249 protein-coding genes and 5 pseudogenes (2 of these 254 only partly in view) are annotated in these 230,686 nt (G+C 42.0%); 12 read left to right on the top strand and 242 right to left on the bottom strand.

The window, feature by feature from the left end; all coding sequences use genetic code 11:
- The 29 genes from B9Y89_RS14130 to B9Y89_RS14255 form a co-directional block, all read right to left on the bottom strand.
- Nucleotides 1-36, bottom strand: partial view of a holin gene (locus tag B9Y89_RS14130; protein ID WP_085523841.1) — the beginning only. 240 nt of this gene lie to the left of the window's left edge; the window shows 36 of its 276 coding nt (coding positions 1-36); the start codon lies at nucleotides 34-36; the stop codon falls past the left edge of the window.
- A gap of 59 nt (nucleotides 37-95) precedes the next feature.
- A complete protein-coding gene (locus B9Y89_RS14135) occupies nucleotides 96-1,238 on the bottom strand; it encodes a GH25 family lysozyme (RefSeq protein ID WP_085523842.1) in 1,143 nt (380 codons plus the stop codon).
- Nucleotides 1,231-1,485, bottom strand: coding sequence for a hemolysin XhlA family protein (locus tag B9Y89_RS14140; RefSeq protein WP_085523843.1), 255 nt, complete (start codon nucleotides 1,483-1,485; stop codon nucleotides 1,231-1,233). The genes B9Y89_RS14135 and B9Y89_RS14140 overlap by 8 nt, the downstream gene beginning before the upstream one ends.
- 161 nt (nucleotides 1,486-1,646) lie before the next feature.
- Nucleotides 1,647-1,784 carry a hypothetical protein gene (locus B9Y89_RS19100; RefSeq protein WP_176222236.1) on the bottom strand — a complete coding sequence of 46 codons (138 nt, stop codon included), beginning with the start codon at nucleotides 1,782-1,784 and terminating at the stop codon, nucleotides 1,647-1,649.
- The gene (locus tag B9Y89_RS14145; RefSeq protein WP_085523844.1) at nucleotides 1,785-2,129 is read right to left on the bottom strand and encodes a hypothetical protein; all 345 of its coding nucleotides are present in this window, start codon (nucleotides 2,127-2,129) and stop codon (nucleotides 1,785-1,787) included. It lies immediately after the preceding gene.
- Nucleotides 2,129-3,289 carry a hypothetical protein gene (locus tag B9Y89_RS14150; RefSeq protein WP_085523845.1) on the bottom strand — a complete coding sequence of 387 codons (1,161 nt, stop codon included), beginning with the start codon at nucleotides 3,287-3,289 and terminating at the stop codon, nucleotides 2,129-2,131. The genes B9Y89_RS14145 and B9Y89_RS14150 overlap by 1 nt, the downstream gene beginning before the upstream one ends.
- A 54-nt stretch (nucleotides 3,290-3,343) precedes the next feature.
- Nucleotides 3,344-5,725: a phage tail spike protein gene (locus tag B9Y89_RS14155; protein WP_176222237.1), complete on the bottom strand. Its 2,382-nt coding sequence runs from the start codon at nucleotides 5,723-5,725 to the stop codon at nucleotides 3,344-3,346.
- A complete protein-coding gene (locus tag B9Y89_RS14160; protein ID WP_085523847.1) occupies nucleotides 5,722-7,155 on the bottom strand; it encodes a distal tail protein Dit in 1,434 nt (477 codons plus the stop codon). Before B9Y89_RS14160 ends, B9Y89_RS14155 begins: the two co-directional genes overlap by 4 nt.
- A complete protein-coding gene (locus tag B9Y89_RS14165) occupies nucleotides 7,155-10,373 on the bottom strand; it encodes a phage tail tape measure protein (RefSeq protein ID WP_085523848.1) in 3,219 nt (1,072 codons plus the stop codon). The genes B9Y89_RS14160 and B9Y89_RS14165 overlap by 1 nt, the downstream gene beginning before the upstream one ends.
- A gap of 6 nt (nucleotides 10,374-10,379) precedes the next feature.
- Nucleotides 10,380-10,532 (bottom strand): hypothetical protein, encoded by a 153-nt coding sequence (locus tag B9Y89_RS18840; protein WP_139822814.1) that lies wholly within the window; start codon nucleotides 10,530-10,532, stop codon nucleotides 10,380-10,382.
- Nucleotides 10,533-10,585: 53 nt separating this feature from the next.
- Complete coding sequence (locus tag B9Y89_RS14170; RefSeq protein WP_085523849.1) at nucleotides 10,586-10,921, bottom strand: hypothetical protein; 336 nt, start codon at nucleotides 10,919-10,921, stop codon at nucleotides 10,586-10,588.
- A gap of 45 nt (nucleotides 10,922-10,966) precedes the next feature.
- Nucleotides 10,967-11,836 (bottom strand): major tail protein, encoded by an 870-nt coding sequence (locus B9Y89_RS14175; RefSeq protein ID WP_085523850.1) that lies wholly within the window; start codon nucleotides 11,834-11,836, stop codon nucleotides 10,967-10,969.
- Complete coding sequence (locus tag B9Y89_RS14180; protein ID WP_085523851.1) at nucleotides 11,837-12,223, bottom strand: gp17 family tail completion protein; 387 nt, start codon at nucleotides 12,221-12,223, stop codon at nucleotides 11,837-11,839.
- Entirely contained in the window at nucleotides 12,220-12,597 is a 378-nt protein-coding gene (locus tag B9Y89_RS14185; protein WP_085523852.1) for an HK97-gp10 family putative phage morphogenesis protein, read from the bottom strand. The genes B9Y89_RS14180 and B9Y89_RS14185 overlap by 4 nt, the downstream gene beginning before the upstream one ends.
- A 1-nt stretch (nucleotide 12,598) precedes the next feature.
- On the bottom strand, nucleotides 12,599-12,925 hold the full coding sequence (locus B9Y89_RS14190) for a phage head closure protein (protein WP_085523853.1): 327 nt from the start codon (nucleotides 12,923-12,925) through the stop codon (nucleotides 12,599-12,601).
- Nucleotides 12,922-13,209 (bottom strand): head-tail connector protein, encoded by a 288-nt coding sequence (locus tag B9Y89_RS14195; RefSeq protein WP_085523854.1) that lies wholly within the window; start codon nucleotides 13,207-13,209, stop codon nucleotides 12,922-12,924. The genes B9Y89_RS14190 and B9Y89_RS14195 overlap by 4 nt, the downstream gene beginning before the upstream one ends.
- Nucleotides 13,209-13,505, bottom strand: a complete 297-nt coding sequence (locus tag B9Y89_RS18845) for a fibronectin type III domain-containing protein (RefSeq protein ID WP_139822815.1) — start codon at nucleotides 13,503-13,505, stop codon at nucleotides 13,209-13,211. Before B9Y89_RS18845 ends, B9Y89_RS14195 begins: the two co-directional genes overlap by 1 nt.
- A complete protein-coding gene (locus B9Y89_RS14200) occupies nucleotides 13,469-14,683 on the bottom strand; it encodes a phage major capsid protein (protein ID WP_085523855.1) in 1,215 nt (404 codons plus the stop codon). The genes B9Y89_RS18845 and B9Y89_RS14200 overlap by 37 nt, the downstream gene beginning before the upstream one ends.
- Complete coding sequence (locus tag B9Y89_RS14205; protein WP_441351504.1) at nucleotides 14,684-15,433, bottom strand: head maturation protease, ClpP-related; 750 nt, start codon at nucleotides 15,431-15,433, stop codon at nucleotides 14,684-14,686. It lies immediately after the preceding gene.
- A complete protein-coding gene (locus B9Y89_RS14210; protein ID WP_441351493.1) occupies nucleotides 15,433-16,656 on the bottom strand; it encodes a phage portal protein in 1,224 nt (407 codons plus the stop codon). Before B9Y89_RS14210 ends, B9Y89_RS14205 begins: the two co-directional genes overlap by 1 nt.
- 42 nt (nucleotides 16,657-16,698) lie before the next feature.
- Entirely contained in the window at nucleotides 16,699-16,905 is a 207-nt protein-coding gene (locus B9Y89_RS14215) for an Acb2/Tad1 domain-containing protein (RefSeq protein WP_085523856.1), read from the bottom strand.
- A gap of 15 nt (nucleotides 16,906-16,920) precedes the next feature.
- Complete coding sequence (locus B9Y89_RS14220; protein ID WP_085523857.1) at nucleotides 16,921-18,660, bottom strand: terminase large subunit; 1,740 nt, start codon at nucleotides 18,658-18,660, stop codon at nucleotides 16,921-16,923.
- Entirely contained in the window at nucleotides 18,635-18,949 is a 315-nt protein-coding gene (locus B9Y89_RS14225) for a P27 family phage terminase small subunit (protein ID WP_085523858.1), read from the bottom strand. The genes B9Y89_RS14220 and B9Y89_RS14225 overlap by 26 nt, the downstream gene beginning before the upstream one ends.
- 123 nt (nucleotides 18,950-19,072) lie before the next feature.
- Nucleotides 19,073-19,384 (bottom strand): HNH endonuclease signature motif containing protein, encoded by a 312-nt coding sequence (locus B9Y89_RS14230; RefSeq protein ID WP_085523859.1) that lies wholly within the window; start codon nucleotides 19,382-19,384, stop codon nucleotides 19,073-19,075.
- A gap of 318 nt (nucleotides 19,385-19,702) precedes the next feature.
- On the bottom strand, nucleotides 19,703-19,936 hold the full coding sequence (locus B9Y89_RS14235; protein WP_085523860.1) for a hypothetical protein: 234 nt from the start codon (nucleotides 19,934-19,936) through the stop codon (nucleotides 19,703-19,705).
- A 128-nt stretch (nucleotides 19,937-20,064) separates the two neighbouring features.
- On the bottom strand, nucleotides 20,065-20,610 hold the full coding sequence (locus B9Y89_RS14240; protein WP_085523861.1) for a hypothetical protein: 546 nt from the start codon (nucleotides 20,608-20,610) through the stop codon (nucleotides 20,065-20,067).
- 18 nt (nucleotides 20,611-20,628) lie between these two features.
- Nucleotides 20,629-21,555, bottom strand: a complete 927-nt coding sequence (locus B9Y89_RS14245) for a Kiwa anti-phage protein KwaB-like domain-containing protein (protein WP_085523862.1) — start codon at nucleotides 21,553-21,555, stop codon at nucleotides 20,629-20,631.
- Nucleotides 21,556-21,854: 299 nt separating this feature from the next.
- Nucleotides 21,855-22,433 carry a hypothetical protein gene (locus tag B9Y89_RS14250; protein WP_085523863.1) on the bottom strand — a complete coding sequence of 193 codons (579 nt, stop codon included), beginning with the start codon at nucleotides 22,431-22,433 and terminating at the stop codon, nucleotides 21,855-21,857.
- 1 nt (nucleotide 22,434) lies between these two features.
- Nucleotides 22,435-23,790: an AAA family ATPase gene (locus B9Y89_RS14255; protein WP_217807190.1), complete on the bottom strand. Its 1,356-nt coding sequence runs from the start codon at nucleotides 23,788-23,790 to the stop codon at nucleotides 22,435-22,437.
- Between the two features lie 295 nt (nucleotides 23,791-24,085).
- Here B9Y89_RS14255 and B9Y89_RS14260 point away from each other — a divergent pair, with 295 nt between their 5' ends.
- Genes B9Y89_RS14260 through B9Y89_RS14270 form a run of 3 tightly spaced genes read left to right on the top strand, consistent with a single transcriptional unit; the run spans nucleotide 24,086 to nucleotide 26,674 of the window.
- Complete coding sequence (locus B9Y89_RS14260) at nucleotides 24,086-24,844, top strand: ABC-three component system protein (protein WP_085523865.1); 759 nt, start codon at nucleotides 24,086-24,088, stop codon at nucleotides 24,842-24,844.
- On the top strand, nucleotides 24,844-25,077 hold the full coding sequence (locus B9Y89_RS14265; RefSeq protein WP_085523866.1) for an ABC-three component system middle component 7: 234 nt from the start codon (nucleotides 24,844-24,846) through the stop codon (nucleotides 25,075-25,077). Before B9Y89_RS14260 ends, B9Y89_RS14265 begins: the two co-directional genes overlap by 1 nt.
- A complete protein-coding gene (locus B9Y89_RS14270; protein WP_085523867.1) occupies nucleotides 25,061-26,674 on the top strand; it encodes a DUF2326 domain-containing protein in 1,614 nt (537 codons plus the stop codon). Before B9Y89_RS14265 ends, B9Y89_RS14270 begins: the two co-directional genes overlap by 17 nt.
- Before the next feature lie 103 nt (nucleotides 26,675-26,777).
- On the opposite strand, the gene B9Y89_RS14275 is transcribed toward B9Y89_RS14270, so the two are convergent.
- The 20 genes from B9Y89_RS14275 to B9Y89_RS14360 form a co-directional block, all read right to left on the bottom strand.
- On the bottom strand, nucleotides 26,778-27,320 hold the full coding sequence (locus B9Y89_RS14275) for a site-specific integrase (RefSeq protein WP_085523868.1): 543 nt from the start codon (nucleotides 27,318-27,320) through the stop codon (nucleotides 26,778-26,780).
- Nucleotides 27,317-27,769 carry an ArpU family phage packaging/lysis transcriptional regulator gene (locus B9Y89_RS14280; protein ID WP_085523869.1) on the bottom strand — a complete coding sequence of 151 codons (453 nt, stop codon included), beginning with the start codon at nucleotides 27,767-27,769 and terminating at the stop codon, nucleotides 27,317-27,319. The genes B9Y89_RS14275 and B9Y89_RS14280 overlap by 4 nt, the downstream gene beginning before the upstream one ends.
- 77 nt (nucleotides 27,770-27,846) lie before the next feature.
- Nucleotides 27,847-28,029: a hypothetical protein gene (locus B9Y89_RS14285; RefSeq protein WP_085523870.1), complete on the bottom strand. Its 183-nt coding sequence runs from the start codon at nucleotides 28,027-28,029 to the stop codon at nucleotides 27,847-27,849.
- A complete protein-coding gene (locus tag B9Y89_RS14290) occupies nucleotides 28,026-28,214 on the bottom strand; it encodes a hypothetical protein (protein WP_085523871.1) in 189 nt (62 codons plus the stop codon). Before B9Y89_RS14290 ends, B9Y89_RS14285 begins: the two co-directional genes overlap by 4 nt.
- A complete protein-coding gene (locus B9Y89_RS19105; RefSeq protein ID WP_176222238.1) occupies nucleotides 28,211-28,360 on the bottom strand; it encodes a hypothetical protein in 150 nt (49 codons plus the stop codon). Before B9Y89_RS19105 ends, B9Y89_RS14290 begins: the two co-directional genes overlap by 4 nt.
- Nucleotides 28,361-28,605: 245 nt before the next feature.
- Nucleotides 28,606-28,959 carry a nucleoside triphosphate pyrophosphohydrolase family protein gene (locus B9Y89_RS14295; RefSeq protein WP_085523872.1) on the bottom strand — a complete coding sequence of 118 codons (354 nt, stop codon included), beginning with the start codon at nucleotides 28,957-28,959 and terminating at the stop codon, nucleotides 28,606-28,608.
- Nucleotides 28,956-29,144 (bottom strand): hypothetical protein, encoded by a 189-nt coding sequence (locus B9Y89_RS14300; RefSeq protein ID WP_085523873.1) that lies wholly within the window; start codon nucleotides 29,142-29,144, stop codon nucleotides 28,956-28,958. Before B9Y89_RS14300 ends, B9Y89_RS14295 begins: the two co-directional genes overlap by 4 nt.
- A gap of 2 nt (nucleotides 29,145-29,146) precedes the next feature.
- The gene (locus tag B9Y89_RS14305; protein WP_085523874.1) at nucleotides 29,147-29,500 is read right to left on the bottom strand and encodes a zinc-finger domain-containing protein; all 354 of its coding nucleotides are present in this window, start codon (nucleotides 29,498-29,500) and stop codon (nucleotides 29,147-29,149) included.
- On the bottom strand, nucleotides 29,490-29,627 hold the full coding sequence (locus B9Y89_RS19110; RefSeq protein WP_176222239.1) for a hypothetical protein: 138 nt from the start codon (nucleotides 29,625-29,627) through the stop codon (nucleotides 29,490-29,492). The genes B9Y89_RS14305 and B9Y89_RS19110 overlap by 11 nt, the downstream gene beginning before the upstream one ends.
- Entirely contained in the window at nucleotides 29,620-30,003 is a 384-nt protein-coding gene (locus B9Y89_RS14310) for a YopX family protein (protein WP_085523875.1), read from the bottom strand. The genes B9Y89_RS19110 and B9Y89_RS14310 overlap by 8 nt, the downstream gene beginning before the upstream one ends.
- Entirely contained in the window at nucleotides 29,990-30,397 is a 408-nt protein-coding gene (locus B9Y89_RS14315; protein WP_085523876.1) for a hypothetical protein, read from the bottom strand. The genes B9Y89_RS14310 and B9Y89_RS14315 overlap by 14 nt, the downstream gene beginning before the upstream one ends.
- Complete coding sequence (locus B9Y89_RS14320) at nucleotides 30,390-30,704, bottom strand: hypothetical protein (protein ID WP_085523877.1); 315 nt, start codon at nucleotides 30,702-30,704, stop codon at nucleotides 30,390-30,392. Before B9Y89_RS14320 ends, B9Y89_RS14315 begins: the two co-directional genes overlap by 8 nt.
- 159 nt (nucleotides 30,705-30,863) lie before the next feature.
- A complete protein-coding gene (locus B9Y89_RS14325; RefSeq protein ID WP_085523878.1) occupies nucleotides 30,864-31,133 on the bottom strand; it encodes a hypothetical protein in 270 nt (89 codons plus the stop codon).
- The gene (locus tag B9Y89_RS14330) at nucleotides 31,126-31,755 is read right to left on the bottom strand and encodes a hypothetical protein (RefSeq protein WP_085523879.1); all 630 of its coding nucleotides are present in this window, start codon (nucleotides 31,753-31,755) and stop codon (nucleotides 31,126-31,128) included. Before B9Y89_RS14330 ends, B9Y89_RS14325 begins: the two co-directional genes overlap by 8 nt.
- On the bottom strand, nucleotides 31,703-31,864 hold the full coding sequence (locus tag B9Y89_RS19115; RefSeq protein WP_176222240.1) for a hypothetical protein: 162 nt from the start codon (nucleotides 31,862-31,864) through the stop codon (nucleotides 31,703-31,705). Before B9Y89_RS19115 ends, B9Y89_RS14330 begins: the two co-directional genes overlap by 53 nt.
- Nucleotides 31,865-32,014: 150 nt before the next feature.
- On the bottom strand, nucleotides 32,015-32,827 hold the full coding sequence (locus B9Y89_RS14340) for an ATP-binding protein (RefSeq protein ID WP_254901306.1): 813 nt from the start codon (nucleotides 32,825-32,827) through the stop codon (nucleotides 32,015-32,017).
- Entirely contained in the window at nucleotides 32,781-33,581 is an 801-nt protein-coding gene (locus tag B9Y89_RS14345) for a conserved phage C-terminal domain-containing protein (protein WP_085523882.1), read from the bottom strand. Before B9Y89_RS14345 ends, B9Y89_RS14340 begins: the two co-directional genes overlap by 47 nt.
- A 225-nt stretch (nucleotides 33,582-33,806) precedes the next feature.
- Nucleotides 33,807-34,463: a Rha family transcriptional regulator gene (locus B9Y89_RS14350; protein WP_085523883.1), complete on the bottom strand. Its 657-nt coding sequence runs from the start codon at nucleotides 34,461-34,463 to the stop codon at nucleotides 33,807-33,809.
- 150 nt (nucleotides 34,464-34,613) lie between these two features.
- Nucleotides 34,614-34,880 carry a group-specific protein gene (locus tag B9Y89_RS14355; protein ID WP_085523884.1) on the bottom strand — a complete coding sequence of 89 codons (267 nt, stop codon included), beginning with the start codon at nucleotides 34,878-34,880 and terminating at the stop codon, nucleotides 34,614-34,616.
- Nucleotides 34,881-34,896: 16 nt separating this feature from the next.
- Nucleotides 34,897-35,091: a helix-turn-helix domain-containing protein gene (locus tag B9Y89_RS14360; RefSeq protein ID WP_085523885.1), complete on the bottom strand. Its 195-nt coding sequence runs from the start codon at nucleotides 35,089-35,091 to the stop codon at nucleotides 34,897-34,899.
- A gap of 225 nt (nucleotides 35,092-35,316) precedes the next feature.
- Here B9Y89_RS14360 and B9Y89_RS14365 point away from each other — a divergent pair, with 225 nt between their 5' ends.
- The 3 genes from B9Y89_RS14365 (at nucleotide 35,317) to B9Y89_RS14375 (ending at nucleotide 37,475) form a co-directional block, all read left to right on the top strand.
- Nucleotides 35,317-35,787 carry a helix-turn-helix domain-containing protein gene (locus B9Y89_RS14365; protein ID WP_085523886.1) on the top strand — a complete coding sequence of 157 codons (471 nt, stop codon included), beginning with the start codon at nucleotides 35,317-35,319 and terminating at the stop codon, nucleotides 35,785-35,787.
- 23 nt (nucleotides 35,788-35,810) lie between these two features.
- Nucleotides 35,811-36,245: an ImmA/IrrE family metallo-endopeptidase gene (locus B9Y89_RS14370; RefSeq protein WP_085523887.1), complete on the top strand. Its 435-nt coding sequence runs from the start codon at nucleotides 35,811-35,813 to the stop codon at nucleotides 36,243-36,245.
- A gap of 72 nt (nucleotides 36,246-36,317) precedes the next feature.
- A complete protein-coding gene (locus B9Y89_RS14375) occupies nucleotides 36,318-37,475 on the top strand; it encodes a tyrosine-type recombinase/integrase (protein WP_085523888.1) in 1,158 nt (385 codons plus the stop codon).
- A gap of 104 nt (nucleotides 37,476-37,579) precedes the next feature.
- Here the strand turns inward: B9Y89_RS14375 and glnA are convergent, their stop codons facing one another.
- The 18 genes from glnA to B9Y89_RS14465 form a co-directional block, all read right to left on the bottom strand.
- Nucleotides 37,580-38,914, bottom strand: a complete 1,335-nt coding sequence (gene glnA / locus B9Y89_RS14380; RefSeq protein WP_085523889.1) for a type I glutamate--ammonia ligase — start codon at nucleotides 38,912-38,914, stop codon at nucleotides 37,580-37,582.
- A gap of 142 nt (nucleotides 38,915-39,056) precedes the next feature.
- Complete coding sequence (locus B9Y89_RS14385) at nucleotides 39,057-40,313, bottom strand: methionine gamma-lyase family protein (protein ID WP_441351505.1); 1,257 nt, start codon at nucleotides 40,311-40,313, stop codon at nucleotides 39,057-39,059.
- A 23-nt stretch (nucleotides 40,314-40,336) separates the two neighbouring features.
- Nucleotides 40,337-41,575, bottom strand: coding sequence for a GTPase HflX (gene hflX, locus B9Y89_RS14390; RefSeq protein ID WP_085523891.1), 1,239 nt, complete (start codon nucleotides 41,573-41,575; stop codon nucleotides 40,337-40,339).
- 18 nt (nucleotides 41,576-41,593) lie between these two features.
- Nucleotides 41,594-42,547, bottom strand: a complete 954-nt coding sequence (gene spoVK, locus B9Y89_RS14395; RefSeq protein ID WP_085523892.1) for a stage V sporulation protein K — start codon at nucleotides 42,545-42,547, stop codon at nucleotides 41,594-41,596.
- Between the two features lie 241 nt (nucleotides 42,548-42,788).
- On the bottom strand, nucleotides 42,789-43,019 hold the full coding sequence (hfq, locus tag B9Y89_RS14400; RefSeq protein WP_085523893.1) for an RNA chaperone Hfq: 231 nt from the start codon (nucleotides 43,017-43,019) through the stop codon (nucleotides 42,789-42,791).
- A 32-nt stretch (nucleotides 43,020-43,051) separates the two neighbouring features.
- On the bottom strand, nucleotides 43,052-43,999 hold the full coding sequence (gene miaA, locus B9Y89_RS14405; protein ID WP_085524754.1) for a tRNA (adenosine(37)-N6)-dimethylallyltransferase MiaA: 948 nt from the start codon (nucleotides 43,997-43,999) through the stop codon (nucleotides 43,052-43,054).
- A gap of 215 nt (nucleotides 44,000-44,214) precedes the next feature.
- On the bottom strand, nucleotides 44,215-45,870 hold the full coding sequence (locus B9Y89_RS14410; protein ID WP_085523894.1) for a Na+/H+ antiporter NhaC family protein: 1,656 nt from the start codon (nucleotides 45,868-45,870) through the stop codon (nucleotides 44,215-44,217).
- A gap of 574 nt (nucleotides 45,871-46,444) precedes the next feature.
- The gene (gene mutL / locus B9Y89_RS14415; protein ID WP_085523895.1) at nucleotides 46,445-48,319 is read right to left on the bottom strand and encodes a DNA mismatch repair endonuclease MutL; all 1,875 of its coding nucleotides are present in this window, start codon (nucleotides 48,317-48,319) and stop codon (nucleotides 46,445-46,447) included.
- Nucleotides 48,320-48,331: 12 nt separating this feature from the next.
- On the bottom strand, nucleotides 48,332-50,941 hold the full coding sequence (gene mutS, locus B9Y89_RS14420; RefSeq protein ID WP_085523896.1) for a DNA mismatch repair protein MutS: 2,610 nt from the start codon (nucleotides 50,939-50,941) through the stop codon (nucleotides 48,332-48,334).
- Between the two features lie 114 nt (nucleotides 50,942-51,055).
- Nucleotides 51,056-51,616 (bottom strand): outer spore coat protein CotE, encoded by a 561-nt coding sequence (gene cotE / locus B9Y89_RS14425; protein ID WP_085523897.1) that lies wholly within the window; start codon nucleotides 51,614-51,616, stop codon nucleotides 51,056-51,058.
- Nucleotides 51,617-51,845: 229 nt separating this feature from the next.
- The gene (locus B9Y89_RS14430; RefSeq protein WP_085523898.1) at nucleotides 51,846-52,277 is read right to left on the bottom strand and encodes a YlbF/YmcA family competence regulator; all 432 of its coding nucleotides are present in this window, start codon (nucleotides 52,275-52,277) and stop codon (nucleotides 51,846-51,848) included.
- Nucleotides 52,274-53,842 carry a tRNA (N6-isopentenyl adenosine(37)-C2)-methylthiotransferase MiaB gene (miaB, locus tag B9Y89_RS14435; RefSeq protein ID WP_085523899.1) on the bottom strand — a complete coding sequence of 523 codons (1,569 nt, stop codon included), beginning with the start codon at nucleotides 53,840-53,842 and terminating at the stop codon, nucleotides 52,274-52,276. Before miaB ends, B9Y89_RS14430 begins: the two co-directional genes overlap by 4 nt.
- Before the next feature lie 140 nt (nucleotides 53,843-53,982).
- Nucleotides 53,983-55,161: a glycine C-acetyltransferase gene (locus tag B9Y89_RS14440; RefSeq protein WP_085523900.1), complete on the bottom strand. Its 1,179-nt coding sequence runs from the start codon at nucleotides 55,159-55,161 to the stop codon at nucleotides 53,983-53,985.
- 36 nt (nucleotides 55,162-55,197) lie between these two features.
- On the bottom strand, nucleotides 55,198-56,238 hold the full coding sequence (tdh, locus tag B9Y89_RS14445) for an L-threonine 3-dehydrogenase (RefSeq protein WP_254901261.1): 1,041 nt from the start codon (nucleotides 56,236-56,238) through the stop codon (nucleotides 55,198-55,200).
- A gap of 204 nt (nucleotides 56,239-56,442) precedes the next feature.
- Nucleotides 56,443-57,372, bottom strand: a complete 930-nt coding sequence (locus B9Y89_RS14450) for a dipeptidase (protein WP_085523902.1) — start codon at nucleotides 57,370-57,372, stop codon at nucleotides 56,443-56,445.
- Between the two features lie 105 nt (nucleotides 57,373-57,477).
- Nucleotides 57,478-57,738 carry a stage V sporulation protein S gene (locus B9Y89_RS14455; RefSeq protein ID WP_085523903.1) on the bottom strand — a complete coding sequence of 87 codons (261 nt, stop codon included), beginning with the start codon at nucleotides 57,736-57,738 and terminating at the stop codon, nucleotides 57,478-57,480.
- 100 nt (nucleotides 57,739-57,838) lie between these two features.
- Nucleotides 57,839-58,633: a TIGR00282 family metallophosphoesterase gene (locus tag B9Y89_RS14460; RefSeq protein WP_085523904.1), complete on the bottom strand. Its 795-nt coding sequence runs from the start codon at nucleotides 58,631-58,633 to the stop codon at nucleotides 57,839-57,841.
- Nucleotides 58,634-58,774: 141 nt separating this feature from the next.
- Nucleotides 58,775-60,388 (bottom strand): Na/Pi cotransporter family protein, encoded by a 1,614-nt coding sequence (locus B9Y89_RS14465; protein WP_085523905.1) that lies wholly within the window; start codon nucleotides 60,386-60,388, stop codon nucleotides 58,775-58,777.
- A 376-nt stretch (nucleotides 60,389-60,764) separates the two neighbouring features.
- On the opposite strand from B9Y89_RS14465, the gene B9Y89_RS14470 reads away from it, so the two are divergent.
- On the top strand, nucleotides 60,765-61,628 hold the full coding sequence (locus tag B9Y89_RS14470) for a hypothetical protein (protein WP_085523906.1): 864 nt from the start codon (nucleotides 60,765-60,767) through the stop codon (nucleotides 61,626-61,628).
- 46 nt (nucleotides 61,629-61,674) lie between these two features.
- Here the strand turns inward: B9Y89_RS14470 and B9Y89_RS14475 are convergent, their stop codons facing one another.
- The 104 genes from B9Y89_RS14475 to smc form a co-directional block, all read right to left on the bottom strand.
- Nucleotides 61,675-62,385 (bottom strand): polysaccharide deacetylase family protein, encoded by a 711-nt coding sequence (locus B9Y89_RS14475; RefSeq protein WP_254901307.1) that lies wholly within the window; start codon nucleotides 62,383-62,385, stop codon nucleotides 61,675-61,677.
- A 239-nt stretch (nucleotides 62,386-62,624) separates the two neighbouring features.
- The gene (locus tag B9Y89_RS14480; protein WP_441351506.1) at nucleotides 62,625-63,137 is read right to left on the bottom strand and encodes a tubby C-terminal domain-like protein; all 513 of its coding nucleotides are present in this window, start codon (nucleotides 63,135-63,137) and stop codon (nucleotides 62,625-62,627) included.
- Between the two features lie 74 nt (nucleotides 63,138-63,211).
- Nucleotides 63,212-64,426 (bottom strand): hypothetical protein, encoded by a 1,215-nt coding sequence (locus B9Y89_RS14485; RefSeq protein ID WP_085523909.1) that lies wholly within the window; start codon nucleotides 64,424-64,426, stop codon nucleotides 63,212-63,214.
- A gap of 13 nt (nucleotides 64,427-64,439) precedes the next feature.
- Nucleotides 64,440-65,273 (bottom strand): hypothetical protein, encoded by an 834-nt coding sequence (locus B9Y89_RS14490; protein WP_085523910.1) that lies wholly within the window; start codon nucleotides 65,271-65,273, stop codon nucleotides 64,440-64,442.
- Nucleotides 65,270-65,959, bottom strand: coding sequence for an ATP-binding cassette domain-containing protein (locus B9Y89_RS14495; RefSeq protein WP_085523911.1), 690 nt, complete (start codon nucleotides 65,957-65,959; stop codon nucleotides 65,270-65,272). The genes B9Y89_RS14490 and B9Y89_RS14495 overlap by 4 nt, the downstream gene beginning before the upstream one ends.
- 16 nt (nucleotides 65,960-65,975) lie before the next feature.
- Entirely contained in the window at nucleotides 65,976-66,350 is a 375-nt protein-coding gene (locus B9Y89_RS14500) for a GntR family transcriptional regulator (protein ID WP_085523912.1), read from the bottom strand.
- Nucleotides 66,351-66,972: 622 nt separating this feature from the next.
- On the bottom strand, nucleotides 66,973-67,149 hold the full coding sequence (locus tag B9Y89_RS19120) for a hypothetical protein (RefSeq protein ID WP_176222242.1): 177 nt from the start codon (nucleotides 67,147-67,149) through the stop codon (nucleotides 66,973-66,975).
- Nucleotides 67,139-68,701: a ribonuclease Y gene (rny, locus tag B9Y89_RS14505; RefSeq protein ID WP_085523913.1), complete on the bottom strand. Its 1,563-nt coding sequence runs from the start codon at nucleotides 68,699-68,701 to the stop codon at nucleotides 67,139-67,141. The genes B9Y89_RS19120 and rny overlap by 11 nt, the downstream gene beginning before the upstream one ends.
- Before the next feature lie 301 nt (nucleotides 68,702-69,002).
- On the bottom strand, nucleotides 69,003-70,043 hold the full coding sequence (gene recA, locus B9Y89_RS14510) for a recombinase RecA (protein WP_085523914.1): 1,041 nt from the start codon (nucleotides 70,041-70,043) through the stop codon (nucleotides 69,003-69,005).
- A 105-nt stretch (nucleotides 70,044-70,148) separates the two neighbouring features.
- Entirely contained in the window at nucleotides 70,149-71,411 is a 1,263-nt protein-coding gene (locus B9Y89_RS14515) for a competence/damage-inducible protein A (RefSeq protein ID WP_085523915.1), read from the bottom strand.
- 16 nt (nucleotides 71,412-71,427) lie between these two features.
- Nucleotides 71,428-72,006, bottom strand: a complete 579-nt coding sequence (gene pgsA / locus B9Y89_RS14520; protein WP_085523916.1) for a CDP-diacylglycerol--glycerol-3-phosphate 3-phosphatidyltransferase — start codon at nucleotides 72,004-72,006, stop codon at nucleotides 71,428-71,430.
- Between the two features lie 72 nt (nucleotides 72,007-72,078).
- Nucleotides 72,079-72,978 (bottom strand): helix-turn-helix domain-containing protein, encoded by a 900-nt coding sequence (locus B9Y89_RS14525; protein WP_176222243.1) that lies wholly within the window; start codon nucleotides 72,976-72,978, stop codon nucleotides 72,079-72,081.
- 22 nt (nucleotides 72,979-73,000) lie between these two features.
- Nucleotides 73,001-73,777 (bottom strand): DUF3388 domain-containing protein, encoded by a 777-nt coding sequence (locus tag B9Y89_RS14530; RefSeq protein ID WP_085523918.1) that lies wholly within the window; start codon nucleotides 73,775-73,777, stop codon nucleotides 73,001-73,003.
- Nucleotides 73,778-73,919: 142 nt separating this feature from the next.
- Nucleotides 73,920-74,198: a DUF3243 domain-containing protein gene (locus tag B9Y89_RS14535; protein WP_085523919.1), complete on the bottom strand. Its 279-nt coding sequence runs from the start codon at nucleotides 74,196-74,198 to the stop codon at nucleotides 73,920-73,922.
- Nucleotides 74,199-74,265: 67 nt separating this feature from the next.
- Entirely contained in the window at nucleotides 74,266-74,994 is a 729-nt protein-coding gene (ymfI, locus tag B9Y89_RS14540) for an elongation factor P 5-aminopentanone reductase (protein ID WP_085523920.1), read from the bottom strand.
- Nucleotides 74,994-76,295: an EF-P 5-aminopentanol modification-associated protein YfmH gene (yfmH, locus tag B9Y89_RS14545; RefSeq protein WP_085523921.1), complete on the bottom strand. Its 1,302-nt coding sequence runs from the start codon at nucleotides 76,293-76,295 to the stop codon at nucleotides 74,994-74,996. Before yfmH ends, ymfI begins: the two co-directional genes overlap by 1 nt.
- Nucleotides 76,288-77,577, bottom strand: a complete 1,290-nt coding sequence (yfmF, locus tag B9Y89_RS14550) for an EF-P 5-aminopentanol modification-associated protein YfmF (protein WP_176222244.1) — start codon at nucleotides 77,575-77,577, stop codon at nucleotides 76,288-76,290. The genes yfmH and yfmF overlap by 8 nt, the downstream gene beginning before the upstream one ends.
- 75 nt (nucleotides 77,578-77,652) lie before the next feature.
- The gene (locus B9Y89_RS14555; protein WP_085523923.1) at nucleotides 77,653-80,025 is read right to left on the bottom strand and encodes a DNA translocase FtsK; all 2,373 of its coding nucleotides are present in this window, start codon (nucleotides 80,023-80,025) and stop codon (nucleotides 77,653-77,655) included.
- Between the two features lie 104 nt (nucleotides 80,026-80,129).
- On the bottom strand, nucleotides 80,130-80,357 hold the full coding sequence (locus B9Y89_RS14560) for a YlzJ-like family protein (RefSeq protein WP_085523924.1): 228 nt from the start codon (nucleotides 80,355-80,357) through the stop codon (nucleotides 80,130-80,132).
- Nucleotides 80,357-81,070, bottom strand: a complete 714-nt coding sequence (locus B9Y89_RS14565; protein WP_085523925.1) for a ClpP family protease — start codon at nucleotides 81,068-81,070, stop codon at nucleotides 80,357-80,359. The genes B9Y89_RS14560 and B9Y89_RS14565 overlap by 1 nt, the downstream gene beginning before the upstream one ends.
- Before the next feature lie 187 nt (nucleotides 81,071-81,257).
- Nucleotides 81,258-82,922, bottom strand: coding sequence for a ribonuclease J (locus tag B9Y89_RS14570; RefSeq protein WP_085523926.1), 1,665 nt, complete (start codon nucleotides 82,920-82,922; stop codon nucleotides 81,258-81,260).
- 181 nt (nucleotides 82,923-83,103) lie between these two features.
- A complete protein-coding gene (gene dapA, locus B9Y89_RS14575) occupies nucleotides 83,104-83,982 on the bottom strand; it encodes a 4-hydroxy-tetrahydrodipicolinate synthase (protein ID WP_085524755.1) in 879 nt (292 codons plus the stop codon).
- Nucleotides 83,983-84,162: 180 nt separating this feature from the next.
- Entirely contained in the window at nucleotides 84,163-85,395 is a 1,233-nt protein-coding gene (gene dapG / locus B9Y89_RS14580) for an aspartate kinase (protein WP_085523927.1), read from the bottom strand.
- Between the two features lie 19 nt (nucleotides 85,396-85,414).
- The gene (locus tag B9Y89_RS14585; protein ID WP_085523928.1) at nucleotides 85,415-86,470 is read right to left on the bottom strand and encodes an aspartate-semialdehyde dehydrogenase; all 1,056 of its coding nucleotides are present in this window, start codon (nucleotides 86,468-86,470) and stop codon (nucleotides 85,415-85,417) included.
- Between the two features lie 120 nt (nucleotides 86,471-86,590).
- Nucleotides 86,591-87,184, bottom strand: a complete 594-nt coding sequence (locus B9Y89_RS14590; RefSeq protein ID WP_085523929.1) for a dipicolinate synthase subunit B — start codon at nucleotides 87,182-87,184, stop codon at nucleotides 86,591-86,593.
- The gene (dpaA, locus tag B9Y89_RS14595) at nucleotides 87,174-88,079 is read right to left on the bottom strand and encodes a dipicolinic acid synthetase subunit A (RefSeq protein WP_085524756.1); all 906 of its coding nucleotides are present in this window, start codon (nucleotides 88,077-88,079) and stop codon (nucleotides 87,174-87,176) included. Before dpaA ends, B9Y89_RS14590 begins: the two co-directional genes overlap by 11 nt.
- A 255-nt stretch (nucleotides 88,080-88,334) precedes the next feature.
- A complete protein-coding gene (locus B9Y89_RS14600; protein ID WP_085523930.1) occupies nucleotides 88,335-89,573 on the bottom strand; it encodes a M16 family metallopeptidase in 1,239 nt (412 codons plus the stop codon).
- 77 nt (nucleotides 89,574-89,650) lie between these two features.
- Complete coding sequence (locus tag B9Y89_RS14605) at nucleotides 89,651-90,628, bottom strand: polysaccharide deacetylase family protein (protein ID WP_085523931.1); 978 nt, start codon at nucleotides 90,626-90,628, stop codon at nucleotides 89,651-89,653.
- 122 nt (nucleotides 90,629-90,750) lie between these two features.
- Nucleotides 90,751-92,898 carry a polyribonucleotide nucleotidyltransferase gene (gene pnp, locus B9Y89_RS14610; protein WP_085523932.1) on the bottom strand — a complete coding sequence of 716 codons (2,148 nt, stop codon included), beginning with the start codon at nucleotides 92,896-92,898 and terminating at the stop codon, nucleotides 90,751-90,753.
- A gap of 154 nt (nucleotides 92,899-93,052) precedes the next feature.
- Nucleotides 93,053-93,322, bottom strand: coding sequence for a 30S ribosomal protein S15 (rpsO, locus tag B9Y89_RS14615; RefSeq protein WP_085523933.1), 270 nt, complete (start codon nucleotides 93,320-93,322; stop codon nucleotides 93,053-93,055).
- A 140-nt stretch (nucleotides 93,323-93,462) separates the two neighbouring features.
- Nucleotides 93,463-94,407, bottom strand: a complete 945-nt coding sequence (locus B9Y89_RS14620) for a bifunctional riboflavin kinase/FAD synthetase (protein ID WP_085523934.1) — start codon at nucleotides 94,405-94,407, stop codon at nucleotides 93,463-93,465.
- Nucleotides 94,408-94,428: 21 nt separating this feature from the next.
- Nucleotides 94,429-95,346: a tRNA pseudouridine(55) synthase TruB gene (gene truB / locus B9Y89_RS14625; protein ID WP_085523935.1), complete on the bottom strand. Its 918-nt coding sequence runs from the start codon at nucleotides 95,344-95,346 to the stop codon at nucleotides 94,429-94,431.
- A gap of 198 nt (nucleotides 95,347-95,544) precedes the next feature.
- Nucleotides 95,545-95,910, bottom strand: a complete 366-nt coding sequence (gene rbfA / locus B9Y89_RS14630) for a 30S ribosome-binding factor RbfA (RefSeq protein ID WP_085523936.1) — start codon at nucleotides 95,908-95,910, stop codon at nucleotides 95,545-95,547.
- Between the two features lie 18 nt (nucleotides 95,911-95,928).
- Nucleotides 95,929-96,210 (bottom strand): DUF503 domain-containing protein, encoded by a 282-nt coding sequence (locus tag B9Y89_RS14635; protein WP_085523937.1) that lies wholly within the window; start codon nucleotides 96,208-96,210, stop codon nucleotides 95,929-95,931.
- Nucleotides 96,207-98,411 carry a translation initiation factor IF-2 gene (infB, locus tag B9Y89_RS14640; RefSeq protein ID WP_085523938.1) on the bottom strand — a complete coding sequence of 735 codons (2,205 nt, stop codon included), beginning with the start codon at nucleotides 98,409-98,411 and terminating at the stop codon, nucleotides 96,207-96,209. The genes B9Y89_RS14635 and infB overlap by 4 nt, the downstream gene beginning before the upstream one ends.
- Before the next feature lie 4 nt (nucleotides 98,412-98,415).
- The gene (locus B9Y89_RS14645; protein WP_085523939.1) at nucleotides 98,416-98,739 is read right to left on the bottom strand and encodes a YlxQ family RNA-binding protein; all 324 of its coding nucleotides are present in this window, start codon (nucleotides 98,737-98,739) and stop codon (nucleotides 98,416-98,418) included.
- Nucleotides 98,740-98,742: 3 nt separating this feature from the next.
- Entirely contained in the window at nucleotides 98,743-99,012 is a 270-nt protein-coding gene (gene rnpM / locus B9Y89_RS14650; RefSeq protein ID WP_085523940.1) for an RNase P modulator RnpM, read from the bottom strand.
- Between the two features lie 16 nt (nucleotides 99,013-99,028).
- Nucleotides 99,029-100,186, bottom strand: coding sequence for a transcription termination factor NusA (nusA, locus tag B9Y89_RS14655; RefSeq protein ID WP_085523941.1), 1,158 nt, complete (start codon nucleotides 100,184-100,186; stop codon nucleotides 99,029-99,031).
- Between the two features lie 39 nt (nucleotides 100,187-100,225).
- Nucleotides 100,226-100,696 (bottom strand): ribosome maturation factor RimP, encoded by a 471-nt coding sequence (gene rimP / locus B9Y89_RS14660; protein ID WP_085523942.1) that lies wholly within the window; start codon nucleotides 100,694-100,696, stop codon nucleotides 100,226-100,228.
- A 124-nt stretch (nucleotides 100,697-100,820) separates the two neighbouring features.
- On the bottom strand, nucleotides 100,821-105,149 hold the full coding sequence (locus B9Y89_RS14665; RefSeq protein WP_085523943.1) for a PolC-type DNA polymerase III: 4,329 nt from the start codon (nucleotides 105,147-105,149) through the stop codon (nucleotides 100,821-100,823).
- A 17-nt stretch (nucleotides 105,150-105,166) separates the two neighbouring features.
- Nucleotides 105,167-106,798, bottom strand: a complete 1,632-nt coding sequence (locus tag B9Y89_RS14670; protein WP_085523944.1) for a proline--tRNA ligase — start codon at nucleotides 106,796-106,798, stop codon at nucleotides 105,167-105,169.
- Nucleotides 106,799-106,814: 16 nt separating this feature from the next.
- Nucleotides 106,815-108,074 carry an RIP metalloprotease RseP gene (gene rseP, locus B9Y89_RS14675; protein ID WP_085523945.1) on the bottom strand — a complete coding sequence of 420 codons (1,260 nt, stop codon included), beginning with the start codon at nucleotides 108,072-108,074 and terminating at the stop codon, nucleotides 106,815-106,817.
- A 37-nt stretch (nucleotides 108,075-108,111) separates the two neighbouring features.
- The gene (gene dxr, locus B9Y89_RS14680; RefSeq protein WP_085523946.1) at nucleotides 108,112-109,269 is read right to left on the bottom strand and encodes a 1-deoxy-D-xylulose-5-phosphate reductoisomerase; all 1,158 of its coding nucleotides are present in this window, start codon (nucleotides 109,267-109,269) and stop codon (nucleotides 108,112-108,114) included.
- A gap of 16 nt (nucleotides 109,270-109,285) precedes the next feature.
- Nucleotides 109,286-110,062 carry a phosphatidate cytidylyltransferase gene (locus B9Y89_RS14685; RefSeq protein ID WP_085523947.1) on the bottom strand — a complete coding sequence of 259 codons (777 nt, stop codon included), beginning with the start codon at nucleotides 110,060-110,062 and terminating at the stop codon, nucleotides 109,286-109,288.
- A gap of 9 nt (nucleotides 110,063-110,071) precedes the next feature.
- Complete coding sequence (locus B9Y89_RS14690) at nucleotides 110,072-110,842, bottom strand: isoprenyl transferase (protein WP_085523948.1); 771 nt, start codon at nucleotides 110,840-110,842, stop codon at nucleotides 110,072-110,074.
- A 100-nt stretch (nucleotides 110,843-110,942) separates the two neighbouring features.
- Complete coding sequence (gene frr, locus B9Y89_RS14695) at nucleotides 110,943-111,500, bottom strand: ribosome recycling factor (RefSeq protein WP_085523949.1); 558 nt, start codon at nucleotides 111,498-111,500, stop codon at nucleotides 110,943-110,945.
- Entirely contained in the window at nucleotides 111,493-112,230 is a 738-nt protein-coding gene (gene pyrH, locus B9Y89_RS14700; protein ID WP_085523950.1) for a UMP kinase, read from the bottom strand. The genes frr and pyrH overlap by 8 nt, the downstream gene beginning before the upstream one ends.
- A 132-nt stretch (nucleotides 112,231-112,362) precedes the next feature.
- A complete protein-coding gene (gene tsf / locus B9Y89_RS14705) occupies nucleotides 112,363-113,244 on the bottom strand; it encodes a translation elongation factor Ts (protein WP_085523951.1) in 882 nt (293 codons plus the stop codon).
- Nucleotides 113,245-113,612: 368 nt separating this feature from the next.
- Nucleotides 113,613-114,359, bottom strand: a complete 747-nt coding sequence (rpsB, locus tag B9Y89_RS14710) for a 30S ribosomal protein S2 (RefSeq protein ID WP_085523952.1) — start codon at nucleotides 114,357-114,359, stop codon at nucleotides 113,613-113,615.
- Nucleotides 114,360-114,522: 163 nt separating this feature from the next.
- Nucleotides 114,523-114,975: a DUF6115 domain-containing protein gene (locus B9Y89_RS14715; protein ID WP_085523953.1), complete on the bottom strand. Its 453-nt coding sequence runs from the start codon at nucleotides 114,973-114,975 to the stop codon at nucleotides 114,523-114,525.
- A gap of 19 nt (nucleotides 114,976-114,994) precedes the next feature.
- On the bottom strand, nucleotides 114,995-115,759 hold the full coding sequence (locus B9Y89_RS14720; protein WP_085524757.1) for a FliA/WhiG family RNA polymerase sigma factor: 765 nt from the start codon (nucleotides 115,757-115,759) through the stop codon (nucleotides 114,995-114,997).
- A 43-nt stretch (nucleotides 115,760-115,802) separates the two neighbouring features.
- Entirely contained in the window at nucleotides 115,803-116,291 is a 489-nt protein-coding gene (locus B9Y89_RS14725) for a hypothetical protein (RefSeq protein WP_085523954.1), read from the bottom strand.
- On the bottom strand, nucleotides 116,284-116,907 hold the full coding sequence (locus B9Y89_RS14730) for a chemotaxis protein CheC (protein WP_085523955.1): 624 nt from the start codon (nucleotides 116,905-116,907) through the stop codon (nucleotides 116,284-116,286). Before B9Y89_RS14730 ends, B9Y89_RS14725 begins: the two co-directional genes overlap by 8 nt.
- Before the next feature lie 5 nt (nucleotides 116,908-116,912).
- Nucleotides 116,913-117,377: a chemotaxis protein CheW gene (locus tag B9Y89_RS14735; RefSeq protein WP_085523956.1), complete on the bottom strand. Its 465-nt coding sequence runs from the start codon at nucleotides 117,375-117,377 to the stop codon at nucleotides 116,913-116,915.
- 46 nt (nucleotides 117,378-117,423) lie between these two features.
- Nucleotides 117,424-119,424 carry a chemotaxis protein CheA gene (locus B9Y89_RS14740; RefSeq protein WP_085523957.1) on the bottom strand — a complete coding sequence of 667 codons (2,001 nt, stop codon included), beginning with the start codon at nucleotides 119,422-119,424 and terminating at the stop codon, nucleotides 117,424-117,426.
- Nucleotides 119,402-120,025, bottom strand: a complete 624-nt coding sequence (locus B9Y89_RS14745; protein WP_085523958.1) for a CheB methylesterase domain-containing protein — start codon at nucleotides 120,023-120,025, stop codon at nucleotides 119,402-119,404. The genes B9Y89_RS14740 and B9Y89_RS14745 overlap by 23 nt, the downstream gene beginning before the upstream one ends.
- Nucleotides 120,022-120,888: a MinD/ParA family protein gene (locus B9Y89_RS14750; RefSeq protein WP_085523959.1), complete on the bottom strand. Its 867-nt coding sequence runs from the start codon at nucleotides 120,886-120,888 to the stop codon at nucleotides 120,022-120,024. Before B9Y89_RS14750 ends, B9Y89_RS14745 begins: the two co-directional genes overlap by 4 nt.
- Nucleotides 120,881-121,960, bottom strand: a complete 1,080-nt coding sequence (locus B9Y89_RS14755; protein ID WP_254901308.1) for a flagellar biosynthesis protein FlhF — start codon at nucleotides 121,958-121,960, stop codon at nucleotides 120,881-120,883. Before B9Y89_RS14755 ends, B9Y89_RS14750 begins: the two co-directional genes overlap by 8 nt.
- A gap of 2 nt (nucleotides 121,961-121,962) precedes the next feature.
- Nucleotides 121,963-123,999, bottom strand: a complete 2,037-nt coding sequence (gene flhA, locus B9Y89_RS14760; RefSeq protein ID WP_085523961.1) for a flagellar biosynthesis protein FlhA — start codon at nucleotides 123,997-123,999, stop codon at nucleotides 121,963-121,965.
- Nucleotides 124,000-124,017: 18 nt separating this feature from the next.
- Entirely contained in the window at nucleotides 124,018-125,112 is a 1,095-nt protein-coding gene (gene flhB / locus B9Y89_RS14765; RefSeq protein WP_085523962.1) for a flagellar biosynthesis protein FlhB, read from the bottom strand.
- Between the two features lie 2 nt (nucleotides 125,113-125,114).
- Nucleotides 125,115-125,885: a flagellar biosynthetic protein FliR gene (fliR, locus tag B9Y89_RS14770; RefSeq protein ID WP_085523963.1), complete on the bottom strand. Its 771-nt coding sequence runs from the start codon at nucleotides 125,883-125,885 to the stop codon at nucleotides 125,115-125,117.
- Between the two features lies 1 nt (nucleotide 125,886).
- On the bottom strand, nucleotides 125,887-126,156 hold the full coding sequence (fliQ, locus tag B9Y89_RS14775) for a flagellar biosynthesis protein FliQ (RefSeq protein WP_085523964.1): 270 nt from the start codon (nucleotides 126,154-126,156) through the stop codon (nucleotides 125,887-125,889).
- Between the two features lie 15 nt (nucleotides 126,157-126,171).
- Nucleotides 126,172-126,852 carry a flagellar type III secretion system pore protein FliP gene (gene fliP, locus B9Y89_RS14780; RefSeq protein ID WP_139822817.1) on the bottom strand — a complete coding sequence of 227 codons (681 nt, stop codon included), beginning with the start codon at nucleotides 126,850-126,852 and terminating at the stop codon, nucleotides 126,172-126,174.
- Nucleotides 126,845-127,495 (bottom strand): flagellar biosynthetic protein FliO, encoded by a 651-nt coding sequence (locus B9Y89_RS14785; protein WP_176222245.1) that lies wholly within the window; start codon nucleotides 127,493-127,495, stop codon nucleotides 126,845-126,847. Before B9Y89_RS14785 ends, fliP begins: the two co-directional genes overlap by 8 nt.
- Nucleotides 127,496-127,522: 27 nt before the next feature.
- The gene (locus tag B9Y89_RS14790; protein ID WP_085523967.1) at nucleotides 127,523-127,888 is read right to left on the bottom strand and encodes a response regulator; all 366 of its coding nucleotides are present in this window, start codon (nucleotides 127,886-127,888) and stop codon (nucleotides 127,523-127,525) included.
- A gap of 24 nt (nucleotides 127,889-127,912) precedes the next feature.
- Nucleotides 127,913-129,082, bottom strand: coding sequence for a flagellar motor switch phosphatase FliY (gene fliY, locus B9Y89_RS14795; protein ID WP_085523968.1), 1,170 nt, complete (start codon nucleotides 129,080-129,082; stop codon nucleotides 127,913-127,915).
- Nucleotides 129,075-130,073, bottom strand: coding sequence for a flagellar motor switch protein FliM (fliM, locus tag B9Y89_RS14800; RefSeq protein ID WP_085523969.1), 999 nt, complete (start codon nucleotides 130,071-130,073; stop codon nucleotides 129,075-129,077). Before fliM ends, fliY begins: the two co-directional genes overlap by 8 nt.
- A 35-nt stretch (nucleotides 130,074-130,108) precedes the next feature.
- On the bottom strand, nucleotides 130,109-130,540 hold the full coding sequence (locus B9Y89_RS14805; RefSeq protein WP_085523970.1) for a flagellar basal body-associated FliL family protein: 432 nt from the start codon (nucleotides 130,538-130,540) through the stop codon (nucleotides 130,109-130,111).
- Nucleotides 130,533-130,724 carry a flagellar FlbD family protein gene (locus tag B9Y89_RS14810; protein ID WP_441351494.1) on the bottom strand — a complete coding sequence of 64 codons (192 nt, stop codon included), beginning with the start codon at nucleotides 130,722-130,724 and terminating at the stop codon, nucleotides 130,533-130,535. The genes B9Y89_RS14805 and B9Y89_RS14810 overlap by 8 nt, the downstream gene beginning before the upstream one ends.
- A gap of 74 nt (nucleotides 130,725-130,798) precedes the next feature.
- A complete protein-coding gene (gene flgF, locus B9Y89_RS14815) occupies nucleotides 130,799-132,058 on the bottom strand; it encodes a flagellar basal-body rod protein FlgF (RefSeq protein WP_085523972.1) in 1,260 nt (419 codons plus the stop codon).
- Between the two features lie 75 nt (nucleotides 132,059-132,133).
- On the bottom strand, nucleotides 132,134-132,517 hold the full coding sequence (locus B9Y89_RS14820) for a TIGR02530 family flagellar biosynthesis protein (RefSeq protein ID WP_085523973.1): 384 nt from the start codon (nucleotides 132,515-132,517) through the stop codon (nucleotides 132,134-132,136).
- A complete protein-coding gene (gene flgD / locus B9Y89_RS14825) occupies nucleotides 132,514-132,969 on the bottom strand; it encodes a flagellar hook assembly protein FlgD (RefSeq protein WP_085523974.1) in 456 nt (151 codons plus the stop codon). The genes B9Y89_RS14820 and flgD overlap by 4 nt, the downstream gene beginning before the upstream one ends.
- Nucleotides 132,959-134,143 carry a flagellar hook-length control protein FliK gene (locus B9Y89_RS14830; protein WP_085523975.1) on the bottom strand — a complete coding sequence of 395 codons (1,185 nt, stop codon included), beginning with the start codon at nucleotides 134,141-134,143 and terminating at the stop codon, nucleotides 132,959-132,961. The genes flgD and B9Y89_RS14830 overlap by 11 nt, the downstream gene beginning before the upstream one ends.
- Nucleotides 134,144-134,262: 119 nt before the next feature.
- Nucleotides 134,263-134,868 (bottom strand): MotE family protein, encoded by a 606-nt coding sequence (locus B9Y89_RS14835; RefSeq protein ID WP_085523976.1) that lies wholly within the window; start codon nucleotides 134,866-134,868, stop codon nucleotides 134,263-134,265.
- Between the two features lie 10 nt (nucleotides 134,869-134,878).
- Complete coding sequence (fliJ, locus tag B9Y89_RS14840; protein ID WP_176222246.1) at nucleotides 134,879-135,316, bottom strand: flagellar export protein FliJ; 438 nt, start codon at nucleotides 135,314-135,316, stop codon at nucleotides 134,879-134,881.
- Between the two features lies 1 nt (nucleotide 135,317).
- Nucleotides 135,318-136,631 carry a flagellar protein export ATPase FliI gene (gene fliI, locus B9Y89_RS14845; protein ID WP_085523978.1) on the bottom strand — a complete coding sequence of 438 codons (1,314 nt, stop codon included), beginning with the start codon at nucleotides 136,629-136,631 and terminating at the stop codon, nucleotides 135,318-135,320.
- Nucleotides 136,615-137,388 carry a flagellar assembly protein FliH gene (gene fliH, locus B9Y89_RS14850; RefSeq protein ID WP_085523979.1) on the bottom strand — a complete coding sequence of 258 codons (774 nt, stop codon included), beginning with the start codon at nucleotides 137,386-137,388 and terminating at the stop codon, nucleotides 136,615-136,617. Before fliH ends, fliI begins: the two co-directional genes overlap by 17 nt.
- Nucleotides 137,372-138,376, bottom strand: a complete 1,005-nt coding sequence (fliG, locus tag B9Y89_RS14855; RefSeq protein ID WP_085523980.1) for a flagellar motor switch protein FliG — start codon at nucleotides 138,374-138,376, stop codon at nucleotides 137,372-137,374. Before fliG ends, fliH begins: the two co-directional genes overlap by 17 nt.
- Before the next feature lie 11 nt (nucleotides 138,377-138,387).
- Entirely contained in the window at nucleotides 138,388-139,980 is a 1,593-nt protein-coding gene (gene fliF, locus B9Y89_RS14860) for a flagellar basal-body MS-ring/collar protein FliF (protein ID WP_085523981.1), read from the bottom strand.
- A gap of 35 nt (nucleotides 139,981-140,015) precedes the next feature.
- On the bottom strand, nucleotides 140,016-140,318 hold the full coding sequence (gene fliE, locus B9Y89_RS14865; protein WP_085523982.1) for a flagellar hook-basal body complex protein FliE: 303 nt from the start codon (nucleotides 140,316-140,318) through the stop codon (nucleotides 140,016-140,018).
- A gap of 13 nt (nucleotides 140,319-140,331) precedes the next feature.
- On the bottom strand, nucleotides 140,332-140,778 hold the full coding sequence (gene flgC, locus B9Y89_RS14870; protein WP_085523983.1) for a flagellar basal body rod protein FlgC: 447 nt from the start codon (nucleotides 140,776-140,778) through the stop codon (nucleotides 140,332-140,334).
- Between the two features lie 2 nt (nucleotides 140,779-140,780).
- A complete protein-coding gene (gene flgB / locus B9Y89_RS14875; RefSeq protein ID WP_176222247.1) occupies nucleotides 140,781-141,161 on the bottom strand; it encodes a flagellar basal body rod protein FlgB in 381 nt (126 codons plus the stop codon).
- Nucleotides 141,162-141,484: 323 nt separating this feature from the next.
- Nucleotides 141,485-142,261: a GTP-sensing pleiotropic transcriptional regulator CodY gene (codY, locus tag B9Y89_RS14880; RefSeq protein ID WP_085523985.1), complete on the bottom strand. Its 777-nt coding sequence runs from the start codon at nucleotides 142,259-142,261 to the stop codon at nucleotides 141,485-141,487.
- Nucleotides 142,262-142,284: 23 nt separating this feature from the next.
- Nucleotides 142,285-143,685 carry an ATP-dependent protease ATPase subunit HslU gene (hslU, locus tag B9Y89_RS14885; RefSeq protein WP_085523986.1) on the bottom strand — a complete coding sequence of 467 codons (1,401 nt, stop codon included), beginning with the start codon at nucleotides 143,683-143,685 and terminating at the stop codon, nucleotides 142,285-142,287.
- 27 nt (nucleotides 143,686-143,712) lie between these two features.
- A complete protein-coding gene (gene hslV, locus B9Y89_RS14890; protein WP_254901262.1) occupies nucleotides 143,713-144,258 on the bottom strand; it encodes an ATP-dependent protease subunit HslV in 546 nt (181 codons plus the stop codon).
- Between the two features lie 13 nt (nucleotides 144,259-144,271).
- Nucleotides 144,272-145,165, bottom strand: a complete 894-nt coding sequence (gene xerC / locus B9Y89_RS14895; RefSeq protein WP_085523988.1) for a tyrosine recombinase XerC — start codon at nucleotides 145,163-145,165, stop codon at nucleotides 144,272-144,274.
- Nucleotides 145,166-145,284: 119 nt separating this feature from the next.
- Nucleotides 145,285-147,360 carry a type I DNA topoisomerase gene (gene topA, locus B9Y89_RS14900; protein ID WP_085523989.1) on the bottom strand — a complete coding sequence of 692 codons (2,076 nt, stop codon included), beginning with the start codon at nucleotides 147,358-147,360 and terminating at the stop codon, nucleotides 145,285-145,287.
- A gap of 113 nt (nucleotides 147,361-147,473) precedes the next feature.
- The gene (gene dprA / locus B9Y89_RS14905) at nucleotides 147,474-148,355 is read right to left on the bottom strand and encodes a DNA-processing protein DprA (RefSeq protein ID WP_085524758.1); all 882 of its coding nucleotides are present in this window, start codon (nucleotides 148,353-148,355) and stop codon (nucleotides 147,474-147,476) included.
- Nucleotides 148,356-148,923: 568 nt separating this feature from the next.
- On the bottom strand, nucleotides 148,924-149,826 hold the full coding sequence (gene sucD, locus B9Y89_RS14910; protein ID WP_085523990.1) for a succinate--CoA ligase subunit alpha: 903 nt from the start codon (nucleotides 149,824-149,826) through the stop codon (nucleotides 148,924-148,926).
- A gap of 20 nt (nucleotides 149,827-149,846) precedes the next feature.
- Nucleotides 149,847-151,004 (bottom strand): ADP-forming succinate--CoA ligase subunit beta, encoded by a 1,158-nt coding sequence (gene sucC / locus B9Y89_RS14915; RefSeq protein WP_085523991.1) that lies wholly within the window; start codon nucleotides 151,002-151,004, stop codon nucleotides 149,847-149,849.
- 240 nt (nucleotides 151,005-151,244) lie between these two features.
- Nucleotides 151,245-151,529, bottom strand: a complete 285-nt coding sequence (locus tag B9Y89_RS14920) for an EscU/YscU/HrcU family type III secretion system export apparatus switch protein (RefSeq protein WP_085523992.1) — start codon at nucleotides 151,527-151,529, stop codon at nucleotides 151,245-151,247.
- On the bottom strand, nucleotides 151,526-152,722 hold the full coding sequence (locus tag B9Y89_RS14925) for a hypothetical protein (protein ID WP_085523993.1): 1,197 nt from the start codon (nucleotides 152,720-152,722) through the stop codon (nucleotides 151,526-151,528). Before B9Y89_RS14925 ends, B9Y89_RS14920 begins: the two co-directional genes overlap by 4 nt.
- Before the next feature lie 6 nt (nucleotides 152,723-152,728).
- A complete protein-coding gene (locus tag B9Y89_RS14930) occupies nucleotides 152,729-153,502 on the bottom strand; it encodes a ribonuclease HII (RefSeq protein WP_085523994.1) in 774 nt (257 codons plus the stop codon).
- 78 nt (nucleotides 153,503-153,580) lie between these two features.
- Nucleotides 153,581-154,450, bottom strand: coding sequence for a ribosome biogenesis GTPase YlqF (gene ylqF / locus B9Y89_RS14935; protein ID WP_085523995.1), 870 nt, complete (start codon nucleotides 154,448-154,450; stop codon nucleotides 153,581-153,583).
- Nucleotides 154,451-154,459: 9 nt separating this feature from the next.
- On the bottom strand, nucleotides 154,460-154,987 hold the full coding sequence (gene lepB, locus B9Y89_RS14940; protein WP_085523996.1) for a signal peptidase I: 528 nt from the start codon (nucleotides 154,985-154,987) through the stop codon (nucleotides 154,460-154,462).
- Between the two features lie 122 nt (nucleotides 154,988-155,109).
- On the bottom strand, nucleotides 155,110-155,451 hold the full coding sequence (gene rplS / locus B9Y89_RS14945) for a 50S ribosomal protein L19 (protein ID WP_085523997.1): 342 nt from the start codon (nucleotides 155,449-155,451) through the stop codon (nucleotides 155,110-155,112).
- Nucleotides 155,452-155,573: 122 nt separating this feature from the next.
- On the bottom strand, nucleotides 155,574-156,308 hold the full coding sequence (trmD, locus tag B9Y89_RS14950; protein ID WP_085524759.1) for a tRNA (guanosine(37)-N1)-methyltransferase TrmD: 735 nt from the start codon (nucleotides 156,306-156,308) through the stop codon (nucleotides 155,574-155,576).
- Entirely contained in the window at nucleotides 156,298-156,822 is a 525-nt protein-coding gene (rimM, locus tag B9Y89_RS14955) for a ribosome maturation factor RimM (protein WP_085523998.1), read from the bottom strand. The genes trmD and rimM overlap by 11 nt, the downstream gene beginning before the upstream one ends.
- 72 nt (nucleotides 156,823-156,894) lie before the next feature.
- On the bottom strand, nucleotides 156,895-157,128 hold the full coding sequence (locus tag B9Y89_RS14960; protein ID WP_085523999.1) for a KH domain-containing protein: 234 nt from the start codon (nucleotides 157,126-157,128) through the stop codon (nucleotides 156,895-156,897).
- A gap of 11 nt (nucleotides 157,129-157,139) precedes the next feature.
- A complete protein-coding gene (gene rpsP / locus B9Y89_RS14965) occupies nucleotides 157,140-157,412 on the bottom strand; it encodes a 30S ribosomal protein S16 (protein ID WP_085524000.1) in 273 nt (90 codons plus the stop codon).
- Nucleotides 157,413-157,469: 57 nt separating this feature from the next.
- On the bottom strand, nucleotides 157,470-158,816 hold the full coding sequence (ffh, locus tag B9Y89_RS14970; protein WP_085524001.1) for a signal recognition particle protein: 1,347 nt from the start codon (nucleotides 158,814-158,816) through the stop codon (nucleotides 157,470-157,472).
- Between the two features lie 11 nt (nucleotides 158,817-158,827).
- Nucleotides 158,828-159,163 (bottom strand): putative DNA-binding protein, encoded by a 336-nt coding sequence (locus B9Y89_RS14975; protein WP_085524002.1) that lies wholly within the window; start codon nucleotides 159,161-159,163, stop codon nucleotides 158,828-158,830.
- 90 nt (nucleotides 159,164-159,253) lie between these two features.
- Nucleotides 159,254-160,258, bottom strand: coding sequence for a signal recognition particle-docking protein FtsY (ftsY, locus tag B9Y89_RS14980; RefSeq protein WP_085524003.1), 1,005 nt, complete (start codon nucleotides 160,256-160,258; stop codon nucleotides 159,254-159,256).
- An 11-nt stretch (nucleotides 160,259-160,269) separates the two neighbouring features.
- Nucleotides 160,270-163,836 (bottom strand): chromosome segregation protein SMC, encoded by a 3,567-nt coding sequence (smc, locus tag B9Y89_RS14985; protein WP_085524004.1) that lies wholly within the window; start codon nucleotides 163,834-163,836, stop codon nucleotides 160,270-160,272.
- Between the two features lie 295 nt (nucleotides 163,837-164,131).
- On the opposite strand from smc, the gene B9Y89_RS14990 reads away from it, so the two are divergent.
- Nucleotides 164,132-164,359, top strand: a complete 228-nt coding sequence (locus tag B9Y89_RS14990; protein WP_085524005.1) for a DUF1128 domain-containing protein — start codon at nucleotides 164,132-164,134, stop codon at nucleotides 164,357-164,359.
- Between the two features lie 46 nt (nucleotides 164,360-164,405).
- Here B9Y89_RS14990 and rnc read toward each other — a convergent pair whose 3' ends face one another.
- The 11 genes from rnc to B9Y89_RS15045 all read right to left on the bottom strand — a co-directional run bounded on the left by rnc (nucleotide 164,406) and on the right by B9Y89_RS15045 (nucleotide 174,764).
- Nucleotides 164,406-165,131 carry a ribonuclease III gene (gene rnc, locus B9Y89_RS14995; RefSeq protein WP_085524006.1) on the bottom strand — a complete coding sequence of 242 codons (726 nt, stop codon included), beginning with the start codon at nucleotides 165,129-165,131 and terminating at the stop codon, nucleotides 164,406-164,408.
- Nucleotides 165,132-165,214: 83 nt separating this feature from the next.
- On the bottom strand, nucleotides 165,215-165,451 hold the full coding sequence (gene acpP, locus B9Y89_RS15000; protein WP_085524007.1) for an acyl carrier protein: 237 nt from the start codon (nucleotides 165,449-165,451) through the stop codon (nucleotides 165,215-165,217).
- Nucleotides 165,452-165,525: 74 nt separating this feature from the next.
- Nucleotides 165,526-166,266 carry a 3-oxoacyl-[acyl-carrier-protein] reductase gene (gene fabG / locus B9Y89_RS15005; protein WP_085524008.1) on the bottom strand — a complete coding sequence of 247 codons (741 nt, stop codon included), beginning with the start codon at nucleotides 166,264-166,266 and terminating at the stop codon, nucleotides 165,526-165,528.
- Complete coding sequence (gene fabD / locus B9Y89_RS15010) at nucleotides 166,266-167,213, bottom strand: ACP S-malonyltransferase (RefSeq protein WP_085524009.1); 948 nt, start codon at nucleotides 167,211-167,213, stop codon at nucleotides 166,266-166,268. The genes fabG and fabD overlap by 1 nt, the downstream gene beginning before the upstream one ends.
- A 13-nt stretch (nucleotides 167,214-167,226) precedes the next feature.
- The gene (gene plsX, locus B9Y89_RS15015; RefSeq protein WP_085524010.1) at nucleotides 167,227-168,240 is read right to left on the bottom strand and encodes a phosphate acyltransferase PlsX; all 1,014 of its coding nucleotides are present in this window, start codon (nucleotides 168,238-168,240) and stop codon (nucleotides 167,227-167,229) included.
- Nucleotides 168,237-168,809 (bottom strand): transcription factor FapR, encoded by a 573-nt coding sequence (gene fapR, locus B9Y89_RS15020; protein ID WP_085524011.1) that lies wholly within the window; start codon nucleotides 168,807-168,809, stop codon nucleotides 168,237-168,239. The genes plsX and fapR overlap by 4 nt, the downstream gene beginning before the upstream one ends.
- A 68-nt stretch (nucleotides 168,810-168,877) precedes the next feature.
- Nucleotides 168,878-170,917 carry an ATP-dependent DNA helicase RecG gene (recG, locus tag B9Y89_RS15025; RefSeq protein ID WP_085524012.1) on the bottom strand — a complete coding sequence of 680 codons (2,040 nt, stop codon included), beginning with the start codon at nucleotides 170,915-170,917 and terminating at the stop codon, nucleotides 168,878-168,880.
- Complete coding sequence (gene sdaAA / locus B9Y89_RS15030) at nucleotides 170,910-171,806, bottom strand: L-serine ammonia-lyase, iron-sulfur-dependent, subunit alpha (RefSeq protein ID WP_085524013.1); 897 nt, start codon at nucleotides 171,804-171,806, stop codon at nucleotides 170,910-170,912. Before sdaAA ends, recG begins: the two co-directional genes overlap by 8 nt.
- 246 nt (nucleotides 171,807-172,052) lie before the next feature.
- Nucleotides 172,053-172,712, bottom strand: coding sequence for an L-serine ammonia-lyase, iron-sulfur-dependent subunit beta (gene sdaAB / locus B9Y89_RS15035; RefSeq protein WP_085524014.1), 660 nt, complete (start codon nucleotides 172,710-172,712; stop codon nucleotides 172,053-172,055).
- 20 nt (nucleotides 172,713-172,732) lie between these two features.
- Nucleotides 172,733-174,379, bottom strand: a complete 1,647-nt coding sequence (locus B9Y89_RS15040) for a DAK2 domain-containing protein (RefSeq protein ID WP_085524015.1) — start codon at nucleotides 174,377-174,379, stop codon at nucleotides 172,733-172,735.
- Nucleotides 174,380-174,401: 22 nt separating this feature from the next.
- A complete protein-coding gene (locus B9Y89_RS15045) occupies nucleotides 174,402-174,764 on the bottom strand; it encodes an Asp23/Gls24 family envelope stress response protein (protein WP_085524016.1) in 363 nt (120 codons plus the stop codon).
- 170 nt (nucleotides 174,765-174,934) lie between these two features.
- Between B9Y89_RS15045 and rpmB the strand changes: the two genes are divergently transcribed.
- Entirely contained in the window at nucleotides 174,935-175,123 is a 189-nt protein-coding gene (gene rpmB, locus B9Y89_RS15050; RefSeq protein WP_085524017.1) for a 50S ribosomal protein L28, read from the top strand.
- A gap of 55 nt (nucleotides 175,124-175,178) precedes the next feature.
- Here rpmB and spoVM read toward each other — a convergent pair whose 3' ends face one another.
- The 14 genes from spoVM to B9Y89_RS15120 form a co-directional block, all read right to left on the bottom strand.
- Nucleotides 175,179-175,259, bottom strand: coding sequence for a stage V sporulation protein SpoVM (gene spoVM, locus B9Y89_RS15055; protein WP_085524018.1), 81 nt, complete (start codon nucleotides 175,257-175,259; stop codon nucleotides 175,179-175,181).
- A gap of 123 nt (nucleotides 175,260-175,382) precedes the next feature.
- Entirely contained in the window at nucleotides 175,383-176,036 is a 654-nt protein-coding gene (locus B9Y89_RS15060) for a thiamine diphosphokinase (protein WP_085524019.1), read from the bottom strand.
- 1 nt (nucleotide 176,037) lies between these two features.
- On the bottom strand, nucleotides 176,038-176,694 hold the full coding sequence (gene rpe / locus B9Y89_RS15065; protein ID WP_085524020.1) for a ribulose-phosphate 3-epimerase: 657 nt from the start codon (nucleotides 176,692-176,694) through the stop codon (nucleotides 176,038-176,040).
- Nucleotide 176,695: 1 nt separating this feature from the next.
- The gene (gene rsgA, locus B9Y89_RS15070) at nucleotides 176,696-177,580 is read right to left on the bottom strand and encodes a ribosome small subunit-dependent GTPase A (protein ID WP_085524021.1); all 885 of its coding nucleotides are present in this window, start codon (nucleotides 177,578-177,580) and stop codon (nucleotides 176,696-176,698) included.
- A gap of 382 nt (nucleotides 177,581-177,962) precedes the next feature.
- Nucleotides 177,963-180,008, bottom strand: a complete 2,046-nt coding sequence (gene pknB, locus B9Y89_RS15075) for a Stk1 family PASTA domain-containing Ser/Thr kinase (RefSeq protein ID WP_085524022.1) — start codon at nucleotides 180,006-180,008, stop codon at nucleotides 177,963-177,965.
- Nucleotides 180,005-180,751, bottom strand: coding sequence for a Stp1/IreP family PP2C-type Ser/Thr phosphatase (locus B9Y89_RS15080; protein ID WP_085524023.1), 747 nt, complete (start codon nucleotides 180,749-180,751; stop codon nucleotides 180,005-180,007). Before B9Y89_RS15080 ends, pknB begins: the two co-directional genes overlap by 4 nt.
- 55 nt (nucleotides 180,752-180,806) lie before the next feature.
- Nucleotides 180,807-182,147, bottom strand: coding sequence for a 16S rRNA (cytosine(967)-C(5))-methyltransferase RsmB (gene rsmB, locus B9Y89_RS15085; RefSeq protein ID WP_085524024.1), 1,341 nt, complete (start codon nucleotides 182,145-182,147; stop codon nucleotides 180,807-180,809).
- On the bottom strand, nucleotides 182,147-183,088 hold the full coding sequence (fmt, locus tag B9Y89_RS15090; RefSeq protein WP_085524025.1) for a methionyl-tRNA formyltransferase: 942 nt from the start codon (nucleotides 183,086-183,088) through the stop codon (nucleotides 182,147-182,149). Before fmt ends, rsmB begins: the two co-directional genes overlap by 1 nt.
- 26 nt (nucleotides 183,089-183,114) lie before the next feature.
- Complete coding sequence (priA, locus tag B9Y89_RS15095) at nucleotides 183,115-185,538, bottom strand: primosomal protein N' (RefSeq protein WP_085524026.1); 2,424 nt, start codon at nucleotides 185,536-185,538, stop codon at nucleotides 183,115-183,117.
- Nucleotides 185,532-186,749 (bottom strand): bifunctional phosphopantothenoylcysteine decarboxylase/phosphopantothenate--cysteine ligase CoaBC, encoded by a 1,218-nt coding sequence (coaBC, locus tag B9Y89_RS15100; protein ID WP_254901263.1) that lies wholly within the window; start codon nucleotides 186,747-186,749, stop codon nucleotides 185,532-185,534. Before coaBC ends, priA begins: the two co-directional genes overlap by 7 nt.
- 95 nt (nucleotides 186,750-186,844) lie before the next feature.
- Nucleotides 186,845-187,036: a DNA-directed RNA polymerase subunit omega gene (gene rpoZ / locus B9Y89_RS15105; protein WP_217807196.1), complete on the bottom strand. Its 192-nt coding sequence runs from the start codon at nucleotides 187,034-187,036 to the stop codon at nucleotides 186,845-186,847.
- Nucleotides 187,036-187,659 (bottom strand): guanylate kinase, encoded by a 624-nt coding sequence (gene gmk / locus B9Y89_RS15110; protein WP_085524029.1) that lies wholly within the window; start codon nucleotides 187,657-187,659, stop codon nucleotides 187,036-187,038. The genes rpoZ and gmk overlap by 1 nt, the downstream gene beginning before the upstream one ends.
- 15 nt (nucleotides 187,660-187,674) lie before the next feature.
- A complete protein-coding gene (gene remA, locus B9Y89_RS15115) occupies nucleotides 187,675-187,932 on the bottom strand; it encodes an extracellular matrix/biofilm regulator RemA (protein ID WP_085524030.1) in 258 nt (85 codons plus the stop codon).
- Between the two features lie 21 nt (nucleotides 187,933-187,953).
- On the bottom strand, nucleotides 187,954-188,832 hold the full coding sequence (locus B9Y89_RS15120; RefSeq protein WP_085524031.1) for a YicC/YloC family endoribonuclease: 879 nt from the start codon (nucleotides 188,830-188,832) through the stop codon (nucleotides 187,954-187,956).
- 122 nt (nucleotides 188,833-188,954) lie between these two features.
- Between B9Y89_RS15120 and B9Y89_RS15125 the strand changes: the two genes are divergently transcribed.
- Entirely contained in the window at nucleotides 188,955-190,688 is a 1,734-nt protein-coding gene (locus B9Y89_RS15125) for an Rqc2 family fibronectin-binding protein (protein WP_085524032.1), read from the top strand.
- A gap of 38 nt (nucleotides 190,689-190,726) precedes the next feature.
- Here the strand turns inward: B9Y89_RS15125 and B9Y89_RS15130 are convergent, their stop codons facing one another.
- The 14 genes and pseudogenes from B9Y89_RS15130 to B9Y89_RS19435 all read right to left on the bottom strand — a co-directional run.
- Nucleotides 190,727-191,524 (bottom strand): CAP domain-containing protein, encoded by a 798-nt coding sequence (locus tag B9Y89_RS15130; RefSeq protein WP_085524033.1) that lies wholly within the window; start codon nucleotides 191,522-191,524, stop codon nucleotides 190,727-190,729.
- Between the two features lie 285 nt (nucleotides 191,525-191,809).
- Complete coding sequence (locus B9Y89_RS15135; RefSeq protein WP_254901310.1) at nucleotides 191,810-192,466, bottom strand: class I SAM-dependent methyltransferase; 657 nt, start codon at nucleotides 192,464-192,466, stop codon at nucleotides 191,810-191,812.
- An 82-nt stretch (nucleotides 192,467-192,548) separates the two neighbouring features.
- Nucleotides 192,549-192,752 (bottom strand): annotated as a pseudogene (locus tag B9Y89_RS15140) (class I SAM-dependent methyltransferase); the annotation flags it as partial.
- Nucleotides 192,753-193,038: 286 nt separating this feature from the next.
- Nucleotides 193,039-194,559, bottom strand: a complete 1,521-nt coding sequence (locus tag B9Y89_RS15145) for a glycine betaine uptake BCCT transporter (RefSeq protein ID WP_085524036.1) — start codon at nucleotides 194,557-194,559, stop codon at nucleotides 193,039-193,041.
- Between the two features lie 130 nt (nucleotides 194,560-194,689).
- Nucleotides 194,690-194,836, bottom strand: a complete 147-nt coding sequence (locus tag B9Y89_RS19125) for a hypothetical protein (RefSeq protein ID WP_176222248.1) — start codon at nucleotides 194,834-194,836, stop codon at nucleotides 194,690-194,692.
- A gap of 132 nt (nucleotides 194,837-194,968) precedes the next feature.
- Complete coding sequence (locus tag B9Y89_RS15150; protein ID WP_085524037.1) at nucleotides 194,969-196,489, bottom strand: glycine betaine uptake BCCT transporter; 1,521 nt, start codon at nucleotides 196,487-196,489, stop codon at nucleotides 194,969-194,971.
- 512 nt (nucleotides 196,490-197,001) lie between these two features.
- The gene (locus tag B9Y89_RS15155; protein ID WP_085524038.1) at nucleotides 197,002-197,598 is read right to left on the bottom strand and encodes a GNAT family N-acetyltransferase; all 597 of its coding nucleotides are present in this window, start codon (nucleotides 197,596-197,598) and stop codon (nucleotides 197,002-197,004) included.
- A gap of 133 nt (nucleotides 197,599-197,731) precedes the next feature.
- A pseudogene (locus B9Y89_RS15160) lies at nucleotides 197,732-198,276 on the bottom strand (GNAT family N-acetyltransferase).
- Between the two features lie 134 nt (nucleotides 198,277-198,410).
- The gene (locus tag B9Y89_RS15165; RefSeq protein ID WP_085524039.1) at nucleotides 198,411-198,824 is read right to left on the bottom strand and encodes an NUDIX hydrolase; all 414 of its coding nucleotides are present in this window, start codon (nucleotides 198,822-198,824) and stop codon (nucleotides 198,411-198,413) included.
- A 376-nt stretch (nucleotides 198,825-199,200) separates the two neighbouring features.
- Nucleotides 199,201-199,959, bottom strand: coding sequence for a methyltransferase domain-containing protein (locus B9Y89_RS15170; RefSeq protein ID WP_085524040.1), 759 nt, complete (start codon nucleotides 199,957-199,959; stop codon nucleotides 199,201-199,203).
- Nucleotides 199,960-200,094: 135 nt separating this feature from the next.
- Nucleotides 200,095-200,589, bottom strand: coding sequence for an NUDIX hydrolase (locus B9Y89_RS15175; protein WP_085524041.1), 495 nt, complete (start codon nucleotides 200,587-200,589; stop codon nucleotides 200,095-200,097).
- Nucleotides 200,590-200,611: 22 nt separating this feature from the next.
- Nucleotides 200,612-200,836: pseudogene (locus B9Y89_RS15180) on the bottom strand (neutral/alkaline non-lysosomal ceramidase N-terminal domain-containing protein); the annotation flags it as partial.
- Nucleotides 200,837-201,026: 190 nt separating this feature from the next.
- Nucleotides 201,027-201,734 (bottom strand): class I SAM-dependent methyltransferase, encoded by a 708-nt coding sequence (locus B9Y89_RS15185; protein ID WP_176222304.1) that lies wholly within the window; start codon nucleotides 201,732-201,734, stop codon nucleotides 201,027-201,029.
- Nucleotides 201,735-201,809: 75 nt separating this feature from the next.
- Nucleotides 201,810-201,947: pseudogene (locus tag B9Y89_RS19435) on the bottom strand (DUF3951 domain-containing protein); the annotation flags it as partial.
- Nucleotides 201,948-202,023: 76 nt separating this feature from the next.
- Here B9Y89_RS19435 and B9Y89_RS15190 point away from each other — a divergent pair.
- The gene (locus B9Y89_RS15190) at nucleotides 202,024-202,224 is read left to right on the top strand and encodes a hypothetical protein (protein ID WP_085524043.1); all 201 of its coding nucleotides are present in this window, start codon (nucleotides 202,024-202,026) and stop codon (nucleotides 202,222-202,224) included.
- The gene (locus B9Y89_RS15195; protein WP_176222250.1) at nucleotides 202,214-202,555 is read left to right on the top strand and encodes a type II toxin-antitoxin system PemK/MazF family toxin; all 342 of its coding nucleotides are present in this window, start codon (nucleotides 202,214-202,216) and stop codon (nucleotides 202,553-202,555) included. The genes B9Y89_RS15190 and B9Y89_RS15195 overlap by 11 nt, the downstream gene beginning before the upstream one ends.
- Nucleotides 202,556-202,581: 26 nt before the next feature.
- Here the strand turns inward: B9Y89_RS15195 and B9Y89_RS19625 are convergent, their stop codons facing one another.
- The 32 genes and pseudogenes from B9Y89_RS19625 to mraY form a co-directional block, all read right to left on the bottom strand.
- Nucleotides 202,582-202,782, bottom strand: coding sequence for a GNAT family protein (locus B9Y89_RS19625; RefSeq protein WP_369596736.1), 201 nt, complete (start codon nucleotides 202,780-202,782; stop codon nucleotides 202,582-202,584).
- Between the two features lie 293 nt (nucleotides 202,783-203,075).
- Entirely contained in the window at nucleotides 203,076-203,420 is a 345-nt protein-coding gene (locus B9Y89_RS15200) for a GNAT family N-acetyltransferase (RefSeq protein WP_254901264.1), read from the bottom strand.
- 6 nt (nucleotides 203,421-203,426) lie between these two features.
- Nucleotides 203,427-204,080: an orotate phosphoribosyltransferase gene (pyrE, locus tag B9Y89_RS15205; protein ID WP_085524046.1), complete on the bottom strand. Its 654-nt coding sequence runs from the start codon at nucleotides 204,078-204,080 to the stop codon at nucleotides 203,427-203,429.
- Nucleotides 204,064-204,789 carry an orotidine-5'-phosphate decarboxylase gene (gene pyrF / locus B9Y89_RS15210; RefSeq protein WP_085524047.1) on the bottom strand — a complete coding sequence of 242 codons (726 nt, stop codon included), beginning with the start codon at nucleotides 204,787-204,789 and terminating at the stop codon, nucleotides 204,064-204,066. The genes pyrE and pyrF overlap by 17 nt, the downstream gene beginning before the upstream one ends.
- A complete protein-coding gene (locus B9Y89_RS15215) occupies nucleotides 204,774-205,694 on the bottom strand; it encodes a dihydroorotate dehydrogenase (protein WP_085524048.1) in 921 nt (306 codons plus the stop codon). Before B9Y89_RS15215 ends, pyrF begins: the two co-directional genes overlap by 16 nt.
- Complete coding sequence (locus B9Y89_RS15220; protein WP_085524049.1) at nucleotides 205,688-206,464, bottom strand: dihydroorotate dehydrogenase electron transfer subunit; 777 nt, start codon at nucleotides 206,462-206,464, stop codon at nucleotides 205,688-205,690. The genes B9Y89_RS15215 and B9Y89_RS15220 overlap by 7 nt, the downstream gene beginning before the upstream one ends.
- Entirely contained in the window at nucleotides 206,461-209,673 is a 3,213-nt protein-coding gene (carB, locus tag B9Y89_RS15225) for a carbamoyl-phosphate synthase large subunit (RefSeq protein ID WP_085524050.1), read from the bottom strand. Before carB ends, B9Y89_RS15220 begins: the two co-directional genes overlap by 4 nt.
- The gene (locus tag B9Y89_RS15230) at nucleotides 209,666-210,760 is read right to left on the bottom strand and encodes a carbamoyl phosphate synthase small subunit (protein WP_085524051.1); all 1,095 of its coding nucleotides are present in this window, start codon (nucleotides 210,758-210,760) and stop codon (nucleotides 209,666-209,668) included. The genes carB and B9Y89_RS15230 overlap by 8 nt, the downstream gene beginning before the upstream one ends.
- A complete protein-coding gene (locus tag B9Y89_RS15235) occupies nucleotides 210,757-212,040 on the bottom strand; it encodes a dihydroorotase (protein ID WP_085524760.1) in 1,284 nt (427 codons plus the stop codon). Before B9Y89_RS15235 ends, B9Y89_RS15230 begins: the two co-directional genes overlap by 4 nt.
- Nucleotides 212,006-212,932 (bottom strand): aspartate carbamoyltransferase catalytic subunit, encoded by a 927-nt coding sequence (locus B9Y89_RS15240; protein ID WP_085524052.1) that lies wholly within the window; start codon nucleotides 212,930-212,932, stop codon nucleotides 212,006-212,008. The genes B9Y89_RS15235 and B9Y89_RS15240 overlap by 35 nt, the downstream gene beginning before the upstream one ends.
- Nucleotides 212,933-213,113: 181 nt before the next feature.
- Nucleotides 213,114-213,653 (bottom strand): bifunctional pyr operon transcriptional regulator/uracil phosphoribosyltransferase PyrR, encoded by a 540-nt coding sequence (gene pyrR / locus B9Y89_RS15245; protein WP_085524053.1) that lies wholly within the window; start codon nucleotides 213,651-213,653, stop codon nucleotides 213,114-213,116.
- 184 nt (nucleotides 213,654-213,837) lie between these two features.
- Nucleotides 213,838-214,755 carry an RluA family pseudouridine synthase gene (locus B9Y89_RS15250; RefSeq protein WP_085524054.1) on the bottom strand — a complete coding sequence of 306 codons (918 nt, stop codon included), beginning with the start codon at nucleotides 214,753-214,755 and terminating at the stop codon, nucleotides 213,838-213,840.
- A complete protein-coding gene (lspA, locus tag B9Y89_RS15255; RefSeq protein ID WP_085524055.1) occupies nucleotides 214,742-215,215 on the bottom strand; it encodes a signal peptidase II in 474 nt (157 codons plus the stop codon). Before lspA ends, B9Y89_RS15250 begins: the two co-directional genes overlap by 14 nt.
- Before the next feature lie 107 nt (nucleotides 215,216-215,322).
- On the bottom strand, nucleotides 215,323-216,015 hold the full coding sequence (locus tag B9Y89_RS15260) for a TraR/DksA C4-type zinc finger protein (protein ID WP_085524056.1): 693 nt from the start codon (nucleotides 216,013-216,015) through the stop codon (nucleotides 215,323-215,325).
- A 156-nt stretch (nucleotides 216,016-216,171) separates the two neighbouring features.
- Entirely contained in the window at nucleotides 216,172-216,681 is a 510-nt protein-coding gene (locus tag B9Y89_RS15265) for a DivIVA domain-containing protein (RefSeq protein ID WP_085524057.1), read from the bottom strand.
- A gap of 78 nt (nucleotides 216,682-216,759) precedes the next feature.
- On the bottom strand, nucleotides 216,760-217,539 hold the full coding sequence (locus B9Y89_RS15270; RefSeq protein ID WP_085524058.1) for a YlmH family RNA-binding protein: 780 nt from the start codon (nucleotides 217,537-217,539) through the stop codon (nucleotides 216,760-216,762).
- Nucleotides 217,540-217,543: 4 nt separating this feature from the next.
- The gene (locus B9Y89_RS15275) at nucleotides 217,544-217,819 is read right to left on the bottom strand and encodes a YggT family protein (protein WP_085524059.1); all 276 of its coding nucleotides are present in this window, start codon (nucleotides 217,817-217,819) and stop codon (nucleotides 217,544-217,546) included.
- A 20-nt stretch (nucleotides 217,820-217,839) separates the two neighbouring features.
- Nucleotides 217,840-218,259, bottom strand: coding sequence for a cell division protein SepF (locus B9Y89_RS15280; protein WP_085524060.1), 420 nt, complete (start codon nucleotides 218,257-218,259; stop codon nucleotides 217,840-217,842).
- 12 nt (nucleotides 218,260-218,271) lie between these two features.
- Complete coding sequence (locus B9Y89_RS15285; protein ID WP_085524061.1) at nucleotides 218,272-218,958, bottom strand: YggS family pyridoxal phosphate-dependent enzyme; 687 nt, start codon at nucleotides 218,956-218,958, stop codon at nucleotides 218,272-218,274.
- A 2-nt stretch (nucleotides 218,959-218,960) separates the two neighbouring features.
- Nucleotides 218,961-219,779 carry a peptidoglycan editing factor PgeF gene (pgeF, locus tag B9Y89_RS15290; protein WP_085524062.1) on the bottom strand — a complete coding sequence of 273 codons (819 nt, stop codon included), beginning with the start codon at nucleotides 219,777-219,779 and terminating at the stop codon, nucleotides 218,961-218,963.
- 90 nt (nucleotides 219,780-219,869) lie between these two features.
- The gene (locus B9Y89_RS15295) at nucleotides 219,870-220,145 is read right to left on the bottom strand and encodes a YlmC/YmxH family sporulation protein (protein WP_085524761.1); all 276 of its coding nucleotides are present in this window, start codon (nucleotides 220,143-220,145) and stop codon (nucleotides 219,870-219,872) included.
- 174 nt (nucleotides 220,146-220,319) lie between these two features.
- Nucleotides 220,320-221,099, bottom strand: coding sequence for an RNA polymerase sporulation sigma factor SigG (gene sigG / locus B9Y89_RS15300; protein WP_085524063.1), 780 nt, complete (start codon nucleotides 221,097-221,099; stop codon nucleotides 220,320-220,322).
- An 84-nt stretch (nucleotides 221,100-221,183) separates the two neighbouring features.
- The gene (gene sigE, locus B9Y89_RS15305; RefSeq protein WP_085524762.1) at nucleotides 221,184-221,888 is read right to left on the bottom strand and encodes an RNA polymerase sporulation sigma factor SigE; all 705 of its coding nucleotides are present in this window, start codon (nucleotides 221,886-221,888) and stop codon (nucleotides 221,184-221,186) included.
- A 36-nt stretch (nucleotides 221,889-221,924) separates the two neighbouring features.
- Nucleotides 221,925-222,842: a sigma-E processing peptidase SpoIIGA gene (gene spoIIGA, locus B9Y89_RS15310; protein ID WP_085524064.1), complete on the bottom strand. Its 918-nt coding sequence runs from the start codon at nucleotides 222,840-222,842 to the stop codon at nucleotides 221,925-221,927.
- Nucleotides 222,843-223,105: 263 nt separating this feature from the next.
- Nucleotides 223,106-224,251: a cell division protein FtsZ gene (gene ftsZ / locus B9Y89_RS15315; RefSeq protein ID WP_085524065.1), complete on the bottom strand. Its 1,146-nt coding sequence runs from the start codon at nucleotides 224,249-224,251 to the stop codon at nucleotides 223,106-223,108.
- A gap of 39 nt (nucleotides 224,252-224,290) precedes the next feature.
- The gene (gene ftsA / locus B9Y89_RS15320; RefSeq protein WP_085524066.1) at nucleotides 224,291-225,586 is read right to left on the bottom strand and encodes a cell division protein FtsA; all 1,296 of its coding nucleotides are present in this window, start codon (nucleotides 225,584-225,586) and stop codon (nucleotides 224,291-224,293) included.
- A gap of 167 nt (nucleotides 225,587-225,753) precedes the next feature.
- Nucleotides 225,754-225,870, bottom strand: a pseudogene (locus B9Y89_RS18850) (DUF1290 domain-containing protein); the annotation flags it as partial.
- 48 nt (nucleotides 225,871-225,918) lie between these two features.
- Nucleotides 225,919-226,707 (bottom strand): cell division protein FtsQ/DivIB, encoded by a 789-nt coding sequence (locus tag B9Y89_RS15325; RefSeq protein ID WP_176222251.1) that lies wholly within the window; start codon nucleotides 226,705-226,707, stop codon nucleotides 225,919-225,921.
- 125 nt (nucleotides 226,708-226,832) lie between these two features.
- Nucleotides 226,833-227,735 carry a UDP-N-acetylmuramate dehydrogenase gene (gene murB / locus B9Y89_RS15330; RefSeq protein WP_085524068.1) on the bottom strand — a complete coding sequence of 301 codons (903 nt, stop codon included), beginning with the start codon at nucleotides 227,733-227,735 and terminating at the stop codon, nucleotides 226,833-226,835.
- 174 nt (nucleotides 227,736-227,909) lie between these two features.
- On the bottom strand, nucleotides 227,910-229,007 hold the full coding sequence (gene spoVE / locus B9Y89_RS15335) for a stage V sporulation protein E (protein ID WP_085524069.1): 1,098 nt from the start codon (nucleotides 229,005-229,007) through the stop codon (nucleotides 227,910-227,912).
- A gap of 32 nt (nucleotides 229,008-229,039) precedes the next feature.
- The gene (gene murD / locus B9Y89_RS15340) at nucleotides 229,040-230,392 is read right to left on the bottom strand and encodes a UDP-N-acetylmuramoyl-L-alanine--D-glutamate ligase (RefSeq protein ID WP_085524070.1); all 1,353 of its coding nucleotides are present in this window, start codon (nucleotides 230,390-230,392) and stop codon (nucleotides 229,040-229,042) included.
- Nucleotides 230,393-230,686, bottom strand: the 3' end of a protein-coding gene (gene mraY, locus B9Y89_RS15345) for a phospho-N-acetylmuramoyl-pentapeptide-transferase (protein WP_085524071.1). 678 nt of this gene lie beyond the right edge of the window; the window shows 294 of its 972 coding nt (coding positions 679-972); its start codon lies off the right edge, out of view; the stop codon is at nucleotides 230,393-230,395. It lies immediately after the preceding gene.

Here is a 230,686-nt window from a genome sequence, read left to right on the forward strand (position 1 = left end):
CAAAACGATTGTTGCAAACGTTAGAATTTCGTTCATGATATCTCTCCTTTTTATTTTTAAGATATTAAAAAATGACCGACAAAATCATCGGACATTTAGTTTGGTATTTTGATTTTGTCGCCTGGATGGATTGTGTACTTAGGCCCCGCAATACCATTCAAACTTGCGATATCATGCCAGTTGACATTGAATTTCGCTCCGATTTTAGACAAGTAGTCTCCAAATTGGACCGTGTATATTTCATGTGAGGCCCCACCGCCGGGCAACTGAATCTTTTGCCCGGTATGAATGACATTTGGATCATCGATACCTGGATTTAGTTCCAACAGCCTGTCCACTGACGTCCCATGATTTTGGGCAATGACCGAAAGAGCGTCACCTTGTTTAACCGTATACGTATCGCCGGACGAATGATGAGACGTATTGTGGTCACCCTTTCGCACGTCAGATGGAACAAAGATTTTTTGTCCCACATTGAGCGACTGTGGATTGACGTCAGAGTTGAGTCGTTCAAGTGTGCCATGTGCCAATCCCCACCGATTTTCTAAATCCCAATAGTTATCACCTGATCTGATCGTGTATTGATCTTTATCAGCATGAACGACCTCTGCTTTGGTCTGCCTATCACGTTCAATGACTTGTTTTTCATCTTCCCATGACTTCCACATGCCTCCGGGAGTATTCATATCAATTGGTGATATGCCGCCGATAGAACCTTTCATTGTATGTTGCCAGAGCGCCAAATCGTTGAGATCACACCCCTTTGGCTCGTCCGCATATCGTGCATACCAAACTGGATATCCGTGATCTTTATAGATCCTGTTTAGGTAGAAATACCCGCCGCTATAAAGCATGACGGGATGGCCTGTTTTTTCATGAACACGATCTAGAAATGCGCGCAAACCTTTATTCATTTCCTTGTCAGAACCGCATCGGTTTTCTTCCATGTCAAGCACATGGGGCAAAGCGAGAGGCAGGCCTTGGATGTTCTTTAAGAACCAATCAGCCTCTTTTTTAGCATCCTCTTCTGAAATGAATGCCGCATAATGATAAGCGCCCATTTCAACGCCTGCTTTATGGCCTTCTGTAGCATTTCTTTTTAGCTGGGAATCGATGAAAGCTGTTCCGTCCTCTGAACCTTGTGTCGCTTTACAAAAGGCATGGTCAACTCCATCAGACTTCATCTTTTGCCAGTCAATTTCACCTTGCCAATGGGACACATCAACGACTTTACTCATGTATAAAACCTCCTATAAATTTTAAAATTCCGGGCATATTAGCCGGTGTACTAATGAGATACCAAAGGCCCGCTGAAATCAGCGAGCCAATCACGATACGGAGCAACCATGTTGTGTTGTTATCAATTTTGTCTAGCTTCTTTTGGACGTTCTCTACATTGTTCTCAACAATGGCTAATCGAGTATTGGTTTTTCCTTGCCAGGTTTCTAAATCACTCACTCGTTTTTCCATTTTTTCTTCATCCATGCTTGTCCTCCTTTACCAATAAAAAAAGTCCTTTAAGGACTTATAAGCTAAAACTATTTACTTATTAACAATCGAACAAATGTTTGTTATTCTTAACCCTAGCTCGTCCATGACCCCCAAATTTGATGGGCGAGCTGTATGGGGCTGTGTGGGCAGCCCCTCTACTGTTGTTCTTGCGGTGTCGCTATAATGCTATCAGCTTGTTCCTGTGTAATGAAGCCGTAGTCAGCATAGTTTTGTAATTGTGTTTCGGTGACCCTTCTCTGCACCCACATACGGAGAAGAAAATCGTACATCATCTATGCGCCTCCTTTCAGAGAAACAGTGTCCATCACCGATACCATGGCACTTTCGTTATCCGAAAGACGTTGTTCAGCATTAGCAAGCTTTTGTTTCAATTCTTCATTTTCTTTTTTTAATTCTTCATTAGACGGTGGTGGGACCGGTTCATTGGCTTTTATTTCGTCAATTTCCTCTTGGGTTAAATCACTAACCCATTGTCCTCCATCCCATTTAAAAGGTTGATAAATACCATCGGGAGGTGCAATTTCAATCATATTACTTTCCAGTTCTTCACTCTCTTTTAGCATATAAGGTTTAACAAAATAACCTTCGCTATCAATGACAAATACTTGTTTACTCATCACCAATCTCTCCCAAAATAGTTAATACCATCTAAAGACATGAACCCATTGTTACCACCACTATCATAATTCACTAAAACAAGTTCAGTTGTTCCGTTGTATGGTCTTGCTTGTACTCTTGCAAATCCATTTGCTGCATGTAATATAAATTCACATTTACTGTCAATAGCATAAGGGATAGAACCAAACAAAGCTGTTGAACCATTGGCAATGAATCCAGTGACATGAATGAATCCTTCAGCATCCATCCTCCATCTTGCAAGAGAATAAGGGCTACCATAATTAACCCACCCATTATAGAGTGTCATTGAGTGCCAGCCATTAGTAGTTGTAATACTTATGTTCTTCAGTTCGCCGCCATTCATCTGTGGATAGTGAGGTATCCCCCGCATCGACATAAAAAAACTAGATTCTGGTCTGTAAATCACAGGTCTATTACCTTCAACAACCTGTACTCCGTCAACACCATACCATGTCGTTCCATCTTCTGCTAATATTTGTATCTGAACAGCATTAACACCAGCTGGAACGGTAAATGTCCCCGATATTCTGTACGTATCTTGATAAGTTCCGTTAGGGAAAGCTTTTCCCTGTATGACCCTTATAACAGAGTCGCTGGTCCTTGTATCTCCGTTATATGAAAGAACATCTACCCTTGGATGAAAGCTACCATTTGTTCGTTTTGTAGGAAAAACGGTCATTGAAAACGTATAGGTTTGACCTGTCTCTACCCATATCTTTTGATACATATAATGATTCCTGTGAACTTCAACCGACTGAAGACCAAAAGGGGAAGGACGTATTCCATCTAGTGACAGAGTCCTAAACATTTTTGGATACCCTGAGCCCTTCCAGGCCATCCATTCATCATCGCTATTTGAAAAATCAATATCAAAGTCATCATATGATGTGAAAAGATTCCCCTCTGTTTCAAGCATTTCGAAAGAATGGTCATAAACCAAATTTGTCCTAGGTGAGAGTTCGTATTCAACCCCCGAATTGCCGTGTTCCAGCAGAAAATTACCATCTTTCACCGTAACCCCTTGCCGACCGATACTGACATTGTTATTTGCGATACTAACGTTGCCGTTATCATCGACCACAAACTGACCGTCACCAACGTTCAATCCATTTAATGATTTAATGTAATCTGCTATCAACCAGTTAACGCCAAATGATGTATTAGTATCAACTATATTAGGGCCTCGGGGACCTTATGGTCCTTCCGGTCCTTGAGGTCCCTCTGGACCGGTGTTGCCTTTTGGTCCCTGAGGACCTTCGATCTTTGACCAGGTATAGTCTGATGCATTTGTTGATTCAGTCGCTGTTAGTTTGTTATGGGCTAAACCAATGAACTCTTTACCGTCAGGAAAGTTACTCATGCCATTGCCATTAGCATCATCAGCATAACGAATCCATGTATACCTTGGTTTACCATCCTCTCCAGGTGGACCCTGAATACCCTGTGGCCCCTCTGGCCCTTGGGGACCTTGCTCTCCTTTAGGTCCTTTAACTAAGGACCAAGAGTAATCACTATATGAACTTGATTCAGTTGGACTCGTCTTATTGTAGGCAATACCCATGTACTCTTTACCGCTTGGGTCATCGCTCATCCCGCTTGTTGGAGAATCAGCATACTTTATCCAAGTATAATAGGTTGTCCCGTCTTCCCCGGATGGACCCTGAATACCTTGCTCACCTTTTATTTTTGACCAATTGTAGTCAGACGGATCGTTACTTTCAGTCTGTGTTGTTTGGTTATAAGACAAGCCGATGTACGCTTTTCCGTCAGGTACATTTGCCATTCCGTTTCCTGAATTGTCATCAGCATATTTCACCCATGTAAAAAGACTTTGACCATCATCGCCAGGTGGTCCTTGAATACCTTGGGGACCTTGTTCACCCTGTGGTCCTTGTGGCCCTTCAATTTTGCTGAAAGTATAATCAGCAGGATCATCGGACTCGGTTTGGTTGAGATGATTATACGAGATACCTAGATAAGCTTTGCCGTCAGGTGAATTAGATAATCCATTACCGTTTGCGTCATCCGCATATTTAATCCATGTGTATCTTGGCTGACCGTCCTCCCCTGGTGGTCCTTGTATACCTTGATCGCCTTGTGGTCCTTCGATTTTAGCCCATGTATATTGGCTTGGGTCACTAGATTCAGTTGGATTCTTTCTATTATAAGCTAAACCAATATAGGGCTTACCATCTGGCGCATCAACCATGCCATTTCCTTGTGAGTCATCCGCGTATTTGATCCATGTATAAAGACTTTGACCATCTTCACCAGGAGGGCCAGGGACACCTTGGGGGCCACTTGGGCCTGCTTTCCACATCTGGTCTGTCTCACTCCACGTTTTCCATATGATATTTTCAGAATCGGAAGTGTCTATCCAAATCACGTTTTTGTCATTTGGTGGTGTATTTCCTTCATATTTTTCAGTTTTTCCAGAGAGTATACCCCGACTGTAGTCCAGTTGTGACTGCATTTCTTGGATGATGGCAGATTCACTCTTTTTTACTCTCACATAGTCACCGAGAACAGCTTTACCCTTGGAGGGTTCAACCAGCGATGTTGTAAGCTCCATGATCCGCGATTTCATGAGAACTTCCGGTACCATAGACAAATCTTTTACGCCGTACGTATCTCCGACGCCTATGTCCTCAACATCTAAACCGAGAAACGAAGATAATAACGCAACGTCAACCGTAAATTTTGTATTAAGACTGATTTGCTTATTGACCCATTCAAAAGATTTCCGGAAGAGTTCTCTAGGGTCTTTTATACTAGTATCTTTAAACTTACCAATTTTCCTTCCCCATTTTTGTTCAGCCGACTTGTTGATCCAGTAGTCTTGTCCAGAAGGCTTGTCTGCTATATCACCGCTATCTTTTGACAACTCAATGCCTTTGAAAGTGAGATAATTTCCATTGGTATCTGTTTTCCCTAAACCGATAACACCTGAATAGACCTCAGTTGACGAAGTCTCTTTTTTTAATCCTGTGATATTATGGGCGTATTCAAATTCTTTGCCCTCATCTTGACCGCGCTTTTCGAGCAAATCTACATATCTACCTGTAATGACATCGCCGTCAAATTCAACACGAAAACGAACCTCTAAACCAAATGCATCTTTGATCGCAAGAACTGCTTTGAGCATGGTTGGATAGTCATTGAAATTGAGTGTTTGAACACCAACCGAGGCAACGTCTCCTACTTCCCATCGCGATCCAAGAAGTACCTGAGACAACATATATTTAGGACTTTTAGCATCAAAGGTAATCGGACGGACATAATCTGCATTCAAATCATGAGCTGAACTAGCAAATGTCCTCACACGTTTTTGGTGATCCGTCTTAGACGTTTTCACTTTCTTAATGTACATTTCAAGATAATCACGGTCTGTACCAGGTATCAATATCCGTCCTTCGTTTTCAAGAAAAATACCATCCTCTAAATCGGATGGCACGGCAAAATCATATGTGGCTGATCCATTTTTCAAGAGCTGGTGTAATTGATCTCCTGATAGAATGCTCTCAATGCCAATGTCAGCTTTATATACTTCATCTTTTGAAAACACGTGAATCATAGCCATGCCTCCGGATATTCAATATCAACTTTCGCCACATCAGCCGGACTGACACCCAATTCTGTTTGTCCAGGTTTCAGTTTGAAATAGTTAGACGGAAAATACTTCAGATTACGTGCGTCTTTTCCATTTACAAATACTTTTCGTTGTCTATGATCAATCACAACTTCGTCATCTGGCTGCAGGATGTACGGCACTTGGTCATTCGAAATCGAATTGTGTTTATAAACATAAACAGCCCCATGCCACATGTCAGAGACTGTATAATCAGCGTATTTTCCAATATAGACTTCAACCTTAGCTACTTTAGACTGAAATTCACCGCCATAATCCGTCCAAGTTTCATAGTGTCGTGCGTGATGGTCACCATTTTCATCAATCTGACCAATACCCACAATCCAGCGCTTTCCATCCCTTTGTATATGAATCATTCCATCAAAGTTATTCCATATGTTTTTAGTTTCATTAATGATGAACTTCGACCCAATGCGTATATAGCCTCGATTCAGAATATAGTCTTGATGAGCATCTTTAATTCCTGCCTTTGCAACTACATTTCCTTGAGCGTCAAGAAGATATACTTCTACTCTCCCAATTTTTTTTGGATCACCGCTACTGACATTGGATAGATAGAAATCAACCTCAAAATCTTGAATTGCTTCGGACAGACTTCGCTCCAAAGCCGGACCATGCCACCCGTCACCGGTACCAAAATCACTTGCTTTGAAATGACTATCACCTGTTGTCATTGAACCTGCTATCACACCATCTTCGATATATGAACCTGTTGTCCAGTTAGTTAAGGTGGTCATTTCATCCCGAAGGATGAGTTCTTTCCCCTGGACTGCTGGTTGATCAACAGAAGCTGGTTTGCCCAGCTGGATATAATCATCCGGACTAACAATCGCAAGCAAAGGTGTTTGTTTCAAAATTGTTGCCCGAAATACGGGCTTTGTTTCAGCTGTACCTCCGTTTGTGATGACCTTACCGGCTTTCGTTGGGTTGTTTGGGTCATTGATGGTTTGGGTACGTTCTTGGCCAAATGAGTCTGGATCCGGACACAGAAAAGTAAGTGTCCCTTTTCCAAGTCGCGCCAATCTGTCTATATCTGTACTGCCATCCAAAACCGCATAATCGGTCTTGTACGATTCAGTATCAAAAATTAAAGCCCCATCCTTAATATCTTTAGGAGGGGCTAACCATGCTGCTAATCGGCGTAAACGAGTGTGGTAGTCTTGGTAATCATCAGCGACGAACCCAATTGGGACTTTAATCGGTTTAACACCGCGTTCAGATCGAACGTAATAAGCACCGGGCATCCCGGGGATTTCTGTCGTTTTTGTACTGATTGGTGGTAGGATAGATGGTTTTGTCTTTATAACAAGACCGAATTCACTTGAGTGCTGTCCTTTGTAAGTTAAACCGCTCATCAAACATCACCTTCGTTCCACGAATCAGTATATTTTTGTTCTTCCTGTTGCTCAGTGAAAAACCTAATCAATCCCTCGGCCTGATAACCACCAATTTCAAAGACAGCCCGTTGTGGAACCGGCATTTGTACCTGAACAGTTTGTGGTTGTGCTGGTTGTGCAGCAGGAGAAACACTGCCGCCACCTGTCTGTTTAGCCGTCAACGTCCCCATCTGCCGCATCTGACGCATGATTTCCATTGATTTATCGTTAGAAAAGATTTGCGTCCCGCGCGGTAAATTCATCAGCTCAGGTCCTTCTTCACCGACCCAAGTGAGACCGCCGCGCCAATTATCGGTTCCGTCAGCGTTGTTACCGGCTCCTGGCCCACCAGCTGAGTAGAATTTAATCGGCTGATAAAGAGTTTGTCTAATATTCCTTTCAATAAAACTATCGTATTCAGAAGCATCAGGATCCATATGAACCGTACTAAACATCGGTTCGTTTATGATTTGGGCAACCGTTCTGTCATATGAACTCGTATTGGCGTCAACATTAACATCTTTAGGAATGTTTTTGCCTAGCAATCTGTTGATGCCAACCACTTTTCCTCTAGCCGTGTTATATTTACTAATCTGCCTATCAATTTTATTGATTTGGGTCTGCTGTTTGGCATTAAGACTATCAACACCGCCAGCATTTTTTATGATTTGATCTCTTTCTCTTTTAAGGGCATTAATCTTCCTATTAAGCCACTTAAGGCCACGGCCGTGTTTATAGTTAATTCCGGATTGCTCGAAGGCAATTTTATTCATTCTGTTCCGGATAAGCTTAAGCTTATTTAGTTCTTTCTGTCGCTTGTCTATCTGTTCCTGGGTTTCGTCATTAGTTTTCTTCTGTTTGACCAACATATTTTGCAGAGCACTTCCGCCACGGTCTATACGCTTGTTTATTGCCGCCAACAGCTGTCTTTCACCATCAGTCAAACCGTTCTTTTTATATTGAGTGAGGTACATATCCTTGAGTTTCTGCCTATTCTTTTCTGTAGCACCGTTAATCACTGTTCTAATTTGTTTTTCAATTTTGACACCTTGGTTATATTTATTTTGATACTCGTTTATTTTTGCCTTTAGTTGACTTTCTTTCTGAACTAACTTTAAAGCTTGGGTCTCCAACTCACGCATCGTCTTCTTAGCTAATTCATCATTATATTTTTTCAGTTCTTTAGTTGTGCCAGCAATCCGATTGCCTTGCTCACTGATTTTAGTTGATGACTTAGGCAATTTTTTAACGAGATCCTTGTTTAGACCCACCATTGTATCTAGCTCTTTGTTAGATAAACCTGATTCCTTTTGAAGATCCTTCATCTTATTTTTATAAGATTTGATTTTCTGAGGATCCGTCGCTTCATTAACCTTCTCCTGCAAATCAATATAACGAGCGAATTCGTCAGACGTTAATTTGCTTTTCTTTCGGAGTTGATCAAACTGATCGATCTGGTCTTTAGTTGTCATATATGTTTTTTGCATCTTATTAGCCGTATCAAGATTCACCTTTTGAAACTCATCATAGGCTTCTTTTGCACCCACGACAGCTCCAACAAGTAAAGTTAATCCAGTGATAGCTAGACCGATTGGGTTTGCGCGCAAGAGCATCAACCCGCGCGACACTTTGACGATTGATGTTGCTAAGACACCAAAACCGGCAGCTGCACCTGCTGCTTTCAAACCAACTGCAATAACAGCAGGGTTCATGTCGCTAATGCTACGTGTCATTTCCGTGATCTCTTTGACTACATCCGTGAGCATTGGCAAAAACTCATCACCAATTTCAATACCGGCTGTTTGAAGTGAAGAAACTAACTCATCAACTTTACCTAAAAACGTATCCATACGTTCGGCCGCAACCTCAGCCGCAGACACACGTTCCATGGCATCTGCCATTTCGTTGACACCATCAGCCGCTTCCTTAAAGAATATAGCCCCTGCCCGATAGGCATCAGTACCAAACATCTCTTTAAGTGCTTTTTGCCGCTCTCTAGGATTTAAATCGTCCAACGCATCCCGGAGAACGCCAACAACACCGGAAAAGTCTTTCACGTTACCCTGTGCATCATAGAACCGGTTTCCGTTTTCTTTAGTGATGATGCCGAGTTCTTGCATTTTTTCTTTGGCTGTTTTGGTTGTAGGAGCTAGGCGCAAGAGCATAGTTCTCAGTGATGTACCAGCGTCTGATCCTTTTAGCCCATTATTAGCAAGAACAGCTAAAGCCGTTGATGTCTCCTTAAACGAGAATCCAGCATTGGCCGCCGCTGCCGATGACTGAGCCAAACCAACACGCATTTCCTGTACACTAGTAGCAGAAGCGTTCGCAGCCCCTGCAAGAATATCCGCCGCATCTGATACGGACAAATTGTCTTCTTCAAAAGCATTCAATGCTGTAGACGCAATTTCAGCGGCATCAGCTAATCTCAACTCACCAGCTGTCGCCAAATTCAACGAACCTTGCAAAGCACCACCTAGGACCTCATCCATCGACAAACCAGCTTTAACGAGTTCGCCTGCCGCCTCGACAACCTGACGCCCGCTGTACTTCGTTTGTTCTCCAAGTTCTTTAGCTTGCTTAGATAGTTGTTGTATCTGTTTATCTGTCGAACCCGTGACGGCTTGTACATTAGCAAGAGCCTGTTCAAATGTTGCCGCTTGATAGACAGCTGCACCGATGCCGACACCGGCCCCAACACCAAGGCCTATCATGGCATGACGCAGACCCTCTAGCTCATGCTCAGAATTTTTGACAGCTTTTTTAATGTCACCGGCATAACGCCCCCACAGACCACCATTTCGCTTAACCAAACCGTTTTGCTCACGCAATTCCTCGTTGACATTATCTAACTGCTTTTCAGTCTTGGCCATAGCAGCACGGGCATTATTGAGTTTTACAGATAGATTTTGAGTCTGATAGGATGTATCGCCGGTCGACTCTTTAGCTTCTTCATAAGCTTGTTCTAATGTTTTGACTTTCGCCTGGTGAATAGTTAATTGATCGGAGAGTGATTCCGATTGCGCTTCAAGATACTTAGTTCCATCGCCAAAATCTTTGAGACGTTGTTTTGCGACTGCAAATTCTGATTTTACGACGCGCATTTGACGGTTCAGCTTTTTAACACCATCGTTAAAATCATTGCTTTCCATACTGATCTTAGTGACCAGGTCACCGATAACTTCTTTGTTAGCCATTCGTCATCACCCTCCTTCCACTTGATCAATTGGAACAACTTTATCCTCTTCCTCTTCTAAACCGTTGGCTTGCTTGTGAACTTGAATCATAGCGTAAAGTTTCCGAGGCGTTGACCGCCAAAATTCATCATCAGACATGCCTAACATCACCGTTGCCATGTAGTATAGAAAATCCCAGTCCCAACCGGTTTCGCTCTCGGGGGACTGGGGATCTAATTTTTTGTATCATCAGCCTTTGGCAAAGATTGACTCAGTACTCCATTAACGCTTTTTGCAAATTCACGCATGGATCCGGGACCAAGCATTTTACCAATATCTTGAACAGTCAAATCTTCATCCTCGTGGATAAGACCTGCCCAAAGGAATAATCTAATTGCTGTCGGGCTACCATCCATAAATTCATCTAATGCTTCATCAATACCTAAACCTTGTTTCTTGTACTCTTGTTCAATAGCTGCATATGCGTTCATATCTAAAATAAAGTTTCGTTCTTCATCTAAAACCAGTTTAAAAGGCTTTGGTTCTTTGATATTCATCCGATCAGACATGTATTAGCCTCCTTATTAAAAAAGAGAGGGGCAATAACCCTCTCTTTAAGCTGTTGTGAAGTTTGTAATTTCAGTGATCGCTAAATTGTTCCCAGCTAAATCGCGAACATTTTTAGACGCAACCGCTGTATAGTCGGTTGTTGAGGCCAATGCCGAATCAGGTGTAAATGTAACTGTCGTTTGATCGCCGCTTTGTGTTAGCTTACCTGAAACAATTTCCGAAGCGTTCATGACATAGAAGTTGCCATCGTGCACATCTTCTTTACGAATTGCTTCATCAAATGTCCACACAATGTCGACTGATGTCTCAACAGATGAAGCGCCATCTGGTGCAACGGACACAGTTGGTGCTGTTGTATCTTTATTCTGGTTATATACACCATCAAAGAATTGTTCAACACCAACGAATCCTGGACGATCTTCATCACCCGTAATTTCCATCGCGTTATCAAACTCCCGATTGACAAAGGTTCCAGTAACGGTCGGGGATTGGAAAGCCGGGGAATCTTCTTTTGTTTGGTAAGATTCTTCAGGAAGTCGGAATTTACCCTTATAAAACCATTTGACTCGATATTTACCGTTGGATTTCAATGATTTAAATCCGAAGGCCGCATAAGGTGCATTATCAGATGACTTTCCTAATACAGTTCCATCAGAACCAATCGTTTTCCCTAACAGGTCGGATTGTGCTTCAAATGGCAAATCAGCCGCGTTAATTTCAAGTTCTGACGCGCCAATGGCTGTCGCTGTCTCATACGGGCCATCGTCAGCATATAACGTTTCACTGTTTGTAGCTGGTGTATATGTTGCACTAATGGCTCCTGGTATGGACTTGACCTCGCCGTAAGCAACACCATTTTTATCATCTTGATTGAGGATGGCATAAACCATACCTCTTAAACCAATACGTGCCATTTAATTGACCTCCTTATATTGTATAAATCGCATCGGGACGTGAATAACGCCCGTGTCCTGTTCGTATAGCGTCGGCCCCGTTGAATCACAAAAGAAGCCGATGCTTAGCATCGACTTATAAACTGCATCCTTAATTTTTTTGGGGTTGGGGTTTTCCTTATCAAGCCAAATATCGACTTGAAACATAATCCTCGCCGTTTTTGGCTCATCATCAGCATACCGATCGTCCGTATTATCCATCTCGAAAAACGTGATCCTAGGAAACAAGGTATTATCGGGCGTAAATAGATTAAAAACAGCAGGACCGCCATAACAATTAGCTAATTCAGCGTTTAAAACTGAATTATTAATCATCACATTTAACACATCATCAGAAAGATTGATCATAAGCCCAGCCCTTTCTTCATGACAGCAGCTTGAGCTTCATAAATTTCATCTGTTTTAGATTGATACGAAGGCGTCATGTAATCATGTGGCCTCATCTTAGAAGTACCGTAGACAAGAAAATAGGACCGCCATGCAACCTCTTTATCAGGACCCACTTCAATGTGTTTCCCACCAAAATCGTCTTTTTTAACTCGTCCTAGAACAATGTGATCTTCTGTATGAGCATGATCCTTGTTTGATCGTTTGACCCTTTCGCTCATTTCTTCAGACAAAACCTGTCCAGATGCACGCAATGCTTTATTCTGTAGACGATTGCCTTTTTGACCCATTTCAGCAAGTTTGCGCTGCATTTGTTTTGATCCCAATAGATCCATATCAGCCACCTTGAACCACCGCCTCAGTCATCAAGACCAATTCTTTTTTGAGACCTGTTTCGTCGATCACTGACTTGATATCATACGATACATCACCTTCACGAATTCGCATACCGGGTGTGACATCGTTTCGATACCGAATATGCCATTTTACGGTCTGTTCAGCATTGACACTCGCAGCGGCAAAATATTCTCGACCGCTGACGCCTTGTTTTTGCGCCCAAATTGACTTTGTATCAACCCACTTTTCGGTTATAATACCGTCATTATCTCGGACCGGTTTAAATTCCTGAAGAACAATTCGATATTTTAAGTCTCCTGGATTCATGTTGAATCACTAGCCGGGGCATCGGCTTTCAACTGCAGCATGATTGTTTGCAATGAAAAATCAAGCGCACTCGATGTGCTGCCGACCACAACGGGCACCCTATTCTCGTACATATTAGAGATAAGCAGCTTTTGAGCTTGATTATAAAGTTCGGGAGCAGACGCATCACTGCACCCTGCTCCCTTTAAAAATTGATCAGACGCTTTAATACAATCATTGATCAAATTATCATCTTCATTAAAATCAATACGTAAAAAACCCTTAACATCCTCTAATTCAACCATTATGAACCACTCGCAGCTGTCGTAATATCTAAGGCAGCACTCAGATCAGATTCTAATCCGTTGGCACCAACTGCCTTGACTTGATACGAATACGTTGTAGATGCCGTCAAGCCGCTATCTGCAAATTGTGTCCCGGATCTTGTACCGATGTTCTCACCATCTCTATAAACATCATAATGGTCGGCGTACTCAACGGGATCCCAGGTTAATTTTAAGGACGTATCCGTAACATCACTTGAAGCTAGCCCAGATGGTGCTTCTAGGCTGTTGACTTTTTTGCAATACGAAATGCCGATTTAAGTTTAATTTTGTGATCAAACCAAGCTGTTAAGACGAACAATTCAACGCCAGTCTTAACATCTTTATCACGGTCATAAATCAAGTTCGGATCATAGTTAAAGTGTGAATATTGGAAATCACCCACGATAGGATCAACAGCAGAATCAGAGAATTCAACGGGTTTACCTAATACTTGTTCAGGCTGAGCGTTGTAAAGCGTAGAGCTACCGTTTGCCAACGACTCAATGATATCCATATAGTCTACATAGCGCATGACAATCCGGGCATTGTCGCGATAATCTTCATGCAAATCTGCAATAGCCGCTTTGATCGCTTTGTATTTAGTCGTTCCTGTCACTTCGTTGATACCGACACCGTAGAAAGACAGTGTTTCTTCACCGGTTGCCGGTGTACCAGCAAAGGCTACTTTTTTCTCTTTTGCAGCTAGACCGCTTTGAAGACCTTGGTCGACTGTTTGGACTAAGTTCGTATCTGTGGCAGCCAAAATAGTTTCTGAAAGAGGAACGAAAACCTTGAATTTATTGCGACCAAATTGAACGACATCGCCCTCCGCCTTCATTTCTTTGGCTGTTTGAGTATCATCAATAAAGCTATCGTCATCCAACGTGAAAGTGATTTTTGGCACTTCAAGATTGGTAACTTGGGTAAAAGTCGATACTTGACGCAACGGATTTTTCACAAAAGGCTCATGTAGTAACTCAGTTGTCATGGTAGACGGAAGGATTTTCTCTCCCCCTGTTGAATTACCATCACCAAGTGCCGCTCTAGCTTCATCCGATATAGCCTGATTTTTCATCGTGGCCCGAATCAATTCAGCTTTGGCCGCTGTAACTTTTGCCTTAGGATCATCTGTTTTAAGAACCGGATTCTTGTCCTGATCAGCTTGGAATTTTGCCTTCTGTTCGGCTTCAACGGCATCGTGTTGTTCTTTGATCACATCAAAGCGCATTTTCAAATCATCACGGGATTTTTGCAGAGCTTGAATGTCCTCAGTCGATTTGTTTGTGTCAATGGCCGCTGCCGCTAGATCGTTTTCTGTCTTTTGTAACTGTTGCCCAACCGTTGTCATGTTTTGCTTAAGTTCAAATAGAGTCTTATCCGCAAAATACTGAATATCCAACTTTAATAGATTTTTACCTTGTATTGCTTTAAACAGCTCTTTACTTTTCGTCATCTATATTCCTCCTAAAATATTATCAAGATAGGCTGAGTTAGCTTTTGCCTCATTAGCGATGCGTTCTCGTTCGGCCATTTCCTCACCAGAAACGGGCGAATTTCCCTGTTTCTGAAGTTTTTCTGGAACATTTTTATACTTTTGTATCAGATCATCACTGATCGAAGCCGCCATTTGATTGGCTTCTTCCACAACGTCACACAGACCAAATTCATAAGCTTCATTAGCCGATAACCATGTTTCAGCGTCTAGCATTTCTTGAAGCTTTTCCTCTGTTAATTTATCACCTGTCTTGTCCAGATAAGACTGTTTAACAGAGTTACCAATGCGGTCTAAATCATCAGCCGCTTTTCGCAAGTCAGCAGCATTTCCAATAGCAAGACGCCACGGATTATGGATCATCATCATAGAATTATTAGGCATAAAAATAGTGTCACCCGCCATAGCGATGACACTTGCAATGGAAGCAGCTAATGCATCCACATGAACATTAATTTTTGCTTGATGTCGCTGTAACATATTATAAATAGTAACCCCTTCAAAAACATTTCCGCCGGGAGAATTGATATAGAGATTGATATTGTTAACCTCTCCTAAAGCTTCCAAATCATCTTTAAAGGTTGTTGCAGTCACATCTTCCTCGATAATCTGATATTTTTCAATGTCACCATAGATATAAATGTCTGCTGAATTAGACCCATCAGTTGCCATATTCATGTCCCAGAATTTCTTCTGTCTATCCGGCACTATCAATCACCTCCTTCCGATGGAGTATTATGTCTATTTTGTCTATTCCGTTGTTCGATAGGCGTATCAATTGGGTACAAGTCACCGCTAACGTGCAATTTTGATGCATTACCACCCACTGGAGGTTCATCTTCTTTTCGCCTCACATCATCTTGGGACAACCAACCGCTCCGAATTGCTTTTGTATAATACTCAGCCCGGGCCGCCATGTCAGCGCGCAATAAAGCCTTATCATTGAATTTAAAGTAATACCCCTGTGAACGTAAGCCTGGGGTAAGTAATTTTCGATTAAATTCCTGCTCATACTGCCGAACAATGGGCATAAGAGTTAACTGAACAAACATCCGCATAAGCTGTTCGTTGCTAGAATAACTTTGACCCTCGGTATCATTGAGCATGGTGACCGGGACATTAAAAACATTAGCCACACGAGCACGGGTAATTCTTTCAGATGTAAAAATGTCAGCTGCAACAAATTTTTGTTCGATTTTTTCAATTTCTACACCCGGTTCTTGAAAGAGAACTCCGCCATTATCTTTATAAAATCGCTTGAAATCATCGATGACACGTTGTCGCTTTTCTGTATCTAGATTAGCACCGTATTTCAAGATAAATGAGTTACGCGCACCTTGCATTTCTTTCAAACTAAATTCCCGGACGGCTTTGTCAAATTCACTCGTATTCGAAAGCACTTTAACCGGATTGATCCCTTTCAAACTACCAGGGCCAAAAATGTGTTTAACATGAAGGATGTCCATATTATGAATATAGTAAGTACCGTTTGCGCCATTTACTCGGTACCACAGCTCTTGACCATCGACATCAAAAATAGGTTCGACATAAGCTGGATCAAGTGGCGTTATACGAACAACCGTCATGCGAATATCGCGTTCAATCAAAGCATACCCATTCCCTGTTGAATTCCTCGAAGTCTCCATCATTCGCATAAACTCAAACGATGACATATTGGGGTTTGGGCTATTAATTAATGTGTCAGCTGAATCAGTCATCACAGCATCATAATTTTTGTGAAGCTTCAAAGGTAACATGGCCATACTATTTGAAAGACGAGTAATAACACTAAAAATCGTTTCATTTGTTGCCAAAGTTGAATTATCAACGCCCCAAAAATTCCGGCCAAACCAGCTTGAGAAATCAAATCCTTGACCTTTCCAAGCCGAGACCGCCCCGTAAAAAGCCATTTTCAGCTTTAAAAACCATCGCAAGCCATCACCACCTTTCAAGGAAAATTAACGTGTTCATTAACGTTATTCATTACGGGCAATAGATGCATTAGCCCACATAACCGCTTCTTCTAATTTAGTCATAGCTAGTGATTTTTCCCTAGAATCCGGGCAAAGGGTATCAATCTGATAGGCAGTATGTTTAAAATTTGTCCGCAACGTTTGATATTTCACAATCTGTTCATCATCCGGTTTATGGTACGTGAAAGTATTTTCGATCCATTCATTCATATTCTCTACTCCTTCTTAAGAAAGCAAATCACTCATAGACATAACACCAATATTCCCATCACCTTGTGGTACGACCAATTGCTCCATTACTTGAGAATGAGCGTTTAACAATGCAGCGAACCCATCAATCTTACGGTAACGATTTTGTTTGGTCGGCATCCAATTTCCGTTTCGATCTTCAACCAACTTCACATTATTGATGTACCATCGGAGCAATTTGTTTTTATTTGAAATAACTTTGCCATCCAAAAAAAGTTCTTTTATATCCTTCAATGCCGGACTTAGTGTCTTATAACCTTGCCGTACTAGTTCCATTTCAAAACCATTGCTTTCCAAATCCTTAACCAAACGGAACGCATTGGCCGGATCATAAGTGATTTTATCAATTTGATATTTTTGTGATTGTTCAATGAACCAGTCATAGACCTGAGTGTAATCGACATATTCACCGTCGCATATGGTCAAAAGCCCTTCTTTAGCGTATTCCATATAAGGAATTTTTTCGTTATCAGTCATGACCTTCTTTCTCGGAATCCATGAATGGGACAAAACAAAAACCTCTCCTGTATCCAGCAGAGGGAATTCAAGACATGCGCTTGTGAAGTCTTCGGTTGTCGAAAGATCAAAACCACCAACACAAGGCATACCATCAAGTGATGTGATATCTAACTGTTTTTCATTTCTTTTAATCACTTCATAATCAAGAAACGATTGCTCTGATGTGTCAGCAAAAATATTAAACTGCTTAGTAATGAAATCCGCGCGTTCCTGCGGTGTCCGCTTTTCCTTTTCCCAATCCTCTTTCAGGGTTTCAAGATCTAACGATAACCCCATATTCGGATTAGCTTTAACCCACATTTCCGGCTTTTCAAATTCATCTTCACTATCAAGCTCAGCTAAGAAATAAAACGTCCGTTCATCTTCAATTACACCATCTAAAACATCGGATCCATCTTCATAATATTTAACGAGTGGACCATCCAACTGATAACCAGCTGTCGTAATATATAAAATCAATGGTTGCTTACGGGATCCACGGGATTTTTTGATAATATTAATCAATTTATAGTCTTTGAATTCATGGATTTCATCAAAAACGCCCAGATGAGTGTTTAAACCATCCAGCTTTTCACTGTCAGATGCCCTGGCTTCGATTTTAGAGAAGTTCTTCTCATATTTAATTTCATATTGCAAAGGTCGATACTGTTTACGCAATGACGGTGACTTCTTAACCATCGCCTTGGCTTCCTCAAAAATGATACTAGCTTGCTGCTTAGAGTTAGCCAAAAGATAAATATCGGCCCCATTTTCACCATCTTTGGATACTGCAAAGTTAGATAATCCGGATATCATCGTTGATTTTCCGTTTTTTCGGCCAATAAAAATAAGACCCTCACGAAAGCGCCTTATCCCGGTATCCTTATGAACCCACCCATAAAGTGATCCAATGATGAAATGTTGCCAAGCTTGAAGGATGAGTTGATCATAGTCCCCTTTTGACGGTTTACAGTATTTTTCCATAAAACGAATCGGGCGATGACCTTTTTCTTCATCAAAAACCCAAGGGAAATCCTCGGTTCCTTGCCTTTTTAAGTCTTTCAAATGCCGTTTTGCCGCCAAAATATTCTTTTTACTGGCTAAAATGTTCCCTTTGACAACTTGCTCAGCATACCAATTGACAAGTAGATGCGACGATGGTTTAGCAAGTATTTTAATGATTCCGGTTGACTTAGAATTGGTCGAAGTCGTCGTCATCGTCGTTCACTACTTTCTTCCGTTGGGCAGCAGTCAAACCGAGCGACTTTAAAAGATTATTCAATGTCTGAACGGTCTTTGTTAACTCAATTGAAAGGGGGTTTTTGACGATATTGGTTGCTCCAGCCTTATTTGTATACTCATAAAGCAGGTCATTTTTCTTGATTTCTGATTGTAAACGCCTATAAAACCGATGAGTTTCAACATATAATTTGATCAATTCTTCATCTGATTCTTGGTACGAATCACCAAGATATTCGCGAATTTTCTTCTCTGTCGGCACACCCACATAAATCCCCCTTTCCTCTAATTTACATTTACCCCCCTTTCATGAAAATTTCTTCAGCGCTATAAACGAAGGAGGGCCGCCGGTCTACATGGAAAAAGATTTCCAAAATTTTAGTGAGGGGGGCTACGTCATTTCCCTATTGGCACAGCTTCTAACCACTTTCAGCTTGTTACGTTTCGGTTTTCCTTTATCCCCTTGTCTTCGACCCTTCTCCGGATGTTCTTTGTTATGACAAGTCGGACAGATGGACTCAAGGTTATGATAATCCAACGCAAGGTCAGGTCTATCTTCTAATGATTCGATGTGGTGTACTGTATTAGCAGGCGTAAGCTTGCCATCTTTGATGCACACCTGACATAGATAATGATCTCGGGTTAGGACATAGGTTCGGCACTTAGCCCACGCTTTTGATTTATAGAATGATTTATTTGGCATTGGTGATTACTCCACGATCGGCTTAAGTTTGCCAGTACATTTTTGACATTCGTTATCAAAGACGACGCAATTTTCATTGCTTTCGCATTCATTCTTTTCTGGTTCCGTACCGCATTCAGCGCATATAAACTTAATGTTCATAAGCATCATCACCTCGTAATCATTCACTGATAAACTCACCATCTCCATTTATCACTATAATTCTCTTAGACTTACCAACGTTCATCCAGAAAACATACAAGCCGTCATACTCACAAATAAACTCAACATCTAAGTTGATGCTTATATACCCAGCGCTCAATGAACATCACCTCAAAGTCAAATAGCGTGTACCGCCTGATTAAACTCTTTTCTAACCAATTCAATTAAATCATCATGTGTCTTATCCTTATACTCATCTGGACCCATAACCAATGTTCCGTCTACAGAATTACCAGCAAGGCTGACCGTATAACGGATTTCCACGCCAGTCATTGAAGACTGTTCAGGTACATGACTTTGATCAGTGTAGAGTTCGGCATATTCAAAACTGATATCATCGATACGAATCATCTAATCACCTCTTTTTAACCAAATAAAAAAGCACCCTGTTAAGGATGCTTTTTATTTCGTTTTATTCTCTGGTAGTTTCCTGCACTATAGCAAAGGGTACACTATGATTCTAATATGTTTGACCTTTTTTACTCTTCATTTTCTTGTTTTCGAACTAAATACAATCCTGTTCCGATTAATTTGGTTTTCAATTTGATGTTTTTATTATGTCTAAAAAAAGTTATATCACAGTTAGAAACTATACATTCCCCACTTTTGGTAACAAAAATCTTATAATTGAAAAGCAACAATAAAGGGTTGATATATATCATATTATTCTTCACATATATAAACATGATAAGCAAAAATAAACTTAGGTTAGTTATTAGGCTTGAGTTATCGTTAATATCGATTGACAACAAAGGTACTAAATAGGTTGCGATGTAACTAATTAAATCGTTATTATTTATTGAAACCTCTGAGAAAAAACGCTTTGTTGTTAATTTTGAATTAAGGATAAACAATAGGGCTAATAGCGAAAATACTAAAAATGATAACAATGTTAAAAAATATATTTTTTCTTTTAACACATAATTTCCTGCTAATATGGCCTTATAATTACTAAGCAATAATATTACATACAATGGCGAAAAAGATGAAATAAATAGAAGCACCCTTACTATCAATGTAGGCATTATTACTTCCTTCTTTCATTAAGCATCCTCATCAATTCTATCCTCTTGTCCTAAATAACTTTTATAAAAAGAATCCCTTATAAGTTGGGAAATAGGAATGAGTTGATCTTTATTGTTATAATTTATTTTATGATTCGAAGTATCTAAATCTAATTGAAGTTTAAACTTTTTATTAACTGTAACTATTTCCTCAAAGTTTTGCAAACATCTTTCCGCACGATCAATGTCAGCATTTAGTTTAGCAAAAGCTCTTACTATCCTGTAATCATTTAAACTGTCTTTTCTAAAATCATCAAAATTATTGATTTTATCAACATTTTTTACAACCCCTAATGTTTCTTTTGCTTTTTGTTTATAAACCCCTCTTAGAGAAAACACTTGTTCTAATGCATAATGTCTAATCACTAAGATTTCACTTTGGAAATAAATTAAATCTATATCGCCATCTATACCTATTAAATTTTCTGAAATTTGATGAAAGGTATTATCAGAAACAAATCCAGTCAATCCATACTTTAGTTTATTAAATTTAACCAGCTTTCTAAAAATGATCATCTCTTCCAAACCGTCTTCGGTGTTTATATCAAATTTGATGCTGTAATAGCTTAATTTATCCATTTGTTCTTGTATTTTCTTTTTCTTTGTTTTTTCGTCTTCGTAATAGCTATCGAAAACCTCTTGCAAATGACCCAAATCCGATAAGTTAGCTAACTCAAGATAATCCTGATAGTATCCTATCGGGCTATATGTTTTTTGTGGTTTTTCCTTATTATCGTTTAATGCTTGTAAAGTTATATCTTTGATTTGTTCTTTTACGTCATCCCCAATATCTACATAGAATGTGTGATATATTGGAGTGGATGTTTTTTTTGTAAAAAAAAGCCGAATATTAAGATCATCATATGAACTATCTTTTATTATGGTTTCTAATTTTTGGATATCCATAAAAATCCCCCTTTGTCGACATGTATTTCGACAAAAAAAGAGGAAAGTCCTGCTACTTATGACATAAATGATTGTTACCGTGATGAGTGTCTATTGATGGACGCGATCTGTCGATGGAATTGAACCACCATCTGATCAATCGTCCGCTTCTACCAATTAAGCTACACAGACCATAATAAAAAGACGCGCCCATAATGGACACGTTCCTAATGACTTTTTATCTATTAACATCGTATCACCTTATATCCGGAACAACCTGCCAACTTTTTGCCATAATCCTGCCGTTTTTTTGCCATTACTTACTTTCGTATTTTTTCATCTGAAAAATCTTGAATAACTTCACTTTTTTTCATAATATCCCAATTAGATAACTTTTTCTCTTCTAAAATATTTGCGCCGTCCTTTAACCACGAAATAGGTTCTTCGTTTGGTTTTGTCGGATTCACCCATATTAAAAGTCTGAGATATTCCGATTTATGTGAAATAGAATAAAAATGATCCCTAACTTTTTCATCACAAGAAACAACAATTTGATCAGTAACTAACGCCGCCTCGATTAAATGTACATCTTTAAGCATGGGGCCTACTCTAGATCTATCTTTTGTTTCTCCGATTACATTTCTTAAATTATGTACCCCCCTAACGTTGTTTATATACTTTACTTTCCTTCTTCTTTTAAAAGCTCCCAACAATTTTAAAGAGAATTTAGAAGCTCGTTTACGCCATTCACTTTCAATTTCATCGGACATGACTAAGGAATTTGGTGAGTTAAATAGTTCTAACAAGAATTCCCTACACATTGATGAAATTGGATGAATTTTTTTAGATGCTGAAAAAGAAACTGAAGTATCTACTACAAGATTTTTTCCTGATTCCATATTAAAATCCACCATTTCTACTATTTGTTGTTGCATCTAAATAATGAGCTTCTGCAGATAACTCTACGTCATCAAAGTCAACAGGCCATTCTCCAAATGTACCATTCTCATCTAGATCAGAACTTATCACTTCAGTTGCACCATCTGAAGAACTTTTTCTAAACCAATGGAGTTTTACCTTATTGTGACTTAAATTATTATTAGCAGCTATTGTTTGAATTCCTCTTAATAATATCGAACTATGAGTTTCAACAACTACAATAACTCCTCGAGCGGAAGCTTTCGCTAATAATTTTGCAAAGAAATATTGAGCTCTTGGATGTAAATGAATTTCAGGTTGTTCAATGTAAACCATTTGACCAGGCTTTGCGAAAATTAGTGCTACTACCACAGGTAATGTTTGTGAAACACCTAAACCAACATCGGCAATGTTAATTAGGTCATCGTTCTCATTTACTCCCTCAATATTTCTTCCAACATTCAAAGAAACTTGAGTATCGTTTATCTTCTTAGCTTTGATTCTATTGGTCAATCCAATAGACTTTAAATCATTTTCAAGTTCAGAGAGTTTATCTTCTTCGTTGTTCTGCCATTGAGTGATTATACTAGCAACATATTTTTCAAAAGTACCAGGCAAAAATAATTCCTCATAATCTGAATCTACGGCAGTTGTAGGATAATTACGTTCAGGATTCCCTCTCAGTCCTGGGAGATGAATTATTTTTCGAATTTCCCTCTCAAAGGAATTTATAGGAAAATCAGTTAAAAACCGATCTTCACCTAAGGTTATAACACCTTTTAGAAAACACCTATTTCTTTTAACAATAACATCGTAATCGCTGTCTTCCAGTCTGTTGACGATATCGATAAGGTATTCTGGTATAAAGTCGAAAAGCTCTTCCCCTTTCATCTTAGAATGTAATGTAAATGAATCAATAGTGTCATTTTGACCTGAAAAATTATACACATTATATTCAACCTTATCTACTATAAATCCGGTTTTCCCTTTTTTGAAAAATACTTTACAAGACTCATCTGAGCCAAGTTTAAACCCAACAGAAAAATATGTTAGATTATTTGCTCTTGGATTCTTAAATAGTAATTGATCGTTAGAAGTAAATCTTACATTAGGTCCATTTAACAGCAATGCTCCAGGATCAAAACTCTCTTCTAATGTTTGCTTCATTAATAGCAAAGGTTGAATAAAGCTGGATTTCCCTGAACTATTGGTTCCCGCCATTACTGTCAAAGGCTTAATCTCAATATCAGTTTCTTTATCAATTGATTTATAACCTTCTACTGATATTTCTTTTATTCCATCAAACACTGCCTGTCTTCTTCGCCTTCTTTTATTCACAATTATCCCCCCTAAATACTTAATTTCTACAAAAAAAACAAATCACCTTCACGATTACCCATATCTTATATTTTGTGTAATTCCCCTATTTACCAAATCGCCTGTCACACACGAATCCAAACACATTCAAAAAATGAATTACACACACACTTTATTACGGTTAATTAAAAGTGTATGTTTAGAATAAGTAACCAAAAAATTTACATAAGTATAAAAGGTTTTTGAACTTTTTTGTCGAAATTTGCATATTAGCTTAATTTTAATTTAATATGTGTACAAATTTGAGGTGTTTGACATGTCGCCTAAAAGAAGAAAACTTACCCCCAATGAAAATGCTATCCTCCTATCTGAGGTTGAAAATATGTGCCCATTATGTACGAAATCCCTTATGTATGAAAAAAACGGAAAAACAAATAAAATATTTGAAGCTGCACACATCTTCCCTTTAAATCCGACTTCTCATGAGGCCCAGTTATTAAGTGATGAAGAAAAACTTAATGAAGATGTTAATCATGTAGATAACTTTATTGCTCTGTGCCGAGACTGTCATAAAAAATTTGATAATCCCAGGACTGAAGAGGAATATCGGAAGTTAGTTAAAATTAAAAAGTCTCTAATAAAGAGGACTCAAACAAGAGAAAATTATTTTAATTATGGAATTGAAACGGAGATAAAAGAAATATTAATGACTTTGGTTGAGGATGAAGTCGAATCTAAAAGCATTCCTTTAAGTATGAATGCTTTAAGACTTGAGGATAAAGCAAATAAGACTTTAACAGTTCTAACAAAAAGAAGAATACGTGGAGAGATTACTGATTATTATCTATATATACAGAAGCAATTCAGACTTCTAAATAAACAATATCCAAACTCCTTCGATATGATTTTGTCTCAAGTCAAAACTTTTTATTTAAAATTAAGAAAAACCGAAAGTTCACAAGAGGAAATTTTTAATCGAATGACAGAATGGTTATCAAAAAAAACAGAGAATAGCAATATAAATGCGTGCAGTATTATTATTTCGTTTTTCATTCAAAACTGTGAGGTGTTTTAGTGTTAGTTCCAAACAAAGCGATGAGTTTTAAGGAGTCTGTTATAGGTAAAGTGCCTATAATTCTTAATTTAATAAAAGATGAGGATTTATCTATTCATGAATTGTTTATAAAGACGCAAGGTCACTTTGAAGCAATAGATGAATTTATATACTCACTAGATGTATTATATTTGCTTAACTCGATTGAAGTTGACTTTAATAAAGGAGTAGTAAAATATGTTAATAGAGATTAGATGTGAAATATTTCGAGAGAAAGTGATAACCTTTAACAAAGGACTTAACGTCATTTTAGGAGATAATTCTGGATCAAACTCCATTGGAAAATCTACACTATTAATGATATTAGATTTTATCTTTGGAGGTGACACATATATAACTCATAATAAAGATGTAATTTCTAAATTAGGTCATCATGAATTCTTATATACTTTTAAGTTTAACAATAATGAGTTTTATTTTATTCGTGGAACAAAGGACCCTAAAATTATTTACAAATGTGATGAAAAATTTAACATACAGGATAGCATGGAATTAAACTCGTACAAAAAATTTCTAAAAGATAATTATAAACTACAATCCAAGGATTTAAAATTTAGAGAGGCAGTTAGTCTATTCTCTAGAGTTTGGGGTAAAAAAAATTATGATGTTAAAAGACCTTTGCATAATCATCACGCTGAAAAAAATGTAGTAACAATAACAAGGTTGATCAAGTTATTTAATCAATACTATAGAATAGTTCAAGAAGATGAAGAGCTCAAACAGTTAACCGAATCAAAGAAAGTCTTAAATAATGCAGGAAAATTTGATTATGTTCCAAAAATAAATAAGAAGAAATACGATCAAAACTTAAAAGAGATACACAATCTTAAAAATGAGATAGAAAAGTTGAGCAAAAGTTTTTTTAGTCCTTCTATACAAATATCTGATATTATTTCCGAGGAACTATTAGAGCTAAGGAAACAAAAAAATGTTTTAACTGAAGAAAGGGATTATTTTAAGTCCAGATATAATAGGACCGACAAAAATATTATACGTTCTACAGAAGTTGGTTTTGAAACCCTCTTGGAATTTTTTCCGGATGTAAATTTAGAAAAACTTAAGTCCATTGAAGAATTTCATGACGGAATAAGTACAATTTTGGATAATGAATTAAAACAAGTAAGGAAGGAATTAAAAAGAAATATAGAAGTGTTAAACAAAGAAATAGATGATATAAATCAAAAAATGGAAAGACTATTAAGTCCCAATGAACAACATACTATTTATACGGATAACTTAATAGAGTATACCTCAAAATTAGAAGAGCTTCAAAGAGAAAATAGATATTATGAGGACTTTAAAACATTAAATGATAATGTAGCATCTAAGACAAAATCCTTAAGTAAAATGAAGGAAGAGATTGTCGATAATATTAATGTAAAAATAAATGCTAAGTTGAGTGAAATAAACGATTTAATTCATGATGATAAAAGATCAGCGCCTAAAATTAAGTTAACTAATAAAAATTATAACTATGAGTATTCGGAAAATACAGGTACAGGAAAAGCCTACACTAATCTTATTATTTTTGATTTAGCCATGTTTAATTTAACAAAAATACCTTTTTTAATTCATGACTCTTTCTTATTTAAAAATATTGAAAAGTCAGCAGTAGAAAATCTTATTTACTATTACAATAAATTTCATAAACAAGCTTTCATATCTATTGATGTAATAAATATTTATGAGAAAGAGGTTCAAAAAATACTCAATAACAAAAGCGTAATTAATCTTTCAACAGATAAACTATTGTTTACCAAAGATTGGCGTGATGAGTCTAAAGATGAGTAAGGTTTAGATCTATTTTGAATGGGCTATCTCCGGAAAGGCGCTTCTCTTTTTAAGATAGCGCCTCTTTTATTCCACAAAAAATCCCGCCTATTATAATTGCGTATTAAATCCTAAATTTCGACAATGCTTTGTCCATGACATCTTGGTTAACTCCTATGTAGCGAAGTGTTATGTCCGGTGATGAATGGTTAAACAGTTCCTGGAGCAAAGCCACGTCTTTGTACTTTTGATAAAAATGATAGCCAAACGTCTTTCGCATGGTGTGCGTCCCGATATCCACTAAATTGTAGGCATCAGCAGCGTCTCTTAGAATCTTGTATGTCATGCTTCGGCCAATGGGTTTGTTATCACCGATACGACTCTTAAAAATATACTCATGATCGTCTTTATCTTCAATATATCCCTTAATCTCACGTTTTAAGGTTGGCGTGATTCGTATCATTTTTTGTTTCTTAGTCTTACCTTCTCTAATCCGCAGATGAGTGCCTTTGACATCACCAACCTTGATAGTGAGAATGTCCGAAACCCTAAGCCCGGTATTAATGCCAAGAACAAACAGAAGATAATTCCTGTCACTCCGTGATTTCAAATAATGCTTAACAGCTTCGATCTTATCCGGATCCCTAATTGGCTGGACGAAATTCATTGAGAAGTCACCGTCTTTTCTTTATAAACCTCAATTTTAAGCATGAAAGCTAATTTATAAAAGGCACGGGACTTCACCCTATAATACTTCCGTTCACTCATGCCGATCTCATTGTAAACTTCATAATCAAAAGCATCATCGCTCATGTAACGTTTAATAATAATCGACCGTTCAAAGTAACTGAGTCGGTTGACTGCCTTCTGTATCTTTTTGATATGTTGTTGACGGATCCGTTCTTGATCAATATTGTGAATAGCCGCCTCTTCCGTTTCAGAATGATTCACATTGGTATTGCTCGGAGGAACTAATGAGAACTGTTGTGTGACACTTGGAATCTTTTCTTCTGGTACCGTGAACAAAAACATTTGATACTTCTCCAACGCTTCTTCGACAGCCTTCCTTGTTGCGAAACGATCTATTTCCGGTAATTTGAATGATAACTGATTCACTGAATGTCCCCCTTGTGTTATACTCAAACTACCATGTACTAATTTATTGGATAGCCCGGAGTTTATCCGGGCCTTTGTTATGTCCGAAAAATCGTAATCAACCAAAATACAGAGACAACAATAAACAAAAACTTGTATCCCATTTTTTCGACCTTGATATCTTCTAATTTTTCTTTTAGCTTTTCATTCTCGTCCCGGAGTTTGACTGACTGCTGAGCATGATACACGTTAGCTAATTTGGTATATTCACTTTCTTTCACCGCCCTACCCCCTTACGCATTTCTTCTTTTGTCCGTTCCAAAATGGCAGTGTGAATCTTTTCTTGGGTTTTAGGACCAATGCCATCAATGTTATTCATCGCTTCCTCAGTAAGCTTCCATGTTTCCTCGCAACCACGAATGAAACCTTGAGTGAATGCCTTATCTAATTTCTTTTTCTGACTCACCCAATCACTTCCTCGCTATGGTCACCAAGATGCTGTTTGTAAACGCCTAACAACTTTTGATCGTCATATTTGTTCCAATACTCAGCAACTGTGCCGGTCATTAAAAATAGCCATGCAGTAATTGTTTCACGTTCAGATTGAGTCATGATTTTCCCCTCCTAGCTTCGCAGTATTCCAGCGCTTTCCGTTCTTTCCTAGTCAAATACTCATCAGCAACTCTTAGACCTTGTGTACTCCGATTCTGGAGTTTTGTGGCTATCAAAATAATATCCTCTCATACTCGCAAACGTCACAGGCAGCCGTTACGGGCTGCTCATATACGGGAGTAGGATCACCGTACTCATAAACATCCAATCCTCTAACCTTCACTTTTCCACCACACTTTGGACACTCACGCTTCTTCATGATTATCATCCCTGTTTCGGCTACGCTCTGGATCAAAGCCGTTTGGATATCGTTTTTCAAGTTTTTTAATATTCAAATCGGTTACTTCATCAAGGTCATAACCAAGCGCATCCGCCATTCGGGTGATATAAAACAATAGATCGCCTAATTCATAAACAATTTTCAACCGTGCTTCATCACTGCCAATATAATGACCGTGAAATGCTATTTTCTTGATAGCGTCCACAACCTCGCCTGATTCACCGCCAATACCCATTGCCCACGCGACAAGTTCTGTTTGAAGATCGTCAAACTTGCCTGCTGTTCGTTCTGTCGCTTTTTGATAGTCATTGATATTCATTCCAACGGCCCCTTTTCTCTGGTAAACTCTTGATCTAGTTGATTTTGAGTGATTGCAATCCGTTCCGGTGTCCGAAAACTTTTGAGCGTTGTTAGATTGTCAATGGAGTAACTTACGTCCACAACAGTAAAAACAATTCCGTCTATCTTGCGTTTGTAAAAATCACCACGCTTAGGTTGTTCCATAATTATTTAATCGCCCTCTTTCTGGTTAATCCCATCTGACTCTTTTTCCAATATACGGTCTGAATTGTGCAACCTAATTGTTCAGCGATTTCTTTGGGGATCATGCCTTCATAGTGCAGACGCATTAGATCTGCATCATCAACCTTGTTGATTTTCTTTTTGTGTTTCTTTTTCTTCGGTTGCTTATTGTCCAGATTTTTGCCAAGATCATTGATTCGTTTTCCGATCGGACATTTCAGACAGACATCAAGATAACCTGTTCTGCCGCTTATCCCAGATTTCTTTTCACAGTGATCGCAGTATTGATCTTCGAGTTTTCTGATTTGGATGATGGTTGCATGGCGTTCAGCGTTCATGATCCTCACCGCCTTTTCTTTCAACAACACTTATCACTAACCTGTATAGCGCTGCTATAATCACTAAATCGCCTATCAAAATACCGACTATTGATAAAGATTCCTTGATCAGCCCATGATCAATCATCGGCACTCACCTCCAACAATTCCGGATTCTCATAGACATTTCCGATAACAAATCCTTCTAAATCCCAAAAATAAAAAGGTTGTTCCTGTTCAAACGGAGAGTAAAAATGCAACTTGTAAGATACAAATCTTTTAGAATAAAATACAACTGCAATACCGCCGTTACAGTCCAAAACGTCCCCCTCATAAACCTCAACTCCGTTTTTGTCCCTGAGTCCGGTGTACTGATCTCTAGATAGCAATTCATAATCTGCTAAGAATGCTGGGGATAATTCTTTTAATGGTCGTTCTTCGATTTGCGATAAAAAATAATGCTTTGTTTCAATGTTTCCACTTGCTTTGTGCCTCACGATATAGCGAAATTTAATATTGCTCATCCACACTCACCCTCTCCGAATCCTCTATAGTCCACTTGCCTTCCATCAATTGACCAAATGTTGCGTCCGTCCCAAATATTTCTGGAAATACGTCCTTATCGACCATAACTTTGTAATCTTTTCTTAGGTGATAAGCAGCGACTTTCCCTTCGTCAACCGCCTTCATCGCTTCTTCAAAGGACACGTACCGGGGTAGGATGCGCCATTTAGTGTTAAGGAATAGCCGGTGCGCTTCCACCGTTTTATTTCCGTCCTTTAAATCCATCAATCTCATATCTCCGGGAGCATATTGAACAACTTTTCCTCGGTGACTTTCCGCTTTCTCATATGGATTTGCCATTAAATAATCGATCATCTGCCCTGTCGTTAGCCATTCAGTAACCTTCTCACTCATCGTCAGCCTCTCCCTTCAAACGGCGAATTTCCGCAATCAATTTTGGAACAATCTCTCTCGATTCAGCGATAAACGTTGCATTTGCATGGGCTTCCATGAATTGGTCACCTTCCTCGGGATAAACGCAATGCCCATAAATGATTTCAAGTTGCGATTCGTGTCTACTGGGAGACTCAATGGCATCGTTCATTCTTATCACATGACCGTTCTCCGATTCGTCATAAACAGTTTCCCAAGGCCCTATGGAAGTTTCACCTATAATCGTTTCGAGTCGCTTTAACTCTTGTTCCGTTACCTTCTCACTCATCGTTAGCCTCCTTACTCCACAAAACCGTGGAGTGAATTCACTTCCAAATAATGTACTTGAATTTGTTAGGCTTGCTCTCATGGGTCGTAATCGTCCTAAGTATTTCACCGTCACTGTTTTTCCGTTTGCTTTCTGTGACCCAAATCTTGCGACCCATAATTAAGAACCTGATTCAAAAGACATAAATTCATACAACTTGCACTCGATCTTGTAATCTCTAAATATCTCAATATCACCGACTGTATTTTCCAGATCTAATAGTTTGCCAAGTTTGAGAGCCGTCTCTTCAACCGTCTTTTGGACCGTATCCAGTTCAAAGTCTTCACTGTACTTGAATAACAATTCATAAAGCGCCTCATTTGGATTTGGGAAGGCAGGACCTTTCCCTGCTGGTGAATACGGTGTATAGACCTTCACTTGTTCAGGCATCGAAACTCATCCACCTTTCCGATTCATCTTCATTACGACTGAGAATGTGTACAGTCCGTTTCAATTGATCGTTGTCGCCTAGAAGCGTCTGATTTTCTTCAGATATGTGCTTATACAGCGTTTGAAGATTGTCTTTTTCACGAACCAAATCAGCGTTTTCAATTTTTAATTCACCGTTTTGCTTTCTCAGATCCTCTAACTCAGCTTCGGCATCAGCAAGACACTGACTGGTGTTTTTCATGTTCGCTTCTAACGCCTTATACTGGTTTTGCAATTGCTCGTTTGGATCGGTAGTATCGGCTTCATCCTTCTTTTCAGAATGATATTCTTGTTGCTGCTTTGAGCGTTGATGGTAATAGTAAGTCTTGATTGTGTTTCGCTTTGCTCCGGTCTCATCCGAAATTTTCATAAGATCAACAGCTTGGTTATTTTCCATGGCTTCATCGATCATTTGCTTGGCCTTTTGCAAGCCTTCTTTTGCACTTTCTTTTGAGCTTGGCATCGTTTCGTGACCTCCGTTCCTATATTTTTCAAGTTCTTCTGGGGACAGCTTGTACTCCGTTACCTCACTATTTGCCGGACGCTTGTGGTCCCGAGTGCCGTAATTGATTTGCTGATCCATAGCTAACCTCCAAGTCTTCTAATTTGAACTTGATGTGTAGAGCTTCTTGGATGTTTCCACGTGACAAAGCCGTTTCATATTGCTGTCTGAGGTGCTTCATTTGATCCATGATATTCACCCCGCAATTCCTTTTTAAATTCCTCGAACCATTGTTGTGCTTGGGTTGGGGTCCATCGGTCCTGGCATCCACACGGTTGAGTTTTGATACCGTAACCGACATCCTCATATAGAACGCCGCGTCCGTGACAATTAGAGCAAATCATAATTGCTTCAACCTCCAATCATCACCTTGAATTTTTATAGGCTTAGTTCCTTGCATCATTCGGGAGACGAGACGACCACCATGATGACCATACTTTTTTACGAGATCAGCTGACGTATAATTTGTAGTGAAAACATTGGCTTTGCCTATTCGCGAATTCATGATTTGAAAGAGCTTGTCCGCTGCCCAACTTTCTCGACCATCTTCGACTTTCACATATTCAGCACCAATATCATCCAAAACAAGTAGATCAACATCACTAATGATTTTCATAATCTCTGATTCTGTTGTTTCAGACTCCTTGTTAAATGTGTCTTTAATCGCCGTCATCAAATCAGGGATATTGATAAATAGTGACTGATAACCTTTTTCTGCAACTGCCTTGGAAATGCAATATGACAAATGAGACTTTCCTAATCCATATAAGCCACGAAAAAACAATGACTGGAAATTCTTTTGTTTAAATTCATCATCCATGAAATGATTGGCGTACCATTTTGCTTTTTGAAGAGCATCTTCTTTGCTGGGATCGTCGTCAGGTATGTAATTCTCAAAAGATGCTTTCTTAATATCAGGTGGGATTAAACTGTATTTATCAAATATTGCTTTAGCCTTCCGCCATTTTTGTTGCTTGATTGATTCTATTTGTTGTTGCTTTAATTGCTCATCATCACAGGTGAGACAACGACTGACCTGTCCCTTTGACGTTTCGATGATTTTGACTTCTGTACCGCAATGTTCACAAGTACGGGTTCCGACAATTTTAAAAGAGGTTTTCATATTGGCTAGTGTCTCTTTGACCGACCGCATTTTGTTCACCAACTTCATCTTGATTCAGATAAGATTCAAATTTTGTTCCAAAGAGCGTTTCAGGACGAAGGAACTTGGACATTTTAGGATCATTCACCCATTCATGGGTCTTAATCTCAATGACAAGTTTAAAATCATTAAATCGAAAACCTTCGTTCCAACGTGCTTTGATCAGTGATCGTGTTTTATTAGTTTGTGCCCGATATTTGGATCCAGTTGCAGAGTTGAGATAGTTTACTATCTCGACGTAAGGTATTTTCTCTTCTTCTATTTCTTCTTCTTTTTCTTCTTCTTCTTCTTCTTCTTCTTCTTGTCCCCTTACCGTCCACGTGTCGTCCACGTATCGTGAAAATTGATCCAAAATCGCTTCATTATGGACATTTTGAGCGATATCTTGAAGAAGGGATTTATCTTTAACACTCTCTAATTCCTTAGCAATTAAATCAATAACTGGTTTTCCTGCACGGTGAAGGTTGTATTTACCCCAGTTGATGACTGCAATTTCCCTCGTGTTTTCGTTGTACTTAACAACCTTATGGTGATTGACGAACCGTTCTAGCAAACTTCGGACTGACTCAATAGAATAGCCTAAATCAAAGGCCATTTGCTTTCTCGTGATCTGATAAACACCGATCTGTGTGGTGTTTGGATTGGTCAAAAGATAAAGGTAAAAATATTTGTCCTCTGGCGTCATTTCTTCCAACACTTTAGGATCTTGCCAAAATGTTGTATGGATTTGTCTAAATTTAGCCAAGAAAAGTTCACCCTTTCATGCATAAATTTGTACAAGTTTGATATACTGATAGTACAAGTTGTTTTTTTGAGAGGGGACTCTGGGCTGCTACCCTTCCCCTCATAATCCAAATGTGATTGAATAAATGCCAATGAATATAACAACACCGGCAATGACAAAGTGATACCAACGATCTCCGTTGTCTTCCATTACGAAATCCTCCCTTCGTAGATTGATAGATTGGATTTACAAAGGGCGCCAAGCGCTCACCCATTGAATGGCATCATCATAATCAACGCGCTTAACTTCCCTATATGTTGGTGCCTGGAAAGCACGTCTTAATTGACTATGGATGTGAGAATACATTTGATGTTTTGTATCAAGAGTTCCCATGATTCCATCGCTAAATAGTTTCTCAATACGTTTTTTGATCGCATGATTCAAAGTGCTAGCTTGTCCGTGATTTAACGTTAGTTCGTTATCAAAACGTGTTTTTAACTCGCCTACTTCTTCCTCGATTCCATCCATTCGCTCATTTGATTCAATTGATAACTTCATAGCAGATATCAACTGATCACGTTCACTCAATGGCTGTGGTTGGTTCAATTGCTTTTCCATTCTGCGAAACTCATTGATGTATTTTTCTTTAAATTCAGCTGCCTTCTTACCTGTGTATCCCATAGCCAAAAATGAAAACCCATCTTGGGTGATGTAAAACATTGGATATTGTTTGCCTCGGCTTTCATAATTTGACGGCGCAAAATTGCGCTGCGAAAATTCATTGCTACATTCAAGATTTCGAATGTCTCTTAAAACATCCCGATGATTTTTACCAAAAGACTCGGCAACCGTTGGGCTGTCTGTCACCACTTCTTCGTTTTTTATGAATACTAAATCGTTCATTTAGCCCCACTCCTTTCAGCAGCCATTTAGATATATTCTTCAGCGTCCGATTTTGTTTCAAAAACTTTGGTATAAACCCAACCGAATTGGTTTTTACTTTTTACGTGAAACGCGCCGCCTTTTTCTTCAACCCAATGAGTTCTCATTGATTCACCTCCCCTTCTCGTGAATCCACTGGATTAGAAAATCTTTAGCTTCTTGGGCAGGAAAATACCATTTTTGCCCGACTTTAAATTTAGGAAAGCGTTCATCAAAGAAAAATTGATCTTGAATTGTTCCCCAGCTCATGCAAGTTCGGCGTTTTAACTCTGCCGTATCCCAAAAAACAAGATCTGCTTCAATTTGTTTGACCTTTTCCTCGACCTTTTCTAAATAAAGATCACGTGCTTCTTGTTCATCGATTTGAATGTCTAGCAAAAGAGCCCACCACCTTTCAAGAATTAGTTTCATATGTGATTTTTAAGCCGAGAGCTGAACAAACTTTATTAATTGTATCTTCATTCCACCTCCGTTCACCCGCAATTAGATCAGATAAATATTGAGCACTATAACCAATTTCCCTTGCTAATTGAGCGTTTGTTATTTTTTTTTGCTGCATTTTTTCCTTAACGACGTTTGAAAAGTTCATTTCATTACCTCCCGTTAAACACAATATTAAGCAATTAGCTTATTAATATCAAAGCCTGAAATTAAGCATATAGCTTTATTTAATAGCGTTAACACCATTAAATAAACTATTTGCTTAAATATGCTCGGATTTGCTATTAATTTAAGCTATTTGCATATTGTGAGTGTAAGCTAATAGTGTTATTCTTTTTATAAGCTATTTGCTGATAGATTCGGAGGAGAAATAATGGATGTTAATCATAGGATTAAGGAAATTAGAGAAACCAAAAGAAATAATTCAGGAAGAAAATTAAGTGGTACCGCAGTGGCAAAGATGTTAGGAATCACTCCCCAGTATTACTATGAAATCGAAAGAGGTGAGAAAAACTTAAGTGCTGAAATGGCAAGGAATATATCTGAAATTTTTGGCGTAACAACCGATTACTTGTTAGGTATTTCTGATGATCCAAACGATTCAGAACCAAAACGACGACAAACAGAGATTACTGATAAAGATGAACGTGACATAGCTAAACGCATGGAAGAAATCAAAAAAGACTTACAAGATGATGGTGGTCTCAGCTTTTCTGGTGAACCGATGAGCGATGAGGCTAAAGAGTCATTACTCGATGCTATGGAACATGTGGTAAGACAGACTCAGCGAATTAACAAGAAATACATACCTAAAAAATACAGAGAAGATAAAGATAAAGATTAGGGGTGACCAAGGGGGTCAAATTTTTGAAGTGGGTTAAAGATAATGTGGGTACATTAATTAAGAAATGTAAAACAAACGATCCTTTTGAAATTGCAAACTTTATAAATGTCCATGTTGTACCCTGGGATCTGCATGAGGAGATCAATGGATTTTACAAATACGATCGTCGAAATAAATACATATTTTATAACAGCAATTTGGGTAACGAAATGCAATACTTTGTATGCGCTCACGAACTTGGACACGCTGTTTTGCACCCAAAAGTGAATACGCCGTTTCTTCGGTCAAGTACATTTTTCTCTATAAACAAAATTGAGGTTGAAGCGAATACATTTGCTGTGGAATTACTTATCCCGGATAAAGTGATTTATGATCAATGCAATTCAAGAATGACTATTCAAGAAGCTGCATCAACATACAATGTGCCACATGAAGTAGCACATCTAAAAAATTTTTAACTTCAAATAGAACATACATTCTATTAAGGAGGTGAAAATAGGCTAACCGATAAACTGAAAGGAGAAATGTAAATGAGCAGTATTAGTTACAGGCAACATAAGGGTAAATGGGAATATAGAATCGTGTATGAAGATCCCTTTACTCAAAAACCTAAGGAAAAATCAAAACGTGGATTCAGAACTAAGCCAGAAGCACGTTATGCAGCGCAGGAAATGGAGAAAAAATTGCTTAATGGAAACGAATACGACACTCCGTTTGCCTTGAAAAATTATCTTAGGGAATGGTTAACAACATTCAAGGAAAACAACGTTAGCAAGAATACGTATGAGCTTCATGAACACAATGTTGAAAATCACATCATCCCTTATTTTAAGGACATCAACATAACGGATATTAAGCCTATGATGTACCAAAAATTTATTAATTATCTTATTGACGAGGATCAGCAGGATTATAGCAAGCGTACTACTGAGATTATTCATGGGACGATGTTCAATGCTTTAAACAAAGCTGTCTCTATGGGTAAATTAGAGAAAAACCCCTGTCTAGACGTTGAAATTAAAATTAAGCCTAAGAAAAATGGTGATGACCTGAAATACATGAAAAGTGAAGATATTTCTTTGTTTTTGAAAACAGCTTATAAATACGGATATATTTATTACATTTACTTTAAAACGTTGATTAACACGGGTTTGAGAAAAGGTGAAGCCGCTGCCCTTCAGTGGGATGATATTGACTTCAAAGAAAACAAAATTAAAATTACGAAAACGTTAGATTTCAAGGCTAAGACAAGAGATGAGATATTTGGTGATACAAAAACTTATCATTCAAAACGGGTGATCAAAATAAACAAGTTGTTAGCTGATGATTTACGGATGCACATGAAATATCAAAACGATAACAAACTTATTCTCAATGAAGCTTACGATCATAAGTCAAATTTGGTTTTTGCTAGAAAAGACGGTTCATTTTTGCCTAAATCTAGTTTGTTTAATGCTTTTGAACGCATTCTTAAACGCGCTGGACTTCAAAAGCTCCCCATTCACTCAACTCGACATACTCATGCTGTACTTCTATTGGAATCTAAGGCAAGTATGAAATACATTCAAGAAAGGCTTGGTCACAAAAGCATAGAAATCACGGCTGATATTTACTCGCATATTAGTGACAAAATTGATAATGATTCGATGGATCAATATGATGATTACATGAATACGATTTTAGAATAATTCTTGGGTGTTGCTTGGGTACCCACATAACTCACCCTCATTAAACCTCAAAACACCCAAGAAATAATAATCCCTCGACGCCTGAGCGCCAAGGGATTCAAAGATTAATAGGTAGCCATATATTGATCGCGTTCCCACGGGTGGACTTGCGTGCGGAACATATCCCATTCAATTTCTTTTGATTCGATGAAATGTTCTAAGGTATGTTCTCCAAGGGATTCGCTGATAATTTTGTCCGCTTTAAGTAGCTCAATGGCTTCTTTTAATGTTGCTGGCAAGTCTTGAATGCCTTCCTCTTCCCGTTCTTCTTGATCCATGACGTAAATATTCTTATCAACGGGATCAGGTGGGGTCATTTTGTTTTTGACACCGTCAAGACCAGCAGCGAGCATCGTTGTCATGGCCAAATATGGATTGGCGGATGGATCTACACTTCGAACCTCAATACGTGTGCTCAAGCCGCGAGAAGCCGGAATACGGACGAGAGGACTACGGTTTTGCATCGACCAAGCCACATAGCTTGGGGCTTCAAATCCTGGTACAAGCCGCTTATATGAATTCACAATAGGATTCGTTACAGCAGTGAACCCGCGAGCGTGTTTGACAACGCCGGCAATGAATTGCATAGCCGTATCATTTAATTGCGATTCGGTCTCAGGGTCATAGAATGCATTATCCTTGCCATTAAATAATGACATGTTAGCATGCATACCCGATCCGTTGACACCGAAAAGCGGTTTTGGCATAAAGGTCGCATGTAAACCATGCTTTCTGGCGATGGTTTTAACAACGAGTTTAAACGTTTGGATATTATCACACGTTGTCACCGCATCAGCATATTTGAAGTCAATTTCATGCTGCCCAGGAGCAACTTCGTGGTGAGAAGCTTCGATTTCAAAACCCATGTCTTCAAGCTCAAGCACAATATCACGTCGGCAGTTTTCACCAAGATCCGTTGGGGCCAAATCGAAATAACCGCCTTTGTCATTCAGTTCAAGCGTGGGATCGCCCTTTTCATCCATTTTAAAGAGGAAGAATTCTGGTTCCGGTCCGATATTAAAATGCGTGAAACCAAGGTCTTCCATTTCCTTTAACTGTCGTTTCAAAACAGTACGAGGGTCCCCTTCGAACGGTGTGCCATCAGGGCTGTAAATATCACAGATCAGACGGGCGACACGGCCTTTTTCTGATGTCCATGGGAAAACGACCCATGTATCCAAATCAGGATACAAAATCATATCCGATTCTTCAATCCGTACAAATCCTTCAATAGAGGAACCATCAAACATCATATCATTATCTAACGCCTTAGGCAGTTGATCAACAGGAATCTCAACATTTTTAATAATGCCTAACAGATCCGTGAATTGCAGGCGTACAAATTTAACGTTTTCTTCTTCAGCCATTTTCATAATGTCTTCGCGAGAATATTGGCTCATAAAATCAGTGTTCCTCCCAAACTATTTTTTGATGATCTTTCTAGTAACTTGATAGGGTCAGCATACTATAGCCGTTTAGAGCGGTCATGTTTTATGTTATATTTTCTTACAATAAAAAACATGGCACCAGCCAATATCCTGTTTATGTACTTATTATTGTTTCCAAACCTTGTGACACGGCGATTTTAACATGTTCATAGGTTAGACCTCCTTGGACATAAGCGACATAAGGTGATCGTAAGGGGGCATCAGCCGTTAACTCTATGCTTGATCCTTGGACAAAGGTACCTGCAGCCATAATCACGGGATCATCATAACCTGGCATATCATCTGGATATGGCTTCACATGCGCATTGATTGGAGAGTGTTTTTGAACCATTTGGCAAAATTGAACTAATTCTTGCTTCGTGTTAAACGAAACGGTTTGGACCAAATCCGTTCTTGATTCATACCATGTCGGTGAAGCCTGATATCCCGCTTCTTCCAGCAAAGCTGCTGTGAATACAGCCCCTTTGAGGGCCTGAGCGGTGACGTGCGGCGCGAGAAATAAACCTTGATACATTAAATCTAATCCGGAGAAAGCCGGACCGACCTCTCTACCAATACCTGGCGCTGTCATTCGCCCGGCACATTGTTCGATCAGCGATGTTCGTCCCGCGATATATCCCCCAGTCTTCGCCAACCCACCGCCAGGATTTTTAATCAGTGACCCGGCAATAAGATCAGCTCCGATATGCGGCGGCTCCAATTCTTCAACAAATTCACCATAACAATTATCAACAAAAACAATGATTTCAGGATGAGCCTTTTTAATCAGCTTTATCATCTTATCAATATCCCCAACTGAAAAGGACGGACGACTTTCGTAACCACGTGAGCGCTGAATAGCTATCATCTTGGTTTGTCCAGTTATCGCATTTAGGACTTCATTAGAATCCATCTCATTATCAGATGTTAACGGCAGCCAGCGGCAATGAATACCATAGTCTTGCAATGTCCCCGATGCATTGCCTCGCCACCCGATCACTTCATCAAGCGTGTCATAAGGTTTACCACTGATGTAGACTAACTCATCACCAGGGCGCAAGACGCCAAAAAAGGCAGTGCTTATGGCATGGGTTCCAGACACGATTTGTGGGCGGACAAGCGCATCTTCTGCTCCGAAAACATCAGCATAAATAGCTTCCAAAGTATCCCTTCCAAGGTCATCATAGCCGTATCCTGTTGTTCCTGTTAGATGGGTATCACTGACTTGATGCTCTTGAAAACTTTTAATGACGCGAAATTGGTTAGCTTCGGCAATCTGGTCAATTTGCTTCATTTGTGGTTGAATCTTGGCCTCAGCTTCTTCAGCCATGGATTGTATGTTCGTTAAATGGGTTGTTTGCTTCATAATTATAGTAGCTCCTTAGTGCTTTTACTCTAGGTTCTTAATTGCTGGCTAAATGGGGAATCTTGTCTAACAAAACCTTTGATAAAGATGGATTGCTCGGCCTCATCCCATTGTCTCTCTTGAACGATGGTTTGGTTATAAAGGTCTGATAAAAACCGACCATCCTCAGGGGTCACCATCACTTCGTATGGTGAACTTTGCTCTTTTATTTTATCTTCAATAACGCCTTTTAGATAGTTAATATCTTCTTGCTGATAAGCCGAAATGTGACAAGCATTTTTAAATGACGGGAGGACATTATCATGGGTCAGGTCATTCTTATTAAAAATCAACAATTTGGGTATGTTGCCTGCTCCGAGTTCAGTTAATAACTGATTCACCGTCGTCTCATGTTGTCTATAATCGGGATGTGATGCATCAATCACATGTAAGATCAAATCAGCTTCTTTGACTTCTTCTAAGGTTGATCTAAAAGCTGCAATCAACGAGGTCGGTAAATGTTGTATAAATCCCACGGTATCCGTTAATAGGCCAGTAAACCCGCTTGGTGTTTGAACTTTGCGTGTCAATGGATCCAATGTGGCAAATAGTTGGTTTTCCTCAAGCGCTCCGGCTTGCGTTAATTGATTAAAAAGGGTGGACTTGCCGGCATTTGTATAACCAACCAATGCCATCTGAAAAGATTGATTACTTTTTCTGCGCTCGCGATACCGTTCACGGTGCTTAACGACGGTATCGAGCTGCTTTTTAATATCACTGATCCGGCCGCGAATGTGCCGGCGATCAATCTCCAATTTCGTTTCACCGGGGCCGCGTGTACCAATCCCCGCACCGAGCCTGGAAAGTTGTTCACCGATACCACTTAGACGTGGCAGCATATATTGCAACTGAGCCAGCTCTACTTGCAACTGACCCTCCTTAGACCTTGCACGAGAAGCAAAGATATCAAGAATGAGTTGAGTTCGGTCAATAATTTTACTTTCTAAGTTTTTACTAATCTGTGCATGTTGACTTGGCGACAATTCATCGTTAAAAATCACCGTGTCTGCTTGCATCTCCGCTTCAAGGTTGGCCAATTCCTGTAATTTACCTTTGCCTATATAAGTAGAAGGTTCAATTCGTTTCCTGCTTTGTGTTACCACGGTAGCCACTTCGCCACCTGCTGTCGTTGTCAATGCAGCTAATTCCTGCATTGAGTATTCATATTCAGTGGGATGGGAATCGGGTAACCGGCATCCGACGAGTATTGCTTGTTCAATGCTTTCCATTGATATGAGTCCCTGCCTTTATTCATATTCATCACTATCTTCAATCATAATGTCACCAATCCTTAGGGTCAATAAGGACTCCTTATCCATACTGCCTTCACGCATCAGCCTAACAGCCTGGCGCCGGATCATTTTTTCAATCATGTTGCGAATATATCGTCCGTTGCTGAATCCTTGGTGCTGCATCATTAACTTATGTTGTAAATGTCGACTGAACTTAGCTTTTGCTTCACTTGTCATCCGGTACTCTCGATCATCGAGCATTTGCTGCGTGATTTGCATCAACTCATTGTCACTATAATCTGGAAAGGATATATGATTGGGAAACCGTGATGGTAATCCTGGATTTAACCTTAAAAACTCATCCATTTCTTTAGGATAGCCGGCTAATATTAAAATAAACTCCCCTTTTTTATCCTCCATGTGCTTCACTAATGTATCAATGGCTTCTTTTCCGAAGTCCTTTTCACCGCCGCGGGCCAATGCGTAAGCCTCATCAACAAACAAAACACCGCCAGAAGCTTTTTTGATTAAATCACGTGTTTTCTGGGCTGTCTGACCGATGTATTCTCCCACTAAGTCAGCCCGTTCCGCTTCAATTAAATGGCCTTTTTCCAACACATTCATGTCACGGAACAATTCTCCAATCAAACGAGCAATTGTCGTTTTCCCCGTTCCCGGATTCCCTTTAAAAATCATGTGTAATGATTGTGATTCGGTCTTAAGATTCTGTTCTTGTCTCAGTTGATTAATATAAATCCATGCATAGATTTCCTTGACTGTTTCTTTCACCATATCCATACCAACCATTTGGTTTAGCTTCTTCTCCAAATCTTTCAACGGCTGGTCATTCATCTTAGCTTTAATATCAGCTGTTTTCGGTAATCGCCGGGAAGCCTGTTGTTGTTTATCTTGTTGATTAAAGACAACATTAATCCGGCCTTGCTGCCTCACCGTCATATTGTCTGTCATGTTGTTCACCCCGCTGCTTTTTTGGAGGGATTGCCTTTCCTAGTCACGCTCATTAATACAGCATATGAGCAACATTCCATTTTTACAAATACCAATTTCTTAACAAATTGATATAAAGGAAATATGTTCCGAAAATTTTGTCAAATAAAGTTGTAGAGCCATGATATCCGTCGATTCTTGCGCTTACCGGGGAAATATTATTAAAAAGCTCCCGGAATTACCGGGAGCTTTTTTAAGGGGCTTATCCGTTATCATCGGAAAACTTAACGGGCTTTGCAGGTGCAAATGTTGAAATAGCGTGCTTAAAAATCAATTGCTGCTTACCATCCGTTTCCATCAAGACGGTATAATTATCAAAGCCTTTAATATGTCCCTTTAGTTGAAAACCGTTGATTAAAAACAGAGTCACGAAAATATTGTCTTTGCGTATTTGATTCAGAAAGCTGTCTTGAATGTTGACGGACTGCTTCATAAGCCAAACCCTCCTCATTTCTCTCTATCAGTTTAATTCGACCTATGTTGGTACATTCCTGCAACAAATTCAACGATTTCATCGGCTTTTTTCGAAAAATCATCTAGGGCATCTGTCATGTCAAACCACATGACGTCCATTTGGTGTTCGAACCAAGTAAATTGCCGCTTAGCAAACTGTCGAGTATGTTTTTTAATTTTTTGAATGGCGGTTTCAAGATTCCATTCACCATCAAAGTATTTAAATAACTCTTTGTAACCAATCCCTTGAGCTGATTGGGTGCCGTGATGTTCCAGATCATATAACCAGCGAGCTTCTTCAAGCAAGCCATGCTCCATCATTTGATCAACACGATGGTTAATTCTTTCATAAAGAATGTCACGAGGCAGGCTGAGGCCAATGACAGTCAGGTCGTACAGTGGCTGAAGCTGTTGATCTGATTCTTGCTGACTTTTAGGAATTCCTGTTTGCTTATAAATTTCCAAGGCGCGAACAACACGCCTGACATTGTTCGGGTGGATCGCCTCAGCACTTTTAGGGTCCACAGCATTCAGCCGATCGTGCAAAACTTGATTCCCTTGATCGAGTGCAATATCTTCTAGCTTCTTACGATAAGCCGGATCCTGATGATCGTTTGTAAATTGATAACGATGTGTAGCAGCTTTCACATATAAGCCCGTTCCCCCGACTATGATTGGGAGATGCCCGCGTCCACTGATGTCAGGAATAAGGCGACGAACATCGTGCTGAAAATCGGCAGCTGTATATGAATCAAGCGGAGACAAGATGTCAAGTAAGTGATGAGAGATTCCTTGTTTTTCGTTATTTTTTATCTTAGCTGTACCAATGGAAAGGTCACGGTAAACTTGCATAGCATCACCATTAATAATTTCACCATTTAAGGCTTGCGCCAAGGCAATACTAATATCAGTCTTTCCAACAGCCGTAGGACCCACAATCGCTAGCAAGGGTTCGTTCATGATGGTGATACTCCCCTCTTCCCAATACATTCTTTGATCATGTTTATTTACATTATATTTTAAACCTAGTCTTTCAGTATAGCTATTCCTTTGTTTTTTAACAACCGTGTCATTCTTAGACTTTATTGAAGTCAAGACAACCTCCCCATCTTGAGCTTGTCTTGACTTCTGTTGATATCCTGCTATAGTTCGGACCCTTTATTAATTGACCTATTTTATAGGATAAAAGCTGCCCCAGTAAACAATACTGCCGTTATTCCAGCGGCAATTAAGGCTGGCACTAACTTTGACTTTGCATAGTCGACCACGGGCAGATCAAGAATGGTACAGAGTGTGACCGTGTTGTCACTAAGTGGTGATGCAAAAGCACCGAATGTCCCGCTCGCAAAAACAGCACCTATAACCAATAGTATATTGGCATCAGCCTGATGTCCCAACATGACCCCTAAAGGCATAAGCAATCCCCAAGTCCCCCAAGATGATCCGATAAAATAAGAAATCAGCGCACCAAGAACGAATATGACAGGCGGGATTAACATCGTGGGAATCCATCCTTGAACATGAGCGGTCACATAATCTGAAAATCCTAAATCCTCAGAAGCTGCAGAAAGCCCCCAAATTAATGCAAGTAAAACAATAACTGACATCAATTGGTTACCACCTTCGATAAAATGAGTGACAATCTTCGATACCTTAAATTTTTGAAACATCACTAAGATGACCGCAAAAATAATGGCAATCAATAAGGCTTCTAACATGACTCCTAATGCATCAACTTTTATGAAGGATTGGAGAAAGGATTGGGCTTTAAAATGACCATCCCACCAACTTAAGAACAATGTTAATATTAACATGATGCCTAAGGGGAGAAGTAAATTCCATGGACGAGACGGTGGTGTGTCATCGTTTTCGTCATGGCTTTTTTGTTCATTTTCCTGCTGTTGTTGGTCGTTTGAGTGATCAAGTTTATCAGCTTGAATATGATTGTCGGCAGCTTCTGGATGTCGAGCATATTCCTCATTATATTTTTTTTGATTGATTTGGCTCACATTATTTGATGACGGGACTTGATGAAGATCGCTCGGATTGACAGCACTTTCCTCTGCATGTTCAACCGTATGATCGGGTTTTGATTGTTTTTCAGGTGCGCCCTCTGAAGAGGCCTTTGATGATTGAACATCATCGGGAGCTGTCCCTTCAAATTGATGATCTTTTTCCCCTTTGGGATGGACAAAGAATGTGTAATAAATCCCTACAAGAACTATCACAAAAGAAAAAAAGTTAAATGGGATACTTTTGACATAAGTCACATATGCCCCCTGATTAATCCCCGCATTTTGTAACGAACTATTGATCACCTGAACCATATAACCCACAAAAGCGGTTGCTATAGGGACTAAGGCAACAATAGGGTTAGATGTCACTTCAATAACAATCCCAATTCGCCGTTTTGACATGTTAAGGCGTTTGCGTAGGGCTTTCATAATGGGGGTTATCGTCACGATTCGAAAATCTGGATCGCTGAAAGTACCTATCGTTGTTAACCATGTCAGTCCTAAAGCACTTTTTTTAGTCTTTACTTTATGACTGACAAGATCTACAAATCCCTTGATGCCACCGGCCATTTTAATTAAATTAATCAATCCTGCAAATCCATATAAGAATATAATAATCCTAATGTTTGATGACTTAACCGTATTATCAACAATATATGATATGAATTGTTGTATGCCACCTAGTAAAGAGGGATCAACCAAATAACTTCCTAATAACAAAGCAACAAATAGTCCTGGCTGCACTTGCTTTGTCAATATGGAAACCGGAATAACGATGAGAAATGGCAATAAAGAGAGCCATGATGCTGTATCCATGTAATCACCTCTCTCGCTATTATTAGGATTTATCCATATTTTATCCGTATCAATACAAGAGCCATGAAATCACAATACATATTAACCTTTGTTATAACAAAATATAAAATCATTAAACAATCCGGAGGTTGGGTTATGATAAAAACAAAAAAAATTCAACGAACGACAATATTGTGGGCCCTCATCGGGATGTTTTCCGCTTTAATCCAAACTTTTTGGTTAACAAAACTAATTATAGACATCCGTCAACATAAGAAAAATGAATAAAAATTCCTTTAATATCATAGACGATTGACAACAACCCATGTCAATCGTTCGTCTTATTATGATGCTATGGCAATGTCGAATTAATTGCCACCCAAGGATATTGTCAATATGGAATACCCTTCTCTGTCGACGATAATAGCAGTAAGCTTTCATCACCCTCCCTCTCGTTCGCTTATCCATATTATAGAAAAAATCACAAAAAATATGGAGCAAATACCTGCAGTCAAAACCATAAAAAGAGATACTCATTAGATCGCCGCCAACAGCGATCTAATGAGTATCCCGTAGTGAATGCATTATTTTAATCTCACATAACACGTTTAAATAACTTCTCCATGTCATACGTGCTAAAATGAACAATAACCGGTCGGCCGTGCGGACATGTAAACGGCTCCTTTGCTTGTCCCAGTTGTGTTAACAGTGCATTAATTTCTTGATCGTTTAGATAACGATTGGCTTTGATGGAACGTTTACAAGACATCATGATCGCTAGGTCTTCACGTAACTTTTTAATCGATATCGATTCATTTTCTAACAGTTGATTCACCAAATCCTCAATCGTTTCTTTCTCCTCGCCTTTTGGAAACCAACTAGGATGAGATGTAACAATCAGTGAGTGCTGGCCAAATGGCTGTATATGAATGCCAAGGGACTCTAAATCATCGACATGTTGTTCAATGACCGTGTACTCCGCTGGCGTGAATTCGAATGTCATCGGTACCAATAATTCTTGGATATCGTGTTCCGTTTCCCCCACTTTTTCTCGAAAAAACTCATACTTTATTCGTTCTTGGGCCGCATGCTGGTCGATCATATAAAGCCCTTCATGGTTTTGTGCCAAAATGTAGGTGCCGTGCAGTTGACCAATAACATGAAGCTCAGGCATCCGCTCGTGATGATTTTCACGGGATTCAGGTTCATCCCCCGGGTCAGTTTCCTCTAACGGGCTTGAAGGAAAGTCATCAGCATCCGTTAATCCCTCTTCCACTTTCACCTGTTCAAAATCCGTTGTATTTTCATAAATTTGGGTTGACGTTCTCTCGGGAATGGATGGGTCATAGGCCTGATGCGCTGATTGGGTATGATTGACCGGTTCAGGTACTTGCCCGCCGCCCCCATCACGAAAGTCCATATTCGTTTGTTCAGAGACTTGTTTGGGACGTTTTGGCTGCTGATGCCCGAAAGCAGGAATCAATCTCAATTCATGAAAAGCATCTTTAATCCCTTGCTCCACCAATTGGCACAGCGCCTGTTCTTTACTAATTCTTGCTTCCAACTTAGCGGGATGAACATTGACATCAATCAAACCTGGATCCATGGTGATATGAATCATGGCGATCGGATATCGGCCAATTGGAAGTAATGTATGATAACCGTTCATAATCGCATTGAAAATTGGATAACTCCGTATATAGCGTCCATTAATAAAAATATACACATACTGCCGACCAGCACGAGTAACTTCTGGTTTCACTAGACGGCCAGAAACGCTAAAATCTAATGATTCGGTGGTGAATGCAATCGACTTTTTAGCCGTTTGCACCCCATATATAGCTGCTAACACTTGGGCCAGATCATTTTGACCATTGGTGGTAAACAATGATTTTCCATTATGCGTCAAACCGAATTTAATATCGGGATGGGCCAAGGCCAATTTATTCATGATATCAGTAATTTTGCCAAGTTCCGTATGAACTGTTTTTAAGTGCTTGAGACGAGCCGGCGTGTTATAAAACAAATTTTGGATGGTAATATCCGTTCCTTTGCGGCTGCTTGCATAGGTAGATTGGATTGGATGCCCACCTTGCAAGACGACACGACGCCCAGGATCTGTACCATTACTTGTCTTCAAATCGACATGAGAAACCGATGCAATACTCGGGAGCGCTTCACCGCGAAAGCCTAATGTCTTAATATGAAACAAATCGCGTTCCGTATGAATCTTACTTGTAGCATGTCTCTCAAAAGCTAATTCACAATCATCGGGACTGAATCCGTCGCCATCATCAATCACTTGGATTTTACTAAGTCCGCCCTCTTCAATATGAACTTGGATATTCTTAGCATGGGCATCAAGACTGTTTTCGACCAACTCTTTAATAATTGACGCGGGACGTTCAACAACTTCACCCGCAGCAATTTGGTTGGCCAAAGCGTCATTGAGTTTGTGAATTCTACTCATACTACCACCCCATTAAGATCGTTTTAGTTGCTTTTGGATCTTATATAACTCATTCATCGCATCCATGGGCGTCATATTTAATAAATCAAGGCGCTCAACCTGACTGAGGAGAGCTGCTACTTGTTTGCCTGACTGGTCCTCTTCCTGAACGGCTGATTGCTGACTAGCTGCTGTTTCGGGTTCAACAAAAAAAGTTAATTGTTCTGGTTGCTCCTGAATGTATGAGCCGTCGGTTTTCGCTTGCTTTTCCTCAGGATGTTCCAACTCAGATAAAATCTCGGTTGCCCGCTGAATGAGTTCGTCAGGCAGTTCAGCCAGCTGAGCGACATGAATCCCATAACTTTTATCAGCGTAACCTTCTTCAACTTTGTGTAAAAATACCACACTGCCCTCATTTTCCATTGCACTGACGTGAACATTTTTAAGTCGCTGCAAGTCCCCTTCTAATTGGGTTAATTCGTGATAGTGCGTGGAAAACAGCGTCTTCGCACCGATATGATGGTGGATATACTCAACGATTGCCTGTGCAATCGCAATGCCATCATACGTTGATGTTCCTCTGCCGATTTCATCAAGGAGGATCAAGCTGTTCTTCGTCGCATGGCGGACGGCATTCTGTGCTTCGATCATTTCAACCATGAATGTGCTTTGTCCAGAAACAAGATCATCCGCCGCACCGATCCGTGTAAAAATCTGGTCAAACACAGGGATAATCGCTTTTGAAGCCGGTACAAAGCAACCCATCTGCGCCATTACCGCTGCCAATGCCGTCTGCCGCATAAAGGTACTTTTACCTCCCATATTCGGACCTGTGATCAGCAAAATATCATCGTCATCACTCATGTGGACATCATTGGCGACAAACGTTCCATCGTCCATAACACGTTCAACAACTGGATGACGCTGATCAGTCAAATGAACGGCGTGATCCCTTGAAAATTCCGGACGGACATAATCATATTGATCACTGCAGGCGGCAAAACTTTGTAAAACATCGATAGTACTAATTGTTTTGGCTAGTTTTTGCAAGCGTTCCGATTGAGCTTTCACCTGTTCACGAATATCTTGAAAGAGCTCATACTCCAAATCAATCAAATGATCTTCAGCTTCCATGATCATTTTTTCTTTTTCCTTAAGTTCAGGTGTAATGAACCGCTCCGCATTCGTTAGTGTCTGCTTTCGTTCGTAGCGTCCTTCGGGTAAGAGCGGCAAATTTGGTTTTGTTACCTCGATATAGTAACCGAAGACTTTGTTATAGCCGACTTTTAATGATTTAATCCCGGTTGCTTCACGTTCATTTTTTTGTAAACCGGCGATCCATTCTTTCCCGTTGCGACTGACGTAACGATAATCATCTAATTGCGTGTTATAACCGTCTTGAATCATACCTCCGTCAGTAATTGTCGGTGGAGGGTCTTCCATGATGCCTTGATCAATGATGGTCATAACATCGTGACAATCATCAATGTCGCTAACGAGTTGTTGAAGATACTCAGATGCCACTTGACTAAGAGACGCAACCACTTCAGGGATTTGCTGTAAAGAGTGTTTCAACTGAATAAGCTCACGGGCATTGACATTACCGTAAGCAACCCGCCCCACGACGCGTTCCAAGTCATAGACTTGCTTTAACGCTTCGCGGACAGATTCACGTTCAAAGAAGTGATTAATGAAGGCTTCAACAGCATCCAATCGTTGATGAATCACTTCCTGGTCAATGAGCGGTTTTTCAATCCATTGTTTCAACTTACGTGCGCCCATTGCTGTCATGGTGTGATCTAATAACCAGAGAAGTGAACCGTATTTCTTATTCTCACGGATGGTTGATGTCAATTCCAAATTACGCTTCGAATTCGTATCAATCGTCATGAACTCATCAACTGTATAGGGAACAGGGGGCTGCAAGTGTGCCAAAGCAAGCCCGCCGGTCCGATTCAAGTAGTTGAGTAATCGGGTATAAGTCAATCGATGTTGCTCTTCCGATAGCTGGTCCGCTAAATACTGTAGACGTTCAGGTGTTGCCGTTTCGGATTCATACGATACTGTCAGATTATTCGAAGCTGTGATTTCCGTCGGTAAATCTTCATCGTTCGCAGGATCAATCACGATCTCTCTAGCTCCAGACGTTAAAATTTCTTGAATCAACACAAACCGGTCATCAATCGTCGTTACGCGGCTTTCGCCGGTTGATAAATCAATCACAGCAAATCCGAATCTGGCATCAGAACATATCGATACCGACGCTATGTAATTATTACTTTTCGGATCTAAAGCTTGTCCGTCCATCACCGTTCCGGGTGTGATCAACCGGATCACTTCTCTTTTAACAACACCTTTAGCATCCTTAGGATCTTCTATTTGCTCACATATTGCAATTTTATACCCTCGATCCACAAGCTGCCGAATGTACTGATCCGCTGAATGATAAGGCACACCACACATGGGAATTGGATTGTCTGATTTACCATCGCGTGATGTTAGTGTGATTTCTAGTTCTTTTACGGCAAGCAGTGCATCATCATAAAACATTTCATAGAAATCACCCAGCCGATAAAATAAAAAGGCATCTTGATAATTTTCTTTGATTGCTAGATATTGCTCCATCATTGGTGTATTGGCCATAAAAACCACCCGTTTTTCCGTGTCTATTCGACAAATATTATATCATACTATGAGGACTAGGTCATAAAGATAGATTAAAGAAAAAAACTAGGAAGAATCACTCTTCCTAGTTGGTTATTCTTCAAGTTCATCAACAAGAAAATCAGAATCAAGATCTTCAAATGCTTCATCCAGTTCGTTTTCCCATTCGTCATCGTCTTCAAAAATAAATCCGTCATCATCGACTTGGACTTTGACTTTTGTTTCGCCAATGACCTCCACTAGGAATTCTCGCTCAACTTGAACAACGATTTTATTGCCGTTTGGTGACACATTCGCTTCTAAACTATTCGGTTCTTGAATTGGATGACAGGCAATATCGTTATTGTTTGACTGAACATTTTTGTCTTTTTTGCTTAAGGTGACCTCATCACGATAATGCACCGTTTCGCTCACTACTTCTGTTTTTGAGTTATTGCTGTGGGAGTACCAAATATTTATGTCATAGCTCCCTTCAACAACCACACAATCTTTCTTGTAGTGAGGTTTGTATTTATGGTTGATCACCCAGCAGCCCAAGATACTTGACGGTTTGTGTGTCGGTGAGATGGAGTGTGCTGTTTGACTGAACTTTTTACCCTTACCACAAACGGCTTTAGTTATAATCTCGCGAAAAGCTTTTTCATAATCTGACACGAGTCCAAACCTCCTTAACCATTCTTCTCTGCCATCGTATGCAGGGCGAATAACTAGTGTGCGAAAATCTTATCAAACGCCCCGCACTGCCCCCTGAATGGATGTTTGTGATTCATCACATGGCCTGTGACAATGGCGCTTGGTAATAATTTATGCCAGCTAACTCATTGGGTGCACGTCTATCTCAAACCCGATGAACAAAAAAAAGCTTCTGACTCACAAATGTGAGTCAGAAGCTACCTTGGCCACTATTATACCTTAATTCCGATCCCGTTCGTCCCGTCAGCTGATCACCGCCGGTTGAATCAACAATTTGATCGGTAACTTTGTTCGAAATCGTCACTGAAATGAGTTGCAACAAATCGTTCACTTCCGTTTGTGACTGTTTGAATTCGCGAACGATCGGAATCTCATCGAGTTCAGCCATGAGTTGATCAATCTTAGCCTCATTCTTCTTTAGGGCTTCATGTTTCTGATAATGTTGCAGATTAACGGATTCTTTTTGGAATAATTTAATCCGTTTAATCAATTGTTGGACGCGTTCATTTTGGTTGATTTGTGACTCAGCTCGTTTGAAGAAATCCACTTCCTCGGTTTTTGTCACCATGTCGGATAGTTCATAAGCTTTTTTGATGATATCGTCCTTTGTATATTGGCTCATTCGTTAACCACTCCTGCTTCTTCAACAATTTCTCCATCCAAGGTCCATGTTTTGGTTTGGGTCACACGAACATTGACGAGTTCACCAATAAGTGATTGTGGGCCGCGGAAATTAACGACTTTATTCGTCCTAGTATGACCTGTCAACACATTTTCGTCCTTTTTACTAACGCCTTCAACGAGAACTTCGACCATTTTGTCTTGAAATTTTTCATTACTCTTCGCTGACTGTTGATTAACCAGCTCATTTAAACGCTGCAAGCGATCCTTCTTGACGTCTTGGGAGACATTGTCTTCCATTTTGGCGGCCGGTGTGCCGGGACGTGGAGAATAAATGAACGTATAGGCTCCATCAAATTGGCATTCTTCAACGAGTGACAACGTATCCTGGAATTGTTCTTCCGTTTCATTCGGATAGCCCACAATAATATCTGTGGTGAATGACGCATGCGGAATCGCTTCTTTCAATTTATAGAACAATTCAAGGTAAGATTCTCTGCTATAGTTCCGACCCATAATCTTAAGGACATCAGAATTTCCGGATTGTACAGGTAAATGAATGTGTTCAACCAAATTCCCGCCTTTGGCCAGAACGTTTATCAAATCATCCGTAAAGTCCCATGGATGGCTAGTTGTAAATCGAACACGCGGAATCGCAATCGTACGAATATCATCCATTAAATCGCTCAAACGATATTCGCCATCATTAATATCTTTTCCGTACGCATTAACGTTTTGACCTAACAACGTAATTTCTTTGTAGCCTTGACGGGCCAAATGACGAACTTCCTCGATGATTTCTTCGGGCTGACGACTGCGTTCTTTCCCGCGTGTATAGGGTACAATACAATACGTGCAGAATTTGTCACAACCATACATAATGTTCACCCATGCACGAATATTGCCTTTACGCCGCCGCGGCAAGTTTTCAATCACGTCACCTTCTTTAGACCAGACATCAAGAACCATTTCCTTGCTAAAGAATGCTTCTTTAACTAGGTGTGGTAACCGATGAATGTTATGAGTGCCAAAGATCAAGTCAACGTGCTGGTGCTTTTGCATGATGCGATTCACAACGGCTTCTTCTTGCGCCATGCATCCGCAAACGCCCAGAATTAACTCCGGCTTTTCTTGCTTGAGATGTTTCAGATTGCCAATCTCACCGAACACTTTATTCTCGGCATTTTCACGAATCGCACACGTATTCAATAAAATGATGTCTGCCTCTTCGTCTTGATCGGTACTTTCATAACCGATTTCCTCTAATATCCCGGCCATGACTTCGGTATCATGCTCGTTCATTTGACAGCCATATGTTCGAATTAAATACTTACGCCCTTCTCCGATCCCTTGAATATCTTCTGGAATCGAGAAATCATCTAAGTATTCGACCCGCTTTTTCCGGCGACGACGGGCTTCTTTTAAATTAGGTGGCTGAAACGTTTGCTCAAAATACTTGGCAAAATCAGCGGACGTTTTATCTTTAAGGGCTTTATTTTCACCCGATGAGGATTGATTTGTATTCGGCTCCACAATATCGTGGTGTTGTCTATGTTTCTCGTCCATGCAGAATCTCCTTTCACTTGCATGATGACATCTTTTTATATTATAAAGGTTTCAAGTCTTTGAAACAAACATGAATTCTTGATAGATGTCATCTTACACGGAAGACCCCTGGAAATTATCGTTCCAGGGGTCGATTCTATTTAAAGAAGATCCAATTCTTGACCGGCTTTCTCAAAAGCATTAAGCGCTTCTTGTAACTCTTCTTTCGTATGCTGAGCAGTGACGATTGTACGAATACGAGCTTTCCCTTTTGGCACCGTTGGAAACGCAATCCCTTGCGCGAACACGCCATGATTAAATAGTCGATCAGACATGTCATGAGTTTGGGCCTCGTCACCAATGATGACTGGTGTAATCGGGGTCTCACTTTTACCTGTATCAAATCCTAAAGACCTCAGTCCTTCTTTGAAAAATTGAGTATTATCCCATAGACGCTCGATTAATTCAGGTTCTTCTTGTAAGACATCAATGGCAGCCGAACAAGCTTCTGTCACAGCTGGTGGATGTGAGGTGCTGAATAAGAACGGACGTCCTTTGTGAATAAGGTAATCGCGAAGGGTTTGCGTACTGGCTACATAGCCCCCCAAGACACCAATTGCTTTACTAAGAGTACCTACTTGGATATGAACTCGTCCATTTAAGTCAAAATGGTCAACCGTTCCGCGGCCATTTTGTCCCAAAACACCACTGGCATGGGCATCATCGACCATCAGGATCGCATCATATTTCTCGCAGAGCTCTACAATTTCCGGTAACGGTGCAATGTTACCGTCCATCGAGAACACCCCATCTGTGACGACGAGACGCACACGGTAATCGTGTGAGGCCTGAAGCGCTTCTTCCAAGGAATTGACATCAACATGTTTGTAAACCTTACGTGCAGCCTTTGTTAATCGAATACCATCGATGATTGACGCGTGATTCAGTTCATCGGAAATGACCACATCTTGATCAGTTAAAATGGATGACAGCACCCCTTGGTTCGTTGTGAAACCCGATTGAAAAACAAGGGAAGCTTCGGTATGTTTGAAATCAGCTAACTTAGCTTCTAAATGATTATGCATATCAAGTGTACCGGCAATTGTACGGACAGATCCAGTTCCAGCCCCATAAGCTTCAACAGCGTCTATAGCCGCTTGCTTGAGCCGCGGATGATCCGTCAATCCTAAGTAGTTATTAGATGACAATTGAATGACGTCTTGCCCATCAATGGTCACACGCGATCCTTGTTCGGATTGTAGGGGGGTCAATTCGCGGAATGTGTGTTGTTCCTTCATTTGATCTAATTCATTCTGTAGATAAGCAAACTGTTCTTTCATGAATGATGCCTCCTTATTGAATCAATTGACTCATTGTTATGGTCGTAAAACGACTTTGCCGCATTGCCCTTGAACCATTAACTCAAAGCCTTTGTCAAAGTCTTCAAGTGGCAATTCATGGGTCATCATTGGTGTTAAATCAACTTGTCCGGATGCTAGCAATCCGGAGACACGTTGCCACGTTTCAAAAATTTTCCGGCCAGTAATCCCCTGGATTTTTAGTCCTTTAAATACAACATCATCCGTGAAATTAACCGGTACATCTTGGGTCGGCAAACTCAATATATTCACATCACCGCCATTGGTCGTCATTTGTAACGCTTGCTTAACGGCAATCGGTGCACCGGACATTTCGCAGGCAACATCAACGCCATTGTCATGCGTTCGTGCGTACACTTCGGCAATCGGGTCAGTATTTCCTGCATGAAGAATCGTCGTAGCTCCCATCTTTTCCGCAAGATCCAACCGGTAGTCATTCAAATCAATAGCTATCACTTGACGAGCGCCGGCAGCTTTAGCAATACCGACAGCCATAAGTCCAATCGGTCCGCAGCCAATAATTGCGACATCCTTCGCAGCGACGTCAGAAGCGAATACCGTTTGTAACGCATTCCCCATCGGCTCTTGAACTGATGCCATGTTGTCTGAAGTTTCTTGACTGTTCCTCCATAGATTCTTGGCTGGAAGTGCGACATATTCGGCAAAACAGCCATTCCTATCAACACCAATAATTTGGGTGTTTTGGCAAATATGATACTTTCCTTCCAAGCACTGCTTACACGTCCCACAAACAATATGCGTTTCTGCTGACACGCGATCACCTACGTTGACACTGTCCACGTTTCGCCCAAGTTCAACGACTTCTCCGGAAAATTCATGTCCGAATACGTATGGTGGTTGGACACGGCTAGCAGCCCAATCATCCCAAGTATATATATGCACATCCGTCCCACATATAGATGTTGCATTCACTTTAATTAACACTTCATCAGGTGAAATTTGCGGAATATCGACCATCTGCAATTCAGCGCCATATCCACGATGATGTTTGATGATCGCCTTCATCTTTCCTTCCACAGTGAACACTCCTTCAATCATAAAAAGCGGATCAATTTTGTTACCACAATCATTTTATCATTAAACAGTGAAGACGTAAAACGGTGTGTCCACTGTGAAAGAACACATGTGTATTGAAGACAGAAATTAAAACAATCGATTTCTTTTAACCGCCATAAATGTATAGAATAAACGGCAACCCAACGGCTGCCGTTTAAGATGAAGTCAAATGGATTTCGGCAAGGCTGCATAAAAATTGTTAAATAAAAAGCCTTGCACTTGATCTTCTGAATAATGTTTTAATAACAAGTCAATAAGATGGTGATAGTCGGCGTATGAGCTCAGGTGTTCCGGTGTATGATCGATCCCATCGAAATCTGACCCAAAGCCAATTTGTTTTCCACCACCGAGGGAACAAATATGATCAACGTGGTACAAAATATCTTGAATATTTGCTTCACCTGACGTATTTAAAAAATCAGGCACAAACGTCACACCCATGACACCACCTTGAGCCAATAGAGCTTTAATTTGTTCATCGGTTAAATTACGAGGATGATCACACAATGTTTTACAATTAGAATGAGATGCCATCGGATACTTGGCGATGTCCAAAACATCCCAGAATGCGGGTTCAGACAAGTGGGAAACATCGGTCCAAACGTTGAAATCATTGTTCATCCGCACGACCTCACGTCCAAAGTCAGTTAGTCCGCTCCACCGACTTTCTTGCGCACCATCGGCAACCGCATTGGCATTATTCCAAGTCAGCCCCACTGCTCGAACCCCTAGACGGAACAATGTACGCATTTTTACAGGATCCGTATCAATAGCATCGCAGCCTTCCAGGGTCAACATTGCTCCGATTTGACCCTCCCCTAATTCAGCAATCTCCCGTTTGCTACGAACATGGACAACATCATCGTAAGGGGCAATGATTTTTTCGTGAAAGATATCGATCATATCGAGCACGGTTTTAAACTTAATCTCCTGCGGGACGGTATCCGGGACGAACAAAGCAAAACACTGCACTTTAGCCCCTGACGACCGCAAACTTTCCAAATCAATATGTAACTGATCACTACGAGCAAAATCAACGCTTGAATCAAGATGCATCTTGTATAATACGTCACAATGAGCATCAAATAATTTCATCGTCATACCCCCTACCTTCTAAGTTAGAGCTAACTCTTTGATTATATCATCCCATGAAAAAACCTGCTTGCTCAGGTATGAACAAACAGGTTATCTGAAATCGGTTTAACGCGGCTCAACAATCAATTTGATGGCTGTCCGTTCTTCACCTTCAATGAGAATATCCGTAAAAGCAGGGATACAAATGAGATCGACACCACTGGGCGCAACAAACCCCCTTGCGATAGCTACAGATTTTACCGCCTGGTTTAGCGCACCCGCTCCAATCGCTTGAATTTCCGCTGATCCACGCTCACGTAAGACACCAGCAAGGGCACCAGCGACTGAATTCGGGTTCGATTTTGCTGAAACTTTTAATACGTCCATTTCTGTACCTCCTTTGGTATTGACGTCCCATAGTATCTATATTCCTTGGAGGATCCCTGTATTCCTGCTTATTCAAAAAATTTTCTAAGAATTCAAAAGACTAGTCATTGAACGGATGGTCATCATTAACTAAAAGTCGTTTAATTTTTGTCGCCTGCCCTGTTGATGGATCAATATCGATGATGACAGCACTCAACTGACCACGCCCTGTCTCACTTTCAAATCGAACAGGTAAACTTGTCTTGAATTTACGGATGACTGCATCTCGATTAACACCGATGACCCCGTTGTAAGGTCCCGTCATGCCGACATCTGTTTGGTAAGCTGTGCCCTCAGGAAGAATGCGTTCATCAGCCGTTGGAACGTGTGTGTGTGTACCAATAACAGCGGAAACCCGACCTTGTAAATACCAGCCCATAGCCACTTTCTCACTCGTGGTTTCTGCATGAAAATCAACGAAAATGACATTTGTCCGTTGTTTAGCTTTTTCAATTAAGGTATCTGCCGTTCTGAACGGATCTTCAATCGCCGGTAAAAAAGTTCGCCCTTGTAAATTAATTACAGCCACTTCTATCTGATTCATGTTCACAAATCTGATGCCCTCACCTGGGGTTCCCGGCGGGAAATTCGCGGGTCTGACAAGCTTGTTAGCTTGATCAATGAATTCGAAAATATCTTTATTATCCCAGGCGTGATTACCTAGAGTAATCGCATCCGCTCCTGCTTCCATTAAGGACTTATATATTTTTTCCGTAATCCCTCTTCCGCCCGCTGAATTTTCACCATTAATAATGGTCATCGTCGGTCTGTAATGGGATTTAATGCGAGCCAAATAGTCATCCACCATTTGCCGACCAACTTTGCCATAAATATCTCCTACAAATAAAATTCTCATGCCATAATCCTTTCTAACTTATGTATCACTTTTAGTATAACGCAAAGTCACGCTGTAAAACACTGTATAGTTATTAAAAATAATGGTTCGCAAAAAGTAGACACCGGCTGAATGAGCCGATGCCTTGTAAATGGGCTTTGATTATATACGCTCAGCGATGTTGACGGAATGATCACCAATCCGTTCCAAATTGCTAAGGATATCAACATAGACAATCCCTGCTGACCCTGAGCACTCACCCTTATTCAACCGCATAATGTGTTTTTTCCGCAGCGTTCTCTCCATTTGATCAATTTCATCTTCCATTTCAAGAACGTCCTTAGCTTTGGCAACATCATTATTTTCGAGGGCTGTAAGTGCTTCCTGCAGCGTCGATATGGTTAAATTGAACATTTCCTCTAAATCTTCCATTGCCAACTGCGTCATCGAAACCTTGTGTTCGCGTTTATAATCAATGAGTTCAATAATATTCTCCGTATGGTCACCAATCCGTTCAATGTCACGAACACCATCCATTAGCATGGAGTGTTGACTGGATTCAGCATCGGATAAATGTGTTGATGATAACTTTATTAGATAGTCCGTGATTTTTTTGTCAAAATCATTAATCGCCTCTTCAGATTGCGCAACCTGTTGGGCGTGTTTTTTCTGATTGTCTATTAAATACTTATAAGCTTCCTGTAAACCCGTTTTCGAAAGGCCACCCATACGCAAGGTTTCCAGTTGTGCCTGTCCTAATGCTACTGAGGGTGACTGTTCAATGAAAATGGGATCAAGTTTCGATGGTTGATCAATGACAGAGTCATTACCTGGAATCAATTTAGTTACTACATAGGCTAGAACACCGATTAATGGAAATTGGATGATTGTATTACTGATGTTAAAAATCCCATGGGCAAAAGCTAGCTGCATCTCTGAATTCAAATTCAACGCTTCGCCAAGAAAATCAATAAAATTTCTATAAAAGCTAATAAGGAATAAGGCAATGACGGTCCCTAATAAGTTGAAGATCACGTGCACCAAAGCTGCTCTTTTGGCCGCAACTGTTGCACCAATCGCAGCAAACAACGCCGTCACCGTTGTTCCGATGTTATCACCAAACAAGACTGGTAAAGCTGCATGAAGCTTAATCGCTCCCTGATCAAATAAAGCTTGCAAAATACCGATGGTAGCACTTGAACTTTGAACCACTAAGGTGAAAACAGCTCCGATAACAACGCCTAAGATCGTATGTTCGCTCATATTCACAGTTAAATCATGAAATGACTGCAAAGAACGAAGGGGTTCCATCGCCCCACTCATTAATTTAAGCCCATAGAAGAGGGCACCGAGACCAAAGATGATTTGACCAATGTAATTAACTCTCTGTTTATTGAAGAAGAAAATTAACAAAGTTCCTACAGCGATAGCCGGTAAGGCGTATTGTTCTAAATCTACACCAATAATAAAGGCGGTTGCTGTTGTGCCAATGTTGGCCCCCATAATAACACCAATAGCTTGTCTCAACGTCATAAAGCCAGCATTAACAAGCCCGACCGTTAATACCGTTGTCCCTGAACTACTTTGGATCAATATGGTGACAATCGCACCCGTAATAATCCCCATGATCGGGTTTGTTGTGAATTTATTTAATATTTCGCGAAGACGGCTTCCTGCCGATTTTTGTAAGCCATCTCCCATATACTTTATACCGAACAGGAAAATCCCCAGTCCGCCGACAAATTCAAATATGAGCTTCTGAACGTCTATATCCAATCTCCACTTCTCTCCTTAGAACAAAATTCGACAGCAATCATCATATCCTTGTACATTATTAAGATAATAAGGGGTTTTTGTAAAGGGATCATCCATAATATTTACACTAAATTTACAATGTATCTGCCCTGATCGCTATAACGGATTTGTCAACCTTTTTTCTAATTATTGATGGCATTTCTTTTATTGTCCGTGTCTGTGATAAAAAACATGCGTTGGATAGGGTTCCAGTATTAATATTGAGGTTAGACCGTGCTTAAATGCTTAGCAACCGTTCCCATTGGTTAACTTTCATTTTTTTTGAAATTCTCCCCCCTTTTTACTTAAACGTTTCTATATATATTGTGAGAACACTTTCACAATAAGGGGGATAACCATGGAATCCGGTCGCATCGAAAATTTTCGTAATCTTAGTCAATTTCATTCTCTTAAAGCATTTAACCATACGATTGAAAAATTTCTCGCCGTGCACAAGGAAGCTTTTACTAAAGGGGAATTGATCGCCTTTAAGCGGCTCGTGCGATTCAGTGCCAAATATCCTGGGATCGCTAATGCCAAAATCGCCACACTGGTTGCCGCCTGTAACGATCACGGGGAGTTGTCTCGTTCTACTTTTGAGCGCATGTTACGAAAAGCTAAGAAACTGGGTATTTTATCCTTACATCACACGAAGCGCCAAACAGGCGGCCGTTCGCATAATATTTTTATTTTCAATCCCTTTGACGTAACAAAGTGCTCCGAATTGACGGAGTCTAAAAAGCCCATCCAAGCTGATGACACCAACACTCAGCCCATGCACAATCAGACGGAAACTGATTCTTTTAAAACTGACAAGACTAAAAAGACTCATAATCGTATAGACGATCCTGACGTCTCTTTAGACTTCACATTCACAAGTGATACTGTTCCCGCTGCCTTTTGCAACGCCGTTAAACCATTTTATGATGATGCAATGATGATTGAAAAATACTATGTTCGTGCAAAGGTTGCTGCCTACCAGTTTGTTTATGAAAAGGATGCAGACAAAGTTTTGGATGTCGCTATCCGCAGCTTTAAACAGCTTGCTTTGAAATTTAAAAAAGGGGCTCAGATTAAAGATCCTTTAGCTTACTTCTTTCGCATTTGTGAAAACAAATTTTATGAGATCTATTTTGAGGAGTTGGAATCGTTGAAATCAAAGGATGAAGAACCGTCTGTCTATTGTGCTGATCTAATACCTAATTGGTTGTTGGAAAAGTAAGGTGTCCATCTTAAAAAAAGGACATTGTCTTTTTCTAAGATGGACCCTATTGATGAAGATCCTTACTCATGTTTTCATGTTCTAAAGACCATAGTTCCGGGATCGTAACAAAACGGTATCCTTTCTTTTTTAGACGCGGAATCATTTTTTTCAGAGCGTGAACAGTTCCAGACAGATCCTGTGTCCCATGGCCGGCACTATGCATCAAAATAATGGCACCAGGATGAACGTTGTTAAAAACTCGATTAACAATGCTTCTTGCAGATAATTCTTTCCAGTCGTTTGTATCAATGGACCAACCAATCCCTTTATATCCCATGCCCCCGAGTTTTTTGACCAATGTTTTATTTAACGCGCCATAAGGGGCTCTGAATAGCTTCGGTTTCGTTCCTGTCGCTGCTTGAATTTGTTGCTCCGTTTTATTGATTTCCCATTTCATATTGTGTACACCGGTTTTTGTCAATTGCGGATGCCAATAAGTATGATTGCCTGCCGCATGTCCCGTTTTGACGATCCGCTTGGCAACATGTGGATATTTTGCAACACGAGATCCCATCAGGAAAAAGGTTGCGTTCACATGATGTTGGTTTAATACGTCCAAAATGTCTGGCGTAAAACGCTGGTCTGGCCCATCGTCAAAGGTTAAGGCAATCACTTTTTTATTCGTGTGAGCCTTATACATCATGATATCTGGAAATGTCGTTTGTAATGGGTAGGTTGAGGCCTGTACTGTAGCAAAAGGACTAATCAAACCCACGCCCCCGATGATAGTTATGAGTCCCATTTTTAAAAACCAATTAAAAATTACAAGTTCCTCCTTTCCTTGCCCATGTTTATTTTTTGTCGTTGCTGCTTTACCTATCCATTCATCATTTCATTCACAATAAACTTAAGATTGAATACGGATAAGTATCAAATTCGCAATACATATAAAAAATCCATTCTGGACAAAAGGTCTCACCTTTTCCAAAATGGATGACTATGATCATTCTTGCATTAAGCGGGATGAAGATACGTATGAAAAACGCCCATTAGAAACAATACCTCATGCTCATAGGCTTCATCCATTAATTTAAAATAAGCCATATAGGGCGGATTAAGAGAAGATTTCCAGGCAGCGATCACTGAGTCATCTTTTTTAATTCTCGCCCAATTAAACTGTGTAGCTTCTAATTCATAAGTATCCCCATTATAATTAAATGTTGTCCTCTCGCCGAGGTCCAAAGATTTATGATCAACCAAATTGACATAGTACTCATCATCATTTTTATAGTAGAAAATATGATACTGTCTTTTTTTGTGAATACGAAGATCCTTTTTTGATTGAAACACTAATTCGTCTTTTCCGTCTGTGATCTTATATTCGACGAACCATTGCCCCCCAAAGTCTAAAGCCTTTTTGATCGGACTACTGTACACTTTTGTAAGGGTGCCAATGATGTCCTCGTTTCCGTCATAGATGGATGCTGGTTCTGTGGAAACAGTATTATAAAATCGATATTCATACATCACTCAGGTCATCATCCTTACACTGAAAATGGTTGAAGTTATCATTTACGGCTTGAGCCAGTTCTGTATTTAAATCATTTAACAGTCATACTATAAAAAGACAGTTGATATTGACTTTGATCTTTATCCGGTTGTTTTTCTTTTACTCGGCCTTTATAAAGGGTGTTTCCTGATTGTATATCTGTGACCGTTAAGGTTGCGGCAGATTTCTCTTGGACAAAAGGCGACAGTGTATAAAGTTTTCCATTTCTTATTACTGTGACTGTCTGTCCCGCATGATCCTTTACTTTAGGATAAGATACCTTAATCACATCTTCTGTTTGTTCTGTCTCTAAATCATAGGGAGTAATGATCGTTTCGTGTTTATTATTTTCCTTGAAATAGAGATGAGAACCGTCAAATGCCTGTATGGAAGCGTCCTCTTGAAGCTTCCGAGGTCCTTCGATTGTTTCCTTCTTCTTCGTCATTAAATTGTAAGCGATCAGCGTACGCTGCTCTGGCACTTTCTCTGACGCTACAGATTGTCTATGATTCTTCTGGTTCATGTCTTTCATGATTGTCTTATTGAAAATAACCGTTTTGTGGCCCTGTTTAGGATTGCTTTCACCAATCAAATGAATATCTGTATGCTGACCATTTTTCTCTTTAAAACTGGATATTATTGTTTCATCAGCAACTAGCTTGTTTGTTGCTATGTCAAAAGTATACATGTGCATCTCTATACCATTACGACTGGAATTCTTTGTTATAAGTTTTAGTTTTTTATTCATGACTTGTACGTCTTCAACTGTCATATAATTAAAGTCCGATCCATTCGGTACGGATAACTTATAAGATGTTGTTTCATTTTCTTCTTTGTCCAAGATGGCAATCGAAAACTTGAAATTTCTCGGTGATAAATCCGTTGTTTGATAATTGACACCAGCATAAGCAAGGAACTGTTTATCTTCATAAAAATCATTGATAATCTCATCTTTGCCACGCATAAATCCGCGATGATTCTTGATGAGTTCTTTTATCATGGGCTGATGATGGCCGTTGAGTTGATCCAAATAGGACATATCACTATAAGATTTTGACCCTTTGGTTGTGATGTTTAATCTTTTGTAAACCGGCTCCTGTTGATACGCCTTGATGACCATCGACTTTACAAGACTGGCATCACCCTTTTGCTTAGTTAGCGTAAATTCAGGACGGTCAGTAGCTGACATGGCGGACTGAATATAGAACGTTGAAATTGAAAGCACAGCAATCACTGTTATGGTTATGACCTTCCAATATTTTTTCATCACAGTTCACTCCTCACACTGTTATTTTTTTCTTTATTAAAAAGTGACTCATCCATAACGACCCTAGGAGAACAATCAATCCTGCTAAAATCATTAAAATAAACAGTTCCATTGTATAGAAAAAGTTATTGAGCACAAATGACTGTAAAAGCATCGGTGAAATAAAGATCAAGCACGCTAAACCAATATATCCAGCTGCCATAAGAACACCTTTCAGACGATAACTGCGCTCAAATAGAATCGTGGTGAATATTAAAGCAACAGCCGTTAGTCCTGCGCCATAATTGATTAGAAACTCGGTCATACTGTTCGGAATAATGATACTCAAAATTTGGTGATTGCCAATCAATCCTCCCACACTCATATCGCTACGAAAGTCTTCTGGCACCATCGACTTCAGTATCCTACTTTCTATAGGCAACAGAATGAGTTGGAACGCCACAAAGCCAAATGTCATTAATAGAATTGTGGTGATTTTGGCTAGAAACACGTTAAATCTTGCTGTCGGTAGCATCAACAAACGGTAAATAAATGTGCCTTTCCCGAACCAATCCCGATACCAAATGAGAAAGATGTAAAATCCAACGGCGGCAGCACATAATGCAATGGGGCCGAGAAACCAAAGGCTCTGCGTAACATTTATCATGCTCATCGGCCCTGTTTTAGCGAGAAATTGCTCTTTTGTTAATAACGATTCATTGATCGCTTCATTGGCTTGGATTAAGTATTTTTTTGATATTATAATGTCACCAGCGATTTGAGCAATAAGTGTTAATCCTAGAAGCGTGAAAAAAACTTTCGCAATCCGGTTAAATTCAAAATTGACCAGCTTCAAATATCGGTTCATCCCTGAAACACCTCTCTCATAACATCCACGACTGATTTTCCTTCTGTTTCACGTATCTCATCTGTGTCAAATTCCTTTAGCACATGACCCTCATCTAATAACACAACATGGTCAATTAAATGTTCAATATCATTGATTTCATGCGTCGTAATGACAACACCGCGGTCCTCAACCAAATAGCTTGTAAATACGTCAGCAATCTGTTCACGACTAAACATATCAATCCCTGAAAAAGGCTCATCCATTAACACATAATCAACGTCCATGGCTAAACCAAGTAATAGATTGACCTTTGCTCGGTTCCCTTTTGATAGACTCGATATCTGGTCACTTTTCTTTAATTTAAAAAATCCCATTAACTCGGTGGCCCGCTCTTGATTCCAAGAGTCATAAAAGTCATTCATGAAATCGAGTGCTTCAGAGATACGCATTTGGGGTAGCATCGTAATGGCATCTGGAATGAATGTGACTTTTTCATAACTGTTTTTATTGATTGTTTCACCATCAATTAGAATTTGACCTCTGTTGATGGGTGTCAGGGCCATAATGGCATTGAGAATCGTCGTTTTTCCTACACCATTGATGCCTACGATGCATGTAATTTCGCCTTTATTAGCAGTTAACGAGACATCATTTAGGACCTTCTTACGACCAAATTGTTTCTTGATATTTTTGACTTCGATCATGTTATCTCAGGCCTCCTTATTTATTATCTTCTTGTGTATATTTTTCTTTGACCAATTCCAAAACGTCCTCCACAGGAACATTAATGGAGCGTATGGAACCGACGAATGTATTCACAGCTTCTAAGATAAGTTCTTCTCTTACCGATCCTAGAATCTGTTCATCTTTTGTGATTCTACTTGGCAGATTTCGCTCGGTATAAATCAATCCTTCTTCCTCCATTTTCTTATATGCACGTTGAGCTGTATTAGGATTTATTTTGAGCCTGTGGGCTAATTCTCTTCGTGACGGTATCTCTTGCCCAGGTTCGAACATACCTGTTGCGATTTGCTCTTTAAAGTAATGTACGACCTGAACATACACCGGATCTCGATTATTAATACGCGTATTCATACATGGGAACACCTCCTACTCCTTTTTACTAGTGAGTATAACGGTTATTGTATTAATCGGTTAATACACCAAAAGCAAAAAATCTGTATTAATCACTTAATACGCCCTTGAGGTGTATTATATGGTTAATACAGGTGAATGTCAATAGTTCACCTGTTATTTGGTCTTTTTACTTCGTGATTTTGCCCTCAGTATGGGTATACATTTTGGCGGGACGCCTGGCGGCGTCTGGCTTCAGCTGCGCTGAAGCCCCCTCGTTGTGTGATCGCCGGAACCTGCTCCGTTCGGTTTTTGTGAAAAGATGTTTTTTGACGGAGCAGGTTCCGGCGGGGGTGGCGGGGAAAGTAACAAAAAGGCTGAGGCAGGGTTTTTTACTTCGTGATTTTACCCTTAGTATGGGTATACATTTTGGCGGGACGCCTAGCGGCGTCTGGCTTCAGCTGCGCTGAAGCCCCCTCGTTGTGTGATCGCCGGAACCTGCCCCGTTCGGTTTTTGTGAAAAGATGTTTTTTGACGGAGCAGGTTCCGGCGGGGGTGGCGGGGAAAGTAACAAAAAGGCTGAGGCAGGGTTTTTTACTTCGTGATTTTGCCCTCAGTATGGGTATACATGTTGGCGGGACGCCTAGCGGCGTCTGGCTTCAGCTGCGCTGAAGCCCCCTGCAACAATAACAGAGCGGCGAATCGACATGAATGCCGTTCGCCGCTCTGTTATTGTTGCAGCCGCCAAAATGTTGGTATTGGTGGGCAAAATATTGGATGAAAAAAGGCGGCCTTGGGCCGCCTTTTTGTTACTTTGCATATTCGATTGCTCTTGTCTCTCGGATGACAGTCACTTTGATGTTGCCTGGGTAGTCGAGTTCGTTTTCGATGCCGTTCGTTACATCTTTGGCCAGTTGGTAGGATTTGGCGTCGTCGATGACGTCAGGTTGTACCATAATGCGGACTTCGCGTCCAGCTTGGATGGCAAAGGATTTTTCGACACCCTCAAAGGATTCGGAAATCTCTTCAAGTTTTTCAAGACGACGGATATACGTTTCGAGTGTTTCTCGACGAGCACCTGGCCTAGCTGCGGATAATGCGTCAGCTGCTGCTACGAGTGTAGCAATGACAGACGTTGCTTCCGTATCACCGTGGTGGGAGGCAATGCTGTTAATCACGACTGGATGCTCTTTATATTTCGTCGCCAGTTCGACTCCAATTTCGACGTGACTGCCTTCGACTTCATGGTCGATGGCTTTACCGATGTCATGCAATAGTCCAGCACGACGGGCCAAGTTAACATCTTCGCCAAGCTCTGATGCCATCAGACCTGTTAAGAATGCCACTTCCGACGAGTGTTTGAGGACATTTTGTCCATAACTCGTTCTGAATTTGAGCCGTCCCATGATTTTGATTAAATCAGGGTGTAATCCATGAATGCCGACTTCAAATGTTGTTTGTTCTCCATATTCACGAATGATTTCGTCAACTTCACGACGTGACTTTTCTACCGTTTCTTCAATCCGTGCCGGGTGAATCCGACCATCTTGCACAAGTTTATCTAATGCAACACGGGCAATTTCACGACGAATAGGATCAAAGCCTGATAATATCACAGCCTCCGGGGTATCATCGATAATAAGATCAATACCTGTCAACGTTTCCAATGTACGAATATTACGGCCTTCACGACCGATAATACGCCCTTTCATTTCATCATTCGGCAGGTTGACAACAGAAACCGTTGTCTCGGCAACATGGTCAGCTGCACACCGCTGAATCGCCATGGAAAGGATATTTTTTGCTTTCTTTTCGGCATCTTCTTTGGCACGGGATTCAATATCCTTGGCCATTTGTGCAGCTTCGTGTGCTGATTCCTGTTTGACCTGATTCAGAATGAGTTCTTTCGCTTCTTCACTCGTCATACCGGAAATGCGTTCAAGCTCGGCTTGCTGATTACGCAACGTTTCCTGTACTTTGCTTTCTTTGCTTTCTACTGACTGATATTGACGATTCAGTTGATCTTCTCTCTCTTCAAGAGACGTTTCTTTTTTATCCAATGTTTCGCTTTTGCGATCAAGAAGATCTTCTTTTTGAACAAGGCGATTTTCTTGTTTCTGCAGCTCATTTCGCCTTTCACGAATGTCATTTTCAGCGTCAGTCCGCAAAGTATGAATATCGTCCTTTGCTTCGAGCATCGCTTCTTTTTTCGAAGCGTCTGCTTCTCGTTTGGCTTTTTCCACAATATCATTTGCTGCATTCTCAGCAGTCGCTATCTTGGCTTCAGCGATCGATTTACGGATGAGATATCCGGCCAAAAGACCAATAAGCAGAGCGACAAGCGCAATGGAGATGATGATAACATAATTCACAAGTTTCACCTCCTTGCTTCTCACAAGGTGCTTACAGTCTGTTAAGACCCTTCATAACGGTCTCGATTGGTTCACTCATTTTACTCTTTCGGGTATTCATAGACAATCAACTATAAATAGAAAGATATACCTTCATTGTATAATTGGCTATTAGGCTTGTCAACTGTTCCCAACATCATCGTAATAAATGCAATAAAGAAAACTTTATTTTTCGCCAAGTTACAATAGTGAATACATAAGTTTTTAGCAACAAAAAAAGTAACCCCTTAACTAAGGGATCACTTTGCCTCAGACAGACATATTATAATAATTCGTTTTGTTCTTCTTCTTGAGTTGCCGCAGTTTCTTCATTATTTTCATCCAAACTATAATGATTGCGAACGTCACTATAAACGGCATCACGGATTGCTTCATTTTCTTTAAAGAATTGCTTGGCATTTTCTCGTCCTTGACCAAGACGTTCACTATTATACGAATACCAAGCACCACTTTTTTGGACGATATCAAGCTCGGTTCCCATATCCAAAATCTCGCCTTCTTTAGAGATGCCCTCTCCGTACATAATGTCGACTTCAGCTTTCTTGAACGGCGGTGCTACCTTATTCTTAACAATTTTGATACGGGTTTTGTTACCGATCATTTCATTGCCTTGTTTCAATGTTTCAGCGCGGCGAACTTCCAAACGTACGGATGAGTAGAACTTCAGTGCGCGTCCCCCCGGTGTGGTTTCAGGATTACCAAACATAACGCCGACTTTTTCACGAATTTGATTAATAAACATGGCCGTCGTTTTAGACTTACTAACCGCACCCGAAAGTTTCCGTAGAGCTTGGGACATCAACCGCGCTTGTAAACCGACGTGAGAGTCGCCCATCTCCCCTTCAATTTCCGCTTTTGGTACTAGAGCAGCAACAGAGTCGACTACGATAATATCAACAGCACCACTGCGCACCAAAGCCTCGGCGATTTCAAGGGCTTGTTCACCAGTATCTGGTTGGGATAGAAGTAGTTCATCGATATTAACACCTAATTTTTCCGCATAAACGGGGTCTAAAGCATGTTCCGCATCGATGAAGGCGGCTTGACCGCCATTTCGCTGTGCTTCAGCTATGGCATGCAAGGCAACGGTCGTCTTACCAGAAGATTCAGGACCATATACCTCAATGATTCTTCCGCGCGGGTAACCGCCGACACCCAATGCGACATCCAACGCTAATGAACCGCTGGACACGGTGGATACTTTGCTTTCGGCCTGTTCACCCATACGCATAATTGAACCTTTTCCGAACTGTTTTTCAATTTGCCGCAGGGCACTATCAAGGGCTTGTTTACGATCGCTCATCCAAACATTCACTCCTTTAGTGATCTATTATCTATCATATCTTGTTTTAGAAGATTTGCCAACAGGTTAACGAACATTTATTCGCTTTTATCTCTGTAAAATTTTTCAGCGGAAAGGTGTCATATTTAAACAGTAGCGGCGAATGAGGTCTATACCGCGTTTAACCGTTCTATCCCTTATTTTATCTCTTGTTCCATTCATTTGATAGAAAAATGCTTGGGTACGCTCCGAGGTTGAAAGACCGATAAAGACAGTACCGACCTCTTGACCTTCACTAGCAATTGGACCGGCGACCCCTGTAAAACCGATGCCGATATCCGTGTGCAAATGCTTCCGGACTTGACCGGCCATCCATTCAGCGGTTTCAGCACTCACAGCGCCATGTTCCGCAATCACTGAGCGCGGTATTTGCAACAAAGTTGCCTTTGCTTCATCCGTATAAGTGGTGACCCCGCCGCCAAACACAGAAGAGGCTCCCGAAAAATCCGTCAATGTTTTAGCGAACAAGCCCCCAGTTAGGCTTTCGGCAGCGGATACCGTTAACTGCTGCTCGTTCAATCGTTCAAAGCAGGTTTCTGCTAACCCTTTTTCTCCATAACCATAGAAATAATCACCGACCCTTTGCTGAATGATTGATTCTAAGTTATTCAACAGTTCATCAGCTTCGCGGGTTGACTTTGAAGCCGCCGACAACCGAATAGTAACCTCGCCGTAACCAGCCAACGGCGCGATCGTTGGGTTCGTCTGGTTTTCGATTAAATCCATGATGTCCGTTTCAAGTGCGGACTCACCGATGCCAAAAAATCGCAGCACTCGGGAATGAATCGGCATCCCTCCCATCCCTTGTAAATATGGTTTGACAGAGCTTAAAAACATCGGCTTCATTTCCGAAGGTGGCCCAGGCAAAAGTATGTATGCACAATGATCAGTAGCAGCGATCATGCCCGGTGCCATGCCGTGACGGTTAGGCAGTACTTCGGCCCCTTCGATCACGAGCGCTTGTTGCTTGTTATTTTCCGTCATATTGCGACCTGTTTTTTTAAAATAATCCTTAATATAACCTAAGGCCTCTTGGTCATAAGTCAGCTTGGCTTCCATCGTGTCAGCTACTGTTTGTTTCGTTAAATCATCTTTTGTTGGACCGAGTCCACCGGTAAAAATAATCATATTGGCCCGCGCACGCGCTTGGTGAATCGCTTGCCTTAGTCGTTCGGGATTATCTCCGACAACCGTATGGTAATGGACGTTCACTCCGGCCTCAGCGAGTTGTCCAGAAATGAATTGAGCGTTTGTATTAGCGATTTGGCCTAATAATAGTTCAGAACCTACAGCGATGATCTCAGCTTGGACATTCGACGTTTCCTGCATTGGTTGACCCCCTATTCTACATCGATTGGCTTAATACATGTCGGTTTTTATAAAAATATTCCGCTCCAGAGATGATTGTCATAATAACAGCTATCCACAGCAGAATATCCGCAAATGGAAAAGCATGATCGCCGAATGGGAAATTATTTAAAAGCAAAAAGGCTAAAGCAAGCATTTGAAATGTTGTCTTCCATTTGGCCGTGCCACTGGCAGCTAGGACTAGCCCATCTCCAGCCGCAACCACTCGAAAACCTGTGATGGCGAATTCACGACCAAGAATCACAATCACCATCCATGCCGGAATAACATCCAAGGCCGTTAAAGAGACGAAGGCACTCATCACTAATAATTTATCAGCAAGCGGATCAAAAAATTTTCCGAAATTGGTCACTAAGTTATACTTCCGAGCATAATAACCATCCAACCAATCCGTACAAGACGCGACGATAAAAATAATAGCAGCAATGAATTGTGACACTGCAACATCCGCTGCGCCAAGATCCATGGTTCCAAAATCAAATGGCACTAACAAAAAAATGAGAAATATGGGAATTAAAATGACCCGGGCAACTGTTATTTGATTCGCAATATTCATCAGATAGATCCCTCTTTCTATGTTCTGTCAACAAAAAGAGCCACAGCTTGTGACTCCTTTATTTTAAACCATCTACTTTTTTAATGTAATAACGACTTTTTGCACAACATTATCAATAGGAAATTCAAGTTTTTGACCATTTACTTTTACTGATTGAATGTTCCCTGTGCTCCCAACCTTCATCCAAATTTTTTGCTTCTTAAGCTTGAGTTGGGCCTCACTTGAAAGCATTCCATTTTTGGGAATGGCTTTATTATCAATCTTATCACCACTTGGACCATTTTCACGAATATCAATCCATGTTTCCTTGCCACTTTTAGGTTTAATCGTTAAGTTAATTTGATCAGCATTCGTTAACTGAAACGTCGATGTACTCCCTTGTGTACCTTCCAATTTCAGTTTTGGTTGTGGTTTTTTTGATTGTTCTTCAGTTTTTTGGTTGCTATCTTTGTTACGATCTTGGTTATCTGCGGCCTTATCACCATTTTTCTTAGTTGCCCCATTATCCCCTTCGGTATCGTGGTCGATGACAACGTTTTGATCACTTGTATCGTTTTGACCCTCATTATCTTTCTGTTCACCCGTGAATTGTAGGGTAATCAAATAAATAGCCACTACAAGACCAACGATAAGAATGCCAAGCAATATCTTGGGCATGAGCGTGTTAAACGCAGAAGGCTTTGGCGAAAAACTCTGTGTCTGCGAACGGGACGGCAGATCATTAATGACATCATGAACCTTGGGTAATTCGTGATCGTATTGTTCAAATAAGTCATAAGGATCAAGCCCCACAGCTTCCGCATAACTCTTCACAAAAGCACGTGCATAAAATTTCCCTGGTAACTTTGTATAGTCACCGTTTTCAATGGCCTCTAAGTAGCGTTTTTGAATCTTGGTGATCTCTTGAAGATCTTCCAAAGTCATATTTTGGTTGTCACGGGTTTCTTTTAATAATTGTCCAAGTTCGCTCAATCCCATCACCTGCCAAATTTAATTAAAAATCTTGAAATGGCGAAGAAAAATCTGATTCAATCACGTTATAAGTAATTTCTTCATCGTGATCATTCCGCAATTCAATTATGTAGTCAAAATCATTCATTTCATATTCCGTCGTTTGCACAAAGATATCAGGGTGTTCAACAATTTTTGTTAGAGGCATGCGCATGACACGTCGCAATAATTCCCAGTGGCGATCAGAAGAACGGCGAGCGGAAACAATGCCATCTATGACAAAAATATGCTCATCCGAAAATTCATCTTCAGCTAATTGACTTCTGACTGTTTGTCTTAACAGAGTCGATGAAATGAACAACCATCGTTTATTCGCACAGACACTGGCAGCTACAATCGATTCAGATTTTCCAACTCTTGGCATACCTCTGATACCAATTAGGCGATGACCTTCTTTTTTGAATAATTCAGCCATAAAATCAACTAAAAGACCGAGTTCATCACGGACAAATCGGAACGTCTTTTTATCATCAGCATCGCGTTCTATGTAGCGTCCATGACGAACCGCTAACCGATCACTTAATTTTGGCTCTCGCAGCTTCGTGACATTGATATTCTCCATTGTCTTGATAATCGCTAATAATTGCTTTACTTGCGAATCATCTTCGGTTAAGAGCAGCATTCCCCGACGCTCGTTATCAACACCATTAATCGTCAAAATATTTATACCAAGCATTCCGAGTAAAGAAGAAATATCACCCAACACACCGGGCCTGTTCCGATGGATTTCATATTCTAAATACCATTCTTTTTTGTCCATGGTAACAACCCCTTAAAACCATCTTTTATATTAATAATAAATGAAAAGCATTGACATTGAAAGACGATATTTGGATTTTATTAAAATTTACAGGTGATCGTCACAATGAAAAAGGAGTGCCTAGGGCACCCCTTTTTCCGAATTACTGTTGCTGTTGATCAGCGTTTTGTGAACCGTTGTTTTGAACAAGTTTCACCATGGCGCTCGCAATGGCGTGCTGTTCATTTTTGTCGGAAACACTCCAAAGGTCTTTTAAAGTTCGCTCTTGCTCGTTTTTCGGCTCAACTTTGTCCGCTAAGTAACCGCCAACTTCTGTAGCAAAGTTACTGATTTGGTTGTTGTCAACACCTTTGGATTGAGCAGCATGCAACCGGTCAGCAAGGAAATTTTTCCACTGACCCCAATTGTCTATTGACGACATTTTCACATACCTCCTTATTGAATCCTGCACCTATTAGGATGTCAATATTGAGAAATAATATGCACTACTAACAGTGCCACGCCCCATTAACGGAAAGAATTTGTCCATTAATATAAGCGGCAGAATCCGTGGCTAAAAAACGGACAACATCAGCGATTTCGGAAGGCTGACCAAAGCGGCCGGCGGGAATGTCTTCTTCTAAAACCTCCCGATCAGCCGGCGATAAATCCATCAGCATGTCCGTATCAACGGCACCAGGGGCAACGCCGTTGACAGTGATATGACTAGGGGCAAGCTCTTTGGCGAGCGCTTTGACCATACTATTTTGTCCGCCCTTAACCATGGAATACATCACCTCTGTTGACGCACCAGTGATTCCCCAAATAGATGTTACAAAAATGATTCGTCCTTGTTTATGACGAATCATCGGCTCGATGAGTTTCTTTGTGATTAAAAACGGATTATTTAAATGCAAACGAGTAAACGTGTCAATGTCTGTATCATGAACATCCGTGATCAAGCCAACATGGCTTCTACCGGCATTATTAACAAAGTAATGAACCGGTTGATCCATTTGTTGCAATAATTGCCAGGCACCGTTCACTGACTGTAAATCGGCACAAACAGTCACAAATGTCTGCTGAGGATAGCGCCTACTTAATTGGTTTTGCAACCGATTGATGTGCTCCTGATTGCGATGATAATGCAAATATAGGGAGAAGCCATCAGCGGCAAATCGGGCAGCAATCGCCTGCCCGATCCCTCCGCTGGCACCTGTGATCAATGCAAAAGCCATTATTTCTCGTCGCTTTCTTTTTGTACAATTTTACTGACGGTGTAGCATTCATCTTTGAAATGATGTTTGAGCGCATCATGAATAACGGTCTCATCAATCGATTCCAGCACTGGAATGATATCAAATAAGCTCACATCTAAAAATTCATACCGAGTATATTTCGTCGCAATGTATTCAAGCGAATTCAGCGACCGCATGAATGAGCCGATGAGTTTATTTCGAGCACGTTCGATGGTTTCGCCTGAAAATCCATTGGATTTGTGGTTATCAACAATTTGCTTGATCCGATAAGCTAACCGATCCGGGTCGTGAGTGTTACCGCCGATCACCGAAAATCCAAAAGCATACTCTTGGTCAAAGTCATGCGAAAATGAATCGTCAATCAGATTTTCATCCAATAAGGCTTGATAATTTTCCGTTCCCCTGCCAAACATCATATCCAACAATAACTGAACGGCTAATTCATTTTTCAACAAATCATTTCCAGTTTGAAATACGTCGTCTTGTTTAAAACCGACTAAACATTTCGGCGTATTGACTGCCATTGCCGTCTCCGATTCCTTTTGGTAAACGCCTGGCGATTCATCCGGATATTGTCGTTTTATTTCTGGTTGATCATGATAATCTTTCGCATGTTGATTATCAGTCACTAATTTGGAAATTTCCTCAGGATCAACCGGACCGATCACAAACAGCATCATATTGCTTGGATGATAGAATGTCTGATAGCACTGTTCCAACGTCGGTTTGTCGATTTTTTGGATTGAATCCAATGTTCCGCCAATATCAATACGGACAGGATGATCTTCATACATGTTCTTAATTAATGAGAATAACACGGTAAAGTCGGGATCGTCATTATACATTTGTAGTTCTTGCCCAATAATCCCCTTCTCTTTTTCAACGCTGTCTTCAGTGAAACCAGGCGTTTGTACGAAGTCAATCAGTGTCTCTAGATTTTGATGCACTTGACTCGTTGTTGAAAATAAATAGGATGTGCTAGTAAATGATGTAAAAGCATTCGGTGAAGCGCCTTGCTTACTAAAATCGTAAAAGACATCTGTTCCATCAGGACTTTCAAACATTTTATGTTCAAGGAAATGGGCGATGCCATCAGGAACATGCGTCCATTCCTTTTCATTTAGCGGGACAAAATAATTATCAATCGATCCATATTTGGTACTAAATGTGGCAAAAGTTTTATTATAATTCGGTCTTGGCAACACATACAATTTGAGGCCATTATCCAATTGTTCATGATAGACGGTTTCACCGAGTTGATCATACGTTTGTTTATGCATTGGCGGATCGCTCCTCTTTGCTCAACAAACAATAAACTGTGTCGAGGGTAATATTTTTAGCCACTTCAATCACATCTTCACGTGTGACCTCATCAATCTCTCTAAGCCATCCTTCAAGCGTGCCATTATCAGGTGATAGTGAAAATTTATAAACGGCATCCACAATACCAAACGGGCTATCTAATGATTCCAATACGCGGCTTTTTAATAAGGCTTTTGTCTGACTTAACTCATCATCAGAAAAGTCACCATTTACAATGGCACTTAACTGCTCACCAATAATGTCGACGGTTTTTTGATAATCCTCAGATGCAATGCCGGCCATGACGAGCATGAGGCCTTTATAACTTTCGTAGCGGCTTGCCACCGTGTAAGCCAGGCTATGTTTTTCCCGCACATTCTGAAATAATTTTGAGTTAGGGAAGCCGCCGAACAAGCCATTAAAAACTTGTGATGCCGAATACAACGCATCACCCATCACGATATGGGTGCGATAACCCATCGTCAACTTCGCTTGCTCAACGTCTTGGTACTCGACTGCTTCTGAGGCCGGGCTCCCTTCACTTTTGGTCACGACACAGTGCTGCTCCGGATGTCGGTCTTTAAAGGTCAAATGATTGCTGACAGCTTGATATAAACGCTCTTGGTCAATATCGCCAACTGCATAGAAGTCAACTTCATCAGTCGTTAACATGTGTTGATAATACTGATACATCGCTTCGCCCGAAAGATGATCTATATCCTCTTCATAGCCATAAGTATGATAGCCGAAGGATTCGTCGGCACACATGTGGTCAAAAAGTCTCTGCATCGCAAACTGCATTTTATTGTCATAAATTGAGGCAATGGTTTCTTTGAGCTTGCGTTTTTCACGTGTCATGACATCATGAGTAAACATCTCATTGTCCACACGAGGGTTTAAAATAACATCACTGATTAAGGCTACCGCATCTTCTAATAGACCCGATGTTGTTTGTAAGTAAGCATCGTTGGAGGTCGTTAACGCTAAAGTAAGGACATGCTCTTCACCTTTTTTGGAGAGTTGCGCACCTAATGTTGCCCCATAAAGTTCATCCAATCGGGTTTGAAGCGCTTGAAGCGTTGGATACGTTTCGCTTGAATTTTTCAATATGTATGACAGCAGCGCCTTCTTCGTTACCGTATCCCGATGAATCGGCGCCCGAAACTGCATGACAAACGTGTTTGTCTTAAACTTTGATGTCGGCATTACATGGACATTAATGCCATTCAATTCTCGTATATTTTCATTAACTAATGTCACTAATTTCACTCCCATCCAAGAGTTGCTAATCCCTATTCTACCCTACTGACATTCAATTATCCAATCATAAGCGTGTTACTGCGACGATACATCTTCTGTTGTATTTGATGCCAAAACTTGCCGAGGCTTCGAGCCTTCATAAGGGCCAACGATATTTCTATCCTCCATAGCGTCAATAAGGCGAGCCGCTCGAGTGTAGCCGATACGAAAGCGTCGCTGGAGCATGGAGACGGACGCTGTTTGCATCTCCATGACCATTTGTACAGCATCATCGAACAATTCGTCGTCAACCTCCTCGGGGGAGCCACTTTCAGGTTCTTCGTCTGGAATCATATTTTCTTGATATTGTGCTTTTTGTTGGGAAACAACATAATTGACGACGGCTTCCACTTCCTCATCCGATAAAAACGCTCCTTGGACACGCGTCGGTTTTGATGCGCCGATCGGCGTAAACAACATATCCCCTTTACCGAGTAACTTCTCAGCGCCTCCAGAATCCAATATGGTCCGCGAATCAGTTTGTGATGAAACACTAAAAGCAATCCGTGATGGAATGTTCGCTTTAATTACACCGGTAATGACATCAACGGAAGGCCGCTGTGTAGCGATAATTAAATGAATACCAGCCGCACGAGCCATTTGGGCCAAACGGGTAATCGTGTCTTCAACTTCCTTGGATGCCACCATCATCAAATCGGACAGTTCATCAATAATGACAACAATATACGGCATCAGCGGTTGTTGATCTTCATTTTCCTCATTATATTTTCGAACATATTGATTATAACTCTCAAGATTACGTGTTCCCGTTTCCGAAAACAGTTCATAACGACGTTCCATTTCTGAAACGACCTTTTTCAAGGCCTGGGACGCTTTCTTAGGATCGGTTACAACAGGCGTCAACAAATGCGGCACACCATTATAGACGTTTAATTCTACCATTTTGGGATCAACCATTAATAGTTTCACTTCATGAGGTTTCGTCCGCATGAGGATACTTGTGATAATGCCATTAATACAGACACTTTTACCACTGCCTGTCGCACCCGCAACCAAAAGGTGAGGCATTTTATTCAATTCAGAAAGTACCGGTTCTCCGGAAATATCCCGGCCCAAGGCAATCGCCAGATGATTATCCATATCCTGTCCGTTCGTCGACTCAAGCACTTCCCGAAGGCTAACCATGGCAATCTCTTGGTTAGGTACTTCGATACCTACCGCCGATTTACCTGGAATCGGCGCTTCAATCCGGATTTCCTTAGCTGCTAACGCCAATGCCAAATCATCATTAAGATTAACAATCCGACTCACTTTCACACCCACATCGGGATAAACTTCATATTTTGTCACCGCAGGCCCTAAGTGCACTTTTTTCACTTTAGCCTTAACACCGAAGCTGTCAAAGGTTTTTTCAAGCTTCCTTACATTTTCAGCAATATGCCCGCGTTCATTGGACTGTGAATTTTTCATCGGTGACTGTAATAAATCAAAAGATGGAAGCTGATAAGACTCATTCTCTACCTCAGGAAAATCAAACGACGGCTCAGGTGACGTCGCCGGGTCAGCCCCGCTTTCCTGCGTTTTATTGTGACCGTTTGCGGCCGGATGAATGTCCTGTGCTTGTTTTGCAACCTTATCATCATCCGCCTGTGAGTCCTGATTCAAACTTGTATGTTCACTGAAATCATGAATAATCGGTTCTTGTATCTCATCTTGATCAGTTTGAACTTCTTGAGAGACTGCAGGAGCCTGAGATTCAGTTTCCGCTGCTTCCTCATCCTGTTTTTGCTGTTTACGTTCCGCTTGCCGTTGTTTAAACGCTTCCCAATTGCTTTTCTGGGAATTCAAAACTTTAGATCCGATACCTCTTAATTTATCATACACCCGTGCAAATACATCACGAAGCGATTTGCCAGTAATGAGAATAAAAGCAATTAAAAACAAAAAAACCGCCATGAAAGTGGTTCCTGTGGCATCAAATAATAGATAAAAGAACGCGAAGCCGAACGCGCCAATCATGCCACCACCAAGCGGTGCTGTAGGCGTTGTCCCTAGTAATTGGCTTTTGTAAAGTTCCCATGTATTCTTAATCACTGATGCATTGGTCCACTTGTTTTCACCTGTTAAAGTCTCAAATAAGCCAACATGACTTAGGAGTAATAAGGCAAAAAACAAAAGATATGTACCGATTAAACGCCGGGAAAAAAAGTTCGGCTGTTGCCTCTGCCATATATAATACACAGCTAACACCAAAGGTCCAACTAGAAAGACCTTATTCCAGGTTCCCGCGAAAAACTTGGCCGTTTGAGCAACCGTTTCCCCAACGACGCCCATTTCTGAAATACCTATTAGAGTTATAGCAAGTAATAATAAACCGCTGATTTCATAGATTAACGTCGCGCGCCATTGTTTCCGTGCTTTATTTTTTCTTCGTTTCTTCTTGGCCATATAGACACCTCAACTCAGAACTTAACGGATCCAAGCATGCAAGCGATTTTCCATCACTTACATGCTTGTGTAAAAAATACTTCTACCATTAATGTATACCATCTCTATGAGTTGAGTAAAGGTCCGACACGAATCATTTTTCCCGGTTGGTATTGTTCATCCAAAAAATCATGCGGATTAGAACTAATTAATTGAACAACTTGGTATTGGTCATCATCCGCTTCTTCGACAACAAGCTGGACCCCGTTCATAACTAATGTCCGGTGTTTACGAGGCTTTTGTTCGTCTTCATCTTCAAAAATGGTTTCGCTAGGTACTATAGTATAAAGCATTATTGGCTTTCTCCTTTATGTTGGCCAATTAATTGTTGCAATTTGTTAATGGCTTGACCAACGCCGCCTACCTCATTAACCAAACCATACTCAACTGCTTTACCCCCAACAATATTTGAGCCGATATCCTTGGTTAAAGTCCCACGGTTATACATCAATTCATCAAATTTTTCTTCACTAATATCTGAGTGTGTCGTCACAAACTGGTTAACACGGTCTTGAATTTTTTCGATGTATTCAAAACTTTGCGGGACACCAATGACCATCCCATTCAAGCGAACCGGATGTATGAGCATCGTCGCCGTTTCGGCGATATAGCTGTAATCGGAAGAAACGGCAATAGGCACACCGATCGAATGACCGCCCCCCGTTACTAACGTAACCGTTGGCTTAGTAATAGTCGAGATCATCTCAGCAATAGCTAATCCAGCCTCAACATCGCCACCCACGGTATTGATGACAACGAGGACGCCTTCAATTTGATCATTTTGCTCGATGGCGACAAGTTGCGGGAGCAAGTGTTCATACTTCGTTGTCTTATTTTTAGGCGGCAATGACTGATGACCTTCGATTTGGCCAATGATTGTTAAGCAATGAATATTGGATTGAGCACCTGCAACATTGGTTTGACCTAATTTCTGTATTTGTTGCAACAGCGCATTGGTGTTCTGCTGTTTCTCTTGGTCTTGACCTTGTTGTTGATCATTAGACATATATTCATCTCCCTCTATAATCATTTTTACTACGTCGACCTTTCTTCCCCGTTAAAATGGTATGGTAGTACTTAGCGGAGCGGGGAAGTGCTCCCTTCTGACTTCACATATTATTTGTTGGTTAACGTTATTTGATACTTCTTGACAATAAAAAAAGCCCTCAAAAAATGAGGACTTTTATTCTAACTTAAATTTCCATGATGATTGGTAAAATCATTGGACGGCGTTTGGTTTTATCATATAAGTATTTACCTAAAGCATCTCTGATCCCGTTTTTTAACGATGACCATTCAGATATATTTTGATCTAATGATTTATTCAGAACTTCTTCGACAATTTGCGTGGCATCGCCGATCAGTTTTTCCGACTCCCGGACATACACAAAACCGCGAGTAATAATTTCCGGTCCGGACACAATATTTTTCTGCCGCTTTCCTAGCGTAACAACCACAATAAGGGTCCCATCTTCAGCTAAAAGACGACGGTCGCGCAAGACAATATTACCAACATCACCGACGCCAAGCCCGTCAACTAAAAGCTGACCAGCAGGGACTTTATCGACTTGTCTTGCCTGTTCTTTACTAAATTCAACGACATCACCCTTATCCACCAAAAACACTTGATGTGGCGCGAGACTCATTGAATGAGCTAGGTCAGCATGCTCTTTCTGCATCCTAAATTCTCCGTGAATCGGAATGAAATGTTTGGGTTGTGTTAAATGCAACATCAGTTTCAAATCTTCAGCGGAAGCATGCCCTGAAACATGGACATCATCGCCATATATAACTTGAACATCCATCCGCATTAATGAATCAATGGCTTTGGTGACACTTTTCTCGGTACCTGGAGTTGAAGAAGCCGCAAATATAAATAAATCATTCGCTTTTAATTTCAAATTTCGATGGGAGCCATCCGCAATATTGATTAACGGTGTCACCGGATCCCCTTGGTTGCCAGAGGTAATAATGGCCACATCCTGATCTTTACGCTTACTAATTTTATCTAAAGTTGTAAACGTATGCCGGGGGACTTGAAGATATCCCAATTTTGTGGCAATGCCAACAATGCGCTCGAGGTGGCGACCGTCAAGCGCGACTCTACGCCTATTGGCAATAGCCGCATTAATCACTTGTTGAATTCTATGAATATTCGTTGCATAAAGCGCTGTTATGACACGGCCTTTTGCAAAATAAAAGTGATCTTCTAAACTTTCACCGACACCAGAATCTGAAGGTGTTTTCCCCGGTATTTCCGCATTCTTACTATCAGAAAGCAGACACAGAACACCCCGGTCACCTAAACGCGACAATTTACTAATATCAGATTTTTGCCCGTCAACAGGGGTATGATCGAATTTAAAATCGCCGGTATGCACAATTGCTCCTTGTGACGTATGAAAGGCGATACCAATTGCATCAGGGACACTATGATTAACTCGGAAAAACGAAATGCGCTCGTCACCTATTTTCAAATCTTTATTAGGATCAATCACATTTGTTCTCGCCTTCCCAGATGCCTTAGTATCACGCAACAACTGTTCAAACAGAGCTATCGTTAATTTGGTCCCATACACAGGGGCTTGAATATCCCTTAACAAATACGGGAGTCCACCCATATGCGCATGATGGCCATGTGTTAAAAATATTGCTCGAATCCGATCCCGATTCTCCGTCAAATAACTTGAATCCGGAATGACAATATCAACACCTAGCATATCATCTTTCGGGCGCATAAGACCGGCATCAACGACAAATAAATCATCATTAATTTCAATAACAGTCATATTCTTACCAATTTCACCAACGCCGCCCATCGCAAAAATTCTGACATGGTCATTTTTCCGTTTTTGCAATGAGCACTCCTCCTACTATATTCAATTTTGCATAAACAGCAAAACCCGTACCAAATCCATTAACTATATTATAACCATTTCACGGTAACAGTACAAGTCACTTTTTTAAAATCAATCATTATGTATAAACATAAAAGAATGTATGAGACACCTAAAAAGGCGACGCATACACTCTTATATGTTATGCCTTCAGTTCATGATAAATCATCATGAGCTGGCGCATCTCCTCATCAGCCAATGGCACTAGCGGCAAGCGAACACGACCGACATTGATGCCAGTTTGATTTAAAACAGTTTTAACCGGAACCGGGCTAGGGTGGGCAAACAAAGCCCGCATCGTCGGCAATACTTTTTGATGCTGTTTGGCCGCTTGTTTGACATCACCTTGCAAATAGGCCTTAACCATATCTGACATTTCGGAACCAATAATGTGGGAAGCGACAGAAATCACACCATCACCACCGATGGCCAGCGTCGGCATTGTGAGATGGTCCTCACCTGTATAGACCATAAAGTCATCAGCTGTCCGGTCAATCACTTCTGTCACTTGGTTCAAATCACCGCTTGCTTCCTTAACGGCAACCACGTTATCAATCTCACCTAGTTTGACAATCGTATCGGCATTCATATTGACAACGGAACGTCCAGGAATATTGTATATCATGACAGGCAAACTGACCGCATCAGCAACTGCTTTAAAATGTTCATACAGTCCTTTTTGATTCGGTTTATTATAGTACGGTACCACAAGCATGATGCCGTCAACACCTGTCTTCTCAGCCTCTTTGGACAATTGGATCGTTTCTTGAGTGTCGTTACTTCCCGTGCCAGCGATGACAGGGATACGACCATTCACTTTCTTAACGACATATTGGAACAACGTCAGCTTCTCTTCTTTGCTAAGCGTTGGTGATTCTCCAGTCGTGCCGGCCACTACGAGTCCTTCCGTACCGGTATTTAACAAATGGTCAATGAGGCTTGCCGTTCGCTTCTCGCACACCTCACCCTGATCGTTAAAAGGGGTGACCATTGCTGTTAGCAAATGACCAAAGGACACAATACCCATCTCCCTCTGCAATCATTTTTACTACGTCGAGCTTTCTCCCCCGCTAAAATGATATGGTAGTGCTTAGCGAAGCGGGGAAGTGCTTCCTCTACCATCATTTTCACTACGTCGAGCTTTCTCCCCTGCTAAAATGATATGGTAGTGCTTAGCGAAGCGGGGAAGTGCTTCCTTACATTACATTAATGACCGTTCATGATCATCTTTCTCTAGTTCAAATGTGGCATGCAATGCCTGCACAGCATCCTGCAAACGATCGTTTTTAATTAAGACCCAAATTGTTGTATGCGAATCGGCAGATTGTAAAATTTGGATACCCAAATCCGTTAAAGCATTGACAATCTTAGCCGTTACTCCGGGAATACCAGTCATACCCGCACCAACAGCAGAGACTTTGGCGCATCCCTTCGTCACTTGTGGTTCATACCCCATCGACGTTAAGGTCTGAATCGCTTCTTCAGCCATGTCATCCATCACCGTATAAATGACACCCTGAGGACTAATGTTAAAGAAATCGACACTGATCTGTTTTGCAGCCATCGATTTAAAAACTTTTTGCTGTAGGTCGTACTCACCTTCTTTGGCATCAACCTTAATTTGGGTGACACCCTTCACATAAGCAATACCAGTAATGAGACGGTCTTGAACATCGCGGCCGTCGTTTTCCTTTGTGATTGCTGTGACTAGGGTCCCAGGCTCGTTGGAATACGTTGAACGAATCCGAATGGGGACATCGGCCTGCATCGCAATTTCAACCGCACGCGGATGAATCACCTTCGCCCCTTGATAAGCCAAATTACTCACTTCATTATATGTCAAGGTTGTTAATTGCCTAGCGTCTCCAACCATTCGTGGATCGGCCGTCATAACGCCTTCAACATCAGTGAAAATATCAACCCACTCAGCATTCAAAGCGGCCCCTAATGCCGTTGCAGACGTATCACTGCCGCCACGGCCAATGGTGGTCACTTCGCCGCTCTTTGATTGACCTTGAAAACCGGCTACAACAACGACATCACGATCTTTTAACAGATTGTGTACGCGTTCCGGCTTCATGTCAATAATCTTAGCATCACTGAATTTCTCACTGGTTCTAAAACCAGCCTGCCCACCTGTCAATGCCTCTGACGTTAAGCCTGCTGAATTGAGCAGACCTGAAAAAACAATTGATGAAATCGTCTCACCGCACGACATTAACAAATCGGTTTCGCGTTTATTAACCATGGGTGCTCCATACAGACTTAATAACGTATCGGTGGCATAAGGGTCACCAGAACGTCCCATGGCTGATACAACGGCAACAACTTTGTAGCCGTCGTTCACGGCATTCTGAACATGATTAACGGCCCTCAAGCGATCTTCATGGGTCTTGACCGATGTACCGCCGAATTTCTGAACAATCACTTTCATAAATGGTCTCCTTTTTGCTTCAGTTGTTCAAAAGTTGTCGTTTAACAAGCGTTTCGGCGATCTGCACCGAATTCCAAGCCGCACCTTTTAATAGATTGTCGGATACGACCCACATATGATATCCATTCTCCATATCCAAATCTTGACGAATGCGTCCAACGAAGACATCCTTTTCTCCAACCGCTTGAACAGGCATTGGATAGCGTTGTTCGCTCGGATCATCTTGAACGGTCACACCTGCTGCATCATGTAATACTGATTTGATATTGTCCGTATCAACGTTTGACTGATCCAGCTCAACATAAACAGATTCCGCATGCCCTGTATTAATCGGTAAGCGGACACATGTCGCCGAAACAGGCAGATCAGCGTTCTCCATAATTTTCTTTGTTTCATTCGTCATTTTCATTTCTTCAAACGTGTAATCATTATCTTGAAAGGTATCGATTTGTGGTACAGCATTATAAGCAATCTGATAATGTTTGGGTTCACCTTTAACAGGTAAAATATGCGCCTCAGATGGTTCACCGTTAAGAACCGCTTGTGATTGATGCTGCATTTCTTCAACAGCTGATAGACCTGCACCTGAGACCGCTTGATAGGTTGATACAATAACACGTTTTAATCCGTACGATTGTCGTAATGGTTCAAGAGCCGCAACCATTTGAATGGTCGAACAATTAGGATTCGCAATGATTCCTTGATGTTCCTGAAGCGCATGTTCGTTGACTTCCGGTACAACGAGCGGCACATCCGGATCCATCCGATAGGCACTTGTATTATCAACGACAACAGCGCCGCGTTTGACAGCCTCCGGGGCTAACTGTTTTGAAATTGAGCCACCCGCACTAAAAAGCGCTAAATGTACCCCTTCAAACGCTTCTGGCGTTGCTTCTTTAATCGTAAAATCCTTGCCTTTAAATGTTTGCGTTTGTCCTGCAGAACGGGCTGACGCCAATAGTGATAATGTCTTAATCGGCAGTGTAGATGCTTCCAATAAGCTGATCATTTGTCTTCCAACAGCTCCAGTTGCGCCAACAACCGCAACGTGTAGACCTTCTTGTTCTAGTCCCATAGTTTCCCCTCCGACACAAAAATTTATCAAAATATGAGAGGGAAACGCTGGTGGTTTCCCATTTGTTTTTTCTGTGTCTATTCTATCATACTATTGGCATTCGTTAACGCCCGTTTTTTCCTAATCTTTAAATCGTTCGATAATCATGGGTTGATACTGCTTGCGGTCCAATGCGCTTTCAACAGTATCACGGAGGGCATCCATTCTTGCGACAAGCGAATTCTCCTTCTTATCAGGAACATCCTGACCGAATGGAATGAAATAAACATATTTAGCATTTAATAACGTAGCGAGATTCGTTGCATTCATACCTAAAGCATCATTCGTGCTAATTCCCAAAACAACTGGATTTTGATTGCGAATCGTCGCTTTCGCTGCCATGAGAACAGGAGAATCAGTCATGGCGTTCGCAAATTTACTAATCGAATTCCCTGTCATAGGTGCAATCACCATACAATCCAAAGGTGTTTTCGGTCCGTACGGTTCAGCCTTAACAATGGAATCAACCACACTGTTTCCGGTCATTTCTTCGACTTTTTGTACCCAATCACGACCGTCGCCAAAACGAGTTACCGTGTTTTTTACTGTATAAGTGACAAACATGGTTACAGTTGCACCTGCATCTAACAACGATTGTACCTGTGGAACCACTTGATCATAAGTGCAGTGGGACCCAGTCAAACCAAAGCCAATATGTTTTCCTTTAAGATCCATACGAATCATCCTCCTGTGGCAATTGTTCTTCAAGAATTTCAGAGACAACATTGGCAATAATTTTGCCAGCTGTTTTTGGAGCAACCATTCCTGGTAGTCCAAGTGGATGCAACGTCTTAATCCCCCGTTTTTCCGCGTATCTGAAATCCGTTCCGCCTGGTTTTGAAGCAATATCAACAATCAATGTATTAACAGGCATATGCGATATGACTTGACCTGTTAACACTTTTGCTGGAATGGTATTGAGACAAATGTCTACGTCCCCAACGTGAGTCGAAAGATCTTTAATGTAAAACGGCTTAAGCCCCATTTCCGTAATTCTCGCGATATCCGCTTTAAACTTCGTCCCCACTTTGACATTAGCCCCCAGCGCGTGAAGAGTCCTTGCTAGCGACATCCCCGTACGTCCGAGACCTAAAATAACCACATTAGCTGCGTGTATAGTAATATCCGTGTTTTGGATGACCATGAGTAATGTTCCTTCAACGGTTGGAACTGAGTTATAGATAGCCACATCATCCCGTTTAAATAACGGAACAACGCCTCGATCAGCTTCTTCAGAACATTGCTTAAGATATGTGGTTGTGATCCCGGTAAAAATCTGACAATGATCTGGTGTTTGTGTTAGCCAATCAGCTTCCAAAACAACTTCTTTATCTGAAAATGTCGTCTCGACTTTGCCATCATCACCGACACCACTGACCGGCAATATAATCGCATCGAGTGCCGACACCTCGATATCTTCCATATCAATTTTAGCTGCTCCATTAAAATGGTGATCTAATTGATCAAAACCAACCAACAGTAAATGCGCATCCAATTCATTTAACTTCTTGATGACTTCTAATTGACGCGCATCACCGCCGAGAATCAAAATATTCATTCCCGTTAACAAGTTCATCACCTCTGAAATCATTTGACCTCTCGAGAGACCTTAGGTCATTGCCTAGGTTATCGTATGTCAAAGAATCCTATCTGGTGAATATACGATAATAACATTATGTAAATTAAAAGAAGGATAAAAAAAAGCCCCCTCTTTAGAGGCTGAAGCGTTGCCCGCGGAAAGCGAACACCTGGATCTGAAATTAACAATCACGTTTAACAGAGCCTAGATGAAAAGGATCGGGTCCCTCTTAATCATAACAAACAACTATTGAAAGCGTGATGGCCATTCACCGCTAGGATTGATTAATGAACTGGAAAAATCATGATTAAATAAGTCATGAGCCACACCCTTCACATCCTGATGACTGACCGATTCGATACGATTAACTATTTCATCCAATGATTGATGGCGCTCAAGTAATAATTCATTCTTAGCATTACGGCTCATTCGACTACTCGTGCTTTCTAAACTAAGCATCAAATTCCCTTTCAACTGTTCTCGACTATTTTGCAGCTCCGTTTCTGTTATCCCATGTTGCTTGATATCGTCTATCGTGGAGAAGATTGTCTCATATAAATCCTCTATTTGATCAGCACCTGTCCCACCGTAGACCGTTAGTAACCCGCTATCTTTGAAGGCCATGTGATAGGAGAATACCGAATAGGCCAGACCTCGTTCTTCACGAACTTCTTGAAATAATCGACTACTCATACTGCCGCCAAGAACATTATTTAAAATAATCAATGGATAAATCCGTTCATCACCTAATGCAAAACCATCAAATCCCAAGCAGATGTGCGCTTGTTCGGTATCTTTTTTCTGAGCGAGTTGATCCGGATAAAACTGAGGTTGCTCGTAATAATTATGATGATTTTGTGCTTGAAATGCTGAAAAGGCCTCTTCTATAGCCGGAATGATCGTCTCATCAACGTTCCCTGCGATCGATACAACAATGTTTTCAGGTTTATAGTAACGGTTCATATACGTTTTAAGTCGTGAACGATCAAAGGCTTGTAAGGTAGCTTCACGCCCCAAAATCGGCATGCCTAAGGGATGATGACCAAAGCTTGCCTCACTTAGCAAGTCATGGACACGATCATCAGGCGTATCTTCATACATTTTAATTTCTTCTAAAACAACTTGCTTTTCCTTTTGCATCTCCGTTTCGTCAAAAATCGAATGGAACAGCATGTCCGTTAAAATATTAACAGCATAATGCGTATGTTCATCAAGAACTTTGGCATATAAACACGTATATTCTTTAGAAGTGAACGCATTAACCTGACCCCCGATACGATCAAAAGCTTCAGCAATGTCGCGCGGGCGACGTGTGCCAGTCCCTTTAAACAACATATGTTCTATAAAATGGGAGATTCCGTTGTTGGAATCATCCTCGTAACGTGATCCAGCTCCAATCCAAATGCCAATCGTTGCACTCCGCACCGACGGAACTTCTTCTAAAACAATACGGACACCGTTCTTGCATGTATGTTTGATGACCAAAGTTGTATCCCCCTATAAGATCTCCAATTTCTCAAAGAACAATATAACATGTTTCGGTGTGAATGAGAATGTCCGATTTACCTCCGGATCCGCTTTTCATCGATAAGCTTAGAAACCGTACCGATACGATACCCCTTTTTTTGTATACTCGCTATCATTCTCTCAAGGCTTTGCACGGTTGGCTCAGTGGGATGCATCAAAATAAGTGAACCGGACTGGACTTTGGTATTAACACGCCGCAGAATATCATCTGGGGTGGTGGCTTTTTTCCAATCGATGGCATCAACTGTCCACATAATCGTTTTCATATTCTGCTGCTTAGCTAACTGTACCGTTTTCTGATTATAGCTTCCGCTCGGAGGGGCAAACAAGCTCGGTTGAATATCAAGGGTTGCTTCGATCACTTCACTCGTCTTCGTCATCTCTTCTTTAGCTTTCGATGGGCTGATCTTGGAAAAGTCAGGATGCGTCAACCCATGATTACCGATTTCATGGCCCTCATCACTGATCATCATAGCCAGATCAGAATTGTTTTTGACCCATCGCCCTTCTAAAAAGAATGTCGCTTTCACCTGATATTTGTTAAGTATTTTCAATATTTTCGGAATGTAATCGTTCCCCCAAGCCACATTAATCATCAAACTTACCATTGGTTTCTTAGGGTTGCCTCGGAATATGGGTGCTGGTGGTAAATCACTCAAATGGACTTTCGGTGGAATCTGCTCATAAGCAATTTTTTCTCGATCGAACTCGCCATCATCGGCTTTCATTTTCTTATAAGACTTATCAATTTGGACTTTAACACCATTCAAACCTGGGATCGCTTTCCAAACCTTATGGTGAACAGCGTTAATGGGTTTCTTATCGTGCTTTTCGGCAAAGGCTTTGATTTGCTGATAGAGGTCATCTTCGGGATCCACTTTGACATCAGTTGTGATCGCTTCTGGATCCGCTGTTGGCGACAAAAACCGAACCGAAAAGGGTTGATTATATGTTCCCGCTGTGATGAGTAATATGAATACAAAGACGGTGATTTGCAGCAGAAATCGTTTCATTGCTATTCCCCCTATTTGTACAACCTATGCGGCAAAGTTAGGGGAATAGAACAGTCAATTAAGAGTGTTAACGGAGGAAGAAGGAAGATATTAAAAAAGAAGCGGGTCTCGGGACCTGCCTCTTACTCTTGACTTTCTGTTGCTTTATTATCTTGACTTTTCGTTTCTTCTTGGCTTTCATCATCACTTAAAGCGCGCTTTCTGGATAACTTGACGCGTCCTTGATTATCGATATCAATGACTTTAACAGTCACCTCATCACCAAGTTTAACAACATCCTCTACCTTTTTCACATGGCTTTTATCAAGTTCAGAAATATGGACAAGACCATCTTTTTGGCTGAATAACTCGACAAAAGCACCAAACTTCTCAATACGTTTAACCTTACCAGTGTAAATCTCACCGACTTCTACTTCACGAACGATATCTTCAATCGTTTGTTTAGCTTGAGCATTCATCTTGGCGTCAGAAGAAGCAATAAATACCGAACCGTCTTGTTCAATATCAATTTTCACGCCTGTTTCTTCAATAATCTTATTAATCGTTTTGCCACTTGGCCCAATCACATCACGAATCTTATTGGGATCAATACTCATCGTCATGATTTTCGGAGCATAGTCCGATAATTCATTTCGAGGCCCATTAATCGTTTCAGCCATATGTGAGAGAATGGTCATCCGGCCTTCTTTCGCTTGTGTCAGTGCCGTTTCTAAAATATCACGGTTAATACCGGAAATTTTAATATCCATTTGCAAGGCGGTTACACCTTGTTCGGTTCCTGCCACCTTAAAGTCCATATCACCAAGTGCATCTTCCATACCTTGAATATCGGTTAGAACAGCGACATCATCATCGTGTTTGACAAGACCCATGGCAATCCCGGCAACTGGTGCTTTAATCGGTACACCTGCATCCATCATCGCCATTGTACTTCCACAAATACTTGCTTGTGAGGTCGAACCATTGGATTCAAGGACTTCAGAAACAAGACGAATCGTATAAGGAAAATCCTTTTCCGACGGAATAATCGGTTCAAGCGCACGTTCACCTAAAGCACCGTGACCGATTTCACGACGTCCCGGACCGCGCATAGGCTTGGCTTCACCAACACTGAAAGGTGGAAAGTTATAATGGTGCATAAATCGTTTGGACTCTTCTGTATCCAGCCCGTCCAACACCTGAACATCACCTAGAGCACCTAAAGTACAAACGCTTAAAGCTTGTGTTTGTCCCCGTTTGAACAAACCGGATCCATGGGTTCTCGGCAACAGCTTGACATCGGAAGACAGCGGACGGATTTCATCAATTTGACGTCCATCCGGACGCAGATGTTCATGCACTATCATTTTCCGAACCTCTTCCTTAACGATCTTCTGAAGAACGTCTTGGATTTGATCCATCTTATCTTCATAACCCTCTTTTTCCTCATACTGTGCGTTGATTTCTGCTTTAACCTGATCAATCGCTTCATCGCGCGCTAACTTTTCGTGGGTTCTAATAGCCGCCTTTAATTGATCAGTAGCCACCGACCGGATTTCCTCTTCAATGGTTTGTTCAGGGACAAACAGTTCAACATCAATTTTCTCCTTGCCAACGGCTTGAGCGACTTTTTCCTGAAAAGCAACAAGCTCTTTAATGGCTTCATGACCGTGCAAAATCGCATCAAGCATCACAGATTCAGGCACTTCATTGGCACCTGCTTCCACCATGTTAATAGCATCTTTTGTACCAGCAACGGTTAAATCGATATCACTTTTTTCCGCTTGATCTTCAGTTGGATTGATGACAAATTCTCCATCAACACGACCGACGATGACACCTGCAATCGGGCCATCAAAAGGAATGTCAGAAACGCATAACGACAAGGATGAGCCGAACATGGCCGCCATTTCTGAGGAACAATTCTGGTCAACGCTCATGACCATACTAACAACTTGGACTTCATTGCGGAAGCCATCAGCAAACAGTGGTCGAAGCGGTCGATCGATTAGTCGGCTTGTAAGTGTAGCCTTTTCACTCGGGCGTCCCTCGCGTTTGATAAAGCCACCCGGAATTTTACCGACAGCATATAAACGTTCTTCATAATTAACCGTTAAGGGAAAAAATGGTAAATCTTTAGGTTCACTTGATGCGGTTGCTGTCGAAAGTACGACGGTATCACCATAACGGACAAGAACGGCGCCATTGGCTTGATTGGCATACTTACCAATCTCAACTTTAAGCGGCCGTCCGGCCCATTCCATGGTAAACTCTTGGTTAATCGATTCCATGTCTGTGGGTACCCCTCTCATAATATAGTTATGTAACATCAATGCCTGTACACTCTATGGTTAGCTATTTATTAATGGCTTATAATAATCAAGAAAGTTTTTTACTTTCTTTAAGTTGTACAAAAAAGCGGGATTTCTCCCGCTTTCCGATAAACTATCGACGAAGACCAAGTTTGCCAATAAGTTCGCGATAGCGTGTGATATCTTTTTTACGCAAAAAAGTAAGCAAGTTACGACGCTGACCGACCATCTTAAGAAGACCTCGTCTTGAAGCGTGGTCTTTCTTATGCATGCGCAAATGCTTGTTAAGTTCCGTAATCTGCTCAGTCAGGATAGCAATTTGAACCTCTGGAGAACCTGTGTCTCCTTCATGTGTTCGATATTCTTGGATCAATTCATTCTTGCGTTCTTGTGCTAATGCCATCCTCATTCACCTCCTCTTAATTCAAATCACCAAAAGCTCAGCGGGCGGCGGTGACTCGCACAGCCAAGCCATGGTTACTGACGTACAAAAACAAGGATACAACTTTTTGTCGAAAATTTCAAGAGCTAATAACATAATCCCTAATACTTAAGCTTAAAGTACCTTAAGGCATCTTCTTTATCTTGATTCATTTGTTCCACAAGCTCACGGGCATTAGAAAAAGCCACTTCATCACGTAATCTCTGGTACCATTCAACCGTCAGACGCTCACCATAAAGATCTCCGGTGAAATGAAACAAATAAACTTCAACTAAAACAGGCTGTGATTCACTATAAAATGTCGGCCGCTCCCCGATGCTTGCTACACCGTAAAAACTTTGCGAAGATGTCCAGGCTTTGACCGCATAAACGCCTTTATTAGGAATGACATAGGGTTCATCGCATTGAACATTCGCTGTCGGAAAGCCAAGTTCACGTCCACGTTTGTCCCCGTGAACCACTTCGCCCGACAACTGATAATAGCGTCCTAAATAATCGGGAACTTTATCAACTTCACCGTCTAGAATTAATCCTCTAATTTTAGTGGTACTCACTTTTTCGTCATGGACGTTGACTTTAGATATCACCGTATAGTCAAAGTTGTTTCGGGCAAACGTCGCTATGTTCTCCATCGTTCCTTGAGCTTTTTTTCCATAAGTAAAGTCATAACCGGCCACAACATGTTTAGCCCCTAGACCCGCTAGATAATCATCAACAAACGTCTGCGGTGATAATTGACTAAAGGCATGGTCAAATGTCACAAAGTAAAGACGCTCAATCCCCATTTCTTCTAGAATGCGAACTTTTTCTTGTGGTGGGGTGATGTAATCTTCACGTGTTGTTAAGTGTTTAATCACGGCGGAAGGATGCGGGTGAAACGTCATCACCGCAGCTTCAGTACCTAAATGTCGCGCAATATCAATGGATTTTTGAATGACTTTTTTATGTCCGATATGAACACCGTCGAAATAGCCTAACGCCATCACTTTTGGGTGTACATCGTCCTCTCTGAATTCAGGAGGATGTTGTAAATGGACAACTTCCATGGTTAAGGCCCACCTTTATTGTTATTCATCGATGGCAAATACTCGTTCCGGTTTCAATAGATGCTGATACTTCGGATGATGATGATAGATTGCAAGGCACAACCCATCTCTATTATATATCGTAATACGTTCTTTTTGAAAGTCTTCCGGTTTTTTCAAAAGCCCTCCGTTGCGAACCTTGGCAGCCATCTCATCTGTCACCGTCATCGAAGGATACATTGACAGTCCATCACCGATCGATATTAATTCTTTGTCAATCGCTCTAGGGTTGTCATCGACGAGTTCATTAATATCTTCAAACGTTAGACATTGCTGTAAAGAGATGTTGGCAGCATGGGTCCGTGTTAATGTTTGCAAATGCGCTGGATATCCCAAGGACTGACCTATATCGACGCCCAGTGTTCGGACGTATGTCCCTTTACTGCAGTGGACACGGAATGGAATTTCTGTCTGGTACTCAGAGCTCGTCCCTAACAATTCCAAAGCGTAAATAAAGGCATCTCGCTTAGGGCGCTCAACATCGATGCCTTCACGAGCATACTCATATAACCTACGCCCGTTCACTTTAACTGCTGAATACATCGGCGGTACTTGCCGGATGGTTCCTGTGAAACGTCGGAACACTGACTCGACTTCTTCTTTTGAGAACGGCTCCTGTACAGATTGACAGGTAACAATATCACCGTCCATGTCTTCGGTCGTTGTACTCGTGCCAAGTGAGATAATTCCTGTATAGGCTTTACTTCCTTCCAGTAGATAAGGAACAATTTTGGTGGCACGATTGATACAAATTGGCAGCACGCCGTCCACATTCGGATCCAGTGTTCCGGTATGACCAACCTTCTTAATATGTAACATTTTGCGTATTTTGTTAACACAGTCATGTGAGGTCATGCCTTTTGGTTTATAAAGAGGGATAATACCGCTCGCGACGGCCATCAGCAAAGCCTCCCTTTATAATCATTTTTACTTTACGTTGCGACACACAAGACGTGCTAGCATCGGCATTGCAACAGCACGTTGTGTGTTTAACCGATGTTCCTCTTACTTCCCAGCTAAAATGATAGTTTTGTACTTAACGGAGCAGGAAAGTTTTAAGCCAAAGAATAAGGATAGACTAAAACCGCCTATCCTTCATCAAAAATCTTCGCTATCATGTTCATCCCGCTTAAGGTCGTGTAGTAATTGATCGATACGATTGCCTTGTTCAGTGGAATGATCAAACTTAAAATCCAGTTCCGGTGTTTTTCGTAACCGGATGCGTTTACCGATCTCAGAGCGGATAAATCCTTTGGCCTTATTAAGTCCTTCTAAGGATGCTTCCTTCTGATCATCTTCACCTAGTACCGTAATAAAAATGGTCGCTTCCTGCAAATCACCAGTCACTTCAGCGTCTGTGACCGTAACAAAGCCGACGCGCGGGTCTTTGATATGGTTGCTGATAATATCACTCACTTCTTTTTTCAACTGTTCAGCAACACGATGGACACGTACATTGGCCATTTCATCAGCACCTCATTTCTACAACCATTCATACTCAGTTGTCGCGCGTTCAATCTGATCATTTTGATCAACCAAGTTCAAAGCCTTTTGTAAGGTTTTCTCTACTTGCACTTTGTCATTAGAAACGGAAACAAAGGCAAGTTCTGTTCTTTGCCAGACGTCTTGGTGATCAACCTCAGCACACGCTACATTAAGCCTGTTACGTGCTCGTTCAAGAACGCTTTTGACAACCGAGCGTTTTTGTTTCAAAGAATGGGATTCATATATATAGCCTTCACATTTAACGACACCAATAATCACCGTTTAATTTCTTCCATCACGTAGGCTTCGATCACGTCGCCTTCTTTGATGTCATTAAATTTCTCTAATGTGATACCACACTCATAACCTGCAGAGACTTCTTTAGTATCATCTTTATAACGTTTTAGTGTATCCACTTCACCTTCAAAAATGACAACACCGTCTCTTATCACACGTACACCGGAGTTTCTGGTGATTTTGCCGTCTGTGACATAGGAGCCGGCAATGGTCCCGATTTTCGATACTTTAAATGTTTGTCGAACCTCGACTTGACCAATGACTTTTTCTTCATATTCAGGATCAAGCATGCCTTTCATAGCGGCCTCAATTTCTTCGATCGCTTTATAGATAACCCGGTGTAGGCGAATATCAACATTTTCTGATTCGGCTGTTTTCTTGGCATTATTATCAGGACGCACATTAAAGCCGATAATAATTGCATTCGAAGCCGATGCAAGTATAATATCTGACTCTTTAATCGCACCAACACCCGTGTGAATAATGTTGACTTTAACACCTTCGACATCAATCTTCGCTAGCGAACCCGCGACGGCTTCAGCCGACCCCTGAACATCCGCTTTAACAACAACATTAATTTCCTTCATATTTTCTTCTTGGATTTTTTGGAATAAGTCATCAAGACTCACTTTGGATGTTTCATTACGCTCGGCTTCTTTGTGTCGTTCCGCCCGTTTTTCCCCAATTTGTCTGGCTTTGCGTTCATCATCAAACACGCGAAATTGGTCGCCCGCTTGAGGGACATCATTTAAGCCCGTAATTTCAACCGGCGTCGATGGATCAGCTGTTTGTATACGGCGGCCAAGATCATTGACCATGGCTCTAACGCGGCCATAAGCATTACCGACAACGATGGCGTCACCAATCTTCAATGTGCCATTTTGTACTAACAAGGTCGCTACAGGGCCCCGGCCTTTGTCTAATTCAGCCTCAACAACTGAACCGCGAGCTTCTTTGCCTGTGTTGGCTTTGAATTCTTCCATCTCCGAGACAAGCGTGATCATTTCCAGCAATTCATCAATGCCATCACCTTCAATGGCCGAGAGCTTAACAAAAATGGTATCTCCACCGTAATCCTCGGGAACCAATTCATATTCCATAAGTTCCTGCATCACACGGTCCGGGTTGGCCCCTTCTTTATCCATTTTGTTAACAGCCACGATAATTGGGACTTCTGCTGCTTTGGCATGATTAATCGCCTCAGCTGTTTGCGGCATGACACCGTCATCAGCAGCCACAACGAGAATAGCAATATCAGTCACTTGTGCTCCTCGTGCCCTCATGGTTGTAAAGGCGGCGTGCCCCGGTGTATCTAAGAAAGTAATGTGCTGGTCGTTATACGGTACTTGGTAGGCACCGATATGTTGGGTAATCCCCCCTGCTTCACCCGTCGTCACTTTCGTATGGCGAATGGCATCAAGGAGGGTTGTCTTGCCATGGTCAACGTGACCCATAATTGTAACGACTGGCGGTCGAATATCCGCTGTGGATTCATCAATGTCCATATCATACTCTTCGAAAGCTGATTCATCGAAGACCACTTCTTCTTCAGCCTTCACGCCATAATCATCAGCAAGCAGTTCAATGGTTTCCTTATCGATTTCTTGGTTTTTAGTAGCCATAACCCCTAAAAACATCAGCTTTTTAATAATATCGGAAGACTTCCTACCCAACTTTTCAGCCATTTCCGCTACTGTTATCGGCCCGTTGTAAGTGATTTTTTCCGGTAGCTTAGCTTCTTGGCGTTGCTGCGGTTTTCTTCCGTTATCCCTTTGTCCGCGGGGTCTTTGACCTCGGTTCTGCTTTTTTTGTTGACCTTTATTACCTTGGTTTGCTTGCTGTTTGCCTTTGTTATTTTTATTATTAGACGGTCTGTGGTTTGGATTTGATGATTTTGGTTTGTTATCCCGTCTTCTTTGATCATCAGGCCTGCGGCTTGCTTGTTTCTTTTGCTCGCCCCGATTAGGTTTCTTTTCATTTTCGTTTTGACTTCGTTCAGCCTCTTGGTTATTACCGGTCGGCTGCGTTTGATTGTATGCTTGATTAAGGGCTTGGATTTGTCCATCCTCAATAACCGCCATGTGGCTGGATACCGGATGACCAAGCTCTTTTAATTTATTAACAATTTCTTTACTTGAACGTTTCTTTTCTTTGGCATATTGATATACACGCATTTTACTCATACGTTCACCCCCGAAATGATTGATCTGACAATGACAGTAATTTGTCGCTGAAACCTTTGTCAGTCAAGCCAACAATCACTCTTTCGGGCTTTCCGATCGCCCGACCCAGATGATACCGATCAGATACTCTAAGCATCGGCACTCTGTAGTGTGAGGTCTTGTCAGTCATTGTTTTTGCTGTCCTTTCTGATGCATCACCCGCAACGATGACGAGTTTAACCTGGTTGTTGCGAATGGCATTTATGACGATTTCCTCTCCCGAAATCAACTTCCGAGCCCGATAAGCCAATCCCAATAGTGAAAAAAATGACTGGTTTCTATCGGCCATCGGTTAAGACGGGTGCTCCAACAGTGTTAGCATTTCGTCATAAATGTCAGGATTAACGTCAGTTTTTAATTGTTTGGACAGCAATTGATTCTTTCTTGCCTTTTCAATACATATTCGATCCTTGGATAAATAAGCGCCGCGGCCATTTTTTTTCCCGGTTGGATCTAACAGGACTTCCCCTTCAGGAGATCTGACGATGCGAAATAAATGCTTTTTATCTTCTTGGGTTTGACACGCTATGCATTTTCTTAAAGGCGTCTTTTTCTTTTTCACCCGACATCACCCTTACTTAGTCTTCATCATCGACGTCTATCGACTCTTCCAATTCATCATTGTCTATACCATATCCCTGATCAAAATCAGTTAAAGCATCCGGTTCCGGAACTTCGCGGCCTTGGTTCAATAAGCCCAACTCACCCGCTTCGGATTCACTTTTAATGTCAATCTTCCAGCCTGTTAGTTTAGCAGCTAACCGGGCATTTTGACCTTTCTTTCCGATAGCTAGTGATAGTTGATAATCCGGGACAATAACGGTTGTCGCTTGGTCCTCTTCATCAACAATAACCTCGATCACTTTTGATGGACTCAAAGCATTGGCGACATAAACCACAGGGTCATCAGACCAGCGAACAATATCAATTTTTTCCCCTTTTAGTTCATCGACAATCGCTTGAACCCGTGTGCCCTTTTGACCCACACATGATCCGACGGGATCAACTTCAGGATCCTCAGCATACACAGCAATTTTTGACCGGTCACCCGCTTCTCTAGCAATTGATTGCACTTCAACGGTACCATCATAGATTTCCGGCACTTCGAGTTCAAATAGACGTTTCAATAACCCGGGATGCGTACGGGAAACCATCACAGAAGGTCCTTTGGTCGTATTTTCAACCTGAGTGAGATAAACTTTTATCCGGTCATGGGGAGCGTAACTCTCGCCAGGCATTTGTTCAGAGTGTGGGAGTAAGGCTTCAACCCGTCCGAGATCAACATAAATAAACCGATGATCTTGTCGTTGAACAATCCCTGTCATGATATCGGCTTCACGATCAATAAATTCTGAATAAATGACCCCGCGCTCAGCTTCCCTTACGCGTTGGGTCACGACCTGTTTAGCTGTTTGAGCTGCAATCCGTCCAAAATTTTTGGGTGTTACCTCGAGTTCAACCACATCTTCAACGTTGTATTGAGGACTGATTTCCTTAGCATCTTCAAGCGAAATTTCAAGAAGCGGATCCGTCACTTCTTCAACAACATCTTTACGGGCAAAAACTTTAATAGCTCCCGTACTTTCATCAATGTCAACCCGAACATTCTGAGCCTGGTTAAAATTGCGTTTATAAGCAGATATTAACGCAGCTTCCAAAGCTTCCAACAATACATCTTTACTAATTCCTTTATCTTTTTCTAATGACATCATAGCATCAAATAGGTCCGTGCTCATCGCCAATACCTCCCCTTTTTCAAAAAAACTCGTCGACGACTAAAAAATGACCGCTAAATTCGCTTTCGATATTTTACCAACCGGTATATCGATTTGTCTTTCTTGCGTTTTGTTCTTAACACTGACGGTGATATAGTCATCGTGGACGGCTTCTAAAAGTCCCTCGAATGTTTTTTCACCATCAATTTTTTCATAAGTACCGATTCTAACATTCTGACCAATATTTGCTTTAAAATCATCTAAACTTTTCAAGGGCCTTTCAGCACCTGGAGAAGATACCTCTAAGAAATACGGTTCTTTAATGGGGTCATGCTTATCAAGAGCTTCACTTAACCGTTCACTAACAGCCGTGCAAGTATCTAAGTCAACCCCTTCGGGTGAGTCTATGTAAACCCGTAAAAACCACTGCTTGCCTTCTTTCAAATATTCGGTATCAACTAGCGTTAATCCCATGTCGGTAAGAATAGGCGTTGCAAGGTCTTCAGTCATTTGTGCAATTTTGCCTCCCATATTCAATTGCCTCCTTTCGAAAACGAAAGAGTGGGTTGCCCCACTCTTTTTTCGACGACCTATTCACTACTATTTCCAATTACACTATATCATAACCCTAGAGTGAAGGCAACTATTCGCTATCTTAAAACAAACTGAGCTGGTTAGCCTCAGGCAATCCATTTAAACAGCCATGCTGGTCTAAATACTCAACAACCGTTTTCGATAGTTTCGCTCGTTTTTGCAAGTCTTCTTTTGACAGGAATTCACCCGCTTTTCTCGCTTCAACAATATTAAGAGCCGCGTTCGTTCCAACACCAGACAAGGCATTGAACGGCGGAATCAGCGTGTCACCGTCAACGATAAAATCAGCAGCACTAGATTTGTACAAGTCTACGGATTTAAAACTAAAGCCGCGCTCACACATCTCTAGGGCAATTTCCAAAACGGTATGCAGACTTTTCTCCTTAGGTGAAGCATCGAAGCCTTTTTCGGCGATTTCATCAATCTTACTGCGGATGGCACCGGCCCCTCGACGCATAATATCAATATCAAAATCGTCAGCTCTAACTGAGAAATACGTTGCATAAAATAGTATCGGATGATGAACCTTGAAATAAGCGATGCGAACGGCCATTAACACATAAGCAGTCGCGTGTGCTTTAGGGAACATGTACTTGATTTTCAAGCACGACGCAATATACCATTCCGGGACATCATGCTTTTTCATTTCTTCAATCCATTCATCCTTCAATCCTCTACCTTTACGAACAAATTCCATGATTGTAAATGCCATCGATGGTTCTAAACCTTTATATAAAAGATAAATCATGATATCATCCCGGCAGCTAATCACGTCTTTCAGATCACAAATCCCGTCATTGATGAGTTCTTGGGCATTACCGACCCAGACATCCGTTCCGTGCGACAAGCCTGATATCCTGACCAGTTCATCAAAGGTTGACGGTCGTGTATCTTCAAGCATCTGCCGAACAAAGCGGGTTCCAAATTCCGGTAGTCCTAAGGCCCCCGTGGATGACCGGATTTGTTCCTGAGTCACACCCAAAGCATCAGGAGAATTAAAAATACTCATCACATCCGGGTCATCAGTTGGTATCGAAAGTGGATCCATTCCGCTTAAATCTTGGAGCATTCGAATCACCGTCGGATCATCATGACCAAGAATATCCAACTTCAATAAATTATCATGAATCGAATGGAAGTCAAAGTGCGTCGTCCGCCATTCCGATGATTGATCATCTGCCGGATATTGGATTGGTGTACAGTCATAGATTTCCATATAATCGGGAACAACGATGATACCGCCTGGGTGCTGTCCTGTTGTTCGTTTGACTCCTGTGCATCCCGAAGCTAGCCGATCAATCTCTGCTCCTCGGAAATGCAGCTCATGATCCCCTTCATAACCCTTAACAAACCCGAATGCAGTCTTATCCGCAACCGTACCGATTGTACCTGCTCGATAGACTTTGTCTTCACCGAACAGTTCCTTAGTATAGTTATGAGCCACGGGTTGATACTCACCTGAGAAGTTCAAGTCAATATCCGGTACCTTGTCACCCTTAAATCCCAGAAACGTTTCAAACGGAATATCATGACCATCCTTTAGATAAGCCGCGCCACAATGAGGGCAGTTTTGATCCGGTAAATCAAACCCACAAGCCACACTACCATCCGTAAAAAATTCAGAATGACAACACTCAGAACAGACGTAGTGCGCCGGCAACGGATTCACCTCGGTGATATCCATAACTGTCGCAACAAATGACGAACCGACTGACCCCCGTGATCCTACTAAGTAACCATCCACCAATGATTTTTTAACCAATTTGGCGGAAATCAAATAGATGACGTCAAAGCCATGTCCAATAATACTTTCTAGTTCTTTATCTAACCGCTCTGCAACAATCTCAGGCAGATCCTCACCATAGCGACGCTTGGCTTCACCATAACACATGTCTCGGACCTCATCTGCCGACCCTTCAATGACAGGTGTATATAGTTGATCTGGAACGGGGGCGAGGTCCTCAATTTGATCAGCAATGGCGTTTGTTGCGGTCACAACGACTTCTTTCGCTTTATCTTCACCTAAAAATTGAAATGCTTCAAGCATCTCATTTGTCGTTCGAAAGTGTACGGGCGGCTGCGTTTGCCGATTCAATGGATTACCGCCTTGAGAGGCAATTAGAATTTGCCGGTATAAATGCTCGTGCCGGTCCATGTAATGGACATTACCCGTCGCAACCACGGGCTTGTCAAGTTTTTCACCTATCTTAATGATCTTACCAATAATTTGTTTGAGTGCCAATTCATGATCAACAAGTTCTTTTTCAATTAAATGCTGCAAAATATCAGGCGGTTGAATCTCAAGATAATCATAGAATTGTGCGGCCGCTTCAAGATCGTCCTCTGATTTCTGCATGGCCGCTTCAAAAACTTCACCTTGAGAACAGCCCGAGCCAATCATTAATCCCTCACGATATTTCTCTAACTGTGAACGGGGAATTCTCGGAACTCGATAAAAATAGTCAACGTGAGCCAGAGATACAAGTTTATAAAGATTTTTTAATCCCGTTTGATTGACGGCTAGAATCGTACAGTGGCTTGGACGCACCCTTTTGAAACTACCTTGACCCATATGATTGTTCAGTTCATCATGATAGTCAATCTCACGTTCAATGGCGTCGGTTGCCATTTTCCACAGTAGATATCCTGTTGCTTCCGCATCGTAAATCGCGCGGTGATGCTGGGTCAATTCAATGTTGAACGCCTTACATAATGTGTTTAAACGATGATTCTTCATGTCCGGGTAAAGCATACGCCCAAGCTCCAATGTATCAATGACAGGATTCGGTGCTTTACTTAAGCCAACCTGTTCATAACCAACATTCAAAAAGCCCATGTCAAATTGGGCATTATGAGCAACTAGAACGGCATCACCGGTAAATTCATAGAAATCCTTTAGCACAACATCAATCTCCGGCGCATCCTGCACCATGTCATCCGTAATACCCGTCAACTCCGTTGTTGTCTGCGATAAGGGATGATGCGGATTAGCAAACGCTTCAAAACGATCGATGATGGCGCCGTCTTTTACTTTAACCGCTGCGAGTTCAATGATTTTGTGATATACCGCCGATAAACCTGTCGTCTCAACGTCAAAGACGACATAAGTGTCCTCCGCAAGCTTGCGATGTTGTTCGTTATAAGCAATGGGGACACCATCATCGACTAAATTGGCTTCCAATCCATATATGGCTTTAATCCCATGCTTTTTGGCGGCAGCAAATGCTTCCGGAAACGCTTGGACAACGCCGTGGTCTGTAACCGCAATGGCCCTGTGTCCCCAGTCTTTTGCGCGTTTAACCAAATCTCCAGGGGCTGCGATGGCATCCATCTGACTCATGGTTGTATGGGCATGCAGTTCCACACGCTTTTCACCTTCAGGGGCATCGTCTGTTATCACATTAGGCTGAATTTCTTCAATATCTTTTCCCAGCATGACGAGATCACGAACGAATGTATCATTTTGAACACCGCCACGAACTTTGACCCAAATACCTTCTTTTAGTCCAGCAAGCTTAGCAGCATCTTCCTTATCGCGGAGAAATAACTTGATTTGAATCGAATCGGTATAGTCCGTTATTTTAAACAGAACAAGGGTGCGACCGCTTCGCAACTCGCGTGTCTCTGTCGCAAAAACATAACCTTGAACTGTGATACGACGCTCTTCTTCAACAATCTGCTTAATCGGTACAGGATCATCCTTAATGTCATAACCATATTTTACTGGACCGGCGGGCTCCTCCTCGGCTTCTTGTTGTTTCTTTTTCTCTTGTTGGTCTTTAAGCGCTTGAACCGCTTTTTGTTTGCTTTCTTCATCCCGCTGTTGCTTAAACGCTTCTATGTCTTGTTCAGAAGTTTCAATTTGCACATCAATCGAGACTTGACCAAACCCAAACCGCTCTAATGTTTGTTGCATCGGCGTGAGCAATTTGCGTTTAAACGCTTGTACTTCTGTTTCGTTGGTCAGCTTAATTAACAACTGGTCATTGCTAAAGGACGGTTGTTGGGAACGCAAGCGTGTCCCTAATCCAGGAGAATGCTCCACTAAGGCGGCTGAGATACGTGGCCAATATTGTGTTAGAACTTCAGGATTCAACGCTGCCTGCGTATAAATCGAAACCGTAATGTTGGCAATATCTGCGAAAGCCTGACTTAATTCACTTTCGAACCATTCGAATACGTGATAAGGCAGCGGTTCATTAAGGCTAATATGAAAATGCCACTGTTGTTCCTGCTGCCATACGGTGAGTTTTTGTATTTCTGCATCATGAAAATAACGTTCCTTAACGTCATCTGGGGCGCCAATTTGCCTTAATAATAATTGCAGACGATCTTGTTTCGTTTTGCCTTCCACTTGCTTCTCCTCCCATAAGGAAAAAAGGCACCTCATTTAAGAGGTGCACGTGTTTAATTTAAATATTGAGCAATGGTGTGAATGACTTCGGATGCCTGGCTTTCAAATGATTCACCGGTCGCCCGGATCTTAACCTCAACAATGCCTTCAGCAGCCCTTTTTCCGACCGTCACGCGGACAGGACAACCAATCAAGTCGGCATCAGCGAATTTGACACCCGCACGTTCTTTGCGATCATCGAGTAAAACCTCATGGCCTTGTTTGTCCAAATCTTTGTAAATTGATTCTGCGAGTTCCATTTGTTCCATTTTTTTAGGATTCACCGCGATCACGTGAACATGAAACGGTGCAATCGATACCGGCCATTTCAAACCGTCATCATCATGATATTGTTCAGCAACTGCTGACAATGTTCTTGAAACCCCAATACCGTAACAGCCCATTTTGAGCGGCTTCGATTTTCCATTTTCGTCAAGAAACTCGGCACCCATCGCTTCACTATACTTCGTCCCTAATTTGAACACTTGTCCAATTTCAATGCCTTGAGCAAACTGAATCGTCCCATGGCCATCTGGGGAAGGATCTCCTTCTTGAATCATTCTCACGTCACTAAAGGATTCAATCCCCAAGTCACGCTCCGGATTCACATTATAGTGCTGAACCTCACCATTGGTTCCAGCGATAAATCCGTTAACAACCGCCTTTAAACCCTGATCCGCTAAGACTTCAACATCTCCAGGATTAAGAACGTCAAAGGTAAGCTCACTGGCGTCAACATCATCTAACACATCTGCTTCCAGCAAGTTTTTGACCTTAACATCATTGACTTCATCCTGTCCTCGTGAATAGACAGCGACATAGGTTGAACCTGTTGTAAAGAAGGAAACGTGTATCTCCTTCTCATCCGACCTGTCATAATCCCCAGTGTCAAGCACTTGTACAGGTTCATTAGTTGGACTAACCGTATCCATAACAGACGCCATCTCGATATTCGCAGCATATTCGGATCCCGATGAAAAGGCAATCGTATCTTCACCGACATCAGCTAATGCCATGAATTCATGGGTATCTTTGCCGCCCATTGCTCCGGAATCAGCAATAACAGCTCGAAAATCCAAACCGCAACGGTTAAAAATATTTTTATAAGCTTGAAACATGGTTTCATAGGATTGATCCAAGGTCACTTCATCACTATGAAACGAATAAGCGTCTTTCATTAAAAATTCACGCCCACGTAACAAGCCGAAACGTGGACGGCGTTCGTCACGATATTTGGCTTGAATTTGATAAAGGGTCATCGGCAACTTTTTGTAGCTATTCAAAAAATCGCGCGTTAAGCTTGTAATTAATTCTTCGTGTGTCGCTCCTAACGCGAAATCTCGCCCATGCCGATCTTTAAGCCGCATGAGTTCAGGCCCATAGACATCCCAACGTCCTGTCTCATGCCACAGTTCCGCAGGTTGAATCGCCGGCATCAGCAGTTCCTGAGCACCGGTACGATTCATTTCCTCACGAATGATGGCTTGAATTTTTTGTAACACTTTGTGACCGAGCGGCAAGTAAGAATAGATACCTGCAGCATTTTGGCGAATAAATCCTGCCCTGTATAAGTACCGGTGGCTGGCACAATCAGCATCAGCCGGATTTTCTTTCATTGTAGGTATAAATAGTTGACTTTGCTTCATCAACAACCCCCCTCCATTAATCCATCATGAAGATTCTCTGAATGTCATTCCATGTTACGACAATCATTAATAACATTAACAAGGCAAACCCGACAAAATGGGCAAGGGTTTCCTTTTGCGGATCGACAGGTTTACCCCGAATCCCTTCAAATATAAGGAATAACAAGCGTCCGCCATCTAAAGCCGGCAGCGGCAGAAGATTAATAATAGCGAGGTTAATACTCAAAAGGCCTGCCCAATTTAAGACAAATAAGAGCCCTTGATCAACTGCCTGGCCTGTCATATTATAGATACCAACCGGTCCGGCTAAGCTATCAAGCCCGATAGCGCCCGTTACTAATTGTTTAAGTGCATCTAACTCAAGTTTAATAAAATTAAATGTTTGGAAAACGCCGTGTTGGATCGATCCCACAAATGACTTTTCGTAAAATGCCGTCACGCCAATATAACCACTATCCGGTTGTTTCGGGCGCTCGTCAGGTGTGAGTTGAACATCCTGCGTCTGACCATTTCTTGCAATAGTCACATTAAGACGATCACCAGGATGTTTTGAAATCGTTGTTGCCATTTCATTCCAACCGTCGACAGGCTCATCATTAATCTGCTTCACAACATCCCCATGTTCGAGTCCTGCTTTGGCGGCCGGGGTATCTCCTTGAACCTGACCAATCTTAGCTTGATCGGAAGGAATACCTTGTAACATAAAGTAAACGATTAATACAACCAAGGCTAAAATAAAGTTCATAAAGGGGCCAGCAAGTATAGCAAGAAACCGATCAAACACTGATTTCGAACCAAATTGCCGGTCCAACGGAGCAATTTGATAACCTTGTTCATCCATGACATATTCTGCTTTACGATCTAATTCATAGGTTTCCGAACCACTGACTTCATCTTCGTAGCCGCGAATGATCAAGTCACCTTCCAAATCCGCATGATCTACAATCACTGCTTTGGCTTCTGGATGTTTTTCCAGATGGTTGATATATATTTTGGTGACTTGACCAAAATTATTAAATGTCAAACCGACCCGCTGCCCCGGCTTAATTTCAACAATCTCTGGATCTTCACCAGCCATTCGGACAAACCCGCCAATAGGCAATAACCTTAGGGTATAGACGGTTTCCTTCTTCTTGATCGAGAATAACTTAGGTCCGAATCCAATCGCAAATTCACGGCATAAGATCCCGGCTCGTTTGGCTAAAATCAAATGACCAAATTCATGAATAGAAACAAGCACTCCAAATATAATTACAACAGCTATAAACGTATCCAACGCGACCACCTCACATGCTCATTCACTTTGAACTATACTAACCATTATGTGTCAATACATCTTCCGTTAACCGTCTTGTTTCCTGGTCGATCGCTAAGACCGTGTCAAGATCTGGACGGTCCACCTGATCATGCTTGTCCAAAATGTCACTGACAACCTGTTCAATCCCTAAAAAGGAAAGATTGCCATTTAAAAAGTGTTGAACCGCTACTTCATTCGCCGCATTCAAAACTGTCGGCATACTGCCACCTGCTTGCCCAGCTTCAAAGGCCAGTTTTAAACTATAGAAACGGTCATAATCAACGGGCAAGAAATTTAATGTCCCAACTTCCCATAAGTTTAACCTGTTTGCCTCTGGATGTTCAAGCCGGTGTGGATATGTTAAGGCATATTGGATCGGTCCTTTCATGTCTGGATGCCCTAACTCAGCGATCACACTTCTATCAATATATTCAACAAGTGAATGAACAATGCTTTCTTTATGTATCACCACATCAATTTTCTCATACGGCATATCAAAAAGCCAATGCGCCTCAATGACTTCGAGACCTTTATTCATCATCGTTGCTGAATCAACTGTAATTTTGGCTCCCATCGACCAATTGGGGTGATTCAAAGCATTTTCGACCGTCACACCAGCTAACTCATTCCGGCTATAGTCACGAAAACTGCCGCCGGATGCTGTTAGAATAATGCGATCAATGTCTTTGGTAGACTCACCGTTCATGGATTGAAAGATAGCCGAATGTTCACTATCAACCGGAATTAAATTAACGTTATGTTTTTTGACTAATTCCATAACAAGGTGGCCAGCTGTGACTAATGTTTCTTTATTCGCCAAAGCAATATCTTTTCCTGCTTTAATCGCTTCAACAGTGGGAATTAAACCGATACTCCCAAGTACAGCGTTAACAACGATGTCATGATCAGGATCACAGGCCGCGGTAACAATCCCTTCCATCCCCGTAACCAACTGCGTTCGGGGCGGCACGAGATGTTGTAGCTTGTCTTTGGTAGATTCATCTTTCACGGCAACGACTTTGGGTTGGAATTCTTTGATACAGGGCAAGGCTATCTCAATATTTTCACCGAAGGCCATCGCATTCAAACGAAACTGATCCGGATGTTGGCGGATGACTTCTAATGTCTGAGTACCGACGGAACCGGTAGCCCCTAATAATCCAATTGACTTCATAGTTGACCTCCCACTGTCAGATAACACCAATAATATGAAGAGCTGGTAAAACAAACAACAGACTGTCAAATCTATCTAGTAAACCGCCATGACCTGGCAAGATTTTGCCTGAATCTTTGACATCAAGATAACGTTTCAAAGCCGATTCAGCTAGATCACCCATCTGTCCAAACACGGCAACGATTAAAGCAACAATATAAATCATGATTGAGGAATGGAGAATGTCAAACTCAACCCATTGCTGAAATAAGAAAGCGACAACCAACGCCACGATGATTCCGCCCAGTGACCCCTCTATTGTTTTATTCGGACTAATGGACGGGGCCAGTTTGTTTTTACCCATCTTCTTACCGATAAAATAAGCGCCACTATCTGTTGCCCATATTAAAATCAAAACAAATAGGATAAGAAGCAGACTTTCGTGACGCATATTGACGAGAAGCCCGAACCCATATCCTGTATAAAATACAGCAAAGAACGTATAAGCGACATGATCAACATGAAACCGGTTATGGCTAATAAAAGAATAGATTAATAATAATACAGCTGTCACCGAAAGCAAAGGACTTATATTCATGGGATCCATTAAGTCATGATTAACTAAAAATAGCACACTTAATATGCCTAACATCGACGGTAGTTCCTGAGCCCTTATATTTTTCATAAACATAAATTCAGTAAAAATTATGGCGGCAATGAGCATGGCAAGAAGTGTAAAAGCCCATGAACCATACCACAGGACTAACAAAAATAAAGCACCGGCAATGACACCGGTAAGAATCCTTTCTTTCATAGCGGCCTCCTAATTATTCACACTGCCGAAACGTCGATGTCTTCTGGCAAAATGAGCGATCGCTTCCCCAAGATGCTCTTCAGTAAAATCAGGCCAGAGAACATCCGTAAACCATAACTCGGTATAGGCAAGTTGCCACAATAGAAAATTGCTTAACCGGATTTCACCGCTCGTCCGGATCAGCAAATCAGGATCGGGATACTGTTTCGTCAACAAATAGCTGGATATAATGCTTTCATCAATATCATTAACAGTTAATTGATCCGCCTGAACATCAGAAATTATTTGCTTAACAGCATCAGTAAGTTCGTGGCGGCTCCCATAATTTAAAGCGAAGTTGAGAATCATACCATCGTTCTCGCTCGTCCGACTAATCGCGGTTTCGATCGCTTTGACTGTACCGCGAGGCAACTGCTGTGCATCACCCATGACTTCAACTCTAACATTGTTTTCGATTAATTCTTCTAAATAGGATGTTAAAAACTGTTCAGGTAATTTCATTAAAAAATCAACTTCTGTTTTGGGACGTTTCCAATTTTCTGTTGAAAACGCATAAAGAGTCAATACCTGAACGCCTAGGCGATCGCTTTCCCGAACCATTTTTTTGACAACATCCATACCTTCTTTATGACCAGCGATCCGGGGTAATCCCCGTTTCTTTGCCCAACGCCCGTTCCCGTCCATGATGATGGCGATATGTGAAGGAATTTGTGTGCTGTCAAAAAGATGGGATGCATCATTTTCTTTTTTAGAACCACGTAAATTGAATTTGTTGAGCATACCCGTTCCTCCATTGCCTAGTCCGACAGATTGCAGCCGTTATGTCTATATGTTGAATACCGAAAAACCCTCATGGAAGAGGGTTTGTTCTGCCAATAACTTAGACTTCCTTAATCTCATTTTCCTTGCTTTGAGCAATCTTGTCAATTTCATTGACGTACTCATCTGTCACTTTTTGCACATCTTCTGTCGCACGACGCAAATCATCTTCAGTAATATCACCATTTTTTTCATCTTTTTTTAGGGTATCATTGGCATCTCTGCGAATGTTGCGAACGGACACTTTCGCATCTTCGGTATATTTTCCAACTTGCTTTACCAAATCTTTGCGTCGTTCTTCAGTTAGAGCGGGAATGTTAATGCGAATCACATTACCATCGCTGGATGGGGTCAAACCAAGGTCAGCTTTCAAAATGGCCTTTTCCATTTCACCAATGGCTGATTTATCAAAAGGTTGGATAACGAGTAATCTTGCTTCTGGTGCCGATACATTAGCAAGTTGATTGAGAGGTGTTGGGGCACCGTAATATAGAACTTGAACCTTGTCCAAAATAGCAGGATTAGCTCGTCCAGCACGAATCGTGGCTAGATCCTGCTTAAATGTATTCACTGCTTTTTTCATCCGTTCTTTCGTTTCATTGATTACTTCATCAGACATTTTTATGTTTCCCCCTTATAGTGGTTCCGATTTGTTCACCTTGAATCACACGTTTGATATTCCCTTGTTCAATGATCGAAAAGACAATGAGCGGAATGTCATTATCCATGCATAATGAGGAAGCTGTAGAATCCATCACCTGTAAGTCTTCGCTTAAAACGTCCATATAAGATAATCTGGTGTATTTCTTAGCGGTATCATCCAAAGACGGATCGGCATTGTAGACGCCATCAACATTATTCTTAGCCATGAGAATCACTTCAGCTTCAATTTCCGCTGCTCTTAATGCCGCTGTCGTATCCGTCGAAAAGTAAGGATTACCCGTCCCGGCAGCAAAAATAACAACGCGTTTCTTTTCTAAATGACGAATCGCTTTACGTCGAATATAAGGTTCAGCAACTTGCCGCATTTCAATCGACGTTTGGACGCGAGTCTCCACATCAATGGTTTCAAGGGCATCTTGTAGGGCTAAGGCGTTCATACATGTCCCGAGCATCCCCATATAATCTGCCGTTGCCCGGTCCATGCCCATTTCGCTGCCGACCTTGCCACGCCATATATTGCCGGCACCAACAATGACAGCAACCTCTACATCCAATTCTACTATTTCTTTAACTTGTCCGGCAATAGACTCAATGACTTTAGGGTCAATACCATAACCAGCATCACCCCTCAAGGCTTCACCGCTTAGTTTGAGAACGACCCGCTGGTAATCTGCACTGGCTGTCATGATTTCACCTTCCGCTTAGATATGTCTTTTTAAAAAAGAGGACACACAAAAAAGTGTCCTCTAAACCCCACAGGATGTGGGTCCGTTCAACATTTGTCACAGCTGAACTTCCTTGACATGGAGCTACAGCTATTACTTTTTCATTTGTTGTTCCACTTCTTCAGCGAAATTGTCTTCCCGTTTTTCAAGACCTTCGCCGACTTCATAGCGAACGAAACTTTTTAGGGTTGCGCCTTTGCTTTCAAGGTATTTTTTCACTTTTTGATCAGGATCTTTCACAAAATCTTGTTCTAGAAGGCAAATTTCTTGATAGAACTTGTTCAAACGACCTTGAACCATTTTCTCAACAATATGTTCCGGCTTACCCTCATTAGACGCCTGCTGTTTCAAGACATCACGTTCGTGCGCCACCTCTTCTTCGGGAACGTCTTCACGAGAGGTGTATCTTGGGTTAACAGCAGCCGCATGCATGGCAATATCCTTAGCTGCTTCTTCATCATTTCCATCAATATGGGATAAAACAGCAATCCGTCCTCCCATGTGTGTATAAGCACCAAAAGATTCGTTGTCCGTTTTTTCGACAACTTCAAAGCGGCGCAATGAAATTTTCTCTCCGATTTTGGAAATTACTTCATTAATATGTTCTGAAACAGGTTTGCCGACATTTGGAACCTCTAATGCCAAAGCGTCTTCAACCGTTGCCGGTTTATGATTTAATATAACATCGGCGATTTGATCAATTAATTGAGTAAATTGATCGTTCTTAGCGACAAAGTCCGTTTCCGCATTAACTTCCACAATAACGGCTTCATTGCCATCCACTTTGATTTGTGCCAAACCTTCTGCTGCCACACGATCTGCTTTTTTAGCGGCTTTGGCCATTCCTTTTTCACGCAAAAGATCAACGGCTTGTTCCATATCCCCGTCCGCTTCAGTTAGCGCCTTTTTGCAATCCATCATACCTGCGCCCGTTGTCTCACGCAGTTCTTTGACCATCTTTGCATTAATAGCCATGATAATGTCCTCCTTGTATTATGTAGTTTTAACACATTCGCAACGAACTAGAACATCATTATGTTCTTATTTTTTGCATGTATTCATATAATAGATACGACGTTCATATGTTTAGGGAAGTCAGTTGTAATAAGGAAGCTCGGCTATAATTATAATTATAATAAGGAAGTTCGACTAAATGCGCCACGTCCTATGGCAACGTCGAACTGACTCGCGTCCTGCGAGCCCACGTCCTATGGCAACGTCGAACTGACTCGCGTCCTGCGAGCCCACGTCCTGTGGCAGCGTCGAACTAACTCACTTCCTGTAAGCCTAAAGCCCAAAAAGGTGATAAGGGTCATACGGCCCTTATCACCCAGATGATTCCCTTATTCTTCGGTTGTTGTCACTTCTTCAGGAACTTCGGTATCGACTTCAGCTTCGGCAACTTCTTCACCTTGATTAGCTTCAAGAACAGCGTCGGCCACTTTGCCTGTCAAGAGTTTGACAGCACGAATCGCATCATCGTTACCTGGAATCAAGTAATCGACTTCGTCTGGGTCGCAGTTAGTGTCAACAATAGCGATAATCGGAATGCCTAATTTGCGTGCTTCAGCAATTGCAATCCGCTCTTTACGAGGATCGATAACAAATAGAGCATCTGGAAGACGATCCATACCTTTAATACCGCCTAGGAATTTTTCCAAGCGATCTTTCTCTTTTTGAAGACCGAAGACTTCTTTTTTCGGAAGCACTTCAAAGGTGCCATCCTCTTCCATTTTTTCAATATCTTTTAAACGTTGGATCCGTTTGCGAATCGTACGGAAGTTTGTTAACGTTCCGCCCAACCAACGTTGGTTAACGAAATACATACCGGAACGCTCAGCTTCAGCTTTCACAGTGTCTTGGGCTTGCTTTTTTGTCCCGACGAACAAAATTTTGCCGCCGTCAGCAACCGTATCTTTGACAAAGTTGAATGTTTCTTCAACCTTTTTAACGGTTTTTTGCAAATCAATAATGTAGATACCGTTTCTTTCCGTGAAAATGTAAGGTTTCATTTTCGGGTTCCAACGGCGTGTTTGGTGACCGAAATGGACACCGGATTCGAGCAATTGTTTCATTGAAATAACTGCCATGCGTACTTTCCTCCTAAATAATGGTTTTAATTCCTCCGCTCACAGCATCTTTGCCCAAAACTGTACGCTAAAAAGGTACAGCACCTTTTGGACAAATTAGCGAGCGTGTGTATTCACACCAAAAGTTAATATACCATATCCATTGTTATAAAACAAGAATGAATTACATTTTCTTATGGAGCTTTAATAATAGTTCGATTTCACCCGCACCTTTATTAAGTTGTTTCGCGATTTCGATGGGGCTGTAACCTTGTTCTTGTAGATATAAGGCTTGAGCCGTCACGGACGGCGACGGTTCCTCCTCAATCTCCGCAACCGGTGGCATCCAAACGGTCTCTTCTTGCCCGTTTTGCTCAGTCACAGGTGAGGACGTTTCTTCAAAATAGGATGACTCATTCTCTTCATTCGGGGAACTGTCTTCTGACATCTTCTCGATTAATCGGTCATTTTCAGCACGAATATCTGCAAGGTAAGATTGAAGTAATTCATCGACTTCACGCTTCATATTATCGGAATTCAATGCCTTTCGCTCTCGAATATGAAGGTATAATAAAATAATGATAAAAAACGTGACAATATGTAAAAACATACTTATACCTAATAGAATGCCTGTCATGTTAACAACCTCAGTTCACTCAGTTTAACGAACGGTGCGACAACTCATGCGTCATTAATTCTTTTAATTTCAGTAGGGCTTTCGAATGGATTTGTGAAATGCGCGACGTTGACAAATCCAAGACACGTCCGATTTCTGTTAATGTCAATTCTTCATTATAAAACAGCGATACCACCAATTGTTCGTTCCTGTTCAATGACTGGATCATTTGCCCGATATCCTGGTAAATCTCTTGTTCTATTACATTGTCATCAGGACGTTTTTGATCTTGATCCTCAATCACATGAGCAAAACTTTCATTTTGGTCATCATCGTGGAAAGCTTCATCAATGGATAGAATGTGTGCACGCATGTCACCGGCAATTGTATCCAGTACATCATTCAGCGGCAGGCCCAATTCCTCAGCGACCTCTTCTGTTGTAACACTGCGCATGCAAGCCTGTTCCAACCGACTAAAGGCCGATTCGATTTGTTTACTGCGCTCCCGCATCGTTCGCGGCATCCAGTCTTCCTTACGGAGCCCATCCAATATCGCCCCTTTCACTCGAAATGAGGCATATGTATCAAACTGTAAGTCACGGGAGGTATCAAATTTTAGCAAAGCGTCATATAACCCCATCATGCCGTGACTATGCAACTCACTATCATCTATCTTTTTTGGCAAACCAACACTGATTCTTTGCACATGATAGTGAACCAATGGTTGGTAGAGGACCAATAATTCGTTAACCGCTTCTTCGTCTTCCTCATTAAACCACCGCTGCCATAACTCGGTTTCATGCATGGTCCGTTTCACCACCAGGATCCTCCTCCCTTACATCAGTGAATCATAGGCGTCGCTCAACATGATTGATAGAATAAACATGCAGTACCTGAGTGACTGGATTGAACTGGACCGTTCGACCTTTGTCCCCGCCAACATCACAAGCGATAAGCGGTATCTGTGCGTCCGTTAATTGTTGCTTTACCGCGGTGATATTCCGAGAACCGATGCTGACCGGCCCTAGTCCGTTGATTGATCTAAACATTTCTGCTCCACCAGCAAATTTGGCCTTTAATGCTCGGTGAGAAGCCCCTTTCATTCGAAGCAATCGAATCAGCTCTGATACAGCTGTATCGGCGAATTTTCCAGGTGGTACGTCCGGATGTTTAGCCATCGAGCTGTCCGGTAACATAATATGGGCAAGCCCTGACCAAGGACAATCAGGTTGATAAATAACCAATCCAATACACGAACCCAATCCAATCGTCTTTAAGCCGGCCGGAGCTTTAGCAATTTGTATATCGGAAATTCCTACTCTGATGACCTCATTCATCAGCTGCTCCGAATAGTGCCAACAGGGGTTGGATATGCCCGGGGGAAGGTAGAAAAACAATATTCCCCTGTAATTGTGTATCTGTTCCTGCATCACATAAAACGGTATCAACATAAAGGGCGTCATTATCATATAAAGCAATTTCAAGCAGACCTTCATTCAATATGGCTATCGCTTGATCGACTATGAATTGGGGCGGCGTCAATTTTAACTGGATCCCTGCAAAATCGGATAAAGCGGTCAAATAAGAACCGGCCAAAATGTTACTAATTTCAGATATTGCTGAAGATACCATGTCATAGACCGCCGTCTGATCACTTCCGCCACCATTAGTAAAGGGTGATGCCTCAATTAACCGGTGGGCATCATCCGCTGAAAAAAAAGTGAAAATTTGCCCTTCTAACCGCCCCGTAACATTGAAACGAACGGCCGTCACCTCTTGATCAGTTATTTTTTTTAAGTTGATATCGGATATAGGAATCACCTCTGCTGCTGGCATTTGCATACGAATGGTCTTACCGAATAAATGCGATAATGCGGTCGCAGCATGGGCACTAGCGATGCTTCCAATTTCTTTAATAACATCAAGCTGCCAATCATTTAATTGTTTTAACATGTCGTTTAGGTCGCCTTTATCTCTTTGAGCGCTTCGGCCTCTTCTTTATTTAACACCTTCGACAAATTCAACAAAACGAGCAGGTCATCGCCCTTTTTAGCCACGCCGGAAATATACTCTAATTCCAAACCTCCGGCAATATCAGGTGTCGCATCGACCGTCTCAGGATTAATATCCAACACTTCACGCGCTTCATCAACGATTAACCCAGCCATCACTTCGCCAACATTAACAATCATGATCCGGGTATGACGGGTCGGCTCAGCTTGTTCCATATTAAACTGCTGTTTCAAATCAATCACAGGGACAATGATGCCTCGTAAATTCATGACGCCGACAACAAAGTCCGGCGCATTCGGAACTCTTGTCATTTCTTGCATCTTTTCTATAGACAATACTTGCGTCACCCAGACGCCATAACGAATATCATTTAAGGAAAAAATGATCACCTTTTCCGATGATTCACTCATATAAAAACAACTCCTTTTTAATAATCACTTCAAACGGTGCTTCATGTTAAATTAATGAATGGACATCCAAGATTAAGGCCACATGACCATCGCCTAAAATCGTCGCACCTGAGATACCAGGAATAGCTCCAAGATAGTTGCCAAGCGATTTAAGGACCACTTCCTGTTGGCCAGTTAATTGCCGAACAGCAAGCGCCGCTGTTTTCGTCCCTTTTTGAATCACCACAATAGGTATGTCTTCATTGTCATCTGCCGAACGGATAGTCTTTAAGCTGTCATGAAGATCAATATAAGGAATGACATGATCACGGTGCTCAATTAACGTTTGGCCGTGCATCACATGAATATCATCTTTATGGACAACGGCTGTTTCCAATATCGATCGCAGCGGAATCGCATAGGTTTCATCAGCTACCTGAACAAGCAAAACCTTCATAATCGACAATGTCAGTGGCAATTGGATCCTAAAAGTGGTGCCTTGTTCAGGAACAGAATCGACATCGACTGTGCCACCCAATGATTCAATCGTGCTTTTCACAACATCAAGACCTACACCGCGTCCCGAAAGATCTGAGACTTTGTCAGCGGTACTAAAACCAGGTTGGAACATGAGTAGGAACACTTCCGAATCAGATAATTGCTCCGCTTTTGTTTCGGTCACCAGCCCATTTTCCACAGCCTTTTTTACAACCTTATCCCGATTGATACCAGCACCATCATCGGTAATTTCAATAAAAACATGATTACCGCTATGATAGGCCGTTAAATGAATGTGGCCAACGTCAGGCTTGCCTTTGCTCACTCGTGTATCTGGTTGTTCAATGCCATGATCCATGGAATTCCTTAATAAATGAACAAGCGGATCACCGATTTCATCAACGAGTGTACGATCAAGTTCCGTTTCAGCTCCGGACATCTCAAGTTTGATTTTTTTACCTAATTCCTTTGCGGTAGACCGTACCATACGCGGAAAACGTTGGAACACGTGATCAACAGGAACCATTCGCAAATTTAGAATGACCTCCTGCATATGGTCAGAGATTCTGGAAACACGCGTCACAGTATCATCGAGTTCTTGATCATTTATCCGATCAGCTAATGATTCCAACCGTGATTTATCAATCACAAATTCCTCAAACATATTCATGAGCTGTTCCAATTTATCAATGCTGACGCGGATCGATTGATGACCTTGTTTTTTCGGCCGCTTCGTTTCCTTCTCCGTTTGTTGGCTGTTACTTGGGGATGGCGCCGGTTCAGCTTGTTGATCGGGTTGCTGGACATGTTCCTGTGTCGAGACTAAATCCTCTGATGATATAGTCTTAAGCTTGACGTCGCTGACCTCTGAAACTTGGTAAATGCTATCTTCAATCGACTGGCTATCCGCTTCAGTAACAAGGGTGATATAAAAACGACCAGGAAACTCCCCTTGTTCGAGTTGTTCAGCGGGGGGATCAGACTGAATAATATCGGCTTGATCCCCAACAGTATCAAAAACCATATAGGCCCGAACGGCTCTTAATTGACAACTTTCACTTAACTCAACCGTCATTTGATAGACGGCCAGACCTCCGTCTAGCGCTTGCTTGATCACATTTTTTTCGTAATCATTGTAATCATTCTGAGCGGCGTCTGTTTCTTGACCTTCACTTGCGGACGTTTCTCCGCCCTCTTTGATTTGCGACAAAGCCGTTACCGTCGCAGTAACATCTTCATCAGCCTCTGTTCCGCCGCTTGCAATCTGTTCAACCATATCCTCAAGTTGATCCACACTTTGAAACAAGACATCCATCACAGCATCATTAACATGACGCTCTCCATTTCGGATAACATCAAGTAGATTTTCCATTTCATGCGTTAATTTTGCTAGATTTACGAACTCCATAGAACCAGCCATACCTTTTAATGTATGGGCTGAACGAAAGATTTCCCCAACAATCGAGACATCTGATGGCGCTTGCTCTAATTGAAGCATATATTGATTTAGACTTTGTAAATGTTCTCGGCTTTCATCTAAAAACATATCAAGATATTGATTCATTTCCATTCCCATATCCCCTTTCAACCCAACGTGTAATAGTTTGGCCTATGCTTTCTATCGGAACAATGTCATCGGCAAGGCCCGCATCAATAATCGCTTTGGGCATGCCATAAATGGTGGCAGTCGTTTCTGATTCAGCTATCGCATGATGCCGGAGACGATCTTTGATCAGTCGGATACCTTCCAAGCCATCATGCCCCATCCCTGTTAAAGTGACAGTCAATACATTAACGCCAGTAAGATGGGCGATGGATTGCAGCAAAATATTATAAGAAGGCCTTAAGCCTTTGATAGGTGGCTCCTGGTTAATAATGATCCTGCGATCTCCATCCTGTCCCGCCTCCAAAGTCATATGCTTATCTCCTGGCGCAATGTAGGCCATCCCATTGCTCATTTTTTCTCCATCGATCGCTTCTTTGACTTGAATAGCCGATATAGCATTCAAACGTTCAGCAAGCGCCTTAGTAAAATACATAGGCATATGTTGAACAATCAACAAAGGTGCACCCAGCTCCTTGGGTAATAACGGAATGACTTGCTGTAAGGCTCTTGGCCCGCCCGTGGATGTTCCGACACAAACGATCGGTAATAGTTTGTTTGGATTCATGATTCACTCTCACGCTTAAAGATTTGCTTCATTTTTTTCATAAAATGATCATGTTGCATATCACTCTCATTTGCACCATCAATGTAAGTTGCAGCGATCCGCCGTAAACGGATCGATACATCAGCTTTTGGCTGTCCAAGCATAAACGGACAGTGATTTTTCGAGGCGTCCCGAATAACGCGGTCATTTGGCAAATAGCCGAGATAGTCGAGCTTTTTATTTAAAAACCTCTGAGACACTCCCGAAAGTTTTCGCCAAGCAGCCCAAGCGTCACGCTCACGATCCGCTCGATTAATTAAACACCGAACTGACATCAACGGGTGATGATGATGGAGTGATTTAAGGGTAGCATAAGCATTTGTTAAGGATGATGGCTCAGTCGTTGTCACTAGAAAAACATCACAAGCCGATTGGATGAAACGGATCCATTCATCATTCATCCCCGCGCCTAAATCGAAAATAATCGTATCATAATGATTCTTCAATACTGATAGCTGCCCTAAAAGATAGTCTAATTTTTCATTTGTTAATTGAAATAATTCCGATAAACCACTACCGCCACTGATAAAAGCTGGACCATCTGGATAGTGCATAGTAATATCCTGAATCGACCACTGCCTATGAATCATATCGACAATCGTATGCCGCTGATGAACACCTAATAGCATATCAATATTCCCCGTGCCGACATCCAAATCAATAATCACAATCTTTTTACCAGCTTGTATTAAAGCTGTGGCAAAATTAATGGACACCATCGATTTACCAACGCCGCCTTTACCGCTTAAGATCGCAATCACTTTTGGGCTTTTTACTGGCTGTCCCGTCATTTTCAGCCGCAAATTTTCAGCTTGATCAACCATATAATAAATCCTCCATTACATGATTGATAAAAGCCGATTGATCCGCTAGTTGCCAATCATCTGGGACATCTTGCCCGTTTGTAAAATAGGCGATATCCATCGGACATTGATTGACGACATTTAACAGCGCTGATGGAGATTGAGTCTCATCCATTTTGGTCATGATTAATTGGGAAACAGGGACATCTTGAAACTGATGAATAACCGCGATTTGATCCTCAGATTTGGCGGCAGCACTTAATACTAAAAATGTCTCCATGTTTCTAGAGAAAGGGATCATCGTTTTTAACTGATTAATGGTTTGCGACAATTGATAATTGCCGCCAGCAGTGTCGACAATCACGACATCCTTATCTTCATGTTTGGTTAAAGCTTGGTTAAAATCTTCAGATGAATAAGCGACTTCGACTGGTACATTTAAGATTTTCGCATACGTCTTTAACTGCTCGATGGCGGCAATTCGGTAAGTATCTGTAGTGATGAAAGCCACAGAATGTTGCTCATTTAAAACCGCATGAGAAGCGAGCTTGGCCGCTGTTGTTGTCTTACCAACACCCGTTGGACCAACAAGGTTGATGACGCCTGTCTTTTGTATATCAGTTCCAAACGTAATATTTGCTAATTTTTGCTCCAGTCCCGTTTTTATTATGCTTTCAATCGCGTTTTTATCAATCTGTTCATCGCTCACATACCAGTGCTTAATCAATGGACGGCATAAATCATGGGCAATATCGGGCCGAAGCCCTTTAGTGATCATATGTTCATAAACAGAAGCAATCGGGGGCGGGTACACATCCATACGCTGCCCTGGTTCGTTATGTTCGTTTTTAGATAATGACACATTTCTACGTTCATGTAAGGGTTTCGTCCCTTGACGAACGGTCGGTTTTCGCTCTGGATAGGCAGGTTCATCATCAATGGCTGCCACAACCTCCACGGCCGGTGATTTAATCAAATTGAACCAGCGGCGCTTGTGCGTCTTCTTGGTAAATAGGATCACAGCATCTGATCCCAGCTCACGCTTAACTTTTTGCATTGCTTCATTCATTGTTGGTGCAATAAATTTTTTCATGTTCACGCAGCAGCCACCACCCCGACACTTTGGACTTCAATCGACGGTTCCAACTCGTTATAAGATAAGATGTGAATATGTGGTAAATACTTTTCAGTTAATTGTTTAACATGATGACGGATGGCCGGTGAACATAGCAAGACAGGCTCACCTTCATAATCCACCCACTTTTCAGCTTGTCCGGCGATTTGTTGTAAAATATTTTCCGTCACTTGCGGATCAAGCGCAAGGAATTGACCCTGTTCCGTTCTTTGCACAGATTGAGCCATGGTTTCTTCGAGTCCAGGATCAAGGGTCATCACTGTCAGCTTGTTACCCTCTTGGACAAACTGACGGGTTATTTGCCGGGACAGACCTTGCCGAACATACTCAGTGAGCAAATCCGTATCCCGAGTCATGACCGCATGATCAGCTAATACCTCGAAAATCACCGGTAAATTACGAATGGAAACATGCTCTCGTAAAAGACGTTTCAATACTTTTTGGACATCCCCAACATTGAGCGGTTCAGGGGTGACTTCCTCGACAAGTGTCGGATATGACTCTTGTAAATGATCAATAAGTTGCTTCGTTTCTTGTCTACCCAGCAACTCATAAGCATGATGCTTTAATGTTTCCGTCATATGTGTCGACACGACCGATGGTGGATCAACTACTGTATAACCAGAGGTTTCGGCACGTTCCTTAACATCTTCAGCAATCCATAACGCCGGGAGACCAAATGCCGGTTCCACCGTTTCAATGCCTTGAATTTGTTCATCTTCAACACCCGGACTCATGGCCAAATAATGATCAAGCAGCAACTCCCCTTCTGCAGCCACATTTCCTTTGACCTTCAGCCTATAAGCGTTGGGTTCCAATTGAATATTATCCCGGATGCGGACGACAGGGATGACGACACCTAGATCCACGGCCAGCTGCCGGCGAATCATCACAATCCGGTCAAGTAAATCACCGCCTTGATCAGCATCGGCTAACGGAACGAGGGCGTAACCAAATTCGAATTCAATTGGATCCATTTGCAATAAATCCACAACATTGTCCGGATTTCGAATCGCCTCTTCATCGATATCCGGCTCCTCTGTATCCGTTGTCTCATCATCTGTCTGTTGCTCTTGCTGACGTAAGACATATCCCGTTACAATCAAAATCAAAGCAATCGGCAGGGTGATCAAAAAACCAATTGGTGTAAATCCAAGTAAAATGATGACACCACCAGCAATAAACAGCATATTCGGGTAAGCCAGTAGTTGCTTAGAAATATCTTGACCCAGATTGCCGTCGGATGCGGCTCTAGTAACGACAATTCCTGTTGCTGTGGAGATTAAGAGCGCCGGGATCTGGCTTACAAGGCCATCACCTACCGTCAGCAAGGTAAATTTTTGGCTGGATTCAGCAAATGTTAAACCAAGCTGAATCATCCCAATCACCATGCCCACGATAAGATTAATAATGACAATCACAATGCCGGCGATGGCATCCCCTTTCACAAACTTACTGGCACCGTCCATTGCTCCGTGGAAGTCAGCCTCCTGTTCTACTTTATCTCGCCTGGCTTTGGCCTGCTGCTCATTAATTAAACCAGCATTAAGGTCGGCATCAATACTCATCTGTTTACCTGGCATCGCATCAAGCGTAAACCGGGCGGCCACTTCAGAGACCCGTTCTGATCCTTTGGTGATGACGATAAATTGAATCACAATCAGAATAAGAAAGACGACCAGACCAACAAGTGGATTCCCGCCCACGACGAAGTTACCAAATGTATCAATAACGGCACCGGCATTGCCTTTGCCAAGAATCGACCGGGTTGTTGACACATTAAGTCCGAGACGAAACAACGTGAGTAATAATAATAGAGATGGAAAAATCGAAAATTGCAGCGGCTCATTCATGTTCATCGCAACCAATAATGTAACCAAAGCTAATGCGATGTTCACGATAATCAAGAGTGATAGGATAAACGGCGGAAGCGGTATAATGAGCATAAAAACGATCATAATAACTCCAAATAAAACCACTAAATCCCTAGCCTTCATGCTCCAACCCCCTTTCCATTAGATCTTGCCTTGCATTTTATAAACATAAGCCAAAACTTCCGCAACCGCTTTGAAAAAATCTTCAGGAACCGCGTCACCCATTTCAAGCTGATGATACAGTCCACGTGCTAATGTCCGCTTCTCCACAGTTGCCACCTGATGCCTGCGAGCGGTGTCTTTGATCTTTAAAGCAAGATAATCAGCGCCCTTGGCCACAATGATAGGCGCATCCATGCTGTCTTCTTGATACTTCAATGCAACAGCATAATGAGTTGGATTCGTAATGACGACGTCTGCATCAGGGATTTCTTGCATCATTCGCTGCGAAGACATTTGCTGTTGTTTTTCTTTGATCTTGGATTTAATTTGCGGATCGCCTTCCATTTTTTTATGTTCATCTTTCACATCTTTCTTTGACATTTTAATATTTTTTTCATGGTCATATTTTTGATAAACATAATCTAATATAGATAAAAACAAGAGTAGAATTGAGGCAGCCAATCCTAATTGAATCGTGATATCACCAATCAATTGAACACCAGCACGAATGGACTCTTTAGGCAGCATGAATAACTCCGCCTTATTGATCCATATCACAATAAAGGCTGTCAAACCAATGGCCACGATTTTAAGTAGAGCCTTCAACATTTCGACAATTGCTCTAACGGAATAAATACGTTTAATCCCTTTTAATGGGTTAATCCGTTCCCATTTAAAGCTCATAGACTCAGTCGAAAATAAAAATCCGAATTGGACCAAATTAGACACCAAACTACAAACAACGCCTAATATAAAAAAGGGAGCTAGTATCTTCGCTGTTTCAATGAAATAGTGACGCATGATCACTTCTAAAGTGCCTTCATCTAATTCCGGCATCCGCATAGTAGAAGAAAATGTATCGGTCATTAACTGACTGATACCTCGACCGGCAAACGGAATCGCAATTAAAAACAGCAGGAACATGCCAAACAAACCAATGGCCGTGTTCACATCCGAGCTTTTAGGAACTTGACCTTTTTTTCGAGAGTCCTCCCGTTTCTTCGGTGTAGCCTCTTCTGTCTTTTCCTCATCAGCAAAGAATTGTAAGTTAAGTTGTAAATAAAGAGGATCCATGCTTAACTCCCCAGCAGCATCATAAAATTCTTCATGATTTGTGTCATTAATTCAAATATGTAACGAAACACCGACACGTAGATTGGAATAACAATAAGTAGCACCATCATGCTGACCAAAATTTTGAGCGGCAAACCCACAACAAATACATTCACTTGCGGAACGGTTCTTGCAATAACACCAAGCGCAACATCGACTAAAAAAATACAGCCAACTATGGGTAGAGCGATTTGGAAAGCAATCAAAAACATTTTGACAAACACTTGAACGACAAAGCGAGCTAATTCACCGCTTTCAACCGCTATCCCTACTTGATCCACAGGTATGAGTTCAAAACTATAAAAAATACCATTCAGAAGCATATGATGTGCATTAACCGCCAGTAAAAATAATAGAATAAGAACGTATAAGAACCGCCCTGTTAATGGAATACGATTACCTGTCTGCGGATCAACAATACTTGCAAAGGCAAATCCCATTTGCAAATCAATAAATATCCCGGCCACTTGGACACTATAAACGATCATCGCGGCGATAAAACCAAGTGATAGACCGACCATCGTTTCTTTCAACACCAGCATTAAAAAGTTATGGTTGATCACCGTTATGTCAGGCTGGATCGTCAATGTCATCAAGATGGCCAAAACAGCAGCTAACGCAAGTTTGAATCGTCCCGGCACCGTATGGTAAGAAAAAAGCGGAGCTACCATCAGAAAACTTGCCAATCGCACCAATACAAGCAGGAATACGGGAAAAGTATCGATTAATGCCATATCAACTTGTAAACTGGTTCAAATTTTGAAATAGATCCTGTGTAAAGGTCAGCATATGTGACAGCATCCAGGGCCCAAAAAAGACAACCGCAATCATGACCGCGATAATTTTGGGTATGAAGGCCAGCGTTTGTTCCTGAATTTGTGTCGTTGCTTGAAAGATACTCACCAGTAAGCCAACCACAAGGGCGACAATCATAAGTGGACCGGCTACGAGTAAAATCGTGGTTACGCCCTGTTCAGCCAGCGACACGATAAAATTTGCACTCAACCCTTTTCACCTTCTTCAAGAAAAACTTGTAAGTAATGATTCAACGATCAGATACCAACCATCAACCATGATAAATAGCAAAACCTTAAACGGAAGTGAGATCATCACAGGTGGGAGCATCATCATTCCCATCGACATCAAAATACTTGAGACGACCATATCAATGATCAAAAACGGCACAAAAATCATAAAACCCATCTGAAACGCCGTCTTTAATTCGCTGATGACAAATGCGGGAATCAATGCCATCATCGGAACCGCCTTAATTGAATCCGGCTGCTCATATTCCCCATAATCCAAGAACAATTGTAGATCCTTCTCTCGTGTCTCATCGGCCATGAACCGTTTCAATGGTTGCTCCGCCCGATCCAAGGCTTGTTCTTGACTAATATCTCCGTCTAAATAAGGCTGCAACGCTTCGCTCTGAACATCAGATAACACCGGACTCATGATAAAAAAAGTCAAGAACAACGCCAGACCAATCAGCACTTGATTCGGCGGCATCTGTTGGGTGGCAAGAGACGTTCTTACAAACGATAGGACAATCACGATTCGGGTAAATGATGTCATCAATACCAATATCGCCGGTGCGAGTGATAAAATTGTTAATAGCAGCAATAATTTTAATGTCGTGGCGACGTCACCGGGCTGTTGGGATAAAACGTCAGTAGGAATACCGGGTAACACACTATCCATCATCATGATCCTTCCGCTTGGTTTCTCTTAGCCGCCTGCTTCTGTCTTCAGAGATGTTCTTCAACTCCTCCGAAAGCTTATGAGTAAAAGATGGACGGTTCCTTGACTTATATGATTGCTGTTGTCTAAATCGCTCCCGCACCCACTTTTGTACACTATGGCCATGACCTTCTGTAGGGGCCTCTGATTGCAGCAGTTGGCTTAGCTGGTCAGCATCATCAATGGCCTTTAACAATGTAATATCCTCGCCAACCCCGACAACTAAGACTTCATCTGCAATCTTGACCAACTGGACCGATCGGTTAGCTCCCAGAGCAACACCGCCAAGATTGTCCAATTGTTTAGAAGTTTGAAATCCTTTTTTTCTCTTTAATAAAAATCGATAAATCCCATAAATTAATAGCAAAACGATCATTAGTGAACCCATGAGTTTAAAAAAACTGACGAATGTATTGGGCTCTTGCTTAAGCTCGGTTGATGATTTTTGCTGTTGATCAGGGTTATCAGGCTGCTTATCCGGTCCTTGATTTTGGTTGTCTAGAAAATCGGCAACGGAGCCCCCATCTGCCGCCGAGACGGCAGGCCCCGTTATGATGCCGATAAAGCCAAGTAAAAATAAGGCCGCGAGCAGTTTCCGGGTCATAATAACGACACCTTCCCGTAGTTCCATCTATGAATCTAAAGTTTTGTTAATAGCTTCCAATACTCTATCAGCTTGAAAAGGTTTAACGATAAAGTCTTTAGCACCGGCCTGGATCGCATCAATGACCATGGCCTGCTGTCCCATTGCGGAACACATGATGATTTTGGCTTCGGGATCAATCTCTTTGATCTTCTTCAAACTCTCGATCCCATCCATTTCTGGCATCGTGATATCTAGTGTCACGAGGTCGGGTTTGACCTCCTGATATTGTTCGACGGCCTCTGCTCCATTCGTCGCTTCCCCGACAACTTCAAAACCATTCTTCGTCAAAATATCTTTAACCATCATCCTCATAAATGCAGCGTCATCAACAACTAATATACGAGCTCCCATTAGCTCATCCCCCTATTTAAATATTTATTTTAATGAGTGAATACGGTCATATTGATTTAAAATTTCCGTCACTCTAACACCAAAATTCTCATCAATCACAACAACTTCACCCTTGGCAACCGGTTTGTCATTGACGAGGATATCCACAGGTTCACCGGCGAGTTTATCTAACTCAACAATCGACCCAGGGCTGAGATTAAGCACATCCCTTATCGTTTGCTTGGTTCGTCCAAGTTCAACCGTTACTTTCAACGGCACATCCATCAATAAGTTCAAATTTTGCTGACCCTGCGAAACCTGAGGGGCTTCATCAAAGTTACTAAAAGCGACTGATTGCACATCCTGAGCTTGTCTCTGGTTTGGCTCAGATTCAGGTGCTGTTTGTCCTGGAGTTTTATGATCCTGACGTTGGGTGGTAACGTCTGTTTCATCACCGGGATGGACATCAGAGTCATTTGAATCTTCACTCATCTCGGCGTTTTTATCCTGAGTAATCAATAGATTCACAAGGCCTTTGGCAAATTCCAGTGGTATCAATTGCATAATGTCCGAATCGACCAATTGCCCAATTTTAAGATTGAAAGACACTTTAACCATGAGGGATTCCTCAGGCAACAAATATGTCCCTTCATCCTTAACCACATCCATCAGATCGATTTTCGGTGGTGAAATATCGACACGACGGTTAAAGATGGTTGACATCGATGTCGCTGCTGAACCCATCATTTGATTCATGGCTTCTTCAACAGCGCTAAGATGAATATCATTCATCTCTTCGGAAGGCTGTGACCCATCACCTCCTAACATCAAATCAGCAATCACACTGGCATCCTGAGTCTTGATAACCAGCACATTCGTCCCTTCAAATCCTTCTGTGTAAACAACTTTTACCGAAACATAAGGAATAGGGAATTCTTCCTGTAAGTGACTCTTATGAACCAATGAAATCGATGGTGTAGTAATTTCAACTTTTTGATTCAATAGAGATGATAGAGCTGTTGCTGAATTACCAAAAGCAATATTACCAATTTCACCCATGGTATCTATTTCGACCGAATCGACATAGTCATGCAGCTGTATCTCTTCATTATTATTAGATGGCTGCGGGGAATCGGCCTGATCACCTTCATGATCTCCCGTTTGACCCAATAAAGCGTCAATTTCTTCTTGTGAAAGCATGCCATCATCACTCATGCTCCTCACCCTCCTTATCTAAATGCCCAAGTATTTGAACGGCCACATGTTGTTTCTTTTTGCCTGGTTGGGCCGTGAATTTCGATAGTGAACCGACATCCACGGTTACAGGGTCATCAATCGTTTGATCAAGCCGAACGACATCACCAACCGATAACTCAAGAACGTCAGAAAATGATAAAGTGGTATCCCCTAACAATGCTGTCATGGAGATATTTGCCGATTTCACCTTTTGCTCAAGCGCATGAATATCTCCCTCAGAAGGAGCTTTCTTCTTTTCATCATTCATCCAATAATGCATAGATAGTTTTTGAATAATCGGCTCAAGGACGACATGCGGCAGACAAAGATTGATCATGCCGCTTTCCTCACCAATAGTTACAGATAGTGAAATGACAACCACAGTCTCATTCGGTGACACCATTTGCAAAAACTGGGCATTAACCTCAAAGTCTTTCATTATCGGTTCCATCTCTATGATGGAACCCCAAGCATCGCGAAAAGGTGACAGGGTTTTAGCAAACAACTGAGAAATCAACTGGGTTTCAATATCTGTTAATTTATCAATCTTATTCATCCCGTGCCCCATGCCACCAAGAACCCGATCCATCATGGCATAAGCAATATTAGGGTTGACTTCAAATAACATTCGACCTTTTAATGGCGGAGCCTCAAATATATTCAGCACTGTCATGCTCGGGATAGAACGAATAAATTCTTCGTAAGGCATTTGATTGACTGAAGCCACGGAAATTTCAACGTAAGTCCGCATTTGTGCCGAAAAATGAGTCGTTAATAGCCGGGCGTAATTCTCATGAATACGCGTTAAGCTGCGAATCTGATCTTTAGAAAAGCGCAAGGCTCGTTTGAAGTCGTAGGGTTTACCTTCTTTACTATCTTCATCTTTTTTCAACTCTTCCGCGTCCATTTCACCTGTAGAGATCGCGGAAAGAAGTGCATCAATTTCGTTCTGCGACAGAACGTCTGCCATCTTTCACACCTCGCTTTCCTCCATCGTCAGCTCACCTATTGGACAAGTTTCTTAGTTATGAAGACATGATCGACTTTACCTTGATTCAAGTATTCATTAATCGCTTGTTTGACATCACCCTCAAACGCATTGATGCCTTTTTTTCCTTGAATATGTTTGGCTTCCATATCCGCTAGAAGCGAGATGATTGTATTCTTGACTCGGAATTGCCTTTTTTTAAGCTCATTTTTTGCATCTTCGCTCGTTACTTGAATACTAAGAGCAATTTTGATAAATTGATCATTTTTTAAATTAGTCGTCATTTCGTCCATTTTAACCAGCTGCTTGTCCACAATCTCATCAATAGACGGTTGTTCGGACGTTTTATTATGCGTCCTATATTGCAGATAAAAATAACCTGAAATGATGAATACTGTTAATAAGAGCAAGATAACGATGGTTCGGTTGAGCCATTTGGATTTAAACATCTTTCGCCTCTCCTTCTGGCACAAACATATGAGCTGAAGCAAGGTGCTTAAAACATTGATTGATTAAGCCAATCACATCACTTTCACGCTCTTTAACCACGACCTTTTTACCACTTTTAAGGGTGATCGTAGTATCAGGTAGTGATTCAACTTGTTCAATAAAAAAAGCATTGAGTGCGAACATTCGCCCATTTAACCTCGTCAGTGAAATCATTAATTAAGGCGGAGGGGTTCCCCCCACCTTCCCCCCTTTTACATCTAGCGTTTTAAATTCACAAGCTCCTGAAGCACTTTGTCAGATGTTGAAATGACACGCGCATTGGCTTGAAAACCGCGTTGAGCCGTAATCATTTCTGTAAATTCATTCGCCAAATCAACATTTGACATCTCCAACGCCCCGGCCACAATGGAGCCGCCATCGCCACCTGCTGTAGCCAAAATTGGCTCCCCGGAGTTACTTGTGTTTTTATAAAGGTTACCGCCTGCTTTCTCAAGTCCCCCTGGATTATTGAACTTGTACATCTGCACTTGACCAACCGTTTGCACATCACCATTGGTCAAAACCGCATTGATATTTCCCGATGAACCAATACTGAAACTATTAACCTTTGGCACATCCCCGATCACATCCGCCGTCGTCGGTTGATTTCTAACAGTAAGTCCATCGAAATTCAAATTTTCTTCATTAATGTTCATCGATGTGCCACTAATATTAATATCAAACGACTGGTTGCCCCCTGGAATATCAACACTTTTAACCGATCCATCTTTATTTAAGGTGATGGTTCCAGCTGGATCAGGTGTCACTTCATCACCTTGCGAAGAAAGATTGAAATTCAGTTTCTTTAAATACTCGTCCCCATCATCATTCGTTCCAAGAGCTTCATTACCAGGCACTTGAACATTTAAATGGGCGGTGTGCTGAGCCCCGTTTTCATCAATAACAGTCATTTCTGTTGATAGATTGTCACCAGAGTCATTTAGCTTACTGGCATCAAAATTGCCCGCGAGTTGAATAGAGTCGGTTGAGGGTTTGTGAATGCTCGTATCGTTGATCTGTAGAGCACTTGATTCATTATTGAGGTTCCCTGTTTCAGGATTAATCTGGTAACCCTGAACTTGCATCCCTTCCGAATTGACCAAGTTACCGTTACTGTCTAAATAAAAATTTCCCGCTCTTGTATAATAAGATTGGTTGCCGTCATTCACCTGGAAAAAGCCGTCGCCGGATATAGCTAAGTCAAGATTACGACCGGTTGTCTGCAAACTCCCTTGCGTTTGGAGATTATCAATACTCCCCATCGTCGACCCTAGTCCAACTTGTTTTGGGTTCACACCGCCACGGTCAAAGGTCGGTGCGCTTGCTCCTGAGATCTGCTGACTCACGAGATCTTTGAAAGTGACCCTGCCTTTCTTATAACCATAGGTATTAACATTAGCAATGTTATTACCTATCACATCAAGTTTCGTTTGAAAGTTCTTCAAACCGCCAATAGCGGAATACATTGAGCGTAGCATTGCTTGTCCTCCTCTAAATTACGTTTCACCGCTTCAAGTCAGTCCACGGCATTAGGCCCCCTGAATAGGTCCAGCCTATTGATCAATCATTATGGCTCCATCTATGTTCGTGAAAATGTGGGCATCTGTCTCATCCCTGCCCATCGCAGTAATCACCGTATCATTTTTAACACTGACAACCAGCGCTGCTTGGTGGGTCATCACTAATGAATCCGATATACCCTTTGTCCGAGCTTCATTGACTTTTTCATTAATTTTATGCCAACCTGCTTCGGAAATCTGAATGTTCCGTTCCGACAAACGCTTGGCAGCATGTTTGCTGATTTTTAACCTATCATGGGCTTGAACCTCATTTGCCAACACATTCTGAAATGATGACCGAGATGATATGGTCTGCTGAGATGTCGATGACGGTTGATGACTCGGGTATAAATGATGCGTTTGGATCGGCTTCATCATTCTTCTGATTGACCTTCTTGTTCAGTGTGATCGGCAATTTTTATCACCTGAGAAGTTGGGATGACATCGCCTGCGCGTGTGACATACTTCATGGAACCTTCCTGAAATTGAATAGCTTTAACGACTCCACTGCGCTGTTCAACCTCATCCTCATCAGAACCCATGTTCCAAGTAATTTCCTTACCAATCACTTTGGATTGTCTTCCCAATTGAGACGAACTCTGTGAATCTACAAATGTTTTGAGCATATTTGTCATATTGGTCGTCTGTTCCAATGAACTAAAAGTTGCCATCTGTGAAATAAAAGCTTTATCTTTCATCGGTTCTAACGGATTCTGAGTTTTTAACTGGGTAATCAAGATTTTTAAAAAATCATCTTTACCTAACGACTTATCCTGCTGTTGTTTTTGCGGTTGCTTATTTGTTAATAAAAGCGATGGATCAATGTTCATGTCTCATGACCTCTTTCTCTAGCCAATCTAAAAAGGGGGTATCGTCATCATGGTTATCGGCATTGTCTTCATCAAAAGCATCATTGAATGAATGTCCCTGTTCCTCTTCTGATTGTTGTCCTGATGGTTGTCCCGATTGCTGCCCATCTTGTCCTTGTTGATCAGATTCCGATGAGTGGGGGGCCAACTGGATATCAAGACGTTGTACATTTAATTGTTGGCCTTGAAACGCTTGTTTTAACTGATGCACCTGTGATTGTAGTATGTCTTTCGCTGCTGCTGTATGGGCAGCGATTTTGGCATGCATGCCGTCAACGTCTTTAACAATCGTGACATCCAAACGCCCAAGCTGGTCCGGAATCAATTTAATAGTGAATTGCTGTTTGCCATGATTGGTGAACGTTAACTGACCTTTGGATGTTAAATGATCAATTTTCTGGATGATTTGTTGCTGTATACTATTTTTGGACGTTTGCTCATTTGTTTGATGCCAGATCAATTGTTGCATTTTATCCATAGTTCCTGATTGAAAACTGGTGTCAGTCTGGGTCACCGGAGCAGCTTTAACATTTGAAAACTTCGGCTGTGTCGTCTGAAGTATCGATGGCAGCATGGTTGTTTGCTGCTTTACATCAGGCAGGGACTGTGCTCGTTGGTATCCGGTACGCCGAGATTTGTCCATTTTTGGTAATTGATCTAGCAGAGCGGTGAGTCGATTCTGGAACTCCTTCGTGAGACTCTGGTTAGGCTGCCGGTGCGACATTGACATGGATGACTGAATGTCATTATGTAAGGTTGATAACACGTTAACCCATTGCTGTTTTTGACTGGATCCCGATAACATCCCTTGCTGTTTCATTTGATCCAGCCATTGTATGACAGCTTGAATTTGATCACTAAGGTGTTCCATTGACCCAGTGTGGTCCTCTGAATGCTTCTCATCCTTATTTATCAGCTTTATCTGTTGGTCCAACGTTTCACTAATGTTGTTTAATAATGATTTGAGTTCCTTAAGGAGATCTTGAAGCGATCCATTGACGCCTGCCGAATTCTTATCCCCCTTAAGATAAGATGAAAATGGGACAGATTGACCACCTTGTGCTTGACCTGTTCGCGCCTGTGGTTTAATAAGACTTTTAGCATTCATCGCGGAAAGAAACGACGCTGCTGTCATAACTTTATCACCTCCCTCTACAATCAATCTTACTTTGTTAACTTCACCTCCCGGCTAAAATAATACAGTAGTGCTTAGCGAAGCGGGGAAGGACGCCCTTTCAGGTATGACATCAGTGACTATTGATTTTGTGTTTGCTCGTCTTTCCATTGATTCACATCCAAAAGCGAGGTTAGCGCCGCCGCTTCTTCGGCTGTCATATTTTCCAAAATCGACGCCTTCACATCGTTACTTAACACATTTAAATACTCTGCAGCTTTGTTATGATCCATTTTTGCTAGTATGGCTGCTGCCTTGCCCGGTTCCATGTTTTCATATGTGTCCGTAATCACGTTAAATTTAGCCTGTTGATCAGACTCAGTCTGCTTAAGCTGCTTTTTATCTTGTTTTAACGACTGATTTTGTTTTTCCCATTGCTCATTTTTGGTTTGAGCTTGAGTCAACTGTTGCTCTAATTGTTTAATCTGTTTGGATTTCTGCTTAACTTCCTCTTGCAACCTCTCGAACTCAGCTGACGAAGGGGTTGCGGAAGTATCATTTTCTGCGAGAGCACCAACAACCGGTACCTGATTTGCCCATGATGTCATCGTACTTGTCGGTTCATAACCTAAAACTTTCAACACCATCCACGTAACGGTGCTAGCGAACATTAAGGCAATGATCACGACCAACAATAACTTTAAAATTTTTAATGCGAATGATGGTTTCCGCGGTGAATCTTCCATGGTTTTTCACCTACTGTCTTAGAAATTGTTGCTGAGCGGTTTCATCCATTTTTCGGTTGTCGCTCTTCTTCTCAGCTTCTGAATATTGAAGCCACTGCTTGTGTCTGTGTTTTTCATACTTCTTTACTTCTTGTGATTGCTCAACTAATTGCTGATTCGCCGCCTCTAGTGCTTGCTTTTTCTGTTGATACTGGTTTTGAATATCCGCGATAAGATGGTCAATATGTTTTAATTGCTGTTGAATATCCATAATAGATCCTGCAGGTATCCGCTCCGCCAATTCCGAACTTAACTTGTCCTGAATATGTTCTTTTCGTTTTAACAAATCGACAAGTTTTTGTCCCACAGCTTCCAGTTGCTCATAGAGTTGTTGGTACTCACTTTCCATCATTTGTTGTTTATCATAGTTAAGCTTAAGCAAGCGATTGAATTGATACACAAATGGCATTTTAGTCGCCTCCAAACACATCCGTTAGTTCTTTTACAGCCTCTGAAAATGAGATGGCGTCTAAATGATCTTGCTGCAAAAATGATTGGATTTTGGGATAAAAGGCGATCGCCTGATCCACTTCAGGCGAGCTTCCTTTTTGATAGGCACCTATATTGATAAGATCCTCTGATTCCACATATTTTGCTAGCCGTCGTCTTAAATTCTGCGCCGCCTGCTGTTGTTCCGCTGGAACGATTTTTGTCATTAAACGGCTGATACTTTTGAGTACATTAATAGCTGGATAACGTCCTTGCTCAGCAATGTCACGATCTAACACAATATGACCGTCTAAAATGCCGCGGGCTGTATCAGCGATAGGCTCGTCCAAGTCATCACCATCGACAAGCACTGTGTAAAAAGCCGTGATCGAACCGTTACTATCCGTTCCTGCACGCTCAAGCAATTGCGGCATCAAAGCAAACACAGAGGGTGGATAACCTTTCGTTGTTGGCGGTTCTCCTGTTGCCAAACCAATTTCTCTCTGGGCCATAGCCACTCTTGTTAATGAATCCATCATTAACATGACGTCCATCCCTTGATCACGGAAATATTCAGCAATGGCCGTGGCGGTGAGTGCACCTCTGATTCGACTCAGAGGAGATTCATCACTGGTTGCGGCCACGATGATCGATCGCTTCAAACCCGTATCACCTAGTTCGTTTTCCACAAATTCCCTGACTTCACGGCCACGTTCTCCGACTAAAGCAATAACATTAATATCAGCCGTCGTGTTTTTGGCGATCATGCCCATCAGGGTACTTTTTCCGACCCCGCTACCGGCAAAAATGCCAACACGCTGTCCTTTACCGATCGTTAACAACCCATCAATAGATCGTACGCCGACCGACAAAGGCTCCGTAATGGCGGGACGTTCGAGCGGATTCGGGGGTTGTCTATCCGTCGAGAACGGCACCAACCCCGAAACATCATCCGTTGACAGCCACGGTTGTCCTATGCTGTTTAACACTTTACCGATCAACGCTGTCCCAATATCGATGGCCAGTGGCCGACCGGTTGACTCAACCCAACTTCCTGATGCGATGCCGTCCGTTTTCGCATAAGGCATCAATAACAAATGTTCATCATGAAAACCAACGACTTCGGCCCTAATTTTCGCGCCCGTTTCTGGAATATGTATGTAACATAGATCGCCTGTAGATGCGGGAGGACCTTTTGATTCAATTAACATCCCGACGACCCTAGTAATTCTGCCATACCGATTAAATGGATCCATTCGATCAATCTGGTCAATACAGTCAATCGCTGTTTTCATAGGATGACTCCATTAAAGTTAGTAATTGAGTTTTTAAATTACTTAATTGTGTATCTAAACCAGCAGAAATTTTTCCAAACGCTGTTTCCAGTTCACACTGACCTTTGACTAACTGATCATCAGGGTACACCAGAACGCGGCCTCCTTGTGTCACTTCGGTTAATGCGTCTTTGATGGCCACTGTTTGTCCATAATCATCAGGAGCAACGGTCAATTTGATTGTGTCGTACTCTTTGGTTTCTTTGATAACCGTCTGCAAGAATGCTTGCCACCGATCCGTTGACTCATTGAGCACATCACCTAATATCTTTTCAGCTAGTTTCACAGCGATCTGCACAATATCAACTTCTGCTTGATCCAAATAGTCGGCGTAATCTTGTTCCATACGCTCAACCATTGCTTGAGCCAATTTCACTTGTGCTTGATAATCATCAAGCGCTTGTTGTTCCCCCTGCTGATAGCCTTGGTCATAGCCTTTTTGTTTTGCTTGTTCCTGCCGTTGGTCACACTGACGGTCGTGCTCTTGCTTGTCCTGTTCAAGCTGGTTTTGGAAAGCCTCATATTCATCCGCGATTTGCTGCTTCATGCTTTGGTGTTGATCCTGCAACATGCGAAGCTCGTTCGCCAACTGCTGTTTTTGCCGTTCATCGTGATCAGCCATAGAGGCTTCCGGTGACTGTAGGTTCAAGATGCTGTTCAGTTGCTTAACGTTACCTGAGGTGCTGGCTTGTTTGATAATTTTAGACGACAATGTCATCACTTCCACCCCTGGCAATGACGATTTCTCCTGTTTCTTCCAAGCGACGAATGATGGAAACAATCCGTGTCTGCGCCTCTTCTACATCACGCAAACGAACAGGTCCCATAAATTCTGTCTCTTCTTTTAAAGTGGCCGCCATCCGCTCTGACATATTTTTATAGATAACGCCTTTAACATCATCGCTGGCCGACTTAAGAGCCAACATAAGATCCTCATTGTCAACATCGCGGATGACTCGCTGAATCGCCCGGTCATCCAGGGCAACAAGGTCTTCAAAGACAAACATACGTTTTTTGATGTCTTCCGCTAGCTCTGGATCTTGGACGGATAAGGATTCCAAAATCGTTTTTTCCGTCGAACGATCTACACCGTTCAACACTTCTACAACTGCACCAAGTCCACCGGCTTGAGTGTAATCTTGCGTCATTGTTGAGGACAGCTTTTGTTCTAAAATCCGTTCAACTTCATTCACAATTTCGGGGGATGTCCGATCCATGACAGCAATCCGTCTAGCAATATCTCCTTGAACATCTTGAGGTAAGGCCGACAAGATTTGTCCCGATTGCTCACTATTAAGATAGGAAAGCACAAGGGCGATCGTTTGCGGGTGTTCATGTTGAATAAAATTCAAAATCTGATTGGCATCCATTTTCCGCATAAAGTCGAAAGGTTTAACTTGCAATGTTGAGGTTAACCGGTTAATTACCTCAGAAGCACTTTCACTTCCCAAAGCCTTTTCAAGTACTTCTTTGGCATAACCAATGCCACCTTGTGTGATATATTCCTGACCAAGAGCCAGCTGATAAAATTGATTCATCACTTCCTGCTTGGCATCTTTATCTATCTTTCTGACATTGGCCATTTCTAATGTCAGTTGTTCAACTTCTTCATCGGATAGATATTGGTACACACTAGCAGCGACGTCAGAGCCGAGAGCAATCATCAAAATGGCTGCCTTTTGTTTACTGTTCATATCTGCTCGCATGTTGACCCTCCCTATTCCTCATTCAACCAGGTTCTTAGAAGTTTAGCGAAATCATCGGGATGGTTTTCGGCAATGGCCGCTAATTGATCTCGCTGCTTATGATCTTCCCGACTAATTTCAGGTGATTGGTCCTCCTGTTCTTGCCAGTCACTTTCATCCTTGACTACGGTATCTTCTTTTTCAAAAGTTTGCCGGCGTCTTCTAAACAAAAGGAACAGCAAAACCAAAATAATAGCGACTAAAGCAGCACTGGCAATATATAGCCAGATCGGCGTCCCGCCATTATTCTCCGGTTCAGGTTGCTCTGTTTTGCCATTGAGCTCCCCAACGCTCACAACTGATTTATCTGCAATTTCTTGATCCGTTAGGTTTGCACCGCCATCTTCGTTAAGATTAGTTCGAATAATTGTACCAAGGATTTTTTGAATGTCTTGGACGTTTTTTTGTGGCAGCGAACCCGGATTATCAGATTCAGGCGGTTCCACCATGACTTGGATGGCCATATCTTTCAGCTCATAGGGACTTTTGGTAATATCCTTATGGATTCTGTTAAATTCATTATTAATACGTTTTTCAACGTGCTTATAAGACCCATCATCGTCTTCGGTTGTTGCCGACTGGTTCGATGGGATATTACTTTCCTCTCCTGTAACTTGACCAGCTGCACCGGTGCCTGTATAAGTCTCAGTTACACTTTCGGCTGATACTTGAAGACCCTTCATCGCTTCTTTGTCAACTGGCTCGACTAATTCTTGCGTTTGTTTTTCTTTAGTAAAGTCGATGTCTGTTGATACATTAACCAGCACCTTATCACGCCCCATCATCGTCCCTAACATTTGTTGGACACGACGGCGGATATTTTGCTCGATGCCTTGTTTGACTTCTTGATTTTGTTGATAAGTTGAGAATGTACTTGTTGATTGCTGCTTTTTCTTGTCATAGTAGTTAAAAAACTGGTCCATTATGACGATATTATCTTCAGGAAGGTTAGGAACACTCTTGGATACAAGACGAAACAAGCCGTTAACCTTTGCTTGATCCAGTTGTGTGCCCCCTTCCAAATTTAAAACGATGGAAGCTGAAGCGGCTTTCTGTTTTTCATCACTAACCCAAACACTTTTTTTAGGTAAATTAATCATGACATCGGCGGACTGAACACCGTCAATATTTGATACCAGCGAGGACAGCTCGTTTTGCACCGCCGCACGTTCCGTGACATCAAATTGCTTATCCGTCATGCCGAACCCGGCATTTTCCCCAAAGAACGAGTAATCGATAGAACCGCTTTTTGGAATGCCTTCTGCGGCTAAATCGACTTTTAAATCATTGACGTTAGACTCGGGAACCTTAATCGTTGTTCCACCGTCAGTCACTTTATAAGAGATGCCTTTGCTCTGTAAATTTTCTTTAATTTGGCCGGCTTCGGAAGGTGATAACTCTTTATATAAAGGAACAAATGTCGTATAGCTGCTCACGGCAATGACAATGAACAAAATAAGAATGAAAGCTGAAATTGCTGCAACAATACTGATCCGTTTCTTCTTTGTCATACCTTCCCAAAACTTTTTTATGGATGACCAAACCTTTATCAATCGTTCTTTCATACCCTTCCCCCAAAAAACACACAAATCTTTAGATACTAGATTTGCATTCTCATAATCTCACGATAAGCATTCACTGCTTTATTTCTAACATTAACTGTCGTTTGCAACATAACTTCCGATTTTTGCATCTTAATCATGACATTATGTAAGTTATCAGCTTGACCTTGAGCCAAATCAGTAATCGCTTGTTCAGCGCTATTCTGTGACTGATTCACGTTTTGAATCGCCTGCTGCAACTGATGCCCAAAAGCTTTTCCAGCCTGAGCCGCTGATGGATGATTTTGCTGTCCTGGACGAACATTGGACTGAACGTTCGCTAGATTGACGAATTCACTCATCTAAGCCCCCCAATCATTTGCCGATTTTCAGTGCATTGATTAACTGATTCTTATTAGCATTCAATACCGTCACATTAGCCTCATAAGATCGAGACGCACTGACTAAGTCAACCATTTCTTTTAACGGATCAACATTAGGCATTTGTACATAACCGTCATCATTTGCATCAGGGTGATCCGGTTGGTAAACCATTTTAAAAGGCGTTTCGTCTTGGACAACACCATTGACTTGAACTCCCCCTGATGAGGTCGAGTGCTTAGCATCATTCAAGTGTTCGGAAAAACTCATTTTAATCGGCGAAGTTGTTACCATTTTGCGACGATAGGGCTGCCACTCGCCATCGATTTTTTCTGCTCTTGTTGTATTAGCATTCGCCATATTAGCGGAAGTGACATCCATACGAAGACGTTGCGTCGTTAATGCCGATCCTGATATGTTAACGCCGGTAAAAACCCCCAATATTATTGCACTCCCTTCACAACAGCTTTAAGGGTTCGAAAGTCGTGATTCATAGCATTAACAAATGCTTGATATTCCGTCTGACTTTTAGCTAACCGCGTCATTTCGCGATCCACGTCCACGTTATTGCCATTATTTTGAATAGTCGTCTGCTGATTGTTAACCACTCGGCTATTGCCTGTACCATCAAACGGAACATGTTCCGTTTGCGTACGATGGGCTTGAATTCCTGCTTTCAAAGCATCTCGAAATTCAACATGTTTGGCTTTGTAATTTGGTGTATCCACATTCGCGATATTTTGGGAAATGACTTGCTGCTTTAAAGCTGTTTGATTGAGTGACTTCGACAACAGCGGGACCGTTGTTCCTTGAAATAATCCCATCAACATTCCTCCAACCTTTTTATCAGTCAATAAGTATATTTTAACAATAATTTTCTCTCCGTCTACAAAATGATGGGTAATTAGACAAAATTCGATACAAAAGTCCCACACTTTTATAGTGTCTTTTTACTATTTTTCAGCAATATAATTAAGCTAAAGGATTGGAAGTGATTCTAAATAATGGGTTATTAAAGGGTTCAGTGAGAAATGATTTTAAAATGTATCGTTCGAAGGCATAGGAGATCGGCACTTCATGTTTTTTGAACTTGGGGATATTAAGAAAGAGCAGAAACCGTACCATAGGCACGGTTTCTGCTTAATGATTAATCACCTTGGATTTTTTCTAGTTCATAGAGGAATTTGTCATTAAGAACTTTAATGTATGTTCCTTTCATACCTAAAGACCGGGATTCAATGACGCCGGCACTTTCAAGTTTCCGCAGAGCGTTAACGATAACTGAACGAGTAATACCGACACGATCAGCAATTTTACTGGCGACTAATAAACCTTCTTTACCATCCAGCTCATTGAATATATGCTCAATGGCTTCAAGTTCACTATATGACAATGAACTGATCGCCATTTGTACAATGGCTTTGTCTCTAGCCTCTTCTTCGACTTCTTCGGTTTTTTCCCGTAGAATTTCCATACCGACAACAGTGGAACCGTATTCGGCAAGAAGCAAGTCATCATCAGCAAAAGATTCTTGTAGACGAGATAAAACCAATGTACCCAAACGTTCTTGATTACCAACAATCGGAACAATGGTAGTCAAACCATTTTCGAACAATTCCCGGTTTTCTTCAGGGAAAGCCGTTAATGGATCGTTAATATCAATATTCGCGGACGTTTCGGTGATCTTAAATAAATTTTGCGTATATTCTTCCGGAAATTGACGCTGTTGGAACATTTCTTTCATCCGGTCATTCTCGATTTCAAGGTTCAAAGCCATGCCAATTAATTTTCCACGGCGGGAAAGAACAAAGATGTTGGCTTCAATAACATCACGCAACGTCTCTGCCATTTGATTAAAATTAACCGGTGTCGACGCGTTTTGTAACATATTGTTAATTTTACGCGTTTTTTCAAGTAGATTCATGATAATCCTCCTAAATTATTCAGTTATAGAATGTATTGGCTTAAATCGCGATTTTCGGCAATTGAAGACAGTTTATCTTCAACATACTCAGGTGTGATGGTGATTTTCTCAAGCGTGACATCCGGTGCTTCAAACGATAAATCCTCTAAAAGTTTTTCTAATATCGTATGAAGCCGTCTAGCACCAATGTTGTCTGTATCCTGATTCACTTCATACGCGATTTCAGCGATCCTACGAATAGCATCGTCAGAAAATTCAACATTAATACCTTCTGTTTCCAATAATGCTTTATATTGCTTTTGCAAAGCATTGTTAGGTTCGACTAAAATGTTCATAAAGTCGTCGACCGAAAGACTTGCAAGCTCCACCCGGATCGGGAACCGTCCTTGAAGCTCAGGAATCAAATCAGAAGGCTTGGCTGTATGAAAAGCACCGGCAGAGATGAACAAAATATGATCCGTTTTAACAGTGCCATATTTAGTCGTAATCGTCGAACCTTCGACAATCGGCAGGATATCTCTTTGCACACCTTCGCGCGACACATCTCCAGATTGACTGCTGCTATTCGCAGTTACCTTATCGATTTCATCAATAAAAATGATGCCCGATTCTTCAGCCCGTGTCACAGCTTCTTGGTTGACCTCATCCATATCAATCAGTTTTTGAGCTTCATCTTGCTTTAATACGTCCCGGGCATCACTTACCGTGAGCTTTCGCTTTTTCTTTTTCTTCGGCATCATGTTGCCAAGCATATCCTGCATGTTCATACCTAATTGTTCCATACCCGCACCCTGAAACAAATCAAACATGCCTTGTTGTTGCTGCTCCTCAACTTCGATCGTTACCATTTGCTCTTCAAGTTCACCTAGTTCTAACAGGCGGCGTGTTTGGTCCCGCTTTTCTTTCTTACTTGTGTCTTCATCTTCATCGTCAGTATTGTCCGATTCTTGATTTTGTGAACCGAAGAACATTTCAAAAGGATTCTTGTTACCTGTCTCTTTTTTCTTCGACGGAACCAAGATATCAACCAGGCGTTCATTAGCCAACTCAGTAGCTTTGTCTTCAACTTCCGCCATTTTCTCCTCTTTAACCATACGAATCGATGTCTCAACTAAATCACGAATCATGGACTCGACGTCCCGCCCTACATAACCGACCTCGGTAAACTTTGTCGCTTCCAATTTAACGAATGGTGCACCAACAAGCTTTGCAAGCCGACGAGCAATTTCTGTTTTGCCCACTCCGGTCGGTCCAATCATCAAAATATTTTTTGGTACAATTTCATCTCGAATCTTCTCATCCAAAAGCATCCGCCGATATCGATTGCGCAAGGCAATGGCTACCGATTTTTTTGCTTTCTTTTGCCCAATGATATACTGATCCAAACGCTCGACAATTTGTTTAGGGGTTAACGCGTTCGTCATCAACAATGCCTCCTTAGTAAGACAAGACTACAACTCTTCAACTACAATTTGATTATTCGTAAACACACAAATTTCGCTGGCAATATTCAGTGCTTGGTAAGCAATGTCTTTGGCTGATAGTCCTTCACTATACCGCTTGAGAGCCCGACCGGCTGCGAGCGCATAGTTACCACCCGATCCAATAGCTAATATACCATCATCCGGTTCAATGACTTCTCCTGTTCCAGAAATGAGTAAAAGCTTAGAAGCATCCATAACAATCAGCATGGCCTGCAACTGCCTTAATACTTTGTCACTGCGCCATTCTTTAGCTAATTCAACAGCCGCTCTTTGTAGATTGCCATTGAATTCCTCAAGCCTACCTTCAAATTTCTCGAATAAAGTGAATGCATCAGCAACAGAGCCGGCAAATCCGGCAACCACTTTTCCATGATAGAGTTGACGAACTTTTCGAGCAGTATGTTTCATGACAACTTGTTCTCCTAAGGTAACCTGACCGTCACCGGCGATGGCAGCTTTGCCATTATGATGGATCGCAAATATAGTCGTTGCATGGAATTCAGAATTGCTCAACATGGATTCCTCCTTATGCTCTTGGGTGATGGGCTAAATATGTATCTCGCAAACGTTCCTTTGTGACATGGGTATATATTTGAGTCGTCGATAAGTTTTCGTGTCCCAATAGTTCCTGTACAGCACGCAAATCGGCACCAGCATTAAGCAGGTGGGTCGCAAACGAATGTCTGATTGTATGAGGGCTGACTTTATTCGTCAACGACGCCTTCTGAACCATCTTATGTAGAATCATTCGAATGCCTCTTGCTGACAGCTGACCGCCCCGATAGTTGACAAATAATTGACAATGATGCGGCTTCCGGTTCATCAACTGTTCTCTACCCTCTTTAATATAGCTCTCAAGCGCTTCAGATGCAAAACTTCCAACTGGAACATAACGTTCCTTTCTACCTTTCCCCTTAGCCATAACCATGCCGAGATCCAAATCTAATCGATCCAATGTCAAACCTGTCAATTCACTGACGCGTAAACCTGTTGCATACAATAGTTCTATTATTGCCTGATTACGCTGACCCAGCGGCTTGCTTAAATCTTCTACTTCAAGCAGCTTGCCCATTTCCTCCTCATATAAAAAGGACGGCAAACGGTGATGTTGCTTTGGAGAAGCCGCCAAGGCGAAAGGGTTATGTTCAAGTGACGATTCCCTATTAAGAAAGCGATAAAAACTTCGCAAAGCTGACAACTTGCGTGCAACCGTGCGTCGCGAGCGCCCAACTTGTACCTGGTCGGTTAAAAACAACCTAACAGAAGCATAAGAAACAGCAGCAAAATTCTTGATGCCCTGCTGCTTCATGAATTGCCGAAATGCTTCTATGTCATTAGTGTAGTGTACAATCGTATGTTCTGACGCATGCTTCTCAACTTCCAAGTATCTTATAAAGGATTTAACGAATGATTGAGTCATTTTTTACCACCAAACTTAAGAAAGCTCCTAAATCGTATCACAATTCAGGAGCTCTGACAACAGATTTTACAATTTTGTAACAAAATTCTGAATAGTCCTCTGTGTCCGCTTATTACGGATTATTGCGGGTCTTCTTGATAATCACAGTTGGAACACTTCACGTAATTCCCTTTTTTACGTTTTTTCTCAACAAGATACTCGCCACACTTAGGACAGTTTCTTGGTAAAGGTTTATCCCATGAAATGAAATCACATTCAGGATAGCGGTCACAACCATAGAACTTCTTCTGTTTCTTGCCCTTTCTTTCTACAACATTTCCCTCTTTACAGTTCGGACAAGTTACCCCGATTTCCTTCAGGATCGGTTTGGTGTTACGGCAGTCGGGAAAATTGGAGCATGCTAAAAACTTGCCGTAACGTCCCATCTTATAGACCATCTCATGACCGCATTCCTCACAATCAATGCCAGCCGGTTCGTCGCGGATTTCGACTTCTTTCATTTCCTTCTCCGCTTTTTCCAGATGCTTTTCAAAATCTTGATAAAACTCGGCAATGACTTTAACCCAATCTACTTTGCCTTCTTCAACCGCATCTAAATCGTCTTCCATCTTCACCGTAAAATCAACATCAATGATTTCTGAAAAAAACTCAACGACTTGTTCGAGGACAACCTCACCTAATTCCGTCGGGACAAATTTCCGATCCTCTAATGTGACATAATTACGGCGCTGAATGGTATCGAGCGTCGGGGCATAAGTTGAGGGCCGGCCAATGCCTAACTCTTCCATTGTTCGCACCAGACGAGCTTCCGAATAACGCGGCGGCGGTTGAGTAAAGTGCTGTTTCGGCTCAATCTTTTCCTTAGATACCTTCATACCATCTTCTAGTTGTGGTAAAAAGTTGTCATCATCTTTCTTTTTGTCATCACTGCCCTCAATGTAAAGTTTCATAAAACCGGGGAATTTTATTTTTGAACCTGTTGCCCGGAACATAACACCTTGGTTAACGAGATCAGCACGCACGGTATCCATAATGGCAGGTGCCATTTGACTGGCAACAAAACGTTCCCAGATCAATTTATATAGCCTGTACTGATCACGGCTCAAATGTTCCTTAATCTCTTTTGGCTTATTGCCAACGGACGTCGGTCGGATGGCTTCGTGAGCGTCTTGGGCGTTTTCATTTTTCTTTTTGCTATTTTGGCTGCCCTTTCCGACAAACTTGGAACCGTATTTATCTTTGATGTAATCCTTGGCTTCGCTTTGAGCCACATCAGAAATCCGGGTCGAGTCTGTCCGCATGTAAGTGATCAAACCGGTGGTCCCTTGCTTGCCAATATTAATCCCTTCATAGAGTTGTTGCGCTAACATCATCGTTTTCTTCGCTCGAAAATTTAATTTACGAGCCGCCTCCTGTTGGATGGATGACGTTATAAATGGCGGCACCGGGTTTCGCTTTCTTTCCTTCTCCGTGACATTCTGCACTTCAAATTGATCACCCTTAAGACGGTTTAAGACACTGTCGACTTCCGATTGATTGTTCAATTCCTGTTTTTTACCATCAACGCCGTAAAATTGGGCATTAAAAGTATCCTTTTCGGTTGTAAAGGTGCCATCGATCGACCAATATTCTTTGGGTTCAAAATTTTGTATCTCTTGTTCCCGCTCAATGATTAATTTTAAAGCGACCGATTGTACACGACCGGCACTTAAACCTTTTTTGACTTTGCGCCAAAGCAATGGGCTAATGTTATAGCCGACTAATCGATCCAAAACTCGACGAGCTTGTTGCGCATTGACTAAATCCATATCAATCGTTCGCGGCTCTTTAAATGCATCTTTGATAGCGTTTTTAGTGATTTCATTAAATACGACACGACATTCCGTATCATCACTAATGTTCAAACTATGCGCCAAATGCCAAGCAATCGCTTCGCCTTCACGGTCGGGGTCGGCTGCTAGATAGACTTTCTTCGCTTTTTTCGCAGCATCTTTTAATTCCTTAAGAACCGGGCCTTTCCCGCGTATAGTGATGTATTTCGGATCAAAATTATCGTCTATGTTCACGCCCATCTGACTTTTGGGCAAATCACGTACATGTCCCATTGAGGCTTTAACTTTAAATTTTTTTCCTAGATATCTATTGATGGTTTTCGCTTTAGCGGGGGATTCAACGATGACAAGATAGTCTTCCATACCTGTAATTTCTCCCCTTTTTTGTTTTAATAAAATCTTAACTTATATTAAATACTGTATCGTCGTTTGTCAAACAATGCCTATATCATACGACTACTTCTAGATGTTTTCGACTAGCTTATTCCAAAAAAATGGCGTTCATTCATAATATCTTGGCTGCTCGTAACTAATTTTGCGCCTTGTTGAATCAAACGATTGGTTCCCAGAGCATCATCTGTCAGTATTGTCCCTGGTACAGCAAACACATCACGGCCCTGTTCTAAGGCCTGGTCAGCCGTTATTAATGAGCCGCTTCGCTCTTTCGCTTCGACAACCAAAGTTCCTGCAGATAAACCGCTGATGATCCGATTGCGTTCGGGAAAACGCCATCGTGCCGGTTTCGTACTGGGAGGATATTCACTGATGACAAGATGATGATCACATAACAAGCGAAACAATCCTTGATTTTGTTTCGGGTATGGATGGTCAAAACCCGAGCCTAGTACAGCAATCGTTCCGTTTGTCAACCCTATTTGATGGGCCCGTGCATCAATCCCAACAGCCATGCCGCTGACAAGCACAAACCCCTCATTAACAAGGGGATTCAAAATTTTATCCATACTTTTCACGCCAGCCTGACTTGGGCGTCTGGTCCCAACCACGCTGAGTTTTTTTGCCGCCTGTAACAAGGATACATCGCCTTGTGTGTATAAGACCCAAGGCGGGTCATAGATTTCTTTTAACTCATTAGGATAATCAGCATCACCAATGGTTAACACGTGAATGCCTGTTTCTTGATACGTGCGAAGCAATCGTTCAATAGGTAGGGTATGTAAGGAGTGATAGAATGTTTCAACCTTTTGTCTTGGCGTTCTCATGATCTCAACAAAATCGTCAACGGATAAATCATAGAGCCGATCCAGCGCCTCCTGATGTGTCATAAGTTTGTCAATGCCGCGCCAGCCAATCCCCTGACAATGATGGACGTGAATGAGTTTACTCCTGTTGTCCACCATGCAGCCCCCTTTGGATGTGTCGATGAAACACAGTTTTTTGATAAAGGCTGTTTTCGTAAATTTTGTTGCTTTTAACCTTATGGTTGAATCAAAATGCGTCGTCATGTGCCGCTCCGGAAATACACTGCGCGCTCGCTGAGTGCCCCGTTATCCTCCTCATGCCCACACCCGGGGTCCCCGAAAAGCAATTTTTGCTTTTTGGGGTGGATTGATGTGGGTAGGATCAGCGTTGTCACAGGACGTGACGCATTTAGCTGATCATCCTTCGCCCTGCGGGGTCTCACTTTAGCCACTAGTCCCGCAGGAGTTTCCGTGTATGTCCTCCGCTGGTATTGCTCTTAACAATTTTATAACATTGATTTTGCCTAGCAACAGCTGAAGACCCCGCAGGAAGTGGTCTTCTTCCGAGGAGGCTTAAGCATTGCCCGCGGAAAGCTTTGCCCGTAACGGAAATCAATATAGCACTTACTTCGCATTTTATAGATTTTGTGCAAAAGCAACAATTTTTTAGAAAACAGGCATTGATAAAAAAGCTCCCTTTAATTAGGGAGCTTTTTTAATAGCCTACTTATTTAATTAGACACTTTTCATATAAATCCTTCTCTTTGAGAACAGAAATTAATGTTTCACCGATAACGGCTGGTGTTTCTGCGACTTGAACACCATTGTCATTTAATGTTTGAATCTTAGCATCCGCCGTTCCTTGTCCACCGGAAACGATTGCACCAGCGTGGCCCATACGTTTTCCTGGAGGTGCCGTTTGACCGCCAATAAAGCCAACAACAGGCTTGTCCATATTTTCATTAATCCACTTGGCAGCTTCTTCTTCGGCCGAACCGCCGATTTCACCGATCATAATGACAGCATGGGTGTCATCATCTTCGTTGAAAGCTTTAAGCACATCAATAAAGTTTGTACCGTTGACCGGGTCACCGCCAATACCGACAGCCGTAGACTGTCCGATATTAGATTGAGTTAATTGATGCACAGCTTCATAGGTTAATGTACCAGAACGGGATACGATGCCGACGTGTCCTTTGGCATGAATATAACCGGGCATAATACCGATTTTACATTCGTCCGGTGTGATCACACCTGGACAGTTCGGACCAATCAACCGTGTGTTGGTGCCTTCCATATACTTTTTAACTTTGATCATATCCTGAACAGGAATATGCTCTGTAATAGTAATAACCATTTCAATAGCAGCATCTACCGATTCCATGATCGCGTCAGCCGCAAAAGCCGGCGGAACATAAATAACAGAAGCATTAGCTCCGGTGGCTTGGACCGCTTCCTCAACAGTGTTAAAGACAGGTACGCCTTCAACTTCCGTACCGCCTTTACCTGGCGTTACACCAGCGACAATATTTGTACCATATTCAAGCGATTGTTGAGTATGGAAGAGACCTTGTCCGCCAGTAATCCCTTGTACAAGGACTTTTGTATCTTGATTAATATAGATACTCACTTTATTCGTCCACCTTTCCTTTAAACTAGTGAGACAATTTTTTCAGCTGCATCAGCCATTGATTCAGCTGCCGTGATATTTAAGCCGGAAGCTTCAAGGATTTGTTTACCTTGTTCAACATTGGTACCTTCAAGACGAACAACAAGTGGTAGTTCGAGTCCAACTTGCTTTGTAGCTTCAATGATCCCGTTAGCAATATCATCACATTTCATAATACCGCCAAAGATATTAACAACAATCCCTTTGACATTAGGATCCGATAAAATGATTTTAAAGGCAGCCGTAACTTTTTCCGCAGAAGCGCCGCCGCCAACATCAAGGAAATTGGCCGGGTCGCCGCCATAATGCTTAATAATGTCCATCGTTGCCATCGCAAGTCCGGCACCGTTAACCATCATGCCGATATTGCCATCAAGAGCCGTGTAGTTAAGATCGTAATTGGATGCTTCGATTTCTTTGTCATCCTCTTCATCTAAATCACGAAGCTCTGACGTTTCTTTATGACGATATAAAGCATTATCATCGAAGTTCAATTTGGCATCCAGTGCCATAACCTGATTGTCACCAGTTGTGACGAGCGGATTAATTTCAGCAACAGAACAATCTTTTTCGACAAAAACATTATATAGCCCAACCATAAACTTGACAGCCTTACCAACCAATTTGGAAGGAATGTTTATGTTAAATGCTAAACGTCTTGCTTGGAACGGCATTAATCCGACGGTCGGATCAATATATTCCTTGAAAATCTTTTCTGGAGTATTAGCGGCCACTTCTTCAATTTCTGTACCGCCTTCCTCTGAACCCATCATAACGATCTGAGATGTGGTTCGATCGACAACAAACCCGATATAATATTCGCTTAGGATATCGCTGCCTTCTTCAATCAGTAAGCGCTTAACTTCCTTACCTTCATCCCCTGTTTGGTGGGTCACCAAAGTTTTTCCTAAAATTTCATCAGCATATGTACGGACGTCGTCAAGTGTCTTTGCCAGTTTGACACCACCGGCTTTGCCGCGACCCCCAGCATGAATCTGTGCTTTGACAACCGTCACATCAGTACCTAATGTTTGTGCGGCTTCAACAGCTTCATCAACAGTAAAAGCCACTTTGCCGTTTGGGACGGCGACGCCATATGATCTTAGCAAGTCCTTGCCTTGATACTCATGGATATTCACTATTGTTACCTCCTATCAATGGTTCCGTAATGGCGTTACCTTTTTATTGTATATAATCCCAATCAAATTTGTCCACCATTTCGGATGTTTCTTAATGATTAATTTTTGAAAGCCTTATCAAATCGTTCCTTTAATTCCTTTAAATAGAAAAATGATCCTATTAAAAATGATAGTAACATCAATATTCATGATTTGTTACACTAAGGATGCAAAGGGGGCATACATAGTTAACTAGTGCGCCTAAGTCGAATCCGTAAAGTCCTTATCGAGCTTATAGATGAACGCAAAAATTTCGGCAACCGCTTCATATAATTCAGAAGGAATCATTTCATTCACTTCCAATTCACTGAGCAACTCAACAAGCGTGCGATCTTCCTGTATTGGAATATGATTGGCCTTTGCAATCGCAATGATTTTATCGGCCCACTCTTGATCGCCATGCGCTTTGATTTTCGGTGCCTGATCCTTCAGTTGGTCGTAGGTGAGCGCCACCGCTCGTTTCTTATAATAATTGTCAGCCGTCATATGTGCCTATCCATCCAATCTTGACTGGGCGTTAATAGTTCGTCTTTCTTTTGTACAGCCGATGCTTTTATCTGTTTGACCGATGACAATTGGTAATCATATTTTTGTAAAATACGAGATAAAACCGGCTTCCAATGGTCCAATCGTTCACTAAAATCGACAGCATCATTATATAAGGATAATGATAAATAACGATTTTGACTCTGTAACAATACCGTGACATCATTCAAATGATCTAATTGAAGATGAAAGACCACCTTACAATGATCGCCATCCAAAGTTCCCGCTTGCGTTTTCCTTCCCTGCCAAAACATCGTGACATCTTTAAACATATGCTGCCACCAAATTGGGAAATGAGTCAGCCACTGGAAAAGGTCTTGCTCCCTCTGGGATAAACCGGTCATCTGCCAACCATTCAATCGGTTAATCAGGGTCTCAGCTTGTTCTTTTACATAAGATGATAGATGAGGATCCTGACGCCATTTAAGCATCATTTGTTTGATACTTAAAGGGAGCTCTTGATTACCTTGACGTTGTTTCAGCAAGGCTTCATCAAAGTAGCCAAGCTGTTCTAAAAGTAATTTTAGAGAGAAACGTGTCTTGGTCTCAAGTGCCGGCCAATGGCTCCAAAGGCTTTGCAATGATTCGTGCGGTAAATGACGATTCAATTGATTGAATATATCAGCCAACCGACCCTCCTGTGCGGAACGTAAGGCCTTTAGGATACCTGCGGATAACGGGTAGTTTTGTCGCAGTAATGGTTTGATTGCATTTAAATCGGCTTCAACATCATCGCTAGTTTGCAAGAGCGACAACACATTTTGCAAACGTTGGCTCGTTAAAGGCAGCCGCGACTCGAGAAAGAAATGGATCACCTGCTTGGACAAGGCATTCTTTTTGACATCTAATTGGTTGTATAAGGATGTTGGCAAAGTGTCTTGTTCAGTAGCTGATGACAACTTTTGAATGATCTTCAATTCAACCCGGGCGTGGGTATTCATGACTTGAAATATGTATGAGGCGTGTAACTGAATCGGTGTCTGTACCTTGGCATGAACAGTCCGACCGTTTAATAAAATATCAACTTGCTGATGGGGATAGATTTTTGCAATTTGACCTTTAATAAACTGGCCGCCAATGAACGTCGGCTGACCAATGGATTTAAAGGTATGAATGCTCGACATAGGCTGCAAATTTACTCATCCTTTCAAGCGTTCACGAACAGGGCGAAACGAGCGGCGATGGTCTGGTATCGGTCCAAGTTGGTCGAGCGCTTCCATGTGCTGCTTGGTCGGATACCCCATATGGTCTTCAAAACCATAGTCTGGATATTGTTTACCTAGATTGATCATCATTTCATCACGGGTTTCTTTAGCAATAATTGAAGCAGCGGCAATGGAAATACTCTTGGCATCACCTTTGATGATGGACGTCTGTGCTATTGACAGAGGAATGTCCATAGCATCAACGAGCAAATGATCCGGAGCGGGCGATAATTGTTCGACAGCCCGAACCATGGCCATTTTTGAGGCTTGATAAATATTCACGCGATCAATATCTTCCGGTGTCGCCACACCGATGCCAATCGCTTCGGCTGTATCTTTTATTTGTCCGACCATGCTCTGACGCTGGTCACGGCTTAATGTTTTCGAATCGTTCACGCCAAGTAACTGGTCATCTGCTGGCAAGATCACAGCACAAGCCACCACAGGGCCAGCCAACGGTCCGCGGCCGACTTCATCAATGCCAGCGATCCGTCGGATTCCTCGATCACGTAGCGCGTGTTCATACTGATTCAGATCATGCCACCGCTTCAACGCTTCCTGCTGCTTCTCATGGGCGCGTTCCATACGTCCTACAAGCTCCTGCACACCTTTACGATGATCCGCCCTTAACATGGCCCATTCGCTCTCTGTTAACGTGGCTCGTCTGTCTAAGAACGTTTTAATTTCTTTAATCGTCATCTTCTCCATTAACTAAGTCACCTTTACTTCATTTATCGACAAATCTTATTAAGTGTTTAACGTCTGACACGTAGAAAAGCACGCAACTTATGTTTGCGTGCTGAAAGCTTCGGGGGTTTCCAATGATAATGCCCCTAGTTTGCCACTTCGGTAGTCTCGCAGGATGATTTCTGACGTTTTGTCATAATCAACCCTACCCCCTGCCATGATACAGCCGCGCTTTTGGCCGATGGTATCAAACAAGGAGACAATCGCTTCCTCATCAAAAGACTCATCTAAATTGTAGCGAGATTTTAAAGCATCAGGATAATGGGTGATTAAAACTTTCAATAAAAATACCGCCGTTTCCTGAAAATCGATCAATTCATCCTTAATTGCTCCCGTTGCAGCTAACTTAAAACCGACGGATTCATCCGCAAACTTTGGCCAAAGAATACCGGGTGTATCCAAAAGTTCCATCGTTTTACCGACTTTAATCCATTGCTGGCCTTTGGTAACACCTGGTCGGTCACCGATTCTAGCTTTTTTTTTGTTAGCCAGCCGGTTAATTAACGTCGACTTACCGACATTGGGGATCCCTAAAATCAAAGCTCGATCGGCTCTAGACTGATAACCCTTACTTTCCATCTTGGTCTTACGAGCTTGATTTAAACGATGAACAGCATCCGGAATTTGTTTGACCCCATTTCCATTCTGCGAATTGACCGCCAATGTCGTGGCACCTTGATCAGCAAAATACTTCTGCCATTCACTCGTCACATTTTCATCAGCCATATCTTTTTTATTTAACAAAACAAAGCGAGGTTTTTGCCCAGCGATATCATCGACCATTGGATTGCGGGAGGCAAGTGGAATTCGCGCATCCACCAGCTCAATGATGACATCAATCAATTTTAACTTTTCCTTCATTAGACGTTGGGCTTTTGCCATATGTCCTGGATACCATTGAATGGTCATGACTATCACCTACTTAAAGAATTCAAAATGAGGGACTGGCCAAAATAAAAGATTGGCTTCACCGACAATTTTGTCCAAATCTACAGAACCAATAATGCGACTGTCCGTACTATTGCGCCTGTTATCACCTAGAACAAACACTTTCCCTTCAGGAACTTTGGTTTTAAAATCATATGTAAGGGGACCGTTTGTTTTCTGCTTATATTTTTGCAGAAAAGGCTCTTCAATCTTTTTACCATCTACGATGAGTTGTCCATTCTTATATTGTATCGTTTCCCCAGGCAATCCGATAACACGCTTAATATAATCTGATTCTTCAGTCGCATGAAACACAACAATATCAAAACGCTCCAGGTCACCGAATGTTGTCTCAAGCCGGTTAACAATCAAATGATCGTTATCATGAAGCGTTGGCATCATAGAACGACCATCAACCATAATATGTGTGAATAAGAATTGTCTTATAAGAGCCGCTAAAATAATTGCAATAATAACCGGCTTGATCATTCCCCAGGTTTTCTTTCCAAAATCCGCCATGGACAGAGCCTCCATGTATCTCATTGTATAAAGAAAACTTGGCTTACCGCCAAGCCTTAGTTCCATTTATACTTTCTTTAAGTGAAAAAAAGAAGCTTGCGAACAAGCTTCTTTTATCACCATTAACGACTTTTAATGCGAGCGGCTTTACCGATGCGATCACGCATATAATAAAGTTTGGCGCGACGTACTTTTCCGTGGCGAACAACTTCAATTTTGTCGATTTTTGGTGAGTGAACAGGGAATGTTCGCTCAATACCGACACCAAAAGAAATTTTACGCACAGTGAATGTTGCGCTGATACCTGTACCACGGCGCTTAAGTACAAATCCTTCAAATACCTGAATACGCTCACGCGTGCCTTCAACAACTTTGACGTGAACTTTCACAACGTCACCAGCTCGAAATTCAGGTACGTCAGATTTCAATTGTTCTTGCGTCACTTCACGAATTAACTCTTGCATAAATGCCCCTCCTTCCGCACAAATGTTCATACGACTTTATCTATCGCAGCGGAACACCGTAGTGAATGGCATTTGCCACAACGATTATATTATCATATTCTCTCGTTAGCTGCAATAGAGAATCAGTCGTTTGATTTCAATGCTTCTAACCAATCCTTAGCTTGTTCATCCAGCGATAGTTTATTAAGCAGCTCCGGACGTCGTTCGTAAGTTCTTTTGATTGACTGCCGGTAACGCCATTCATCAATTTTGGCATGATTGCCCGATCTAAGCACCTCAGGCACTTCAAAACCACGAAAGTTTGCTGGACGGGTATATTGTGGATGTTCCAGCAAACCATTTGAAAACGAATCAGAGACAGCTGATGTTTCATTACCTAAAACACCGGGAAGCAAGCGTACCACACTATCGATGACCACCATGGCTCCAAGTTCACCACCTGTCAGAACATAATCACCAATGGATATTTCATCAGTAATCAAATGATCACGAATACGTTCATCATAACCTTCATAATGACCGCAAATAAATATCAAGTGATCCTCCTTAGACAGGGCTTCAGCGTCGGCTTGTTGATAGGGACGGCCTTGAGGTGTTAATAAAATCACCCTCGGTTGCTGTTCAGCAGATTCAGTAACGGCATCAACAGCATCGAAAATCGGCTGCGGTGTCAATACCATGCCTGCTCCGCCACCATACGGATAATCATCCACGCGGTTATGCTTATTTTCCGTGTAATCGCGAAAATTTGTCACAGCAAAATCTACAATACCGCGGTCAGCAGCTTGATGCATCATCGAAGCACTGAGCACTCCGGTAAACATCTCCGGAAATAGGGATAGAATATCAATCTTCATCATCCATCAACCCATCTAGTAAGTGAATCTTAATCGTATTATTACTGACATCAATCGCTTTGACCACATCTTCTATGTAAGGGATTAAGACATCTTCCCCGTTCCGACCTACAACCCAGACATCATTCGCACCGGGAGAAAGGATTTCATTGACGCGGCCGATATAGTCACCCGCTTCACTATATACATCACAGCCGATAATTTCATGATAATAGAATTCATTATCCCCTAATGGTTCTAACTGTTCTTTTGAAACAAACAACAATTGCCCTTTCATCCACTCCACATCTTCAATCGATTCATACCCAGCAAAAGTAAGTAAATGAAATTGTTTATGAATCCTGTGACCAGATACCGTAACGGGTGTCTTGTTTGTGTCATCCTTGCCAATATATAGAACAGCATCTTCGGCAAACCGCTTGTCTTCAAAGTCTGTTGAACTCATAACACGGACTTCACCACGGAGACCATGCATATTGACGATTTTACCGACGTGAAACCACTCTTGTTTCATACCATCACAACCTCTTCTGAAACTTATCATTTGTCAAAATGAAAACAAAAGTAGGGAGAGCCCACGCTCCCCCTACTCCCGTATAGCGACATTCACATTTTTTTGATGAGCTGCTCCTGCTGCTTGGACAACGGTCCGAACAGCCGTGGCAATTCGGCCGTGTTTTCCAATAACTTTTCCCATATCATCCTTATGAACCGTCAATACATAATCAATGGTTCCGCCGTCATGCCGCTCTTGGGTGACATGGATGTCATCGGGGTGATCAACAAAAGGTTCGACAACGGTTTTGATAAGCTCATCCATCAACCATCAACCTACTTCTTTTGCTTGGCGTTATGCAATTTTTCCATCAAGCCTTCATTGGAAAACAAATTGCGGACTGTGTCAGAAGGCTTAGCCCCTTTCAACATCCAGTCTAAAGCTTTGTCTTGATCCAGATTAACTTCGGCTGGTTCAACCACTGGATTATATGTGCCAAGTTGTTCAATGATGCGGCCGTCACGTGGTGATTTGGAATCAGCGACAACCACACGATAGAATGGGCGTTTTTTAGCTCCCATGCGTTTCAAACGAATTTTTACTGCCATTATTCATTCACCTTCCTGAAATCATTGATATTTTTACTAATCTCGATTCTTATCTAGCTAAAATGGGAGGTTAAACGGGTTCTTGCCTTTCTTTTTGCCTTTCCCCGTTCCCATCATTTGTTTCATCATTTTCTTCATTTCTTTAAATTGCTTAAGCAATTTATTAACATCTTGAACGCTTGTACCGCTCCCCTTAGCAATCCGGCGTTTACGGCTAGCGTTAATGACATCCGGGGTTTCTTTCTCTTCCCTTGTCATCGATTGGATAATCGCCTCAATGCTGGTTAACTGACTTTCATCAACATTGAGGTTTTTCATCCCTTTCATCTTGTTGGCACCCGGCATCATACCAAGTAAATCTTCAAGCGGACCCATATTGCGAACTTGGCCAAGCTGATCCAAGAAATCATCAAACGTAAAGCTTTGATCACGCATTTTCTGTTCCATTTCCTTGGCTTTTTGTTCATCAACATTCTGCTCAGCTTTTTCAATAAGGGATAGAACGTCTCCCATACCAAGAATCCGCGATGCCATCCGTTCAGGATGGAATGCCTCTATAGCATCAAGTTTCTCACCCAGACCAGCAAACTTAATCGGTGTCCCGGTAACAGCTTTTACAGATAAAGCGGCCCCGCCACGGGTATCGCCGTCCAACTTAGTCATCATTACACCTGATAAATCCAAGCGGCTATCAAAGCTTTCGGCGACGTTTACCGCATCCTGCCCTGTCATCGCATCAACAACCAATAATGTTTCATCAGGTTGAACGGTGTCCTTGATATTTGATAATTCATCCATCAGCTCTTCATCGATATGAAGACGTCCTGCGGTATCAATGAACACAACATCATGGTGATCTTCCTTGGCCTTATCAACCGCTTGTTGGGCAATCTGTACAGGATCAGCGTCTTCGCCGAGTGAGAACACCGGCATATCTAATTGTTTGCCAAGGGTTTGCAATTGGTTGATGGCGGCTGGACGGTAGACGTCGGCAGCAACAAGCAACGGGTTTTTGTTAAATTCTTTTCGAACATAGTTCGCTAATTTCCCGACAGTGGTTGTCTTACCGGCCCCTTGCAAACCGGCTAACATAATCACTGTCGGTGGTTTGGAAGCAAACTGAAGTTTATTCTGCTCACCGCCCATCAACGTCGTCAATTCTTCCTGAACAACTTTAATGACTTGTTGACCCGGTGTTAAACTATCAAGAACATCTTGACCGACAGCCCGCTCTTTAACCCGTTTGATAAAGTCTTTAACAACCTTAAAATTAACATCGGCTTCGAGTAAAGCGAGCCGGACTTCACGCGTCATTTCTTTGACGTCGTCTTCCGTCACCTTGCCTTTGCCGCGTATCTTTTTTATCGTTGCTTGAAGCCGGTCAGATAAGTTTTCAAATGCCATTCTGCCGCCTCCTAATCAAGATTCTCCAATTCAGCGATTTTGTGCTGAATGGCCGTGGACCTCACATGATCTTCCTGCGACAGTATGGTTCGCAGTTCCCCGATGATTTTCGTTCGCTCCATGTATTTATTGTAAAGAGCGAGCTTTACCTCAAAATCTTCAAGCATGGCTTCTGTGCGCCGCAGGTTATCATAGACAGCTTGACGGCTTACATCGAAAGTCTCAGCTATCTCGCCAAGTGAGTAATCATCAATGTAATATAAATTCATATAACGTTGTTGTTTGGGGGTTAACAATGATTGATAAAAGTCGTACAAAGCATTGACCCGCATGGTCTTTTCTAACATATTCGCATCACCTTGTAAAGCTTATTCACTTTACACATTGATTATAATAACTTGTTTTTATAAGTGTGTCAAGTTTTTTTCTTAACAGTTTTATTCATGCGTGTCTTCGACTTCTGTCTCTTCACTAAACAAATCAGAAAACAAACCGTAAACAAAACTATCGGCATCAAAATGTTGCAGATCGTCGATACCTTCACCTAACCCCACAAATTTGACCGGCAGATCCAGTTCATGTCTAATTGCTAGAACAATCCCGCCTTTAGCTGTCCCATCAAGTTTGGTTAATACAATGCCGCTGACATCCGTCGCTTCCTTAAAGGTCTTCGCTTGACTAAGGGCATTCTGTCCCGTTGTTGCATCCAATACAAGCAACACTTCATGGGGAGCATCTGGAACTTCCCTTGTAATCACACGTTTAACCTTTTCTAATTCTTTCATGAGATTGACTTTGTTCTGCAGTCGTCCGGCTGTATCACAAATCAAGACATCAGCACCACGCGACTTTGCGGCTTGAACCGCATCATAAACCACAGCAGCTGGGTCTGATCCCTCCTGATGTTTGATCACATCAACGCTAGCACGTTCCCCCCAGGCCTCCAATTGTTCAATGGCCCCGGCACGAAACGTATCACCAGCAGCGAGCACCACATTCTGGCCGTCTTGTTTAAATTGATGCGCGAGCTTGCCAATCGTCGTTGTTTTACCAACACCATTAACGCCGACAACAAGAATGACAGTCATACCATTGTGATTCATTATCATTTCAGTTTCCTGATCAGATTTTTCTAGCATATCGGCGAGCACTTCAATGATTACATCTTTTAACTCAGCGGTTTCTTTTATATTACGTTTCCTCGCTTCATCTTTAAGTTTTTCAACAAGATCCATCACGGTTTGCATGCCAACATCCGCGGAAATCAAGATTTCTTCTAGTTCTTCAAAGAATTCTTCATCCACTTTCCGGTAACGGGCCATTAAATTGTTCATTTTGTCCGCTACCGAATGTCGTGTTTTGGCTAACCCCCCTTTGAATTTTTCAGTGACACTATTTTTCTGTGACGTCATTTTCTCTTTTAATTTTTTTATAAAGCTCATAGCTGACCTCCTTATGTTGCTTCGATAAGTTCTTTTGTTTCTTCCAATCGAACCGATACAAGTTTGGATACACCGGATTCCTGCATGGTGACACCATAAAGGACATCGGATTGTTCCATAGTTCCTTTTCTGTGTGTAATGACGATAAATTGCGTGCCTTGACTAAATGTTTTTAAAAACTCAGCGTACCGATCAACATTGGCTTCATCCAAAGCCGCTTCCACCTCATCAAGGACACAGAAAGGAACTGGACGAACTCTTAGGATCGAAAATAATAGGGCAATTGCGGTGAGTGCCCGTTCGCCGCCTGATAATAATGATAGATGCTGAAGCTTTTTCCCTGGCGGTTGTGCAAGGATATCAACACCGCTATTAAGCAAATCATGTTCATCGGTAAGGGCTAAATCAGCGCGACCGCCTCCGAATAGTTGCTGAAAGATCACTTTAAACTGATCTTGTACGCTATAAAATGTATATTCAAACCGGCTTCGAACTTCCTCGTCCATTTCGGAAATGACATCCAACAGTGTTTGCTTGGCTTCAATTAAATCATTCTTTTGTTCTTGTAAAAACGTCAGCCGTTCGGATACACGCTCATATTCATCAATGGAAGCAAGATTAACCGTTCCCAGTTCATCGATGGATCGTTTTAATAATTTCACTTCCTGCCGGGCCGCTTCAATATCATCCGGGAGTGTATAGCGTTCTTTAGCCGCTTCAAAACTTAACTCATAATTTTCCCTAAGTCCGTTCAGTAAATTATCCAAGGCGACATCGACGCGTTCATGGGCTAATTCTTCCCTCTTTAGTGTTTCCGTTGTTTCTTTTAATAGACGTTGCTCCTCTTTCAATTCCTGCTCAGCGGCTTCTAATTGTTGATAGATTTGCTGGCGTTTCTCGCGGCGCTCCTCAATCCAATGGGTAATCGCTTCTTTATCCTGGCGACATTGCTGGATGTTCTCATCCAATGTCTGCTGATCATATTGCTGATGATCCAAATGACTGCCCACTTCTTGAATCGCTTGGTTGGCTGTATCTAATTGCTGTGTGATCGATTGTAGATCCGCTTGCCGTTCATCAAGACGATCTTTTAAGTTGGTCACAACCTCTTGTTGTCTTGCTTTTTTAACCTTAAGGTCATGCCATTCATTTTGTAGACGCTCCTTGGTAGCTTCCTCGTTTTTCTTCTGTTCTTCAAGCTCTTCGATCCGCCGATTTAATTGGTGATCTTGGTCTTTCAGCGTCGTTTGCTTGTCGTGGAGTTGTTTCAATTTGTTATCAATGGCTTGGATCTCACTTGTGAATGTTTCCCGTTCCCGTTTGATGAGGTCGCCTTTATCTGTCATTGATTTGATTTCATAGTCCACATCACGCAATTGATCAACAAGCGATTGCTTTTGTTCCCCAAGCTTCGAGAGGACTTGGTGTTTCTCTTGAACAACAGGCTGTAGCTGTTTGATTTGATCGTTCAATTTTGTGACTTGGTCACTCAATGTTTGTTTTTGCTGTTCCATTTCTTCAATTTGTTCCGTTAGTTTCTCAATATCTCTTTGCCGACCAATGAGACTAACTTTGTTATTCTTTTGACTGCCACCGGACATTGAACCACCGGGGTTAACGATGTCACCTTCTAGCGTGACAATCCGGTGCTTGTGCTGGATGACTTTAGCCAGTGCATTAGCCCCCTTCAAATGTTCGGCGATGATGACATTTCCGAGCAAATGACGGATCACATGCTGATGTTCCTCCTTACAATTGACGAGTTGATCTGCCGTGCCAACAAATACGGAATGTTGACTCATTTTATTGAGATCATGACGGGCAACGAACCGAGGTTTGATGACTGATAACGGTAAAAATGTAGCACGCCCCGCCCCATTATGTTTCAAAAATCGGATGGCTTCACGAGCATCATTTTCTTGATCAACAATAATGTTCTGGGCCGCACCACCAAGCGCCGTCTCAATCGCCTTTTCATGAGTCTTATCCACCCGCACAAGTTCAGCAACAGCACCGTGAATCCCATTTAATTGTTGATGCGATTGCAGCACTTTTTTGACGCCATGAAAATAACCAGAATAATCATCATTCATATCTTCAAGCATGTCTTTTTTAGACTGTGCTTGACGTAGGTATTGATCAATATTCGTCAAAGCATCTTTCCGTTTTTGATATTGTCGCTTTGCTTCATCTAATTTTGCTTGATTGGAACGGTACGCTTCAGATTCCGTTTGTTCTTGATCCGTTATGGACTGTAACTGGTCATTGAGACCCCGTCTTTGTTGGTCCAACTGCTCATGTTGGTGGCTGACACCTTGATCTTCATCACCAAGGCGCTTAGCTCGTTCTGTCATTTGCTGCTTCTGCTCGTTCAAATACCGGATTTCATTTCGGCTTGAAGCCTGATCATTCAATAATTCAATATAATCCGCCTTGAGTTGCTCGATTTCATTTTCAATTGATTCCTTGAAATGGTCCAACTGATCCTGGCGTTGTTGGAGCTGGTCATTGAGATCATCAAGCGTCTGCTTTTGTTGCTTGTAATTGGCTGCTTCTTGCTCGACATCGAGCTGGCATGTTTTCTGCTGATCGGTGAGCTTCTTAATTCGATCATCAAGCTCATGAGCATTTTCTTGAGCATGCTTCGCTCGTTCTTCAAGGACATTTTTTTGCCCTTCATACTTTTCCACCATTTGACTTGCTAACAATAAAGATTCTTGTAAGTCTCCAATCGATTCATCTAAGGCTTGAACAGTGGTCCGTTTTTCGTCATTATTTGCTTGCCGTTCTTGAATGGCTGACGTCTGCTCAGATTCTTTGGTCTTGAGTTGTTCAATCTTATCGGCGCGTTCCTGCCATTCCTTATGTTTGATTTCAATATCATAAGCGTATAATGCAACCTCTGTCTTTTCTAACGACTCCTTTTTATGTAAATAATCCTTAGCGACTGAGGCTTGTTCTTCCAGCGGCCCCACTTGATTCTCCAATTCAAAGATAATATCTTCAATGCGGTCAAGATTATCTTGAGATTCATTTAATTTTTTTTCAGCGTCTTGCTTTCGGTGTTTATATTTTAAAACGCCTGCTGCTTCTTCAAAGATTTTTCGTTTATCTTCAGGCTTACTATTTAAAATTTCATCAATTTTACCTTGACCAATAATCGAATAAGCTTCGCGTCCAAGACCTGAATCCATAAATAAATCAACAATATCCTTCAAGCGACATTTTTGATTATTCAGTAAATACTCGCTATCTCCTGAACGGAACACTCGGCGCGTGACACTGACCTCATTAAAGTCATAAGCCAGGTATTGATCCGAATTATCTAAAATGAGGGTGACTTCAGCCATATTTAAAGGCTGCTTCGCGTCACTCCCGGCAAAAATAATATCTTCCATCTTTGCTCCGCGTAACGATTTAGCAGATTGCTCACCTAGCACCCACCGAACCGCATCGGCAATGTTGCTCTTCCCGCTTCCATTAGGTCCTACCACCGAGGTGACACCGGGAACGAACTCAACATTTATTTTATTAGCGAAGGATTTAAATCCAACAACTTCCAGTTGTTTGAGGAACATGTCTCATATCCTCTCCTAGAACTTTCAAATATCTCTTAAATAAAAAACCGTTTTTATTGTATCATAGCTTGGCCGAACACAGGTGTGATTTTTTTGATAAGGCTGTTTTCGTAAATTTTGTTGCCTTTTAGCCTCGTGGTTGAATCAAAATACGACCAGTTTATAGATTTTGTGCATAACAACAATCTTTGATCAAACAGCCTTTGGAAAAAAGATTGTTAAATAAGGGAGAAGCGGTTGTATTATGTACACCATTTGATAAAATGGGCAATAAACGTTTGTATGGAGGCGAACCATGGATTTAACCATCAAAAACAATGAAAATATTGAGTATATGCTGTCTGAGATTAAGAAAAAACTACAGCTAGTTAATCCGGAACTTATTCAACCAGAGGCCTACTCAACGAGCCAATATGATGACTTATTTGATTTGTATCAAATGATTAGTAAGAAAGATCAGATTAGTGTTAATGAAATGCAAGGGATTATGGATGAATTACGCTCGCTGAGGAATAACAACTAATAATACAGACAAAGAGCACCGTTCTATGGACGGTGCTCTAAATAGTTCATTCGATGGTTTGCAAAGCAACTTGGGCGGCATGCTGCTCCGATTCTTTCTTTGACTTGCCTTGTCCACTGCCCAGGGTCTCACCGTTTAACAATACATTTGAGATAAATGTCCGGCTATGGGCCGGTCCTTCTTCCCCGGCAACCGTATATTTTAATTCACCTAAATTCCTGCGCTGCACCGCTTCTTGTAATTGACTTTTAAAATCCATCACATATGAAAAAGCACCCTTACGAATCGGAGGATACACAACCGTCTCCAGAAAACGGTTGACGGGTTCCAATCCTTTGTCAAGATATAAGGCACCGACAAAAGCCTCGAACACATCAGCCAATAGGGCGGGGCGCTTCCGTCCGCCTGTCCGTTCCTCACCTTTTCCGAGAAAAATCATGTCACCAAATGAAAATTGTCTCGCGAATTCAACTAAGGACGGTTCACAAACAATTGCGGCTCTGAGCTTTGTCAAATCCCCTTCGCTCATCGAAGGATACGCTTGATATAGATAGTTGGACACCAATAGTTCCAAGACAGCATCACCCAGAAACTCTAGGCGCTCATAATCATCGTTACTCTGTTTACGGTGTTCATTCACATATGACGAATGGGTAAAAGCTTGCTTCAATAACTTATCATTAACCAATGGAAGATCTGCTTGTTGTAAAAACCGGTGCAGTTTTTCCATTTTATCTTTTTCATCCTGTTGTAATTGATTCAGTGGTGCCATGGGATTAACCCTCCAATCTCTTCTGCCCTTTATTCTTTTTAAAATAAAGTCCCGTTAAAACGGGACTTTATTGCCAGGATCAGCTATTGATTATTGTTTATGTAGTCCACTACGTCGCCTACAGTCACAATTTTTTCAGCATCCTCGTCGGAGATTTCCAAATCAAACTCATCTTCAAGTTCCATAACCAATTCAACAACATCAAGGGAATCGGCATCCAAGTCATCTTTAAAAGAAGCTTCAGGTTTCACTGCAGATTCCTCAACATCTAGACGGTCGACAACGATCTTTTGAATTTTTGGTAGAATTTCTTCAGCCATTCCGTTTCACCTCCCCTCAAGGTTATAGGGCTCTAATAAAATACCAGATTTGAACCTGGACGTAAAGCTATTTGTTATTGCATGACCATACCGCCGTCAATGCTAAGCACTTGCCCCGTCATATAGTCACTGTCTTCAGAAGCCAAAAATCGAACGGCTTTGGCAACATCCTTAGGATCACCTAACCGGGATAACGGAATTTGCGATAACATACTTTCCTTCATATCATCCGTTAAGGTATCGGTCATCTCGGTCGTAATAAATCCGGGTGCAACCGCATTGACATTAATATTTCTTGCCGCGAGCTCACGGGCTGTGGTCTTTGTTAGACCGATAACGCCTGATTTAGCCGCAACGTAATTCGCTTGACCCGGGTTACCGATCAAACCAACAACTGAAGCAACGTTAATAATTTTGCCTTGACGCTGCTTCATCATCGGACGCGTAACGGCTTTTGTCATATTAAAGACACCTTTAAGATTCGTATTAATCACGTCATCCCATTCATCTTCCTTCATCCGCATGAGTAAGTTGTCCTTGGTGATGCCGGCATTATTCACGAGGATATCGAGTGATCCAAAGTCTTTCGCCACTTGTTTGACCATGGCCCCGGCGGCCTCTGCATCTGAGATATCACACTGATACGGAACCGCGCTTACACCAATGGCTTTAATCTCGTTAACAACAGCGCTAGCTTTCGCTTCATTTCCTGCATAATTAACAGCCACATTGACGCCATTTTGAGCTAACTCTAGTGCAATCGCGCGACCGATTCCTCTTGACGCACCTGTGACGAGCGCAACCTGTCCATCCATTAGGCCTCACCTTCCTTAATAGCATTGAGGGTTTCCTGTAGAGAAGCCACATCATTTACTTGATAGATGGCGGCCCGTCGATCAACCTTTTTAATCAATCCTGACAATACTTTGCCCGGACCAATCTCAATATACGTATCAACACCTGAGGCTTTCATTGTTTCAACACTTTCCACCCAGCGGACAGGCGAATAAAGTTGTTCAATTAAACGCTGATAAATATTATCTGAAGAGGTTACAACATCAGCCGTGACATTAGCTATGACGGGACATTCAGCCTCTTGTATATCAATATCATTTAAGACGGTTGACAATTGATCCGCCGCCGGTTTCATCAGACTAGAATGAAACGGTCCGCTCACATTCAACGGAATCACGCGCTTGGCTCCTTTTTCTTTAGCCAGCTCTCCTGCTTGCTCAACGCCCTTCGCCGTTCCTGAAATAACAATCTGGCTCGTACTGTTAATATTAGCGAGCTGCACACTTTCACCGGAAGACGTGACTTGTTCGCATAGCTCCGTTAATGAATCTGCTTTCAAACCCATGACAGCCGCCATTGAGCCTTCGCCAGCTGGAACTGCTTGTGCCATAAACTGCCCACGCTGGCGTACAGCAAAAACAGCATCCTCAAATGATAAGGCTCCGGCTGCTACCAATGCACTGTATTCCCCCAAACTATGACCAGCTGCATAATCAGGAGTGAGTCCTTCGCGCTGCATGATGCGCATAAGAGCAGTGCTGACAGTAAGCAGCGCCGGTTGTGTATTTTCAGTTAACGTCAGCGTATCATCTGGCCCGTTAAAAATGATGTCACTAAGTGAAAAACCTAGGCGTTCATCAGCAGCCTGAAAAATGTCCTTAGCATCAGGATACGCTTCAACAATATCCTGACCCATTCCAACGTATTGTGATCCTTGTCCAGGAAAAACAAAAGCGAGTTTACCCATAATAATGGTCCTCCTATTCTTGCCATTGTTCTTTCGTATCAAGCACCGCTTGCTCAATCGTGCCAATCACGTTCTCACTAACAATTAAATCCGCTTGCTGAATGGAGCGGTAAACAGCGTCAGCATTAGATGAACCATGGGCTTTAATAACTGGCGCTGCCAATCCAAACAGACAAGCCCCGCCATAATTAGAATAGTCCATCTTGTTTTTAATTCCTTTTAATTTGGGATATAAAAGGGAAGCAATTAATTTCGAAAATAGTGAACCTGTGAGTTGCTGTTTAACTAACGAAAAGACTGATAGAGCCGTCCCTTCAATGGATTTGAGTACTAAATTACCGGAGAATCCATCGGCGACAACAACGTCAGCAGCACCATTTAATAGGTCCCGAGATTCCACATTCCCAACAAAATGAATGGGGGCTTTTTCGAGCAGAGCAAACGCTTCTTTACACAATTGGTTCCCCTTGCCTTGCTCTTCACCAACATTAAGGAGCCCCACCGTTGGTTGCTGTTTGCCTCCTACCTTTTGCGTATAAATACTGCCCATAATCGCATATTGCAAAAGGTGCTCTGGCCTCGCATCCATATTGGATCCAACATCCAAAAACAGAAAACCTTCAGATCCTTTCATAACCGGTAATGTCGGAGCTAGCGCTGGGCGATCGATTCCGTTAACACGTCCGACACCAAACAACCCTGCTGACATAAGTGCCCCCGTATTACCTGCAGAAATAACCGCATCAGCGCGTCCTTCTTTTACTTCATTAACAGCCAAGACCATCGACGCGTCCTTTTTCTTCCGCACTGATTTGACCGGAGCATCATTAGGTGTAATGACTTCATTTGTATGTATAAGATGTAACCGTTCTGTTGACTGAGATTGTTGTAATAGCGGCTTGATTTGCTGTTCATCACCGACGAGGGTGACCTCAAGATTTTTGTTCAATTGAAGAGCCTTTAGAGTGCCCTCAACAATCGCTTGGGGAGCATTGTCACCACCCATGGCATCAATGGCTAGTTTCATTCGACGTCTCTCCCCTCTAAGTTTGATCTATACATCGTGAATGTTCCTTTAAAAACATGCTCCTCACCGGAAAAGCTGTTGACCTCAACAGCCGTACGTCCTTTTCCAACCTGAGTCACAGTCGCTTTCGCTATTACCCGTTCCCCGGATTTCACTTGGCGGATAAACTTTAGTTTGACATCAGACGTCAGAGCGAGTTCATCATTAATTACCGCGACAGCCAAGGAGTTGGCTTGAGCGAATAAATGATGCCCCCTCGCAATCCCCGTCCTTGAGAATACATGCTCTGTTTGAATTTCCAGCAGTGAGATCGCACTTTGATCCAATTGGAGATCAATGATTGAACCAATCACTTCATCCTCTTGTAAAGCTTTGACCTCATCAAATTGTTGTTCAGCGACATCTTTAATGCGTTTTCTTAATTCGGGGATATTTAACTCCATTCGATCCAATCGAATCGTTTGAATACTAACCCCAAATTGTTTCGCTAAATCCTCATCCGTCACAAAGGGTGTTTGTTGGATGGTTTCAGCTAATTGTTGATGGCGTTCTTGTTTATTCAATTTCATTAATGACACCGCCAGTTATGACTAGGTACTAATAGTAGTATATAACCTAAGCCACAACTATGCAAGACTTAATCCAAACGTTGGTGGTCAAACACACCTATCGAATTTAGATATTCCCGCAACCCTTGATACGCTTTATCCTGCCAAAACGAATCGGAATGGATCATCTGCTCCGCATCCTTGCGGGCCACTTCCAAAGCCTTATGATCATGGACGATGTCGGCAATTTTGAAATCCGGGAGACCGCTTTGCTTTTGTCCAAAAAAATCTCCAGGGCCGCGTAATTTCAGATCATATTCGGATAGTTCAAATCCGTCTGTCGTTTCTGTCATAATCCGCATCCGTTCCTGTGCAACCTCTGATTTCGCATCAGCGATCAATAGGCAGTACGATTGCTCACTGCCCCGCCCGACACGTCCACGCAATTGATGTAACTGCGCAAGACCAAATCGCTGCGCATCATAAATCACCATCATTGTCGCATTCGGAATATTGACCCCCACTTCAACAACGGTTGTTGAAACAAGAATGTCAGTATGTTTATCTTTAAACGCATCCATGACTGATTCTTTCTCCTCATTCGTTAACCGGCCGTGCATCAGTCCGATTTGTCGATGGTGAAAGTGCTGCTGTAACATTGCATGGACATCAATCGCATTTTGTACATCCAATTGTTCTGATTCCTCAATAAGTGGACAAACCACATAGGCTTGTCTACCTTGTTTTAATTCATCCTCAACAAAAGACAGCACCCGCTCTATTTGTTCATGTCGAGCCCAGTAGGTTTTTACCTTCTTTCGCCCTTCCGGCATTTCATCAATCGTCGATACATCCATATCACCGAAAGCTGAGATCGCCAAGGTTCGTGGAATGGGCGTAGCTGTCATATAAAGGACATCCGGATTTTCACCTTTATCCCTTAGAACACGTCTCTGACCAACGCCAAAACGGTGTTGTTCATCGGTAATGACCAACCCCAAGTTATGAAAGTCAACATCCTCTTGGATTAAAGCATGTGTACCAATAACTAAATCAATATTGCCCTGCTGTAATTGCTGCAAAACAGTCGCCCGTCGTTTGCCTTTTACGGTGCTTGTTAATAACGCCACGGTGATATCGTAATCAGCAAATAATTCATCAAAACTTTCTGCGTGTTGTTCTGCCAATATCTCTGTTGGCACCATTAGTGCCCCTTGATAACCTGCCTTTATAACAGCATATAAAGCGATGGCAGCTACAATTGTTTTACCGGAACCGACATCGCCTTGAAGTAAACGATTCATATGATAATGCCCCGATAAGTCACGCATAATTTCCTGAACAACCCGGTTTTGTGCCCCAGTCAATTCGAAGGATAAATCACGAATAAAGTGACGAACATCATCACCTGGAATCGTTATGCTCCGATTCATATCACCCGTACGCTTAACCTTTTTGAGCGCCTGCATTTTCAATTGAAATAACAGAAGTTCTTCGTACACCATACGTCTACGGGCATGTTTGAGATGATGTTGATCATCGGGAAAGTGCAGCCACTGCATGGCTTGACGACGTTCAGGCAATTTGTAACTTTCCCGAATAGATTCAGGAATAAAATCAGTCGATGTCGCTACCCACTTATCAAAAGCCCGGGTCATAAACATTCGCATCTGTTTGACCGACAATTTGCCCTTGACTGAATAGACGGGTTCGAATGGTCTGTCACTTTTTTGGCGGCCTTTTATAATGTCACTGACAGTTATGGACGCCTTATATTGATCCCACTTCCCCGTTAGTGTCACAACGTCTCCCACGTCCAATTGTTTTTTTAAATAGGGACGGTTAAAAGCAACAACCTGAATAAGCCATTCATCAATGAAAGCTCGAAAACTTAATCGGGACTTTTTTTTGCCAAAATAACGGAGAGAAGGCTCGCTATGAACCTTCCCCTCAACGGTGATTTTTTCTTCATGCCTGGCATCAGTAAGCGGACGAACTTGATTGTCATCATACCGGTAGGGAAAATGAAGCAATAAGTCTTCGACTGAATGTATATTTAAATCAGCCAAATCCTTGGCGGTTTCTTGACCAACGCCTTTAATTTCTGTCACAGGTATAGCGTCAAGCATTGGTCTGATTCTTATAGCCGCCGAAAATTTTCGCTTCAAGCGCTTTCCCTGTTGCCGTCGCCGCCAAACCACCCTGGGCCGTCTCTTTCAATGCTGTCGGCATTGATTGGCCGACACGATACATGGCTTCAATCACTTCGTCACAAGGGATCCGGCTTTGTATCCCGGAAAGTGCCATATCAGCTGCTACAAGAGCCGTTGAAGCCCCAATGGCGTTCCTTTTGACACAAGGCACTTCAACAAGACCAGCAACTGGATCACACACTAATCCAAGCATATTTTTCAAAGCAATCGCCATCGCCTCGCCTGATTGTTGTGCCGTTCCACCAGCAAGCTCAACGGCTGCCGCGGCCGCCATGCCTGTCGCCGAGCCAACTTCAGCCTGGCATCCACCCGCCGCACCGGAAATAAACGAATTGTTAGCAATCACATAGCCAAAAGCGCCGGAGGTCAACAAATATTGGATTTTTTGCTCACGTGTCGGTTTTAGCTGTGGCTCAAGACCCAACAACGTTCCGGGCACAACGCCAGCTGAACCGGCTGTTGGCGTCGCACAGATCGTCCCCATCGCAGCATTCACTTCATTGGTCGCCATGGCCTTGCTTACCGAATCAAGCAACGTGCCACCTGATAAGGTATTACCTTTTGCAATATATTCCTGTAATAACACAGCATCGCCGCCGGTTAGTCCAGAGTGAGAATGTGCGCCTTCCGCACTAATACCTTTCTCAACCCCTTCTTCCATAATATCAAGGTTTTTGCCCATTTGTTCCATAATGTCTTCGCGACTTGTTCCTGTATCCTCAATTTCTTTTAGAATCATCACTTCAGAAATAGCTAGATCTCTAGATTCTGCTATTTCGATGAGTTCGGCAACTGTTTTAAACATTAAAACTCCCCCTATCTTCGACGCAAATGCTTGAATCGACGTTCTCAGGCATGACACTGCGATGTTAGCTGATGTTCCTTCGACGCACAGGACGTTGCGATATTAGCCGATGTTCCTTCGACGCACAGGACGTGCTAGCATCGGCGTTGCAACAGGACGTTGCGATATTAGCCGATGTTCCTTCGACGCACAGGACGTGCTAGCATCGGCGTTGCAACAGGACGTTGCGATATTAGCCGATGTTCCTTAGTCCATCGTCGCAACATTAATCATGTTCGGCCGTTGTTTAATGTCATCAATAACATCATCGGAAATCGTTTGATCTGTCTCAATTACCATCAGTGCCTGTCTGCCTTTATCTGACCGTGATACTTCCATATGTGAAATGTTAATTTCATATTTTGCTAAAATACTCGCAACGGTAGCGACGGCTCCATATTGATCTCGATGTCCAATAAAAGTGGTTGGGTAATTACCCGATGTTCGGAGTTCAAATCCGTTCAACTCTACGATCTCTATTTTACCGCCACCGATGGAACAACCAACTATATCGAGTTGATCCTCACCATCTTCAAGGACAAGACGGGCAGTATTTGGATGATCCGGAACGGCCTTTTCTTCAATAAACTCAAGATCTACACCAGATCGTTCAGCGATTGTAAGCGAATTCACAATCCGCTGATCGTAAGTGTCAAAATCAAGTAAACCACCGACAAGCGCAATATCTGTTCCGTGTCCTTTATAAGTTTCCGCAAACGAGCCGTAAAGGTAAATTGTCACCTTAGCAGGCAGCCGGCCAAATAAACGGCGCGCGGCGCGCCCAATTCGGGCCGCACCAGCTGTATGTGAACTTGACGGCCCGACCATAACGGGGCCAATGATGTCAAAAACGCTGCGAAATTTCATTTCATCTCCCCCCTTTACCCTTATTCAACAGCAACCAAATAGTCATATACCGGTTGGCCGCCTTTATGCGCTTCCAATTCTATATCCTCAAACCGTTCCTCTAGGATGGCTACGGCTTCCTCAGCACCAGATTCATCAATACGGTTTCCATAAATGAGCGTTATTATCTCCGTCTCATCATCAACCATGCGATCTAATAGGTCAACCAATGTATCCTGCCTAGAGACCGATGTTGTCACTACTTCACCTTCAGATAATCCGATAAAATCATCTTTTCTAATCGTAAGCGTATCAACATTCGTATCTCTCACCGCATAGGTCACTTGTCCCGACTTAACATGATCAATCGCTTCCTGCATCGACTGTACATTGGAATTATGATCCCGATGCTCATCGAAACTCATCAAGGCTGCAAGTCCTTGAGGAATCGTATTCGTCGGCAAAACTTCAACATGGGTCTCAGCAACATCAGCTGCCTGTTCAGCTGCCATAACAATGTTTGAATTATTTGGGAGAACATAGACCATGTCAGCATTAGCTTGATGAATGGCTTTTGTCAAATCTTCAGTACTCGGATTCATCGTTTGTCCACCTTCAATGACAACCGTCGCCCCGATACTCTTAAATAGCTTTTCAACGCCATCGCCGGCACAAACCGTAACTATCGATAAGGGTTGCTTGCTTAATGGCTCTGTAGAGGCGCTGGCACGGGCCTCCGTTTCCGATGCCAATGCAGCATGCTGCTCTCGCATATTGTCAATTTTAATTTTAATTAATTCACCCAATTGTTGACCCAAATTCAGCAAATGACCAGGGTGCTCGGTATGAATATGTACCTTTAACAACTCCTCATCTGAGACAACAAGTAAGGAATCACCGTATTGTGACAATTCTTTGCGTAGGGAAGGTTCATCAAATTGACTTCTGTCTGTCAACCGGACCATGAATTCGGTACAAAAACCGTATTGAATCGCGTCAGTTGTAGTTGTATCGTGGTCTTGATCATGAACCCATTCTTCCGTAACAGCCTGTGCTGGGTGAACCTCTTGGATCGCCTCACCAGACAAATAGGCCTGAAATCCTTCATAGATAGCAACAAGTCCTTGACCGCCAGAATCAACAACACCGCCCTCTTTTAATACCGGCAGCAGATCAGGTGTTCGCTGCAAAGAGGCCCGTGCTTCCTTAAGCACTTGTTCGACGACAACACGCAATGGTAATTTCCGCGATGTTACTTGCTGCGCGGTGTTTGCCGCATCCTTAGCCACAGTCAATACAGTTCCTTCCACTGGCTTCATAACCGCATTATAAGCTGTTTCCACGCCTTGCTGAACAGCCTTTACAAATAATGGGCCATCAAGATTTGATTGTCCTTCTAAAGCACGAGAAAAACCGCGAAATAATTGAGACAGAATCACCCCTGAGTTTCCCCTGGCCCCCATCAATAGACCTTTAGCGAACAATTTCGCTGCATCATCGACTGTTGTAGGATTGCCCTCTCTAAGCTGCTTAATCCCCGACTGATACGTTAAATTCATATTGGTTCCAGTATCACCATCAGGGACAGGGAAGACATTTAATCCATTAATAAACTTAGACTGAGCGTCTAACGCTTCAGATCCTTTTATAAGAAATTGTTGAAACGCATGAACATCTAAACTATCCATCGTTTACACTGTGCCTCCTAGATTACGTGTTTGTCATATGGACGCCTTGGATAAAAATATTAATTGCATCCACTTGCACGCCTAGCATTTGATCCAATGTGTATTTCACCTTGGTTTGGACATTGTTGGCTACTTCGGAAATTTTCGTTCCATAACTGACTATGATGTACATGTCAATGTTCAGCTCATCATCATTCTGATGGACGACAATACCTTTACTAAAATTATCACGTCCTAGAAGTTCCGTTAGACCATCCTTCAATTGCCTTTGTGATGCCATGCCTACAATCCCATAACAATCAATAGCAGCCCCCCCTGCAATCGTCGCAACAACATCTGGGGCGACATCAATTTGTCCGTAATCGGTCGCTAACTCAATCACCATTGGATAGCCTCCTTATCTTTTTAAACCATCTATCAACATTTTACTATATATGCCCCTAATTTGAAAGCTAGATCCTGCATCACCATGAAGTTCTTTCTTGCATCGTAAGATTATTAGTGTTAATATTATTGCGTATTTGCATAATGTAGAAAAGCAAGGAGGTTTGTGTCATGGGTAAAAAGTGCTATGTCACTGGAAAAACGACTAAGTTCGGACAAAACCGTTCTTTCGCTGAAAATAAGTCCAAACGACAATTTAAGTCTAACCTGCAAAAAGTACGTATTATGGTTGATGGCAAACCGAAAAAAGTTTACGTATCCGCTAAAGCACTTAAAGCAGGGAAAGTCGAGCGCGTTTAATTAAAAGTACAATTGGGCATTAACAAAAAAAGCACCGTATACGGTGCTTTTTTTGTTATCCTTTGCGGAATGATCCTAGAACAGCTCTCACAAATCCACCAAGAAATTTTGGTAACTTAACAGTATAAAACTTCATACTCCTCCTCCTTGTATGTCACGCCTTCTCCTCACTTATAAATATATGAAATTAAAAAAGTCTTGTTACTATTATATTCAGTAAGTGAAAAATAGTACCCATTTTCGCTGATATTTTATTAATCTAATGATCAGCATCCCGACTCATAATGTGAAGCAAATAACCACTGGTGAAATCTAATGATCCCGACTTCCCCACCAACTCATTGCTTATACATAATGACGAACCCCAAGATAATTCCGCTTTATTTAATGGATATTTAAAACCATCCAAAGTTATGCCTCTAACTTTTTTAGAAAAAGCAATAAAGGAATGATATTCATAGGAGGAAACGCTCTTGATCTCATGATACCCTGGAGCAAGAAGAGTGACCGTATTTTGCTGATCAACCAAATAAACGGCAACACCTGAAGTCAAACTTTTATACAGAAGCTGTACGTTCATTAAGGTATGATCCAACCGTCCACCAGTGGCTCCGATAACAAAACAGGCATCCGCATCCTGCTCCATGACCCAGTCAATCGCAATCGCCAAATCCGTGTCATCCTTCTCAGATGGAAAGATATCCATGTGCAACGAATGACTGTTCATCCTTTGCCGTTCTTCGTCCGTAATTGAATCAAAGTCCCCAAATGAGCGAACGGGCTGAATCCCTTTCTTATAGAGATCATAGGCACCACGATCGACGCCGATCCACCGGCATTGCCTGAACCGTTCATCATCCAAATTTGGGCGATACTGACTCGGCGCACCAGCTAAAATCGCATAACTCGGCATATTAATGCCTCTTCCCTGTATCCATTAAGGTTTGAACAGCCCGTTCTCGGTCGGGGGCTCCGAACACAGAGGATCCGGCGACAAACCATTCAGCCCCAGCGTCACGGCAGCGACCAATGGTATCCGCCTTGATGCCGCCATCCACCTCAATGGGAATGGTCAGACCAGCCATTTGAATAACCTCTCGGGCCTCAGCGATTTTATCGGTCATCGCTTCTATAAAAGACTGACCACCGAAACCAGGATTGACAGTCATAATTAATATAAAATCTATCTGATGTAGGACATGCTTAAGTGTATGAATAGGGGTTCCCGGATTCAGAGCAACACCAGCTTTGATACCTTGAGCCTTGATTTGCTGAATCACTCGATGAAGATGGGGACAGGCTTCCTGGTGCACGGAAATACTATCTGCACCCGCCTCCACAAAGGATTGTATATAGTCCTCTGGTTGTTCAATCATCAGATGCACATCCAGATGACTCTTGGTCAACGGACGAACCGCTTCAATGACGATCGGACCCATGGATATATTTGGAACAAAATGCCCGTCCATGACATCAATATGCAACATGTCGACCCCAGCATGTTCTATCGCTTGAATCTCAGATGCGAGATGGGCAAAATCAGCAGCTAACAAAGATGGAATGACTTTCATGTTAGTATCGCCTCTTTTCATTCTTAATTTCTTGTAAAAACATTTTGTAATGGTCGTATCGAGTTTGATCAACGTCACCTGATTCAACCGCCGACTTTACAGCGCACCCGGGTTCACTATCGTGCAGACACCCTCTGAATTTACATTCTGGTATTAAGGGACGCATATCAGCAAAATAAATGGACAAATCTTCAGACGCAATGCCATGAAAATCTAATGAACTAAAACCGGGCGTATCCGCGATTAACGCGCCACCGATTTCAAGAAGTTCAACGTGACGAGTCGTATGTTTTCCCCGCCCTAAATGTCGGGAAATCTCAGTTGTTTCTAACTCAAGGGACGCGTCTAAAGCATTCAACACACTTGATTTGCCAACACCTGATTGACCGGCAAAAACAGCCAGACGTTGGCCTAAAGTATCCTTCAATAAGTTTAGGCCATCCCCCTGGTACGCCGACGTAATAAGGACGGTATATCCAATGTCACGGTATAGCCCGACAACTTCTAGAAATCGGTCTTTTTCAGTATCTGGCAACAAATCAAATTTGGTGATGCATATAACCGGCTCAATATCATGAGCCTCAATTTGAACTAAAAACCGGTCAAGCAATTTGCGATCAAATGTCGGATGTTGTGTGGAGAATGTTAAAATCGCAGCGTCAACGTTCGCAATCGGCGGCCTGATTAATTGATTTTCTCGCTCATGTATAGCCATAATATAACCTTGATCCGCCTGCTGAGATGTATATTCAACACGATCACCCACTAATGGCGTGATCTTTTGTTTTCTGAATTTCCCGCGCCCGCGGCATTGGATCAGAGTTCCTTCGTCATTTTTAACATAATAGTATCCGCTTAGCGCCTTTAAAATTCGGCCTTCAGGCATATGATCATCCTTTTAATTTTTAGGCTCTTTTCGTATGCATTGTCGCTTTTTAGTCACAGCCCAAATACACTTCGCTTTCCGCGAGCGACCAGTGAGCCTCATGCCCACACCCGGGGTCCCCGAAAAGCGATTTTGGCTTTTTGGGGTGGATTGATGTGGGTAGGATCCGCGTTGTCACAGGACGTAGGCCTGCAGGACGCGGGTCAGTTCGACGTTGCCACAGGATGTGGCGCTTTTAGTCGAACATCCCGACATTAGCTGACCATCCTTAATACGTACCCCGCTTCGTTCTGCGGGGTCTCACTTTGGCCGCGGTCCCGCTGGAGTCTACGTGTATTCGGGCTGCTCACACCATGTAACATTTTTTGTAAAATTACTGGTTTTAATCCGCTGCTTCTTTTTTGGCGGTCTTGTACTGAATGGTTTGATCGCTGATAACCTCACCATCCGCGACCACTTTATAATGTCCGCTGCCACCAGGTTCAATCGTTAACGGTACTTGATACGTTTTGGTTTTTTTGATGGTTTCATCTGTCAATAAACTGTTATTATGGTCAACATCACTGTAATAAATTTGGACGTGACGCTTGTTTGTCTTCTTATCCGAGTTCTTTTTATCTTTCTCCTTATCTTTTTTATCTTTATCTTTTTTATCATTTTGTGGTTGCTGTTGAACGTTGACTGTTATTTCTCGTTGGATCGTTACAGGCTTTTGTTCAGGGCCCTTTGATAAATAAACGGTCACTTGTGAGCCTTCTTGGACTGTTTCACCTGACGCCGGGTCCGTCTTTAACACATGATCTTTTTGAACATCCTCAGAATACTCACCTTCAGAAAAATCAGCGTCAAATCCGGCATTCTCTAATTCCTCTCGGGCATCACTTTGGCTAAGCCCTTGAACGTCAGGCACTTTAGCCGTTGGAACCCCTGTACTTACAGTTAATGACAATGTAACTTCAGACGCCACTACTTCTTCGCCAGATGCCGGTGTTTGTTTGATAATTTTTCCTTCTTCTACATCTTCAGATGACGTCTCTTTCCAAACGACATCTTGAAATTGATCTTTGTCAATCATATTCTTCGCGGCGGTTTCCGTTAAGCCGGTATAATCTTTGATTTTGGTTTGTTCTGGTCCTTGACTGACGATCAAATTCACCGTTGCATTTTTCTTAACCGTTTGACCAGCTTGAGGCGTTTGGCTGACAATTTTTCCGGCCTCAACGTCATCATTCGTGACATTCTTCCGTTTGTTATACAAATGATTTTCCCTTAGTGTATCCACCGCTTCTGAATAAGTCTTTCCTTTTAAGTCAGGCACTTGGACATTGTCCACAGCTAAAAATTTAGGAACCAGAAAAAAAGCTAAAATAGCAAGGATTGCGATACCAATAAGGGCTATCGACCACCAGAGGGCTTTCTTTCCCTTTTTTTTCTTTTTAGGTGCATCCTGCTGCGACTGATCACTCTGTTGTTCTCCGGAATAGGGTTTTGTTTGTTCAACATTATCATAAATGCCATCCGGTGACGTTGACTGATCAGGTACCGGAATAATTTTCGTTTGATCCTCATCATCGTCGCTTGGCAATGAAATCCGCGGCTCAGTGACACGATCAGGCTGAAGCGCCGTTTCCAAATCATCATATAGCGCACCTATGTCATCGTACCTGTGATCTGGATTTTTCGCTAAAGCCCTGATAATAACATTTTCCAAGCTTTGTGAGAGGTCAGGTCGAAGGGTCTTAGGCAGCGCCGGCTGCTCATTAATATGTTTTAACGCAACACTAACAGGTGAATCCCCCGGATAAGGCAATTGACCCGTAAGCATTTCATACATGACAATGCCTAATGCATAAATGTCCGATTTAATGGTTCCCTTTTCCCCTTTAGCTTGCTCAGGAGATAAGTAGTGTGCAGAACCCATAATTGAATTCGTATAAGTAATCGTCGCTGACGTCATCGCTAACGCAATGCCAAAGTCCGTGACCTTAACAAGTCCCTGTTCATCAATCAGGATATTATGCGGTTTGATATCTCGATGGACGATACCATGCTGATGTGCGTGCTCAATGGCTGACGCGATTTGTTTTGAAATCGAAATGGCTTCTTGTTCAGAGAGCGGCGCATATTGCTTAATATAATCTTTCAGCGTGTCACCATCAATATACTCCATTACAATATAATAGAGATCAGCTTCTTCACCAATATCATAGATGCTTACAATACTTTCATGGGACAGACTCGCCACCGACTCCGCTTCCCGGCGAAAGCGTTTAATAAACGCTTCGTCTTCAGCATATTCACTTCTCAGTAACTTCACAGCAACTAAACGGTCAAGAATCAGGTCCTTAGCTTTATAGACGACGGCCATACCGCCATCACCGATACGCGAAATCACCTTATATCTATCGTTAATTTTTTCCCCAATCATTCGGCATCACCTTTAGGGTGTTCGACGATCGCCAACGTAATATTATCTTCACCACCGGCTTGGTTCGCCTCTTCAACTAACCGATCGGCACGCTCTTCAAGTGTCCCTTCAGTCTGAAGCACCTGTGCTAACTGATGATCGGTTAATTTGTTCGATAATCCGTCTGAACACAACAGAACAAGCCCACCGTCCTGCCATTTGAACGTGAAGGTATCGACATCAATATCGTCATCGGTCCCCAATGCCCGCGTTAAAACGTGTTTTCTCGGATGGTATTCGGCCGCTTCTTTCGTTAATTGACCTGCTTTGACTAATTCATTGACCAATGAATGATCTTCCGTTTGTTGTTGAATACCTTGATGAGTGTCAAATAAATAGCACCGACTGTCACCGACATTGGCCACAGCAACAAAATCATGACTGCATAAAGCGGCCACCAAGGTCGTCCCCATACCTTCGTACTCGCTGTTCGTTTTCGCATAATCATATAAGTGACGATTGGCTGCTTTGATAGTTTCCTCCATCCATTGCATAGCCCTAGACACTTCAAGCGGAGCATCAAGCTGTTCCCATTGTTCTCTAATAAACGCCATCGCCATATCACTGGCAACATCCCCAGCTTTATGTCCGCCCATACCATCAGCAACAACAGCCAAAGTTTGCTGGGGATTCGTCAAAGTCCCCCCTGTATCCTCATTATGATCACGATACATCCCGCAATCCGTTCTAAATACATTGTTCATGTTTTCACCTCTTATCAGTGACTGATGATCTTAACAAACCCACTGACCACCTGACCTACCCCTTTATTAACGAAGCGATAAAAAAACCATCCGTATCCAAATCCTGGGGTAAAATCTGCATCATTCCGCTATGTTGCCATTCAGCATTTTCTCTTACCTTGTCCGGCATTCGTTCGAGTAATGTTTCATCGAGTGACAAGGTATTATGATCTTGAAGGAGTTTGTCAACCACTTGCTGATTTTCCTGCGGTTCAATGGTACACGTACTATACACTAAACGCCCGCCTGGTTTTAGGCAATCAACCACACCTGCTAAAATGTCTGCCTGAATAGCAGCAATTGCTCGGACATCCTTTTCTTGCTTTTGCCATTTAATTTCAGGTTTGCGGCGAATCACGCCCAAACCCGTACAAGGCGCATCCACTAAAATCCGATCGAATTGCTTATCGGGTTGGTGCTCGTTCATAAGACTGGCATCAAGCACTTGAGTATGAACGGACGTCAACCCTAACCGTTTAGCTTGTCCAAGAATTAAAGCTGTCTTATGTTCATGCACATCTAAAGCAAGGATATCTCCTTGATTGTTCATTAATTCGCCAATATGTGCCGTTTTTCCTCCTGGACCCGCACAAGCGTCCAAAACCTGTTGCCCCGATTGTGGAGCCAAGGCATGAGCAACGAGCATTGAGCTTTCATCCTGAATTGAAAAATGACCTTGTTTGTAAGCTGAGGTTTGGACGGCTGTCCCGTTCTCTATGATAATCGCATCTGAATGCCATTCACTTGCCGTAGCCGTCACTCCCTCGTTAGATAATTGATTTATCAAAGATTGTCGATCCGTATGTAATGAATTGACCCGGGCGGTTGTCGCTGGTGCTGAATTATTTGCCTCACAAATCCGGGTCGTCTGCTCATGGCCATAAATGGACGACCAGCGGTTAAACAACCACTGAGGATGACTGACCTGCACAGCCAACCGTTCGCGCTCTGAAGGGATTGAATTAGTATCATTCAAATGATGACGTAAAAATCCCCGCAACACCCCGTTGACAAAACCGGATGTTTTTTGGTGACCTTTTCGCTTGGCAAGACGAACAGCTTCATTCACAATCGCATGTTCCGGCACTTTGTCCAGAAACACCTTTTGGTAAACTGACATCAGCAATAGTAAACGAACCCAGCGTTTCATTTTTTTTTGTTTGATATAAGGTTCTAAATAAAACTCGAGCAATCGTTTTTGCTGCAGCACGCCATATACGATGTTAGTCAACAGCCCCGTATCTTGCCTGTTCAGATCATGATTTTCAATCGCAGCGTTCAACGTTAATTGACTGTATGCCCCCTCTTGCTCAACTTTCAACAATGTCTCTAAAGCAATCTGACGAACATTGGCCATTATGATTCTCCTAACCGGGTTCCCTTGGTAAGATCCGTTCCGTTTAAAAACCGGGCTGCACTCATGCGTTTTTTCCCTGACGGTTGACACTTGGTCACTTTAATCCCCGTAGCATCGCCCGTTTGAACGACAAAACCATCGGATTCTATATCAATAACTGTGCCCGGTTCTGATGCAGACTCACAGCTGACTTTTTCGGCAACCCATATTTTTAACACGCGACCGTTCAGCTTGGTATAGGCCACAGGAAATGGGTTCATGCCTCTAACCTGATCATAAATTGCTTGTCCAGGACGATGCCAGTCTATGACTTCATCTTCCCTTTTAATATTGGGCGCATAGGTGACTGCAGCTTCATCCTGGGGAACCGGCGTCACATCACCTTGCTTTATTTTAGGCAATGTATCTGAAAGTAACTGAGCACCGGCATGACTTAATTTATCATGCAAATCTCCAACGGTATCGGTCTCATCAATCGGCACGCTAACTTGCGCCAGCATGTCTCCAGCATCCAAGGCTTTGACCATATACATAAGCGTCACACCTGTCTCCTCTTTACCGTCAATAATCGCTTGATGGATCGGTGCTCCCCCCCGATAAGCAGGAAGGAGTGATGCGTGAACATTAATACATCCCATAGGCGGTGTGGTTAACAGACTTTCCGGTAAAATTTGACCATAGGCAGCCGTGATCACGACATCCGGTTCATAGGACAAAATGTTTTGAATCACCCCCGGATCACGTACTTTTTCCGGCTGTAAAACAGGGATCCCCTCGTTAACAGCCGTTGTTTTGACCGGCGGCGGTGTTAGAATTTTTTTTCTGCCTTTTGGACGATCAGGCTGAGTAACAACGGCTTGGATATGGTAACCATCACGAATGAGTTGTTCCAAAACCGGAACCGAAAAATCCGGCGTTCCCATAAAAATGATATTCATCAACAACGACCTCTCTATCATAAGTTCAATTACATTAGCATATAAGGGTTCATATCGATCGCAATAGATAATGTGCCTTTTGCGATTTGATCTTGATAATGGTTTAAAAGTTTTTTTAACGTTTCATGTAATCCCGGTTCATATTTATACTTTATCATAACATGATAACGAAACTTATCCTTAATCCTTGCAATCGGCGGCGCCACCGGACCAAGAATCATGGATCGTGCACTTAATGTTTCGCGCAAATGCTTTGCGATGTTCTCAGTGATTGTAACAACCGTGGTTAATTCGCTGTGAGTCACGGTGATTAGTGATAGAAAATAATAAGGCGAATATTGGTGCTGCCTGCGAACCGCCATCTCTTTCTGATAAAAACTAAAGAAGTCATGCTCCGCGGCCATTTGGATCGCATAGTGTTCAGGGTTATAACTTTGAATCACCACTTGGCCTTTTAGTTCATGCCGCCCGGCACGGCCGCCGACTTGAGTCAACAATTGATAGGTTTTCTCTGAAGCACGAAAATCCGGCAGATTCAGCATCGCGTCAGCTGCAAGAACCCCTACGAGTGTCACCTTAGGAAAGTCTAGTCCTTTAGCAATCATTTGGGTTCCGAGTAGTATATCAGCTTCTCCACTTCCAAATCGGTTTAAAAGTTTCTCGTGCGCCCCTTTTCGTCCAGTTGTGTCAACATCCATCCGGATCACACGCGCTTCGGGCAGTAATTGATTCAGAGCTTCCTCAACCTTTTGGGTACCGGAACCAAAGTAGCGGATGTATTCACTATCACACTCTGGACATGTTTCCGGCATGGATTGATCATACCCACAATAGTGACATTTTAATTGATTGTATTTGCGATGAAAGGTTAGAGATATATCACAATGTGGACACTCAACAACATAACCGCAATCCCGACACATGACAAAAGTTGAATAACCGCGGCGATTGAGAAATAAAACACTTTGTTCACCTTTTTCAAGATTGGCTTGCAGCTGATCGAATAGTTGCTTCGAAAACATGGAATGATTGCCGTTCCGTAATTCCTCACGCATGTCGACAATAGCAACCTCAGGCATGGTCTGATTATTCACTCTTCGCGCAAGGGTTGATAGCTGGTAATTCCCTTTCTGTCCTCGAGCATAGGACTCTAGAGAAGGGGTTGCACTACCGAGGACAACTGGACATTCGTGGTACTGCCCGCGGACAATCGCGACATCTTTGGCATGGTAACGCGGATTTTCTTCTTGCTTATAGCTTGTCTCATGCTCTTCATCAATAATAATCGCCCCGAGATTGTCAAAAGGAGCGAACACCGCCGAACGAGCGCCGACGACAACGTTGACCTCATGGCGATAAATCTTGCGCCACTCATCGTATTTTTCCCCTTTGCTTAACCCACTGTGCATCACAGCGACATCAGAGCCAAACCGGCTTTTAAAACGCTCGACCATCTGCGGCGTCAGTGAAATTTCCGGAACTAACACAATCGCTGTTTTGCCGCGCTGTAACACTTCTTGAATCATTTGTAAATAAATTTCTGTTTTACCGCTGCCGGTCACACCATGACATAGGTGAACGTGATGTTCATTTGCTATGATATCCTTATAAACCGCCTGAAACACGTCAGCTTGCTCAGCTGTCAGCGACAATGGCTCCGTTGGCTTAACGCTTTTGTCATCGTAAGGATCACGGTACACTTCTTGTTCAAACTCCGTGAGCCATCCTTTATCAATTAACGTACGAAGCACAGAACGTCCGACACCCGTTTGTGTTATTAATGCCGATGTTAATAAGTGATCTGTGTTATTGTCATAGAAAAACTTAAGGACGAGCTGCTGCTTTTTAGCGTTTTGATTTAACTGGGGTATGATCTCTGGAATGTGCTGTAGATCAACAGTGAGTTGGATCACCTTTTGTTTCTTAACACTGCCTTTTTCGGTAATTTTAAGTCCTTCAGACAATACCCCGTCCTTAATCGCTGAGTGAATAGATGGCTGCCCATCGGCCATTTGCTTTTCTAAATCAGCAACAGCGATTTGTTCCCGACCGTTAATAACTTTAGCGATTTCTGGGTGAAAGATTTGCAGTCGCTCATGATCTTGAACGCTGACCACTTTTTTATAATTAGCCTTCATCGCCGCTGGCAATAGAGTTTGATAAGCAGTGTATAAATAACATAGCGTCTGTCCCGCTAACCATTCACCGAGCTGCATCATTTCTTTATTTAAGACCGGCGTATAATCAATGAGTGTATCAATGGCCTTTAATTGATTAACTTCCGAGGTGTCCTGAACATGATAGACAAGCCCCATGAGCTTACGATTGCCGAATGGAACCGTAACTCGCATACCCGGTTCAATCAGGGACTCCCATGGCTCAGGAATCTGATAATCGAACGGTTTATCTGTTTGAAATAACGGCAGATCGACAAGCACTTGAGCAATCATGATGACGACCCATCGCCCGTGAACAGCTTACTGATGTCACCAATGATTTGGGCCGCAACATCTGTTTTTGACATAAGCTCCATAGCCCTTTTCTGACCATCCTGGGTAAAAATAATCACTCGATTTGTATCGGTTGCGAATCCCGCATCATCGGCCGCAACATTATTAGCCACAACCATATCCAACTGTTTGTTAGCCATTTTTTGACGTGCGGCGGTCTCAATATCTTGTGTTTCCGCTGCAAAACCAACGAGAAATTGGTTTGTTTTCTTTTGTCCTAAAGCCGCAGCGATATCGGGATTTCTGACCATTCGAACAACCATGTCATCATCATGCTTTTTGATCTTATGTTCAGATACTTCATCAGGACGATAATCAGCAACAGCGGCCGATTTGATCACAACGTCAGCGGTATCGAAACGGTTCAAGACCGCATCATACATTTCTAGCGCTGTGGTCACGCGGACGATGTCGACATCTTCAGGCGCGGCGAGTGAGGTTGGGCCCGATATCAATGTGACATCCGCCCCTGCTTCGCGAGCAGCCTGGGCGAGTGCATACCCCATGCGCCCGGTTGAACGATTTGAAAAAAACCGGACAGGGTCAAGCGCCTCTCGTGTTGATCCAGCTGTAATCAAGACATTTTTACCTTGAAGCCCGCTGTTCTCGGTCCCAAAGTAAGACGTGATGCGGGCAACCATCTCTTCCGGTTCCGCCAATCGGCCTTTGCCTGTCCAACCACACGCAAGATTCCCTTCACCAGACTCAATGATAGCCATTCCCATGTCATTCAAAATGGTCATATTACGTTTGACAGCGGGATGTTGATACATATTAACGTTCATCGCCGGTGCTATCCATACAGGAGCCTGTGTCGCAAGAACGGTCGCCAGAACCATTTCATCCGCTAATCCGTTTGCAAGTTTACCAATAACGTTTGCCGTTGCTGGAGCAACTAAGACTAAATCAGCCTTATCAGCCAAATCGATATGAGCGATTTGATGCGGAACTTTTTCAGTAAAGACATCGTCATGTACAGGATTACGAGATAAGGCCTGAAATGTCACTGGTGAGACAAATGCCTTTGCCGACGAGGTCATGATCACATGAACATCCGCCCCTGCTTTGGTTAACTTACTCGTTAAATCACAGGCCTTATAAGCGGCAATACCGCCAGTGACACATAACAGAATATTTTTTCCTTTAATAGACAACAACAGTCCCCCCAGTCTTTGAACAATATAGATGAAGCACATCATCTATGGTAGAAAAAACAACAACCTGACAAGAGGTTGTTGTTCTCGTGTGATTATTTCTTTGGTTTCAATAAGCCTTCATTGATTTCTTCCAAAGCTTTACCTACCAATTTATTGGATGTCGAGTCTTCAACCATTGGTTTGTAATCCACTTGCAACTCATGAGCTCGCTTAGCTGACAAACTGCAAAGTGTATATTTGGAATTCACTTGCTCAAGCAATTCATCGATGGAAGGTTGTAGCATCATTTGTGATCGACCTCCGTTAGACGTGTATATTTTTTCATGACCCGAGACCGGTTGCAATGCTCAGCTGTCACAATCGCTTCAATCCGATCACAGGCAAGTTCAACTTCATCATTTTCCACAACATAATCATAATGCTGCATCATGTCAAGTTCTTCCCGAGCGGTTTGTAGCCGAGTATCAATCAGATGACCCGTTTCAGTACCTCTTTCTGTAATCCGTCGCCTTAACGCATCCAAACTCGGCGGAGCCAAAAAGATAAAAACACCGCTAGGAAAATTGTTTTTTACTTGCATAGCCCCTTGTACTTCGATTTCAAGCAAAACGTCTTTACCGTCATTCAAAGTCTTTTCGACATAGTCGAGGGGGGTTCCGTAATAATTACCAACGTACTCTGCCCATTCCAACAACTGGTTATGACGAATCATATCTTCAAATTGTTCTTTGGTTTTAAAAAAATAATCAACACCATTTTGTTCACCTTCACGCGGCGGACGAGTCGTTACCGAAATTGAATATTGAATCGTCGTGCTGCGCTTTTTTAATGCGCGGTTAACTGTGCCTTTACCAACACCAGACGGCCCGGAAAGGACCATTAATAATCCACGGTCGTTATGCGTCATAACCCTAGACCTCCATTAATTATCATCCGACAGATCGTCTGAGATCAATCTTTGCGATACGGTTTCAGGCTGAACGGATGACAAGATTACATGGTCGCTATCCATTACTATAACCGCTCTAGTACGCCTCCCATACGTCGCATCCACCAATTTGTTCTCATCTCTTGCTATTTTAATCAACCGCTTGATGGGCTGTGATTCCGGGCTAACAATCGATATAATCCGACTAGCAGATGCAATATTCCCGAAACCAATATTAATCAGTTGTACCATTTAAAATAAAGACCCCCTAAGTTATTCAACATTTTGTACTTGTTCTCTAAGTTTTTCAATATCAGACTTAATATCGACAACATATTGACTTATCGTAACATCGCCCGCTTTAGAACCAATCGTATTAATTTCCCGATTCATCTCCTGAATTAAAAAGTCTAATTTCCGCCCTTTAGGACCGTGTTCTTTCATTATATCAAAAAATTGCTTGATATGACTCTTTAATCTCGTAATTTCTTCGTCTATGTTGGATTTATCACTAAAAAACGCCACTTCATTCAGTAATCGCCCTTCATCTACGTCCACATCCTCTAAATATTCACGAATGCGTTTGTCTAATTTTTCTTGATAGACTTCTGCAACCATAGGGGCATGTTCTTCTAACCGTTGAATGGTGGTGTTCAGTTGTTTTACACGCATGGCTAAATCATCCGCCAGGTTCATCCCTTCCGACTGCCGCATATTGACGAGTTGCTCGCAGGCTTCATGGACAGCTTGAAAAATATGATCATTAATCAGCTCCCTATCCACCGGTTCATCACTAACGTAAAATAGGTCATCTAATTGTAGTAAATCTTGATAAGTCAGTTGCTTATCAATGCCATATCGGTCACTCATTTGCTCTAGTTGGTCTATGTATTGTTTGAGCAAGGCCCAGTTGGTTTTGAGGCTTTGCGCGGATAATGACGTGCTGTCCTCATCCGTCATTAAATAGATTTTGCCCCGGCTAACATAAGACTTGATGATTTGTTTAACGGGTTCTTCGAGATACATCAATGATTTTGGCAAATGAACGGTCATATCTAAGTAACGGTGATTGACAGACTTCATTTCAACCGTTAATTCCCGCTCATCAATCGTTGCGATAGAGCGACCATATCCAGTCATGCTGTACATCATAATATCACACCCAAACTTATTCTAAAATAGATTCTATCGGTTCAACAAGAAAAATGGCAAGGATTTAACCCCAATCATTTGCATGATATACTATTAATGGAGAAGAAAGCGAGGGACTTATCATGGCTTTTGACGGCATTGTAACCCGATCCTTGGTTAACGAACTGCGCGACACGTTAATCGGTTCACGGATCGGAAAGATATATCAACCGCAAGCAACAGATCTTTTATTCCAAGTAAGACATTTTAAGCAGAAATTTCAATTGCTACTATCAACCAATGCGCAACTCGCAAGAATGCATTTTACTGAAGCTCAGTACCAAAATCCGAAAGAGCCGCCCATGTTTTGTATGCTGCTCCGGAAACATTTGGTTGGTAGTATTATCGAAAACATTGAGCAGGTCGGTTATGAACGGATCATTCATATCGATGTGAAAGCCAAAGATGAGATCGGCGATACCGTTCATAAACGGTTAGTGATTGAATTAATGGGCAAGCACAGCAATGTTATTTTAATCAATGCTGATACGGGTCACATTTACGATAGCATAAAACACCTCTCGCCAGCGATGAATTCTTATAGAACCGTATTGCCCGGACAAACGTATACACCGCCACCTGAACAGAATAAACTTAATCCTGAACAATTGGATCGTGATACGATCCTTAGACGATTGGACTTTAATGCAGGTAAACTCGATCAACAGATTATGCAAAATATTGAAGGATTTTCACCGTTGTTGGCCAGGGAAGTGATGCATAGAGCTGGCTTACCGCGACAAGATGCCGTGCTAGAAGCCCTTATGGATGTGAAACAGATCATTACAGAACAGGATTTTAAGCCGGCCATCTATCACAACTCAAATAGCAAAGACACGTTCCACGCTGTTAATTTAACCCATATCGATGGCCAGGCGGACACATTTACTTCTGTCAGCGCCATGTTAGAAGCGTTTTTCGGCGGCAAAGCGGAACGGGACACTGTGAAACAAAAAGTTGCTGATTTAACAAAATTATTAACCAATGAGCGAAAGAAAAATGAAACGAAATTAAAAAAATTGACGAAGACAGCACAGCAGTCAGAGAAAGCAGAAGAATATCAACTGTTCGGCGAGCTGCTAACCGCCCATATGCATAGAGTCCATCAAGGTGATGAAACACTTGAAGCGGTCAACTATTATGATGAAAATCAGTCAACGGTGACGATTCCGCTGGATAAAGAGAAATCCCCGTCTGATAACGCTCAAGCCTATTTTAAAAAATATAATAAAGCGAAAACCGCGGCGCAGATGGCTACTGAGCAAATAACGGCAGCTGAAGCCGAGATCGATTACTTGGATCGACTGTTGCAGCAGTTGGAATCTGCCTCTCTTGATGATATTGAGGAAATTCGTGAAGAGCTTCAGGATGGTGGCTACATTAAACGAAAGCAAACCCAGAAAAGAAAAAATAAAAAACACCGCCCGCAACCAGAACAATACGTTTCATCTGATGGCACATTGATCCTTGTCGGTAAAAATAACAAGCAAAATGACCATTTGACGATGAAAATGGCTCGATCCGATGAAATTTGGCTGCACACAAAAGATATTCCTGGTTCACACGTTTTGATCCGGAGCCGGGAAGCATCAGATGCAACACTTAACGAAGCCGCCAACCTCGCGGCCTTTTATAGTAAGTCAAAACAGTCTAGCTCCGTCCCTGTTGATTATACCTATGTCAAACACGTCCGCAAACCAAACGGGGCTAAGCCGGGTTATGTCATTTATGATAACCAGAAAACATTGTTCGTGACACCTGATGAATCTGAAGTTCATCGGCTAAAAACGAACGCAGAAGAGCCGTCCCAATTTTAATGGGACGGCTCTTATACACTCAATCATGTTAGCAACATTTATTTACCGATAAATTGTTGCGTCCAGATATCACCATTCGATACATACCCAACACCAATGTGTGTGAAATCGCTATTGAGGATGTTTTTACGGTGTCCTTCACTATTCATCCAAGCATCCACAACATCTTGCGGTGACGTTTGCCCTTTAGCGATATTTTCACCTGCTGTACGATACGAAATACCAAATTGGTCCATCATATCAAAAGGTGATCCGTACGTTGGGCTGTTGTGAGAAAAGTAATTGTTACTGGCCATATCCTTTGATTTTTCACGTGCCACTTTACTTAATTCAGTATCTACTTTAAGAGGGGACAGACCACGTTGTTCTCTTTCTTGGTTGGTAAGTTCAACCACTTTTTGTTCAAATTGGCTTAGTTGACTGTTTTGCTCCTGTTTTGACTGTTGCTGATTTTGTTGTGGCTGTTTATTACCAGATGGTGCCGATGCCTGCTTTGACTGATCAGCTTGTTCTGGGTTCTGTTTAGGATCTTTCTCAGTCTGTTGGTTCTGTTGCTGTTTTTGGTCAGACTGTTGCTGCTCTTCTGACTTAGAAGATTTATTGTCTCTTGTATCGTTTTGCTTCCAATCAACTTTTTTCCAATTTACTTGATGATCAAATTTTTTATCTAGCAAGTTTTGAACTTCTTGTTTTGAGAGATGATCACAATGTTGTTGAATGGAAACATTGCCTTTTGCCTGACTTTGATGGCTTTCAGCACTAGCTGTTTGAAAAGCTCCGCCAAACAAAACGGTTCCTACTAGTGCTGCTGTTGCAAAACCCTTTTTCTTCATCATTCTGTAGCACATCTCCTTTGCTGTGTTTGTTTTGCAACCTCATTCTAGCATGGATTTTTTGTAATATTTCAGGAATAGATTTCCTTATGATATCTTTGAGTCTACTATGACGTCAAATACAGATAATCATGCCCATTTTCAAGGAAAAAATAGATTCACCTGCTAGATTTTACATATCAATAATCATTGACAGGCTTTATATAGGCCTTCATAGGTTTACATACTTAGCCGATTTGTTATCTGACTGTAAACAATCTCATAGAAATGTATCTTTGTCATTTAACTTCAATCATCCGATTTATCCGCAATTGAAATGTAAGCATGACCGGCTAACACTGGTGTATGGGATATCGATGTCGCTCCAAGGTAAGCAAACATATCATCCAATTGTTCCTGTGAGTAGCGATGACGTTTGGTTGATACGTTCGACCACTTCTCAAGCGTTTCTTTTTCAAACCCTGTCAACTTTCGATCATTTATAACCGATTGAATCGCCTCTGGGCTCATCTTCTCCGACGGATTCAACATCGCAATCCTTCCCCCTGGCTTTAGGACACGAAGCATTTCTTCAATGCCTTTTTCTGGTTCGGGTAATAGGAACATCACACAAGTTGACAAGGCCACATCAAACATAGCAGTCGTAAAAGGTAACCTGTAAGCATCACCGACGCTGAAATGGCTTTTGCCTGCCATTCCAGCTCGTTCAGCATTAAGATTCGCTGCTTGAATCATATTCTCTGATAAATCAATGCCAGTGATTGAACCGGCCGCTGCTCCGTTTTTCAGCAATAACCGCCCCGTCCCGCAGCCAATATCGATAACATCCCGTTCCGCCCAATCACCAGAACGATCGATTAACTGCCAATGGATTTCAGAAAGCCACTCCGTTTGCGCCATTTGATCAAAAAATGCCACAAGCTCGTCAAATTCGTGACCCGGCATTTTCCGCACATAACCAACTCCCTTTTTTAGTTCTACCTATAGCATAGCGTGTGGTGAATTTTATAATCAATGACTTGACTTTTTAATGATTAGATTGAGTTCTGTAATTTGCGGGATCAGCCTTTCCTACAATTTTTTTGAACTCGCTTTGATTATTAAGAAGTGAGGGGTTCACCATATTAGGACTGACGTCAACGCCTGTAACGTTCGCCCCTCGTTGCAAGAACTTTTCGGCATACCATCCAGCTGCACATCCTGCATCAAGTATCTTGTTTCCATCTAATTTAACCTTATGCCTTAGATTTAACTGCAATTGTAATGGTTGTATCAGCAACAGCCTGTTTCATTCAGTTCCAGTCAATGACGTCAATCACATAAAAAGACGAGTCTGGGACAAATCTAAAACAGGATACCCAAAGCCGAACAATAAGCACCGTGCCCGCGGCAAGCGAAGGATTTTGACGAAGCGCTGACACAAACTACCATTTTAAACAAATAATCCGAACAGATTTTATAAATCGTTCGGATTATTCTGTGACGAATATACTTTTGTCCTAGCCTCGCCCTTCTTATTAAGACTTGTTTTTAGGATGATTAATTCGACCAATACCAAGTTCTTTCCCCTCTTTATAGATCGCTTTAATGAAACTCACAGTCATTAACAGCATGATAACTGAGAAAGGCAGAGCTGCGATAATCATGGTGTTTTGCAAAGCTTGAAGACCCCCAGTATATAGAAGAGCGAGTGCAGTAGCTGCGAGCAAAACACCCCAAGTTAATTTAATGGATTGACTTGGATCCTGCTTACCATCGGTTGTCATCGATCCTAATACAAATGTTCCCGAATCAGCAGAGGTGATAAAGAACGTGCTAATAAGCGCAATGGCAAGAATCGAAGCAACCATACCCAATGGGAAATTAGAGAAGACGCCGAATAATGATTCTTCTTTTGCCAGCGTTGAAATGGTATCAATCCCGTTGTGTTCGAGTGAAATAGCTGTTCCACCAAATGTTGCAAACCACAAAAACCCGATGATTGAGGGAACAATTAAGACTGTAAAAACAAATTCCCTAATGCTACGTCCCTTAGAGACGCGTGCTATAAATATCCCAACAAATGGTGACCATGCAATCCACCATGCCCAATAGAATATCGTCCATGAATTAATCCACTGTCTTGTCTCTTCGCTAAGCGGAGCTATACGGAAACTCATATTTGGAAGATATTCTAGATAAGATCCAATTGAGTTCGTAAATAAATTTAAAATAAATAACGTTGGTCCCATAATGAAAGTCACAATGAATAACAATCCTGCCAGAATCATATTAGCATTACTTAAAATTTTTATCCCTTTACCTAAGCCTGACCATGCTGAGATCATAAACAATACGGTAACGATGGCTATAATGATAAACTGGACGACAATGTTAACGGGTATGTCATACAAAAAAGACAGTCCGCCGTTTATCTGTACAGCTCCGAATCCAAGCGTTGTAGCGACCCCGATAACCGTAGCGATAACGGCAAGAATGTCAATCACTTTGCCTATAACTCCGTCAGCTCGCTTACCAATAATCGGGTGTAATGTGGCACTGATTTGTATGTCTTTTCCTTTTCGGAAATTAAAATAGGCTAATACTAGAGCTACAATCCCGTAGATCGCCCATGCGTGGACGCCCCAATGAAAGTATGTAAATCTCATAGCATCTTTTATTGCTTGATCAGTGCCTGTTTCCCCTGTAGGAGAGCTGGTAGCATAATGACTGATAGGTTCAGCTGTCCCCCAAAAGACAAGCCCTATCCCCATTCCGGCACTGAATAACATGGCAATCCAAGTAGGCCTCGAAAATTCGGGCTTTTCTTCTGGCTTACCGAGTTTAATTCTTCCAACTGGGGTGATTAAGAATACTAAACATACTAAGACGAATAGTGTCACCACAATAAGGTAGTACCACCCCAATTTATTTGATATAAATGTTTGGATATTCGATGTCGCTGTTTCTAATCCCTCTGGCCAAACGACACCTATAATAACGAGTATTAATAAAATTGCTGCCGATATTTTGAACACGGGTGTTAGTTTTTTTAACATCACAATGAACTCCTTTCTAGGAGAAATTGACACAATCGTCCTCCCTCATTGCGTTCATACTTTCCTCAGGGATCAAGCATTGATATAAAACGCTATGTGTCATTATTATCTCTAAGGCAAATCCTTTTATTCACCCATCTGTCTTAAGATACGGTTTGATAATGACCATTGGGCCACTCAGGGTCTTTCTGTACAAGCGATGAAGGTTTTTATCAAAAATAACAATATCAAGGTCAGTCGGTTCTGATGCTTCAACTTGAAGGAACCATCCAGCCATTAGTGCACCCTAATTTTGTTCAAAAAACGGACAGCATCAGCTTGTGATACTGTCCGTTTCCGGTTGAATAAAGAAAAACAAATGTCTTATTATATAGGAAACACTAAAATTGACTGGACCTTAAAATTCTTTTTAAGACTTGTTTTTAGGATGATTAATTCGACCAATACCAAGTTCTTTCCCTTCTTTATAGATCGCTTTAATGAAACTCATAGTCATTAACAGCATGATAATCGAGAAAGGTAAAGCGGCAATGATCATTGTGTTTTGCAAGGCTTGAAGTCCGCCTGTATATAAAAGAGCAAGTGCTGTAGCTGAGAGCAGTACACCCCAGGTTAATTTAATCGTACGACCGGGATTTTCGGATCCCCCTGTCGTCATCATTCCTAATACAAAGGTCCCTGAATCAGCTGAAGTAATAAAGAACGTGCTAATAAGCAGAATCGCAACGATCGAAGCAACCATGCCTAATGGGAAATTAGAGAAGACACCGAATAATGATTCTTCTTTTGCCAGCGTCGAAATGGTATCAATCCCATTATGTTCGAGCGAAATCGCTGTTCCACCAAAAGTGGCAAACCATAAGAACCCAATGACGGATGGAACGAGTAACACAGTAAAGACAAATTCTCTTACGCTCCGACCTTTGGAGACTCGAGCAATAAATATACCTACAAAGGGTGACCATGCGATCCACCATGCCCAATAGAATATCGTCCAATTATTAATCCATTCTCTTGTCTCTTCGCTGGTGGGCGCAATACTAAAGCTCATGGCTGGAAGATGCTCGATGTAAGTCCCAATCGTATTCGTAAATAAATTTAATATAAATAATGTGGGACCAATAATGAAAGTTAAAATGAATAACAAACCTGCTAAAACCATATTAGCATTACTTAAAATTTTTATACCCTTACCTAAGCCTGTCCAAGCCGAAATCATAAAAAGAACCGTAACGATAGCTATAATGATGAATTGAATAACAACGTTCGTCGGTATATCAAATAAAAAGGCCAACCCGCCATTGATCTGAACAGCACCAAAACCTAGTGTCGTGGCTACCCCGATAACTGTAGCGATAACCGCAAGAATATCAATGACTCTCCCAGTAATCCCATCAGCCGTTTTGCCGATAATGGGGTGTAAGGTCGCGCTGATTAAGCCAGTTTTTCCATGTCTGAAATTAAAATAAGCTAATACGAGTGCCACAATCCCGTAGATCGCCCACGCATGAATGCCCCAATGGAAATAAGTAAATCTCATGGCATCCTTAATGGCTTGATCTGTGCCTGTTTCCCCAGTCGGAGAACTGGTCGCATAATGACTGACAGGTTCAGCTGTCCCCCAGAAAACAAGTCCTATCCCCATTCCGGCACTGAACAACATGGCAATCCAAGTTGGCCTCGAGAATTCGGGTTTCTCTCCTGGCTCACCAAGTTTAATTCTTCCAACAGGGGTAATTAAGAATACCAAACATACTAGGACAATGAGTGTCACTACGATTAAGTAGTACCATCCCAATTTATGAGATATAAACGCTTGAATATTCGATGTTGCTGTTTCTAACCCCTTCGGCCACAAGACTCCAATAATAACGAGCACCAACATAATGGCCGCCGATATTTTAAATACGGGTGTGAATTTTTTTAGCATGACAAAGGACTCCTTTCCGCAAGAAATATGTCCCCTAAGAACCAAACATTTTATATTATGCTCTGTGTCATTATTCTCTCTAAGACGTATCCTTTTATTCACCTTATGCCAATAAAAAAAGGCGACATCTACACATGATGCCGCCCACACTAACTTCCTCTGAACACTGGATATCTCTAGCTATTTTGAGCTGATACCATTAGTATCAGCACTTGAGCTTGGTTATTTAATTCGATTGATTTTTAGTGAGTTGAATAGCTATGTATAACAGTAAACCAAAAATCCCGCCACTAAGAAATACATCTCCAAGCGTAGCAGGTAACTTTGTACGATTCTTTTATATCGTTAAAAATCATAATTCTTTAAAAGATGAAATTCCCATTATAAACCATTTAACCCAAACGCCTTATGCGAATGACTGTCAAATTAAGTCGACCATTGTTTCTAATTGTTTTTTACCCTCTAAAGCTGCTTTTAACATTTCAAGTGTAAAAGTAACTAAAGCTAATCTATCAGTAGTCACATAAAGCATTCGCTCTCCCCCTAGATATGAAATCTTCTCTTAAAATTGAAAAAACCTTAGTATCCCGGAACTCACCCTTGATAAACTCGTTTTGTCTTAATGTTCCTTCAAATGTCATGCCTACCTTTAACATTACTTTTTCAGAACCGATGTTATCTGTATCACAACCCCCCTCGATTCGGTTTAAGTGGATCACTTCAAAACCATATCTAATTAATGCTTTAATGGCTTCAGATGCGAAGCCATGACCCCAATAATTTTTATTTAAGACATATCCTAATTCCGCCTTCTTATGTTCATTGGACCAATCTACAAATGAGCAAGTACCGATGACCTTATGGCTCTCTTTCAGCACTAATGCCCATTCAGCGGATTGCCCCTTTTCATAACCATCAATGACGATCTTGATAAAATGATTTAGCGTTTCATCCTTGGATTTGTTGATTTCCCATGTCATATGGTGAGCGACTTCGGGATCAGACGAAAACTCAAATATATCATCGAGATCATTTAATGATAGTTTTCTTAATAATAGACGGTCGGTTTCAAGAGTCGGCATTCCTTTTAATAATCCCTCTATCTCCATAAATGTTTCACCTTGTATGAATGTTTATTTTTAAATTTCAGCAAACTCTCCTTGCATTCCATTAATCTATTCTTTTGCTTAATAACCATTATTTCAGATTTCAATACATTTTTTTCACCTAGGTTTTCTATTCTTATCCATTAAACCTTCCCATCAATATAGTATTATAACCGTTCCCGTCCGATAGAATCTTATCTCTTTTCAAGATACCTTCCACTACAAAACCATATTTTTCATAAAGCCTGATAGCTTTATCATTGGTTTCGAGAACATTCAAAGTTATATTCTTAATGTCATTTGAGTCTGCCCAATGAACAGATTCTTTTAACAGGTTTTTCCTATACCATATCCCCAATATTCGTGTAATACGCAGACTCCAAATTCTACTTTATGAGATATTCTTTTTAATTTGTTCCCTTCACATCTTGAAAAACCTACAATTCTCTTATTAGCTTCAGCAACTAAAAATAGGTTACTAATACTTTCTGTATCATCTTTAATTATCTGTTTAAAACCTGATTCATCTATGTACGCCTCGCCTTTCTCTCTATCTAAATTTTCTGTTTCGCCATCTATTTGCACTCTTACCTCAGATAAGTTTTTGGCGTCTTTCTCTATTGCAGACCTAACAACATAACGCAAATGATGAATATAAAATTCCTTTTGGATAATCCTCATCACAACGCCCCTCAATTAAACTATTATTCCTTTATATTAAACTTAATAAGCAATAATTATTAAGAGAAAATTATGACCTTAATTATTTCTCATGGCTTTCTAAACTAACGTCTACTAATAGTTGAGCAAAAAAATTACTTATCCCTTTGGAGGTGATGTATTAAAAATTCCTTATCTTCGGGGTATGTTAAATCTAAATTTTTTAGTTCCTCTGCTGATTTCCATGCAATATCATATATTAAATTGTCAGGGTCTTGAATGTTTCTTTCCCCATCAACAATATTGACTAAAAAATAATGGACTTCAAAAGATATATTGAGTTCTTCATAATTGCCACTTTTCACTTTTATTTCATCAACTATTTCTACAACATATCCTGTTTCTTCCTCAATTTCTCTTATACAACATTCGGCGAAAGTTTCATTGTTTTCTTGACCACCTGAAGGAATAGACCATGTTTTTATCTCATCAGGTTTCCCTTGTAACACCATTAACAATTCATCATTTTCATTTACACAAACACCTGACGAACCCAACCATTTTTTCATATTAACGCCCCCTGTTATATTGCTTAATAATTGCGGCATTTTGAAAAAATTTTCTAACCATACTCCCCGTTCAGGAAAGTTCTACAACCATCTTCAATGATACTTCATGGCAGTCAATTTTCAAACATTTTCACAAATTGAAAACCTGTCCAATAAAAAAAGACAGTACAAACTTACTATGCCGTCCATTATCACGTCATTTAATTCTCCTATGTACTAGAATTTCCAAACGTCAGGATTTAAGGATAAAGGATCCCACACTTAAAAACAGACCTCCATAGATCAGGTCTCCTACATCATTGCAAACACAGCTTTATAACTGTGGATGCGAATGTGTTACTAACGTAAACCGAATCCAAAAGAAATCTTGAGCTTTCTATACGGCTTCTGCTTGAATAATAAAACGATGTTGATGGACGTCAAAATAGCCTTTTGATTGAATGATCTGATAAACTTGATATAATTCATCCAGATAGTCTTCAATGTTAAAATTCGGAACTTGCCAAGGAATCGCCTTTAAATAATAAACTAAAGCACCAACGTCATAAAAACGTTGGACAGGAAACTCCTCTTTGCTATACAAGACATTAAAGTTGCATTCGTTAAGTTCCTCTAATGCTGTTTTTAGGTTCCAGTTATGAAACTCTTCATTTAAGGGCACCTCCATAGTCTCGTTTATTTGGGAACAATTCAAGCCCCCAACTTGTTGAGTGAGGAAAATTCCTGAATCTGAAATGATCCTTCTTAGTTCCGCTGAGGAATAAGAATCATGCTTGTTCAAAATTAGATCAAATTGTCCATCCTGCAGAGGAAGGTTGGAATCCTTTTCAAAATGAACCACGTTTACACCTAACGGCTCAAGCCGTTTTTTAGCAATTGGAACATTAGGCTTGTATCCCTCAGTTGCAAATACTGTTTCCGGAAAGGGCCGTAGCAAAGATAAAAATTCTCCCCCACCAGTCCCCATATCCAACATCGATTTTGCACGCTGAATCAGGGGTCTAGCGATGCTACCATAAGACCAAGTTAGTAACTCCTCCTGCACACGCCCAGTACCTGAAATAAAAGAAAAATCCCATCCGGAAAAACTTTGATTTATATCTTCAATATTATTCAAAAATTGATCCGTTATCATGCTTATGTCCCCCACTAGCCGTTTTAAATTGAGCTCTTATCTCTCCATATATCCTTGTTCAACGATAATCCCGTTCATTTTTTACACTTCCATATAGATAAAACTATCCCTACAAAATTACGTCAGAAATGCTTATCATTCATTTGAATTTAGAGCGAAATCCAAAATTTCTTGATACAGTATATGCCAATCACCATAGTAATTAGTAACATTATTGGGGTTTATAAAGATTCGTTGAATTGATTCATACTTTCCTTCAAAAGGATATATCTGCTTAATATCCAAACGATAGAACACCTGATAACCAACTTTCGGGTATGGGCTATTTTCGCTCCATTTAGGATTTTCGGTGTGGTCAACTGCGATGTATCCAAGCAGGTTACAGTCTCCTTCGACATAACCTTCTTCCATCGCTTCGCGTTTGAAACATGTTTCTGGCGTTTCATTTAATTCAATGTGACCCCCTGGAAAATCCCATCCCCTATGATTTAAGTCAACCAATAACAATTTCTTGTTGTGAAAGCAAAATCCATGAACACTTGTAATGAGGCCGTGGTCAGGCATTTGGTGATCACGATGCCAAGTTAATTTAACCTTTCCTCCACCCCAATCAACATAGGTACTTGTCATATCAATCTCCCCTATTTAAGCCTCAGTTTATAGTTTTGTGTAATTCCAAAACCTTTCCTACAACTTCATTGGAACTTGACTTAATTGGCGGCATCCATAACCCTGTCATCGGTCCATAGACAACGGGATTTAGTTCAACTTCATAGCCTCCGTATGAGAAAGCTTCTTTAGTAGGTAAATAGCCTAAATAGCCGTTAGTATATCCGCCGAAAAAAGCAAGATCATTACCTAATTGCTCTTTCCCCTCATTTAGTTTCGGAGATTGTCTATTTTCCAATCCCCTAAAAGTTCACTAGTTTTGCTACAATGAAGATTGGATCAAATACAATATACACAGGCTCTCTCCTTTGCTGTTTAGATATAGAAATTATATCATGTATTTCTGAATCGTCCTAATCTTAGAAGTCTTTGCTGTTTCAAGAGGATTTCCCTTACAACTAATTTGACCTCGCTTTTATTATTAAGAAATGAGGGCTCGTCATTAATTTATGATAGGATTTTTCTTTCACTTCTTTCATCTCCTGCTGCGGTTGAGGTTCGATCAGCTTGTCGAGATTGAAAAATTGAGTGGTCTCATTGACGATGCTTTGCATCGGTCTTCTGTAAAAACTGACATCAATCGTGATATTGGGTTTGTTCCAAGTATCTGTTAATAATTGGGTTTTAAAATAATCCTCACAATTGTGACTGGTATAATCCATAAACGGGTGATGAACTGAAAATAAAAAGGTTCCGCCTGCTTTTAGAATGCGGTTAAATTCCCGAAACGTGTGGGTCCAATTTTTTAGATAATGAAGCGTAAGTGAGCTTACGATCACGTCAAAAGAGTCATCCTCAAAAGGCAAAGTTTCCTGCAGATCATGACAAAGGAATGTTGCTTTGTCTCCTAAACAATGTTTCGCTGCTTGCACCATTTCAGGGCTAACATCGACGCCTGTAGCTTCCGCACCCCGGTATAGGAACTGAGCGGCATACCACCCAGCTGCACAACCTGCATCAAACACCTTTTTTCCATCTAATTTCTCGGGCAAAGCCGCCATCATGGCCGGGCGCTCATAATGGGCATTGTATGGGCTTGCCTCATCAACATCGTTTTTATATGTTTCGGCTAACCGATTATATGTGTCTCTTGTAGGCATCGTCATGTGCCATCCTCCTTGGACAGTAAGTATTAAAATTAAATGATGTTCTTCCTGCTCTCTTTCTTCATGAAATTCAACAGTAGTTTGCGATGATATGTAATCAAACGGTGTATAGTTGTTACTAGGAATTTTTCGAGTAGCAGCCATTTTATAAACGATTATCAAAATAACCACAGATACTGTAAAGGTAGTCGGCGCACCTATTAAGATGTACATAAAAGCCGCCTCATTCTAAGCTTCGGTGTTGCTCATGTTCTTTGTTCAGCATATAATAATAGTGGAGGTGAACACGATGGCAATGAGTGAAAAAGAAAAACTGATTACCTTGCTGAATGTTCTAGATGAAAAACAAATTTCTGCCCTAAGAACTGTTGTAGAATCAATGGCGTCAAAAGGGCAGGAAAAGCAAGAGCTCTACGGTGCCCTTAAGGTAAGTGAACCCACTTTTAAAGAATGGGATAACCAGGAGGATGATATATATAATGACCTATAAACAGGGTGATATGATTTTAATTCCTTTTCCCTTTTCAGACTTAACAGGAAACAAAAAACGTCCAGCGTTAATTTTAAATAAGCCGGACGCATACAGACAACCCCACCTAATTTGTATGATGATTACCTCAGTCCAAAGAAATACCCCTTCAGATATTTTAATTTCTCAATGGAAAGAAGCTGGTTTGCTAAAACCTTCTATGGCTCGGGTCAATAAAATTTTTACAATCGATGCTCCTATGGTCCGTGAAAAGCTCGGTCATTTAAAACAAGATGATTTCTGGTTGATTCTCTCCAAATTTTTAAGTTTATTTGATTACTCGATCATTTGACCAAGTTAGTAGCTGATTACCTTGTGTCATATATATCCCCTTGTATTTTGACAATAAGATCTCTGCAATAACACATTTATGACTTCTAGCCTACCTGTTGTATTAATCCAGTAAAGATTTGTTTCCAGTACAAGTTTTAAATAACCCACCCGTTTGGTCTTTTCTTCTAACTTCGCAAGCATGATTTTTGCAGAACCTTTTCTTCTGAAGTCCTTTGCCACAGACATTCCATATTAAAATGCCTTGATGATAACCAACAAAGAGGATGTTTTCTCTTCCCATGTAAGTTTTATGGATAGGATACAAGTCAGGATTCAATGTATCATCAATAAACCCAAAATGTTACTTTAGTCCTTTTAGTATAACTGTTGGGCTTCCCTTTCATTTTCTAGGTTAACCTCGGTAATTTTTAACCGGGAATCCTGTACTTTATTCATCTAATCTCACCTTCCTAAGAATGAAAATTACCAAAAGTAGGTTTTAAGTTATTTTGCTAACCCCTCCTATTAGTTCATGACACTTATTTCGACCAAGTATAATACACAAATTTTAACCTCTGCCCAGACATTTCGAACACCTCATTACTGGTAGCTATCAGTTTAAATCCGTTTTTCTCTAAGACTATTTGGGACGCTTTGTTATTATTAATCGTCTTCGCTTTAATTCTGTCTATGCTCTTCTCGCTTGCAGCCTCTAATAACAATCTTAGTGCTTGACTAGCAATGCCTTTCCCAATGTATCTTTTTCCCACTCTATACCCGACATAACCAAGAGTTTGAGTTTCGTCAATATCGACTAAATGCATTCTCCCAAGTATAGAACCTTCTTTATTTCGAGCGACATCTACACATGATGCCGCCCACACAAATTTTTATTTGGCTAACCCTTCTATCATCCAGTCTTCATTCTCCGGATAGTCATGCCAGCGTCCCAATAATGCACTTTGCTTATCATCAATATACCCTTCGGCTCCCGCAACAGACAATAAGGTTTGAAAATCGCTTAGGGTATAAACTTCAATACCAGCGTCTTTAAATTGCTTTTTGGATTGCTGCAATTGATACGTGAATATCGCTGCGACACCAACCACGTCCACGCCAGCCTCCTTAAGCGCCTTAACAGCTGATAACACACTGCCGCCGGTTGAGATCAAATCTTCAATAACAACAGCTTTTTGCCCCAGTTGTATCTTGCCTTCGATTTGTTGTTGTTTGCCGTGCGATTTCGCTGATCCGCGAACATAGACCATGGGTAGGTTGAGTGCGTCACTGACCCACGCAGCGTGCGGAATACCCGCCGTTGCAGTGCCGGCAATGACATCAACATCTCCAAATCTCTGTCCGATTAGCTCGACAAACGAATGAGCGATGGTCTTACGGATATCCGGATAAGCTAAAGTCAAACGATTGTCACAATAAATCGGCGCTCTTAGACCTGATGACCATGTGAAGGGATCATCGGGACGAAGGATAACGGCTTGAATATCCAATAGATGTTTCGCAATCTGTTCAGCTGCTTGTTTCATGTTCTTGCCTCCATTCGGTTAATACGCGTTGATATGCTTGATTCGGGTTCTGCGCTTTTGCAATCGAACGGCCGACGACGATGTAGTCACTGCCTAGCTCTTTCGCTCGACTCGGCGTGGCAATTCGCTTTTGATCATTCGCTGCATCTTCAGAAAAACGAATCCCGGGAGTGACGGTAATAAAATCTTGATGGACAGATGATTTGATGCGTTCAGCTTCCCATGGTGAACAAACAACACCATCACAACCGCTCTTCGCTGCTAATTGTCCATAAGAAACAATCACATCATCCATAGAATGATTAATCAATAGCTCTTGCTGCAATGTTGCTTCGTCAGTGCTGGTTAACTGAGTGACCGCAAGACACATTGGGTGCCTTTTCCCAGTAGGCGTTCCTGCTTTTAATCCAGCAATGGCTTGTGCCATCATTGCCTTGCCACCGGCAGCGTGAACGTTGACCATATCAACGCCGAGTCGAGCCAAGCCCTTCATGGTTTTATAAACAGTTGTTGGAATGTCGTGCAATTTAAGATCGAGAAAAATTTGATGTCCCTGCTGTTTTAACGTTTTGACTAAGCCAGGACCTTCCTGATAAAAAAGCTCCATGCCGATTTTTAAAAATATGGTCCGATCATCAAATGATCTTAGTAATTCTTCGCCTTCTGCTTGGCTCGCAACGTCTAAAGCTACAATCACGGGGTTATGCATGGCCGCCAGCTCCTTCCCGTCAAATCACTGATATGATTCACATTCATGGATGCCAACCGTTGTGGTAGTTCTTCAATGATTTTTGGACATATGAATGGATCAGTGAAGTTCGCGGTGCCAACCGCTACAGCACTAGCACCGGCCAAAAAAAATTCAATGACATCATCAACCGACTGAATCCCACCCATGCCAATAATCGGGATCGTTACCGCTTGACTAACGTCGTGAACCATACGGATCGCAACCGGTTTGACGGCCGGTCCACTCAAACCACCGGATCCATGGGCGATGATTGGCTTTTGTGTTGTCGTATTAATGCGCATGCCCATGAGAGTATTGATCATTGATAGCCCATCTGCACCTGCATGTTCAACAGCCTGGGCCATGGTCACCATATCGGCAACGTTTGGTGATAGTTTCACGTAAACCGGAACCTCAGAAACCTCTTTGACTGCTTTTGTTAACTCAGCAGCAATGGCAGGATCCTGGCCGAATGAGATCCCGCCTTCTTTTACATTCGGGCAGGAGATATTAAGCTCAAGCGCTGAGACATGAGGGGACTGTGATATTTGTTCAGCAACATACAAATAATCATCCGTCGTCGAGCCAGCAATGTTGGCTAGAATCGGTGTATCATAGTTTGCTAATCTTGATATCTCCCGTTCAATAATCTGCTCCACGCCTGGATTCTGTAAACCAATCGCATTCAACATGCCTGAAGGCGTCTCCGCAACCCGTGGTGTCGGATTACCAAAACGAAGTTCACGGGTCGCTGCTTTAATTGCGATCGCACCGAGGTTATTCAAATCATACATACCAGCGAACTCATCACCAAAAGCGAAACACCCCGATGCCGGCATGACAGGATTTTTCATCCTAAGACCTGGCAATTGGACATCTAGCATGACAGCTCCACCTCTCCGACTTGGAATACAGGACCATCTGTACATACTTTTTTATAATCGCTCGCACTTCCAGGTACACCGCATACGCAGGCGTAACAGGCACCGAGAGCACACCCCATCCGGGTTTCCAATGAAATGTAAACCGGACAGGCCTCCTGATAGGCTTGCATCGCTTGCAGCATCGGTACCGGTCCACACGCATAAATCACGTCCGCTGACAGACCCCGCTGATTGATGACATCCGTCACAAAACCTTGAGTTCCTGCTGAGCCGTCTACTGTCGCAACAAAAGTTTCACCCATGTTACAAAACTTGTTGTCATAAAAAACGGCTTTTTTATCAGCAAAACCGAGAACATGAATGGGCTTAACGCCTCTTGCCCTTAACTGTTTTGACAAGTAGTACAGGGGTGGGACACCGACGCCGCCACCAACAAGCAACGCGGTTGAATCGGCTCCTAACTCAGACAAAGGGAATCCCTGACCAAGCGGAGCTAATAAATTCACCGTTTCACCTGATTTGCGTTCCGATAAGTGGCGTGTACCTTCACCCTCCAGCCGGTAAATAAGTGTCAATTGCCTCATGTTAGAATCATAATCACAAATACTCAGCGGCCGACGAAGGACATTAGCTGAACCCGTTTGCACATGGACGAATTGGCCCGGCTCAGGATCAAACATTGGCCCGTCACTTGGAAGCGTCAGTGTCATTTCTAAAATGTGATCAGCAATCAACCGCTGCTCATTGATTGTAGCGTCTATCGTCATCATACAAGCTTCACCACTCGATCAGTCAGTCCGTCCGGCATAGGTTCAGTTGTCAACGCCATAGACTCTAGGACGCCGAGCAATGCTTCACCGGTATCCAATGATGTCAGACAAACAACGCCGTTCTCCACGGCCTTCCGGCGGATTTTAAAGCCATCACGTGCGGGTTGTTTACCATGCGTCAGTGTATTAATAATGAATTGCGCCCGGCCTTGGCGTATGACATCAAGGATCGTGTCTTGACCATCCTGCACCTTATCAACTTCTGTTACATGAATACCTTGTTTACGGATAACATTGGCCGTTCCATGCGTCGCCAGAATGTCGTAACCAATCGCCGCAAACCGATGGACAAGTGGAATCACCTCTTCCTTGTCCTGATCAGCGATCGTGAATAAAACGGACCCATGATCTGGAATCGCCATTCCACTTGCCAGAAGGCCTTTATATAAAGCTTTTTCCAGCGTTTGGTCCTTCCCCATGACTTCCCCAGTCGATTTCATTTCCGGCCCTAAGGTAATGTCGACATTGCTTAATTTGGCAAAGGAGAACACCGGAACCTTAACGAACACACCATCAGATTCAGGATGCAGCCCCGAGCTATATCCCAATTGTTCAAGTGACTCTCCTAAAATCGCTTTTGTCGCCAGATTCGCCATCGGGACGCCGGTAATTTTACTTAAAAACGGCACCGTTCGGCTTGATCTTGGATTGACCTCAAGGACGAAGATTTGTTGTTCGTGAATGACATACTGGATATTAAGTAGCCCAACAATCTGCAGTCCTCTTGCAATACTCGTCGTCGTTTCGGTAATGCGACGTTTCATAACTTCAGAGAGCTTTTGCGGCGGATACACCGCAATCGAGTCACCGGAATGGACACCTGCCCGCTCGATGTGCTCCATAATGCCAGGGATGTACACATTGCTGCCATCACTGATGGCGTCAACTTCAATCTCCGTTCCTGTCAGATAACGATCGATGAGGACGGGATGATGGGGACTGACTTTGATTGCCGTCTCCATGTAATGCTTGAGCTCACCAACACTATTCACAATCTCCATCGCCCGACCACCAAGGACATAAGATGGACGAACGAGAACAGGATAACCAATACGAGCAGCTATTGTATAAGCTTCTTCTGATGTGAACGCGGTTTGTCCCTTCGGTTGGGCAATATTAAGATGATTCATTAAGCTTTCGAACTTATCACGATCTTCCGCGGTATCCATCGCTTCGAGTGATGTCCCCAATATCTTCACACCCCGGGCGCTCAACTCATCAGCGAGATTAATCGCGGTTTGTCCCCCGAATTGGACGACAACCCCTTCCGGCTGCTCAAGATCGACAACATGCATCACGTCTTCAACCGTTAGAGGGTCGACATATAATTTGTCGGCAACGCTGAAATCCGTTGACACGGTTTCTGGATTATTATTCATCATAATGGCTTCATAACCGGCTTCCCTAATCGCCCAAACAGCATGGACAGTGGCGTAATCAAATTCTATCCCTTGGCCGATCCGGATCGGACCGGCTCCTAACACGAGAATACGCTTTTGTTCTGTTGGCTCAGATTCATTTTCCTGCTCATAGGTTCCGTAAAAGTAAGGTGTTTCCGAAGCAAATTCAGCCGCACACGTATCAACCATTTTATAAACCGGCCGAATTGCGTGCTTCATTCTAAATGAGTAGATATAAGTTTCCTGGGTCTCCCATAACTCAGCAATAAAGGCATCCGAAAACCCAATTCGTTTTGCTTCAAGAAGGACACCGGGATCAAAAACAGACTGTTTTAACCGTTCTTCAAACGTAACAATATGTCTGACTTTGTCTAAAAAGAACGGGTCAATCCCTGTCAAATGCCATAGGCTCTCAAGTGAGTACTGGCGGCGGAACGCCTCAGCGAGATAAAAAATCCGGCGATCATCTTGTGCAATCATTTCTTTTTCAATTGTTGCATTAGACCAATTCTGACAGTCCGCATAACGCAAATGCATGTAACCCGCTTCTAATGAACGAATCGCCTTTAACAACGATTCTTCAAAGGTACGCCCGATAGCCAGCACTTCACCGGTCGCTTTCATCTGCGTCCCTAATGTGCGGTTGGCGGCTGCAAATTTGTCAAAGGGCCAACGCGGCATCTTCGTTACGACATAGTCAATGGATGGTTCAAAGCTGGCGTAGGTTGTTCCCGTGATCGCATTGGGAATTTCATCAAGCTGGTAACCAACTGCAATTTTTGCAGCCACTTTTGCAATCGGGTAGCCCGTTGCTTTTGACGCTAAGGCTGATGATCGACTCACACGCGGGTTGACTTCAATGATGTAATATTGATCGCTATCCGGTGATAGAGCCAACTGGACATTACAGCCTCCTTCAATTTGTAGCGCCCGGGCAATTTTTAATGAGACATGACGCAGCTTTTGTAAATCACGATCACTTAACGTTTGGGTTGGGGCGGTTACAATGGAATCTCCGGTATGGATGCCAACCGGATCAAGATTTTCCATGGGACAAACAGCAATAGCGCCATCATTCCCGTCCCGCATGACTTCAAATTCAATTTCTTTGTAGCCGACAATACTTTTTTCCAATAAAATCTGGTGAACAGGGCTTTGTTTGAGCCCTTGGTCAGCAATCGTTTCGAGTTCATCCGGCGTTGTGACGATCCCACCGCCGCTGCCACCCATGGTATAAGCAGGGCGGACAATCAGCGGCAAACCCGTCTTATCAGCAAACAAACGTGCTTCCGCCATGTTATTGATAATCTGGCTTTCAGGCACGGGTTCATCTAATTCATACATCAGTGAACGAAACGCTTCTCTATCCTCCGCTTGTCGGATCGTTTCTAGATTGGTACCGAGAAATATGACATCATATTCAGTTAACACTCCGGCATCGTCAAGTTCATTGGCAAGGTTAAGTCCGGTTTGCCCCCCTAAAGTGGCCAGTAAGCCATCAGGCCGTTCTTTACGAATAATATCTGTCACCGATGCTAACGTTAGGGGTTCAATATAGACGCGATCAGCCATTTCTGTATCCGTCATAATTGTTGCCGGGTTAGAATTCACTAGAATCACTTCATAGCCTTCTTCTTGAAGAGCGGTACAAGCTTGAGTTCCGGAATAATCAAACTCAGCAGCTTGTCCAATTGTAATCGGACCAGACCCAATCACGAGAATCTTATGAATCGCAGTATTTTTAGGCATATTGAACTCCTCTCTTTGGCTGGCGTTGTAGTGTCGTTAGGAATCGGTCAAACCATTCCGTGAAATCGTCCGGTCCCGGTGCTGCTTCTGGATGGAACTGAACGCTAGCTGCTGGCAGCGTTTGATGCACGAGTCCTTCAACCGTCCCATCATTCACTGCCTTATGTGACACCTCAAATCCTGTCCCGTGCAATGAATCAGGATCAACCGTATAACCGTGATTTTGTGAGGTCATATAAAACTTGCCTGATTGCAAATCCTTTACCGGATGGTTGGCTCCTCTATGGCCAAACGTCATCTTTATCGTATCGGCACCCGCTGCCAAGGCCATGATTTGATGGCCGAGACAGATACCGAAAACAGGGAGCTGCTCCATCAATTCTCGGACAGCAGCAATGGCTTCAGGAACGTCTTTGGGATCTCCTGGACCATTGCTTAAGAAAACACCATCAGGTTGGTACTCTAAAACCTCAGCCGCTGGTGTATTATAAGGAACGACAAGGACATCCATCTCCCGCTGTTGACAGGCTCGCAGGATCCCTTTCTTCATACCAAAGTCGTACAGAACAATACGCGGTCCAGAGCCTGGACTGGTGTACATTGTCGGTGTGGATACTCGCTTCACTTGACCGGTAGGGAGCTGATACGTCTTTAAGTCCGCCACAACTTGATCAACCGCTACATCCCCATCACAAAGGCGTCCTTTTAATGTCCCATGGCTTCGGATTTTACGCGTCAATTGCCGGGTGTCAATCCCTGAAATACCTGGGATATCTTTAGCAACTAGTAAGTCGTGTAGGGACTGCTCACTGCGCCAGTGACTAGGTGCATTAGCCGCTTCTTTCACCACTAAACCCGCTATCGCAGGGTGAAGTGATTCAAAATCGTCACGATGAAGACCATAATTACCGATAAGCGGGTAAGTCATGGCAACAATTTGACCGGAATACGATGGATCCGACAAAATTTCTTGATACCCAGTCATCCCTGTATTAAAAACAACTTCACCATCACAAATAGACTCAGCCCCAAGTGACTGTCCAACAAAAACGGAACCATCTTCTAATACAAGTTGCCGCTGCGTCATACAATTAGCCTCCTTTGTTCATAAACCGCCCGGCCTGCTTTAAGGGTCATGACGGGTAGTCCATGACACGACCAACCCATGAACGGTGTGTTTTGACCTTTGGAAACCTGTTCATGAGGTTGAATCACCTGTTCTTGAGATAAGTCAATGAATGTCACATCAGCTGGACCGCCTTCCATTAAGATCCCACCATTCACTCCGAATATCTGGGCAGGAATATGCGCTAACCGTTCAAGCAACTGCTCTAAGGTCAATACTCCTCTTTGCACAAGATGACTGTATAGTAGAGAAAAGGCTGTTTCTAAGCCGACAATACCGAACGGCGCTTTTTCCATCCCTTGTGCTTTCTCTTCAGCGGCATGTGGGGCATGATCCGTCGCGATCATATCAATGGTGCCATCAAGCAAACCTTCAATGAGTGCTTCGCGATCAGCTACACTTCTAAGCGGTGGATTCATTTTAAAATTAGGATCCAAATCCGGAATATCATTTTCTGTCAATAACAGATGGTGCGGTGTCACTTCGGCCGTCACCCGAATTCCAGCACGTTTTGCATCGCGAATCACCCGGACCGTTTCTTTCGTGCTCACGTGACAGACATGATAGTGAACGCCTGCTGCTTCTGCTAACAAGACGTCGCGAGCCACCTGTGTCGCTTCACAAACGTTCGGTATCCCTCGTAATCCATGTTCACGGGCAAACCACCCATCATGGACACAGCCATCGTTGATTAACGAATTCTCCTCACAGTGCGCGACGACCGGCATATCTAAATTAGCTGCCCGCTGCATGGCCTCAAGCATCATACTTGCCGATTGCACACCGACACCATCATCGGTAAACGCAAAAGCCCCTGCTTCCTTCAAACTCCGGAAATCACTTAACGTATGCCCAGATAAGCCTTGTGTAATTGAAGCATACGGCAAGACATCCACAACCGCTTGACGTTGAATCGTATGGTGTAATTGCACCATGGTTTCATCGTTATCGGGAACTGGGTTCGTGTTTGGCATCGCGCAAACGGTTGTGAATCCCCCTTTAGCTGCGGCCTTTGTGCCCGTCCGGATCGTTTCTTTGTGTTCACCACCTGGTTCGCGCAGATGAACGTGTACGTCAACAAATCCCGGTGTCACCAATAGTCCTTCGGCATCAATCACATCTTGCCCATCTTTTGGTATATGATCAGATATCCTCCGGATGATACCTCCTTCAATGAACACATCTTTTTGCTCGATACAGCCGTTGCTATAGACTTGACCCGACTTTAATAAAAGCCCCATCATTCATCTCCTCCTTAAGTTGACCAATGGCCCATTCAATAACGGCCATTCTTACAGGAACGCCGTTATGGATTTGTGAGAAAATCCGCGAATTATTCGACTCAATCAAGCGACTGTCAAGCTCAACACCGCGGTTGACAGGTGCCGGATGCATAATAATAGCACCGGGCTTCATCGCTTCAGCTCTTGTCATGGTTAAACCAAATTGCTCATGATAATCTTCAGACGTTAAATCCATGATGCCTTGATGACGCTCATGCTGGATCCGTAACATATAAACAACATCAGCCTGAGCCATCGCTTCGTCCACCGGTACATATCTTCCAGGAAGCCTGTCATTATACCATTCTGCTGGGCCACTTAAAATGACATCGGCACCCAGTCGATGCAATGTTTCCGCATTCGATTTCGCCACTCGGCTATGGCGCAAATCACCAATGATCGCCACTTTTAAACCTTGAAACACAATAAATGATTCCTGTATCGTTAATAAATCTAATAATGTTTGGGTGGGGTGATCGCCACACCCGTCACCGGCATTGATCATCGGAATAGAAAGCCGACCCTGAAGATCTTGGTAATACTCATTCTGTGTGTGTCTAATCACGACCGCATCAATCCCCGTTGCCTCTAATGTTCGGATTGTGTCATATAGACTTTCCCCTTTTTGAATACTTGAGGTGATTTCATCCACATTTAAGGGATGGAAACCCAAACGTTTCTCAGCCACCTCAAAACTCGTGCGCGTTCGAGTGCTTGGCTCAAAAAACAGATTAGCGATGACACCATTATGCTTCATTGATTCACCCGCTTGTTTGATCTTGCGCGCCCCATCCAGAATGGTTTCAATATCTTCTGTCCTAAGATCAGCCAATCGAACTAAGTCAGCCATCGAATTTCTCCCCCTGTCTCCTGAACATTTTTGTTTCATAAAAAAACCCCCTTCATCCTGTTAGGACAAAGAGGGTGTAGGTTCATGAAGATCGACGCAGGTCTTCTTATAGGCCTACGTCCATCTTAAACCTCCCTTTGTCAGCCTCACAGGACTGCCCTTAAAAGGGACTCATATATGATTATTGTTGTGAATGGATACTGACTTCATCTCGACCTTCGACTTCCTGAACCTTAACGGATACAATTTCCGCATTCGATGTTGGCACGTTCTTACCGATGAAATCTGGCCTAATCGGTAATTCTCGATGACCACGGTCAATCAGGACGGCCAGTTGAATGGATGCTGGCCGTCCCAAGTCCATAATGGCATCCATTCCGGCACGTGCGGTTCTTCCGGTGTAAAGGACATCATCCACTAAAATAACGTGTTTGCCATGGATATCAGCAGGAATATCAGTTGCTCGAATTTCTGGTTGATGATCCGCGGTCTTCTCACTTAAATCATCGCGATACAATGTAATATCAATATCGCCACTGAGCACCGATTGCGTTTCGATTTGTTCAATTTTTTCCGCAAGCCTTGTTGCAATATGAACGCCGCGAGTTTTAATGCCTACTAAAATAACATGATCAATACCCTTGTTTTTTTCGATAACCTCATGCGCCAACCGGGTTAACGCCCGACGAATCGCTGGCTCGTCAAGAATGATTTTTTCCAATTCACTCACCTGTCCTTTATCACAAAAAAACTCCCGCTGCGAGCGAGAGAAAGCGTTTATGGTTACAAGAGCGATGATATCCATCGCTGCCGAACAATTCGCTTCCTTCTCAGCCTCACAGGACTGACGTTAAAGGGAGACATTCATTTGTTACCAATCATTATTGCAAACGTTAGTAACCTTGTCAATACGTATTTTCACGAGCTTGCCCTATAGCTTGATACATATCCTCTGGTAAAGGAGCTTGATATTGCACGAACGCTTTTGTTCCCGGATGGATAAAACCGAGTTCTGAAGCATGCAAGGCTTGCCCATCAATAGCTAGCGTCTTTCTAGGACCATATTTCGGATCACCCGCGACCGGATGGCCAATGTAATCCATATGAACGCGAATTTGGTGCGTCCGGCCGGTTTCTAACCGGCATTGAACAAACGTGAAATGGGAATATCGCTCCAAGACAGTAAAATGAGTGACAGCCGCTTTACTGTTCTTTGGGGTTACTGCCATTTTTTTGCGATTCTTGGGATGGCGCCCAATTGGAGCGTTAATGGCTGCCTGATCACGCTCAAGAACGCCGTGAACAATCGCTTGATAGGCACGATAAACCGATTTTGCTTTTATTTGTTCTGCCAAGGCAGCATGCGCTTTATCATTTTTGGCAACGACAAGTAAACCTGATGTCTCCTTATCAATCCGATGAACAATACCCGGTCGCATCATACCATTGATCCCCGACAGTTCATGACAATAAGCCAAAAGTGCGTTAACAAGGGTACCCTTTGTGTGCCCCGGAGCAGGATGAACAACCATTCCCCGCGGCTTATTAACCACTAAAACATCCTCATCTTCATCAATGATATCCAAAGGAATCGTCTCAGGTTCAATTGTTGGAGCTTCTTGATCCGGGAGCTTCATTTCAATTGAGTCACGACTTTGTATTTTATAATTCGATTTCACGGGATGCTGATTGACTTGTACTTGACCGTTTTTTATCAAGTCTTGAATGTGCGTTCGCGATTGATCCTCAAGTTGTTCTTGTAAAAATTTATCAATCCGTTGTCCCGATGCATTTTCATCAACGGCAAGCTCAATTTGACTCATGTTGACGTTTCTCCTTTTTGGCATCTAAATATGTATAAACCAATAACAAGATGGCTCCCACCACGAGGGACGAATCCGCTAAATTAAAGATTGGATAGCTATATGAACCCAAATAAACATCAATGAAATCCACAACAGCACCGCGAAAAATTCGATCGATAAAGTTGCCAAGGGTGCCTCCTAGAATTAAAGCAAGAGCCACGCCAAGTAAGGGATGATAACGACCTACAGTATGTATATAATAGATCACCACAAACGCTACAATGATCGTGATAATATAAAAAAACCACATTTGACCTTCTAAAATATTCCATGCTGCGCCTGTGTTTCGTGAAGAGGTCCAATATAAAAAGTCACGTATGACCGGAAGGCTTTGCCCGATGTCCATTGTTGCTGCGACAATGTATTTCGTCAGTTGATCCAACCCCAAGATGATCAATGTTATTAAATAGTAAATCAATCGTCAATTCTCCCCCATTTTACGTTATATAATTGACATTGTAGCACAGTTATACCCGGCATGCGAGTAGATAAGATGGGTTTCCACCCAGGAAACCCTCTTATTTTTTACAAGTCATCTTCATTTTCTGTTGTTTCATCAACGATTTGCTCATTCATCAATTCATCATATTGAATGTTACGCAAAAATTCGACATGATCAGTGCCCCTATAGCCATTCATATCCGTAGCGCCAATTGCTTCGACTAATTGGACATAACCTAAGCCGTCCTGGTTATCAATATTTGATGATCCATCATAAGTCATACCTAATTCATTATAAGCAGCCACTAAGTCATATGCATTTTGCTCATTAAATTCAGTTTCTTCACTGTTAGTAGCATAGTCAGCCTCAATTTCACTTAACACATCTTCTTCAATAGGCCTTTGCTCTCCATAAACATGGTGCGGCTTTGATTTAGCAATCGTTCGAGCTGTTGGCAACGCCTCAAGCCGCTCCAAGGGTATGGGTTGACCTGTTTCTTCATCCAAGCCATACGTTCCATTTACAAATTTATTTAAAGCAGTATTAATATTATTTAATTCCTCTTTTTCCATATTTCTTAAAACCATATCTTTTTGACGTTCATATAAGGCCGTTCCGCTGTCAGCAGGATGGTTATCATATTGTGACAATTCGCCTGAGGCATGACCTGCAGCGAATGGTTCGTAAAGACCAAACTCGTTATTAACATCCACTTGCTTTTCAATATCCTGTTTGCGCTGAATCAACGCTTGCTTTAATTTTTGGTACTGGTCCATCTTCTTCAACCCTCCTCAAGTCTTTTATATCGTTTGAGGAAACGAAGAGAATTAGACTGCTTAACATTTGTTAAAGTATCAGAACATTTCCTTGTATAGATAAAAAATGCATTTGTCAGTAGTATGACAAATGCACCGATGCTTTATATGTATCGATTATTCGGAATCAGCAGTTTGATATTCCTCTGGAATTTGATCTTCAAGCACCTTGTTAAGATCATCCCAGTCATCCTTATTTAGCATCTCCAACTGCGCTTCGACAAGTGTTTTGAAACGCGTCCGAAAAACATTGGCTTGCTTTTTCATCTCATCCATGTCGATTGCGATTTTTCTTGATTTTTCCAATGATTCATTAATAATGCGATCCGCATTTTTCTCGGCTTCTTTGACAATGAGACGCCCTTCTTTTTGCGCATTCTGCTTCACTTCTTCAGCGGTTTCCTGAGCCACTAGAATGGATTTATTAAGCGTTGACTCAATATCAGAAAAATGTCCCAGCTTCTCTTCTAATTCTGAGACTTTACTTTCAAGCTCCTTCTTTTCACGAATCATCGCTTCATAGTCCTTAATGACTTGGTCCAGAAAATCATTAACTTCATCTTCATCATAGCCACGAAACGATTTTGTAAATGCTTTATTATGAATATCTAACGGTGTTAATGGCATCAATGCCACCTCCAATAAACAATCTACTTGCTAATACCATTCGACAGTTTTAGTGGTATTTCCTGCCGTTCCTCAGATTTATTTCAAAAGTTCGTATGAAATTGGCAGCCGTCCTTTTCTCGTTGGCTCTCCTACTCGGGATAAATGACTGCGGCCAACCTTTCTTAGGGACACGTAATCGCCGGCACGTAACATATAGGCAGGCTTGTCCACAATCCGCCAGTTCACTTTCACCCGCTGTTGTTGAATCGCTTGAGACACTTTACCTCTTGGTAAGTTATAAATCTCCGCTAAAACGACATCTAAACGAAGCGATGAGACAGTTCCTGACTGTTCTTGCCAATGGTGTTGAGGTACAATAGCCTCACCCCAAGCTGTAGGCTCACAAGAAACGGTATGTTGACCGATTTGTTTCAAATTGAGACGAATAAATTCGGCAATCTCAGCAGCTGCGACAAATTGAATACGGCCATCAGCAAACAATAAATCCCCGAATTTCTCACGGCGCAACCCCAGTCCCATCAACGAACCCAAAAGTTCACGATGTGTAATGGTCGCAAATCGATGCGGATAATTCAATTCAAATAAGCAAAGCTTGTACTCATCCGGTTCCACTGTGACATAAGGAGGCAAAAACAAGGCCCGTTGGCGCTCAGCTTTGTTAATGCCACCTGACATGTCAATAGTCAGTTCGGAATGGCTCCCGATGACACTCCTAATAATATTTTGCTCCCTTGGATCAAGAAAATCCGTTAATTTGGGATGATATTGATCCAACACCGTTGTCTGCCATTCTAACACTTGATCGATAAATGGCCGTTCTTCCGGCCGAAAATGTTGGTATATAGACGATCCCATAGGCCTACATGACGCCCACAAGAGAATTATATATCGCCCAAATGCCTTCTTGAGCAAAAATCAAGACGAACATGGCAACAATCGGGGAAATATCAATCATACCCAAAGGTGGAATAAACCGACGGAATATTTGTAGATAAGGCTCGGTCATACGCCCGATCACTTCATAAAAACGCGTCGATTGCAATGGTGGAATCCATGAACCTAGAACGTATATAATCACAATCCAAGAATAAATCTGTATAGCTAATGCAAGAAAATGGAACAATTCGTATAACATAACGTCACCTCTTCAAAGTCTTAATATGTGACTTTCTTTGAAACATCGGCGATCACCCCGTCAACATCAATGTTGTTTGGAGCACATAATATCGTATCACCGCTAATCCGTTGCATATGACCTTCAATTACATAGATCGTCCCACCGAGAAAGTCAATGATGCGTTTGGATTCATCAGCAGAAATGCGTCCAAAATTCACAACAACCGCTGTCCGCTTTTTTAAATGATCCGCGATCTGTTGAACATCATCATAACCATCAGGTTCAACGATCATAACTTTAGCCTGCTGTTGCTTCACACTGGCTAAATTAACAACATTATCGGTAGATGAGCTTGCGGCATGCGCATCAGCTTCATTTCCCGTATAACCATCCTGCGCGTCAAGTTCCTCCTCATCTTCCAAATAAAAAAAGCGCTTAAATGTGGATTTCAACCCCATAACTTTGTCTCCTTAACCTTCATTTCCAACTAAAGCACTCCCTATCCTTATGTATGTTGCTCCTTCCTCAACAGCAATCTGATAATCGTTTGACATCCCCATTGATAATTCCGTACATGGTGCATGTTCATAACCCGCATCAGCCATCGCTGTTTGTAATACCTTCAATCGCCGGAATAGATCACGAAGATATTCTTCGTCATGGGTATAAGGGGCCATCGTCATTAAGCCGACGACTTTGACATTTGTATATGGCGTTAGTGATTCAAGGAATGCTTGTACGTCTTTTGGCGGCAACCCGTGCTTAGAAGCTTCACCAGACATATTGACTTGAACAAAACAGTTCACTGCCTGCTCCGCTCGCTTATGAATTTCCTTAGCTAACGACAGACGATCAAGCGAATGAATATAGTGGACCGTAGGAATAACATCTTTGACTTTTCGTGATTGCAACGTGCCGATAAAATGCCAAGAGACCGTGTCATGATTATCAGTCAAGCCTTCTTGCTTAGCATGAAGACCTGGAGCTCGATTTTCACCTATATGCGATACACCGGCACGAATCGCTTCCCGGGTCCGTTCTACACCCACATATTTCGTCACACCTATGAGATGAATGTCAGCAGGATTCCTGCCTACCTTAGCACAGGACTTCCTTATATGCGTTTGTATAACTTCTAAATTATCTTTAACCGTCAATCTCATTCACCACCGACAATCCCGATATAACTTAACATACGGCCTGTATGTCCGTTTTCCTTTCTATGTGAATACAATAAATCAGTATGACAACTTGTGCAAACTTTAGAAACACGAATCTGTTCAGATGGGACCCCATATTTCTCCAAAATCATTCGGTTCAATGCTTGAAGACTCATCTGATATTTACCTGCTTGATTCGATTGATAAACTCTTTCAGGAGAAAGACCATCGATAGCCTGCACCGCTGAAATAACACGATCGTCCACTTCATAACAGCACGATTGAATGGATGGACCAATGACAGCGTGAATGTCCTTAGGATGGATCCCTAACTTTGAGTTAAATCCATTGATGATTTGACCAGCAATTTCGGACGTCGTCCCGCGCCATCCAGCATGAGCCAAGCCAACAATGGTATCATCTTTGTGATAAAAATAGAGCGGGACACAGTCGGCAAAACATGCTGTTAACAAAATGCCCGTATGATTTGTATACATGCCATCCGTCCCTTGAATGGCTGTTTCAATGGAACGAGCACCTCGCCCTACATCTTCCGCGCCAACGTTAACCACATGATTACCATGAACCTGTTCGGCGCCAATCCATGTCTCCAGAGGTATATGCAGCCATTCAGCAAATTTCTGGCGATTCACAATAACATCCTGACCATCATCACCAACGTGAAACCCCATATTCAAATGTTGAAAAGGTGCGCGGCTCACGCCATTTTCCCTGTGGCTCATTCCCATTATAATGGCCTTATCGCCTTGAACAGGAATACGCTCATGTTCTACAGCAAATGGGCCAACCTCTCGCATCGAACTCCTCCTCACATAACACGCTTTAACCTACCAGAATTGATTTCTGTTCCTATTTTACCACATATTGCGCCCACTTTGGACCAATTTTCATTGTTGATAATTGAGTGATTCAAAGTTCCCCTGTTCGCTCTCGTTAAATCGAACTAAAATCACATCATCACCGATACGTACAATATTGCGCCAAGGAATCACAACCTCACTCTCTCTTCCAAATAGCCCCATCATCTTTCCCGCACCAGGAATGATGAGACTCTCAATTTTTCCTGTTGTCATATTGACATCCAAGTCACCGATGTGGCCAAGTAATTTACCATTCTCGACGTTAACCACTTCTTTAGATTGGAATTCCGATATCCGCGCCATATCCACCCGCCTGCCTTTCATAAAATGAATGCACCTATCAGTTGAACAATTACGTCACACTTCACATCTCTTACTTCTAGATATATGGGCATACGTCCTAAAAATGAACCTCTTTCTTCTTTTCCATAAGAAAAGCGCTCGTCCCAAAGACGAGCGCTTTTCTTGAGAATGCTGTTATGGATTAATGTTTTTATTCATCTCATTGATTGCCGTTTTTTCCAAGCGTGAAACTTGAGCTTGAGATATCCCTATTTCATCAGCCACTTCCATTTGTGTTTTTCCTTGAAAGAAACGCATGGACAAAATATTTTTTTCGCGTCCATTCAGCCGTGTCATAGCCTCTCTTAATGCAATTTCTTCAATCCATTGGATGTCTTGATTTTTTTCGTCACTTAATTGATCCATAACATAAATGGGATCACCACCGTCGTTATAGATCGGTTCAAATAATGAAACCGGATCTTGGATGGCGTCTAAGGCAAAGACAATATCTTCGACAGGAACGTCCATGTGTTGAGCGATCTCAGCGGCTGTCGGTTCTTTTGATTGCTCGGAAATGAGCTTTTCCTTCATTTGCAGCGCTTTGTACGCAATATCTCGCAACGAACGTGACACACGGATTGGATTATTATCGCGTAAATAACGCCTAATTTCACCTATAATCATAGGTACAGCATAAGTAGAAAATTTAACATTCTGGCTTAAGTCAAAATTATCAATGGATTTCATTAGACCGATGCATCCGACTTGGAACAAATCATCGACGTATTCACCGCGGTTGTTAAATCTTTGAATGACACTTAATACAAGCCGCAAATTTCCACTGACAAGCTGTTCTCTGGCTGTCTCATCACCTTCTTGCATCTGTACGAATAATTCGCGCATTTGTTGGTTTTTTAAAACCGGTAGTGTGGCTGTATCCACACCACATATTTCAACCTTATTTCGTGCCATTTGATTCCCTCCTTATCGGAGCTTGGGTACATGGTAAAGTATCTCCTTTAGAGGGAAATTTATGCACTTATAAGGGGGATCGATTTACACCATTTTATTAAATTCCTTCGTCAGCCTTTTGATGATGCGCTTTTCCAACCTTGAAATATAAGATTGTGAAATGCCGAGATGATCAGCGACATCCTTCTGAGTTTTTTCATTGCCACCCGCCAACCCAAAACGCAGCTCCATAATTTCCTTTTCACGATCATTTAACATATAGATGGCCTTTTTCAATAGTTTTTTATCAACTTTTCGTTCCATGTCACGGGTGATAATATCTTCTTCTGTCCCAAGGACATCGGATAAAAGCAATTCATTGCCATCCCAATCGACATTCAACGGTTCATCAAACGAGACTTCAGATTTGGTTTTGTTGTTCCGGCGTAAATACATCAAGATTTCATTTTCAATACATCTGGACGCGTAGGTCGCCAATTTAATTTTCTTTTCTGGATTGAAAGTATTCACCGCCTTAATCAACCCAATCGTTCCAATACTAATAAGATCCTCAATATTAATTTTTGTATTTTCAAATTTTCTGGCGATGTAGACTACCAGCCGTAAGTTGCGTTCAATTAAGATTGAACGTGCTTCCTCATCACCTTCAGGAAGCCTTTGTAACATTTCCGCTTCTTCCTCTTTGGACAAGGGTGGCGGCAGTGCTTCACTTCCGCCTATGTAATATATTTCTTGCGATTTAATACCCAGTTTCGAAAGCAACTTATACCACGTTTTCATACCAAGCATCTTCAATCGTCTAAGCAATGTCCTTCCCCCTTGTTTTTATGATGCGGTTCCAACATTTTTACCTGTCTGAAGTAGATCAGGATGCAGAATACAATTAAATTCATGGTCGCCTGCTAAATCATGGCCGCTTAAGCCGACCAAAACTTTTTTCACTTTAAGGTGTCTACCATCCATATCAATCATAACGCGTTCCGGTTTTAAAGCGAGCACAAAATTTTGTCCGCCATCAACACCCCGGTATGGCACAATCGTCAGATATTTCCCCCATGTTTTCGCCAATTCTGTGTGTTCCATGATTTCAAGCGGAGACGTTTGGAAAAATGATTCAGGCAATGAATCACCACAAGCTTCATGACTCACAAACATTACTGGCGTTTGATGCACGGGGTGATACAAGCGATTTCCAGTATCGATCATACCTTTGGCTGTTAACGTCACATCATTAACGGTAATTTCCACATCAGCCAGTTGACTTTGATCAAATTTCCGGATAACGGCATGATCCATCCGTTTTTTTGAAAACCACCAAAGAATAGGGAAGCCGCAGATAATGAACAACCAGCTAAACGGATCCCCAAAACTGTAAGTACTGAAATGCAACCAATTGGCATAAGATTGATTAGAAAATAAGAAAAATCTTAAACCATATAAACCACCGCCAATGGCAAACGTAACAAAGTAAAACATGAAAAAACTTTGCACAAAAAGACCAAATCGTCGGTAACCGAACACAATGAAAACAATGATCGCTGAATACACGCTTTTCCCCACTGGATGATAAAAAAGTGGTGATAATGGGGTAAAAAGTAATAAAATAATCAATGATGCAAACAATGTGCCGATAACCAACCGCCAAACAGCGACGGATCGTTTTAATATCAATGCTGTAAGCTGCAGAATCATAAAGTCGATAAGGACGTTAAGTAACCAAACGACATCCAAGTAAACTGTCATATTGTTCACCGCCGCTTGTTTTAACACCTAGTATAAAAGCTTATCCGTGTAAAGTCTGTCAATCAATGACGAACATGCTTAAGTTATTTTGCAAGATATTGAAACCTTTTGTCATTAAATCATATGAGACAGGCTGCAAAATATGACACGATTCTTTATTAGGATCATCACACCGCCTTGCTAAAGTAATAAAGTTACCTGCCACTTTCCGAAGATACTAAAAAACCCGCAAGCCAAAAGGCTTGCGGGTAAAAAAACGTGTGTTATGATCTTCTGCGATTCCGGTTTCTTAAAAACGCTGGAATATCAAGCGTGTCTTCAGAATCTTGGTTCGAGGCAGGCTGCTGAGGCTGCGATCGGTGAGATTCTTGTTCCTCACGGTTCGGTTTTTGTGTTGAGTTCGAGTTGTTCATTCGTACATTTTGCCTTTGCTGAGGAGCTGGTTCTTGACGATCTTGTTCATCAAATCCTGTTGCAATGACGGTCACAACAATTTCATCATTAAGATCTTCCTCAATGACCGATCCGAAGATCATGTTGACTTCTTCATCAGCTGCTGTTGCAACAATATCAGCCGCTTCATTCACTTCAAATAGACTGAGATTGGTGCCACCAGTGATATTCATCAGTACACCTTTTGCGCCATCAATCGATTTTTCAAGCAACGGACTCGAAATGGCTTTCTTGGCAGCTTCGGATGCACGATTTTCACCCGTTGCAAAACCGATAGCCATCAAAGCAGATCCGCCTTCTGTCATAATTGTTTTGACGTCAGCAAAGTCAAGGTTGATCAATCCAGGGACAGCAATGAGATCGGAAATACCTTGAACACCTTGACGTAGAACATTGTCAGCTTCACGGAAAGCCTCAAGCATTGGTGTGTTTTTGTCAACAATTTCAAGCAAGCGATCATTTGGAATCACAATGAGCGTATCGACTTTTTCTTTTAGATGACTAATTCCGCTGACAGCATGCGTTGAGCGTTTACGGCCTTCAAATGTGAAAGGACGAGTAACAACGCCGACGGTCAATGCCCCAACATCTTTGGCAATTTCCGCGATAACAGGGGCTGCTCCAGTACCGGTACCGCCACCCATACCGGCGGTTACAAACACCATATCGGATCCTTGTAATAATTCTTCAATTTGGTCTCGGCTTTCCTCTGCCGCTTTTTTCCCGATTTCGGGGTTAGCTCCAGCACCTAACCCCCGGGTTAATTTCTCACCTAGTTGTAGTTTGACATCAGCGTGTGATAGTTTCAAAGCTTGGGCATCAGTGTTCACACAGATAAATTCAACACCTTGAATGCCAGATTCAATCATCCGGTTTACTGCATTACTTCCGCCGCCGCCAACGCCAATGACTTTTATCTGAGCAAGCTGTTCCATTTCCATATTATAATCCATCATGACATGTTCCTCCCTATATGATTTGCCTTGGCGTGTTTGTTACTCAAAGAAAAGACCGAACCAGTCTTTAACTTTATTTTTCATACTCTTGTCGTCCTTCGGCTTTTCATCTTTTGGTTCTTTGGTAGATTTTGTTTTTGGTTTTGTCTTTGCTTTTGTCTCTTGGTGATCTCCTGCTACCGCGGCAGCAACCTCTTTACCTTGAATCTTAACATTATGAAAGGCAAATTGGATTAACCCAATTGACGTTGTATACTGAGGTTCGCGCACGCCAATATAATCGGGAATAGACATCCTAACGTTGTAGCCCAGTTCATATTGTGCTAATTCCAAAACACCTGGCATGGCTGTTGTTCCACCGGTTAAAATATAGCCGCCCGGTAATTCACTAAAGCCGATTTTCTGAATCTCATTATTAATCATTTCAAAGATTTCGGCCATCCGGGGTTCAATAATATAGGCCATATCTTTTTGACTATAGGTATCCGCCTTGGAACTTCCAATTTTCGGTGCATCAAACGTTTCGTCATTTGATGCATCATCGATAAATGCATGTCCATGATTCAATTTAATCTTTTCAGCTTCTTCTGTCGGTGTTCGCATTCCGATGGAAATGTCTTTGGTAATATGATTGCCGCCGACAGGCAGAACAAATGTTGAAGCTAAGATCCCTTGGTCAAAAAGCGAAACACTTGTTGAACCGCCGCCGATATCAATCACAGCGACACCTAGGTTCTTTTCGTCTCTAGATAAGGCCACGGATCCGAGCGCCAAAGATTGTAAACAAATATCAGCAATTTGTAATCCAGCTTTTTCCACACACCGTAATAAGTTATGTAAAATTGTTTTTGATCCTGTTATAATGGTGCCTTCTACTTCCAGTCGAACCCCGACCATCCCGCGTGGATCGTTGATTTCATCCAGTCCGTCAACGACAAATTGCTGAGGAATGACATCAATAATTTCCCGCTCTGGAGGAATAGGAATGACTTGAGCAGCATCTAAAACTCGGGCAATATCTTCATCATCAATTTCGCGATTATCACTAGATACCGCCACAACACCATGACAAGGTTGAAGTTCAACATGGTTACCCGTCACACCGACGATAACGCTGTTAATCTCTAAGCCTATCATTCTTTCAGCTTGTTCCTTTGCCTGCCCAATGGATCGAACCGTTTCATCAATATCAACAATCGAGCCTTTTTTAATCCCAGTTGATTCGGCCTTGCCGATGCCAATAATGTTAAAAGCATCGCCATTCATTTCACCAATAACCACTTTAACATGAGTGGTTCCTATATCTAAACTAACATATATGTTTTCACTGTTCACTCGTGCGGCACCTCCCTTACAGGCCCAATTCTCTGTCTGTATTCAAAACGACTTAGATATTTTTAGGTTATACAATGTATTCAACAAAAATAGACGTTAACCCTTCTTTTATAAGCAATTTCATAACATTTTTCCAGCAAAAATCACTACCTATTTTTCCCACTCATTCATTTGTTGAAATAAAACAAAACGCCAAAGGCTCGTACAGCTGCCAAATACAAGTCTACACCAAGTTTGTCTCCTAGAAAAGTTAAACTTTAAGCCAATATATTATTAAAGACAAACGGCCCCAAATTCTTTCGCCAGAAACCCAAATTTCTGTCGCTCTTCATTTATTGTTGCTCAACCTTTTGACCGCTGTCTTGACTTTCCTTTTCATAGGATTCAAAGAAGGCACCGACACGGAGGTCTACAAATCCCTCGGCATTTTTGGGTATTTGGTTAACAATACTTGGATACATCTTAATTTTGTCTGCTAAATTATTAATTCTTGCTAAAACTTTCAAACCATTGTTCATATACAAAGTGATGCCGTCAGAATATTTGTTGGGCGTAAAGTGAATTTCTGATATCGCTTGAACGGTTGATGCAGGTATTTTTTTTAAACTTTGAGTCAACTTTTCTAATGGATCCCCTTCATCCCAATTAAAGAAAATCGGAGCATCAACCGGCCGGCTGTCACCATCCATACTTTTAGCAAATTGACCGTTTTCCAAAAGCGGGACATAATGTTCATTTCGTTTCAAGTAACCAATCCGTTGATACTCAGTTACCGTTAAGACCACTTTATTATAAAATTGGACATCAACGCTAATAGATTTCATTGTGTCTAGATCCTTCAATCGATTCTGAATCGATTGCTCATCCAAATCCCAGACGTGTGACGACTTCGTTATGCCACTTTGCTTAATAATGGTTTTGGCAGGAATGATTTGATTACCTTCTACCTGAATATGCTTGACTGTACTGAGGGGTGACTGAAAATAGATCGTCACTAAAATTATGATAAAAAACAGGGTAATATAAATGATAAATCGCCGATTCGATTTATGCTTCCGCTGTTCTTTTAATTTCGGCACACGTTCATCTAAATTAATCACATTATTCTCATTTTCATTCATGCCAACGAACTCCTGATTAGTTATTGTTAAGGGCGAACAAGTGGGACACAAAAACGACATTGGGACAATGCCGTTTTGTTATTATTTATGTTAATTGTACCATATCTGTAGCCCACCTGAGGTCCCTATTTTTGAACGATTTCAACTTCCGTTTGCAATTCGATTCCGTTTCTTTCTTTAATGGTAGCCTGAATGTACTCAATCAAATCCAAAACATCTTGCGCTTTAGCGTCACCGGTATTGATAATAAAGTTGGCATGAAGCTCAGAAACTTGCGCTCCACCAATCTGATGACCTTTCAAACCAGCTGCTTCAATCAATTGACCAGAGTGGTCCGGCAACGGATTTCGGAAAACACTGCCGCAACAGGGTTTATCATATGGCTGTGTCCCGTGACGATAATCTTTAAAAGATTGCATGTTTGTAAATAACTCGGTTGCATCACCTGGCTCCAAATGAAAAACCGCCTCAACACAAATACCTTGATTTGACTGCAAAATTGAAGTCCGATAGCTATAGTCAAGTTCATCCTTTGTCATCCATTTTAACGTTCCGTCGGGAAATAAGATATGTGCTTTGTCAATAATATTGTTAATATCTGAACCATGTGCCCCGGCATTCATATACACAGCGCCGCCAATTGATCCAGGAATCCCGCCGGCAAATTCAAAACCGCTGTAACCTTTTTTACTCATCAGTGTAGCCAAAGGCACGACAGGAAAGCCCGCTCCTATCCTAAGCTTGTCATTTTCTATTGACATTTGATTGATACCTTTTCCTAATTTAATGACAACGCCATTAAGACCGGCATCAGTGACGAGTAAATTTGACCCGCGACCAATCACCCGCCAAGGAACTGCATAATCATTGATAATCGTCATTGCTGATTGCAATGCTTCAATACTTTGAGGTTCGACAAAGAGCTCAGCTGCCCCTCCAATTTTTATGGTTGTATGTTTTTTTAACGGCTCCTGTTCTTTGATTTTGCCAACGTTAGCCGTTTCTAATGCCTGCTTTAACGTCTCCACCGATTCCCATCCTTTCTAAAAAACAATCAATTACAAGACCGTCACGAACATCTAAACAACACTGTATCATAAGACAACCATAGATTCCCACCTAAAAGTGACAATTTCACGGCATTCAGTATTGATCAAATGAAGACGTAAAAAAACCCTGTAGCACAGGGTTCGAAACGATCTTTAAAATTTGGCGTAGCGGCTGATATTGAGTACAACGCCCACACCAATTAACATGAGCGTTAAGGATGATCCACCATAACTTAAGAACGGTAAGGTAATGCCAGTAACGGGCATAAGTCCCGTAACAACAGCGATATTGATCATCACTTGGATGGCAATCATACCGATAATACCCACCGCCAGTAAACTGCCATATAAGTCAGGCGCGCCTAAGGCGATGCGAATACCGCGCCATAATAGTAGAAAGAATAACAGCAAAACAAACGTTGCACCGATAAATCCCAGTTCTTCAGAAACAATCGCAAAGATAAAATCGGTGTGCGGTTCAGGAAGATATTGATACTTCTGCCGGCTTTCTCCGAGACCGAATCCAAACAATCCACCTGGCCCAATCGCAAACAAGGATTGGATGATTTGAAAGCCGCTTCCTTGTGGTTCATCCCACGGATTAAGGAATGAGGTAATCCGCTTAATCCTGTATGGAGCTGATATGATGAGTGCAGCTAATCCAACAAGACCGAGCAAACCCATATAGACAAAATGCTTAATTCGAGCTCCAGCAATAAAAATCATCGTCAAACATGTGCCGACGAGAACTGCGCCTGTCCCTAAGTCTGGCTGCAACATAATCATGCCAAAAGCTAAGAAGACAAACGTTAACGACGGTATGAGCCCTTTACGCAAAGAAGTGATTTGTTTCTGATGTTCGGACAAAAACTTGGCTAGAAAAGCAATCAATGCCAGTTTTGTGAATTCTGAGGGCTGTAGTGAAAACGCCCCGACACCGATCCAACTTCTTGCTCCGCCTGCAACCTTACCAATGCCCGGGATTAACACGGCAATGAGTAACACAAAGCAGATTAACATCCCTATTTTCGACCATGTCCGCCATGTTAAATAATTAACGTTCATCATCGCAAACATCGCCGCAACGCCAATACCCGCGAATAGTAACTGCCTTTTAGCAAAATAAAAGGCATCATCAAACTTATACGAAGCCCCAACAGCACTGGCGCTGTAAATCATAATCAACCCAATAGATAGTAACACAAGTGTTGTTAAGATTAACAGAAAATCCGGTGCAGCTTTTTTGTTCATTGGTGACACCTCGATCGCGAAAATAACTTGTCTTATTTAAGCTTATGCACCATTTTGATAAACATGTCCCCACGATCCTGAAATGATCGGAATTGATCCCAACTAGCACAAGCCGGGGATAATAAAATGACATCATTCATATCTGATGATCCATAGGCGATGGGCACCGCCTCTTCAACAGTATCGACGATTTTAATTGTTTTAACCCCTGCCGTTTTGGCAGCCGCCGCGATTTTTTCTTTTGTTTCACCAAAAGCAACCAAAGCCTTTACGCCTTCTAAGGCGGGGATAAGCGTATCAAATGAGTTGCCGCGATCGAGGCCCCCAGCCAGCAGTAACACTGGTCGGGAAAAGGCATTTAAAGCTTTCGTTGTCGCTAGTATATTAGTTGCTTTGGAATCATTATAAAACAGGCGGTCCTGCACTGTTGCTACATATTGCAATCGATGTTTGACACCCGTGAATCCCTGCAAGCGTGCTTTGATAAACGCATCACTAACACCACATAATTTCGCCACTGCGATGGCAGCCAAGGCATTTTCAATATTATGCGCGCCAGGCGCACCGAGTTCTGCGGCATGAATAATTGGCGTATCACGATAATAAAGGACCTCATCTTGCAAAAATGCTCCTGTTTGAACCAATCCATTAACGGAAAACGGAATGGCTGTCGCATCCGTTTGCTCAACAAATGCTGATACATGTTCATCATCCGCGTTGTAGACGAAATAGTCCTGCGGAGTTTGCTTCATAGTGATTCGCTTCTTAGCGTTAGCATAATTTTTAAATGAGCCATGATAATCAAGATGAGCTTCATATAGATTGAGAATCACCGATATTCTAGGGTGAAATTCATCAACCCCCATGAGTTGGAAACTTGATAATTCCGTCACGATAACATTGTCATTTGACGCCTTTTGCACGACCTCACTGAGAACCGTTCCTATGTTACCGGCAACTAAAGGTTCACGAGAACTTCCCGACAACAGTTCACCAATAAGCATCGTTGTTGTCGTTTTGCCATTCGTGCCTGTAATACCAATAAATTCAGCTTCAGAAATTCGGTAAGCCAGTTCAACTTCTGTGAGCACCGGCACCTGCTTGTTCTCTGCTTGCACAATCAGCGGATTACTATAAGGAATTCCAGGATTTTTAACAAGCACATCCAAATCTTCATGAACTAAGCCATCCGGATGTCCCCCTCCTACAACGTCAATTCCCATCGACCTTAATTCAATCGCCTTCGCGTTTTCATTTAACGGTGAGCGATCATTGATAGTGACGTCCGCTCCAAGCTGGTGCAGTAATTTTGCTGCTGCATAGCCACTTTTGGCCAACCCTAACACCAACACCTGTTTATTTTGAAAATCTAATATTTGTCTCATCTATAGCCACACCTTTAGATAAATCCCGAAAATCGCAAATAAAATGCCGACGACCCAGAATGTCGAGACAATCCGCCACTCCGACCAACCTGTTAACTCATAATGATGGTGCAGAGGACTCATTTTAAATATACGCTCTCCTGTCAGCTTAAATGAAATCACTTGCAACATGACTGACAGTGTCTCAATAACATATATGCCGCCAACCACTATCAGAAGAATCTCCGCCTTCGTCAAGATCGCCACTCCGGCTAATGCCCCACCTAAAGCAAGTGAACCGGTATCACCCATGAA

Origin of the sequence: Tuberibacillus sp. Marseille-P3662, from assembly GCF_900178005.1 — a bacterium.
GTDB lineage: Bacteria > Bacillota > Bacilli > Bacillales > Sporolactobacillaceae > Marseille-P3662.

Coding starts and splice junctions, on each gene's coding strand:
- ylqF (WP_085523995.1), bottom strand. CDS start 154,450: ATGACCATTCAATGGTATCCAGGACATATGGCAAAAGCCCAACGTCTA.
- B9Y89_RS14190 (WP_085523853.1), bottom strand. CDS start 12,925: ATGAATCCAGGAGACTTAAAATATCGAATTGTTCTTCAGGAATTTAAA.
- flgF (WP_085523972.1), bottom strand. CDS start 132,058: ATGCTACGCTCAATGTATTCCGCTATTGGCGGTTTGAAGAACTTTCAA.
- carB (WP_085524050.1), bottom strand. CDS start 209,673: ATGCCTAAAAATACTGCGATTCATAAGATTCTCGTGATTGGGTCTGGT.
- B9Y89_RS14690 (WP_085523948.1), bottom strand. CDS start 110,842: ATGCTCAACAAATTCAATTTACGTGGTTCTAAAAAAGAAAATGATGCA.
- B9Y89_RS14470 (WP_085523906.1), top strand. CDS start 60,765: ATGGAATCCGGTCGCATCGAAAATTTTCGTAATCTTAGTCAATTTCAT.
- B9Y89_RS15325 (WP_176222251.1), bottom strand. CDS start 226,707: ATGAATGAAAATGAGAATAATGTGATTAATTTAGATGAACGTGTGCCG.
- B9Y89_RS15250 (WP_085524054.1), bottom strand. CDS start 214,755: ATGAGTCAAATTGAGCTTGCCGTTGATGAAAATGCATCGGGACAACGG.
- remA (WP_085524030.1), bottom strand. CDS start 187,932: ATGGTACAACTGATTAATATTGGTTTCGGGAATATTGCATCTGCTAGT.
- recG (WP_085524012.1), bottom strand. CDS start 170,917: ATGCTTGACGCTATACCTGTGACAGAAATTAAAGGCGTTGGTCAAGAA.
- B9Y89_RS14165 (WP_085523848.1), bottom strand. CDS start 10,373: ATGGCTAACAAAGAAGTTATCGGTGACCTGGTCACTAAGATCAGTATG.
- B9Y89_RS14805 (WP_085523970.1), bottom strand. CDS start 130,540: ATGTTTAAATCCAAATGGCTCAACCGAACCATCGTTATCTTGCTCTTA.
- B9Y89_RS15260 (WP_085524056.1), bottom strand. CDS start 216,015: ATGGACCAGTACCAAAAATTAAAGCAAGCGTTGATTCAGCGCAAACAG.
- B9Y89_RS14235 (WP_085523860.1), bottom strand. CDS start 19,936: ATGATTCGTATCGATGATATCAGTTTTGAATATGCCGAACTCTACACT.
- rpmB (WP_085524017.1), top strand. CDS start 174,935: ATGGGTAAAAAGTGCTATGTCACTGGAAAAACGACTAAGTTCGGACAA.
- pnp (WP_085523932.1), bottom strand. CDS start 92,898: ATGGAATCGATTAACCAAGAGTTTACCATGGAATGGGCCGGACGGCCG.
- B9Y89_RS14715 (WP_085523953.1), bottom strand. CDS start 114,975: ATGACAGGCATTCTATTAGGTATAAGTATGTTTTTACATATTGTCACG.
- B9Y89_RS15135 (WP_254901310.1), bottom strand. CDS start 192,466: ATGCCGGGTCACGAATTTGACGAGCTTGTGGCATTTTTTGATCAAATG.
- B9Y89_RS14560 (WP_085523924.1), bottom strand. CDS start 80,357: ATGCTTTATACTATAGTACCTAGCGAAACCATTTTTGAAGATGAAGAC.
- B9Y89_RS14960 (WP_085523999.1), bottom strand. CDS start 157,128: ATGGATGAGCTTATCAAAACCGTTGTCGAACCTTTTGTTGATCACCCC.
- B9Y89_RS14810 (WP_441351494.1), bottom strand. CDS start 130,724: ATGTTCGCACTCAATGCTTTTTTTATTGAACAAGTTGAATCACTACCT.
- B9Y89_RS14590 (WP_085523929.1), bottom strand. CDS start 87,184: ATGGATCTTAAAGGAAAACATATTGGCTTTGGTTTGACTGGGTCCCAC.
- glnA (WP_085523889.1), bottom strand. CDS start 38,914: ATGAGCCAATATTCTCGCGAAGACATTATGAAAATGGCTGAAGAAGAA.
- B9Y89_RS14480 (WP_441351506.1), bottom strand. CDS start 63,137: ATGTATGAATATCGATTTTATAATACTGTTTCCACAGAACCAGCATCC.
- ftsZ (WP_085524065.1), bottom strand. CDS start 224,251: ATGATGGATTATAATATGGAAATGGAACAGCTTGCTCAGATAAAAGTC.
- B9Y89_RS14830 (WP_085523975.1), bottom strand. CDS start 134,143: ATGACAGCAGCGTCGTTTCTTTCCGCGATGAATGCTAAAAGTCTTATT.
- B9Y89_RS14295 (WP_085523872.1), bottom strand. CDS start 28,959: ATGAATATCAATGACTATCAAAAAGCGACAGAACGAACAGCAGGCAAG.
- B9Y89_RS15120 (WP_085524031.1), bottom strand. CDS start 188,832: ATGATGTACAGCATGACTGGATATGGTCGCTCTATCGCAACGATTGAT.
- B9Y89_RS14155 (WP_176222237.1), bottom strand. CDS start 5,725: ATGATTCACGTGTTTTCAAAAGATGAAGTATATAAAGCTGACATTGGC.
- B9Y89_RS14320 (WP_085523877.1), bottom strand. CDS start 30,704: ATGAGTGAGAAGGTAACGGAACAAGAGTTAAAGCGACTCGAAACGATT.
- B9Y89_RS14310 (WP_085523875.1), bottom strand. CDS start 30,003: ATGAGCAATATTAAATTTCGCTATATCGTGAGGCACAAAGCAAGTGGA.
- B9Y89_RS14450 (WP_085523902.1), bottom strand. CDS start 57,372: ATGAAATTATTTGATGCTCATTGTGACGTATTATACAAGATGCATCTT.
- B9Y89_RS14730 (WP_085523955.1), bottom strand. CDS start 116,907: ATGTTAAAACAATTAAATGATTGGCAGCTTGATGTTATTAAAGAAATT.
- B9Y89_RS14790 (WP_085523967.1), bottom strand. CDS start 127,888: ATGGGAGCTCGTATATTAGTTGTTGATGACGCTGCATTTATGAGGATG.
- flhB (WP_085523962.1), bottom strand. CDS start 125,112: ATGGATCCTCTTTATTTACAACTTAACTTACAATTCTTTGCTGATGAG.
- fabD (WP_085524009.1), bottom strand. CDS start 167,213: ATGGGTAAACTCGCTTTTGTTTTTCCTGGACAAGGATCACAATACGTT.
- B9Y89_RS14975 (WP_085524002.1), bottom strand. CDS start 159,163: ATGTTAGAAAAGACCATGCGGGTCAATGCTTTGTACGACTTTTATCAA.
- B9Y89_RS14360 (WP_085523885.1), bottom strand. CDS start 35,091: ATGAACTTTTCAAACGTCGTTAAGGAAAAAATGCAGCAAAAAAAAATA.
- B9Y89_RS14430 (WP_085523898.1), bottom strand. CDS start 52,277: ATGAGCCAATATACAAAGGACGATATCATCAAAAAAGCTTATGAACTA.
- fliM (WP_085523969.1), bottom strand. CDS start 130,073: ATGGCAGACGTTCTGTCGCAGAACGAAATTGATGCACTTCTTTCCGCG.
- B9Y89_RS14725 (WP_085523954.1), bottom strand. CDS start 116,291: ATGAATGAGGTCATCAGAGTAGGAATTTCCGATATACAAATTGCTAAA.
- B9Y89_RS14185 (WP_085523852.1), bottom strand. CDS start 12,597: ATGGATCTATTGGGATCAAAACAAATGCAGCGCAAACTTGCTGAAATG.
- rpsP (WP_085524000.1), bottom strand. CDS start 157,412: ATGGCAGTAAAAATTCGTTTGAAACGCATGGGAGCTAAAAAACGCCCA.
- fliG (WP_085523980.1), bottom strand. CDS start 138,376: ATGCGAGCAGATATGAACAGTAAACAAAAGGCAGCCATTTTGATGATT.
- hfq (WP_085523893.1), bottom strand. CDS start 43,019: ATGAAGCAGTCCGTCAACATTCAAGACAGCTTTCTGAATCAAATACGC.
- pyrE (WP_085524046.1), bottom strand. CDS start 204,080: ATGAAACAAGCAGCTGAACAGATTGCGAAACATCTATTGGATATTCAA.
- acpP (WP_085524007.1), bottom strand. CDS start 165,451: ATGGCTGAAGAAATTCTACCAAAAATTCAAAAGATCGTTGTCGACCGT.
- B9Y89_RS15145 (WP_085524036.1), bottom strand. CDS start 194,559: ATGTTAAAAAAACTAACACCCGTGTTCAAAATATCGGCAGCAATTTTA.
- rpoZ (WP_217807196.1), bottom strand. CDS start 187,036: ATGCTACAACCTTCCATCGATGAATTGCTTGAGCAAGTGAATTCCAAA.
- B9Y89_RS14170 (WP_085523849.1), bottom strand. CDS start 10,921: ATGTCTGATCGGATGAATATCAAAGAACCAAAGCCTTTTAAACTGGTT.
- B9Y89_RS14195 (WP_085523854.1), bottom strand. CDS start 13,209: ATGGTTGAATTAGAGGATGTTAAGGGTTTTTTACGTATTGATTTTAAT.
- lepB (WP_085523996.1), bottom strand. CDS start 154,987: ATGGCGGATTTTGGAAAGAAAACCTGGGGAATGATCAAGCCGGTTATT.
- B9Y89_RS14645 (WP_085523939.1), bottom strand. CDS start 98,739: ATGGCCGATAGAAACCAGTCATTTTTTTCACTATTGGGATTGGCTTAT.
- miaB (WP_085523899.1), bottom strand. CDS start 53,842: ATGGACGAGAAACATAGACAACACCACGATATTGTGGAGCCGAATACA.
- plsX (WP_085524010.1), bottom strand. CDS start 168,240: ATGAAACTAGCCATTGATGCCATGGGTGGTGACAATGCTCCCCAAGCG.
- B9Y89_RS14145 (WP_085523844.1), bottom strand. CDS start 2,129: ATGAGTAAACAAGTATTTGTCATTGATAGCGAAGGTTATTTTGTTAAA.
- B9Y89_RS19110 (WP_176222239.1), bottom strand. CDS start 29,627: ATGATTGATCATGGGCTGATCAAGGAATCTTTATCAATAGTCGGTATT.
- B9Y89_RS15195 (WP_176222250.1), top strand. CDS start 202,214: ATGACCTATAAACAGGGTGATATGATTTTAATTCCTTTTCCCTTTTCA.
- B9Y89_RS15060 (WP_085524019.1), bottom strand. CDS start 176,036: ATGCCGAGTTATGCGATTTTAGCTGGTGCGCCGAGTCAGTATCGCCCA.
- B9Y89_RS14820 (WP_085523973.1), bottom strand. CDS start 132,517: ATGATGAAGCCGATCCAAACGCATCATTTATACCCGAGTCATCAACCG.
- B9Y89_RS14920 (WP_085523992.1), bottom strand. CDS start 151,529: ATGACGGCTGACAATTATTATAAGAAACGAGCGGTGGCGCTCACCTAC.
- B9Y89_RS14245 (WP_085523862.1), bottom strand. CDS start 21,555: ATGGATATCCAAAAATTAGAAACCATAATAAAAGATAGTTCATATGAT.
- fliY (WP_085523968.1), bottom strand. CDS start 129,082: ATGAGTGATGATGGCATGCTTTCACAAGAAGAAATTGACGCTTTATTG.
- fliI (WP_085523978.1), bottom strand. CDS start 136,631: ATGAAAACAGCGATTGACTGTATTGACCAGATTGATCGAATGGATCCA.
- B9Y89_RS14455 (WP_085523903.1), bottom strand. CDS start 57,738: ATGGACGTATTAAAAGTTTCAGCAAAATCGAACCCGAATTCAGTCGCT.
- B9Y89_RS14410 (WP_085523894.1), bottom strand. CDS start 45,870: ATGGATACAGCATCATGGCTCTCTTTATTGCCATTTCTCATCGTTATT.
- B9Y89_RS14250 (WP_085523863.1), bottom strand. CDS start 22,433: ATGGAATCAGGAAAAAATCTTGTAGTAGATACTTCAGTTTCTTTTTCA.
- dprA (WP_085524758.1), bottom strand. CDS start 148,355: ATGGTGGACAACAGGAGTAAACTCATTCACGTCCATCATTGTCAGGGG.
- truB (WP_085523935.1), bottom strand. CDS start 95,346: ATGGCCGTCGCGAGCGGTATTATCCCTCTTTATAAACCAAAAGGCATG.
- B9Y89_RS14735 (WP_085523956.1), bottom strand. CDS start 117,377: ATGAGTGAATCATCGGAAAAGGTGATCATTTTTTCCTTAAATGATATT.
- mutS (WP_085523896.1), bottom strand. CDS start 50,941: ATGGCCAATACACCAATGATGGAGCAATATCTAGCAATCAAAGAAAAT.
- frr (WP_085523949.1), bottom strand. CDS start 111,500: ATGTCTGATGAAGTAATCAATGAAACGAAAGAACGGATGAAAAAAGCA.
- fliR (WP_085523963.1), bottom strand. CDS start 125,885: ATGGCATTAATCGATACTTTTCCCGTATTCCTGCTTGTATTGGTGCGA.
- ymfI (WP_085523920.1), bottom strand. CDS start 74,994: ATGGCTTTTGCATTGATCACAGGTGCCAGCGGAGGGATCGGGCAGGCG.
- trmD (WP_085524759.1), bottom strand. CDS start 156,308: ATGAAGATTGATATTCTATCCCTATTTCCGGAGATGTTTACCGGAGTG.
- B9Y89_RS14500 (WP_085523912.1), bottom strand. CDS start 66,350: ATGAATACGCGTATTAATAATCGAGATCCGGTGTATGTTCAGGTCGTA.
- B9Y89_RS14330 (WP_085523879.1), bottom strand. CDS start 31,755: ATGGATCAGCAAATCAATTACGGCACTCGGGACCACAAGCGTCCGGCA.
- B9Y89_RS14375 (WP_085523888.1), top strand. CDS start 36,318: ATGAGCAGTATTAGTTACAGGCAACATAAGGGTAAATGGGAATATAGA.
- pyrH (WP_085523950.1), bottom strand. CDS start 112,230: ATGACAGCCAGTGCAGATTACCAGCGGGTCGTTCTCAAACTAAGCGGT.
- B9Y89_RS14350 (WP_085523883.1), bottom strand. CDS start 34,463: ATGAACGATTTAGTATTCATAAAAAACGAAGAAGTGGTGACAGACAGC.
- B9Y89_RS15235 (WP_085524760.1), bottom strand. CDS start 212,040: ATGGGGCTTTTATTAAAGTCGGGTCAAGTCTATAGCAACGGCTGTATC.
- flgD (WP_085523974.1), bottom strand. CDS start 132,969: ATGAACATTGATCCATCGCTTTTATTAACAAATAAGCAACCGCAAAAA.
- fliP (WP_139822817.1), bottom strand. CDS start 126,852: ATGGATAGTGTGTTACCCGGTATTCCTACTGACGTTTTATCCCAACAG.
- B9Y89_RS14340 (WP_254901306.1), bottom strand. CDS start 32,827: ATGCGGTCGGTCAAAGAGACACTAGCCAATATGAAAACCTCTTTTAAA.
- B9Y89_RS15185 (WP_176222304.1), bottom strand. CDS start 201,734: ATGACGATGCCTACAAGAGACACATATAATCGGTTAGCCGAAACATAT.
- spoVE (WP_085524069.1), bottom strand. CDS start 229,007: ATGAACAAAAAAGCTGCACCGGATTTTCTGTTAATCTTAACAACACTT.
- B9Y89_RS14930 (WP_085523994.1), bottom strand. CDS start 153,502: ATGGAGAAGATGACGATTAAAGAAATTAAAACGTTCTTAGACAGACGA.
- B9Y89_RS14835 (WP_085523976.1), bottom strand. CDS start 134,868: ATGGAAGATTCACCGCGGAAACCATCATTCGCATTAAAAATTTTAAAG.
- B9Y89_RS14275 (WP_085523868.1), bottom strand. CDS start 27,320: ATGAATTTCGTCCAGCCAATTAGGGATCCGGATAAGATCGAAGCTGTT.
- B9Y89_RS14200 (WP_085523855.1), bottom strand. CDS start 14,683: ATGACGAAAAGTAAAGAGCTGTTTAAAGCAATACAAGGTAAAAATCTA.
- mutL (WP_085523895.1), bottom strand. CDS start 48,319: ATGAGTAGAATTCACAAACTCAATGACGCTTTGGCCAACCAAATTGCT.
- B9Y89_RS15175 (WP_085524041.1), bottom strand. CDS start 200,589: ATGACAAGTACCTATGTTGATTGGGGTGGAGGAAAGGTTAAATTAACT.
- B9Y89_RS15040 (WP_085524015.1), bottom strand. CDS start 174,379: ATGGATAGTTTAGATGTTCATGCGTTTCAACAATTTCTTATAAAAGGA.
- flgB (WP_176222247.1), bottom strand. CDS start 141,161: ATGGGATTATTTCAAGGAACAACGGTCCCGCTGTTGTCGAAGTCACTC.
- sigG (WP_085524063.1), bottom strand. CDS start 221,099: ATGGCACGAAATAAGGTTGAAATATGTGGTGTGGATACAGCCACACTA.
- B9Y89_RS14160 (WP_085523847.1), bottom strand. CDS start 7,155: ATGAGCGGTTTAACTTACAAAGGACAGCACTCAAGTGAATTCGGTCTT.
- B9Y89_RS14685 (WP_085523947.1), bottom strand. CDS start 110,062: ATGAAAGAAAGGATTCTTACCGGTGTCATTGCCGGTGCTTTATTTTTG.
- B9Y89_RS19625 (WP_369596736.1), bottom strand. CDS start 202,782: ATGTCTGTGGCAAAGGACTTCAGAAGAAAAGGTTCTGCAAAAATCATG.
- B9Y89_RS19100 (WP_176222236.1), bottom strand. CDS start 1,784: ATGATGTACGATTTTCTTCTCCGTATGTGGGTGCAGAGAAGGGTCACC.
- ffh (WP_085524001.1), bottom strand. CDS start 158,816: ATGGCATTTGAAAACTTATCTGACCGGCTTCAAGCAACGATAAAAAAG.
- B9Y89_RS15130 (WP_085524033.1), bottom strand. CDS start 191,524: ATGATGAAGAAAAAGGGTTTTGCAACAGCAGCACTAGTAGGAACCGTT.
- B9Y89_RS14135 (WP_085523842.1), bottom strand. CDS start 1,238: ATGAGTAAAGTCGTTGATGTGTCCCATTGGCAAGGTGAAATTGACTGG.
- B9Y89_RS14315 (WP_085523876.1), bottom strand. CDS start 30,397: ATGAGTGAGAAGGTTACTGAATGGCTAACGACAGGGCAGATGATCGAT.
- B9Y89_RS14365 (WP_085523886.1), top strand. CDS start 35,317: ATGGATGTTAATCATAGGATTAAGGAAATTAGAGAAACCAAAAGAAAT.
- hslU (WP_085523986.1), bottom strand. CDS start 143,685: ATGACGAACGCGTTAACCCCTAAACAAATTGTCGAGCGTTTGGATCAG.
- B9Y89_RS14665 (WP_085523943.1), bottom strand. CDS start 105,149: ATGAGGTGCCTTTTTTCCTTATGGGAGGAGAAGCAAGTGGAAGGCAAA.
- dapG (WP_085523927.1), bottom strand. CDS start 85,395: ATGAAAGTGATTGTTCAGAAATTCGGCGGTACATCGGTCAAGACCCAT.
- topA (WP_085523989.1), bottom strand. CDS start 147,360: ATGGAAGACTATCTTGTCATCGTTGAATCCCCCGCTAAAGCGAAAACC.
- B9Y89_RS14180 (WP_085523851.1), bottom strand. CDS start 12,223: ATGATCAATCTTTCTGATGATGTGTTAAATGTGATGATTAATAATTCA.
- flhA (WP_085523961.1), bottom strand. CDS start 123,999: ATGAAGGCTAGGGATTTAGTGGTTTTATTTGGAGTTATTATGATCGTT.
- fliF (WP_085523981.1), bottom strand. CDS start 139,980: ATGAAAGAACGATTGATAAAGGTTTGGTCATCCATAAAAAAGTTTTGG.
- xerC (WP_085523988.1), bottom strand. CDS start 145,165: ATGACTCAATCATTCGTTAAATCCTTTATAAGATACTTGGAAGTTGAG.
- rnc (WP_085524006.1), bottom strand. CDS start 165,131: ATGGCACCACTGAATCAATTACAACAGGATGAAAAAGATAAAATGGAA.
- miaA (WP_085524754.1), bottom strand. CDS start 43,999: ATGAACGAACCCTTGCTAGCGATTGTGGGTCCTACGGCTGTTGGAAAG.
- B9Y89_RS14745 (WP_085523958.1), bottom strand. CDS start 120,025: ATGAATCCAAACAAACTATTACCGATCGTTTGTGTCGGAACATCCACG.
- B9Y89_RS14740 (WP_085523957.1), bottom strand. CDS start 119,424: ATGGAAATGAATCAATATCTTGATATGTTTTTAGATGAAAGCCGAGAA.
- B9Y89_RS14440 (WP_085523900.1), bottom strand. CDS start 55,161: ATGAAAGAACAGTTTGCTTATCTACAGAATGAATTAGATCAAATGAAG.
- spoVK (WP_085523892.1), bottom strand. CDS start 42,547: ATGACAGACAATATGACGGTGAGGCAGCAAGGCCGGATTAATGTTGTC.
- sdaAA (WP_085524013.1), bottom strand. CDS start 171,806: ATGTTTAAAACAGTTGCCGAACTCATCGAAATAGCAGAATCTAGAGAT.
- B9Y89_RS14260 (WP_085523865.1), top strand. CDS start 24,086: ATGTCGCCTAAAAGAAGAAAACTTACCCCCAATGAAAATGCTATCCTC.
- B9Y89_RS15275 (WP_085524059.1), bottom strand. CDS start 217,819: ATGTTATACGAATTGTTCCATTTTCTTGCATTAGCTATACAGATTTAT.
- B9Y89_RS15125 (WP_085524032.1), top strand. CDS start 188,955: ATGGCTTTTGACGGCATTGTAACCCGATCCTTGGTTAACGAACTGCGC.
- B9Y89_RS14270 (WP_085523867.1), top strand. CDS start 25,061: ATGTTAATAGAGATTAGATGTGAAATATTTCGAGAGAAAGTGATAACC.
- nusA (WP_085523941.1), bottom strand. CDS start 100,186: ATGAGCACGGACCTATTTGATGCTATGATGTCATTAGAAAAAGATAAA.
- fliH (WP_085523979.1), bottom strand. CDS start 137,388: ATGACATTGTCGTCTAAAATTATCAAACAAGCCAGCACCTCAGGTAAC.
- B9Y89_RS14750 (WP_085523959.1), bottom strand. CDS start 120,888: ATGGTTGATCAAGCTGAAAATTTGCGGCTGAAAATGACGGGACAGCCA.
- B9Y89_RS14230 (WP_085523859.1), bottom strand. CDS start 19,384: ATGCCAAATAAATCATTCTATAAATCAAAAGCGTGGGCTAAGTGCCGA.
- B9Y89_RS14720 (WP_085524757.1), bottom strand. CDS start 115,759: ATGCATGAAACCGAGTTATGGCAGCGGTGGTTTAATGAGGAAGACGAA.
- B9Y89_RS14490 (WP_085523910.1), bottom strand. CDS start 65,273: ATGAACCGATATTTGAAGCTGGTCAATTTTGAATTTAACCGGATTGCG.
- B9Y89_RS15165 (WP_085524039.1), bottom strand. CDS start 198,824: ATGAAAAAATGGTTGGGTTCGTCAGGTGTTTGTGTAAATGAAAATGAT.
- B9Y89_RS14305 (WP_085523874.1), bottom strand. CDS start 29,500: ATGAACGCTGAACGCCATGCAACCATCATCCAAATCAGAAAACTCGAA.
- spoIIGA (WP_085524064.1), bottom strand. CDS start 222,842: ATGACAGTTTACTTGGATGTCGTTTGGTTACTTAACGTCCTTATCGAC.
- B9Y89_RS15230 (WP_085524051.1), bottom strand. CDS start 210,760: ATGACGCAGCGGCAACTTGTATTAGAAGATGGTTCCGTTTTTGTTGGA.
- B9Y89_RS14605 (WP_085523931.1), bottom strand. CDS start 90,628: ATGAAACGATTTCTGCTGCAAATCACCGTCTTTGTATTCATATTACTC.
- hflX (WP_085523891.1), bottom strand. CDS start 41,575: ATGGAAAGCATTGAACAAGCAATACTCGTCGGATGCCGGTTACCCGAT.
- rimM (WP_085523998.1), bottom strand. CDS start 156,822: ATGAAACAAGAGTGGTTTCACGTCGGTAAAATCGTCAATATGCATGGT.
- pyrF (WP_085524047.1), bottom strand. CDS start 204,789: ATGCATAACCCCGTGATTGTAGCTTTAGACGTTGCGAGCCAAGCAGAA.
- pgsA (WP_085523916.1), bottom strand. CDS start 72,006: ATGAATATTGCGAATCAAATAACAGTTGCCCGGGTCATTTTAATTCCC.
- sdaAB (WP_085524014.1), bottom strand. CDS start 172,712: ATGAAATTTCGCAGCGTTTTTGACATCATTGGCCCCGTTATGGTCGGG.
- B9Y89_RS14240 (WP_085523861.1), bottom strand. CDS start 20,610: ATGCCTACATTGATAGTAAGGGTGCTTCTATTTATTTCATCTTTTTCG.
- B9Y89_RS15045 (WP_085524016.1), bottom strand. CDS start 174,764: ATGGTGATTGAGTTAGCGACCGATTACGGACAAATTGATGTCGCCCCA.
- B9Y89_RS14535 (WP_085523919.1), bottom strand. CDS start 74,198: ATGTCGTCAATAGACAATTGGGGTCAGTGGAAAAATTTCCTTGCTGAC.
- B9Y89_RS14585 (WP_085523928.1), bottom strand. CDS start 86,470: ATGGGACTAGAACAAGAAGGTCTACACGTTGCGGTTGTTGGCGCAACT.
- rimP (WP_085523942.1), bottom strand. CDS start 100,696: ATGGGAGGCAAAATTGCACAAATGACTGAAGACCTTGCAACGCCTATT.
- B9Y89_RS14485 (WP_085523909.1), bottom strand. CDS start 64,426: ATGAAAAAATATTGGAAGGTCATAACCATAACAGTGATTGCTGTGCTT.
- fliE (WP_085523982.1), bottom strand. CDS start 140,318: ATGAGTGAATTCGTCAATCTAGCGAACGTTCAGTCCAATGTTCGTCCA.
- pgeF (WP_085524062.1), bottom strand. CDS start 219,779: ATGCGAGAGGTTGGCCCATTTGCTGTAGAACATGAGCGTATTCCTGTT.
- fliJ (WP_176222246.1), bottom strand. CDS start 135,316: ATGCCATTTGTGTATCAATTCAATCGCTTGCTTAAGCTTAACTATGAT.
- pknB (WP_085524022.1), bottom strand. CDS start 180,008: ATGATTGGGGAAAAAATTAACGATAGATATAAGGTGATTTCGCGTATC.
- B9Y89_RS14460 (WP_085523904.1), bottom strand. CDS start 58,633: ATGAGAATTTTATTTGTAGGAGATATTTATGGCAAAGTTGGTCGGCAA.
- B9Y89_RS15270 (WP_085524058.1), bottom strand. CDS start 217,539: ATGGGATCGTCTATATACCAACATTTTCGGCCGGAAGAACGGCCATTT.
- B9Y89_RS14140 (WP_085523843.1), bottom strand. CDS start 1,485: ATGGATGAAGAAAAAATGGAAAAACGAGTGAGTGATTTAGAAACCTGG.
- B9Y89_RS19120 (WP_176222242.1), bottom strand. CDS start 67,149: ATGCAAAGTAACAAAAAGGCGGCCCAAGGCCGCCTTTTTTCATCCAAT.
- B9Y89_RS14325 (WP_085523878.1), bottom strand. CDS start 31,133: ATGCCTGAACAAGTGAAGGTCTATACACCGTATTCACCAGCAGGGAAA.
- B9Y89_RS14670 (WP_085523944.1), bottom strand. CDS start 106,798: ATGAAGCAAAGTCAACTATTTATACCTACAATGAAAGAAAATCCGGCT.
- gmk (WP_085524029.1), bottom strand. CDS start 187,659: ATGACGCATAACGACCGTGGATTATTAATGGTCCTTTCCGGGCCGTCT.
- B9Y89_RS19125 (WP_176222248.1), bottom strand. CDS start 194,836: ATGGCTGGATGGTTCCTTCAAGTTGAAGCATCAGAACCGACTGACCTT.
- B9Y89_RS15240 (WP_085524052.1), bottom strand. CDS start 212,932: ATGGCTGACTTAGTTCGATTGGCTGATCTTAGGACAGAAGATATTGAA.
- B9Y89_RS15280 (WP_085524060.1), bottom strand. CDS start 218,259: ATGGGGTTGAAATCCACATTTAAGCGCTTTTTTTATTTGGAAGATGAG.
- infB (WP_085523938.1), bottom strand. CDS start 98,411: ATGAGTAAAATGCGTGTATATCAATATGCCAAAGAAAAGAAACGTTCA.
- B9Y89_RS14515 (WP_085523915.1), bottom strand. CDS start 71,411: ATGCAGGAAACGTCGAATGTCCAAGCTGAGATCATCGCTGTAGGTTCT.
- smc (WP_085524004.1), bottom strand. CDS start 163,836: ATGTTCCTCAAACAACTGGAAGTTGTTGGATTTAAATCCTTCGCTAAT.
- B9Y89_RS14990 (WP_085524005.1), top strand. CDS start 164,132: ATGGATTTAACCATCAAAAACAATGAAAATATTGAGTATATGCTGTCT.
- rpsB (WP_085523952.1), bottom strand. CDS start 114,359: ATGGCAGTTATTTCAATGAAACAATTGCTCGAATCCGGTGTCCATTTC.
- rsmB (WP_085524024.1), bottom strand. CDS start 182,147: ATGGCCAATGTTCGTCAGATTGCTTTAGAGACATTGTTGAAAGTTGAG.
- B9Y89_RS15080 (WP_085524023.1), bottom strand. CDS start 180,751: ATGAACAATGTATTTAGAACGGATTGCGGGATGTATCGTGATCATAAT.
- sigE (WP_085524762.1), bottom strand. CDS start 221,888: ATGCTTGGTATGAAAACGTGGTATAAGTTGCTTTCGAAACTGGGTATT.
- B9Y89_RS14555 (WP_085523923.1), bottom strand. CDS start 80,025: ATGGCCAAGAAGAAACGAAGAAAAAATAAAGCACGGAAACAATGGCGC.
- rbfA (WP_085523936.1), bottom strand. CDS start 95,910: ATGGCCAATGTACGTGTCCATCGTGTTGCTGAACAGTTGAAAAAAGAA.
- B9Y89_RS15170 (WP_085524040.1), bottom strand. CDS start 199,959: ATGATAACGGATCAATTTTTGAATAATATTGAAGATATAAATCAAAGT.
- B9Y89_RS14620 (WP_085523934.1), bottom strand. CDS start 94,407: ATGGAAGTTGTCCATTTACAACATCCTCCTGAATTCAGAGAGGACGAT.
- rpsO (WP_085523933.1), bottom strand. CDS start 93,322: ATGGCATTAGCACAAGAACGCAAGAATGAATTGATCCAAGAATATCGA.
- B9Y89_RS15155 (WP_085524038.1), bottom strand. CDS start 197,598: ATGGAGATAGAGGGATTATTAAAAGGAATGCCGACTCTTGAAACCGAC.
- rsgA (WP_085524021.1), bottom strand. CDS start 177,580: ATGCCTGAAGGCCGAATTTTAAAGGCGCTAAGCGGATACTATTATGTT.
- B9Y89_RS19105 (WP_176222238.1), bottom strand. CDS start 28,360: ATGACTCAATCTGAACGTGAAACAATTACTGCATGGCTATTTTTAATG.
- B9Y89_RS14495 (WP_085523911.1), bottom strand. CDS start 65,959: ATGATCGAAGTCAAAAATATCAAGAAACAATTTGGTCGTAAGAAGGTC.
- B9Y89_RS15265 (WP_085524057.1), bottom strand. CDS start 216,681: ATGCCATTAACACCGTTAGATATTCATAATAAAGCATTTACAAAATCG.
- B9Y89_RS15150 (WP_085524037.1), bottom strand. CDS start 196,489: ATGCTAAAAAAATTCACACCCGTATTTAAAATATCGGCGGCCATTATG.
- fabG (WP_085524008.1), bottom strand. CDS start 166,266: ATGGATGGACAGGTTGCGCTCGTCACAGGTGCGTCAAGAGGAATCGGT.
- B9Y89_RS18840 (WP_139822814.1), bottom strand. CDS start 10,532: ATGGCAACGGTGATGTTAGGCATGTCTGATGATGAATTTTGGCGGTCA.
- yfmH (WP_085523921.1), bottom strand. CDS start 76,295: ATGCATAAACAAACGTATGATCAACTCGGTGAAACCGTCTATCATGAA.
- rplS (WP_085523997.1), bottom strand. CDS start 155,451: ATGCAAGAGTTAATTCGTGAAGTGACGCAAGAACAATTGAAATCTGAC.
- dxr (WP_085523946.1), bottom strand. CDS start 109,269: ATGAAGTCAATTGGATTATTAGGGGCTACCGGTTCCGTCGGTACTCAG.
- ftsY (WP_085524003.1), bottom strand. CDS start 160,258: ATGAGCTTTATAAAAAAATTAAAAGAGAAAATGACGTCACAGAAAAAT.
- B9Y89_RS14530 (WP_085523918.1), bottom strand. CDS start 73,777: ATGGACAAAAAAGAATGGTATTTAGAATATGAAATCCATCGGAACAGG.
- B9Y89_RS14215 (WP_085523856.1), bottom strand. CDS start 16,905: ATGAATGAATGGATCGAAAATACTTTCACGTACCATAAACCGGATGAT.
- tsf (WP_085523951.1), bottom strand. CDS start 113,244: ATGGCTATTAATGCAAAGATGGTCAAAGAACTGCGTGAGACAACGGGC.
- B9Y89_RS14785 (WP_176222245.1), bottom strand. CDS start 127,495: ATGACCCGGAAACTGCTCGCGGCCTTATTTTTACTTGGCTTTATCGGC.
- B9Y89_RS15295 (WP_085524761.1), bottom strand. CDS start 220,145: ATGGCGCGGATATCGGAATTCCAATCTAAAGAAGTGGTTAACGTCGAG.
- rpe (WP_085524020.1), bottom strand. CDS start 176,694: ATGAAAGTCATTCCATCTTTGTTAGCTGCTGATTTTGCCCATCTCGCA.
- B9Y89_RS14300 (WP_085523873.1), bottom strand. CDS start 29,144: ATGGAACAACCTAAGCGTGGTGATTTTTACAAACGCAAGATAGACGGA.
- fapR (WP_085524011.1), bottom strand. CDS start 168,809: ATGAAATTGAATAAACAAGAACGCCATCAACAATTAGCTGAAACCATC.
- murD (WP_085524070.1), bottom strand. CDS start 230,392: ATGAGACAAATATTAGATTTTCAAAATAAACAGGTGTTGGTGTTAGGG.
- B9Y89_RS14755 (WP_254901308.1), bottom strand. CDS start 121,960: ATGAAAAAATTTATTGCACCAACAATGAATGAAGCAATGCAAAAAGTT.
- B9Y89_RS14220 (WP_085523857.1), bottom strand. CDS start 18,660: ATGACGACGACTTCGACCAATTCTAAGTCAACCGGAATCATTAAAATA.
- B9Y89_RS19115 (WP_176222240.1), bottom strand. CDS start 31,864: ATGGATCAAATGAAGCACCTCAGACAGCAATATGAAACGGCTTTGTCA.
- B9Y89_RS14565 (WP_085523925.1), bottom strand. CDS start 81,070: ATGTCTAATGATCAACAACAAGGTCAAGACCAAGAGAAACAGCAGAAC.
- B9Y89_RS15190 (WP_085524043.1), top strand. CDS start 202,024: ATGGCAATGAGTGAAAAAGAAAAACTGATTACCTTGCTGAATGTTCTA.
- spoVM (WP_085524018.1), bottom strand. CDS start 175,259: ATGAAGTTTTATACTGTTAAGTTACCAAAATTTCTTGGTGGATTTGTG.
- B9Y89_RS15220 (WP_085524049.1), bottom strand. CDS start 206,464: ATGATGACGATAGACGCTACAATCAATGAGCAGCGGTTGATTGCTGAT.
- B9Y89_RS15215 (WP_085524048.1), bottom strand. CDS start 205,694: ATGCTAGATGTCCAATTGCCAGGTCTTAGGATGAAAAATCCTGTCATG.
- B9Y89_RS14175 (WP_085523850.1), bottom strand. CDS start 11,836: ATGGCACGTATTGGTTTAAGAGGTATGGTTTATGCCATCCTCAATCAA.
- codY (WP_085523985.1), bottom strand. CDS start 142,261: ATGAATCTACTTGAAAAAACGCGTAAAATTAACAATATGTTACAAAAC.
- recA (WP_085523914.1), bottom strand. CDS start 70,043: ATGAGCGATCGTAAACAAGCCCTTGATAGTGCCCTGCGGCAAATTGAA.